Source organism: Mesorhizobium sp. M0698 (genome assembly GCF_040320455.1).
In the GTDB taxonomy this organism is placed as follows: domain Bacteria; phylum Pseudomonadota; class Alphaproteobacteria; order Rhizobiales; family Rhizobiaceae; genus Mesorhizobium.
On record NZ_JAMYPQ010000003.1, the window covers coordinates 1 to 223,422 of the forward strand.

The 223,422-nt window shown below is 62.8% G+C and carries 227 protein-coding genes, 2 tRNA genes and 3 pseudogenes (1 of these 232 only partly in view); 132 read left to right on the top strand and 100 right to left on the bottom strand.

Annotated elements, in window-relative coordinates:
• Window positions 1–75: 75 nt before the first annotated feature.
• Window positions 76–441 (bottom strand): annotated as a pseudogene (locus tag NKI16_RS07635) (arginase family protein); the annotation flags it as partial.
• A gap of 129 nt (window positions 442–570) precedes the next feature.
• Here NKI16_RS07635 and NKI16_RS07640 point away from each other — a divergent pair.
• On the top strand, window positions 571–1,008 hold the full coding sequence (locus NKI16_RS07640; protein ID WP_023677055.1) for an Lrp/AsnC family transcriptional regulator: 438 nt from the start codon (window positions 571–573) through the stop codon (window positions 1,006–1,008).
• Window positions 1,009–1,212: 204 nt separating this feature from the next.
• Entirely contained in the window at window positions 1,213–1,536 is a 324-nt protein-coding gene (locus NKI16_RS07645) for a hypothetical protein (RefSeq protein ID WP_023677054.1), read from the top strand.
• 39 nt (window positions 1,537–1,575) lie between these two features.
• Here the strand turns inward: NKI16_RS07645 and NKI16_RS07650 are convergent, their stop codons facing one another.
• Genes NKI16_RS07650 through NKI16_RS07660 form a run of 3 tightly spaced genes read right to left on the bottom strand, consistent with a single transcriptional unit; the run spans window position 1,576 to window position 3,451 of the window.
• Window positions 1,576–1,791, bottom strand: coding sequence for a hypothetical protein (locus tag NKI16_RS07650; RefSeq protein ID WP_031211849.1), 216 nt, complete (start codon window positions 1,789–1,791; stop codon window positions 1,576–1,578).
• A 17-nt stretch (window positions 1,792–1,808) separates the two neighbouring features.
• On the bottom strand, window positions 1,809–2,219 hold the full coding sequence (locus NKI16_RS07655) for a SpoIIAA family protein (protein WP_352645257.1): 411 nt from the start codon (window positions 2,217–2,219) through the stop codon (window positions 1,809–1,811).
• Window positions 2,220–2,269: 50 nt separating this feature from the next.
• Window positions 2,270–3,451 carry a DUF3182 family protein gene (locus NKI16_RS07660; RefSeq protein WP_023677051.1) on the bottom strand — a complete coding sequence of 394 codons (1,182 nt, stop codon included), beginning with the start codon at window positions 3,449–3,451 and terminating at the stop codon, window positions 2,270–2,272.
• A 136-nt stretch (window positions 3,452–3,587) separates the two neighbouring features.
• Here NKI16_RS07660 and NKI16_RS07665 point away from each other — a divergent pair, with 136 nt between their 5' ends.
• Window positions 3,588–4,076, top strand: coding sequence for a YbhB/YbcL family Raf kinase inhibitor-like protein (locus NKI16_RS07665; RefSeq protein WP_352571840.1), 489 nt, complete (start codon window positions 3,588–3,590; stop codon window positions 4,074–4,076).
• Window positions 4,077–4,229: 153 nt separating this feature from the next.
• On the opposite strand, the gene cyoD is transcribed toward NKI16_RS07665, so the two are convergent.
• The 4 genes from cyoD to cyoA are packed head-to-tail and all read right to left on the bottom strand — an operon-like array spanning window position 4,230 to window position 8,234.
• On the bottom strand, window positions 4,230–4,658 hold the full coding sequence (cyoD, locus tag NKI16_RS07670; protein ID WP_023677049.1) for a cytochrome o ubiquinol oxidase subunit IV: 429 nt from the start codon (window positions 4,656–4,658) through the stop codon (window positions 4,230–4,232).
• A complete protein-coding gene (gene cyoC / locus NKI16_RS07675) occupies window positions 4,655–5,305 on the bottom strand; it encodes a cytochrome o ubiquinol oxidase subunit III (RefSeq protein ID WP_023677048.1) in 651 nt (216 codons plus the stop codon). Before cyoC ends, cyoD begins: the two co-directional genes overlap by 4 nt.
• Window positions 5,302–7,308 carry a cytochrome o ubiquinol oxidase subunit I gene (gene cyoB, locus NKI16_RS07680; RefSeq protein ID WP_023677047.1) on the bottom strand — a complete coding sequence of 669 codons (2,007 nt, stop codon included), beginning with the start codon at window positions 7,306–7,308 and terminating at the stop codon, window positions 5,302–5,304. The genes cyoC and cyoB overlap by 4 nt, the downstream gene beginning before the upstream one ends.
• A 2-nt stretch (window positions 7,309–7,310) precedes the next feature.
• On the bottom strand, window positions 7,311–8,234 hold the full coding sequence (gene cyoA, locus NKI16_RS07685; protein WP_352620540.1) for a ubiquinol oxidase subunit II: 924 nt from the start codon (window positions 8,232–8,234) through the stop codon (window positions 7,311–7,313).
• Window positions 8,235–8,856: 622 nt separating this feature from the next.
• Here cyoA and NKI16_RS07690 point away from each other — a divergent pair.
• The 11 genes from NKI16_RS07690 (at window position 8,857) to NKI16_RS07740 (ending at window position 20,992) form a co-directional block, all read left to right on the top strand.
• Window positions 8,857–9,999, top strand: a complete 1,143-nt coding sequence (locus NKI16_RS07690; protein ID WP_352571839.1) for an ABC transporter substrate-binding protein — start codon at window positions 8,857–8,859, stop codon at window positions 9,997–9,999.
• Window positions 9,999–10,850 carry an IclR family transcriptional regulator gene (locus tag NKI16_RS07695; RefSeq protein WP_023677043.1) on the top strand — a complete coding sequence of 284 codons (852 nt, stop codon included), beginning with the start codon at window positions 9,999–10,001 and terminating at the stop codon, window positions 10,848–10,850. Before NKI16_RS07690 ends, NKI16_RS07695 begins: the two co-directional genes overlap by 1 nt.
• Window positions 10,851–10,873: 23 nt before the next feature.
• On the top strand, window positions 10,874–11,905 hold the full coding sequence (locus tag NKI16_RS07700) for a sugar ABC transporter substrate-binding protein (RefSeq protein ID WP_023677042.1): 1,032 nt from the start codon (window positions 10,874–10,876) through the stop codon (window positions 11,903–11,905).
• Between the two features lie 139 nt (window positions 11,906–12,044).
• Window positions 12,045–13,028 (top strand): ABC transporter permease, encoded by a 984-nt coding sequence (locus tag NKI16_RS07705; protein WP_352571838.1) that lies wholly within the window; start codon window positions 12,045–12,047, stop codon window positions 13,026–13,028.
• A complete protein-coding gene (locus NKI16_RS07710; RefSeq protein WP_352571837.1) occupies window positions 13,018–14,550 on the top strand; it encodes a sugar ABC transporter ATP-binding protein in 1,533 nt (510 codons plus the stop codon). Before NKI16_RS07705 ends, NKI16_RS07710 begins: the two co-directional genes overlap by 11 nt.
• Window positions 14,551–14,580: 30 nt before the next feature.
• Window positions 14,581–15,576 carry an ABC transporter permease gene (locus NKI16_RS07715; RefSeq protein WP_352571836.1) on the top strand — a complete coding sequence of 332 codons (996 nt, stop codon included), beginning with the start codon at window positions 14,581–14,583 and terminating at the stop codon, window positions 15,574–15,576.
• A 1-nt stretch (window position 15,577) separates the two neighbouring features.
• A complete protein-coding gene (locus NKI16_RS07720; RefSeq protein ID WP_352620545.1) occupies window positions 15,578–16,363 on the top strand; it encodes an SDR family NAD(P)-dependent oxidoreductase in 786 nt (261 codons plus the stop codon).
• 18 nt (window positions 16,364–16,381) lie between these two features.
• A complete protein-coding gene (locus tag NKI16_RS07725; protein ID WP_352842732.1) occupies window positions 16,382–17,587 on the top strand; it encodes a CaiB/BaiF CoA transferase family protein in 1,206 nt (401 codons plus the stop codon).
• Between the two features lie 2 nt (window positions 17,588–17,589).
• The gene (locus NKI16_RS07730; RefSeq protein WP_352637335.1) at window positions 17,590–18,375 is read left to right on the top strand and encodes an enoyl-CoA hydratase/isomerase family protein; all 786 of its coding nucleotides are present in this window, start codon (window positions 17,590–17,592) and stop codon (window positions 18,373–18,375) included.
• On the top strand, window positions 18,372–20,147 hold the full coding sequence (locus NKI16_RS07735; RefSeq protein ID WP_352783014.1) for a CoA-transferase: 1,776 nt from the start codon (window positions 18,372–18,374) through the stop codon (window positions 20,145–20,147). Before NKI16_RS07730 ends, NKI16_RS07735 begins: the two co-directional genes overlap by 4 nt.
• Window positions 20,148–20,158: 11 nt before the next feature.
• Window positions 20,159–20,992 carry an SMP-30/gluconolactonase/LRE family protein gene (locus tag NKI16_RS07740; RefSeq protein ID WP_352588733.1) on the top strand — a complete coding sequence of 278 codons (834 nt, stop codon included), beginning with the start codon at window positions 20,159–20,161 and terminating at the stop codon, window positions 20,990–20,992.
• A gap of 26 nt (window positions 20,993–21,018) precedes the next feature.
• On the opposite strand, the gene NKI16_RS07745 is transcribed toward NKI16_RS07740, so the two are convergent.
• Both NKI16_RS07745 and NKI16_RS07750 read right to left on the bottom strand, forming a co-directional pair.
• Window positions 21,019–21,360 carry an antibiotic biosynthesis monooxygenase family protein gene (locus NKI16_RS07745; RefSeq protein WP_352588730.1) on the bottom strand — a complete coding sequence of 114 codons (342 nt, stop codon included), beginning with the start codon at window positions 21,358–21,360 and terminating at the stop codon, window positions 21,019–21,021.
• Window positions 21,361–21,531: 171 nt separating this feature from the next.
• On the bottom strand, window positions 21,532–22,050 hold the full coding sequence (locus NKI16_RS07750; RefSeq protein ID WP_352588727.1) for an EF-hand domain-containing protein: 519 nt from the start codon (window positions 22,048–22,050) through the stop codon (window positions 21,532–21,534).
• 176 nt (window positions 22,051–22,226) lie between these two features.
• Here NKI16_RS07750 and NKI16_RS07755 point away from each other — a divergent pair, with 176 nt between their 5' ends.
• Window positions 22,227–22,493: a DUF3606 domain-containing protein gene (locus tag NKI16_RS07755; RefSeq protein WP_023677031.1), complete on the top strand. Its 267-nt coding sequence runs from the start codon at window positions 22,227–22,229 to the stop codon at window positions 22,491–22,493.
• 37 nt (window positions 22,494–22,530) lie between these two features.
• Here the strand turns inward: NKI16_RS07755 and NKI16_RS07760 are convergent, their stop codons facing one another.
• Entirely contained in the window at window positions 22,531–23,079 is a 549-nt protein-coding gene (locus NKI16_RS07760) for a DNA-3-methyladenine glycosylase (RefSeq protein WP_352783011.1), read from the bottom strand.
• A 103-nt stretch (window positions 23,080–23,182) separates the two neighbouring features.
• Entirely contained in the window at window positions 23,183–23,512 is a 330-nt protein-coding gene (locus NKI16_RS07765) for a hypothetical protein (protein WP_352783008.1), read from the bottom strand.
• Window positions 23,513–23,740: 228 nt separating this feature from the next.
• Between NKI16_RS07765 and NKI16_RS07770 the strand changes: the two genes are divergently transcribed.
• From NKI16_RS07770 to NKI16_RS07780, 3 genes are all read left to right on the top strand, one after another.
• A complete protein-coding gene (locus tag NKI16_RS07770) occupies window positions 23,741–24,268 on the top strand; it encodes a metallophosphoesterase (protein WP_352617723.1) in 528 nt (175 codons plus the stop codon).
• A 50-nt stretch (window positions 24,269–24,318) separates the two neighbouring features.
• A complete protein-coding gene (locus NKI16_RS07775; protein WP_352783006.1) occupies window positions 24,319–25,614 on the top strand; it encodes a cytochrome P450 in 1,296 nt (431 codons plus the stop codon).
• 73 nt (window positions 25,615–25,687) lie between these two features.
• On the top strand, window positions 25,688–26,002 hold the full coding sequence (locus tag NKI16_RS07780; protein ID WP_352783027.1) for a hypothetical protein: 315 nt from the start codon (window positions 25,688–25,690) through the stop codon (window positions 26,000–26,002).
• Window positions 26,003–26,108: 106 nt separating this feature from the next.
• Here NKI16_RS07780 and NKI16_RS07785 read toward each other — a convergent pair whose 3' ends face one another.
• From NKI16_RS07785 to NKI16_RS07810, 6 genes are all read right to left on the bottom strand, one after another.
• Window positions 26,109–26,342 carry a hypothetical protein gene (locus NKI16_RS07785; protein WP_352682983.1) on the bottom strand — a complete coding sequence of 78 codons (234 nt, stop codon included), beginning with the start codon at window positions 26,340–26,342 and terminating at the stop codon, window positions 26,109–26,111.
• Window positions 26,343–26,548: 206 nt separating this feature from the next.
• On the bottom strand, window positions 26,549–28,090 hold the full coding sequence (locus tag NKI16_RS07790; RefSeq protein ID WP_352697290.1) for an AAA family ATPase: 1,542 nt from the start codon (window positions 28,088–28,090) through the stop codon (window positions 26,549–26,551).
• Entirely contained in the window at window positions 28,087–32,187 is a 4,101-nt protein-coding gene (locus NKI16_RS07795; protein WP_352697288.1) for an Eco57I restriction-modification methylase domain-containing protein, read from the bottom strand. The genes NKI16_RS07790 and NKI16_RS07795 overlap by 4 nt, the downstream gene beginning before the upstream one ends.
• On the bottom strand, window positions 32,180–35,503 hold the full coding sequence (locus tag NKI16_RS07800) for a helicase-related protein (RefSeq protein ID WP_352697286.1): 3,324 nt from the start codon (window positions 35,501–35,503) through the stop codon (window positions 32,180–32,182). The genes NKI16_RS07795 and NKI16_RS07800 overlap by 8 nt, the downstream gene beginning before the upstream one ends.
• Before the next feature lie 171 nt (window positions 35,504–35,674).
• A tRNA-Arg gene (locus NKI16_RS07805) sits at window positions 35,675–35,751 on the bottom strand.
• Between the two features lie 163 nt (window positions 35,752–35,914).
• On the bottom strand, window positions 35,915–36,835 hold the full coding sequence (locus NKI16_RS07810) for a zinc-binding dehydrogenase (protein ID WP_352783003.1): 921 nt from the start codon (window positions 36,833–36,835) through the stop codon (window positions 35,915–35,917).
• A 202-nt stretch (window positions 36,836–37,037) separates the two neighbouring features.
• Here NKI16_RS07810 and NKI16_RS07815 point away from each other — a divergent pair, with 202 nt between their 5' ends.
• On the top strand, window positions 37,038–37,844 hold the full coding sequence (locus NKI16_RS07815; protein ID WP_352842736.1) for an AraC family transcriptional regulator: 807 nt from the start codon (window positions 37,038–37,040) through the stop codon (window positions 37,842–37,844).
• 33 nt (window positions 37,845–37,877) lie between these two features.
• Here NKI16_RS07815 and NKI16_RS07820 read toward each other — a convergent pair whose 3' ends face one another.
• Window positions 37,878–38,768 (bottom strand): D-alanyl-D-alanine carboxypeptidase family protein, encoded by an 891-nt coding sequence (locus tag NKI16_RS07820; RefSeq protein ID WP_352782999.1) that lies wholly within the window; start codon window positions 38,766–38,768, stop codon window positions 37,878–37,880.
• Window positions 38,769–39,004: 236 nt separating this feature from the next.
• On the opposite strand from NKI16_RS07820, the gene NKI16_RS07825 reads away from it, so the two are divergent.
• The 4 genes from NKI16_RS07825 to NKI16_RS07840 all read left to right on the top strand — a co-directional run bounded on the left by NKI16_RS07825 (window position 39,005) and on the right by NKI16_RS07840 (window position 41,253).
• Window positions 39,005–40,111 carry a hypothetical protein gene (locus tag NKI16_RS07825; protein WP_352701882.1) on the top strand — a complete coding sequence of 369 codons (1,107 nt, stop codon included), beginning with the start codon at window positions 39,005–39,007 and terminating at the stop codon, window positions 40,109–40,111.
• 75 nt (window positions 40,112–40,186) lie between these two features.
• The gene (locus tag NKI16_RS07830; protein WP_352637356.1) at window positions 40,187–40,807 is read left to right on the top strand and encodes a nucleoside triphosphate hydrolase; all 621 of its coding nucleotides are present in this window, start codon (window positions 40,187–40,189) and stop codon (window positions 40,805–40,807) included.
• Between the two features lie 70 nt (window positions 40,808–40,877).
• The gene (locus tag NKI16_RS07835; RefSeq protein ID WP_352449495.1) at window positions 40,878–41,138 is read left to right on the top strand and encodes a hypothetical protein; all 261 of its coding nucleotides are present in this window, start codon (window positions 40,878–40,880) and stop codon (window positions 41,136–41,138) included.
• Window positions 41,125–41,253: a hypothetical protein gene (locus tag NKI16_RS07840; protein ID WP_352782997.1), complete on the top strand. Its 129-nt coding sequence runs from the start codon at window positions 41,125–41,127 to the stop codon at window positions 41,251–41,253. Before NKI16_RS07835 ends, NKI16_RS07840 begins: the two co-directional genes overlap by 14 nt.
• A gap of 21 nt (window positions 41,254–41,274) precedes the next feature.
• Here NKI16_RS07840 and NKI16_RS07845 read toward each other — a convergent pair whose 3' ends face one another.
• From NKI16_RS07845 to NKI16_RS07855, 3 genes are all read right to left on the bottom strand, one after another.
• Window positions 41,275–41,979 carry a glutathione S-transferase family protein gene (locus NKI16_RS07845; protein WP_023677015.1) on the bottom strand — a complete coding sequence of 235 codons (705 nt, stop codon included), beginning with the start codon at window positions 41,977–41,979 and terminating at the stop codon, window positions 41,275–41,277.
• 136 nt (window positions 41,980–42,115) lie between these two features.
• Window positions 42,116–43,324 (bottom strand): beta-ketoacyl-[acyl-carrier-protein] synthase family protein, encoded by a 1,209-nt coding sequence (locus NKI16_RS07850; RefSeq protein WP_352842737.1) that lies wholly within the window; start codon window positions 43,322–43,324, stop codon window positions 42,116–42,118.
• A gap of 4 nt (window positions 43,325–43,328) precedes the next feature.
• Entirely contained in the window at window positions 43,329–43,583 is a 255-nt protein-coding gene (locus NKI16_RS07855) for an acyl carrier protein (RefSeq protein ID WP_023677013.1), read from the bottom strand.
• Between the two features lie 223 nt (window positions 43,584–43,806).
• On the opposite strand from NKI16_RS07855, the gene NKI16_RS07860 reads away from it, so the two are divergent.
• From NKI16_RS07860 to NKI16_RS07880, 5 genes are read left to right on the top strand one after another with little or no spacing between them, the layout of a single operon-like run.
• Window positions 43,807–44,628, top strand: a complete 822-nt coding sequence (locus NKI16_RS07860; protein ID WP_502896923.1) for an urease accessory protein UreD — start codon at window positions 43,807–43,809, stop codon at window positions 44,626–44,628.
• 28 nt (window positions 44,629–44,656) lie between these two features.
• Entirely contained in the window at window positions 44,657–44,959 is a 303-nt protein-coding gene (locus tag NKI16_RS07865; protein ID WP_023677011.1) for an urease subunit gamma, read from the top strand.
• A 19-nt stretch (window positions 44,960–44,978) separates the two neighbouring features.
• Entirely contained in the window at window positions 44,979–45,236 is a 258-nt protein-coding gene (locus tag NKI16_RS07870; protein ID WP_352697272.1) for a DUF1272 domain-containing protein, read from the top strand.
• 28 nt (window positions 45,237–45,264) lie between these two features.
• On the top strand, window positions 45,265–45,858 hold the full coding sequence (locus NKI16_RS07875) for a HupE/UreJ family protein (protein WP_352697270.1): 594 nt from the start codon (window positions 45,265–45,267) through the stop codon (window positions 45,856–45,858).
• Window positions 45,859–45,865: 7 nt separating this feature from the next.
• Window positions 45,866–46,171: an urease subunit beta gene (locus NKI16_RS07880; RefSeq protein WP_023677008.1), complete on the top strand. Its 306-nt coding sequence runs from the start codon at window positions 45,866–45,868 to the stop codon at window positions 46,169–46,171.
• Window positions 46,172–46,197: 26 nt separating this feature from the next.
• Here NKI16_RS07880 and NKI16_RS07885 read toward each other — a convergent pair whose 3' ends face one another.
• Window positions 46,198–46,692 carry a hypothetical protein gene (locus tag NKI16_RS07885; RefSeq protein ID WP_023677007.1) on the bottom strand — a complete coding sequence of 165 codons (495 nt, stop codon included), beginning with the start codon at window positions 46,690–46,692 and terminating at the stop codon, window positions 46,198–46,200.
• Between the two features lie 126 nt (window positions 46,693–46,818).
• Window positions 46,819–47,202 carry a hypothetical protein gene (locus NKI16_RS07890; RefSeq protein ID WP_023677006.1) on the bottom strand — a complete coding sequence of 128 codons (384 nt, stop codon included), beginning with the start codon at window positions 47,200–47,202 and terminating at the stop codon, window positions 46,819–46,821.
• A gap of 179 nt (window positions 47,203–47,381) precedes the next feature.
• Here NKI16_RS07890 and ureC point away from each other — a divergent pair, with 179 nt between their 5' ends.
• The 7 genes from ureC (at window position 47,382) to NKI16_RS07925 (ending at window position 52,985) form a co-directional block, all read left to right on the top strand.
• The gene (gene ureC, locus NKI16_RS07895; RefSeq protein WP_502896924.1) at window positions 47,382–49,094 is read left to right on the top strand and encodes an urease subunit alpha; all 1,713 of its coding nucleotides are present in this window, start codon (window positions 47,382–47,384) and stop codon (window positions 49,092–49,094) included.
• Window positions 49,095–49,141: 47 nt separating this feature from the next.
• Window positions 49,142–49,735, top strand: coding sequence for a hypothetical protein (locus NKI16_RS07900; RefSeq protein ID WP_023677004.1), 594 nt, complete (start codon window positions 49,142–49,144; stop codon window positions 49,733–49,735).
• 57 nt (window positions 49,736–49,792) lie between these two features.
• Window positions 49,793–50,377, top strand: coding sequence for an urease accessory protein UreE (locus tag NKI16_RS07905; RefSeq protein WP_023677003.1), 585 nt, complete (start codon window positions 49,793–49,795; stop codon window positions 50,375–50,377).
• Window positions 50,358–51,059 (top strand): urease accessory protein UreF, encoded by a 702-nt coding sequence (locus NKI16_RS07910; protein ID WP_031211833.1) that lies wholly within the window; start codon window positions 50,358–50,360, stop codon window positions 51,057–51,059. Before NKI16_RS07905 ends, NKI16_RS07910 begins: the two co-directional genes overlap by 20 nt.
• Window positions 51,056–51,496, top strand: coding sequence for a DUF3995 domain-containing protein (locus NKI16_RS07915; RefSeq protein ID WP_352588669.1), 441 nt, complete (start codon window positions 51,056–51,058; stop codon window positions 51,494–51,496). The genes NKI16_RS07910 and NKI16_RS07915 overlap by 4 nt, the downstream gene beginning before the upstream one ends.
• Complete coding sequence (ureG, locus tag NKI16_RS07920) at window positions 51,493–52,134, top strand: urease accessory protein UreG (protein WP_352588667.1); 642 nt, start codon at window positions 51,493–51,495, stop codon at window positions 52,132–52,134. The genes NKI16_RS07915 and ureG overlap by 4 nt, the downstream gene beginning before the upstream one ends.
• 83 nt (window positions 52,135–52,217) lie before the next feature.
• On the top strand, window positions 52,218–52,985 hold the full coding sequence (locus NKI16_RS07925) for a class II aldolase and adducin N-terminal domain-containing protein (protein ID WP_352588664.1): 768 nt from the start codon (window positions 52,218–52,220) through the stop codon (window positions 52,983–52,985).
• Window positions 52,986–53,007: 22 nt separating this feature from the next.
• Here the strand turns inward: NKI16_RS07925 and NKI16_RS07930 are convergent, their stop codons facing one another.
• A complete protein-coding gene (locus NKI16_RS07930) occupies window positions 53,008–53,640 on the bottom strand; it encodes an HAD family hydrolase (RefSeq protein WP_023676998.1) in 633 nt (210 codons plus the stop codon).
• Between the two features lie 362 nt (window positions 53,641–54,002).
• Between NKI16_RS07930 and NKI16_RS07935 the strand changes: the two genes are divergently transcribed.
• A complete protein-coding gene (locus NKI16_RS07935; protein WP_352922515.1) occupies window positions 54,003–54,962 on the top strand; it encodes a sugar-binding transcriptional regulator in 960 nt (319 codons plus the stop codon).
• A 65-nt stretch (window positions 54,963–55,027) separates the two neighbouring features.
• Here the strand turns inward: NKI16_RS07935 and NKI16_RS07940 are convergent, their stop codons facing one another.
• Window positions 55,028–55,213, bottom strand: coding sequence for a hypothetical protein (locus NKI16_RS07940; protein WP_254815832.1), 186 nt, complete (start codon window positions 55,211–55,213; stop codon window positions 55,028–55,030).
• A gap of 110 nt (window positions 55,214–55,323) precedes the next feature.
• Here NKI16_RS07940 and gcvA (NKI16_RS07945) point away from each other — a divergent pair, with 110 nt between their 5' ends.
• From gcvA (NKI16_RS07945) to NKI16_RS07985, 9 genes are all read left to right on the top strand, one after another.
• Window positions 55,324–56,235, top strand: coding sequence for a transcriptional regulator GcvA (gene gcvA, locus NKI16_RS07945; RefSeq protein WP_292662413.1), 912 nt, complete (start codon window positions 55,324–55,326; stop codon window positions 56,233–56,235).
• Window positions 56,236–56,447: 212 nt separating this feature from the next.
• The gene (locus NKI16_RS07950; RefSeq protein WP_023676994.1) at window positions 56,448–57,758 is read left to right on the top strand and encodes an ABC transporter substrate-binding protein; all 1,311 of its coding nucleotides are present in this window, start codon (window positions 56,448–56,450) and stop codon (window positions 57,756–57,758) included.
• A gap of 114 nt (window positions 57,759–57,872) precedes the next feature.
• On the top strand, window positions 57,873–58,745 hold the full coding sequence (locus NKI16_RS07955) for a carbohydrate ABC transporter permease (RefSeq protein ID WP_023676993.1): 873 nt from the start codon (window positions 57,873–57,875) through the stop codon (window positions 58,743–58,745).
• Between the two features lie 207 nt (window positions 58,746–58,952).
• A complete protein-coding gene (locus NKI16_RS07960; RefSeq protein ID WP_023676992.1) occupies window positions 58,953–59,777 on the top strand; it encodes a carbohydrate ABC transporter permease in 825 nt (274 codons plus the stop codon).
• Between the two features lie 51 nt (window positions 59,778–59,828).
• Window positions 59,829–60,833 (top strand): ABC transporter ATP-binding protein, encoded by a 1,005-nt coding sequence (locus NKI16_RS07965; RefSeq protein WP_023676991.1) that lies wholly within the window; start codon window positions 59,829–59,831, stop codon window positions 60,831–60,833.
• The gene (locus tag NKI16_RS07970; protein WP_352782991.1) at window positions 60,830–61,600 is read left to right on the top strand and encodes an L-iditol 2-dehydrogenase; all 771 of its coding nucleotides are present in this window, start codon (window positions 60,830–60,832) and stop codon (window positions 61,598–61,600) included. Before NKI16_RS07965 ends, NKI16_RS07970 begins: the two co-directional genes overlap by 4 nt.
• 71 nt (window positions 61,601–61,671) lie before the next feature.
• Complete coding sequence (locus NKI16_RS07975) at window positions 61,672–63,150, top strand: mannitol dehydrogenase family protein (protein WP_352588653.1); 1,479 nt, start codon at window positions 61,672–61,674, stop codon at window positions 63,148–63,150.
• A 15-nt stretch (window positions 63,151–63,165) separates the two neighbouring features.
• On the top strand, window positions 63,166–63,849 hold the full coding sequence (locus NKI16_RS07980; protein ID WP_352588650.1) for an HAD family hydrolase: 684 nt from the start codon (window positions 63,166–63,168) through the stop codon (window positions 63,847–63,849).
• A complete protein-coding gene (locus NKI16_RS07985; RefSeq protein WP_352619426.1) occupies window positions 63,846–65,432 on the top strand; it encodes an FGGY-family carbohydrate kinase in 1,587 nt (528 codons plus the stop codon). Before NKI16_RS07980 ends, NKI16_RS07985 begins: the two co-directional genes overlap by 4 nt.
• A gap of 14 nt (window positions 65,433–65,446) precedes the next feature.
• Here NKI16_RS07985 and NKI16_RS07990 read toward each other — a convergent pair whose 3' ends face one another.
• Window positions 65,447–66,028, bottom strand: coding sequence for a histidine phosphatase family protein (locus NKI16_RS07990; RefSeq protein ID WP_352783024.1), 582 nt, complete (start codon window positions 66,026–66,028; stop codon window positions 65,447–65,449).
• Between the two features lie 231 nt (window positions 66,029–66,259).
• On the opposite strand from NKI16_RS07990, the gene NKI16_RS07995 reads away from it, so the two are divergent.
• Window positions 66,260–67,663, top strand: coding sequence for an MATE family efflux transporter (locus NKI16_RS07995; RefSeq protein WP_352782988.1), 1,404 nt, complete (start codon window positions 66,260–66,262; stop codon window positions 67,661–67,663).
• Window positions 67,664–67,679: 16 nt separating this feature from the next.
• Here NKI16_RS07995 and NKI16_RS08000 read toward each other — a convergent pair whose 3' ends face one another.
• The 4 genes from NKI16_RS08000 to speB form a co-directional block, all read right to left on the bottom strand.
• Window positions 67,680–68,327, bottom strand: a complete 648-nt coding sequence (locus tag NKI16_RS08000) for an amino acid ABC transporter permease (RefSeq protein ID WP_352782986.1) — start codon at window positions 68,325–68,327, stop codon at window positions 67,680–67,682.
• Entirely contained in the window at window positions 68,324–68,992 is a 669-nt protein-coding gene (locus tag NKI16_RS08005; protein ID WP_023676983.1) for an amino acid ABC transporter permease, read from the bottom strand. The genes NKI16_RS08000 and NKI16_RS08005 overlap by 4 nt, the downstream gene beginning before the upstream one ends.
• Before the next feature lie 6 nt (window positions 68,993–68,998).
• Complete coding sequence (locus NKI16_RS08010; RefSeq protein ID WP_352782984.1) at window positions 68,999–69,808, bottom strand: transporter substrate-binding domain-containing protein; 810 nt, start codon at window positions 69,806–69,808, stop codon at window positions 68,999–69,001.
• A gap of 137 nt (window positions 69,809–69,945) precedes the next feature.
• Window positions 69,946–71,007: an agmatinase gene (gene speB / locus NKI16_RS08015; protein WP_352588634.1), complete on the bottom strand. Its 1,062-nt coding sequence runs from the start codon at window positions 71,005–71,007 to the stop codon at window positions 69,946–69,948.
• Window positions 71,008–71,190: 183 nt separating this feature from the next.
• Between speB and gcvA (NKI16_RS08020) the strand changes: the two genes are divergently transcribed.
• The 8 genes from gcvA (NKI16_RS08020) (at window position 71,191) to NKI16_RS08055 (ending at window position 80,237) form a co-directional block, all read left to right on the top strand.
• On the top strand, window positions 71,191–72,165 hold the full coding sequence (gene gcvA, locus NKI16_RS08020; protein WP_023676980.1) for a transcriptional regulator GcvA: 975 nt from the start codon (window positions 71,191–71,193) through the stop codon (window positions 72,163–72,165).
• 192 nt (window positions 72,166–72,357) lie between these two features.
• Entirely contained in the window at window positions 72,358–73,662 is a 1,305-nt protein-coding gene (gene pncB, locus NKI16_RS08025) for a nicotinate phosphoribosyltransferase (protein WP_352782982.1), read from the top strand.
• Window positions 73,663–73,831: 169 nt separating this feature from the next.
• Window positions 73,832–75,271 (top strand): hypothetical protein, encoded by a 1,440-nt coding sequence (locus NKI16_RS08030; protein ID WP_352782980.1) that lies wholly within the window; start codon window positions 73,832–73,834, stop codon window positions 75,269–75,271.
• Window positions 75,272–75,433: 162 nt separating this feature from the next.
• On the top strand, window positions 75,434–76,738 hold the full coding sequence (locus NKI16_RS08035) for an ABC transporter substrate-binding protein (RefSeq protein WP_352578167.1): 1,305 nt from the start codon (window positions 75,434–75,436) through the stop codon (window positions 76,736–76,738).
• 221 nt (window positions 76,739–76,959) lie between these two features.
• A complete protein-coding gene (locus NKI16_RS08040; protein WP_352455934.1) occupies window positions 76,960–77,841 on the top strand; it encodes a branched-chain amino acid ABC transporter permease in 882 nt (293 codons plus the stop codon).
• A complete protein-coding gene (locus tag NKI16_RS08045; protein WP_352839783.1) occupies window positions 77,838–78,800 on the top strand; it encodes a branched-chain amino acid ABC transporter permease in 963 nt (320 codons plus the stop codon). The genes NKI16_RS08040 and NKI16_RS08045 overlap by 4 nt, the downstream gene beginning before the upstream one ends.
• The gene (locus tag NKI16_RS08050; protein WP_352839785.1) at window positions 78,797–79,525 is read left to right on the top strand and encodes an ABC transporter ATP-binding protein; all 729 of its coding nucleotides are present in this window, start codon (window positions 78,797–78,799) and stop codon (window positions 79,523–79,525) included. Before NKI16_RS08045 ends, NKI16_RS08050 begins: the two co-directional genes overlap by 4 nt.
• The gene (locus NKI16_RS08055) at window positions 79,518–80,237 is read left to right on the top strand and encodes an ABC transporter ATP-binding protein (RefSeq protein WP_352588616.1); all 720 of its coding nucleotides are present in this window, start codon (window positions 79,518–79,520) and stop codon (window positions 80,235–80,237) included. The genes NKI16_RS08050 and NKI16_RS08055 overlap by 8 nt, the downstream gene beginning before the upstream one ends.
• Here NKI16_RS08055 and NKI16_RS08060 read toward each other — a convergent pair whose 3' ends face one another.
• Window positions 80,238–81,665, bottom strand: coding sequence for a sodium:proton antiporter (locus tag NKI16_RS08060; protein WP_352588613.1), 1,428 nt, complete (start codon window positions 81,663–81,665; stop codon window positions 80,238–80,240).
• Window positions 81,666–81,704: 39 nt separating this feature from the next.
• Window positions 81,705–82,304, bottom strand: a complete 600-nt coding sequence (pncA, locus tag NKI16_RS08065; protein WP_023676971.1) for a bifunctional nicotinamidase/pyrazinamidase — start codon at window positions 82,302–82,304, stop codon at window positions 81,705–81,707.
• A 272-nt stretch (window positions 82,305–82,576) separates the two neighbouring features.
• On the opposite strand from pncA, the gene NKI16_RS08070 reads away from it, so the two are divergent.
• The 6 genes from NKI16_RS08070 to NKI16_RS08095 are packed head-to-tail and all read left to right on the top strand — an operon-like array spanning window position 82,577 to window position 89,641.
• The gene (locus NKI16_RS08070) at window positions 82,577–83,437 is read left to right on the top strand and encodes an FAD binding domain-containing protein (protein ID WP_352839787.1); all 861 of its coding nucleotides are present in this window, start codon (window positions 82,577–82,579) and stop codon (window positions 83,435–83,437) included.
• Entirely contained in the window at window positions 83,437–86,193 is a 2,757-nt protein-coding gene (locus NKI16_RS08075) for a molybdopterin-dependent oxidoreductase (protein ID WP_352683049.1), read from the top strand. Before NKI16_RS08070 ends, NKI16_RS08075 begins: the two co-directional genes overlap by 1 nt.
• Window positions 86,190–87,734, top strand: coding sequence for a 6-hydroxynicotinate reductase (locus NKI16_RS08080; protein ID WP_352455943.1), 1,545 nt, complete (start codon window positions 86,190–86,192; stop codon window positions 87,732–87,734). The genes NKI16_RS08075 and NKI16_RS08080 overlap by 4 nt, the downstream gene beginning before the upstream one ends.
• Window positions 87,731–88,606 (top strand): UPF0280 family protein, encoded by an 876-nt coding sequence (locus NKI16_RS08085; protein WP_352455944.1) that lies wholly within the window; start codon window positions 87,731–87,733, stop codon window positions 88,604–88,606. The genes NKI16_RS08080 and NKI16_RS08085 overlap by 4 nt, the downstream gene beginning before the upstream one ends.
• A complete protein-coding gene (locus NKI16_RS08090) occupies window positions 88,599–89,183 on the top strand; it encodes an amino acid synthesis family protein (RefSeq protein WP_352568537.1) in 585 nt (194 codons plus the stop codon). Before NKI16_RS08085 ends, NKI16_RS08090 begins: the two co-directional genes overlap by 8 nt.
• On the top strand, window positions 89,180–89,641 hold the full coding sequence (locus tag NKI16_RS08095) for a MarR family winged helix-turn-helix transcriptional regulator (RefSeq protein ID WP_352568575.1): 462 nt from the start codon (window positions 89,180–89,182) through the stop codon (window positions 89,639–89,641). The genes NKI16_RS08090 and NKI16_RS08095 overlap by 4 nt, the downstream gene beginning before the upstream one ends.
• A gap of 68 nt (window positions 89,642–89,709) precedes the next feature.
• Here NKI16_RS08095 and NKI16_RS08100 read toward each other — a convergent pair whose 3' ends face one another.
• From NKI16_RS08100 to NKI16_RS08110, 3 genes are read right to left on the bottom strand one after another with little or no spacing between them, the layout of a single operon-like run.
• A complete protein-coding gene (locus tag NKI16_RS08100; RefSeq protein WP_254815861.1) occupies window positions 89,710–90,675 on the bottom strand; it encodes a substrate-binding domain-containing protein in 966 nt (321 codons plus the stop codon).
• Window positions 90,672–91,985 (bottom strand): ABC transporter permease, encoded by a 1,314-nt coding sequence (locus NKI16_RS08105; RefSeq protein ID WP_352568536.1) that lies wholly within the window; start codon window positions 91,983–91,985, stop codon window positions 90,672–90,674. The genes NKI16_RS08100 and NKI16_RS08105 overlap by 4 nt, the downstream gene beginning before the upstream one ends.
• The gene (locus NKI16_RS08110) at window positions 91,982–93,565 is read right to left on the bottom strand and encodes a sugar ABC transporter ATP-binding protein (protein ID WP_352568535.1); all 1,584 of its coding nucleotides are present in this window, start codon (window positions 93,563–93,565) and stop codon (window positions 91,982–91,984) included. Before NKI16_RS08110 ends, NKI16_RS08105 begins: the two co-directional genes overlap by 4 nt.
• A 217-nt stretch (window positions 93,566–93,782) precedes the next feature.
• Here NKI16_RS08110 and NKI16_RS08115 point away from each other — a divergent pair, with 217 nt between their 5' ends.
• Together NKI16_RS08115 and NKI16_RS08120 are read left to right on the top strand one after the other, a co-directional pair.
• Window positions 93,783–94,802, top strand: coding sequence for a LacI family DNA-binding transcriptional regulator (locus NKI16_RS08115; RefSeq protein WP_352449454.1), 1,020 nt, complete (start codon window positions 93,783–93,785; stop codon window positions 94,800–94,802).
• Window positions 94,803–95,056: 254 nt separating this feature from the next.
• Complete coding sequence (locus NKI16_RS08120; protein ID WP_352568534.1) at window positions 95,057–95,680, top strand: L,D-transpeptidase; 624 nt, start codon at window positions 95,057–95,059, stop codon at window positions 95,678–95,680.
• A 156-nt stretch (window positions 95,681–95,836) separates the two neighbouring features.
• Here NKI16_RS08120 and NKI16_RS08125 read toward each other — a convergent pair whose 3' ends face one another.
• The 3 genes from NKI16_RS08125 to NKI16_RS08135 all read right to left on the bottom strand — a co-directional run bounded on the left by NKI16_RS08125 (window position 95,837) and on the right by NKI16_RS08135 (window position 99,350).
• The gene (locus NKI16_RS08125) at window positions 95,837–96,838 is read right to left on the bottom strand and encodes an LLM class flavin-dependent oxidoreductase (RefSeq protein WP_352568533.1); all 1,002 of its coding nucleotides are present in this window, start codon (window positions 96,836–96,838) and stop codon (window positions 95,837–95,839) included.
• Between the two features lie 156 nt (window positions 96,839–96,994).
• Entirely contained in the window at window positions 96,995–98,155 is a 1,161-nt protein-coding gene (locus NKI16_RS08130) for an AI-2E family transporter (protein WP_023676958.1), read from the bottom strand.
• 133 nt (window positions 98,156–98,288) lie between these two features.
• Window positions 98,289–99,350 carry an LLM class flavin-dependent oxidoreductase gene (locus NKI16_RS08135; RefSeq protein ID WP_352620590.1) on the bottom strand — a complete coding sequence of 354 codons (1,062 nt, stop codon included), beginning with the start codon at window positions 99,348–99,350 and terminating at the stop codon, window positions 98,289–98,291.
• Between the two features lie 229 nt (window positions 99,351–99,579).
• On the opposite strand from NKI16_RS08135, the gene NKI16_RS08140 reads away from it, so the two are divergent.
• Window positions 99,580–100,008: a DUF6481 family protein gene (locus tag NKI16_RS08140; RefSeq protein WP_023676956.1), complete on the top strand. Its 429-nt coding sequence runs from the start codon at window positions 99,580–99,582 to the stop codon at window positions 100,006–100,008.
• A gap of 82 nt (window positions 100,009–100,090) precedes the next feature.
• Here the strand turns inward: NKI16_RS08140 and sugE are convergent.
• Both sugE and NKI16_RS08150 read right to left on the bottom strand, forming a co-directional pair.
• A pseudogene (sugE, locus tag NKI16_RS08145) lies at window positions 100,091–100,403 on the bottom strand (quaternary ammonium compound efflux SMR transporter SugE).
• Window positions 100,404–100,557: 154 nt separating this feature from the next.
• Window positions 100,558–100,683: a hypothetical protein gene (locus tag NKI16_RS08150; protein ID WP_013528464.1), complete on the bottom strand. Its 126-nt coding sequence runs from the start codon at window positions 100,681–100,683 to the stop codon at window positions 100,558–100,560.
• Between the two features lie 215 nt (window positions 100,684–100,898).
• On the opposite strand from NKI16_RS08150, the gene NKI16_RS08155 reads away from it, so the two are divergent.
• From NKI16_RS08155 to NKI16_RS08165, 3 genes are all read left to right on the top strand, one after another.
• Window positions 100,899–101,708, top strand: a complete 810-nt coding sequence (locus NKI16_RS08155; protein ID WP_352568530.1) for a transglutaminase-like domain-containing protein — start codon at window positions 100,899–100,901, stop codon at window positions 101,706–101,708.
• Window positions 101,709–101,830: 122 nt separating this feature from the next.
• A complete protein-coding gene (locus NKI16_RS08160; RefSeq protein ID WP_352568529.1) occupies window positions 101,831–102,793 on the top strand; it encodes a cation diffusion facilitator family transporter in 963 nt (320 codons plus the stop codon).
• A gap of 67 nt (window positions 102,794–102,860) precedes the next feature.
• A complete protein-coding gene (locus tag NKI16_RS08165) occupies window positions 102,861–103,265 on the top strand; it encodes a GFA family protein (protein WP_023676952.1) in 405 nt (134 codons plus the stop codon).
• A gap of 39 nt (window positions 103,266–103,304) precedes the next feature.
• Here NKI16_RS08165 and NKI16_RS08170 read toward each other — a convergent pair whose 3' ends face one another.
• Window positions 103,305–104,567, bottom strand: coding sequence for a DNA recombination protein RmuC (locus tag NKI16_RS08170; RefSeq protein WP_352568528.1), 1,263 nt, complete (start codon window positions 104,565–104,567; stop codon window positions 103,305–103,307).
• 103 nt (window positions 104,568–104,670) lie between these two features.
• Between NKI16_RS08170 and def the strand changes: the two genes are divergently transcribed.
• From def to truA, 4 genes are read left to right on the top strand one after another with little or no spacing between them, the layout of a single operon-like run.
• Window positions 104,671–105,201, top strand: coding sequence for a peptide deformylase (def, locus tag NKI16_RS08175; protein ID WP_023676950.1), 531 nt, complete (start codon window positions 104,671–104,673; stop codon window positions 105,199–105,201).
• Window positions 105,202–105,218: 17 nt separating this feature from the next.
• Window positions 105,219–106,148, top strand: a complete 930-nt coding sequence (gene fmt, locus NKI16_RS08180; protein WP_352922682.1) for a methionyl-tRNA formyltransferase — start codon at window positions 105,219–105,221, stop codon at window positions 106,146–106,148.
• Window positions 106,145–106,654, top strand: coding sequence for a GNAT family N-acetyltransferase (locus NKI16_RS08185; protein ID WP_352568527.1), 510 nt, complete (start codon window positions 106,145–106,147; stop codon window positions 106,652–106,654). The genes fmt and NKI16_RS08185 overlap by 4 nt, the downstream gene beginning before the upstream one ends.
• An 18-nt stretch (window positions 106,655–106,672) precedes the next feature.
• The gene (truA, locus tag NKI16_RS08190) at window positions 106,673–107,428 is read left to right on the top strand and encodes a tRNA pseudouridine(38-40) synthase TruA (protein WP_352568526.1); all 756 of its coding nucleotides are present in this window, start codon (window positions 106,673–106,675) and stop codon (window positions 107,426–107,428) included.
• Here the strand turns inward: truA and NKI16_RS08195 are convergent.
• Window positions 107,410–108,018: a hypothetical protein gene (locus tag NKI16_RS08195; RefSeq protein ID WP_023677470.1), complete on the bottom strand. Its 609-nt coding sequence runs from the start codon at window positions 108,016–108,018 to the stop codon at window positions 107,410–107,412. The two genes, truA and NKI16_RS08195, sit on opposite strands and share 19 nt — an antisense overlap.
• Before the next feature lie 2 nt (window positions 108,019–108,020).
• The gene (dapE, locus tag NKI16_RS08200) at window positions 108,021–109,220 is read right to left on the bottom strand and encodes a succinyl-diaminopimelate desuccinylase (RefSeq protein ID WP_352568525.1); all 1,200 of its coding nucleotides are present in this window, start codon (window positions 109,218–109,220) and stop codon (window positions 108,021–108,023) included.
• Window positions 109,221–109,349: 129 nt separating this feature from the next.
• On the opposite strand from dapE, the gene NKI16_RS08205 reads away from it, so the two are divergent.
• Window positions 109,350–110,381: a 2-dehydropantoate 2-reductase gene (locus NKI16_RS08205; protein WP_352568524.1), complete on the top strand. Its 1,032-nt coding sequence runs from the start codon at window positions 109,350–109,352 to the stop codon at window positions 110,379–110,381.
• Here the strand turns inward: NKI16_RS08205 and NKI16_RS08210 are convergent.
• The 4 genes and pseudogenes from NKI16_RS08210 to dapD form a co-directional block, all read right to left on the bottom strand.
• The gene (locus NKI16_RS08210) at window positions 110,371–111,471 is read right to left on the bottom strand and encodes a GGDEF domain-containing protein (RefSeq protein WP_023677471.1); all 1,101 of its coding nucleotides are present in this window, start codon (window positions 111,469–111,471) and stop codon (window positions 110,371–110,373) included. The genes NKI16_RS08205 and NKI16_RS08210 overlap by 11 nt on opposite strands.
• Before the next feature lie 335 nt (window positions 111,472–111,806).
• Window positions 111,807–112,596 (bottom strand): annotated as a pseudogene (locus NKI16_RS08215) (hypothetical protein).
• A gap of 21 nt (window positions 112,597–112,617) precedes the next feature.
• Window positions 112,618–112,995: a DUF805 domain-containing protein gene (locus NKI16_RS08220; protein ID WP_023677473.1), complete on the bottom strand. Its 378-nt coding sequence runs from the start codon at window positions 112,993–112,995 to the stop codon at window positions 112,618–112,620.
• 30 nt (window positions 112,996–113,025) lie between these two features.
• Entirely contained in the window at window positions 113,026–113,880 is an 855-nt protein-coding gene (dapD, locus tag NKI16_RS08225) for a 2,3,4,5-tetrahydropyridine-2,6-dicarboxylate N-succinyltransferase (protein WP_352620596.1), read from the bottom strand.
• A gap of 145 nt (window positions 113,881–114,025) precedes the next feature.
• On the opposite strand from dapD, the gene NKI16_RS08230 reads away from it, so the two are divergent.
• Window positions 114,026–114,865 carry an LOG family protein gene (locus tag NKI16_RS08230; protein WP_352568521.1) on the top strand — a complete coding sequence of 280 codons (840 nt, stop codon included), beginning with the start codon at window positions 114,026–114,028 and terminating at the stop codon, window positions 114,863–114,865.
• A 34-nt stretch (window positions 114,866–114,899) separates the two neighbouring features.
• Here the strand turns inward: NKI16_RS08230 and NKI16_RS08235 are convergent, their stop codons facing one another.
• Window positions 114,900–115,607, bottom strand: a complete 708-nt coding sequence (locus tag NKI16_RS08235) for a pyrimidine 5'-nucleotidase (RefSeq protein ID WP_023677476.1) — start codon at window positions 115,605–115,607, stop codon at window positions 114,900–114,902.
• A 161-nt stretch (window positions 115,608–115,768) separates the two neighbouring features.
• On the opposite strand from NKI16_RS08235, the gene NKI16_RS08240 reads away from it, so the two are divergent.
• On the top strand, window positions 115,769–116,530 hold the full coding sequence (locus NKI16_RS08240; RefSeq protein WP_352568520.1) for a GGDEF domain-containing protein: 762 nt from the start codon (window positions 115,769–115,771) through the stop codon (window positions 116,528–116,530).
• A 49-nt stretch (window positions 116,531–116,579) separates the two neighbouring features.
• On the opposite strand, the gene NKI16_RS08245 is transcribed toward NKI16_RS08240, so the two are convergent.
• A complete protein-coding gene (locus NKI16_RS08245) occupies window positions 116,580–116,747 on the bottom strand; it encodes a hypothetical protein (RefSeq protein ID WP_352620599.1) in 168 nt (55 codons plus the stop codon).
• Between the two features lie 93 nt (window positions 116,748–116,840).
• On the opposite strand from NKI16_RS08245, the gene NKI16_RS08250 reads away from it, so the two are divergent.
• On the top strand, window positions 116,841–117,341 hold the full coding sequence (locus NKI16_RS08250) for a MarR family winged helix-turn-helix transcriptional regulator (protein WP_352620601.1): 501 nt from the start codon (window positions 116,841–116,843) through the stop codon (window positions 117,339–117,341).
• On the opposite strand, the gene phhA is transcribed toward NKI16_RS08250, so the two are convergent.
• Complete coding sequence (phhA, locus tag NKI16_RS08255) at window positions 117,336–118,169, bottom strand: phenylalanine 4-monooxygenase (protein ID WP_352568518.1); 834 nt, start codon at window positions 118,167–118,169, stop codon at window positions 117,336–117,338. The genes NKI16_RS08250 and phhA overlap by 6 nt on opposite strands.
• A 140-nt stretch (window positions 118,170–118,309) precedes the next feature.
• Between phhA and NKI16_RS08260 the strand changes: the two genes are divergently transcribed.
• Window positions 118,310–118,786 carry an Lrp/AsnC family transcriptional regulator gene (locus NKI16_RS08260; RefSeq protein ID WP_023677481.1) on the top strand — a complete coding sequence of 159 codons (477 nt, stop codon included), beginning with the start codon at window positions 118,310–118,312 and terminating at the stop codon, window positions 118,784–118,786.
• A gap of 102 nt (window positions 118,787–118,888) precedes the next feature.
• Window positions 118,889–120,427: a magnesium-protoporphyrin IX monomethyl ester anaerobic oxidative cyclase gene (gene bchE, locus NKI16_RS08265; protein WP_352641124.1), complete on the top strand. Its 1,539-nt coding sequence runs from the start codon at window positions 118,889–118,891 to the stop codon at window positions 120,425–120,427.
• 19 nt (window positions 120,428–120,446) lie between these two features.
• Here the strand turns inward: bchE and argB are convergent, their stop codons facing one another.
• Complete coding sequence (gene argB, locus NKI16_RS08270) at window positions 120,447–121,340, bottom strand: acetylglutamate kinase (protein WP_023677482.1); 894 nt, start codon at window positions 121,338–121,340, stop codon at window positions 120,447–120,449.
• Window positions 121,341–121,436: 96 nt separating this feature from the next.
• Window positions 121,437–122,933, bottom strand: a complete 1,497-nt coding sequence (locus NKI16_RS08275; protein ID WP_352588549.1) for an amidase — start codon at window positions 122,931–122,933, stop codon at window positions 121,437–121,439.
• Window positions 122,934–123,059: 126 nt separating this feature from the next.
• On the opposite strand from NKI16_RS08275, the gene NKI16_RS08280 reads away from it, so the two are divergent.
• From NKI16_RS08280 to msrB, 4 genes are all read left to right on the top strand, one after another.
• Window positions 123,060–123,599: a sigma-70 family RNA polymerase sigma factor gene (locus NKI16_RS08280; RefSeq protein WP_023677484.1), complete on the top strand. Its 540-nt coding sequence runs from the start codon at window positions 123,060–123,062 to the stop codon at window positions 123,597–123,599.
• Window positions 123,596–124,300: an anti-sigma factor gene (locus tag NKI16_RS08285; protein WP_352472348.1), complete on the top strand. Its 705-nt coding sequence runs from the start codon at window positions 123,596–123,598 to the stop codon at window positions 124,298–124,300. Before NKI16_RS08280 ends, NKI16_RS08285 begins: the two co-directional genes overlap by 4 nt.
• Before the next feature lie 203 nt (window positions 124,301–124,503).
• A complete protein-coding gene (locus NKI16_RS08290) occupies window positions 124,504–125,061 on the top strand; it encodes a fasciclin domain-containing protein (protein ID WP_352588546.1) in 558 nt (185 codons plus the stop codon).
• A 174-nt stretch (window positions 125,062–125,235) separates the two neighbouring features.
• Entirely contained in the window at window positions 125,236–125,736 is a 501-nt protein-coding gene (gene msrB, locus NKI16_RS08295; protein ID WP_352588543.1) for a peptide-methionine (R)-S-oxide reductase MsrB, read from the top strand.
• 126 nt (window positions 125,737–125,862) lie between these two features.
• Here the strand turns inward: msrB and NKI16_RS08300 are convergent, their stop codons facing one another.
• A complete protein-coding gene (locus tag NKI16_RS08300) occupies window positions 125,863–127,416 on the bottom strand; it encodes a DHA2 family efflux MFS transporter permease subunit (protein ID WP_245274730.1) in 1,554 nt (517 codons plus the stop codon).
• 67 nt (window positions 127,417–127,483) lie between these two features.
• The gene (locus NKI16_RS08305) at window positions 127,484–128,662 is read right to left on the bottom strand and encodes an HlyD family secretion protein (RefSeq protein ID WP_352620605.1); all 1,179 of its coding nucleotides are present in this window, start codon (window positions 128,660–128,662) and stop codon (window positions 127,484–127,486) included.
• Between the two features lie 144 nt (window positions 128,663–128,806).
• Here NKI16_RS08305 and NKI16_RS08310 point away from each other — a divergent pair, with 144 nt between their 5' ends.
• On the top strand, window positions 128,807–129,556 hold the full coding sequence (locus tag NKI16_RS08310) for a TetR/AcrR family transcriptional regulator (protein ID WP_352620607.1): 750 nt from the start codon (window positions 128,807–128,809) through the stop codon (window positions 129,554–129,556).
• A gap of 21 nt (window positions 129,557–129,577) precedes the next feature.
• Here the strand turns inward: NKI16_RS08310 and yihA are convergent, their stop codons facing one another.
• From yihA to rpmH, 5 genes are all read right to left on the bottom strand, one after another.
• Complete coding sequence (gene yihA / locus NKI16_RS08315) at window positions 129,578–130,237, bottom strand: ribosome biogenesis GTP-binding protein YihA/YsxC (RefSeq protein ID WP_031211985.1); 660 nt, start codon at window positions 130,235–130,237, stop codon at window positions 129,578–129,580.
• The gene (locus tag NKI16_RS08320; RefSeq protein WP_023677492.1) at window positions 130,234–130,872 is read right to left on the bottom strand and encodes a CatB-related O-acetyltransferase; all 639 of its coding nucleotides are present in this window, start codon (window positions 130,870–130,872) and stop codon (window positions 130,234–130,236) included. The genes yihA and NKI16_RS08320 overlap by 4 nt, the downstream gene beginning before the upstream one ends.
• Before the next feature lie 144 nt (window positions 130,873–131,016).
• Complete coding sequence (gene yidC, locus NKI16_RS08325; protein ID WP_352568513.1) at window positions 131,017–132,828, bottom strand: membrane protein insertase YidC; 1,812 nt, start codon at window positions 132,826–132,828, stop codon at window positions 131,017–131,019.
• A gap of 13 nt (window positions 132,829–132,841) precedes the next feature.
• Window positions 132,842–133,195: a ribonuclease P protein component gene (gene rnpA / locus NKI16_RS08330; RefSeq protein WP_352539960.1), complete on the bottom strand. Its 354-nt coding sequence runs from the start codon at window positions 133,193–133,195 to the stop codon at window positions 132,842–132,844.
• Window positions 133,196–133,218: 23 nt separating this feature from the next.
• Window positions 133,219–133,353, bottom strand: coding sequence for a 50S ribosomal protein L34 (gene rpmH, locus NKI16_RS08335; protein ID WP_008833937.1), 135 nt, complete (start codon window positions 133,351–133,353; stop codon window positions 133,219–133,221).
• 334 nt (window positions 133,354–133,687) lie between these two features.
• Between rpmH and NKI16_RS08340 the strand changes: the two genes are divergently transcribed.
• The 4 genes from NKI16_RS08340 to NKI16_RS08355 all read left to right on the top strand — a co-directional run bounded on the left by NKI16_RS08340 (window position 133,688) and on the right by NKI16_RS08355 (window position 136,541).
• Window positions 133,688–135,175 carry an ATP-binding protein gene (locus tag NKI16_RS08340; protein ID WP_352568512.1) on the top strand — a complete coding sequence of 496 codons (1,488 nt, stop codon included), beginning with the start codon at window positions 133,688–133,690 and terminating at the stop codon, window positions 135,173–135,175.
• A 325-nt stretch (window positions 135,176–135,500) separates the two neighbouring features.
• Window positions 135,501–135,577 (top strand) — tRNA-Arg (locus NKI16_RS08345).
• A gap of 108 nt (window positions 135,578–135,685) precedes the next feature.
• On the top strand, window positions 135,686–135,955 hold the full coding sequence (locus NKI16_RS08350; RefSeq protein WP_352905515.1) for a hypothetical protein: 270 nt from the start codon (window positions 135,686–135,688) through the stop codon (window positions 135,953–135,955).
• 271 nt (window positions 135,956–136,226) lie between these two features.
• Window positions 136,227–136,541, top strand: a complete 315-nt coding sequence (locus tag NKI16_RS08355; protein ID WP_352620609.1) for an antibiotic biosynthesis monooxygenase family protein — start codon at window positions 136,227–136,229, stop codon at window positions 136,539–136,541.
• Window positions 136,542–136,587: 46 nt separating this feature from the next.
• Here the strand turns inward: NKI16_RS08355 and NKI16_RS08360 are convergent, their stop codons facing one another.
• Window positions 136,588–137,730, bottom strand: coding sequence for an alpha-hydroxy acid oxidase (locus NKI16_RS08360; RefSeq protein ID WP_352620611.1), 1,143 nt, complete (start codon window positions 137,728–137,730; stop codon window positions 136,588–136,590).
• Window positions 137,731–137,799: 69 nt separating this feature from the next.
• Complete coding sequence (locus NKI16_RS08365) at window positions 137,800–138,906, bottom strand: LacI family DNA-binding transcriptional regulator (protein ID WP_352568509.1); 1,107 nt, start codon at window positions 138,904–138,906, stop codon at window positions 137,800–137,802.
• 456 nt (window positions 138,907–139,362) lie between these two features.
• Here NKI16_RS08365 and NKI16_RS08370 point away from each other — a divergent pair, with 456 nt between their 5' ends.
• The 4 genes from NKI16_RS08370 (at window position 139,363) to NKI16_RS08385 (ending at window position 143,687) form a co-directional block, all read left to right on the top strand.
• Complete coding sequence (locus NKI16_RS08370; protein ID WP_023677500.1) at window positions 139,363–140,325, top strand: sugar-binding protein; 963 nt, start codon at window positions 139,363–139,365, stop codon at window positions 140,323–140,325.
• 114 nt (window positions 140,326–140,439) lie between these two features.
• Window positions 140,440–141,984 (top strand): sugar ABC transporter ATP-binding protein, encoded by a 1,545-nt coding sequence (locus tag NKI16_RS08375; protein ID WP_352568572.1) that lies wholly within the window; start codon window positions 140,440–140,442, stop codon window positions 141,982–141,984.
• Window positions 141,985–142,007: 23 nt separating this feature from the next.
• Window positions 142,008–143,003 carry an ABC transporter permease gene (locus tag NKI16_RS08380; RefSeq protein WP_023677502.1) on the top strand — a complete coding sequence of 332 codons (996 nt, stop codon included), beginning with the start codon at window positions 142,008–142,010 and terminating at the stop codon, window positions 143,001–143,003.
• Between the two features lie 153 nt (window positions 143,004–143,156).
• On the top strand, window positions 143,157–143,687 hold the full coding sequence (locus NKI16_RS08385) for a DUF2231 domain-containing protein (protein ID WP_352620738.1): 531 nt from the start codon (window positions 143,157–143,159) through the stop codon (window positions 143,685–143,687).
• A gap of 91 nt (window positions 143,688–143,778) precedes the next feature.
• Here the strand turns inward: NKI16_RS08385 and phnN are convergent, their stop codons facing one another.
• The 9 genes from phnN to NKI16_RS08430 form a co-directional block, all read right to left on the bottom strand.
• Window positions 143,779–144,408, bottom strand: a complete 630-nt coding sequence (phnN, locus tag NKI16_RS08390) for a phosphonate metabolism protein/1,5-bisphosphokinase (PRPP-forming) PhnN (RefSeq protein ID WP_352455997.1) — start codon at window positions 144,406–144,408, stop codon at window positions 143,779–143,781.
• A complete protein-coding gene (locus NKI16_RS08395) occupies window positions 144,405–145,544 on the bottom strand; it encodes an alpha-D-ribose 1-methylphosphonate 5-triphosphate diphosphatase (protein WP_352576376.1) in 1,140 nt (379 codons plus the stop codon). Before NKI16_RS08395 ends, phnN begins: the two co-directional genes overlap by 4 nt.
• Window positions 145,545–145,623: 79 nt before the next feature.
• Entirely contained in the window at window positions 145,624–146,331 is a 708-nt protein-coding gene (locus NKI16_RS08400; protein ID WP_352619339.1) for a DUF1045 domain-containing protein, read from the bottom strand.
• A 148-nt stretch (window positions 146,332–146,479) separates the two neighbouring features.
• Window positions 146,480–147,292, bottom strand: coding sequence for a 5-deoxy-glucuronate isomerase (gene iolB / locus NKI16_RS08405; RefSeq protein ID WP_352568506.1), 813 nt, complete (start codon window positions 147,290–147,292; stop codon window positions 146,480–146,482).
• Window positions 147,293–147,294: 2 nt separating this feature from the next.
• A complete protein-coding gene (locus NKI16_RS08410; RefSeq protein WP_023677508.1) occupies window positions 147,295–147,513 on the bottom strand; it encodes a hypothetical protein in 219 nt (72 codons plus the stop codon).
• A gap of 27 nt (window positions 147,514–147,540) precedes the next feature.
• The gene (gene iolE / locus NKI16_RS08415) at window positions 147,541–148,458 is read right to left on the bottom strand and encodes a myo-inosose-2 dehydratase (protein ID WP_352697239.1); all 918 of its coding nucleotides are present in this window, start codon (window positions 148,456–148,458) and stop codon (window positions 147,541–147,543) included.
• Window positions 148,459–148,502: 44 nt separating this feature from the next.
• Window positions 148,503–150,347: a 3D-(3,5/4)-trihydroxycyclohexane-1,2-dione acylhydrolase (decyclizing) gene (gene iolD / locus NKI16_RS08420; RefSeq protein ID WP_352568504.1), complete on the bottom strand. Its 1,845-nt coding sequence runs from the start codon at window positions 150,345–150,347 to the stop codon at window positions 148,503–148,505.
• A 34-nt stretch (window positions 150,348–150,381) separates the two neighbouring features.
• Window positions 150,382–152,316, bottom strand: a complete 1,935-nt coding sequence (locus NKI16_RS08425) for a bifunctional 5-dehydro-2-deoxygluconokinase/5-dehydro-2-deoxyphosphogluconate aldolase (protein ID WP_352619344.1) — start codon at window positions 152,314–152,316, stop codon at window positions 150,382–150,384.
• 200 nt (window positions 152,317–152,516) lie between these two features.
• Window positions 152,517–153,245: an SDR family NAD(P)-dependent oxidoreductase gene (locus NKI16_RS08430; RefSeq protein ID WP_352620620.1), complete on the bottom strand. Its 729-nt coding sequence runs from the start codon at window positions 153,243–153,245 to the stop codon at window positions 152,517–152,519.
• A 138-nt stretch (window positions 153,246–153,383) separates the two neighbouring features.
• Here NKI16_RS08430 and NKI16_RS08435 point away from each other — a divergent pair, with 138 nt between their 5' ends.
• Complete coding sequence (locus NKI16_RS08435; protein ID WP_352922524.1) at window positions 153,384–154,274, top strand: AraC family transcriptional regulator; 891 nt, start codon at window positions 153,384–153,386, stop codon at window positions 154,272–154,274.
• Here NKI16_RS08435 and NKI16_RS08440 read toward each other — a convergent pair.
• Complete coding sequence (locus NKI16_RS08440; protein WP_023677514.1) at window positions 154,271–155,116, bottom strand: MurR/RpiR family transcriptional regulator; 846 nt, start codon at window positions 155,114–155,116, stop codon at window positions 154,271–154,273. The two genes, NKI16_RS08435 and NKI16_RS08440, sit on opposite strands and share 4 nt — an antisense overlap.
• Before the next feature lie 152 nt (window positions 155,117–155,268).
• Here NKI16_RS08440 and NKI16_RS08445 point away from each other — a divergent pair, with 152 nt between their 5' ends.
• Window positions 155,269–156,378, top strand: coding sequence for a Gfo/Idh/MocA family protein (locus NKI16_RS08445; protein ID WP_352922527.1), 1,110 nt, complete (start codon window positions 155,269–155,271; stop codon window positions 156,376–156,378).
• A 213-nt stretch (window positions 156,379–156,591) separates the two neighbouring features.
• Here NKI16_RS08445 and NKI16_RS08450 read toward each other — a convergent pair whose 3' ends face one another.
• The 7 genes from NKI16_RS08450 to NKI16_RS08480 form a co-directional block, all read right to left on the bottom strand.
• On the bottom strand, window positions 156,592–157,683 hold the full coding sequence (locus NKI16_RS08450; RefSeq protein ID WP_352922530.1) for a 3-deoxy-7-phosphoheptulonate synthase: 1,092 nt from the start codon (window positions 157,681–157,683) through the stop codon (window positions 156,592–156,594).
• A 474-nt stretch (window positions 157,684–158,157) separates the two neighbouring features.
• Window positions 158,158–158,952, bottom strand: coding sequence for an SDR family oxidoreductase (locus NKI16_RS08455; RefSeq protein ID WP_023677517.1), 795 nt, complete (start codon window positions 158,950–158,952; stop codon window positions 158,158–158,160).
• 23 nt (window positions 158,953–158,975) lie between these two features.
• Window positions 158,976–159,977 carry an inositol 2-dehydrogenase gene (gene iolG / locus NKI16_RS08460; protein ID WP_352568500.1) on the bottom strand — a complete coding sequence of 334 codons (1,002 nt, stop codon included), beginning with the start codon at window positions 159,975–159,977 and terminating at the stop codon, window positions 158,976–158,978.
• 67 nt (window positions 159,978–160,044) lie between these two features.
• Complete coding sequence (locus tag NKI16_RS08465) at window positions 160,045–160,812, bottom strand: ATP-binding cassette domain-containing protein (RefSeq protein WP_254815918.1); 768 nt, start codon at window positions 160,810–160,812, stop codon at window positions 160,045–160,047.
• A gap of 2 nt (window positions 160,813–160,814) precedes the next feature.
• The gene (locus NKI16_RS08470) at window positions 160,815–161,891 is read right to left on the bottom strand and encodes an ABC transporter permease (protein WP_292655972.1); all 1,077 of its coding nucleotides are present in this window, start codon (window positions 161,889–161,891) and stop codon (window positions 160,815–160,817) included.
• A 114-nt stretch (window positions 161,892–162,005) separates the two neighbouring features.
• A complete protein-coding gene (locus tag NKI16_RS08475) occupies window positions 162,006–162,947 on the bottom strand; it encodes a sugar ABC transporter substrate-binding protein (RefSeq protein ID WP_352451673.1) in 942 nt (313 codons plus the stop codon).
• Window positions 162,948–163,256: 309 nt separating this feature from the next.
• Window positions 163,257–164,288: a LacI family DNA-binding transcriptional regulator gene (locus NKI16_RS08480; protein ID WP_023677522.1), complete on the bottom strand. Its 1,032-nt coding sequence runs from the start codon at window positions 164,286–164,288 to the stop codon at window positions 163,257–163,259.
• A 137-nt stretch (window positions 164,289–164,425) separates the two neighbouring features.
• On the opposite strand from NKI16_RS08480, the gene NKI16_RS08485 reads away from it, so the two are divergent.
• Genes NKI16_RS08485 through NKI16_RS08495 form a run of 3 tightly spaced genes read left to right on the top strand, consistent with a single transcriptional unit; the run spans window position 164,426 to window position 167,141 of the window.
• Window positions 164,426–165,553, top strand: coding sequence for a fatty acid desaturase family protein (locus NKI16_RS08485; RefSeq protein ID WP_352620624.1), 1,128 nt, complete (start codon window positions 164,426–164,428; stop codon window positions 165,551–165,553).
• Between the two features lie 41 nt (window positions 165,554–165,594).
• Complete coding sequence (locus tag NKI16_RS08490) at window positions 165,595–165,909, top strand: MocE family 2Fe-2S type ferredoxin (RefSeq protein WP_023677524.1); 315 nt, start codon at window positions 165,595–165,597, stop codon at window positions 165,907–165,909.
• Window positions 165,910–165,911: 2 nt separating this feature from the next.
• The gene (locus NKI16_RS08495) at window positions 165,912–167,141 is read left to right on the top strand and encodes an NAD(P)/FAD-dependent oxidoreductase (RefSeq protein ID WP_352620740.1); all 1,230 of its coding nucleotides are present in this window, start codon (window positions 165,912–165,914) and stop codon (window positions 167,139–167,141) included.
• Window positions 167,142–167,175: 34 nt separating this feature from the next.
• Here the strand turns inward: NKI16_RS08495 and NKI16_RS08500 are convergent, their stop codons facing one another.
• From NKI16_RS08500 to hslV, 5 genes are all read right to left on the bottom strand, one after another.
• Window positions 167,176–168,135, bottom strand: a complete 960-nt coding sequence (locus tag NKI16_RS08500) for a DUF1402 family protein (RefSeq protein WP_352576350.1) — start codon at window positions 168,133–168,135, stop codon at window positions 167,176–167,178.
• A gap of 182 nt (window positions 168,136–168,317) precedes the next feature.
• Window positions 168,318–169,631: an ATP-dependent protease ATPase subunit HslU gene (gene hslU / locus NKI16_RS08505; RefSeq protein WP_352454824.1), complete on the bottom strand. Its 1,314-nt coding sequence runs from the start codon at window positions 169,629–169,631 to the stop codon at window positions 168,318–168,320.
• 4 nt (window positions 169,632–169,635) lie between these two features.
• Window positions 169,636–170,232, bottom strand: coding sequence for a DUF2585 domain-containing protein (locus tag NKI16_RS08510; protein ID WP_352755309.1), 597 nt, complete (start codon window positions 170,230–170,232; stop codon window positions 169,636–169,638).
• 4 nt (window positions 170,233–170,236) lie between these two features.
• Window positions 170,237–170,779 (bottom strand): GNAT family N-acetyltransferase, encoded by a 543-nt coding sequence (locus NKI16_RS08515; RefSeq protein ID WP_352755310.1) that lies wholly within the window; start codon window positions 170,777–170,779, stop codon window positions 170,237–170,239.
• Window positions 170,769–171,320 carry an ATP-dependent protease subunit HslV gene (hslV, locus tag NKI16_RS08520; RefSeq protein ID WP_023677530.1) on the bottom strand — a complete coding sequence of 184 codons (552 nt, stop codon included), beginning with the start codon at window positions 171,318–171,320 and terminating at the stop codon, window positions 170,769–170,771. Before hslV ends, NKI16_RS08515 begins: the two co-directional genes overlap by 11 nt.
• A 226-nt stretch (window positions 171,321–171,546) precedes the next feature.
• Here hslV and hisB point away from each other — a divergent pair, with 226 nt between their 5' ends.
• The 14 genes from hisB to NKI16_RS08590 all read left to right on the top strand — a co-directional run bounded on the left by hisB (window position 171,547) and on the right by NKI16_RS08590 (window position 182,815).
• Window positions 171,547–172,146 (top strand): imidazoleglycerol-phosphate dehydratase HisB, encoded by a 600-nt coding sequence (gene hisB / locus NKI16_RS08525; protein ID WP_352590768.1) that lies wholly within the window; start codon window positions 171,547–171,549, stop codon window positions 172,144–172,146.
• A 4-nt stretch (window positions 172,147–172,150) separates the two neighbouring features.
• A complete protein-coding gene (locus NKI16_RS08530; protein ID WP_352755312.1) occupies window positions 172,151–172,624 on the top strand; it encodes a DUF2628 domain-containing protein in 474 nt (157 codons plus the stop codon).
• A gap of 1 nt (window position 172,625) precedes the next feature.
• Window positions 172,626–173,276, top strand: a complete 651-nt coding sequence (hisH, locus tag NKI16_RS08535; protein WP_352505976.1) for an imidazole glycerol phosphate synthase subunit HisH — start codon at window positions 172,626–172,628, stop codon at window positions 173,274–173,276.
• A 3-nt stretch (window positions 173,277–173,279) separates the two neighbouring features.
• A complete protein-coding gene (locus NKI16_RS08540; RefSeq protein WP_023677534.1) occupies window positions 173,280–173,570 on the top strand; it encodes a DUF1330 domain-containing protein in 291 nt (96 codons plus the stop codon).
• A gap of 2 nt (window positions 173,571–173,572) precedes the next feature.
• On the top strand, window positions 173,573–174,316 hold the full coding sequence (gene hisA / locus NKI16_RS08545) for a 1-(5-phosphoribosyl)-5-[(5-phosphoribosylamino)methylideneamino]imidazole-4-carboxamide isomerase (protein ID WP_352755313.1): 744 nt from the start codon (window positions 173,573–173,575) through the stop codon (window positions 174,314–174,316).
• 3 nt (window positions 174,317–174,319) lie between these two features.
• A complete protein-coding gene (locus NKI16_RS08550) occupies window positions 174,320–175,156 on the top strand; it encodes an arginase family protein (RefSeq protein WP_352697229.1) in 837 nt (278 codons plus the stop codon).
• Window positions 175,153–175,947 (top strand): imidazole glycerol phosphate synthase subunit HisF, encoded by a 795-nt coding sequence (gene hisF, locus NKI16_RS08555; protein WP_352755341.1) that lies wholly within the window; start codon window positions 175,153–175,155, stop codon window positions 175,945–175,947. Before NKI16_RS08550 ends, hisF begins: the two co-directional genes overlap by 4 nt.
• Before the next feature lie 36 nt (window positions 175,948–175,983).
• Window positions 175,984–176,310 (top strand): phosphoribosyl-ATP diphosphatase, encoded by a 327-nt coding sequence (locus NKI16_RS08560; protein ID WP_352697227.1) that lies wholly within the window; start codon window positions 175,984–175,986, stop codon window positions 176,308–176,310.
• Between the two features lie 18 nt (window positions 176,311–176,328).
• Window positions 176,329–177,288, top strand: a complete 960-nt coding sequence (gene coaA / locus NKI16_RS08565) for a type I pantothenate kinase (RefSeq protein WP_352451662.1) — start codon at window positions 176,329–176,331, stop codon at window positions 177,286–177,288.
• A 77-nt stretch (window positions 177,289–177,365) separates the two neighbouring features.
• Complete coding sequence (locus tag NKI16_RS08570; protein ID WP_352454814.1) at window positions 177,366–178,373, top strand: glycosyltransferase family 2 protein; 1,008 nt, start codon at window positions 177,366–177,368, stop codon at window positions 178,371–178,373.
• Window positions 178,373–179,143, top strand: a complete 771-nt coding sequence (locus NKI16_RS08575; RefSeq protein ID WP_352755315.1) for a class I SAM-dependent methyltransferase — start codon at window positions 178,373–178,375, stop codon at window positions 179,141–179,143. The genes NKI16_RS08570 and NKI16_RS08575 overlap by 1 nt, the downstream gene beginning before the upstream one ends.
• Before the next feature lie 7 nt (window positions 179,144–179,150).
• On the top strand, window positions 179,151–179,546 hold the full coding sequence (locus tag NKI16_RS08580) for a GtrA family protein (protein WP_023677541.1): 396 nt from the start codon (window positions 179,151–179,153) through the stop codon (window positions 179,544–179,546).
• On the top strand, window positions 179,536–181,110 hold the full coding sequence (locus NKI16_RS08585) for a hypothetical protein (RefSeq protein WP_352576333.1): 1,575 nt from the start codon (window positions 179,536–179,538) through the stop codon (window positions 181,108–181,110). The genes NKI16_RS08580 and NKI16_RS08585 overlap by 11 nt, the downstream gene beginning before the upstream one ends.
• Before the next feature lie 91 nt (window positions 181,111–181,201).
• Window positions 181,202–182,815, top strand: a complete 1,614-nt coding sequence (locus NKI16_RS08590) for a hypothetical protein (protein ID WP_352576332.1) — start codon at window positions 181,202–181,204, stop codon at window positions 182,813–182,815.
• Here the strand turns inward: NKI16_RS08590 and NKI16_RS08595 are convergent.
• The 3 genes from NKI16_RS08595 to NKI16_RS08605 all read right to left on the bottom strand — a co-directional run bounded on the left by NKI16_RS08595 (window position 182,778) and on the right by NKI16_RS08605 (window position 185,654).
• Window positions 182,778–183,395, bottom strand: coding sequence for an alpha-ketoglutarate-dependent dioxygenase AlkB family protein (locus NKI16_RS08595; protein WP_352691471.1), 618 nt, complete (start codon window positions 183,393–183,395; stop codon window positions 182,778–182,780). The two genes, NKI16_RS08590 and NKI16_RS08595, sit on opposite strands and share 38 nt — an antisense overlap.
• 131 nt (window positions 183,396–183,526) lie before the next feature.
• Window positions 183,527–183,964: an alternative ribosome rescue aminoacyl-tRNA hydrolase ArfB gene (arfB, locus tag NKI16_RS08600; RefSeq protein WP_023677545.1), complete on the bottom strand. Its 438-nt coding sequence runs from the start codon at window positions 183,962–183,964 to the stop codon at window positions 183,527–183,529.
• A gap of 79 nt (window positions 183,965–184,043) precedes the next feature.
• A complete protein-coding gene (locus NKI16_RS08605; RefSeq protein WP_352568486.1) occupies window positions 184,044–185,654 on the bottom strand; it encodes a phosphoenolpyruvate carboxykinase in 1,611 nt (536 codons plus the stop codon).
• Between the two features lie 342 nt (window positions 185,655–185,996).
• On the opposite strand from NKI16_RS08605, the gene NKI16_RS08610 reads away from it, so the two are divergent.
• The 13 genes from NKI16_RS08610 (at window position 185,997) to NKI16_RS08670 (ending at window position 204,179) form a co-directional block, all read left to right on the top strand.
• The gene (locus NKI16_RS08610; RefSeq protein WP_023677547.1) at window positions 185,997–186,698 is read left to right on the top strand and encodes a response regulator transcription factor; all 702 of its coding nucleotides are present in this window, start codon (window positions 185,997–185,999) and stop codon (window positions 186,696–186,698) included.
• Between the two features lie 22 nt (window positions 186,699–186,720).
• Window positions 186,721–188,505 carry a sensor histidine kinase gene (locus tag NKI16_RS08615; RefSeq protein ID WP_023677548.1) on the top strand — a complete coding sequence of 595 codons (1,785 nt, stop codon included), beginning with the start codon at window positions 186,721–186,723 and terminating at the stop codon, window positions 188,503–188,505.
• Window positions 188,506–188,536: 31 nt separating this feature from the next.
• Entirely contained in the window at window positions 188,537–188,983 is a 447-nt protein-coding gene (locus tag NKI16_RS08620; protein ID WP_352568484.1) for an HPr kinase/phosphorylase, read from the top strand.
• A gap of 164 nt (window positions 188,984–189,147) precedes the next feature.
• Window positions 189,148–189,549, top strand: a complete 402-nt coding sequence (locus NKI16_RS08625; RefSeq protein ID WP_254815942.1) for a PTS sugar transporter subunit IIA — start codon at window positions 189,148–189,150, stop codon at window positions 189,547–189,549.
• The gene (locus NKI16_RS08630; RefSeq protein WP_023677551.1) at window positions 189,546–189,842 is read left to right on the top strand and encodes an HPr family phosphocarrier protein; all 297 of its coding nucleotides are present in this window, start codon (window positions 189,546–189,548) and stop codon (window positions 189,840–189,842) included. The genes NKI16_RS08625 and NKI16_RS08630 overlap by 4 nt, the downstream gene beginning before the upstream one ends.
• Window positions 189,843–190,254: 412 nt before the next feature.
• The gene (gene ahcY, locus NKI16_RS08635; protein ID WP_023677552.1) at window positions 190,255–191,655 is read left to right on the top strand and encodes an adenosylhomocysteinase; all 1,401 of its coding nucleotides are present in this window, start codon (window positions 190,255–190,257) and stop codon (window positions 191,653–191,655) included.
• Between the two features lie 188 nt (window positions 191,656–191,843).
• The gene (locus tag NKI16_RS08640; protein ID WP_023677553.1) at window positions 191,844–194,405 is read left to right on the top strand and encodes a sensor histidine kinase; all 2,562 of its coding nucleotides are present in this window, start codon (window positions 191,844–191,846) and stop codon (window positions 194,403–194,405) included.
• Between the two features lie 8 nt (window positions 194,406–194,413).
• Window positions 194,414–195,925, top strand: a complete 1,512-nt coding sequence (tsaE, locus tag NKI16_RS08645) for a tRNA (adenosine(37)-N6)-threonylcarbamoyltransferase complex ATPase subunit type 1 TsaE (RefSeq protein WP_023677554.1) — start codon at window positions 194,414–194,416, stop codon at window positions 195,923–195,925.
• A 41-nt stretch (window positions 195,926–195,966) separates the two neighbouring features.
• On the top strand, window positions 195,967–196,725 hold the full coding sequence (locus NKI16_RS08650) for a nucleotidyltransferase family protein (RefSeq protein WP_352568482.1): 759 nt from the start codon (window positions 195,967–195,969) through the stop codon (window positions 196,723–196,725).
• Window positions 196,722–199,859, top strand: a complete 3,138-nt coding sequence (addB, locus tag NKI16_RS08655) for a double-strand break repair protein AddB (RefSeq protein ID WP_352568481.1) — start codon at window positions 196,722–196,724, stop codon at window positions 199,857–199,859. The genes NKI16_RS08650 and addB overlap by 4 nt, the downstream gene beginning before the upstream one ends.
• Entirely contained in the window at window positions 199,856–203,368 is a 3,513-nt protein-coding gene (gene addA / locus NKI16_RS08660; RefSeq protein WP_352568480.1) for a double-strand break repair helicase AddA, read from the top strand. Before addB ends, addA begins: the two co-directional genes overlap by 4 nt.
• 73 nt (window positions 203,369–203,441) lie before the next feature.
• Window positions 203,442–203,765: a thioredoxin gene (trxA, locus tag NKI16_RS08665; RefSeq protein WP_023677558.1), complete on the top strand. Its 324-nt coding sequence runs from the start codon at window positions 203,442–203,444 to the stop codon at window positions 203,763–203,765.
• A 132-nt stretch (window positions 203,766–203,897) separates the two neighbouring features.
• Window positions 203,898–204,179, top strand: a complete 282-nt coding sequence (locus NKI16_RS08670; RefSeq protein WP_254815949.1) for a cupin domain-containing protein — start codon at window positions 203,898–203,900, stop codon at window positions 204,177–204,179.
• Between the two features lie 47 nt (window positions 204,180–204,226).
• On the opposite strand, the gene NKI16_RS08675 is transcribed toward NKI16_RS08670, so the two are convergent.
• The 6 genes from NKI16_RS08675 to NKI16_RS08700 form a co-directional block, all read right to left on the bottom strand.
• On the bottom strand, window positions 204,227–204,646 hold the full coding sequence (locus NKI16_RS08675; RefSeq protein WP_352568479.1) for a VOC family protein: 420 nt from the start codon (window positions 204,644–204,646) through the stop codon (window positions 204,227–204,229).
• A 61-nt stretch (window positions 204,647–204,707) separates the two neighbouring features.
• Complete coding sequence (locus NKI16_RS08680) at window positions 204,708–206,033, bottom strand: bifunctional folylpolyglutamate synthase/dihydrofolate synthase (protein ID WP_352568478.1); 1,326 nt, start codon at window positions 206,031–206,033, stop codon at window positions 204,708–204,710.
• A gap of 62 nt (window positions 206,034–206,095) precedes the next feature.
• Window positions 206,096–207,022 (bottom strand): acetyl-CoA carboxylase, carboxyltransferase subunit beta, encoded by a 927-nt coding sequence (accD, locus tag NKI16_RS08685; protein WP_023677562.1) that lies wholly within the window; start codon window positions 207,020–207,022, stop codon window positions 206,096–206,098.
• Window positions 207,023–207,059: 37 nt separating this feature from the next.
• The gene (gene trpA / locus NKI16_RS08690; RefSeq protein ID WP_023677563.1) at window positions 207,060–207,899 is read right to left on the bottom strand and encodes a tryptophan synthase subunit alpha; all 840 of its coding nucleotides are present in this window, start codon (window positions 207,897–207,899) and stop codon (window positions 207,060–207,062) included.
• 2 nt (window positions 207,900–207,901) lie between these two features.
• The gene (trpB, locus tag NKI16_RS08695; RefSeq protein WP_352568477.1) at window positions 207,902–209,152 is read right to left on the bottom strand and encodes a tryptophan synthase subunit beta; all 1,251 of its coding nucleotides are present in this window, start codon (window positions 209,150–209,152) and stop codon (window positions 207,902–207,904) included.
• Between the two features lie 33 nt (window positions 209,153–209,185).
• Complete coding sequence (locus NKI16_RS08700; protein ID WP_352568571.1) at window positions 209,186–209,845, bottom strand: phosphoribosylanthranilate isomerase; 660 nt, start codon at window positions 209,843–209,845, stop codon at window positions 209,186–209,188.
• 165 nt (window positions 209,846–210,010) lie between these two features.
• Here NKI16_RS08700 and NKI16_RS08705 point away from each other — a divergent pair, with 165 nt between their 5' ends.
• Complete coding sequence (locus tag NKI16_RS08705) at window positions 210,011–210,229, top strand: hypothetical protein (protein ID WP_023677566.1); 219 nt, start codon at window positions 210,011–210,013, stop codon at window positions 210,227–210,229.
• 31 nt (window positions 210,230–210,260) lie between these two features.
• Here NKI16_RS08705 and NKI16_RS08710 read toward each other — a convergent pair whose 3' ends face one another.
• From NKI16_RS08710 to NKI16_RS08730, 5 genes are all read right to left on the bottom strand, one after another.
• Entirely contained in the window at window positions 210,261–210,728 is a 468-nt protein-coding gene (locus NKI16_RS08710; protein ID WP_352568476.1) for a hypothetical protein, read from the bottom strand.
• A 3-nt stretch (window positions 210,729–210,731) separates the two neighbouring features.
• Window positions 210,732–211,490 (bottom strand): M48 family metallopeptidase, encoded by a 759-nt coding sequence (locus tag NKI16_RS08715; protein WP_352451640.1) that lies wholly within the window; start codon window positions 211,488–211,490, stop codon window positions 210,732–210,734.
• A gap of 97 nt (window positions 211,491–211,587) precedes the next feature.
• Entirely contained in the window at window positions 211,588–212,076 is a 489-nt protein-coding gene (locus tag NKI16_RS08720) for a DUF2852 domain-containing protein (protein WP_023677569.1), read from the bottom strand.
• Window positions 212,077–212,089: 13 nt separating this feature from the next.
• Window positions 212,090–212,353, bottom strand: a complete 264-nt coding sequence (locus tag NKI16_RS08725; protein ID WP_352568475.1) for a hypothetical protein — start codon at window positions 212,351–212,353, stop codon at window positions 212,090–212,092.
• The gene (locus NKI16_RS08730; protein WP_352568474.1) at window positions 212,334–212,798 is read right to left on the bottom strand and encodes an Lrp/AsnC ligand binding domain-containing protein; all 465 of its coding nucleotides are present in this window, start codon (window positions 212,796–212,798) and stop codon (window positions 212,334–212,336) included. The genes NKI16_RS08725 and NKI16_RS08730 overlap by 20 nt, the downstream gene beginning before the upstream one ends.
• Before the next feature lie 170 nt (window positions 212,799–212,968).
• On the opposite strand from NKI16_RS08730, the gene NKI16_RS08735 reads away from it, so the two are divergent.
• Entirely contained in the window at window positions 212,969–213,982 is a 1,014-nt protein-coding gene (locus NKI16_RS08735; RefSeq protein WP_352568473.1) for a 1-aminocyclopropane-1-carboxylate deaminase, read from the top strand.
• Window positions 213,983–213,984: 2 nt separating this feature from the next.
• Here the strand turns inward: NKI16_RS08735 and NKI16_RS08740 are convergent, their stop codons facing one another.
• A complete protein-coding gene (locus NKI16_RS08740) occupies window positions 213,985–214,752 on the bottom strand; it encodes an alpha/beta hydrolase (protein WP_352568472.1) in 768 nt (255 codons plus the stop codon).
• A 215-nt stretch (window positions 214,753–214,967) separates the two neighbouring features.
• Here NKI16_RS08740 and infC point away from each other — a divergent pair, with 215 nt between their 5' ends.
• The 9 genes from infC (at window position 214,968) to NKI16_RS08785 (ending at window position 222,703) form a co-directional block, all read left to right on the top strand.
• The gene (infC, locus tag NKI16_RS08745) at window positions 214,968–215,504 is read left to right on the top strand and encodes a translation initiation factor IF-3 (RefSeq protein WP_023677573.1); all 537 of its coding nucleotides are present in this window, start codon (window positions 214,968–214,970) and stop codon (window positions 215,502–215,504) included.
• A gap of 202 nt (window positions 215,505–215,706) precedes the next feature.
• Window positions 215,707–216,348 (top strand): methyltransferase family protein, encoded by a 642-nt coding sequence (locus NKI16_RS08750; protein WP_352620653.1) that lies wholly within the window; start codon window positions 215,707–215,709, stop codon window positions 216,346–216,348.
• Between the two features lie 191 nt (window positions 216,349–216,539).
• Window positions 216,540–216,743 carry a 50S ribosomal protein L35 gene (gene rpmI, locus NKI16_RS08755; RefSeq protein WP_006201248.1) on the top strand — a complete coding sequence of 68 codons (204 nt, stop codon included), beginning with the start codon at window positions 216,540–216,542 and terminating at the stop codon, window positions 216,741–216,743.
• Between the two features lie 146 nt (window positions 216,744–216,889).
• The gene (gene rplT / locus NKI16_RS08760) at window positions 216,890–217,291 is read left to right on the top strand and encodes a 50S ribosomal protein L20 (RefSeq protein WP_006201247.1); all 402 of its coding nucleotides are present in this window, start codon (window positions 216,890–216,892) and stop codon (window positions 217,289–217,291) included.
• Window positions 217,292–217,387: 96 nt separating this feature from the next.
• Window positions 217,388–218,473, top strand: coding sequence for a phenylalanine--tRNA ligase subunit alpha (gene pheS, locus NKI16_RS08765; RefSeq protein ID WP_352451635.1), 1,086 nt, complete (start codon window positions 217,388–217,390; stop codon window positions 218,471–218,473).
• Window positions 218,474–218,579: 106 nt separating this feature from the next.
• Window positions 218,580–220,988 carry a phenylalanine--tRNA ligase subunit beta gene (pheT, locus tag NKI16_RS08770; protein ID WP_352576304.1) on the top strand — a complete coding sequence of 803 codons (2,409 nt, stop codon included), beginning with the start codon at window positions 218,580–218,582 and terminating at the stop codon, window positions 220,986–220,988.
• 10 nt (window positions 220,989–220,998) lie between these two features.
• Window positions 220,999–221,592 carry a prolyl hydroxylase family protein gene (locus tag NKI16_RS08775; protein WP_352568469.1) on the top strand — a complete coding sequence of 198 codons (594 nt, stop codon included), beginning with the start codon at window positions 220,999–221,001 and terminating at the stop codon, window positions 221,590–221,592.
• A 28-nt stretch (window positions 221,593–221,620) separates the two neighbouring features.
• A complete protein-coding gene (locus NKI16_RS08780) occupies window positions 221,621–221,992 on the top strand; it encodes a hypothetical protein (protein WP_352568468.1) in 372 nt (123 codons plus the stop codon).
• A gap of 108 nt (window positions 221,993–222,100) precedes the next feature.
• A complete protein-coding gene (locus NKI16_RS08785; protein ID WP_352922541.1) occupies window positions 222,101–222,703 on the top strand; it encodes a nucleotidyltransferase family protein in 603 nt (200 codons plus the stop codon).
• Between the two features lie 270 nt (window positions 222,704–222,973).
• On the opposite strand, the gene NKI16_RS08790 is transcribed toward NKI16_RS08785, so the two are convergent.
• A protein-coding gene (locus tag NKI16_RS08790; RefSeq protein ID WP_352568464.1) for an aldo/keto reductase crosses the window boundary here: on the bottom strand, window positions 222,974–223,422 show its 3' end. 547 nt of this gene lie beyond the right edge of the window; the window shows 449 of its 996 coding nt (coding positions 548–996); its start codon lies off the right edge, out of view; its stop codon occupies window positions 222,974–222,976.

The following is a 223,422-nucleotide window of genomic DNA, read 5'->3' on the forward strand; positions in this document are numbered from 1 at the left end:
GAACTACCCAGGGGCACACCCATGCAAATGCCGGAGGGTCGGCGGCCCTCGCTTATTAAACTCGGGGGCCCCTTACACCCACACCCCCACGCGCGGCCGGGGGGAATGCCCCGCCCGGCGGGCAATGCCGGCGAGCGTGCCGGCCGAAATGCTGTGGTCGCCGCCGAGAAAGATCGGCATCGCATCGGCGCTCGCGGCATAGGCCGTTTCGCTGATTGCCGCCGTCCAGGCCGCAATTTCCGGCAGCGCCTTCACCGCCGCGTTGCCGTGTACGACAGGACGCATGTCGGCAGGGACGATCGTTCCGAGGTCGGTCAGCGTATGGCCGAGCTCGGTCAGTGCGCCGGCCAGGCCGGCCGTGCGCAGCGCACTCGGCCCCATCTCGCAGCCCATGCGGCCTGAGCCGGCCTGGATCGGCGCCCCAACGATCGTGCAATGCATTTGTCATACCCCGCCAATTACGATGCCTTTATTGAAGCCGGCATCGCTGGCAGAATGAACATGTCAAATTGGCAAATTTGTCGAAGTGCCTTACCATAGCGGCAGCATCTACTTCCGTTGTGAGCAATCATGGACCACCTCGACGAGCAGATCATCACCTCTTTGCGGCACGACGCCCGGCGCAGCATTTCCGACCTTGCCGTTAGCCTGGGTGTCTCCCGGGCAACGGTAAGGTCCCGGATCGAGCGGCTTGAAAGAGACGGCGTCATCGTCGGCTACACCGTCATTCTGCGCGCCGACGCGGTCGATCAGCGCGTGCGTGGCATCATGATGATCGAGATCGAAGGCCACGCCGCCGATCGCGTCATTCGGGCGCTGGGCGGCTTCTCCGAGGTCTCGACCATCCACACCACCAATGGCCGCTGGGATCTGGTGATAGAACTCGGAACCCAGACCCTGAGCGAGTTCGACGCGGTGCTGAGACGTATCCGCCTGATCCCCGGAATTACCGGCAGCGAAACAAGCCTGCTCCTGGCAACGCCGCGCACCACCAAGGCGCGGCTGTGACCTTCGAGGAACCGCCTTGGGCCTGTAGCGATAACGAAATCCGAAGCCACAGAACCTTCAATTGCCGGTGCGGTTAGAGCAATTCCAGGAAAAGTGTGAAACGGTTTTCCGTTCGGAATTGCGTCAAACAAGAGAGATCGGTTCAGCGTTTCCCCCGATGAACCGTTCTAGGCTCGGACAGCCCTTCTTCGAGGGAGAACAATCATGGCTCACGCCCAGCAGGAACTGGTCGAATTCGTTATCAGCAAAGCGTTCAATCCGGTCGTGCGGGCCAAACCAGACGGAAAATCCGATGCCGAACGCAAGACGCTCGAGCACGTCCAGCAAGCCACGAAGACCGAGATCGAGCGCTATCGCCATTACGGCTCGGCCGAGGAGGTCGCGACCAATTTCAAGCGCGACCTGAGCTCAGATGCCGCCAAAAAGTTGCACTCCCAGCTGCGGCGCCTGCATCTGCCGACGATCGAGGATATTCGCGACGAATTTGAGGACAAAGCCCGCAAGCTCGGGGTCAAGGCCTCGTCGTAGATCCGCGACCGGTCCTCGGTGACGTCCGTCAGGCTGTCATCACAAGCCGTCCTTGGTCGGAGGCCACCCTGACCGAACCGTCTCGGGGATGTTGTCCGACGTCAGATCGCCCCGATTGAGCTTTTCGATCGCTTCATCGGCTTCGCTTTCGTCGAGACCGGAAAGCGGCAACCCGCCGACCACGACGGCTTCGTCGCTCTCGCTGTCATAGACCTCCCAGAGGCCTTCTGAATCCTGTCGTTTGTCGAACGGCATGGCACTCTCCAACACCGCTATTGTACGCCTGCCACCCATTTCAGGGCCTGGGCTTTTTCGTCCTCCGGGAACACCCGCGCCTCGATTTGCGGAAACAGCGCGTCCGTCATTTCCGTAGCTGCCTTGATCCACTGCTTGTCGGAAATCACGGCGGCACGTTTGAAGCGGTGGAGCTCGCCAAGTTTGCTCAGCCCATACTGCAGGTCGCGCCGCAAGGCGCCAGCCGTCATGTCCTCGAAATCGGTAAGATCGGTCAGGACGCCGATGTCCTTATGGTCGCTCAGTTTGGCTTCGATTGCCGGGATGACTCTGTCGTAGTCGTCCGCTGTCACAGTGCCGGTGACACGAAAGGCGGCGACGTTCTGGGGAGCGGAAATCATCTCGATCATTTTTCCCCCGGTTTCTGACTGGCTGGCTGCCTGAAACAAACTCGGGCCATTCGCGGATGTTCCCTGCCAAAGGCGTGTTTCACTTCGACCTAAAATGACGATCGGCCGGCTTCCCCGACCGGCCCTCGGATCACCTGGGTGACGACGGTGTAACGCGTGATTTGGCCCTCCTCGGGGTCCTCTCCGTCGAAGTGGATTTCTGCATTCAGCGGCAGCTGCGCGGTGTTGCCGAACTGCTTGACGGCGGAGACATGCACAATCTGCACGTCGGGGTCACGCGTCATGGCGTCCATTGCCGCAAGCTCGGCCGTGCTGCTGCCGCCGATCCGCCAACTGGCTTCCAGCACTCCCGATCGCCAGATGCCCGAGGAATCGACACCTTGGCCGATGTCGTAGTTGCGCCGTGAGGCGAAAAATCCGGGATAGCCATCCATCGCCGCGTCGTAGGTCCTCGCCTGCGCCACGGCCAAACCCAGCGTCGGCGATAATCGCAGCTCATCCAGCGCCTCCCATCCGCCGCGCACGACGACCAGATCGGATCCGCCGTAAACGGGCTGTCCGTCGTTGTCGGTCGTCGTCCGCTGGGTGCCGTAATAGCTGATCGACAATTCGTCGATCATGGTTCTGCCAACGCTCAGCGTAACGATGTCGCGAAGCTGCGTTTCGAGAACAAGGCCGTATTCGCTTAGGTCAGAGGATGGATATTGGTCCAGCAGCCTTTCGACATCGCCGACCGTCGCGGCGGTGTGCTGGTCGCGGCCCCGCGAAGCGCGCGGTGGCTTGAACCGGACCAGCCCGAGCTCCAGCAGACGTTGCGCTGCGCGCAGCGCGTCGTGGCGTGAAAATGCGGTGTAACCGGGCAGTACGGCCGCGGCGACGGCCCTGCCGAAGCCGGCGTGCCATTCTTTTGGCCGTGCCGCCGATCCGTCCACCAGCTCGTGGGTTATGGCCTTGGTGGTTGCGAGGCGCCAGGGCACCACACCGCCGAAGAGGTCGTCCGGCCCGTTTATGCCCAGTTGGAGCGCATCGACGGCAAGCAGGCTGTCGTCCGGCACGAAATACAGTCGGCCACTGTCACCGCCGCCGTCACGCAGGCCCTGGCGGAAGGCAAAGCCCTTCAACGCCGCAATCGTGCGCGCAACGGCAGCGACGGTTTCCCGCTCGTGGGTATAGATTGTCTCGCCGCCCGGCACGGAGAATGCGACCACAACACCTTTCGCCCCGCTTGGTTGCTTACCGCTTAGCCCGGTCATGTCGCGCCCTTCGTCCATTGCCGAGCCTCTTGCCGCCATTCCGCGGCGATGCGTCCGAACCGAAAAACCCGCTTCCTCGGCGAATGTTCCGGCCAACGGCCGGCTGCGGGTTTGACCAGGTGGCTGCCCGGAACATCGGTGGCTCGCGGTTGTTATGCGGGAACCTCAGCCAGGGAGATCGAGACCATGGCTTTCACGCTCAAAGCTCGATGGCGAAAAAATACCGCCGCGCTATTCCCGCGACGGCGGCAACGTCTCGCCGCCATTGGAGTGGACGGACGCGCCGCAAGGAACCAAAAGCTTCGTCCTGGCCGTCGAGGACCCCGACGCCCCTTCAGGCATGTTCCGTCATTGGGCGGTCTACGACATCGACGCACAGCGGAACTTTCTTCCCGAAGGCACGACCGCCGGCGCCAAGACCGAGAGCCTCGGACACGGCGTCAATGATTTCGGCAATCCTCATTATGACGGCCCCCAGCCGCCGCCTGGGCATGGGCTCCACCATTACCATTTCCGGCTTCTTGCGGTCGACGTCGAGACGCTGCGTCTCGACGAGAAGGCTGCCGTCGAAGACGTGCTGAAACAGGCCGCGCCGCACGTCGTGGGAGAGGCCGAGCTCGTCGGCACATTCGAACGGGCTTGAGACCGGAGCTCGCTGTCGCATGAACTGCGGCGAACGGCCGGAATAATCGCTAAAGCGCGTCGCGTTCGATCGGCCTCATGCGACGCGCTTTAGATTCTTGTTTTTACGCATGTCGTTATCACAAAACCGCTGCACACTTTTGCGCGACATGCATCAGCGGTTCATGTTCATGATCGCGTTCATCGGCATCAAATTGTGGTCGAGGTTGGCCATGATCCAGATCGAGCCGCCAATCACCAGAACTACGATCAGCACGCCGAAGGCAAGCGCTAGAGCGTTGTTGGTGTTGTCCGGCCCCGTCGTGATGTGCAGGAAGAAGACGAGATGCACGCCCATCTGGGCGATCGCAAGCACGACCAGCGCCACCGGAATGCCGGGTGCCCATATCAGGTTGGTTCCGAGCAACCAGAACGAGGCGATGGTCAACAGCGTTGCCAGCCCGAGGCCGATCACATAGCCGCGTAGCCCGGATCCGACTTCGGTGTCGCCGAGGTATTCGTCACCCGGCGCCGTATCGATGTCGTAGCGCTCCAGCCCATCGGTGTCGCGCCGTTGCGCGTGGCGATCGTCCGCATTGCTCATCGACTTGCTCCCAGGAGATAGACCACCGTGAACAGGGCGACCCAGATGATGTCGAGGGCGTGCCAGAACAGGCTGAAGCACATGAAACGCCGAAGAATATCGTCACGGAATCCCTTGGCGAAGATCTGCGCCATCATCGTGAGCAGCCACAGCAGCCCCGCCGTCACGTGAAGGCCATGGCATCCAACCAGCGTGAAGAACGCCGACAGGAAAGCACTGCGCGTCGGTCCGGCATCGCGGGCAACCATATGCGCGAACTCGCGCAACTCGAGCAGGATGAAGCTGGCGCCGAGCACGAAAGTGACAGCCATCGCGACATAGAACCAGGAGCTTCGCCGCGCTGTCACGGCGAGGCTGGCGAGACCGCAGGTAAAACTCGACAAAAGCAGGGCCGCCGTCTCGATCGCGACGTTGCGCAGGTCGAACAGCTCGGCCCCGCTTGGTCCGCCCGCCGTCTTGCCCGCCAGCACGGCGTAGGCCGCGAAGAAGGCCGAGAACATCACGATGTCGCTCAGGAGGAAGATCCAGAAGCCGTAGCCGACGACGATCCGGATCGGTGCCGGGCCGCCGTCGCCGTGGCCAGGTGCATGGCCGTGCCCGCCATGGAGGCGGTAAGGGTCACGCTCTCGAACATCGATCGCGGTCATGGCCTTGGCCCTGTGTAGGTAACCAGCGCCTCGCGGCGGGCACTTCGGTTGGCGCGGTCGATCCGGGCGACTTCGGCGGCAGGAATGACGTATTCGGGGATGTCGCGCCACGCGAATACGACGAAGGTGGCCAAAGCACCGAGAGCGCCGAGCGCCACCATCCACCAGATGTGCCAGATGAGGGCAAAACCCATTACGGTCGCAAAGAAGGCGCAGATGAACCCGGTGGGACTGTTGCGCGGCATCTCGATCGGCTCGTAGTCAGGCTCGTCGCGCAGCCGGTTTTGTTCGCGTGCCCGCTGCTTGATGCTCCAGTAGGGCTCTTCGCCCTCGACATGCGGAAGCGCGGCGAAGTTGAAGACCGGCGGCGGCGAGGGCGTGGCCCATTCCAGCGAGCGGCCGTCCCAGGGATCTCCGGTGGCGTCGCGAAGCGCCGCGCGCTGCCGGATGCTGACGACGAGCTGTACGATCTGCGCGACCACGCCGGCGGTAGTGATTAACATGCCGACGCCGGCAGCCAGCACCCAGGGATACCATGCCGACACGTCGAAATGCTGCATTCGGCGGGTCATGCCGAGCAGGCCAACAGCGTAGAGCGGCACGAAAGTGACGTAGAAGCCGATCAGAGTCAGCCAGAAGGCCAGCTTGCCCCAGCCCTCGTGCAGCCGGAAACCGAATGCCTTTGGAAACCAGTAGGTATATCCCGCGAAGGCGCCGAACAGCACACCGCCGATGATGACGTTGTGGAAATGCGCCACCAGGAACAGGCTGTTGTGGAGCAGGAAATCGGCCGGCGGCACGGCCAGCAACACGCCCGTCATACCGCCGATGACGAACGTCACCATAAAGCCCAGCGACCACAGCATTGGCGTCGCGAAGCGGATGCGGCCGCCATACATGGTGAACATCCAGTTGTAGATCTTCACGCCGGTACCGACAGCAATGATGCTGGTGGCGATGCCGAACGCGGCGTTGACGTCGGCCCCGGCGCCCATGGTGAAGAAGTGGTGCAGCCACACCATGAAGGAGACGATGCAGATGAAGAGCGTCGCGGCCACCATCGAGCGGTAGCCGAACAGCGGCTTGCTGGAGAAGGTAGAGATGACCTCCGAGAAGATGCCGAACGCCGGCAGGACGAGGATATAGACCTCGGGATGGCCCCAGGCCCAGATCAGGTTCACGAACATCAGCATGTTGCCGCCGGCTTCATTGGTGAAGAAATGAAAGCCGAAATAGCGGTCGAGCGTCAGCATCGCGAGCGTGGCGGTGAGGATCGGGAAGGCGGCGACGATGAGCAGGCTGGCGGCGAGTGAGGTCCAGCAGAACATCGACATCCTGAGGTAGCTCATGCCGGGCGCCCGCATCTTCAGGATCGTGGTGACGAAATTGATCCCGGTGAGCAGCGTTCCGACGCCCGATATCTGCACCGCCCACAGATAATAGTCGACGCCGACGCCCGGCGAATAGGCGGTCTCGCTGAGCGGCGGATAGGGCAGCCATCCGGTACGGGCGAATTCGCCGATCACCAGCGAGATGTTGACCAGCAGCGCACCGGTGGCGGTGAGCCAGAAGCTCACCGAGTTGAGCGTCGGAAAGGCAACGTCGCGGACGCCGAGCTGCAGCGGCACGACCAGGTTCATCAGGCCGATGACGAACGGCATCGCCCCGAAAAAGATCATGATGGTGCCGTGGGCGGAAAAGACCTGGTTGAAGTGATCGGGCGGCAGATAGCCGGGCGCCTGGAAGGCGAGGGCTTGCTGGGACCGCATCATGACGGCGTCGCTGAAGCCGCGCAGCAGCATCAGCAGCGCCAGCAGCGTGTACATCACGCCGATCCGCTTGTGATCGACGCTGGTGATCCATTCGCGCCACAGATAGGGGAAATGGCCGGCCAGGAAGACCCAGGCCAGCACGCCGAGAATTGCCAGGGCGACGACCGCCGAGGCGATCATCGGCAGAGGCTGATCGAACGGAATGACGTCCCAGCTCAATTTTCCGAGCATTGTCAGCCTCCTGTCGCGGGCGATACGCTCGGCTCGGGGCGACCGGCCTGGGGACCGGGCGCGGGCGGAACGCCCTGCGTCGCGATTTCATGGAAAAGGTCCGGCTCGACCGAGCGATAGGTCGAAGGCGGCACGTCGATGCTCTGTCTGGCCAGTTCCTGGTAGCTGGCCTTGTCGAGTGCCTGTCCCTGGCTTCGCGCCGAATTGACAAACGCGTCGAAGGCATCCGCTGCGACGGCATGCAGCACGAATTGCATGCCTGGAAAACCGTCACCGCTGAAATGGGCCGACCGCCCATAGAATTCGCCGGGCTGATCCGCCTGCAGGTGAAGCTGCGTCGTCATGCCATTCATCGTATAGATCATGCCGCCAAGCTGAGGCACGAAGAACGCGTTCATGACGCTTGCCGAGGTAAGCGAGAAATGCACCGGCCTGCCCGCCGGCACCACGAGCTGGTTGATGCTCGCCACATTCTGCTCGGGGTAGATGAACAGCCATTTCCAGTCGAGCGAGACGACCTGCACCTCAAGCGGCTTTTGCTGCGAATCCAGCGGCTTCATTGGATCGAGGTCATGCGACCCGATCCAGATGATGCCGCTCAGAAACAGGATGACGAGGATGGGGATCGACCAGACCACCAGTTCGATGCGTCCGGAATAGGCCCATTCCGGCAGGTACCGCGCTCTTGTGTTGGTTTCCCGGAACCACCAGGCAAAGCCGAGCGTCGCCACGATCGTCGGGATGACGATGGCCAGCATGATGGCGACCGAATTGAGCAGGATCGTCCGCTGCGCCGCCCCCACCGGCCCTTGCGGATCGAGCACGCCGCCCTGGCAGCCGGCAAGCAGCCCGACCAGCAAAATCGTCGCGCCGAGGCAGCCAAGACGGATGGCGGCACAGTTTCGAACGATCACCCTCAGCAGCATGAGATCTCGCCGTTTCCTGAAAACCGATTGGAACGTTGCAGGCAGCGTGGCTGCCAACCCCGAATGTGCGCGCCGGTGTGCTCCTGGCGACAGTTTCTTCACGCACGCGGCTCCGGCTGGCAGAACCACATGCGGCGGACGTCATCGTTAAGCGGTCGACCTGTCGAGAACCCCTCCAAATCCTAAAAACCAGCGGCAAATCCCAAGCAACCAGAGCCAAATCTTAAGAAACCAGCGACAGGACCCAGATCGAAGTTATCGCCAGAAACGTGGCGAATGCCAAGGCGGTAAACCGGTTCATGGCCGCGCCCACCGTTGTCCATTTAGTCCGCTCCCCGCGACTCGGCGCTGAATCCAGTGACGCTGCCCAGTGATGCTGCTCCAGATGGCTGCGCCAACCGAACGAATGTTCGTCGCGAAAGTTCCCAAAAAGCCAGATCCATCGCAGCCTTTGGTTGCAGGCCGGCGGCAACGCGATGCGCACCAAGGATGGTTGGGCGGCTTTCTCGCCAAACAGAAGCGAGGACTGGCTTTGCGTATGTAAAAACTACTTGTCTAGGTGAAAATAGTTGCTACTAATCGGCTGGGCCGGCGCATGGCCGCCTCTGGGAGGAATTTCGGCATGACAAGACTGCGCGGCCTCGCGTGGGATCACCGACGCTGCTGGGGTCCGCTCGACGCCAGCATCGGGCCGTATTGTGCCGCCAATCCCGGTCTTGAGATCGAATGGGACCGCCGCAGCCTCTACGAGTTCGGCGAGGGCGCGCTTGGTCCGGTGCTCGGCGCCTATGATCTTGTCGTGTTCGACCATCCGTTCATCGGCGATATTGCCGAAGGCGGGCTGATGGTGCCGTTCGATTTGTCGGCCGAGCAGCGCCGCGGCTTCGAACGGGATTCGGTCGGCGCGTCCTGGCAATCCTACGCAAGGGACGGGCGCCAATGGGCGTTGCCGATCGATGCTGCCTGTCAGGTTGCCTCATATCGCCCCGATCTGCTGGAGCGCTACGGGCCGCTGCCGCGCAGCCATGACGAGGTGCTGGAGCTCGGCCGGCGCGCCTTGAAGGACGGCAAATGGCTTGGGCTGCCGTTGGTGCCGACTGACGCCATGTGCCTGCTTTTGACGCTGGGTGAGCCCCGGGAAGACGGCGACGAGTTCATCGCCGGGGAAAAAATCGAGCAGGCCGTCGGGCAGTTGCGCCAGCTTGCGGCGCTGTCGCACCCGAACTCGCCGAAATGGAACCCGATCCGTTGCTACGATCAGATGATCGCGCATGACGACGTGGTCTACGTGCCGTTCGCCTTCGGCTATGTGAACTACGCCTCTAAGGCAGACAGGCCGTATCTGCGCTTCGCCGACGTGCCGACGCCGCGATCCGCCGGCGCCTTGCTCGGCGGCGCCGGCATCGGCGTCAGCGCCCAATCGAAACACAAGCAGGCAGCCATCGATTACGCGCTATTTCTGTGCTCGCCCGGCTATCAGCGCGGCGACTATGTGAAATCCGGCGGACAGCCGGGGTCGCTGGCGGCGTGGCAGGATACCGAGGTCAACGCGCTCTCGGGCGGCTTCTTCGCCTCGACTCTGGCGACGATCGAAGCCTCCTATCTGCGCCCGACCCATCCGGGCTTCATCAGCTTCTTCCGCCAATGCGCCCCTCATGCCGCGGCGGCGATCGCCGGCGAATTGCAGGCGGCCGAGCTCGCGGATCGGCTGAACCGGCTCTATCGCGAGACCAGGCATGGCCAGCCGCAACGGAGCGTCGCGTAATGGCCGCCGATATTGCCCAGATCGTCGACGAAGGCGAAAGCGGCCGCAACGGCTATCGGGTGCCGGCGGTGGAGAAGGCGCTCGACATACTGGAATTCATGGCTGCCAGCGGCGAGCCGCTGACCCAAACCGAGATCGCCACCGGAATGGGGCGCTCCATTCACGAGATCTACCGCATCCTGCTGTTGCTGGAGAAGCGCGGCTACATTTTCCGGACGCAATCGGACCGCTTCCGCCTGTCGCTGAAGCTGTTCGAGCTGGCGCATATGCATCCGCCGGTAAACCGCCTGGTCGAATGTGCGCTGCCGGTGATGCGCGGCCTGGCCGCCAATGCCGACCAGAGCTGCCATCTCGTCGTGCGCGAAGGCGAGAGCGCACTGGTCGTGCTGCAGATCGATTCGCCTTTGCCGATGCGTTATTCGGTTGCCCTTGGCTCGCATTTCCCGATACTCGAAACGAGCTCCGGCGCGGTGCTGCTGGCGCATTCGAGCCGCGCCGAGCGCGACCGCATCGTCGAACGGATCGTCGCCGCAGGCGAAGGCCAAGGCAGCCGGACGGAAATCGAAGCGCGGCTGAACGAGGTCGCAAGGCTCGGCTATGAAATGCGCGCCTCGCTGGCTGTCGAGGGCTGCACCAACATCTCGATGCCGGTGCGCGACCATACCGGCGCCGTCATTGCCGCGCTCACCGTCCCCTTCCTGCCGCAAAAGGCCGCCCGCTTCGATCGCAGCACCGTCTTCGAGCGGACGAAGGCGGCGGCCGAGACGATATCGGCGGCGCTGGGCGCGGGCGAAGCTGCCGCCTCTTCACGTGCCGACCCGGAACGGCGGGACTATCCGTTCAGCAACTGACAAGAAATACAGGGAGAAGAAACATGAACTGGTCCAAATCGATGCTGTTTGCCTCGGCGGCGGTGCTTGCTCTGAGCGCCGCCGCGGCACACGCCGAAAACATGCCGAAGCGCATCGGCTACGTCACCAACTACGCCACGCATGAGTGGTATCAGAACGTCATCAAGGGCATGCAGTCCCGCGCCAAGGAACTTGGTATCGAGCTCGAGGTGCAGGACGCCAATCTGGACGTTGCCAAGGAGGTCTCCGCCGCCGAAGATTTCATGGCCAAGGGCGTCGACGTCCTGATCATCACGCCCGTCAACGAGGAAGGCGTCGTGCCGCTGCTGCGCCAGGCGAAATCCAACAACGTTCCAGTCGTGCTCGAAGGCAATCCGGTCAAGGGCATGACCACAATGGTCGCGATCTGCGACTACGACACCGGCTACACCGCCGGCGTCGAAGCCGGCAAATACGCCAAGGAAAAGCTCGAAGGCAAAGCCAAGGTGATGAATGTCGGCTTGCCGCTGCTGTCCGCCACGGTGCTGCGGTCGCAGGGTTTCATGGATGGCCTGAAGACCATCATCCCCGACGCGGTCATGGTCCACGACCTCGACGGTGGCGGCAATCCCGATCGCGCGCTCGAGGTCTCTTCGGCGGCACTTGCCAAGAACGCCGACATCAACATCATCTACGGCATCAACGATTCCTCCTCGCTCGGCGGCCTTCAGGCCTGGAAAGCGGCCGGCAAGTCGCAGGACGGCCTGTTGACGGTCGGCACCGGCGGCGAAGGCCTCGCCTTCATCAATGCAATGCAGAACGAGCCGTCCTATCGCATCGAAGCCGCGATGTTCCCGGAAAAGGAAGGCTACACCGCCATCGATGCAGCGGTTAAGCTCTTCAACGGCGAAGAGGTGCCGGAACACATCGTCAGCCCCACCGCGCCGATGAACGGTGACGACTGGAAGAAGTTCTACGACTACGATGGCACCACACGCAAAATCAAATGGGATGCCGTCAATGCGCTTCAGCCACCGGAAAAATGCATGAAAACTTCCGCCGATCTGAAGAAGTAAGGATTCCGGGTAGCCCTTCCCGCACGGCGGGAAGGGTGGCGGATCGGATATGCCGACGGCAAAACAGGGCAACCGTCCTGTTTTGGCCGGCAGTTCCAGACGGCGACGGCACCGATACGGGCCCGGAAATGAAATGGACATGAGCGAGCTTACGCAATCCTCCGCGCCAAGGCGTTTCATCGGCGGCCAGCTGCTGGGCAGCAGCCAGCTGGTGCTCGGCGTGATCCTGGCCGTGCTCTGCATCGCCATTTCGATTGCCGCGCCGCAATTCTATTCCGAGGCCAACATCATCGCCATCCTGCGCCAATGCGCGCTGGTGCTGATCGTCGCCTCCGGCATGACGATGCTGATCATCACCGCGGAAGTCGACCTGTCGGTCGGTGCATCGCTGGCTTTTGTCGGCTGCATCGGCATGGCCGTGCTGAATTCAACGCACAGCCTGACGCTCGGGCTGCTGGCGGCGCTCGCCTTTGCCGGTGCCGTCGGCCTGTTCAACGGGCTGGTCGTCACCAGGCTCAAAGTGAACTCGCTGATCGCCACCATCGGCACCATGATGATGCTGCAGGGCGGCGTTTATCTGTTCACCCGCGAGGCGGTGCAGAACCACCACCGGCTTGCCGGCTTCACCGATCTCGGCGCCGGCTATCTCGGCGCGATCCCGCTGCCCGTAGTCATTGCCGCGCTGATTTTCGCGCTGGCCGCGGCAACGCTGCGCTTCACCACGCTCGGCCGTTATCTCTACGCTGTCGGCGCCAACGAGCGCGCGGTTCGTCTCTCCGGCGTGCGCTCGCAACGGCTGAAACTGTTCGCCTTCGTCGTCACCGGCCTGTGCGTCGGCATCGCCGGCATGATCCTGTCGTCGCTGATGAATGCCGGCCAGCCGACCGCCGGCCGCGGCTTCGAGCTGACGGTGATTGCCGCCGTCATCCTCGGCGGCACCAGCCTGCTTGGCGGCCGCGGTTCGCTGCTCGGCACGTTGCTGGGCGTGCTGGTGCTGAAGGTCATCGACAACGGCATCATCATCCTCGGCTGGAACCAGGACCTGCAGATGGTGGTGCCTGGCATCGTCATCATCCTGGCGACCTATCTCGACATCGTCCGGAACAGAGCCAATGTCGGTTGATTTCCTTCACCCCGGCAAAACCGCGGCCGTCGACAAAAGCGTGCCGGCGCTGGAGATGCGCGGCATCGGCAAGCGTTTTCCCGGCGTGGTGGCGCTGGACAATGTCGATCTGACCTTGGAACCCGGCAAAATCCATGCCCTGATGGGCGAGAACGGCGCCGGCAAGTCGACGCTGATCAAGATCATGGCCGGGGTCTACGGCAAGGATGCCGGCACCATCCGCCTGCGCGGCCGCGAGGCCGACATCAAGTCGCCGCGCGATAGCCTGAAAGAGGGCATCAAGGTGGTGTTCCAGGAGATCGCGCTGATCGCTGAATTCAGCGTCGCCGAAAACATCTTCCTCGAAGGCTATCCGACCGGCAAAGGCGGCTCGATCGACTGGAAGAAGATCCGTGCCGATGCGGCCGCTCTGTTCAAGCGTATCGGCTTCAATGTCGACCCGGCGGCGCGCACGGGATCGCTGCCGGTCAGCCAGCAGCAGATGGTCGAGATCGCCCGCGCACTCGCCCATGAGGCCCGCGTCGTGGTGATGGACGAGCCGACCTCCTCGCTGACGCCGAACGAGGTCTCGCTGCTGTTCACCGTCATCCGCCGGCTGGCCGCGCTCGGCATCGCGGTGCTCTATGTCAGCCACAAGCTCGACGAGGTCTTCGAGATCGCCGACACCGTGACCGTGCTGCGCGATGGCCGCCACGTCTCGACCAGGCCGATCGGCGAGCACACCAACGACACGCTGATCCAGGACATGATCGGCCGGCGCATCGAAAACCTGTTCCCTCGCAAGCGCGGCGCGCCGGGCAGCAAGGTCGCGCTTTCCGTTGAAGGGCTCAGCACCGCCAAGAAGCTGAAGGATGTGTCGTTCGAGGCGCATGCCGGCGAGGTCCTCGGCTTCTTCGGCCTGATGGGGGCCGGCCGGACCGAGCTCGCCAAGGCCATCGTCGGCTTCGACCCGATCACTTCCGGCGCCATTTCGGTCGATGGCAGCCGGCTGCTGCCGCACGAAACGCACACCGGCGTCCGGCTCGGCATCGGCCTGCTCACCGAGGACCGCAAGAGCGAGGGGCTGATGGGCGAGTTGCCGGTCTACCAGAATGCCAGCCTCGCCTCACTCGGCGCCTTCGCCAGAATGGGCTTCGTCGACAAGGTCAGCGAACGCAAGGCGGTGCAGGACTATGTCGACCGTTTCCGCATCCGGACGCCCAGCCTGTTCCAGCAGGTCAAGAATCTGTCCGGCGGCAATCAGCAGAAGGTGCTGATCTCGCGCTGGCTGATGCGAGGCCTGAAGGTGATCGTCGTCGACGAGCCGACCCGCGGCATCGACGTCGGCGCCAAGTCGGAGATTTTTGCGCTCATCGACCGGCTCGCCGGCGAGGGCCTGGCGGTCGTCATGATGACGTCCGAAATGCCCGAGCTGCTGGGGCTTGCCGACCGCATCGCGGTGATGTGCGAAGGCCGCCTCACCGCGATCATGCCTCGCGACGAGGCCACGCAGGAGAACATCCTCAATGCGGCGATCGGCTAAGACGATGACGCTTCGCAAAGGGACCAAGCGATGAGCCTGGCAAGCACCGACACCATGAAAGCTGGGCCGTCCATGCTGGCGCGGCTCGTCGCGCGGCAGGAATTGGCATTGCTCCTCTGCCTCATCCTGGTGATCGCGTTCTTTTCCTTCACCGCCGAGAATTTCTTCTCCGTGCGCAACATCACCAATGTGCTCGGTCAGGCTTCGCTGGCGCTGACAGCCGGCATCGGCTGCGCCATCGTCTTCATATCAGGCGAGGTCGACATCTCGATCGGCTCGCTGCTGGCGACGATCGCGCTGCCGCTGATCATCATCATGAACGACACCAACTCGCTTGTGCTCGGCATCAGTGGCGCGCTGCTGTTCGGGCTGATCATCGGCGTCGTGAATGGCTATCTGACGGCCTATGCCGGCATCAACTCGCTGATCGTGACCCTGGGCACGATGTTCATCATGCGCGGCGGCGTTTATCTCTATACCGGCCAGCGTGCTATTCCAGACGATGCCGCGCTCGACAGCTTCATCGCGCTGTCGGACGGCCGCCTGTTCAACGTCGTTCCCTATTCGGCTGTCATCGCCATCGTCCTGCTCGCCGTCTTCGCCTACGTGATGCAGCACCGGCCGTTCGGGCGGCAGATCTATGCCGTCGGCGGCAATCCGGAAGTGGCACGGCTGGCGGGTTACGACGTGCGCCGCGTCAAGTTCACCTGCTTCATCATCAGCGCGCTGCTGGCGACGGTAGCCGGCATCATCCTGGCAGCCCGCGTCGGTTCGGCGCAGCATACGGCCGGGCTGAATTTCGAGTTCCAGGTCGTTGCCGCAACCGTGCTCGGCGGGGTGAGCCTTGCCGGCGGCATAGGCAGCCTGACCGGCATGGCGCTCGGCGTGCTGATCCTGCAGTTCCTGTCCAACGGGCTGCGCGGTCTCGGCCTGCCGACCGAGTGGCAACTGGTCATCACCGGCATGATCATCATTGCCGCCGTCGCCTTCGACGAAGCAAAGCGCCGGCACGCCATTGGAGGCTGATATGGATCGTCTCAAAGGGAAAACCGCAATCGTCACCGGCGCCGCCGACGGCATCGGCCACGCGATCAGCGAGGCGATGGCAAGGGAAGGCGCGCACGTCTTCCTCGGCGACATCGCCGACGAGAAGGGTGAAAAATTCGCAGCCGAGCTGCGCGCCGCCGGCCACCGCGCCGACTACATCCATTGCGACGTCGCGGACGAGGCCGATATCGCCGCTCTTATCGCCGCAGCCGTCGGCAAGACCGGCCATCTCGACATTCTCGTCAACAATGCCGCCATCGCCATCGGCGGCATGCCGGTCCATGAGATGACCGACGAGCAGTGGCACCGGCTGATCGCGGTCAACCTGACCAGCGTGTTCCGCGGCTGCAAATATGCGCTGCCGCATATGATCGCGCAGAAATCCGGCTCGATCATCAACATGGCCTCGGCGCAAGGTCATATCGGGCTCGAGGGCTGGACCGCCTATGCCGGCGCCAAGGGTGCGGTGATGGCGATGACGCGCCAGATGGCGGTCGAGTTCGGCCCGCTCAACATCCGCGTCAACTCGATCTCGCCCGGCACCATCAACACGCCGATGAACGACAAATTGGTCAAGGAGATCGGCGGCAATCTCGCCAAGGCCTGGGTCAAGATGCATCCGCTCGGCCGCATCGGCAAACCGTCCGAGGTGGCCGAAGCCGCCGTCTATCTGGCCTCCGACGCCGCCGGCTTCACCACCGGTACCGACCTGCGCGTCGACGGCGGCCTCACCGCAGCACCCCGCTACGTACCCGACCTGCTTTGACAACCAACGAGACATGAAATGAACAAAGCCCTCGAAGGCGTCCGCATTCTCGATTTCAGCCATCTGCTGCAAGGGCCGTTCGCCACGCAGCTGCTCGGCGACATGGGCGCCGACGTCATCAAGATCGAGCGCGCCGGCGCCGGCGACATGTTCCGTAGCATGACCTTTTTCGCCAAATGGGTCGGCGGCTCCGAAAGCCCGAATTTCCTCGCCTGGAACCGCAACAAGCGCTCCATCGCGCTCAACCTGAAAAGCCGCAAGGTGCATGCCATCATCATGGACATGGCCAAGAAGGCGGATGTGGTGGTGCAGAATTTCCGCCCCGGCGTGCTCGCCAGGCTCGGCTATGGCTACGAGGACTTCAAGGCAGTCAATCCCGGCATCATCTATTGCTCGGGCTCCGGCTATGGCGAGGAAGGCCCCTATGTCGAGCGTCCCGGCCAGGACATGCTGATCCAGGGTTTGTCCGGGCTGATCTCCAACACCGGCCGCGGCGACCAGGCGCCTGTTCCGGCCGGCGCCGGCCTCGCCGACCAGATCGGCGCCATGAACATGGTCTACGGCATCTTGTCGGCGCTCTACTATCGCGAGAAGACCGGCAAGGGCCAGAAGATCGAGGTCAATCTGCTCGCCGGCATGCTGGCGCATCTCAATCAGGAATATGTCGCCGTGCTCAATCTCGGCGAGGATTTCGTGCGCCCGAATTCCGGCATCGGCCACCCCGGCATGCAGGCGCCGTTCGGTGTCTATGAAGCGAAGGACGGCGGCTATGTGTCGATCGCCATGAGCCCGTTCAAGACGCTGTATGAAGTGCTGGAGGCGCCGCAGCTTGCTGTCTACGATGATCTGAAGACGCTGTTCGACAGGCGCGACGAGGTGTTCGACAAGGTCAACGCCGAAACCAGGAAGTTTGCCACGCAGGACCTGCTGGCGCGGCTGCTGGCAGCCGACATCTGGTGTGCCGAGGTGAAGGACATAAGGCGCGCAGCCGAGGACCCGCAGGTCAAGCACCTGGGCATGATCACCAGCTACGATCATCCGCGCGGCGGCAAGGTCAGGGTGGTCGCGCCGGCGGTCAAGATGAGCGAGACGCCGCCTACCATAGAGCGGCCGGCACCGCTGGTCGGCCAGCATGGCCGCGAGATACTGGCCGAGTTCGGCCTCTCCAGCGGCGAGATTGCAGCGCTTGAGGCGTCCGGCGACATGACCGTGGATGCTGTCTGACGATGAGCGTTTACCAGACACTCAGCTTGGAAATATCCGGGCGCGTCGCAGTCGTCACCTTCCGGCGCGCCGATCAGCTCAACGCCATGAACCAGCTGATGCAAAGCGAGATCACCGATGTTTTCGAGGCGCTGTCGCAGGATGACGGCGTCGGCGCGATCGTGGTGACCGGCGAGGGGCGCGGCTTCATGGCCGGCGCCGACATCAAGGAATACGCTGCCCAGACAGCTATCGAGTTCGACGCCTTCCAGGCCGCCGGCACGCGCATGTATGCGGCGGTCGAGAACAACCGCAAGCCGGTCATCGCCGCGGTCAACGGCTTTGCGCTCGGCGGCGGCATGGAGCTGGTGCTGTGCTGCGACATCGTCATCGCCAACCAGTTCGCGAAGCTCGGCCTGCCCGAGATCAAGCTCGGGCTGGTCCCCGGCGGCGGCGGCACCCAGCGCAGCGTCCAGAAGCTCGGCCGCAACCGCGCCAATTTTCTGCTGATGACCGGCGCCATCGTGCCGGCTTCCGAGTTCGTCGGCGCCGGTCTGGTCAACGAGATCGTCGATGCCGAAAGGCTGATGCCGCGGGTGCTGGAACTCGCCGAGATGATCGCCGCCGAACCGGCCGCAGCGATCGAAGGGCTGAAAGCGCTGACCGCGCATGCCGTGTCGGGCGATCTGGCCGACGGCCTTGCCATGGAGCGCGATGTCCTGGGTGGCCTGTACCGCAGCGAGACCGGCCAGCGTCGCGTCAAGGAATTTGCTGGAAAGAGCGCGACGCGGCCGAAGGCTGCGAAATGACGTCCCTGGTCAAGCAAAACCGGCCGCGCTTCACCGATGTCGAGGGCCTGGCCGCGATGGTCGGCGGCGGCGACGTCTTCGGTGTCGGTGGCCATCATTTTGCCCGGCTGCCGATCGCCTTGTTGCGGGCCATCGCCCGCATGGGCGTCAAGGATCTTCGCTATGTCTGCTGGGCCGGCGGCCTGCCGCTCGAACTGCTTCTCGAAGCGAATGCCGTGGCGGAGGTCGATATCTGCTTTTCCAGCCTCGATATTTTTGGCTTGCCGCCGCGCTTCCGCGCGGCTGCCGAGACCAATGCCGTGCCGGTCCGCGACTGGACGGCGCTGGCCATGATCCAGGCGCTGCGGGCGGGGCAGCAGAACCTGCCGTTGATGCCGTTTCAGCTTCCGGAGGGTTCGGACATGCTGGCGCGCGTGCCGGGTGCGATCGCCGCGCCCGATCCGATCGCGGGAATCACGACCGGGATCATCCCGGCCTTGCGGCTCGATACGTTCGTCGTCCATGCCCAGCGTGCCGACGAGAGCGGCAATGTCCAGATCATCGGGCCACGGGCGCTGGACTTCGCCATGGCCGGGGCGGCGCGCCAGGTGCTGGTCACGGTCGAGGAAATCGTCCCGGTCGGAGCGCTGCGGCATGATGGTCGGCAGAGCATTTTGACCCGCAACCAGGTGTCGGCGATCGCGCTGGCACCAGGCGGCGCCTATCCCGCCTCCTGCCTGCCATTCTATGTGACGGATTATCAAGCGTTGGCGGGGGCGTTCGCGGCCAAGGAAATACCTTTGTCGGACAGCCTGAGCATGCCTTCGGAAGGCGTGCCGGAGCGGGTTCAAGACGCTGCAAAAGTCCGCGCTGAAACAGTCCTCGCAATGCCCAGGCTCGTGCACGGCAACAAGGAGGCGTCCATCGACGAGATCATCGCCGCCCGCATCGCCGCTGAGCTCGACAATGAGAGCTTTGCCAGTGCCGGCGCGGTGTCGCCGCTCGCCAATGTCGCCTACCGGCTGGCCAAAGCGACGCACGCGCCGGACATGATCATCGCCACCATGAGTTGCGGCCATCTCGACATAGCACCGAGCCCGATGATCCTGTCGCTGATCGAAAGCCTCGATTGCGAGACGGCGGTGGCGTATGCCGGCGGCGACGACACCTATTCGACCTACTACCAGGCCGGCGCGGTGACGCATGAGATCGTCGGTGCCGCGCAGGTCGACCGCCGTGGGCGCGTCAACACCATTGCGCTGCGCAAGCGTGACGGCAGCCTTATCCGGCTGCCCGGGCAAGGCGGCATGGCCGACGTCGCCAACATGCATCGCGATTATCTGCTCTACGTCCCCCGCCATTCCGTGCAGTCGCTGGTCGAGACGGTCGAGATTGCCAGCTCGGCGCGCGGCCTGTTGACTGAGGCCGAACGCGAGCCGATGGGCTATCGGACCGGCGCGGCATTGGTGTTCACCGACCTTTGCGTGTTTCGGCTCGACGGGGAGAGCCGGCAATTGGCCGTCATCGAGACCATGCCGGGCGTGACGCGCCAGCAGCTCCAGGATGCCACCGGCTTTGCCCTGACATTCGATGCCGATTGCCGCCAAGTTGCGCTACCCTCGAACGAGACGCTCGACATCCTGCGAAACCGCATCGACCCGCTCGGCCTGCGGCGCCTCGAATTCGTCAGCGCCAGGGAGCGCAGCGCCCTGATCGCCGAGATCCTGGCCACCGACCGGCGGATGGTCGAGCGCTGCATCGCCGCACAGCGGTCGCATACTGCACCGGATTGAAGGGGGTGCGCATGGCAAAGCCGTTGCTCGAAATGTCGGCCGCGAGGGTCTTCTTCGATGGCATCTTCACCAGCCCGCGCGTCGCCCATCCGGAAGGCGTGGCCATCCATCGCGACGGCTCGATCTGGTGCGGCACCGAAACCGGCGACCTGCTGCGCTTGGCCGCCGATGGCGGCTCGGTCGAACGCATGGGCGGCACGGACGGCTTTCTGCTCGGCATCGCCTTCGATAGCGCGGGAAACTGTTTTGCATGCGATTTGAGACATTCGGCGATCTTTCGCTGGGATGCCGCGACGGCTGGTATGCAGCGCTTCGCCTCGGCCGGCATCCGCGTGCCGAACTATCCGATCGTCGACGAGACACGCGGCTGGCTCTACGTGTCGGACAGCGTAGGCGAAGACAACCGCTCCGGCATTTTTCGCTACGATTTGAAGACCGGCGAAGGCGGCCTGTGGTGCAGCGAGACCATGGCCTTCGCCAACGGCATGGCGATGGCACCGGGTGGCGATGGGCTTTACGTCGTGGAAAGCCATGCGGCCTGCCTCAGCTATGTGCCGATCCGTGCCGACGGCACGGCAGGACCTCGCCAGCTCGTCGTGGACGGCGTGAGCAACGTTCCCGATGGCGTCGCCTTCGCACCGGACGGGTCGCTGTTCATCTCTTGCTACGAGCCGAGCCGCATCTACCGCTGGCGAAAGGATAGCGGGCTCGAGGTGCTGATCGAGGATCCGGCGGCAACGACGCTCGCCCACCCAACCAACATTGCCTTCAAGGGCGACAAGCTCTACACCGCAAATCTCGGCCGCTGGCACATCACCGAAATCGACTTGACGGCGATTTCCTAGATCGGGCCGAACCGGGCGGCGCTGCCCTATCCCAGCCGCCCGTGACTCGATCGGATGCGCAACACCTGCACCCGCGACGGCAATTCGATCAGGAACTCTTTGTCCCGCTCGAGATGGTGGATTTTCGTCGGATCGCCGCCGGTGAACGCCGCCATCGCCTCGACATTTTCCCAATAGGAAATCGTCACGAATTCCGAATGGGTCGGCGTGTCCTCGCGAAAGGTCTGCACGCCCAGTGCCTTCTCGATCAGCGGCTTGATGCCGGCCTCGTAATTGTAACTCTCATAGGCATCCGCCTTTTCAGGCACGGTTCTGCCACGCCAGACACGGGCGATGGTCGGGGGTTTCTCTGGAGTTGTCTCTGTCATGGCCATTGAATTCCTGCTGGTCTGATTGGTCCACGGCGTTCGGCAAGGCCAGCCAAGGAATGCATCTCCCCGGCTGGCAGCCTGGTATCCACTTGCCGGCGACTTTTTATCCTCCCCGGCCGACGAGCTCGCGCTGCCCCAGACAGGCCTTCTTGCCGACCGGCAGGAGACCTATTCCTGATCCTCGGCGCCGCCTCCGTGGAAGAAGGACCGGATTTCCTGCATGTCGACGCTGCCGTCACCGTCCTCATCGACGGCGTTGAATATCCGCCCGACGAAATCCTGGACTTCGCTTTGAGAAAGCGCGCCATCGCCGTCCGCGTCCACTATGGCGAACATCATTCGCATCTTCGCGCCATGCATCCCGCGTGCAATGCCGCCGCGCCCACCCATCTCCCACCCTCGCTCAGGCGGGCCCATCCTGTAGCCGCGATGCCAGCGGTCGGGACCTCGCCGTTCCTCCCGGGGCGCGCGATCTTCCTGCATTCTCTCCTCCAGCATCTCGGTCATCATCTGGCGCATCATATCGCGCATGGCATCCTGGCTCTGCCCGCTCATTGCGGGCGACTGTTCGGCGCCACGATCCGGTGCCGGCGCGGCGGGCGCAGGTGGGCTCGTCTGGCCGAATGCCGGCGCGGCCAACATGGCCAGCGCCGCGGCAATTGCAGTGGTTTTGCTTGCGAGCGTCATCGTATTCTCCATCGGTATGAATTGGAGGCTGAACGTGTCTGCATCCAAGCCAAACCGGCTGCTCGCCTCATGGTTCCTGGGCAGTCGGCACGGCGGCGGAAAAGTCCGCCTGATCGCGGCAACGAAAGCGGCTCACCCACGTTGCCGTTGATGCAAAGCTCCACCAGGAGGAAAAAATGGCCGACGATAAGAGCAAGCGAGATTTCCGCGAGCGCGATCGCGTTTCTACGGAAGACGACCGTGAAGTCGAGTATTTTGCCCAACAGAACGGCATCACCGCCGACCAGGTCCGTCAGTTGATCAAAAGCTTCGGCAATGATCGCGGCCGGCTGACCGTAGCCGCGAAGGCGTTGCGAGGGATTTCACCTGCCGGAGCCGACGAGGTGACCAGGGAAGCCCGCCAGCAGGCGACACCTATGCATCTCGGCAAACCCGACGAGTGATGCCGGGGGGGCAACTGCTCTGCCGCTGCCGCGGGCATCAGAACTTGCGGCTCAGATAATCCGAGTCGCGCAGTCCGAACCGCCACTCGGCATCGACAGCCTTGGAAATGCCGATCCGGCGGCCTGTCAGAACGGCGCCGGCTCCGCTCGGCGGCCTGAATTCGAATGGCGGCAGGTCCAGGGGCAGCCCGTCATGGGATTTGTCGATTGCCAGCGCCTGGCAAAGGCGACCCGGTCCCGAACAAAGCAGCCGGGGGTCGTCAACGCCGCGATTGGCCCGCATCACCACCAGCCCGGATTGCGGTTCGATTGCGCGGATAAGCACGGCACTGCCGGGCAGGCACACGGCATTGAGGCACCAATGCAGGCCATAGGAGCGATAGACATACGCGCTGCCGGGGGCGCCGAACATTGCGCCGTTGCGCACCGTCCTGCCACCGAAAGCGTGCGAAGCCGGATCATCCGGGCGATAGGCTTCGGTTTCGACGATGATGCCGCCGACGCCGTGCAAGAGCAGCATCGCGCCGATCATGTCGCGCGCCACGGTGGTGGCGTCTCGGGCAAAGAATTGATGGTTGGTGGTCAATGTGCAGCAGACTCGATCACGCCTGAACTTGGCGCGTCAGAAAGGTCCCGGAACGGAAGCAAAATGTCCAGCCTCTGCGCGCCGCTGAACTTGGATGCGATATTCAGTGCAGCATGGCTGCGCCGATGAAAACCGCCGCGGCCAGCACGACGATGGCGGCAATCACCATGACTGGCCCATATCTGCTCGGTTGGACGTCGGGCTCATCCGTCAGCGGGCGCATCGCATTGGCATAGCTCGCCTGGTTGGTAAACTTCGGCGTTTCATGGCGCGCGGCAGGGCTCTTCGGCGGAGCGTTGCCGGCGGATTCCGCGTCCGTTTCCATGGGAGCCGCAGCCGGATCGATGCCCGGGGTCTTGTCCCCTTCGCGCCCGGCATCGATATCGCCCCGCGCCTGAGCCGGGCTTCGCCCAAGAGGTGCTGCGTCGGTCATCGTCGAGGTCCTTTCAGAGCATCGGCCTCAAGCATTCTAACCTGCGTCTCATTTCAAAGTTCCCCCGTTTCAAAGTTCCCCCCTTTTCAAAGTGCCAACGAGCGGAAACCGCCTAGGCCTGCTTCCAGGAACAACCGGCGATCGAGCGGGTTGAGCAAGCATCGGGAGAGCAACATGGACTTGGTGCGCCACGCGCCCAGATCGGCAGCTCGAAACAGGCTCCAGCGCATGATCTACTTCACCGCCGACACGCATTTCAGCGACCCGCGCATTTTGCGCATCGACCGCCGCCCGTTCGGCTCGCTGGCGGAACATGACCGGTCGCTCATTGCGTTCTGGAACGAGACTGTCGGGCCGGACGACGAGGTCTGGCATCTCGGCGATTTTGCCAGGGGATCGGCCGCGTTCGTGTCGTCGCTTCTCGCGTCTCTTCATGGCAGCAAGCATTTGATCATCGGCAACAACGATGCTGCGGCCACCATCGAGGCAACAGGTTGGGCGAGCACCCAGCACTACAAGGAGCTGGCGCTCGACGGCAGTCTGCTGATCCTTTGTCACTACCCTTTTCGCACCTGGAACCAGATCGGCAGGAAATCGATCGACCTGCATGGCCATTCCCACGGCAGGCTGACCCCGGTCACGCGCCAGTATGACGTCGGCGTCGACAGCTGGGATTTTCGTCCGGTCACGCTGACCACCATCCTTGCCGGCCGCGGCCGAAGGGCGGCGCGGCAAAGCCGTCAAAAAGTCGAGTGATCGAAAGTGCCGGCCGTGCGTTGAGGAATTTCAACGCCAGGGAGCACGCCATGAACAGACGTGAACTGATCGATGCCGACGGCGGCAATCATGCCGCAAAACCTATTCCGCGCGGCGCGTTCGATAGCACCTTGGCCCTGCTGCGCGAAGGCTATGATTTCATTTCAGCCCGCTGCCGGCGCATGAACACCGACATCTTTGCGACGCGCCTGATGCTGCGGCCGGCAATCTGCGTCCGCGGTGCCGAGGCTGCCGAGATGTTTTATGGCGGCGACCACTTCACCCGAATTGGTGCGATGCCGCAGACCACGCTGCGGCTGCTGCAGGACAAGGGCAGCGTCCAGGCGCTCGACGGCGCCGCTCACCGCCACCGCAAGGCGCTTTTCCTGTCGATCCTGTTGGATGGTGACCAGATCGAGCGGCTCCGCGCAACCTTCCGTCGCGCTTGGCTCGACCAGCTGGAAGACTGGCAGCGGCGTGACGAGATCGTCCTGTTTGACGCCGTAAACCTCGTCCTGACCCAGGCGGCAGCGGATTGGGCCGGCATCCCCGCCGACAAGGATCGCCCCGAACTCTGCCGCGAGCTCAGCGGCATGGTCGAGAACGCCGGCGGCATTGGGCCGTCGACCATGCTGGCGCTGTGGCGGCGACGCCGGACCGAACGCACTATCGGCGAGCTTGTACGGCGCGTTCGAAGCGGCGCGGTTGATTTGCCGGCAAACAGCCCGGTCCGCCTGGTCAGCGAATATGTCGATGCCGAGGGAATGCCGCTCGATGTTGCCAGTGCTGCGGTCGAGATCATCAACATCATCCGGCCAGTTGTCGCCATCGGCCGCTTCATCATGTTTGCGGCGCTGGCGCTTCACCAGCACCGCCAATGGTACGATAAGTTCGCCGCCGGCGATGACGACGGGCTGGAAGCCTTCGCCGAGGAGGTTCGCCGGCTCTATCCGTTCTTCCCGTTCATCGGCGGCCGCGCCCGCCACCCCTTCGAATGGAAGGGCTACCGCTTCGGCAAAGGCGACTGGGTTCTGCTCGACCTGCACGGCACCAACCACGATCGCCGCCTGTTTGTGGAGCCGGACCGATTTATCCCGGAGCGCGGCTTGAGCTGGAAAACCCACGGCTTCGACTTCATCCCGCATGGCGGCGGAGATCCGGCGACTACCCATCGCTGCCCCGGAGAAGCCGTCACCGTCGCGCTGATCATGGAAGCGGTTCGCCTGCTGACGCGGTCGATGGCCTACCAGGTGCCTGATCAGGATATGACCGTCTCGCTTGCCCGCATGCCGGCGCGGCCGAAATCCGGGTTCAGGATAGATAATGTGCGGCGAAAACCCGGCTGAAAGGCTGCCGGTCGAACCGGAACCTCTGCGCAGCTGAGGCGTTCGAAAATTGCAAGGCGTAAAGGCAAACGCAATGGCTCAGAAGATCACGACAGGCGCGAACGACCGGCCGCGCAATGAAACCATCGGCCAATCCGGCGAAGGCCTGCCGGACGACAGCAGCAGGCCGCTCGAGGTCGACGAAGGCTGGGTCGCCCGGCTGAGAAACAAGCTGCAGGGCAAGCCCCGGCAAGCCGGTCGGACCAACACGGACGAAGTCCCCGCAGGCACTCCAGGCGCTGGCGAGAATATTTGCCGCCGCTGTGCAGGGTCAGGCATGATCGACGGCCGCACCTGCCCCGAATGCGGCGGAACCGGCAAGGTGATAACGCCGATAGGCGGAGGCTGAGCAATTCCAGGAAAAGTGTGAAGCGGTTTTCCGTCCGGTATTTGCGTCAAACAATAAGATAGACCGGTTCTGCGTTTCCGCGGAACGATGAACCGTCCAGCGCCGGTCAGATCGCCGGCACCCACTTCCAGAACACGCCTTCCTTGCGTTCGGGGTAGTGCTTGAACTCGCATTCGAAGCGCCAACCGTAATTCTTGGCGGCGGCAAGCGCCTCCTTGCTGACCGGGTTCATGCCGGTTCCCGGCGCAAACCAGTCCTCCAGCAAGTCGTCGGGGATATAGGCGCCGATCCTCAAAGGCAGCTTTTCGAGGACGACATCCATTTCGGGCGGTGCGGACACGGGGCGCTCCTTTCGAGAACTACCCAGAAAAGTTTTCCGAAGCGGATTGGGTTCCAGGCCACCGGTTAGATAAAACGTGAGCGCGGTGGGCAGGACTGATTCGACGTTCAGCTTTACGAGGTGGCGATGCAGCAATGGTCGACCGAGCGGCTAAAAATTCTAGTGCCTGCCGGCCGGGCGCGCTAGCCCCACGCCGCACGGTTCAGCTAGGTGATCGTATTGTCGGTTCGTACGGCCTCGAGCGCCTGTATTGCTGTCGTCGCACCTTCTACTTCTTGCCTGGAGGGACTAGGTGCGTTGGCATGCGTTTGCGGGTTTAAAACGCCAGCGCGGTACATCCGAAGATCATTAAGTATTGGCCCCAATCTCTGCGCACGATTTTGGCCGGGTAGAGCAGTCCATGCAGCTATTGCATTCAACAAGACTTCAGAATCGTTGTCTTTGGGATTCATCGTGAAAGCCGTTTGAACTCGGCGTCGTTCGCAGAAACGCTTCAGACCCCACTCGAACGCCCTTCTCGCTGATGTTGCGGCCGAAGGAATTGCATTGGCCGCGAGCTGCGCCGCGCATTCGTCCAGCGTTGCGCGAAGCACATCGCCGTTGGGCGTCTTCACCGATGGGGTGGCTCTACCACCATCCCCATCAGCGTAGATCTCGGCCCAGGTCCATGCATCTGAACCATCGTGGAACTGACGGGCCATATCGAACCAGACCCGATCGTGGGTAAGGATCACAGTCTGCCAATCCGGAAAATATTCTCGGAGTAGGCGAAGCACGGGAATGCGATTGTCATGATCAAGGCCGATCAAAACATCATCGAGAACGAGCAGTTTCAGTCGTTCGCCGCCTTCCGGCACGCAGGCAAGGCGCCCGCCGAGATACATCGCTAGCGCGAAAGCAGAAAGGCGCGCCTCGTTGAGAAACGTCTGGGGCGTACGCAGGTCCTTGCCGTTGAAAGCGATCGCGGGGAATAGCTCCCGTCCGGTGATAATCCGGTCCCGCTTCCACCATTGGTGCTGATAGGTGACCCCGCCAAATGTGAATGATTTGACCTCGACGGAAGCACCTAGCATTGTGTGAACCAGCTTAACTAATCGAGGATGCAGGGCCTCAAGCGCTATGCGGAAGCCTTCGTTGAATGCAATGCAAGCCTTCTGAACCGGCTCTAGCGAACTATTGTAGTTCCAGGGCTTTGAACGCTCAATTTCCGCCCAAAGTTGGCCGATCGTCTTCATGATGCCGCCTTCCGTTGCCACAGCAAAATCGGCGAGCAGCACCGTCACCGAGATGTCGAAGAGATTCGGTCGATCGTTGCCGTGGATGTAGTTGGTATCCAGAAGAGCACGATAATCGAGGCACGATTTCCGTAATGCGGCTTCAGCTACACGCGCATCAGCGCCGGGCAAGCGTATAGGATGCCGAGTGCTCGACCAAGGAATTGAAGGAGTTCCGTCGTTGAACACAACATCTATCCGAAAGTCTGTGTCGGGTCGGCCCGAAAAGACATTCTTGACCGAAGCGATTACCGGCGGCCGCATTGCGAAGAAGTGGCGCAACGCTTGAAAGATCGACGACTTGCCGGCGCCGTTTTCCCCATAGACCAGCAGATTCTTTCCTGCCAGATCAAACGTGATGGGGTTCGGAAAGGCACGGAAATCGCAAAGAGAAAGTGTATTGATCCGCAAGGCCTTTGGCGCCGCAGCTTGCTCGCCAGCGGGAGGTGGTACGACATTGATTTCCTGGGTCATTCCTTGCCCTCAATAATACGCACGACCTCGAGGGCCTGTAGATCGAAGAGCATCGCGTATAGCGGGTGCGAGGACACGAACACACGATTGCTGAACTCCTCGGCCGCCTTCACCAGCACCACACCTTCTAGGCCCGCGAGCTGGCCAAGACCCGCGCGTTCAGCCTCGTCGAACAGGGTAAGGCCTCGGGCATGGAGATCGGTTTGGAAGAAGAGTTCATAGACGAGCCCGTTGAGTAGTTGTTCAAGACGGTTGTCGTCACGATTGCCTATGATTGCCAGAACCAGCGTCTCGATCAGCGCCTGTTGCGATTTCGGAGCTTTCGGAATCGGAATCTGGGAAACGTATTGCTGCGTAAACTCAAAAAAACCACCCTGCTTGCTCGCAAAAGTGTGCTGCGTTATCCACCATGAGAGCGCGCTATTTAGGATTCCTATTATATATTCAATATCCTCATGTACAATGAAGCTCGCCTTGTTCACACAGTAGAATGAGTCATAGTCCAAGGCATATTGAGCGCTGCCTTGAATTTCAGGGACAAATATTTTTGGCTTTTCGAACGACTGCCAATACGCAACATTGTCTTGGATTTCATACCATTTGTACGAACCGGCCTTCCGGCCTCTCCATGCTCCATTTTGAGCATCTTTCCAGCTTGAGGGCTTGGGAGCTAGCGCCTCCTGATGGCGTGCAAGGTGAGCCGCTATCGCCGGATAGGCTTCAAGGTCAATCCCCTGCCGCGTGAAGATCAGCCACAAGTCTTGCGGTTCTACGCGCCAGCGCTTGATATCGCGTCCACGCAGAAATGGCTTGATGATTTCGGCGGAGCTCGCATGATCGGCGATCAGCTGATCCTTGGTTTGTCCGTCGATGACGAAGGCGTCATTGAAGCCGGTTTTGATGCCATAGTAGAAGCACCCCTCAACGTATTGGCCAAGCGGCATGCCCGCCGCTCGGATGCGTTCCAAAAGCCCGCGTTCTGCCTGCGGCTCCAGTTGCCAGCCATCAGTGGTAAGCGCCCTCTGCGGCATGTCGAAGCCGATCTCATCCACCAGCTTCGGAAAGCCCTCGACCTCGGATTTGTCACGATCTGCCGGCCAGTTCATCACACGCAGGCTATCGGTATCTTTCGGCATCTGGACCAGAGCAGTGCGGCGTGTGGCAATGATGATGGTGGGATAGGCGATGGCGTCGAACACTTCGGCGTCGCCGAAATCGACAATGCGGCGGAGCTTCGTCTGCCTGTTCATCCAGCCGCGCAAGTTCGTGCCGTACTTGGCGCGATACCATTTGTTCGACGTGATGTAGGCAAAGGCGCCACCGTGATTGAGAAGTTCGACGCCGCGCTGGATGAAGTAGACAAACAAATCCGCTGTGCCCGCGTAGGCGCCGAGCGGGTTCCCATTTTTGTCCTTACCGCCATAGTATTTTTCGAGCAGCGGCTTCTGATCCTTGATTGCCTCCTGGCGGACATAAGGGGGGTTGCCGATGACGAGATCGAACCGCGCGGACAGGCCGAACATCCATTCGGGATCGAAGAAGGGGGCGGCTGCATTTTGATCGAATGGGTCCCACGACGCCATCAGCTTCGCATCTGTTTCCGGCAGGCCGCGATCGGATTTGAGAAGGTCCGCCAGTTCATCGCGCAGGCGGGCGATGTCCTCGCGACGCAGGCGCTTCGTCCGCGCTGTGCGAGCGCTGAAGTAGCGAGCGTTCATGGACTGGAGTTCAGCTTCCTTCTCCGCGATCTTTGTATTGCGGAACAGATCGGTTTGAGTGGACCTCTCGATCGGGATCAGACTGTTGGCAGCGACGAGCTTGGTTTCCAGATTGGGAAGCGCCGTGATATTGGCGTTATCCTGATCGCGGTCGATCTTCTGGCTCACCACTAGTGAGATGAAGAAGCGCAGCTTCGCGATCTGCACGGCAATGGGTTGGATATCGACACCGAACAAGCATTTATCGATTAGATACAGCTTGCGCGCGTAGTCCGGCTTGTTAGCGTCCGAGAAATCGTGATCGAGTTTAGCAAGGACGGCTTCGGCCTCGTCGATCTCGGTTTCGCGGCGAGAAGGATCGGGTGTTTGCTTTGCCGCCACCAGGCGGATTTCGAGCGGGCGTCGGTTCTGTGCCTTCCACCGTGCGTTGTCCGGATCAAGCCGGTGCAACACATGTATGAGTTTCTGAAGCAGGCCCATAGGGAACGCGCCCGATCCGCAGGCCGGATCAAGCGCCTTCAAACCGTCGATCGCGGCGATCAGCGTGCCTGTTTCGGTATTGCCGAACGGGTTGCCGCTCTCTTTGAAAGATAGGAGGCTTCTTAAGCGCGAGCCAAGATCGGCGCTGTCGGCCACTGTGCCGCCGTTCGACTGCGACGCGCCGGTAAGATCGAACTCGCCGGGCATTGCCATGTCGAGCGCCTGCTGCTTCGGCTTACCGCGCTCGGGCTCCACGGGCTTTGTCGACAGGCGGCGCTCGAAATACGCCACCAGCGCCTCATCGACCATGTAGTCGACCACTTCGCGCGGGGTGTAGAACGAGCCGGATTTCTTGCGCGCCGTAGTGCGCGTGTCGGCGTTGTAGCTTGCCAACAGGTTCTCGAAGACCTTGCCGAGCAGTTCCGGATCGAGCGCTACCTCTTCCTCGACTGGCGTGTTCTCCTCAACAGTGAATTTGTAGCGGGAGAAGAGTTCGATCAGGCCATCTGCCTCATAGGTCCTGCCCTTGGTGTCGTATTCCTCGTTGAGATCGACCTTCTCGGCCTTGGCGAAGAAAATCTTGTTGGGCACCTTAAGCGGGTTTTCCGTGCGCTCGGAGAAGCCGTCGATGCGGATGACATCCCGCGTGCCTTCTTTGACTAGGCGCCACCTAAGATCTGGATTGCGTTCCAGATCGCGCGCCGAGACTTCGCGATCCAGGCATTCGAAGAGCCCGCCATTCAGGAACGGAACCTGCTTGAACAGCCTTAGTGCATCATCAGGATCGCGGAAGGCGTCCCGGAACCGATAGACCGTGTGGATCAGATACTGTCCATCGAGGCCGCCAGCGGTCGCCTTGGTTCTCCATTTCCGATCATCGGACATCTCGGTGTTGAGGGTGGCGAAGAACAGGTTTTGCAACACCGCCTTATAATAGGTGCTGCTCTCGCGTCGGAGGGCCGCGTCTTCGTTCAGCAGCTTTTTCAGCTCGACCGGATCAAACAAGGCATCGGGGACGAGGTCCTTTTCCTTGATGAACCAGACAAAGATAAGCCGTGTGAGAAGGCGGATGACCGCTATCTGGTTCTGTGCCTCGAAGGCTTCCTTCTTAGCTTTCGGATCGGACGCGTTGTCGCGCGCGCGGAAGGCTGCAGGGAACTCGACCTGCTTTACCGACCAGAAGTACCAGTTCGCCAGTTCCTGATAGAATTTCTTGTTGAGCGTCTGCGCCGACAGAGCCTCGATCCAGCCGTCATAGAGATCCCGAAAATTCGTTGGCGTACCACGTCCGCGCACTCTCACATTGGCCAGCGCGATATCGCAGAGAATATCGACATGAGCGCGATGTGGCGCGGCAAGTTTGATGTCTTTGACGATCGAGATGCGTTTTTCGACGACATCGCGCGAGCCGTCCTTCTTGTTCGGGCGGCGGTCGATGACGGCGAGCGAAGCGAAGCCACCGTGCTTGAACAGGATCAAGGCCGGCATCGGGAACAGCCGGTTGATCTCGCGGGTGATACCCGCCAGCGCGCCACGGCTCCACTCCTCACCCTCAAGTTCAATCGCCAGGAAGACGAAGGACTCGATGATCGAAGTTCGATAATCCTGCTGGCTCGCAAACAAATCGCGGTTGCCTTGAGCAAGGATCGGAATTTCGTCGTTTGTCAGTTGGAATAAGAAATCAACGTGTTTCCATTTGGCTGTCTGGGCGTCGCGCTTGGTCGCAAGTGTCTCTGACCTGTCGATGAACTGAAGGAAGGCTGCTGGCGTGCCGTCGAGATCAACTGTCTTGCGGCTGGCGTAACCAAGCGCACCAAAAAGCCCCGTGGTGGCCTGCTTAGCGGGATGCCCCGCCAGCGCCTTCAAAGCAGCTTGAACCTGGGCGCGCATGTCAGACATCGGGGGCTTCCGTTTCCCGCTTGATGACTAACCATGTCACGAGATCGAAGTCGGAAGCCGTTTTCGGCAGTTTTGTATCGTCGACCAGCTTACCGCCGCGCCCGGCGAAAAGATTTCCGATATTCTTCTTGTCGGACTGGGATGCAATGGCGCTGATGGCGGCGTCAAGCAAGGTGCTGTACCGCCCCATTGCCCTGCCGTCCGATGTCTCTTCATCGAACAAGTTGCAGAGCTTTGCATACGGCTCGGTTTTTCCCTGGCAAACCGCACGGAAGATTTCCAGCACCTGCTTCGGCGCCGTGAAATTGTAACGGATTTCGCCTGTTTCGCGCGCATAGACAAGAAAATATGGCTGGAGCGGGTTTACCGTTTCGGTTCCCGTCGACGTGATCAGTTGCTTGAGGCAGTAGATCGTTCCGGGCTGAATGGTGGGATAATCAGGATGCGGCGGCACCACCGCATAGAGTCCTAGCGGTGCATCGTTGAGCCGTTCACGGTTCGCCTCGATATAGCCCAACAACTCTATCCTGAAATCGTCGAGCGTGAATTCATTCAAGGCAACCGATTCGTTGAAGTCCTCAAGGTCGAGAACCTCATCCTTCAGGCGGAGCAATTGCTTGTCTCGATAGCGGAGATCGTCTTGGATTAGCTCTTCGATATCCTTGGTTTGAAGGATGTTGTCCTCAGATGTTGCCGAGATATCGACAAGCGCCATACGCGCTTCGACCCGATTTTTGAGGTTGATATATTTGTTGAGATCGGGCGTGGGCCAGAAATTCACCAGTTGGATATCGCGGTTAAGGCTGCCGATACGATCAATTCGCCCGAAGCGCTGGATTATCCGAACCGGGTTCCAGTGAATGTCGTAGTTAATGAGATAGTCGCAATCTTGAAGGTTCTGGCCTTCCGAAATGCAGTCGGTGGCGATCATAATGTCGATCTCGCCATCCTGCGGCATAGATTTGATCCTTGCGCGTTGTTTCGCGCGGGGTGAAAAATTGGCCAGAATTTGCGAAAACTCGGCCTTTCCGAAGGTCGTGCGGTTTGACTTCGAGCCTCCGGACACAAGCGCGATGTGAACGCCAAGCGTCTTACGCGCCCATTCTTGCAAGGAGTCGTAAAGATAGGCGGCGGTGTCAGCGAAGGCGCAGAACACAACGACTTTGCGATTCTCCTCGCCTTGAGTGTTGCGTTCGGGATACCTGACTTTGTGCTCGATTAGCTTCTTAATTTCGGCCAATTTCGCGTCGCGAGAACTATCGACGGATTTCGCTGCATCGGCGAGCAACGCTAGCTGCTGTTTGTCCGTGGCGAGGTCCTTTAGCCAACGATCTACATCGAGGTGCGCCATCTCGAATTTGAGCTTGGAGCCGACCTGAAAGGCTTGCGTCAGATCCTCGTCGTCTTCATCCTCGGCTGCAAATAAATCAGGCTGCAAAGCTTCGGCCGTTGCCCGTGTGTGAAGCTTGTAATCGCGGAGCCGCTTCTCAAGCCCCTCAATCTTTGTGAGTGTCCGTTCCATCGTGATCGCAAAAGCGTGGACCGAGCTTTCAAGCCTCTTGAGAAAGTTGACCTTGATCATCCCGATCAGGAACCTTTCGCGATTTGCTTGCGAAAAGTTCGCGATCTTCCGCTCTTCGTATTCGGCCGAAAAAGAGGGCAGGACGTATCGCGAAGGATTGAATAGCGAGAGTTCGTATTTCGAAATCTCGTCGTTCAGCCGATCGTAGGACAGAAACCTGCCCCTAAGATCGATCTCGGAAAACACCGAAAGCGGTTTGCGGCGCCTTGGAAAATGGCCGATCTTTTCGAGCGATGCTCGGTAGTACTTTTTGATGTGGTTCCGAGACCTGGCAATCGTAAGCTCGTCGAGCAGCGTAAAGAATGCTGCCGGAAGTCGATCCATAAGGTCGCGCGCATCTCGTTCGCCGCTGCGCCGAGCCCACTCCATGAAGGTCCTTTGAGCGGTAGATAGAGTGTCTTTGATGCTGTTGATCGCCAAGTCTGGAGCAAACGCCGCGTCGCGGCCTTCCGTGACGAAGTAAACTTGGTTTCGAAGATCGCGAAGATCGTTGTTGACAGGAGTCGCCGACAGCAAAAGGACTTTGGTCTTGACGCCCTTCTTGATCACATCGTCCATAAGCCGTTCGTAACGGCTTTTTCGGACGATGTTACCGTCCTCGTCGCGCTTGCCCTTGGTGTTGTTCCTGAAGTTATGTGATTCATCGATCACGATCAGATCGAAGTTGCTCCAGTTGATCGTTGATAGATCGATCCCGTCAACCTTCCCGGTTTCGCGCGACAGGTCTGTATGGGAGAGCACCGTGTAGCTGAAGCGATCCCGCAGGAACGGGTTCAGATCGCTGTTGTTATGCGCGAGGAAAACGGTCCAGTTATCCCGAAGTTTTTTAGGGCAGAGCACCAGAACCCGGTGGTTTCGGAGCTCGAAGTACTTGATTACCGCGAGAGCCGAATACGTCTTACCTAGACCGACACTGTCCGCAAGAATGCAGCCGTTATGCGCGTTGATCTTATGGATTGCACCTTTCACACCGTCTTTCTGAAAATCAAAAAGTGCGTTCCAGATATCCGTGTCGACGATCGCGGTTTGCTCGAAAAGTGCTGCATCCGCGTCTTGTCCCGAAATAAACCGCTCAAACACATGGTAAAGCGTCTTAAAATAGATGAACTCTGGCGGATGATTGACGTAGAGCTGTTCCAAATAGCGAAGAACTTCTTCCTTTACATCCGAAACGAGGTTCTGATTATCCCATATTGCGTCGAACCATGCCTTCAGGTCCGAGCGATCGCGGTCGCTATCTACGATCAGGTTGAGTTCGATGTTTGGCGCGCTTGATATACCCAATCCACGCCGGGTGAAGTTTGAGCTTCCAACGATCGCATGCTCACGACGGCCGTCGTCGACGTGATACATTTTCCCATGGAGGAAATTTGCGTCGAGAACAGAACGAATGTCGACCTTTTCGTTCAGCCAGTGGGCGCAATCGAACGCCACTTGTCGTTGCTGGAGGCGGTTTGCGAGCTCCAAACCGTCGTCTTCGAGAGCGAACCGCTTCCGCTCCGTTTTCTCAGGGTCTAAGGATCCGATGAACCGGGGCTCACCGAATAGGAACCGCAACCGATCAATTCCATCGAGAGTGGGCTTGAGGGCTTGGTAGGCATGGATTGTGAAGTATGCTGAAACAACTGACAGCGCACTTCCATCCAAAATCCTTAACTTCAAGAAGTCTGCGACACTTCCTCGCGAATGGTTATCGCGTATTCCGCTCATCGATCCTGGCAACAAATCAGCCATCTTTCCATCCCGCCGTAGGCGACGGATCAATAGCTTTCTCGGTCGCCGCGTGTTGGCTATAACCGATCGCGGGTTGCATCACCATAAAAACTAAGTGCGCCAAGGTTAGCAATTTTGATGTATGCCCGTGTCAAGCGACGAGCAGAAATTCCAAATGAAATCAGACAGAATTGGCGCACCCGACAGGATTCGAACCTGTGACCTCTGCCTTCGGAGGGCAGCGCTCTATCCAGCTGAGCTACGGGTGCCTTCAGGATCGGTGATCCCAAAAACGAACCAGCCGGTAAACCGGCCAGCCACGGCTTCTTAGCGGAAGCAGGCGCCGGCTTCAACGGGCAATCGCCAGCGGGCTCAAGTTGCCGTAGCAGCCCGGGGGAGACAGACACCGTCCCGTCCGGCGCCACCGCCTGCTCATTCTGTCACGGAAAGCACTGCCTTGCCGCTGATGCTGCGCTGCCGCAGCGCGTCGAGGGCCTGGGCTACGTCCCGCCACGGCACGGTGAGGACCACCCGCGTTTCGAGCCGGCCGGCTGCGATCAGCGCGAGCAGCGAGGCGATGTCGGCGCCAACCTCCGGACCGGAAGCGTAGTAGGCGAAGGTCTGCAGCCGCGCACCTTCGTGCCCCGGAACGAACTGGCGGAAGCCGATGGGCGTGAGTTCGCCGCTGCTCGAGCCGAACGTGACGACGGTCCCGCCGGGCGCGATCCGTTCGATCGCGTGGGCGAGGCTATCGCCGCCCACCGATTCGGTGATCAGCGAGAACAGTCCTTCGGCGAGCTCGATCGTTTCGACGACCCGCTCGGCTCCGAGGCCGCGGAGATCCGCGGCATGACGGGCAGCGGCGACCGCCACCACCGACGCGCCCTGCTGACGGGCGATCTGGATCTGGAAACGGCCGACCGCGCCGCTTGCGCCGGTAATCAGCGCCCGCTGGCCGGCCAGGTCGCCGCCGAGGCGCAGGGTCCGCAGCGCGGTCGTGCCGGCGACCGGAACAGTGGCGGCGGAGACGAAGCTGACGTCGTCCGGCAGGACGGCGAGGTGGTCGGTCGGAACGGCGACCCGTTCGGCCCACCCGGCCTCGTCGACCAGAGCCGCAACCCGGGCGCCGACGGCCGGCCCGGAGCCGTCGGCCGCGGTGCGCTCGACAATTCCGGCGACGTCCTGGCCAGGCACCCAGCCGTTCGGACGGATGTTGAGCAGGCGCAGTTCGCCGCGGTTCAGCGAGACTGCCCGGACCGAGACCAGCGCCTCATGCGGGGCGGGCTCGGGCTCACCAAGCTCGGCGAGCCGCAACCCGGTGGCGCTGTCGGAAGATGTGACCAAGGCGAGCATTGGTATCGTCCCTTCTTGCTGCGTGGCGGACGTCAGCCTGTTTTCGTGCGCCGGGCTTGTTGGTCCGACGTTCAGAACGCAAGCAGGGCATGACTAGATGGAAGCCCGCCTGTCGGCTTCTGAGTTACTCATCCCTAAACTATCGACTTTCCTGTTTGAGTAATTTAGATATCTTGGCAGTCGATCGCTAAAATCAGTCAATATGAGACAGCCTCTCCGCTACCCCTGGCCTTTCGATCCGGATGATGTCCTCGCCCCGGCAATCGCCGTGCGCGTCGACGTTACCGAAACCGGGGCGGAGGTGCCGGACCATCGCCACCGCAAGGGGCAACTCGTCTTCGCGCTGGGCGGCGGCGTCACATGTCGCGTCCCCAGCGGCCTGTGGATGGTGCCGCCGCATTGCGCGGTGTGGATTCCCGGCGACATGGAGCACAGCAATATCGCGACCGCCAACGCCCGGATTTTCTTCGTCTATATCGAACCGGGAGCTACCGACCTGCCGGACCGGTGCTGCACGCTTTCGATCACGCCGTTGCTGCGCGAGCTCATCATAGAGCTGACGGATCGCGTTGAGGACGATGACGCGAGGGGCGAGCTCCTGACCAGCGTACTGCTATCCGAATTGCCGCGCATGCCTGTCCAGCAGCTGCATTTGCCGATCTCGTCCGAGCCGCGCTTGAGGCGCATCGCGGCGGCGTTCGCGCAAGATCCTGCCGATCGCAGCACCCTGGCGGAATGGGCCAGTCGCGTCGCGCTCAGCGAGAGCAGTCTCGCACGTCTCGTGGTGAAAGAGACAGGGCTGACCTTCGGGCGCTGGCGCCAGCAACTGCACCTGATCGTCGCGATGCGCGAGCTGGCCTCCGGCGCCAGCGTGCAGCAGGTTTCGGCCGATCTCGGTTACGAATCGGTCACCGCCTTCATCACCATGTTCAAGAAAGCGCTTGGCAAGCCGCCGGCAAAGTATCTCAGCAGTGTCGCGCAAAACGGCGGTTCTGCGTTTGTCGCCTGAACCCGCACGCGGTCAACACTCGGACTTCAACTGTCACTGCTCCTCGGCATACAGCAGCCGCGTCTTTGCCTCGGAGGTCGGCAACAGGCTGCGCTGGATCAGCGCCTCTACGTGGTCGTTGCGCTGGCGCGCGCTGTCGGCGCCCATCACCACGATGATCAGCCTGTGCCCGTCCGCATTATAGGAGGTGACGATGTTGAAGCCCGAAGCCCTGATGTAGCCGGTCTTGATGCCGTCGACCCCGCGCACCCGGCCGAGCATGTCGTTGTGGCCGCGCACCAGCCTGCCGCGGAACATGAAGTCGCTTTCAGAGAAATAGTGGAAATGCTGCGGGAAGCGGGCGTGCAGCGCCATGCCGAGCACCGCCATGTCGCGCGCGCTGGTGTGCTGGTCGCCGTCCGGCAGGCCCGAGGCGTTGCGGAAAACGGTGCTGCTCATGCCGATCTGGCGCGCCTTGGCAGTCATCATGCCGGCGAACGCCGCTTCGCTGCCGCCGAGATATTCGGCAACGGCGACCGCCACGTCATTGGCCGATTTGACGACGACGGCGCGGATCGCCGAATCGACGTCGATGGTCTCGCCGCGCCTGAACCGCAGCTTGGTCGGCGGCTGCCGGGCGGCGTTGTCCGACACCGGAATTTGCGTCTCCTTGCTGATGCGGCCAGAATCCAGCGCCTCGAACAGAAGGTAGAGCGTCATCATCTTGGTCAGTGACGCCGGATAACGCGGCGCCGTCGAATTGACCTCGAACAGCGTCTTGCCGGTGCCGGCATCGATGACCATGGCGGCATATTTCTGCGGCGGCGCCGGTACCGCCAGCACGCTGTCGGGCGGCGTGACAGTCGTGCAGCCGGCAGCAAACAGCAGCAGCGCCAGCACAGCGACGCATTTGTGGATGGACGAAAAGAACCGGAAGGCGGACAAGTTAGTTCCGAAGGCAGGCAGTTTCTGAGACGAGGCGAAGCTATCTTAACGCAAAGGCACAGTCCATTTGGTTAATATCGGTCTGGCCCTCGAACGGTGCCCTGTCCACAGGCCGACGTGGCGCCGCCTGATGTGAATTGCCCGCCACCGCGCTTGCGCAACCGGCGGCGAGTGGGCTTTGCTGCGCCGGCAGAATCGGGCCGCCGGAATCGGGCTGGCAGAATCGGTAGGTGCACATGGATACGGTCACGATCACGGCGAAGGGCATTTCGGTATCGGTCGATCTTGCCGTCGGCCATCTCGCCGACATGACGGTCGATATCGATGGCCGCCGGCTGAAGCCGCTGCATCGCGCACCCTGGGTCGGCGAGCCGCGCGAAATGCTGCCGAAAGACCTGCCTGAAGGGACGGTCCACCTGTCCGGCGATTTCCTCTGCGCGCCGTTCTCGATCAGCGACGTCGAAGCGGCACCTTTGCATGGCTGGCCGGCAAATAGTCGCTGGGACGTCGTCGACAGCGCGGCAACGGCCGACGGCTGGCGCGCCGTCTTCCGCCTGCAGCGCCCGGTCATGGGCGCAACTGTCGACAAGATCCTGACCTTGCGCGACGATCATCCCTTTCTCTATCAGGAGCACGTCTTTTCCGGCGGCGCCGGCGCCATTCCCGTCGCCCACCACCCGATGACGGTGATGACGGCCGGCGGCAGGCTGGCCTTCTCGCCCAAGCGCCTTGCCGCAACGCCGAGTGAGGCGCCGGAGCCCGATCCGGCCCGCGGCCGCTCGTTGCTCGCCTACCCGGCACGAACCGCCGACCTGACGCGCTTTCCCGCCGCCAACGGCGGCACGATCGACCTGACCACCTATCGCATGGACCAGATGCGTGAGGACTTCGTGACGCTGGTCGAGGCCGATCATGGCGGGCCGGGCTGGACCGCGCTGGCGCGCCAGGCGGAAGCCGATCTCGTGCTGGTGCTGAAGAACCCGGCCGAACTGCCGGTCACCATGCTGTGGGTCAGCAATGGCGGGCGCGATTATGCGCCATGGAGTGGCCGCCACCGCGGCGTGCTCGGCATCGAGGACGGCCGCACGGCCGTCGGCCACGCCGCATCGCTCGGCGACAATTGGCTGAAGCGCGAAGGCGTGGCGACCGCCTTTGCCCTTTCCGAAGGGCGCCGCTTTTCGTTCCGCCATGTCATCGGCGCACTGCCATGGCCATCCGGCGAGCCGCCGCACGACGTCGCGACCTCGCCGGGCCGCATGCGCATCCTGGCGGCTGACGGTGCCGTGCGCGACATCGGCTTCGACAGCGACTTCCTGCGGATCGGCCAAGCCAGGCCCGATTGAAGGCCTGGCACAATCCGGCGTTTGAAATTTCCGAAAACTGCCGCCAAAATGCGTCAGAACCATCGTAAGGGCCCAATGTCAGAGATCGCCCATATCGCGGCTGCCATTTTTAAGCGCGCCGGCAAGGCACCGCGCTTCATCGTTGCCATTGCCGGTCCGCCCGGCGCCGGCAAATCGACATTGTCGGCAGGCTTGCACGACTTGCTGCCGGAAGGCACGGCGGAAGTCGTGCCGATGGATGGCTTCCATTTCGATGATGTCGTTCTCGAGCGGCGCGGCCTTCGCGCGCGAAAAGGCGCCCCGGAAACCTTTGATTTTGCCGGCTTCGAAGCGCTGCTGAAGCGCATCCGCGCCGGCGAGCCGGATATCGCCATCCCGGTCTTCGACCGCAGCATGGAGCTGTCGCGCGCCGCCGCTGCGATTGTCGCCGCCGACACCAAATTCATTCTGGTCGAAGGCAATTATCTCCTGCTCGACGAGGAACCCTGGACGCGGCTGGCGCCGCTGTTCGACTTCTCGATCTTCGTCGATGTGCCGCGCGCCGAGCTCGAGCGCCGACTGCTGGCGCGATGGCACGAGCACGGCCGCTCCGACGAGGACGCGCGCGCCTGGATCGCCTCTAACGATATGCCGAACATCGACCGCGTGCTTGCCCGTCGGCGGCCCGCCGACCTGGTGGTCGGCGACCTGGCCTGACTTGCAAGGAACCACCCGGCCGGAACCTTGACAGTTTCAGGCCGTTATCCCGGACACGGCAATTGTGCCCATGAGGGAACCGTTCGATGGAAACCATGGCAAGAAAGCCTGCGCCCGCCAAGGGCAGGGCAACACGATCAAAAGCAACTCGAGCGAAAACCAGCGCCGGCCCGGCAGCGGCGGCCCGCTCCAAGGATGCGGCAAAGCCCAGCTTTGGCAAGGCAGCGCCGAAGAAGGTGGTGCCTGCCGCGGCCAAAGCCGCTGCACCCAAGCCCAAAAGATCGGCAAGCAGCAGAGGATCGATCGCAGGCAGCGCAATGCGCACTGTTAAAGCAACGGCCAATGTCGCCGCCGGTGCCGTGCTTGCCACCGCCAAAGGTGCGGCGTCGCTTGCTGCTTCCGTAGTCGGCAAGGGCGGCTCAAAGCGCCGGACCAAGGCAAAATAGCCGAGCGGAATCGACGTAAGATCAGCTTCTGGCCGGAATGGTGAGGCCCCTCTGCACCGCCGGCCGGGCGAGGCCACGCTCCAGCCATGCGCCCACGCTGGGGAAATCATCGAAACCGACGAGTTCCCGCGCCTCGTAGAAGCCGATCAGATTGCGCACCCACCCAAGCATCGAAATATCGGCGATGGTGTAATCGTCGCCCATGATCCAGCTGCGGCCCTTGAGCCTCGTTTCGAGGACGCCGATCAGCCGTCGCGACTCGTCGCGATAACGTTCCAGCGGGCGCTTGTCGGCGATTTCGCGCCCAGCGAATTTGTGGAAGAATCCGACTTGGCCGAACATCGGCCCGATCGAAGCCATCTGGAAGAACACCCACTGGATCGTCTCATAACGCAGCGTCGCGTCTGCCGGGACCAGCTTGCCGGTCTTGTCGCTGAGGTAAAGCAGGATGGCGCCGGATTCGAACAAGCCGATCGGCTTGCCGCCCGGGCCGTCCGGATCGATCATCGCCGGTATCTTGCCGTTCGGGTTCAAAGACAGGAATTCCGGGGTCCAGCTCTCGTTCTTGCCGATATCGACGGCATGCGGCTCGTAAGGCAGGCCAAGTTCCTCCAGCGCGATCGATATCTTTACCCCGTTCGGCGTCGGAAACGAATAAAGCTGGATGCGGTCGGGGTGGCTCGCCGGCCAGCGCCTAGCAATCGGAAACGCGGACAGATCGGTCATCGAAACTCCTGGTGGGGGACCGCGCCGAGCGGCACGGTCATGGCGGGTCGCAGAGAGTTAGGAGCGACGCCTGGCGCGATCAATATGCGCATGGAAAGTTTCGCCGGCCCCGGTGAAGGACCCGCAAGGGGTGCGGTCACACGGCCTTGACCGCCAGCACCGCATTGGTGCCGCCGAAGGCGAAGCTGTTGCTGATCGCGGTGCGCACGGTGCGTTCGCGCGCCACGTTCGGCGTGATGTCGAGATCGCAGTCGGCGTCGGCTTCCCGATAATTGGCGGTCGGCGGCACGATGCCTTCGCGGATCGCCATCACGCAGGCGATCATTTCCAGCGCGCCGGAGGCGCCGAGGCAGTGGGCGTGCATCGATTTGGTCGAGGACACCGAAAGCTTGTAGGCATGGTCGCCGAACACGCGTTTGATCGCCGCCGTCTCGATCTGATCGTTGGCCTTGGTGCCGGTGCCATGCGCGTTGAGATAGTCGACGTCCTCGGGATTGAGCCCGGCATCGACGAGGCAGAAGCGCATCGCCGCCTCAGGCCCTTCGATGGTTGGCGCGACGATATCGGAGGCGTCGGCGGAAAGGCCGACGCCGGCGATTTCGGCAAGGATGGCGGCGCCGCGCGCCATGGCATGCTCATATGTTTCCAGCACCACCATGCCGGCGCCTTCGCCGAGCACGAGCCCCTGGCGGTCGGCCGAAAACGGCCGGCAGGTGTCCGGCGACAGTACCCGCAGGGCCTCCCAGCCCTTGAGGATGCCCCAGACCAGCGGCGCATCGGTGCCGCCGGCGACCATGACGTCGGCCCGGCCGAGCCTGATCTGATCGACCGCCGAGGCAATGGCGTGGTTGGATGACGAGCAGGCAGAGGTGATGCCGAACACCGGCCCGCGCAGACCAAGATTCATGCTGACATGGCCGGCTGCAGCGCCCGGCATTACTTTCGGGACGGTGAAGATGCCGGCGCGGTTCTTGCCTTCGAGCAGGATGGCGCGATAGTTCTCTTCGATTGCCTCCCAGCCGCAGACGCCGACGCCGACGATGGTGCCCATCCGGTAGGTGTTGGCCGCGTGCGGGTTCAATCTCGCCTGCTGTGCCGCCTCCCGCGCGGCGATCGTCGCCAGAAGGCTGAAGCGGTCCATCGACACGACCTGCTTGCGGTCGATGCCGTGCTCGGGAAGCGCCTTGATTTCGCAGCCGACCTTGACCTTCAGATCATGCAGCAGCGGATTGTCGATCGCGCCGATTGCCGAACGGCCGGCGCGCATTTCATTCCAGATTGCCGGTGCATTGGTGCCGAGCCCGCATAATCCGCCGATGCCCGTGATGACGACGCGCTTGTGCATTCAGTCAGGCTTTTTTCGCGATCAGCGCGCGAACCGCCTCGACCATGTCGCCGACATTCTTCAGATTGCTCCAGGCATCGACAGTGTTCATCTCGATTTCGATGCCATACTCTTCCTCGAGATCGAAGATGATCTCCGTCAGTTCCAGCGAATGGATGCCAAGGGCGGTCAGTTCGGTACTGGTGGTGATTTCCTCGCCGCCCGGCTCGGCATGAGCCTTGATCTTGGCGATGATATCGTTTGCCAGCTGGTCAGCCATTCGGTTTCTTCCCCAACTCTGTCGTTTCCCGACGCCAACTGATCAGCGCCCCTTTTGTCCTCGATTACGTCGTCATCGTCGCCTTTTACCCCCGCCAGGCGCCGGTGACCGTACCAAGGTGGCTCCCTCTATAGAAACCGAAACGCTGTCAAGCAACAAGCTATATATCGACAAAGCCGCCGCAGTGCTTAACGTTGGTGTCGTGGATACGATCGCATATAGCTTGACTTCAGTGCCGCCGGCCCAGCGTGTTGCCGGCGTCGCGCGGCTTGGCTGCGACTGGAACGGAGGCCGCACGCGTCTTCGGCGTCTGTACCAGGACGGTTCGGCCAAGATCCGCATGCCGGCGGTCTCGGCCGATCCGCTCGAAGCCGTCCTGATCAACACCGCCGGTGGGCTGACCGGTGGCGACCGTCTCGCCTGGGAGGTCGATGTCGGTGCCGGCGCCTCCGCAACCATAACAACGCAGGCCTGCGAGAAAATCTATCGCGCCGCATCCGACCGCGCCGAAGTGCGGGTGCAGCTGACTGTCGGAGAAGACGGCCACATTGCCTGGCTGCCACAGGAAACCATCGTCTTCGACCGCTCGGCCTTTGCCCGCAGCCTTGACGTGGAGCTTGCCACCGGAGCCGAGGCGCTGATCCTGGAGGCTACCGTCTTCGGCCGCCTGGCCATGGGTGAACGGGCTTCGCAAGGCCATTTCCACGACCGCTGGCGCGTCCGCCAGGACGGGGCGCTGGTCCATGCAGAGGAGTTCCGCATCGGGCCGGACGTTGCGGCCACCTTGAGCCGTCCCGCAGCGGCCGGCGGTGCCGTCGCCGTGGCGACGCTGCTGATGGTGTCGCCACGGGCAGAGGCTTTGCTCGAGCCGGCCCGGGGCATAGTCGGCGGCCAGGGCGGCGTCAGTTTCTGGAGCGTGCGGAAATCTGGCAAGCTTCTTGCGAGGCTGTTCGCCGAGGACGGCTACCAGCTCCGCAAGCGGCTGGTGCCGCTTGTCGAATTGCTCAACGGACGGGCGGGCCTGCCCAAATTATGGTCACTCTGATTTCGATTTTGCCACCGCAGGAAAAAGCATGAATCTGACGCCGAGGGAGAAAGACAAGCTGCTGATCGCCATGGCGGCGATCGTGGCCCGCAAGCGGCTCGAACGCGGCGTCAAGCTCAATCATCCGGAAGCGATCGCGCTGATCACCGATTTCGTCGTCGAGGGTGCCCGCGACGGCCGCGCGGTCGCCGAGCTGATGGAGGCCGGCGCCCATGTCGTCACCCGGGCCCAGGTGATGGAAGGCATTGCAGAAATGATCCACGATGTGCAGGTCGAGGCGACGTTTCCAGACGGCACCAAGCTGGTGACTGTGCACGAGCCGATCAGATAACACCGCCAAGGAGAGGAAAATGCTTGAGCTGCGTCCCAACTGCGAGTGCTGCGACAAGGATCTGCCGCCCGATGCGACGGATGCGGTGATCTGCACCTTCGAATGCACCTTTTGCGCCGACTGCGCACAAAACGTGCTCGGCGGCGCCTGTCCGAATTGCGGCGGCAACTTCTCGGCCCGCCCGATCCGTCCGGCAGCGCTGCTGACGAAATATCCGGCCTCCACCAAGCGCGTCCTCAAGGCAGAGGGCTGCGCTCCGGCCCGCAAGGCGGCGTGAGAGGTACTCGAAGATGGAAGCTACGCCGATGATCACCGCTACGATGAAACGCTCAACGCTGTCGGCGGTCCTGCTGCTGGCGGCAGCAATGCCAGCCTATGCCCATGTCGGCGTCGGCACGGTTTGGTCCTTCACCGCCGGCTTCTCCCACCCGCTCTCCGGCCTCGATCACATGACGGCGATGATTGCCGTCGGGCTATGGGCCGCGCTCAAGGGCGACAAAGCGATCTGGGCATGGCCGCTGGCCTTCGTAAGCGTCATGCTGGCCGGCGGCGCGCTCGGCATGCTGCATGTGCCGATGGTCTTCGTCGAGCCTGCTATATTGGCGTCCGTCGTGGTGCTCGGGCTGCTGGTTGCGCTCGCCGTCGATCTTCCCGTCTCGGCCGGCGTTGCCGTCATCGGTCTGTTCGCGCTGTTCCACGGCTATGCCCATGGCACCGAGGTGCCTGAGAATGTCGGCGGACTCGGCTATATGGCGGGCTTTGCCGTTGCCACGGCACTGCTCCACGCCGTCGGCATCGCGGCCGGTCTCGGCCTCGGCTGGCGCTTCCGCGGGCTTGCCCGCGCCGCTGGCGCCGCTTGTGCCGCGATTGGCGCCGGCCTCGCTTTCGGCGTCGTGTGAGGCCGCGATGATCCCCGGCGAAATCATCACGGCAAGCGGCGAGATCGAACTGAACAAGGGTCTGGCGACGGTCACCTTGAAGGTAGCCAACAGCGGCGACCGGCCGATCCAGGTAGGCAGCCATTATCATTTCTTCGAGACCAATGAGGGACTGAGATTCGATCGCGACAAGGCCCGCGGCATGCGCCTCGACATCGCCGCCGGCACCGCCATGCGCTTCGAGCCCGGCCAAGAGCGCGACGTTACCCTGGTGCCGTTCGGCGGCAAGCGCGAGGTCTACGGATTTCAGCAGAAGATCATGGGCGCGCTGTGAGATCGAAGGCGTTGAGCAGTTTCGGCTCAGCCGGGCGGCTTGGCCGCCGCATAGATGACGACCTTTCCCGGATCGTCGAATTCCACCGCCAGAACGTCCTCGGTTTGCACTCGCCGCGAATCGATGGCGTTGAACAGCAATGCGTTCGCCTCGATCTCCTTGCGCAGCTCGGCGATGTCGTCCCGATGCTGCCTGACCTTGTTTTCGATCGCCGGCGGCGGGCCGCCTTCGGTGCGCGCGGCATCGGTAAGAAACACGATATCGACCTTGTCGAGCTTGGATGTCTTGCGCACGGCGGCGATGTTTTCACGCGTGCGGTCGATCGCCGAACTGACCTTGCCGGCTTCCGCATTTGTCTGGGTCTCTTCCTGGCCGACCTCCGAGCCGACGATCCGGTTGACGGTCTCGGCGCTGTCGAGGCTCTGCGCGTTCAGCGCGGCGTGCGGAATGCTGGCTGCCAGAAACGCGGTCGCGGCAATCCCATGCAGCCATCTGGTGTCGGAGAAGGTGGTGATCGCCATCGCTCGTTCTCAGGGTCCTTTTCGAGGCTCGTGTCAGGGCGACAGGACCGAAACGTAACGTCCCCCGTGAAGGTTCCCTTTGCGATGCGGCGGGCTGGCCGGGCGCCGGCCCGCCGCCTCGTCTCGTCAGCTCGCTTTCTTGGTGATCAGCGTCAGCGCGCCATTGGTGCTCATGCTGGCGGCGATCACCTGCGCCGAGGTGAGCCCCTTGGCTTCGAGCGCGGATTTGACCTGCGGTGTCGCGTCGATCGAGCCGCGCAGTTTCTGCAGGTCGGCATCGCTGCGCTTGGCGATCACCTCGTTGACCTTGGCTTGAGTGTCCGCGGGCAGATCCTTGATATCGACGACGTTGATCGCCTGGATGGTGGGCGCCTGCGGCTGCGCCCCGGGCGCGGCAGGAGCAGGCGCAGCCGGCGCCGGACTGGGCTGCTGCGCAGGCTGTTGCTGGGCGCTGGCGGCGGTTGCGAGCACCAGCGTGGCGGCGGCTGCCAGAAGGGTCGTTTTGCGCATGGATGTTCCTTTCCATCGATTGGCAAATGGTCGTTTTGGGGTGGCCCGGCCACCTCAAACGCTAAATGGGATCGGAAAGTGTCGCTCAGCGGGTCATTGCGTGACCATAGGATGGCGGCAATGTGGGGCCCGGCTTCGACAAGCGGTATTTCCGGGCTGTATTTCGGGAGCAATTGCTGATGGCTAAAATCACCCGCGCCGCCTACGCGCAGATGTACGGCCCGACCGTCGGCGACAAGGTCCGGCTCGCCGACACCGAGCTGTTCATCGAGGTCGAAAGGGATCTCACTCTTCACGGCGAGGAGGTGAAGTTCGGCGGCGGCAAGGTCATCCGCGACGGCATGGGCCAGAGCCAGGTGTCGCGCGCGCAAGGCGCGGTCGACACCGTCATCACCAATGCGTTGGTCGTCGATGCCACCGCCGGTATCGTCAAGGCAGATATCGGCCTCAGGGACGGCCGTATCGCCGCGATCGGCAAGGCCGGCAATCCGGATACCCAAGGCGGCGTCACCATCATCATCGGTCCCGGCACCGAGATCATCGCCGGCGAGGGGAAGATCCTGACCGCCGGCGGCTTCGACGCGCATATCCATTTCATCTGCCCGCAGCAGATCGAGGAAGCGCTGATGTCGGGCATCACCACCATGCTCGGCGGCGGCACCGGCCCGGCGCACGGCACGCTGGCCACCACCTGCACGCCTGGGCCGTGGCATCTGGCGCGCATGATCCAGTCTTTCGACGCCTTCCCGATGAATATCGGCCTGTCGGGCAAGGGCAACGCGTCGCTGCCTGCCGCGCTCGAGGAGATGGTGCTCGCCGGCGCCTGCTCGCTGAAGCTGCACGAGGACTGGGGCACGACGCCGGCTGCAATCGACTGCTGCCTGTCGGTCGCCGACGATTACGACGTGCAGGTGATGATCCACACCGACACGCTGAACGAGTCCGGCTTCGTCGAAAACACGGTCGCGGCGATCAAGGGCCGCACCATCCATGCCTTCCACACCGAAGGCGCCGGCGGCGGCCACGCGCCTGATATCATCAAGGTCTGCGGCCTGCCTAACGTCATTCCGTCCTCGACCAACCCGACACGCCCCTACACGATCAACACGCTGGCCGAACACCTCGACATGCTGATGGTCTGTCACCATCTGTCGCCGTCGATCCCCGAAGATATCGCCTTTGCCGAAAGCCGCATCCGCAAGGAAACCATCGCCGCCGAAGACATTCTGCACGACATCGGCGCCTTCTCGATCATCTCGTCGGACAGCCAGGCCATGGGCCGTGTCGGCGAAGTGGCGATCCGCTGCTGGCAGACCGCCGACAAGATGAAGCGCCAGCGCGGTTCGCTGCCGCAGGAGACCGGCGACAACGACAATTTCCGCGTCCGCCGCTACATCGCCAAATACACCATCAATCCGGCCATCGCGCATGGCCTGTCGAAGGACATCGGCTCGGTGGCGGTGGGAAAACGCGCCGACCTCGTGCTGTGGAATCCGGCCTTTTTCGGCGTCAAGCCGGACATGGTGCTGATCGGCGGCATGATCGCCGCCGCCCCGATGGGCGATCCCAACGCCTCGATCCCGACGCCGCAGCCGATGCATTACCGGCCGATGTTCGGGGCCTACGGCAAGGCGATGACCAATTCGTCGGTGACCTTCGTTTCGAAGGCCGCGCTCGACGCAGGCCTGCGCGGCAGGCTCGGCGTCGACAAGCAGATGGTCGCGGTCGAAAACACCCGCGGCGGCATCGGCAAGCATTCGATGGTGCTCAATGACGCCACGCCGCATGTCGAGGTCGACCCCGAAACCTATGAGGTCCGCGCCGACGGCGAACTCCTGACCTGCGAGCCGGCTTCCGTGCTGCCGATGGCGCAACGCTACTTCCTGTTCTGAACCATAGGCGTTAGAACGACCGATGTAGAACATGCCGCGCCAGGCTTATGGACCCGCAACTCCCCTACGCCCACGACATTTTCCCGCATATCCGCATCGTCCTGGGCATGGTGATCGGCCTCGGCGTCACCCGCCTGCTGTCGGGGGTCGCCCGCATCGTCCAGCATCCCGGCCAATACCGGCTCTATCCCGTGCACCTCGCCTGGGTTGCGTCGGTGCTTTTAATGCTGGTGCATTTCTGGTGGTGGGAGTTCGGCCTGTTCCAGATCGAGAATTGGACCTTCGGCAAATACCTGTTCATCATCTTCTACGCCGTCACGCTGTTCCTGCTCTGCGCACTGCTGTTTCCGGATTCGATGCTGGACTACACCAGCTATGAGGATTTCTTTTATTCGCGCCGTGCCTGGTTCTTCGGCCTGCTGGCGGCGACCTATCTGCTCGACGTGATCGATACGCTGCTGAAAGGGCCGGAGCATTTCGCCCATTTTGGCGTCGAATATCTGATCCGCACGCCGGTTTTCGTCGCGCTTTGCGTCATTGCGATCCTGCTGCGCGACCGCCGCTTTCACATCGCCTTTGTCGCCGGCGCGCTCGTCTATCAGATATCGTTCATCCTGCGGCTCTTCGACACGATCGTCTGAGCCCCATTGGGGCGGCGGACGCGATAGGCTAGGCTTTTTGGGAGAGGCAGTTTTTACATGAAGCTCGATATTCGCACCGACTTCACCAAATTCCCGCGCGCCGTCTCCGTCCTGGCCGCGGGCGAAGCCGGAACCACCACGCCATACGACAGTGCGGTGCTTGCCCATGACGAGCGGCATCTGCGCCGTCGCGCCATCGAAACGGCCCGTAGCGACAAGGTGCTGGTCGACCTGCCCGAACCGGTGACCTTGAACCATAGTGACCGGCTGGTGCTGGAGGATGGCCGCCACATCGAGATCATCGCGGCCGAGGAGGCGCTCTACGACGTCCGGGCCAGCGACCCTGTCCATCTGGCAGAGCTTGCCTGGCACATCGGCAACCGCCATCTCGCAGCCGCCATCGAAGCTGGGCGCATCCTCATTCTGCGCGACCATGTCATCAAGGCGATGCTGGAGGGATTGGGCGCCACCGTTAGCGACGTCTCCGAGCCGTTCAAGCCGGTGCGCGGCGCCTATTCCGGGCATGGCGGCCACGGCCACGCTCATGCCGAGGCGCATGCGCACAGCCACGCCGAAGCGCATTCCCATACCCATAGCGAATCGCATTCCCACAGCCATTCGCATGACCATGACCATGACTGACCAGCCTTCCAACGTTGCCCAGCCTTCCAATATTGCTTTGTTGCGGCTGATGGCGTGGCTGTCGCCTTCCTTCCCGGTCGGCGGCTTTTCCTACAGCCATGGTCTCGAGCAAGCCGTGCATGCCGGGCTGGTTGCCGACAGCAAAGAGCTCGCCGCGTGGCTGGAAACGCTGGTCGAGATGGGTTCGGGCTGGAATGATGCGGTGCTGTTTGCCGAAAGCTGGCGCAGGGGGCGCGAAACCGGCGATCTCGATGAAATCGTCGCCCTTGCCGAAGCTCTGGCAGGCTCGCGCGAGCGCCATGCCGAGACCATGCTGCAGGGCGCTGCTTTCCTGAAGGCGGCCTTCGCCTGGCCGTGCCAGGTGCTGGATCGCCTGCCGGCCGAATGTGCCTATTGCGTTGCCGTCGGCGCCGTTGCCGGCGATCACGGCATTGCGCTGCGGGACGCCCTGGCGGCCTTTCTGCAGGCCTTCTTCTCCAATCTCGTCCAGGCTGCGATCCGGCTTGGCATCGTTGGCCAGAGTGCCGCGATGACGCTACTGGCCGCCTTCGAACCGCTTGCCCTGGCGACGGCCGACCGCGCTGCCGGCTCGACCCTCGATGATCTCGGCGGCTGCGCTTTCATCTCCGACGTCACGGCGATGAAGCACGAGGCCCAGTATTCGCGGCTGTTCCGCTCATGATCGTCCTCGCTTTCGCGCTCTCGCTGGTCCTGCTGCTGATCACCACGCTGCATGTTTATTGGGGCATTGGCGGCATCCGGCCGGGCAGGGACGCTGCCTCCTGCGCCCGCGCGGTGGTCGGCTTCCGTGGCGTCGACGAAATGCCGGCGCCCTTCGCCAGCTTCGCCGTCGCCGCCTGCCTCGGCCTGGCGACGCTGTGGCCGATGGCGCTCGAAGGCGTGTTTGCCACGCCCTTTCCCAAGGCCGGGCTCGCCGCCACAGCGCTGCTCATCGCACTGGTCTTCCTGGCGCGCGGCATTGCCGGCTTCACGCCTTGGTGGCGCCGGCTGGCGCCCGAACAGCCTTTCGCGCGGCTTGATGTCAGCTACTATTCGCCGCTCTGTCTGTTGATCGGGCTCGGCTTCGCCATTCTTGCCATCACGGAGTTCCCTAGATGACACAAGCCAACGGTCCTCTTCGCATCGGCATCGGCGGCCCGGTCGGCTCCGGCAAGACGACGCTCACCGAAAAGCTTTGCAAGGCGCTGCGCGACGAGTTTTCCATCGCCGTCGTCACCAACGACATCTACACCAAGGAAGATGCCATGATGCTGGCCCGGCTTCAGGCGCTGCCCGAGGATCGCATCATCGGCGTCGAGACCGGCGGCTGCCCGCACACCGCCATCCGCGAGGACGCCTCGATCAATCTGCAGGCGATCGCCGAAATGACCAGAAAATTCCCGGATCTCGACATCGTCTTCATCGAATCGGGCGGCGACAACCTAGCCGCCACCTTCTCGCCGGACCTTGCCGACCTGACGCTCTATGTCATCTCGGTTTGCCAGGGCGAGGAGATCCCGCGCAAGGGCGGCCCGGCAATCACGCGGTCGGATTTCCTGGTCATCAACAAGAGCGACCTTGCGCCCTATGTGAACGTCAATCTCGACGTGATGGAAAGCGACGCTGCCCGCATGCGCGGCAAACGGCCGTTTGGCTTCACCGACCTGTCGCGCGGCAAAGGGCTTCAGGAGGTGATAGATTTCATCGTCGAGTATGGCGGGCTGAGAGCCGGCACTGCCACCAGCACGGCGGCATAGCAATCGCGTTCGCCTGCACCAAACGAAACCGGTTGCGCGCGTTCCAGTCGCGCGGCATCCTCGCCTCTTTCACGGAGGTTACGATGAGCATCGCCCGCCTGCAGAAGGAAGTGCTGACCAACCTGCCGTTCTATGAGGAGCGCGTCGATCTGGCTTGCGCCTTCCGCTGGACGGCGCGGCTCAACATGCACGAGGCGGTGGCCAATCATTTTTCGCTGGCGGTCAACGACGATGGCTCGCAATTCCTGATGAACCCCAACCAGGTGCATTTCTCGCGCATCAAGGCGAGCGATCTGCTTCTGATCGACGCCAATGATCCCGACACGCTGGTCGGCCCGAATGCGCCCGACCCGACGGCGTGGGGCCTGCATGGTGCCATCCATCGCAACGTGCGTCATGCACGCTGCGTCATGCATGTCCACTCGATCCACGCCACCGTGCTTGCCTCGCTCGCCGACTCGACGTTGCCGCCGATCGACCAGAACTCGGCGATCTTCTTCAACCGCCATGTCGTCGACGCTCATTATGGCGGGCTGGCCTTCGAGGAAGAGGGCGAGCGCTGCTCCCAGCTTCTTGTCGACCCGAAGGTCAAGGTGATGATGATGGGCAACCATGGCGTGCTGGTCATCGGCGACAGCGTCGCCGACACCTTCAACCGCATGTTCTATTTCGAGCGCGCCGCCGAAACCTATATCAAGGCGCTGTGGACCGGCCGGCCGCTGCGGGTACTGTCGGATGAGATCGCGGAGAAAGCGGCAAGGGAACAGGAAGACTATCCCGGCCAGGCCGAGCGCCACCTTTCCGAACTGAAGGCGATCCTCGACGAGCAGGAGCCTGCCTACCGGAGTTGAGCGCGGTCCCGCCGGGCCTGGCTTAAAGCCCGAGTTCGGCCCGCAATTCGCCGGCGCTGTTGATGACAATCGCCCCCGGCGGCCCCTCCATGGGCACCTCTGGCCAGAAAATCGTCTTCATTCCAGCTGCCAGCCCCGCCGTGGCGCCGGTCACGCTGTCGTCGACCGCCACGGCCTCGGCGGGATCGACGTCGGCCAACCAGGCGGCGCGCAGGAAAGGTTCGGCATGCGGCTTGCCTTCACGCACGTCGTTGCGGCTGACCGTCTTCATGCCGGGATATACGAGGCCTACGGCGCGCAGATTGGCATCGACGATCAGCCTGTCCGAGTTGGACACCACCGCTTGCGGCACGCCAAGCGCGAGCAGCTCATTGAAAATCTCGATCGCGCCGGTGCGTGGCGTCAGCGTTTCGGCCATCGGCAGATAGTGATCGTATTTGCGCACGATCCAGTCGTCGAAAGGCAGGTCGAGGCCGAACTCGTCGCGCAGCATTTCGTAGACCGGCCATGCGGCGATGCCGAGCACGCGCTCATGCAGGTCGGCCGGCGGCGCGATGCCGACGCTGTGCAGCGCCGCAATCAGCGCCGCCTCGTGCAGCGGCTCGCTGTCGACCAGCGTGCCGTCCATATCCCAGAAAACCGCTTTCGGCGTCATGCAAGGCTCCATTCTCAAAAAATTCCTTAAAGCGTTTAGCGCGCGAGATAAACCGCCGCGTCCCCCGCTAATGCATGTCGCGCAAAGTGTGCAGCGGTTTTGCAATGACGACATGCATAAAAAGGAACCTAAAACGCGTCGCATGAGGCCGATCGAACGCAACGCGCTTTAGAACCGGGATTGGTGCGACCTCGACAGTCTTGCTGTTGCAACGAGACTGGGTCGACCTGTCACTTCGCTCCAAACACCCAAGTTTCATCACTAAGCAATTGCTCTTACAATAGGCAATTGCGCGCAAGTTCATTCCCTGCGAAACTACTGCGCTCCGCCTCTTATGCTCGGCGGGGTTGGGAGGCAGGAACTTGAATTCGCGGCAGGACAGCGGCGGCAACAGGCTGGACGACGCGGCGCGTGCCGGCTGGCTCTATTATGTCGCAGGCAACACCCAGGACCAGATCGCCGCCACGCTTGGCATCTCGCGGCAGACGGCGCAGCGGCTGGTGTCGCTCGCAGTCTCCGAAGGGCTGATCAAGGTGCGCGTCGACCATCCGATCGCCAATTGCCTCGACCTTGCGGCACGGCTGAAATCGCGCTTTGCGCTCGATCTGGTCGAGGTGGTGCCGAGCGACCCTTCTTCTTCCTCCACCGTCATCGGCGTCGCCGAGGCGGCGGCGGCCGAGATCGAACGGCGGCTGGGGGCGCGGGTGCCTATGGTCTTGGCGATCGGCACCGGCCGCACGCTGAAGGCCGCGATCGAGCAACTGCCGCCGATGGAATGCCCGCAGCACAAAGTGGTGTCGCTGACCGGCAACATCTCGCCGGACGGCTCGGCGGCCTTCTACAACGTCATCTTCACCATGGCCGACAGGGTCAAGGCGCGTTCGTTTCCGATGCCTTTGCCGGTCATCGCTTCCTCGCCCGAGGAGCGCGAGATGCTGCTCAGCCAGCCGATGATCCAGCCGACGCTGGCGCTTGCGGCCGAGGCCGACGTCACCTTTGTCGGCATCGGCGATCTCGGCCCGAAGGCGCCGCTTTACGAGGACGGCTTCATTTCGGAGGGTGAATTAAAGGCGCTGCAGAAGGCCGGCGGCGTCGCCGAGATCGTCGGCTGGGTATTCGATCGTGACGGCCGCATGATCGAGGGCATCACCAATGATCGGGTGTCGTCGGCACCGCTGCCGTCGCGCGAAAAGTCGCTGGTGATCGCGCTTGCCATGGGCGACCGCAAGCTGCCGGGCATCTTCGCGGCCGTCAACCGGCGGCTGGTCAACGGCCTCATCACCGATGAGCGGACCGCCGCCGCCTTGCTGGCGGGCGCATGATCTCCGAGCCGCTGGCGATCATGTGAAATCGAAACGCACCTGAAGCCCCGATAAAACGAGCGTCACTACTGGTGCCGGCCGCAAGGATCGTTGCCGTCGAGAAAGCCCATGTCGCGCTGCAGATGCGGCGGCAGCTCCCGGACGTCGAGATAGGCCCGTTTCCGCGCCGCGTGCCTTGCCAACCCCCGCGCCAACCGTGAAAACCAGCCATGGGCTGGAGCAAGAAGCAGCTTTTCCTGTATTGTGGTCATGATCGTCAGCCTTCGCTATCCCTAGGCGTAATTGATCTTCAATACGGAATATCGGTAGGACCGGCCGGTGCCGCCAATCAAACGTCGATCACTGCCCATAAGGAGGGCTTATGCCGGAGCTCAATTCACGACAGCTGGTTTCGCAGCTTCCTCCGCTTCAGGCGATCCGGGTGTTCGAGGCGGTGGCGCGGCATCTCTCGTTCACCAAGGCCGCCCAGGAGCTTGGCATGACGCAGGCGGCGGCAAGCTATCAGATCAAGCTTCTGGAGGAGCGCATCGGCGCGCCCCTGTTCTTGCGCCAGCCAAAACAGATCGTGCTGACCGAACCCGGCCAGCGCCTGGCGCCCGCGGTCAGCGAGGCGTTCGCGCTGTTGAGCGGCGCCTATGCCGCCGCGCGCACCGGCGCCGACGGCGTGCTTTGCGTTTCGACGCTGCTGACATTTGCCTCCAATTGGCTGGCGCAGCATCTCGGTTCGTTCCAGGTCGCGCATCCGTCGCTGGCGGTGCGCGTCGATACTTCGAACAGGGTTGTCGACTTTGCCAGAGAGGATATCGACATCGCCATCCGCTCCGGCGGCGGCAACTGGCCGGGCGTCGAGACCCATATGCTTTTCAGGGCCGATTTCACGCCGGTCCTTAGTCCAAAGCTCGCGGCAAGCATCGGCGGCGTCAAGGAGCCGGCCGACCTGCTGCGGCTGCCGATCCTCGACCCGGGTGACATCTGGTGGCGGGACTGGTTTGCCGCCGCCGGCCTGCCGGTCGAGGAGCTGGCCAAGCGTCCCGGCACCAGCATGGGCGCGCAGGCCTACGAGGCCAATGCCGCGATTGCCGGCCACGGCGTGGCGATCGTTACCAAGGCGCTGTTCAAGACCGAACTTGCCGACGGCCGCCTGATCCAGCCCTTTGATCTGGTCGGTGACGACGGCCACGCCTATTGGCTGGTCTATCCGACGGCACGACGCAACGTGCCGAAGATCCGCGCCTTCCGCGATTGGATCCTGAGCGAGATCGCTTGCCAGTAGGCTGAATCCCAGCAAGCCCGAGCAAAGCGCCGGGCCCAATCAGCCCGGCCGAATCCTTCGTCAGACATGCCGCAAACGTCCCAGGCTTGCCGCTGCACGAGACCCGGCGTGCTGCGCTGCAGCAACGAATCCGTCTTGACATAATTCATCGCAAGTGAGTAATTGCTCACAGCCAAGGCAAATGCTCATCTTGGTTTATGGGAGGAATTTTGATGAAACTTCGCACGTTCACCCTAGGCCTGTTCTCGGCCAGCGCCCTCGCTTTCGCAGCGCATGCCGAATCCATCACCATCGCCACGGTCAACAATGGCGACATGGTCCGCATGCAGAAGCTGACCGACGACTTCACCGCCAAAAATCCCGACATTCAGCTGCAGTGGGTCACGCTCGAGGAAAACGTCCTGCGCGAGCGCGTCACCACCGACATCGCCACCAAGGGTGGCCAGTACGACGTGATGACCATCGGCACCTATGAAGTGCCGATCTGGGCCAAGCAGAACTGGCTTTTGCCGCTCGACAAGCTCGGCGACGATTACGACGTCAAGGATATCATCCCGGCCATAGCCGGCGGCCTGTCGGTCGACGGCAAGCTCTACGCCGCCCCGTTCTACGGCGAAAGCTCCTTCGTCATGTACCGCAAGGACCTGATGGAAAAGGCCGGGCTCAAGATGCCCGATGCACCGACCTGGGACTTCATCAAGCAGGCCGCCGACAAGATGACCGACCGCGCCAACGGCGTGAACGGCGTCTGCCTGCGCGGCAAGGCCGGCTGGGGCGAGAACATGGCCTTCCTGACCGCCATGTCGAACTCGTTCGGCGCGCGCTGGTTCGACGAGAACTGGAAGCCGCAATTCGACCAGCCCGAATGGAAGAACACGCTGCAGTTCTATGTCGACCTGATGAAAGCCGACGGCCCCGAGGGCGCGTCGTCCAATGGGTTCAACGAAAACCTGGCGCTGTTCCAGCAGGGCAAATGCGGCATGTGGATCGACGCTACCGTCGCTGCCTCCTTCGTTTCCGACCCGAAGAACTCCACCGTCGCCGACAAGGTCGGCTATGCGCTGGCGCCGGACAATGGCCTCGGCAAGCGCGGCAATTGGCTGTGGGCATGGTCGCTAGCCATCCCCGCCGGCACGCAGAAGGCCGACGCCGCTCAAAAGTTCGTATCCTGGGCAACCAGCAAGCACTATGCCGAGCTCGTCGCCTCGAAGGAAGGCTGGGCCAATGTTCCGCCGGGAACGCGCTCGTCGCTCTATGCCAATCCCGAATACCAGAAGGCAGCACCTTTCGCCAAGATGACGCTGGACTCGATCAACTCCGCCGATCCGACGCACCCAACCGTCAAGCCGGTGCCTTATGTCGGCGTCCAGTTCGTCGCCATTCCTGAGTTCCAGGGTCTCGGCACCACCGTCGGCCAGCTCTTCTCGGCGGCACTTGCCGGCCAGTCGAGCGTCGACGATGCCTTGAAGCAGGCGCAGGACGCCGCCACCGCGACGATGACCGAGGGCGGTTACATCAAGTAAGCTCCTCCCGGTGCCGGTTGCCAATGGCGACCGGCAACGGCCGCCCGAATCCCAGTTCGGGCGGCCAGCTTTCACACCGCTGAAAAACTTGGCCGACCTCGAAGGGTGACCGTCATGGCTACTCAGCAGACCCGTTCGCTTGCCCGTTTCATGATGGCGCCATCCGTGGTGCTGCTGCTGGTCTGGATGATTGTGCCGCTGGCATTCACGCTGTGGTTTTCCTTCCAGCAATACAACCCGCTCAATCCGATGCGCGACGGCTTCGTCGGGTTTTCGAACTACGCGCTGTTCTATTCCAACCCGGCATTCCTGCAGTCGATCCTCAACACGCTCACCATCGTCGTCAGCGTGCTTTTGATCACGGTGATCGGCGGTATTCTGCTCGCCCTTCTGCTTGATCAGCCGATGTGGGGACAGGGCATCGTCCGCATCCTTGTCATCTCGCCGTTCTTCGTCATGCCACCGGTGGCAGCACTGGTCTGGAAGAACATGATCATGCATCCGCAGTACGGGGTTTTCGCCGATATTGCGCGCTTCTTCGGCGGGCAGCCGATCGATTGGTTCGGGCAGCACCCGCTCCTGGCGATCATCATCATCGTTGCCTGGCAATGGCTGCCGTTTGCTACGCTGATCCTGTTGACCGCGCTTCAGTCGCTCGACGTCGAGCAGAAGGAAGCCGCCGAAATGGACGGCGCCGGCTTCATCAGCCGCTTCATCTATTTGACGCTGCCTCATATGTCGCGCGCCATAACCGTCGTCATCCTGATCCAGACGATCTTCCTGCTGTCGGTCTATGCCGAGATCCTCGTCACCACCAATGGCGGCCCGGGTTACGCCTCCACCAACCTGCCCTTCCTCGTCTATCAGAAGGCATTGCTGGAGTTCAAAATCGGCCAGGCGTCCGCCGGCGGTATCATTGCCGTCATTCTCGCCAACATCGTTGCCTTCTTCGCCATGCGCGCTGTCGGCAAGAACCTGGATAAATAAGGGAGGATAAGATGGCACGTGCGCTGAACCACCCCCACTCCGTCCCGCTGCGCGGGACACCTCTCCCCCTGCCCGGGAGAGAGGAAAGGCCTGCATCGAAGCCGCGCCCTTCCTCTACCCCGTCGATCGGGGGAGAGGTGGTTTGCGCAGCAAACCGGAGTGGGGGTCGACCCTGCCGCCAACATCGCCGATAGGGAGGACCTGACCATGGCACGTGCAGTCACCACCCAGCACAAGACGATTGCTACCGCGGCCGCCTGGATCGTCGCGCTGCTGATCTTCTTCCCGATCCTCTATACGATCATCACCTCGTTCAAGTCGGAGCAGGAGGCTATCCAGGGCTTCAACCTGTTCCCGTCGGGAACCACGGAGAGCTATTCCGAGGTCCAGGCGCAGAACGGCTATTTCAAATTCTTCCTGAACTCGGTGTTCCTGTCGGTCGGCTCGACCATCCTGGCTCTGCTCGTCGCCATACCGGCGGCATGGTCGATGGCGTTTTCGCCGGGCAAACGCACCAAGGACATCCTGATGTGGATGCTTTCCACCAAGATGATGCCGGCCGTCGCCGTGCTGTTTCCGATCTATCTGATCTTCCGCGATACCGGTCTGCTCGACAGCCGCATCGGCCTGATGGTCATGCTGATGCTGATCAACCTGCCGATCGTGGTCTGGATGCTTTACACCTATTTTCGCGAGATCCCGGGCGAGATCCTGGAAGCGGCGCGCATGGACGGCGCATCGCTCTGGAACGAGATCATCTATGTGCTGACGCCGATGGCGGTCCCCGGCATCGCCTCGACCATGCTGCTCAACATCATTCTCGCCTGGAACGAGGCGTTCTGGACGATCCGGCTGACCACCACCGAGGCCGCGCCGCTCACCGCTTTCATCAGCTCCTTCTCCAGCCCGCAGGGGCTGTTCTGGGCCAAGCTTTCGGCCGCCTCGACGCTGGCGATCGCGCCGATACTGATCATGGGCTGGTTCAGCCAGAAGCAGCTGGTCCGAGGCCTGACATTCGGTGCGGTAAAGTAGCGGGCATCGCCTGACGCAAAACGAAAAGATAGCCCTTCGGGGGAGGAAACCATGGGAAACATCACGCTCAAGAACGTCTCCAAATCCTTCGGGGCGACGTCCATCATCCCCGGCCTCGATCTCGTCATCGAGGACGGAGAGTTCGTCGTCTTCGTCGGCCCGTCGGGCTGCGGCAAATCCACCCTGTTGCGTCTGATCGCCGGTCTCGAGGATACCAGCGGCGGCACCATCATCATCGATGGTCGCGACGTCACCGGCGAGGCGCCGGCCAAGCGCAAGCTGGCTATGGTGTTCCAGTCCTATGCGCTCTACCCGCACATGACGGTGGCCAAGAACATCGCCTTCCCGCTGAAGATGGCGGGCGAGGACCAGGCGACCATCGACAAGAAGGTGAAGGACGCCGCGCGGATCCTGAACCTCACCAACTACCTCGACCGCCGCCCCGGCCAGCTCTCCGGCGGTCAGCGGCAGCGCGTCGCCATCGGCCGCGCCATCGTGCGCCAGCCGTCCGCCTTCCTGTTCGACGAGCCTTTGTCCAATCTCGACGCGGCGCTGCGCGGCACCATGCGGCTGGAGATCAGCGAGCTGCATCACCAGCTCAAGACAACCATGGTCTACGTCACCCACGACCAGATCGAGGCGATGACCATGGCCGACAAGATCGTCGTGCTCAATGCCGGCAATATCGAGCAGGTCGGCTCGCCGATGGAGCTCTATAAGACGCCGAAGAACCTGTTCGTCGCCGGCTTCATAGGTTCGCCGAAGATGAACCTGATCGAAGGCGCGCCGGCCGCCAAATATGGCGCCAAGACAGTCGGCATTCGCCCGGAGCATATGAACATTTCGAAGACGTCAGGCGACTGGAAGGCGACGGTCGGGGTTGCCGAGCATCTCGGCTCCGACACGTTTTTGCACGTCCAGGCGGATGGTGTCGGGCAGCTGACGGTGCGTGCCGACGGCGAGTTGGCCGCCCATCACGGCGACACGATCTACCTGACGCCGGAAAAGGCCAAGCTGCATCGTTTCGGCGCCGACGGGAAGGCGATGCTGCAATGAGGCTCCGGGGTAAATCGGCGCTGATTACCGGATCGGCGCGCGGCATCGGCAGGGCGTTTGCCGAAGCCTACATGCGCGAAGGGGCGACGGTCGCGATTGGCGACATCAATCTCGAAGCCGCCGAGAAGACGGCTTCGGAAATCGGCCGCAACGCCTACGCGGTAAAGCTCGACGTCACCGATCTCGCGTCTATCGATGAGGCCGTCAAGGCGGTCGAAGCCAGGGCCGGCGGCCTGGATATCTTGATCAACAACGCTGCTTTGTTCGACCTGGCGCCGATCATCGAGATCACCAAGACAAGCTACGACAAATTGTTTTCGGTCAACGTCGCCGGCACGCTGTTTACGTTGCAGGCCGCCGCCCGTTCGATGATTGCCCGGGGCAAGGGCGGCAAGATCATCAACATGGCAAGCCAGGCCGGGCGCCGCGGCGAGGCGCTGGTCACCGTCTACTGCGCCACCAAGGCGGCGGTCATCTCGCTCACCCAGTCGGCAGGGCTCGATCTGATCAAACACCGCATCAACGTCAATGCCATCGCCCCGGGTGTCGTCGACGGCGAGCATTGGGACCATGTCGATGCCTTGTTCGCCAAGTTCGAGAACCGGCCGAGGGGCGAGAAGAAGAGGCTGGTCGGCGAAGCCGTGCCTTATGGCCGCATGGGCACGGCGCAAGACCTCACCGGCATGGCGGTGTTCCTGGCCAGCGATGAGGCCGAGTACATCGTCGCCCAGACCTACAATGTCGATGGCGGCCAGTGGATGAGTTGAGGGGGCGAAGGCGCTCTTCCCCCCGTCTCCTCCACGGGGGGAAGAGCCGTCCCGCTAAAGGGTAAAAGCAGATGACCGTGAAACTCTCTTCTTCCATCCTCGCCAAGCTGCCGCCCAAGGTCGCCGGCCCGAAATATGATCGCGCCGCGCTCAAGGCCGGCATCGTGCATTTCGGCGTCGGCAATTTCCATCGCTCGCACCAGGCCGTCTATCTCGACGACCTGTTCAATTCGGGTGTCGGCCACGACTGGGCCATTGTTGGCGCCGGCGTCTTCGAGGGCGAGAAGGTCGGCCGCGGCAAGTTGCAGGAGCAGGACTGGCTGACCACCGTGGTCGAGCAGGACAGCGGCCATATGAGCGCGCGCGTCACCGGCGTCATGATCGACTTTCTGGTGCCGGGCGATGCGGTCGCAATCGTCGAGCGGCTTGCCGATCCGTCGATCAAGATCGTCTCCCTGACCATTACCGAGGGCGGATATTTCATCGATCCGGCATCCGGCGTCTTCAATCCGACACATCCCGACATCGTTGCCGACGCTGAGCCGGGGGCGACGCCGAAGACCGTCTTCGGCCTCGTCCTCGCCGGGCTGCTGCGCCGCCGCGCCGACGGTATCGTGCCCTTCACAATTATGTCCTGCGACAACATCCCCCATAACGGCCACGTCACCTCAGATGGCGTCATCGGCCTTGCGCGGCTGATCGACGAAGGTTTGGCAAACTGGGTGAGCGAGAACGTTGCCTTTCCCAATGGCATGGTCGACCGCATCACGCCGGCCACCACCGACCGCGAGCGCGGCATTCTCTCCAGCGAGTTCGGCCTCGACGACAATTGGCCGGTGTTTTGCGAACCGTTCAAGCAATGGGTGCTGGAGGACCGTTTCACCGACGGCCGCCCGCCGCTGGAAAAGGTCGGCGTGCAGTTCGTCAGCGACGTCGCGCCCTATGAGCTGATGAAGATCCGCATCCTCAATGGCGGCCATGCGACCATCGCCTATCCGGCCGGGCTGATGGACATCCATTTCGTCCATGAGGCGATGCAGGAGCCGCTGGTACGCGGCTTCCTCGACAAGCTCGAGCATGACGAAATCATCCCGACCGTGCCGCCGGTTCCGGACACCGACCTCGAAGATTACTACCAGCTCATCGAGCACCGCTTCTCCAATCCGAAGATCGGCGACACCATACGCCGGCTTTGCCTCGACGGCTCCAACCGCCAGCCGAAATTCATCATCCCGACCATCGCCGACCGGCTGAAGGCTGGCAAAAGTGTCACCGGCCTTGCGCTGGAATCGGCGCTCTGGTGTCGCTACTGCTTCGGCACGACGGATTCCGGTGCCGTCACCGAGCCCAACGACCCGAACTGGGGCCGGTTGCAGGCGACGGCCAAGGCGGCCAGGGACATGCCTGCCGCCTGGCTTGCCATGGAGGACATCTATGGCGATGTCGGCCGCTCGCCGCCGTTCGCTGAAGCCTTCGGCCAAGCGCTGAGACTGCTGTGGGCGGACGGCGCGCGCGCGACACTGACGCGCTATCTCGCCGGCGACCTCTGAAGCCGATCCAGCGCGATGACGCCTGAACTAGTCATTTTCGACTGTGACGGCGTGCTGGTGGACAGTGAGATGCTGTCCGTCTCGGCATTGCTGGAGATGATCGCGCTTGCCGGCGGCAACGTCAGCGAGGACATTGCCTACGAGCACTTCCTCGGCAAGAGCATGAAGAGCGTCCGCGAAATCCTCGCAAGCGACTTCGGGCTCGATCTCACCGACCAGCATCTGACCGAGATGCGCTCCGAACTGATGCGCAGATTCCGCGAGGAGCTGAAACCGATGCCAGGTATCGCACAGGTCCTGCCGAGGCTCGGCGTACCGTGCTGCGTCGCCTCCTCCGGCACCCTGGAACGCATCCGCTATGCGCTCGCCGTCACCGGGTTGCTTGGGCTGCTGGAGCCGCATTTGTTCAGCGCCGCCATGGTGGCGCGGGGCAAACCGGCGCCCGATCTCTTTCTCCACGCAGCAGATAAAATGAGAGCGGCCCCGCGAAACTGCCTCGTCGTCGAGGACAGCCCGGCCGGCATCGAGGCGGCGCGGGCGGCCGGCATGCGCGTCCTTGCCTTCACCGGCGGCTCGCACACCGGCAACCCGGCATTGAAAGCGCGGCTTGCGTCGAGTGAGCCGGACTTTATATTCGCTGACATGCTGCAATTGCCCGATCTGATTGCAGGCCTGGGAGCGAGAGCAAGAACACCTTGACCAACAGTTTCGTTTGCGCGGTCGATGTCGGCACCGGAAGCGCTCGTGCCGGCATTCTCGACACCGGTGGCGCCTTGCTCGGCCGCGCCGAGCACCCGATCGCCATGCAACAGCCGAAGGCCGACCATGCCGAGCACGATTCGCAGGATATATGGTCGGCGGTGTGCATGGCCGTCCGCGCTGCCCGCGAAAAGGCGGGCGTGCGGGCCGAGGATATCGTCGGCATCTCCTTTGATGCCACCTGCTCGCTGGTGGTGCGAGACCGGCATGGCGGCCAGCTCAGCGTGTCCGTCACTGGTGAAAGGCGCTGGGACACCATTGTCTGGCTCGACCATCGCGCAATTGCCGAGGCCGACGAATGCACTGAAAGCGGCCACGCTGTGCTCGACTATATCGGCGGCGTCATGTCGCCGGAAATGGAGACGCCGAAGCTGATGTGGCTGAAGCGCAACCTGCCCGGAACATGGAACGAAGCCGGCTATCTATTCGACCTCACCGACTTCCTCACCTGGAAGGCAAGCGGCTCGCTCTCCCGTTCACAATGCACGCTGACCGCCAAATGGACCTATCTAGCCCATGAAGCGACCGGCTGGCGGCGCGACTTCTTCGAAGCCGTCGGGCTCGGCGATATCTTTGAGCACGGCAACCTGCCGGAAAAGGCAAGCCCGGTCGGTGCCGATATCGGCCCGCTCGGCGCGCAAGCCGCGACGGAGCTTGGCCTCACCGAAAAATGCCGGGTCGGCGCCGGCGTCATCGATGCCTATGCCGGCGCGCTTGGCGTGCTCGGCGGTTTCGCCGGTGACGCGACGAACATCGGCCGACATCTGGCCCTGATTGCAGGTACGTCGAGTTGCGTCATGGCGATGTCGCCCGATCCGCAGCCTTTCGCCGGTGTCTGGGGCCCATATTATGGCGCAGCCCTTCCCGGCCTGTGGCTGTCGGAAGGTGGCCAGTCGGCCACCGGCGCGCTGCTCGACCACATCATCCGCTGGCATGGCGCCGGCGGCGAGCCGGATGCCGCCATGCATGCCAGGATTGCCCACCGCGTCGCCGAGCTGCGCGCCGCCGAGGGCGACAACCTCGCCGCAAGGCTGCACGTACTGCCCGATTTCCACGGCAACCGCTCGCCGCTCGCCGACCCGCATGCCGTCGGCGTCATCAGCGGGCTGACGCTGGATGCCTCCTTCGACAGTCTGTGCAAGCTCTACTGGCGCACCGCCGTCAGCATCGCGCTTGGCGTCCGTCATGTGCTGGAAGCGCTGAACGAGAACGGCTATCTGATCGACACGCTGCACGTCACCGGCGGCCACACCAAGAACCCGCTGTTGATGGAGCTCTATGCCGATGCCACCGGCTGCACGGTGGTCGAGCCGCTGGCGGATGAAGCGGTGCTGCTCGGCACCGGCATGATTGCCGCCACCGCGGCCAGGCTTTTTCCCGATTTGAACGCTGCCTGCGTCGCCATGCAACAGGGCGGCAGGACGCGAGAGCCCAATCCGGCTGCCGCCGGCCGGTTCGATCGCGACTACCGCGTGTTTCTCGAAATGCACAGGCAAAGGCAGGCGCTGGACGCGATCCGATAAATCGGGATCGGTTGCTATCTCTGGTTCCAGCGCCGGATGACCGGCTCGTCAAGGTCGTGCTCATAACCGAGCACGCTTATGCTGGCGGTATCCAGCACGAAAAACGCGCCGGCTTGCGGCGGCAGGCCGAGCCAGCATGCGGCCAGCACCCTAAGGAAATGCGAGCTTGAGAAGACCAGGACATTGCTGCCGACCTCGCGCAACTGGCTGACGATCCGGTCCGCCCTCGAGCCGACATCCGTGGCGGACTCGCCGCTCGGGCAGCCGTCGCGAAAGAGACGCCAGCCGGGGCGCTCGGCGAGGATTTGCTTGGTGGTCAATCCCTCATAGGCACCGTAATCCCACTCCGCCAGATCGTCCTTCTTCACGCCTGACGAGCCGAAGCCGGCCAGCGCACAGGTGTTGAAGGCGCGCTGCGACGGGCTCGACCACACCGCCGAGAAGGACAGGCCCTTGAGCCGCTCAGCGATCCGCCTTGCCGCTTCCTCGCCGGCCGGCGTCAGCGGTATGTCGGTTCGGCCGGTATGTTTTCCGGACGCACTCCATTCCGTCTCGCCATGCCGAACCAGATAGATTTCGGGAAACGCGCTCATCAGGCTGCCTTTCAAATGGATCTGCCGCGACCATAGCGGCTTCCATAGCCTCTCCAATAGCCTGCATTGAACCGACTGGCTTAACCCTTCCGCAAGTCAGCCTCTTGCCACCGGTGCCTATTTCATAGACAAACTCGCCGTAATGCGGAATCCGGCCGATCATGGCCGTTCCGCGCTGAGACGCGGCTTCCGGCTCTTGCCGACGTGCCGCAATCGGATAGGCGGAAAACTAGAATGTCTGCGATCGAAGCCGACGCTCGCGCGCCGGAAAACCTTTGGCGTCGGGAAATCAGGGCGATGCTGGCGCTCGCCTGGCCGATGGTGCTGACCAATCTCGGCCAGACCGCGATGACCGCTACCGACGTCATGATGATGGGGCGGCTGGGGCCGGACACGCTGGCCAGCGGTGCGCTTGGTGCCAACCTCTACTTCATGCCGCTCATCTTCGGGCTCGGCCTGATGCTGGCGACCTCGCCGATGATGGCGACCGAGCTCGGCCGTCGCCGGCACTCGGTGCGCGACCTGCGCCGCACCGTGCGCCAGGGTCTGTGGCTGGCGATCCTCATTTGCATTCCGATATGGGCCCTTCTCTGGCACGGCGAGAGCGTGTTGCTGGCCATGGGGCAGGAGCCGGCACTGGCGCACCAGGCCGGCATCTATCTGCGCTGGCTTGAATGGGCGGTGCTGCCCTTTTTCGGCTACATCGTCCTGCGCTCGTTCATTTCGGCGCTGGAGCGGCCGGGCTGGGCACTGATCATCGTTTTCGTTGCCGTCGCCTGCAACGCCTTCTTCAACTGGCTGTTCATGTTCGGCAATCTCGGCATCCAATCGATGGGCATCGCCGGCTCCGGCCTTGCCACCACTCTGTCCAGCACGTTGATGTTCGCCGGCATGGCGGCGGTGGTGATGCTTGAGAAGAAATTCCGGCGCTATCGTCTGTTCGGACGCTTCTGGCGCGCCGATTGGCCGCGCTTCAAGGGCCTGCTGCGGCTCGGCCTGCCGATCGCCGGCCTGCTGGCGTTCGAGGTGACGATCTTCAACGCGGCGGCCTTTCTCATGGGCCTGATCGATGCGGCTTCGCTTGCCGCCCATGCGATCGCCATCCAGATCGCCTCGATCACCTTCATGGTGCCGCTCGGCCTCAACCAGGCGGTGACGGTGCGCGTCGGACTTGCCCACGGCGCCGGCAATCCGGAAGGTGTCAGCCGGGCTGGCTGGACCGCCTATGTCGTCGGTGTCTCCTTCATGGCGCTGATGGGGCTAGTGATGATCCTGTGGCCGCATCTGTTGATCGGCGCCTTCATCGATCTGGGCAATCCGGCTAATGCCGAGGTGGTGGCGCTTGCCGTGTCGTTCCTCGCCTTTGCCGCGCTGTTCCAGGTTTTTGACGGTGCGCAGGCAGTCGCCAGCGGGATGCTGCGCGGCCTGCACGACACCAAGGTGCCGATGATCTATGCCGCGATCGGCTATTGGGGCATCGGGCTGCCGCTCGGCGTGCTGCTGGCCTTTCGTTTCGGCTTCAACGGCGTCGGCATCTGGATCGGCCTGTCGTCGGGACTGGCGGTGGTTGCGGCACTCCTGCTGGTGCGCTGGCTGCGGCGCGACAGGATCGCGCCGCAGCTGGTATTCGGGCGTTGAATTGCTGGTCGCCCGCTCAGCGGGCCGTCGCCCGCTGCTCGAGCGAACGTGCGTATTGCGTCAGCGGAAAGCACATGACGAAGAAGATCAGCGCCACCAAGCCGTAGACTTTGAACGGTTCGAAGGTCGCATTGTTGATCGCGTTGGATGTCCTGACCAGCTCCTCGAAACCGATGATCGAGGTCAGCGCGGTCGACTTGATCAGCTGCACCAGGAAGCCGACCGTCGGCGCACGGGTGATCGAAAACGCCTGCGGCAGGATGATCAGCCGGAGTTCCTGCAGATAGTGCAGGCCGAGGCTGGCGCCGGCATCCCACTGGCCGCGCGGCAGTGCATCGACGCCGCCGCGCCAGATCTCGGCGAGATAGGCGCTGGCGAAGAAGGTCAGGCCAAGCACCGCCGCGGTCCACGGCTCGATGCGCAAGCCCAGCATCGGCAAGCCGAAGAACATCAGGAAGAGCTGCATCAGCAGCGGCGTGCCCTGGAAAAGCGCGATGTAGCCGGAGGCAAACCGGCGCGCCCATTTATTCTTGGCGATCCGGAAGAACAGCACGATCATGCCGACCACGGCCCCGCCGACAAAGGCGGCCAGCGACAAGAGCACCGTCCAGCGCGCTGCCAGCAGCAGGTTGCGCAGAATGTCCCAGAAGGTGAATTCGATCATGACACGCCGGCTCCGAGAAGCCGGCGCCCGCCGCCGACCAGCAGCCGGCGCAGCCCAATCGACAGGATGAGATAGACCATCGTCACGATGAAATAGGTCTCGAAAGCCCGGAACGTGCGCGCCTGCAGCATGTCGGCTTCATAGGTCAGCTCGCGAACGGCGATCTGCGATACCACGGCGGATTCCAGCATCATGATGACGATCTGGCTGGTCAGCGCCGGATAGATCACCTTGAGCGCCTGCGGCAGCACGATCTTGATGAAGACCTGGCGCGGCCTGAGCCCAAGCGCCAGTGCCGCTTCCGTCTGCCCGGGCGGCACCGCGTCGAGCCCGGCGCCAACGATCTCGATCGTATAGGCGGCCATGTTGAGCGTCATCGCCAGCATGGCTGCCAGCACCGGATCGAGCCTGACGCCGATGCTGGGCAGCCCGAAGAAGATGAAGAATAGCTGCACCAGGAACGGCGTGTTGCGGATCACCTCGACATAGACGCCGATCGCCCGCTTGAGCAGGAGCGGACCGTTCCGCCGCCCTGCGGCGCCGAGGATGCTGAGCAACGTTCCCGCCAGCGTGGTCACGGCGATCAACAGGATCGTCGTGGCCGCGCCGCGCGCGATCGCCCCTGTCGCCCCGGCAAGCCAGCCGAAGTCGAGGCTATAGGTCACTGGCGATCAATCCTTGAGATTGGCGGGATCGAGCGGTGTCTTCAGCCAGGCCTTCGAGCTTTCGTCCAGTTTGCCGTCGGCCAGCATCTTGGCGACCGCATCGTTGACCGCTTGTTTGAGGCGGTCTTCCTTCTTGTTGAGGCCGATATGCGAGGGCGAGGTGAGAAGCTGGAATTTCTGCTCCGGCTTCAGTTCCTCCTGCCGGGCGAGCACCTGGGCGCCGACATCGTTGCCGACCACCATCAGCTGGGTCTGACCCGAGATGAAGGCCTGGATGACGGAATTATAGTTGTCGAAGCGGCGGATGTCGGCCGAGGCCGGTGCCGCCTCGGTCAGCGAGGTGTCCTCCAGCGTGCCGCGATTGACGGCGATCGACTTGTCGGCAAGGTCTTCCTTGCCTTTGACCGCAAGTGCTGCCGGGCCGATGACTGCGATGTAATAGGGCGCGTAGGCGGCGGCGAAATCGATCACCTGCTCACGCTCCTTGGAATAGCCGACACTCATCAGCAGGTCGACCCGCTTGTCGGTCAGGTACGGAATGCGGTTCTGGCCGGTCACGCTGACCAGATTGAGCTTGACCTTGAGCTGGTCGGCGATGGATTGCGCCACGTCGATGTCGTAGCCCTTGATGCTCATGTCGGCGCTGGCCGAGGAGAAGGGCGGGAAGTCGGAAAAGATGCCGACATTGATGGCGCCGGCCTTGGCGATGTCGTCGATCGCGTCGGCATTGGCGGCCTGGTTGGTGAAAGCAAGACCGGTCGCGCCGAGCATCAGCACGGCGGCGATGGATGATTTGAGCTTCATGTGAAGTGTCATTGTCATTCCCCTGCTGGAAGCTTGTTTGTTTGAGTGCAACCGCCGACTCCAGCGCGGCGGTCGCCTTTGGGTTCTCTAGTGGACCATGATCTTCTCCGAAAACCGGTTCCCACTTTTCGGGATCATGGTCGAGCGTGTCAGCCCGCCTTGCTGGTGATTGCCGGGCTGAAGACGATCAGGCTGAGGATCTCGAACAGCACCTGCGCGCCGGCATGCGCCGTGTTGCTGGTCGCGTCGTACTGCGGTGCCACCTCGACGACGTCGCCGCCGACGATGTTGAGGCCTTTCAGGCCGCGCAGCAGCTCGAGCACTTCGCGCGTCGTCAGCCCGCCGACCTCCGGCGTGCCGGTGCCCGGCGCGAAGGCAGGATCGATGCTGTCGATATCGAACGAGACATAGGTCGGGCCGTCGCCGACTATCCTGCGCGCCTTGTCGATAATGGCGGGAATGCCGAGGCCGGTCACCTCTTCGGCATGCACGACGGTCATGCCGGACTCATAGGTGAACTCCCACAGATACTCGGCCGAGCCGCGAATGCCGATCTGGATGGTGCGGCTCGGGTCGAGCACGCCGTCCAGCACCGCGTTACGGAACGGCCCGCCATGGTGGAACTTGGTCATGTCGAACAGGCCGCTGGTGTCGCAATGGGCGTCGATATGGATCATGCCCACAGGCGCCTTTTTGCCGACCGCCTTCAGGATCGGATGGCTGATCGAATGATCGCCGCCGACCGAAAGCGGCAGAACGCCGGCGTCGACGATCTGGTTGGTGCGGCGTTCGATGTCGTCATGGCTGGTCTCTAGCCGGTAGCGGCTCTGGAACGGCACATCGCCGATGTCGGCGACCTTCAGCTCATGCGTCGGTGCGCATTCCAGCACATGATTGTAGGGGCCGATGCGCTCGATGGCGCGCAGCGCCCTTGGCCCGAAACGGGCGCCCGGCCGGTTGGTGACGCCCAGATCCATCGGCACACCGATCATCGCCACCTGCAGATCGCCGAAATCCGGATTGTCGGCGGCGATTTCACGATAGGGCGCCGCGAGGAAGGTCGGGATGCCGGAATAGGGCGCCAGTCGCGTGCCGGTCTTGGAGAAGATCTTGTCGGCGACACGCTGGAATTTCGGGTCGAACATTTCGCCGCCATGGCTCTCGCCGTATTTGCGGCGCAACGCTTCGAGCTTGCCGCGGTCGTAACCCATGTCGGTCCTCCATGGCTGGTGCGGCGCGCGGACAGCGGCCCCGATAGCCGCAGCCGTCGGCTGCCTGCAGATTTCACGTCTTGATGCAATGCCTGGGCAAAGTGTCCCGTAGCTGCATTGAAAAATCAATTGATATTGTTAGTGTGTTATCTGTGAGAAAATCTCACAGAGCCTAGGGTCCAAATGGCCAAGCGTTTGCCACCGCTCAACCCGCTGCGCGCCTTCGAGGCGACGGCGCGCCACGCCTCGCTGAGCAAGGCGGCGGCTGAGCTCAACGTCACCCACGGCGCCATCAGCCATCAGATCAAGGCGCTCGAGCAATCGTTGGGTGTCAAGCTGTTCGAGCGTGCCGGTCAGCGGGTGAAGCTGACGCCGCACGGCGCCGAGTTGCTGCCGGCGGTGTCGACCGCCTTCGACGGCATTGCCGCCGCTACGCAGCGAATGACGAGGCCGGCCAGCACCGGCGTTCTCTCTGTATCCTGCGTGCCGGCGCTACTGTTGCTGTGGATGATCCCGCGGCTGGGCAGCTTCACCTCGCAATATCCGGATATCAGGCTGACGCTGATCCCATCCAATGATGCCAAGGACGTCCGCGCACCGCATATCGATGTCTGCGTGCACTATGGTGACGGCAGCTGGACCGACTGCTGGATGCGCAAATGGTCGGGCCTCGAACTGTTCCCGGTGGTCAGCCCGACGCTGATCAACAACCGCCCGATCCGCACCGTCCGCGACCTCGCCGATCACGTCTTCCTACATGGCGACGACGGCCGCGAATGGCATACCTGGCTGGCCGCCGCTGACGCGCTGGACCTGGAGCGCGGCCGCCGCCACCATCTTGGCGACGCGCGGATGGCGACCGAGGCCGCTGTCCACGGCCATGGCGTGGCGCTCGGCGACACGGTGACGGCAAGCGGACTGCTCGCCAGGGGCCTGCTTGTCGCCCCGTTCAGTCTTTCCGTGCCGGCCGTCGACGATTTCTATGTCGTCTGCCGCAACGAGATGCGGTCGGCGCCGATCGTGCAATTGTTCATCGACTGGCTGTTTGCCGAGAAAGAGCAGGCCGACCGCCGCGCCGACGCGCCGGTGGCAGGCCGCATCGGCATTCGCCGCAAGCGTCCAGCGCTCAAGGTGGTCGGCGCCAAGACCGCTTCCTGAGGCCGAAACTGCCGTAGGCGCCGCTTGCCGCAGGGGCTTCTTTTTGTCGGGCCAGCCCGCAAAGCGGGAGGCGCGTTCAAAAATTCGATGCTAAGAGGCATTTGGAGCAATTCCAGGAAAAGTGCGCAGCGGTTTTCCGTCCGGAATTGCGCTAGACAAAAGCTAGAGCGAGCAGCGAAGGCGCATTGAGCGATGGCAAAGACCGATATAGCGCGGCGCGTCTACAATCACACCTGGAAGCTCGACCCGATCGTCCGCAGCTTGCTCGACACCGATTTCTACAAGCTTCTGATGCTGCAGATGATCTGGGGCATGTATCCCAAGGTCGACGCCACCTTCTCGCTGATCAACCGCACCACCTCGGTCCGCCTTGCCGAGGAGATCGATGAGACGGAGCTGCGCGAGCAGCTCGACCATGCCCGCACCTTGCGCTTCTCTAAGAAAGAGATGATCTGGCTCGGCGGCAACACCTTCTATGGCCGCAAGCAGATATTCGAACCGGAATTCCTCGCCTGGCTGGAAAATTTCCGGCTGCCCGAATACGAGCTTTCCAAGCGCGACGGCCAATACGAACTCGCCTTCAGCGGTCCGTGGATGTACACGACGCTGTGGGAGATCCCGGCGCTGGCAATTATCAATGAACTTCGATCTCGCGCGGCCATGCGGGCGTTCGGGCCGTTCGCGCTCGACGTGCTGTACGCCCGGGCCAAGGCCAAGATGTGGGCCAAGACCGAGCGGCTGAAGGCGCTGCCCGGCATCCGCATCTCGGATTTCGGCACCCGCCGCCGTCATTCTTTCCTGTGGCAGCGCTGGTGCGTCGAAGCGTTGAAGGAGGGCATCGGCGAGGCCTTCACTGGCACCTCCAACGTGCTGCTCGCCATGGACAACGATCTCGAGGCGCTCGGCACCAATGCGCATGAACTGCCGATGGTGTTCGCCGCGCTCACCAATTCGGAAAAGGAATTGAAACAGTCGCCCTACAACGTGCTGCAGGACTGGCAGCGCTACTACGGCGGCAACCTGCTGATCGTACTGCCGGACACCTTCGGCACCGCGGCGTTCCTGCGCGATGCACCGGACTGGGTCGCCGACTGGACCGGCTTCCGCCCCGACAGCGCGCCGCCGATCGAAGGCGGCGAGAAGATCATTTCCTGGTGGCGCGAAAAGGGCAAGGACCCCAAGCAGAAGCTGCTCATCTTCTCGGATGGGCTGGAGGTCGAGACCATCGAGGAAACCTATCGCCACTTCCGCGGCAAGGTGCGCATGTCCTTCGGCTGGGGCACCAACCTGACCAACGATTTCGAGGGCTGCGCGCCGACCGAGACCAACCGGCTAGACGCCATCTCGCTGGTCTGCAAGGTCACCGAAGCCAACGGCAGGCCGGCGGTCAAGCTTTCCGACAATCCGGCCAAGTCGACAGGCGACGAGAAAGAGGTCTCGCGCTATTTGCGCATCTTCGGCCAGAAGGACCGCGTGGAGCAGTTGGTGAAGGTGTGAGGTAGGGGAACTCTTGCGTAGTATGAGTTCCTTCGCGCCCCCCTCTGTCCTGCCGGACATCTCCCCCACGAGGGGGGAGATTGCGCCCTCATTGCTGCTTTCGCCAATCGCTAAAGTTGCAGGAGGAGAGCCGACGGCGGAACCGCCGATCTCTCCCCTTGAGGGGGAGATGTCCGGTAGGACAGAGGGGGGCGCCGTAGAGCGCTGCATTTCTGCAATCAGGCCCTTTCCCGGCCTCGTCGCTTCCTTGGCATTCCCATCCACGCCCGCCTTCGCCCACGCCTCCGACCGCGGCCACGTCCTGCTTCTTCCCACCCGCTACTACCTTGCCGGCGGCGCGCTCGCGGTTGCCGCCAGTTTCCTTGTGCTGGCGCTACTGCCGCCGGACTCCCTCGACCGCTTCTGGCGCAAACGCCTGCCGCTTTTTACCTTCGGCGACGGCGCGCGGACTGCCGTCAGCCTGGTATCCTTTGCCGGCTTTGCAATTCTGATTGCCGCCGGCCTGTTCGGCAGCCGCGATCCGCTTTCCAATCCGATGCCGCTGACCGTATGGACGCTGCTCTGGGTTGGCCTGGCTCTGTTGCAGGGGCTCGCCGGCGATCTCTGGTCGTGGCTCAACCCCTGGTACGGGCCATGCCGCGTCGCCTCGCGCCTGTCTGGCAGAACGCAGCCGTATCTGCTCCCCCAACGGCTCGGCTATTGGCCGGCTTTCCTGCTGTTCTTCGCCTTCGCCTGGTTCGAGCTGATCGACCCTGCGCCCGACGATCCGGCGCGGCTGGCCTGGGCCGCCGGCCTCTACTGGCTGCTGAGCTTCGCCGCCATGCAGGTCTTCGGCTACCGCGACTGGACCCTGCGCGGTGAGTTCCTGACCGTGTTCTTTTCCATGGTGGCGCGCTTCGCCATCGTCGAACGTATTGCAGACGGCCGGCTAAAACTCTGCTGGCCGGGCGCCAAGCTGCTCGCTGCCGCGCCGCTACCGCTCAGCGGCGTCGCTTTCCTGCTGCTTGCGCTGTCGTCGGTGTCCTTCGACGGCCTGTCGAAAACCTTCTTCTGGCTAGGCTGGTTCGGCATCAATCCGGTGGAATTTCCGGGACGCACCGCTTTGATCGGCATCGGCAGCTTCGGCCTTGTGATGACCTTTGCCGTGCTTGCGGCCGTGTTCGAGCTCGCCGTCTTTCTTGGCCAGAACCTTGCCGGCAGCAAGCATTCGCTCGGTCACGCCGCCGGGCTTTTGGTCTGGTCGATCGTACCGATCGCGCTCGCCTACCACTTCGCGCATTATCTGACGGCGTTGCTGGTCGACGGCCAATATGCGATTGCCGCTCTCTCCGACCCGTTTGCGCTGGGCTGGAACCTGTTCGGTACCGCCGACATGTCAATTGAAGCCGGCGTCGTCGCCGGTGCCGGTTCGGCGTGGTGGCTGTGGAACCTCCAGGCCGGCGTCATCATAGCCGGCCACATGCTTGCTGTGCTTGTCGCCCATGGCTTGGCCTGGCGGCTGCACGCCATTCCGGCTCGCGCCGCGCTCAGCCAGTTCCCGCTCACCGTGCTGATGATCGCCTACACCGTCCTCGGCCTATGGCTGCTTGCGACGCCGAGCGCCGGATGAACGAGGTGTGCGATGCCCGTCAATCGAACCTTGCGGAAAGCTCGCTTGCCACGTCAGAGCTTTGGTGATTTAGTTTGTACACATGCAATTTTCGCCCCTCTTAACAAGAGTGGCCTGCCTGCTACAGCCATTGGTCAAAGCTCAAAAACAAGGGGAACTGCCGTGACTGACAAGAATGGGTTTTTCGATCTCTCCAGATCCGCTCTCACCCGCCGCACGGCGCTGAAGGGCCTTGCCGCCGGCGCCGGTCTTGCCGTCGCGCCGGGTTTCGTGCGTTACAGCCAGGCGCAGAGCTCGGCGCCGATCAAGATCGGCTTCCAGTCGCACCGCACCGGCATCGGCGCCGCCTATGGCCGCTGGTACGAGAAGACCACAGCGGCTGCCGTCAAGGCGATCAACGATTCCGGCGGCATCAACGGCCGGCCGGTCGACGTGATCATCGAGGATGACGGCACCGATCCCGGCCGGGGCGCCGAAGTGGTCGGCAAGTTCGCCTCCCAGCACAAGACCGATATAGTCTACGGCACGCTGTTTTCGCATGTCGTCATCGGCTCGGCGCCGGCCGCCGGCGAGGCCAAGATGCCCTATTTCGTCGTCAGCGAAGGCCACCACGTCGCGTCGACCAAGTTGAACCGCTACGTCTTCCAGCCCGGCATCACCGATGTGAAGAGCCAGATCCAGTCGATGGCACCGTGGATTGCCGCCAATGCCGGCAAGAAAGTGACGCAGATCTTCCCCGATTTCGCTTTCGGCTATGACCATCGCGACTACCTGCCGCCGGCGCTGAAGGCGCAAGGCGCCGAGGTCATTGCGCAGATCGCGATTCCGCCGACGGAATCCTCCTTCACCAAATATTTCCCGCAGATCCCCGCGGAGACCGAGGTGATCTACCACGTCATGGTCGGCCCGGCGGTGCTCACCTTCGTCAAGGAGCTCGGCGAGTTCTACGGCTCCAATCGGCCGCAATTGTTCGGCTTCATCGATTCGCTCGAAGCCACCGACATCAACAGCCCCGGCCTCGAATTCCTCGACGGTAGCCATTTCTGGGAAGGCTCGCCGCGCTACGCGCAGCCCGACGATTCCCCTGCACAGAAGGCCTACCGCGCCGCCGTCGGCATCGACGACAATGGTGCCGCCGTCGGCGATCCCAAGGACGTCTCCACCGCCGCGCACATGTTCGGCTGCTGGGAAACGCTCTACGTCGTCAAGAAGGCGATGGAGGATGCCGGCTACAAGGGCCCGGAAGACCGCGCCAAGCTGGTCGAGGCGACCGAGGCGTTGACCGAGTTCGCCGAGGGGCCCGAGCATCCGCAGGGACCGAAAACCTTCAACGGCAAGATCCACCAGTGCTTTGGTATCCAGAACATCTCCAAGGTCGAAGGCGGCCGGCTGAATGTCGTCCACAAGACCAAGATCGAGGACGGCCTCTACGAGCCTGAGGGGGATTACACGACGCAGACGCTGTGAGCTTGGTTTCATTAAGCACAGTGCGCTTCGGCCCACCCCCCTCTGTCCTGCCGGACATCTCCCCCTCAAGGGGGGAGATTGGCTGTCACCAGCGCTTTCGCCAATCGCAGAGGCCGGTAGGTGGCCGCCTTCGCGGGAACTGCCAATCTCCCCCCTTGAGGGGGAGATGTCCGGCAGGACAGAGGGGGGTGCGCCTCGCACCTGCGATGGGTGTGTAACCGATGCACTTCGGACCTCACCTGCTCCTCGCCGCTCTCGAAGGCCTCGTCACCTCCGCCGTGCTGGCGCTGACGGCGCTTGGCCTGTCGCTGGTGTTCGGCGTCATGCGCGTCGTCAATGTCGCGCATGGCGAGTTCTTCATGCTGGGCGCGGTGCTTGCCTGGGCGATCTCAACGGCGATATCCGGCCATCCGGCGCTCGGCTTCCTGGCCGCCCTGGTGCTGGCGCCGCTGATCGTCGGCCTGATCGCGCTGCTCGCCGAACGGCTGGTGCTGCGCCGGCTCAACTACAATCCGGAAGCCACCATCGTCGCCACCATCGGCATGCTCTACATCATCCAGCAACTGGCGCTGACCTTCTACGGCCCGGAGGCGCGGCCGGTGGAGCCGCCGTTCAGCTACCGCATCCTCCTGCCGTGGTTCGGCTATTCCGGCTACAAGCTGTCGATCATCGCCGCGTCGGCGCTGCTGCTGGTCGCGACCTGGCTGGTGCTGACGCGCACGAAAATCGGCCTCGTCATGCGCGCCACGCAATATGACAGCGAGACGGCGCAGGCCTTCGGCATCCCGGTGACCAGAGTCTATGCCGGTGTTTTCGCGCTCGGCGCCATGCTGGCTGCTGTCGCCGCGGTGCTGATCGTGCCGATCAGCCAGGCGCACTATCTGATGGGGCAGGATCCGCTGCTGCTCTCGTTCATCGTCGTCATAATCGGCGGCCTTGGCTCGCTGCGCGGCACGGTCGTCGCCGCGGTGCTGATCGGCCTTTCCGACGGCATCATCTCGGTGTTCTTCTCACCGACGCTGGCCAAGATCATCGCCACCTTGCTCGTCGCCATGGTGCTGGTGTTCCGGCCGCAGGGCCTGTTCGGGACGACATCGCGATGAAGGATGCTTCGCCGGCAAAGCCATATGCGCTGCACCTCGGCGCCATCGCCCTGCTTTTCGGGCTTAGCTTCGTCCTGCCGGAATACCATCACGGCCTGCTCGCCCGCATCATGGTGCTGGCGGTCTTCGCCATGGGCTACAATCTGCTGTTCGGCTATGTCGGGCTGCTTAGCCTCGGCCATGCCATGTTCTTTTCAGCCGGGCTCTATGGCGCCGGCCTTGCCGTCATCCATCTCGGCTGGAGCGTGCCGGCCGCCTTCGCAGCCGGGCTTGCCTGCGGCGCGCTTCTCGCGCTGGGGATCGGGCTGCTGGCGCTGCGCACCTTCGGCGTCGCCTTCATGATCGTCACTATGATGTTCGCGCAGGTATTCTATCTCGTCATCCTCTATTTCGCTGCCTGGACCGGTGGCGACCAGGGCATGGTCGTGCCGCAGCCGATGCGTGTCCTTGTCCTGGGCAGCACGTCACTCGACCTCACCAACCCGACCGTGCGCTATATGAGCGCGCTGGCACTGTTCTCGATCGTGCTGCTCATAAGCCTGGCGATAGTCCGCTCCGGCTACGGTCGCGTGCTGGTCGCCATCCGCGAGAACGAGGAGCGGACCAAGATGCTCGGCTACGATACGTTCTCCAGCAAGCTCGCCGCCATCGTCATCTCAGGCAGCATCTGCGCGGCTTCCGGCGCGGCCTATGCGCTGCTGTTCGGCTATGTCGGCTCGAGCTTCGCTTCGGTGCAATATTCCATCCTGCCGCTGCTCTGGGTGCTGCTGGGCGGCGCCGCCACCACGCTCGGTCCGCTGATCGGCACGCTGTTCATGTATTATGTCATCGACGTCGCCAGCGGCTACACCTCGGCCTATCTGCTGATCGTCGGCATAGCGCTCATCCTGCTGGTGCTGTTCTTCCCGAGAGGCATTCTCGGCACCATCCGCCAGCGCTGGCTCGGGTGGTTGCCATGATGCCGCTGCTCACCACCAAAGGCCTGTCGCGCAGTTTCGGCGGCTTGCGTGCTGTCGACGGCGTCGACTTCGCGCTGATACCGGGCGAGATTCGCGCCATCATCGGCCCCAACGGTGCCGGCAAGACCACCTTCGTCAGCCTGGTCAGCGGCCGCATCCAGCCCTCGTCGGGCATGATCGTCTTCGACGGCGCCGACATCACCAGCCTGCCTGCCTACGCCAGGGTTCGCCTTGGCATCGCCTATACGTTCCAGATCACCAGCGTCTTTGCCAATCTCAGCGCCTACGACAATGTTGCCCTGCCGGTGCAGCGCACGCTGACCGACGGCCGCTCGAAGGGCGCGGTTCACACCGGCGTCATGGCCGCGCTTGAGCGTACCGGCCTTGCCGACCGCGCCGACATGCCGGCCGGGCAGCTGTCCTACGGTCACCAGCGGTTGCTGGAAGTGGCGATGGGACTGGCACTGAAGCCGCGGCTGCTGATCCTCGACGAACCGACGCAAGGGCTGGCCGACAGCGAGATCGATAATTTCATCGAGCTGGTGCGCGAGATCGCCGATAGCGCCACCGTGCTTTTGATCGAGCACAACATGCCGGTGGTCATGCGGCTCGCCGACCGCATCACCGTCTTCAACGCCGGCAGGATTTTGGCTGAAGGCACGCCCGAGCAGATCCGCGCCAATGCCGCGGTGCAGGACGCTTATCTGGGGACCACCCATGACTGAGGTCCAGTCCAAGGCACTGACCGTTTCCGGGCTCGATTGCTTCTATGGCGAGGTCCAGGTGCTCTATGGGCTGGATCTGGTTCTGAACGAGGGCGAGGTGCTTTGCCTGTTCGGCCGCAACGGCGCCGGCAAGACGACGACGCTGAAGGCGATCATGGGCCTGGTGCCGGCAGCCGCCGGCTCGATCAGGCTCGAAGGGCGGGAATTGACCGGCTTGCCGGCGCACGAGGTGCCCAAGGCCGGCGTCGCCTACGTGCCGCAGGGCCGGCGGCTGTTCGCCGAGATGACGGTGGGTGAAAACATCGAGATCGGCCTGATGGCCCGCAACAAGGGCAAGGCGACGCGCGAAAACGTGCTCGATCTTTTCCCGCTGCTGCGCCAGCGCCTCAGGCAGCGTTCCGGCACGCTATCCGGCGGCGAGCAGCAGATGCTGGCCATGGCCCGCGCCCTGTGCCTGGAACCACAGGTGCTTCTGCTCGACGAGCCGACCGAAGGGCTGATGCCATCGATGATCGCCAAGATCCGCGAAACGGTGTCGAAGCTGCGTGCGCTTGGCGTGTCGACAATTCTTGTCGAGCAGCGCGTCGATGCCGTGCTCTCGGTCGCAGACCGCGTTTGCTTCATCGAAAACGGCCGCAACCGCGAGACGGTCGATGTCGAGGAACTGCGTTCCGATCCCTCCGCGGTCCGCCGCTATGTCGGCGTCGGATGATCAGGCAAAGAACAGCAAGCCGGCAAGCAGGAATGTCGGGATCAGCACCGCGCCCGACCATGCCATATAGCCAAAGAAGCTCGGCATCTTGATGCCGCGATGCCTGGCAATGGCATAGACCATGAAATTCGGCGCATTGCCGACATAGGTGTTGGCGCCCATGAACACCGCGCCTGCCGAGATCGCCGCCAGCGTCGAGGCGAGCTCGGTCATCAGATGCTGCGCATCGCCGCCAGCCAGCTCGAAGAACACCAGATAGGTCGGCGCATTGTCGAGGAAGGACGACAGCGCTCCGGTCAGCCAGAAATAGGCAAGGTTGTCCGGCGCGCCGGTCGGCGAACTGACGAGCAGCACCAACGGCGCCAGCGCGCCGTCGAGCCCGGCCCGCAATATGGCGACAACCGGCACGATGCAGATGAAGATGCTGGCGAACAGCTTCGCCACCTCGGCAATCGGCCCCCAGCTGAAGGCGTTTGCGCCGCGAAACTCCTTCGGCGAGACGACAAGCGAAGTGAAGGCCAGTATCAGGATGGCGGCGTCGCGCACCAGATTCTGCAGCTCGAGGCTGACGCCCTGAAAAGAGAAACTCACTCCCGGCTTCCAGGCAGCGGAAATCAGGATCGCGGCGATTACGCCGGCCAGCAGCGGGATGTTGGCCAGGCCGCGAATGCGCACCTTGCTGTCGGGCGTCGGATCCTTGATCTTCGGCGCGCCTTCCTCCCGGCGATGCATGATGATGTCGATCGCCAGGAAAACAGCCAGCACCACGCCGGCGACGAACAGCGTCTCGGGCAGCAGGTGAACTGTCGTCCAGAAGAAATCGACGCCGCGCAGAAAGCCGACGAACAGCGGCGGATCGCCCAGCGGCGTTAGCGACCCGCCGATGTTGGACACCAGGAAGATGAAAAAGATGACGACATGGGCGTTGAAGCGCCGGTTGTCGTTGGCGCGGATGAGCGGCCGGATCAGGATCATCGAGGCGCCGGTTGTGCCAATGATCGAGGCAAGCAGCGCCCCTCCCAGCAACAGCCCGGCATTGACCAGCGGCGTGCCGTGTATGTTGCCGGCAACGAAGATACCGCCCGAAATCGTGAACAGCGCAAACAGCAGGATGATGAACGACATGTATTCGGTGAGCAGCGCATGCAGCACCGCCTGCGTGGCGGACGGGATGCCGAAGGCGATGGCCAGCGGCCCGATCACCAACGCTGCCCAGAAGGCAGCGATCTTGCCGTAATGGTGCTCCCAAGCATGATGGAACAGCAGCGGGCCGGTCGCGATGCAAAGCAATAGCCCGGCAAACGGCAGCACCCACCAAAGCGACATGGCGGCGCCCGGCAATTCGTGCGCTTCGGCCGCGAGAACCGCATTCGGAGAAAAGATTGCTGCAATAAGTGCAGCACTTGCCGTCAACGCCGCAAACCGCATGAAGCCCTCAAAAGTCTGTCAGGTTCGGCTGGATGACGTTCAAATCAGTGTCACGCCGGCATCGCGCATCCGGCCCAGCATCCTCTCCACGGAGCCGTTGAGATCGATGCCGCGGCAGGCGTCGAGCCGCACGGACGTCTCAAAACCGAGCTTGACCGCGTCGAGCGCCGAAAAGGCGACGCAGAAATCCGTCGCCAGGCCGACCAGGGTCAGCGTCTCGATGTTCCGATCCCGGAGATAGCCGGCAAGGCCGGTCGGCGTCGTCCGGTCGTTCTCGAAGAATGCGGAATAGCTGTCGATCGCAGGACGGAACCCCTTGCGGATCACCAACTCGGCCTTGCTCCAGGCGAGGCCCGAATGGAAATCCGATCCCAGGCTGCCCTGGATGCAGTGATCCGGCCACAGCGTCTGGTGGCCATAAGGCACGTCGATCGTTTCGAACGGGTGCTTGCCGGGGTGGCTGGAGGCAAAGCTCGAATGGCCGGCAGGGTGCCAGTCCTGCGTCAGCAGGACGTGCTCGGTCCGCCGGATTAGGTCATTGACCAACGGCACGATTTCGTCGCCACCGGCCACTTCAAGGGCGCCACCCGGGCAGAAATCGTTCTGCAGGTCGATAACGACAAGCGCTTCGTCGGCCATGGAGCCTCCTTATTTTCTTGGTCTTGAGCTTAGGCTCCAATGAAAACGCGACCGGACGCAGAAACTTGACCAGATGGCCGGCTGCGTCAACCTCTCATGGCATAACAAATGCGTTCCGGGTGCACCGGTGCCAACAGCCGTGCAAACTCTGGCTTTGACAATTCCTGCCGGCTTGATATCATTTGCATACGAATGAATTTCCTGCCTTGAATGCTCGGGAAAATCTTTCGGCAGGATCCCCTCTCGGGAAGCCCATTCTGGGAAGGCAAAGCGTGATCCGTTACGCAAAACCCACCACGGTCGACGACGCCCTCGCTTTGCTCCGCGAAGGGCAATGGCGCATCCTCGCCGGCGGCACCGACTTCTATCCGGCACAGGGCAGCAAGCCTTTCCGCGACAATGTCCTCGATATCAATGGCCTGGTGGCATTGCGCGGCATTGCCGAAGCCGAAAACCATTGGCTCGTCGGCGCGCGCACCACCTGGACCGATCTCGTCCGCCGTCCTCTGCCGGCGGCTTTCGACGCGCTGAAGCAGGCGGCGCGGGAAGTCGGCTCGGTGCAGATCCAGAACGTTGCCTCGATTGCCGGCAATCTCTGCAACGCCTCGCCGGCCGCCGACGGCGTGCCGGCGCTGCTGGTGCTCGATGCCGAAGTCGAACTGCGTTCCGCTGTGGCGACCCGGCATCTGCCCCTTGCAGAATTCATCCTCGGCAATCGTCGCACCGCACTGCAGCCCGGCGAAATGGTCACGGCAATCCGCATTCCCAAACCCGCGACCGCCGGCAGCTCCGCCTTCGTGAAACTCGGCGCGCGGCGTTATCTCGTCATCTCCATCGCCATGGCCGCCGCACGCCTGGCCGTCGAAGATGGTATGGTCAGGAACGCGGCCGTCGCCGTCGGTTCCTGCTCGGTTGTCGCCAGGCGCCTGGCGGGTGTCGAGGCGGCGCTACGCGGCCGGCCCGTCGGCCACGCGCTGGCCACTGCGATCCAATCCGCACCGATGGACGAGCTGTCGCCGATCGGCGACGTGCGCGGCAGCGCCGAATATCGGCTGGACGCTGCGCGCGAGATCGTCGCCCGCGCCGTGCTTGGTGCGATGGGCGCTGTTCCCGACGAAAGGGCGGCGGCCTGATGGGCATGGAGCGCGCCGACATCGCCTTCGAAGTCAACGGCGCCGCCGTCAGCGTTTGTGTGCCGCCGGTGCGGCGGCTGTCCGCGGTGCTGCGCGACGAGTTGCGGCTGACCGGCACCAAGATCGGCTGTGATGCCGGCGATTGCGGCGCCTGCACGGTGCTGGTCGACGGCGAGCCGGTCTGCGCCTGCTTGATGCCCGCGGCTTCCGCCTCCGGCACCGTGGTGACGACAGTCGAAGGCCTCGCCAATGGCCGGTTGTCGGCTCTGCAGGCTTCGTTCCTCAGCCATGGCGCAGCGCAATGCGGCGCCTGCACGCCCGGCCTGCTGGTCGCGGCAACGGCACTCCTGGACAGGACGCCTTGCCCGAGCGAGGCCGAAACGCAGGATGCACTTGGCGGCGTGCTCTGCCGCTGTACCGGCTACCGCAAGATCGTCACCGCGGTGATGGATGCTTGGCGCCACGCCGATGGTCTCGATCAGCGCATGCCATCCTCTGGCCATGCCGTCGGCTCCTCCCCGATCCGCCTCGATGGCCTTCCGAAAGTCACTGGCGGCGAAAAATTCGGCGGTGATTCATTCCCGGCCGACGCATTGTCGGTGCTGGTGGCCCGCTCGCCGCATTATCATGCGGCCTTCAGCTTCGGCGATCTCGATCGCTGGGTGAAATCCCGTCCCGGCATTGCCGGCGTCTTCACCGCCGCCGACATTCCGGGAAAGAATTGTTTCGGCGTCATCGCGCCCTTCGCCGACCAGCCGGCGCTGGCCGAAGGGGTTTCGCGCTTTCGTGGTGAGGCGGTGGCGCTGGTTGCCGGCGAACGCGAGGCTATCCTCGATCTCGACCTTGCCGATTTTCCTTGCAGTTGGACCGAGTTGCCGCATTTTCTGGAAACTGGCGAAGCGCAGGCCGGCGGTGCGCAACTGGTCCATGAAAACCGGCCCTCGAACCTGCTCACTTCCGGCTTCGTCGAGCGTGGCGACCCGGAAGCCGCGCTTGCCGGTGCGGCTTTCGTCGTTTCCGGCGCCATCGACACCTCCTATGTCGAGCATGCCTATATCGAACCGGAAGCCGGCTATGCCTTCATGGACGGCGACACGCTGGTCGTCGTCGCCTGCACGCAGGCGCCCTATATGGACCGTGACGACACGGCAAAAGTGCTCGGCCTTGCCCCGGAAAAGGTGCGCATCGTGCCGACCGCGACCGGCGGCGGCTTCGGCTCCAAGCTCGACGTCTCGCTGCAACCGCTCATCGGCCTTGTCGCCATGAAAACCGGCCGGCCGGCGGCGCTCGCCTACAGCCGCACCGAATCGATGATCTCGACCACGAAGCGCCATCCGGCTCTGATGAGAGCGAGCATCGGCGCCGATGCCGACGGCCGCATCACCGGCATGGTCTTCGCCGGCGATTTCAACACCGGCGCCTATGCCAGCTGGGGGCCGACGGTCGCCAACCGCGTGCCGGTGCACGCCTCCGGCCCCTATGCGACGCCGAACTATCGCGCCGAAGGCCGCGCCATCCACACCAATGGCCCGATTGCCGGCGCCTTTCGCGGTTTCGGCGTGCCGCAGGCGACGATCATGCAGGAGACCCTCTATGACGAGCTAGCCGACAAGCTCGGCATGGATCGGCTCGACTTTCGCCTGAAGAACTGCCTTCGGAACGGATCCGAAACAGTTACCGGGCAGCGGCTCGAGTCGGGCGTCGGCATCGCCGACTGCCTGGCGGCCCTGCGCTCACATTGGCGGCGTGCCCTAACTGACGCCGACGCGTTCAACGCCCGTAGCAGCAGCGAAAAAAAACGCGGCGTCGGCGTCGCCTCTTGCTGGTACGGCTGCGGCAACACCTCGCTGCCCAATCCGTCGACCATCAAGGTCGGCATCTCGGCATCGGGCGAAGTCGTGCTGCATCAGGGGGCGGTCGATATCGGGCAAGGTTCGAACACTGTCATCGCGCAGATCTGCGCCGACGCGTTGGGTCTTCCGCTTGAAAAGCTGCGGCTGAAAGGCGCCGACACGGCGATCACCCCCGACGCCGGCAAGACATCGGCCTCGCGCCAGACCTTCGTCACCGGCAAGGCCGCCGAAAAGGCCGGCCGCGCCTTGCGCGATGAGATCTTGCGTTTCGCCAATGTCTCGGAAAAGGCGGCGATTGCGCTGGACGGCACAAGTCTGAGCATCGGGGAAGGCGAAGCGACGCGCCGCATCGATCTTTCCTCGCTGAAGGTAGACGCCGAAGGCTTTGTCTTCCGCGCCGAGGAAAGCTACGACCCGCCGACGCTGCCGCTCGATGCCAAGGGCCAGGGCAAGCCTTATGCCGTCTATGGCTATGGCGCCCAGATCGCCGAACTGGAGGTCGACCTCAGGCTCGGCACCGTGAAGCTTATAAAAATCACCGCCGCTCACGATGTCGGCAAGGCCATCAACCCTTTACTGGCAGAGGGCCAGATCGAGGGCGGCATCGCCCAGGGCATCGGCATGGCGCTGATGGAGGAATTCATCCCCGGCCGCACCGAAAACCTGCACGATTATCTGATCCCGACGATCGGCGACGTGCCACCGATCGAGACCATCCTGATAGAAGTTCCGGATCCGGAAGGACCCTTCGGCGCCAAGGGTTTGGGCGAGCATGTGCTGATCCCGACGGCGCCGGCGATCCTCAACGCCATCCGCCACGCCACCGGTGTGCTGGTCACCAAAATTCCGGCGACGCCGACCCGCATCCGCGCCGCCATCCTCGACAAGGAGGCGCGCCGATGAGCGAGCTTGCCGAACGCTTCGAGACACACGATCCCGGCGAGAAGCTGGTGGCCGAGAAGATCCGCTGCGATGCCTGTCCGGTCATGTGCTACATCGCCGATGGCCGCACCGGCGCCTGCGACCGCTACGGCAATGTTGGCGGCAGGATCGTGCGGATGGATCCACTGACCATCCTCGACCACGCGGCCGAGACCGGCGCCGCAATCGTACCCTTTGCCGAAGAAGGCGAGGCATGGGACGGCGAACTGGTCAACACCGGCCGCCGCTTCGTCACCGCCATCGGCGCCGGCACCACCTATCCCGATTACAAGCCGGCGCCCTTCATCGTCAGCCAGGAGGTCGAGGGCGTCGATCTGGTCACCGTCGTCACCGAGGGCATCTTCTCCTATTGCGGCGTCAAGGTGAAGATCGACACCGACCGTCATATCGGCCCCGAAACGGCGACGGTCCGTGCCCAAGGCGAGGCGATCGGCCATGTCACGACCGGCGAATACGGCTCGCAGATGCTGTCGCTGGGCGGCGTACATCATTTGACCGGCGGCTCGAAGGCTGAAGGGCGCGCCACCTGCGACGCCATGCTCGCCCTGTGCAACCGCAAACCGGTTGAACTCGTGATCGACGGCGGCGCCACCATCATCGTCGAAGCCGGCAAGCCGCCGGTCATCGACGGCAAGCTCGAGCAGCGCATGCGCGTCGGCTGCGGTTCGGCTACCATAGGCATGTTCGCGACCCAATGGCGCGGCCTTGTCGACGAGGTGGTGGTGGTCGATGACCACATCACCGGCGTCGTCTCCGAGCATCAGGCCGGCAAGGTGCTTGGCTGGCAGGATACCGGCATCAAGATCATCGGCCGCCGTTCGACGCCGGGCCGTTATTTCAAGGTGTCGGAGCCCGGCCTCGGCTGGGGCGGCACCAGCATTTCCGACCCGCTGTCGATCCTTGGTGAATGGAACGCCAAAAAGGGTGCGCGCCCCGGCATGTCGCTGCTGATGGTCTCGACCACCGGCGAGCAATTCGCCTATTACGAGCTCGACGACGAACTGAAGCCGGTCCAGGAACCGTTCCCGGAGCGGCTGCGGAAGTCGGTCGAACTGATCGAGGACAATTGCGAGCCGGCGCTCTGCACCGTGCTTTTCGTCGGCGGCGCCGGCGGCTCGCTGCGCGCCGGCGTCACCGAGAACCCGGTCAATCTGACCCGCTCGGTGCAGGGCTTGACGACCTATGTGACGGTCGGCGGCGCGCCGGTCTATGTCTGGCCGGGCGGCGGCATCACGCTGATGGTCGACGTCACCCGCGTGCCGGAAGGCGCCTTCGGCTATGTGCCGACCCCGGCGCTGGTGGCGCCGATCGAGTTCACCATGCGCCGCGACGATTATGTCAGGCTTGGCGGCTACGAAGGCGAAATCCGCAGCGTCGACGATATCCTGGCCAAGGGCGGCGAATATCTCAATCCGCGCCGCGGCACGGCCGCACCCCGTGACAATCCCTGGCCGCCGCTGGCGCAGTTGCGTCGCGCGGCCGCAAACGGGGCCGGGCGATGAACGGCCCGCAGGCGCATTGGCTCGAGGACGGCCGGAGGCTTCACCTCAATCATGGGCCGATCGACCTGATCGTCGAGGCATTCGGCGAGGCGAGTGAATGCAGCGCCGCATATCGTCAGGCAGTGGCGCGCTTCCAGACAATCCTGCCCGAACTGGTCGAAGAGTTGCCCGAACTGCGGCGCCCGGCCGCCTCGCGGCCACGTGCTTTCGCTGGCCCGACGGCGCGCCACATGGAAGCGGCGGTCGTTCCGCTAGCGAAACAATTCATCACACCGATGGCGGCCGTCGCCGGCTCGGTAGCCGACGAAGTGCTTGGCGCGCTGCTTGCCGGCCGCCGGCTAGAGCGCGCCTATGTCAACAATGGCGGCGACAGCGCGATCTATCTCGGCCACGGGCAGTCGATGACGCTTGCCATTGCCGGGACAGGTCATGGGTTGGCAGATCGTCTCACGATCCGCCCCGAAGACGGGATCCGCGGTGTCGCGACAAGCGGCTGGCGCGGCCGCTCCTTTTCGCTGGGCATCGCCGACGCGGTCACGGTGCTGGCGCGAACGGGTGCTGAAGCCGATGCCGCCGCGACCTTGATCGCCAACGCCGTCGACCTGCCCGGTCATCCGGCCGTTAGGCGCGTACGGGCGCGCGATCTCGCACCTGACAGCGATCTCGGCGACCGTTTGGTGACGCAGGGCGTGGGGCTGCTTTCCGCCGCTGAAATCGCTATTGCGCTGGAAGGCGGATTTGCCGTTGCCGAGGAGTTTCGGCGGCGCGGCCTGATTGCCGCCGCGGCGCTTTTCCTCGGCGGTCAGGCGCGCATCGCAGGTCCGATGGCGCTCGCCAATAAAGTTTTAGAGAGGGAAATTGCTCATGCCTGAGTTTCCGATCCGCAAGATCGCCGTGCTGACCGAAGAGATTTTTCACGAAGGCGGGCCGGTGGCGAAGGTGCCGCGACGCCGCGCGGCGGCCATGGCCGTGGTCAAGAACCCGTTCGCCGGCCGTTACGTCGAGGAACTGCAGAGCGCCATGGAGGATTTGAAGCCGCTCGGGCTGCTGCTCTCCGACAGGCTTGTTGCCGCATTGGGCGGCGACGTCAAACAGATCGACGGTTACGGCAAGGGCGCCATCGTCGGCATGGCGGGCGAGCTGGAGCATGGCGCGCTGTGGCATGTGCCGGGCGGCTATGCCATGCGCGAACGGCTCGGCGACGCCAAGGCGATCGTGCCCTCGGCGAAGAAGGTCGGCGGCTTCGGCGCGCGGCTCGATGTGCCGCTCGGCCACATCAACGCCGCCTATGTGCGCAGCCATTTCGATGCCATGGAAATCGGCATCAGCGATGGCCCCCGTCCCGACGAGATCCTGTTTTGCCTCGCCATGACCTGCGGCCCGCGCGTGCACGACCGCATGGGTGGGCTGGCGGCCAAGGACATTAAGGCATGGGATGGGCTGCGGTGAGCGCCGAGGACAATCTGCTCAAGCTGGTCGAGGCCGAGGAGCCTGACGAAAACGACTATCGCTTGCAGGAGCAGGTCGGCTTCATCCTGCGCAAGGCGCATCAGCGCCATGTCTCGATCTTCGCCGCACACATCGCCGATCTGACGCCGCCGCAATTTGCCGCTTTGGCCAAATTGCACGACGTCGGCGAGACCTCGCAGAACCAGCTTGGCAGCCTGATCGCCATGGATGCGGCGACCGTGAAGGGCGTCATCGACCGGCTGAAAGCGCGTGGCTTTGTCGAACTTAGCAAACACGAAGTCGACAAACGGCGCCTGCTGGTCAATCTGACCGCCGAGGGGCGCGACGCGATCGAGCGGCTGATTCCGCTTGCCCGTGAGATTACGCAGGAAACGCTGGCGCCGCTTTCCGCCAAGGAAGCGGCCATTTTCATGAAGCTACTGGCCAAGCTGGCTTGAGCTGCTGCCTGCCGGCATTTGGTTGTTGTTCCTGCCGGGCGCTGAACGCCCGGCAGGAAAGCCTCGTCTCAGAGGCCGTTGTCCTTCAGGATCTGGGCGGCATTTTCCTTGGTGATCTTCTGCGTCGGCAGGGTGATGGTCTTTTCCACCTTCTCCCCGTTCAGGAACTTGATCGCCTGCCGCAGCCCTTCGGCGCCCGGCGTCACATAAGTGAACGTCGCCGTCAGCTCGCCATTGGCGACCAGCTGCACGCCTTCATTGGGCAGGCCGTCGATGCCGATGAACTTGATGTCCTTCTCACGTCCGACGTCCTTGGCGGCAAGATAGGCGCCATAGGCCATCGGATCATTGTGGCCGTAGACGAGATCGATTTTCTCGTTGTTGCGCAACGCCGTCGCCATGATGTTGTAGGCCTGGTCCTGCTTCCAATCGCCCGACTGCTGGTCGAGCAGGTATTTTATGCCCGGCTCCTTGTCGGTGAATTCATGGAAGCCGTCATGGCGGTCGTGTGCCGGCTGGGTGCCCATGCCGCCCCAGATCTCGACGACGTTGCCGGCGGCCTTGCCCTTGCCGCCAAGCAGCTCGACGGCATATTCACCGGCAGCCCGGCCGATCAGCTTGTTGTCGCCGCCGACGAACTGCGTGTAGTCGTTGGTTTCGACGTTGCGGTCGAGCACGAAGACGGGGATCTTGGCATCGATCGCCTGCTGCACGACACCGGTCAGGCCGGCGGATTCTTTCGGTGATACCAAGAGCGCATCGACCTCCTGACGGATAAGGTTTTCGACATCGGCGACCTGCTTCTCGGTCTTGTCCTCGCCGTCGGTGATGATCAGCTCGACTTCCGGATGCTTGGCCGCTTCGGCCAGGATGTCCTTGTTGAACTGAGCCCGCCAGGGTTCGATGGTCGTCACCTGCGAGAAGCCGATCTTCCACTTCTTGTCCTGCGCATGGGCGCCGCCGGCAAGCATGGCGGTCGTGGTCAGGAGTGCCGCTGTCAGCCCGGCGAGCTTCAACAATTCACGTCGTTTCATTTCTTGTTTCCTCCAATATTCAGAGACGCGGTCTCTTGCGACGGCCGCTTTGCCGCGGCCGTTTCCTTGTGCGCTTGCCCACCGGGCAGTCGCAGATAGAAGAGAAGATCACCGGCACTGCGCTCCTGTACGAGCACGGTACCGATGATGATCATCCCCTTCAGCACCAGCTGAAGGTTCGAATTGATGTTGTGCAGCTGCAGGATGTTCGAGAGCAGCCCGAAGATCAGCACGCCGCAGAACGTCCCGGTCAGGCTGCCGCGTCCGCCCATCAGGCTGGTGCCACCGATGACCACGGCGGCAATCGCGTCGAGCTCCAGCCCGGCGCCGGCGTCCGGCTTGCCTTGCCGGTACTGCGCGACATAGAGCACCGCCGCGATGCCGGCCAGCAGCCCTGACACGGCATAGGTGGCGATCTTCACGCGGCCGGCGGCGATGCCCGACAGCCGCGCCGCCTCCTCATTGCCGCCGATCGCATAGACATAGCGGCCGAACGGGGTGAAGCGCAGCACGGCGCCGTAGATCAGGATGGCGCCGAGGAAGAACAGGCCCGGCATCGGGATCACGCCGAATACCAGAGTGCGCAGCATTTCGAAATCGGCGGTGGCATTCGAGCCGGTGTAGACCGGCAGCACCGCATTGTTCTGGCCGGCTGTCAGCCGGGCGATGCCGAGCGCAGTGACCATCATCGCCAGCGTCACGATGAAGGGCTGCAGCCGCCCGGCGACGATGATGAAGCCGTTGAGCGCGCCGAACAGCAGGCCGACGCAAGGCGCCACCAGCAGCACGCCGAGCACGCCGAATTTTGAGCCCACCTGCGGCAGCAGGAACCACAGCACCAGACTGCACAGGATCACCCCGACAATGCCGGGCGTCACCAGCCCGCGAACGCTGTCCAACCTGATGTCGTGCGTGGCCTGCGCGCCGGCGCGGGATTTTTCGATGTTCAGCAGGATGAAACGAGTGACGAGAATGCCGAGGCAAAGGGCTGCCAGGGCAACTGTCGGCACCCCCAGCACCACCGCCGGCGTCACGCCGGGGACCGTCAGCAGCATGGCACAGACGACCGTGCAGATAGCCATCAGCGAGCCGACGGAAAGGTCGATACCGCCGGTGATGATCACCGCAGTCATGCCGGTGGCAATCAGCCCGGTGGTCGACACCTGGCGCAGCACATCGAGCAGGTTGCCGTAGGACAGGAAGATGTTGTTGCCCTTGGAGCTGATCGGCGAGCCGAGCACGCCGATCAGGAAGATGGCGATCAGGCCCCAATAGAGCTTCGTCCGGGACAGGATATGCAAAATGCTCATGCGGCAGGCCTCGTCATCGTCCGTCGCGGCGCCGCAAGCCGCATGATGGCCTCCTCGCTGGCTTGCGCGCGGGACAGGATTCCCGTCTGGCGGCCGTCGGCCATGACCAGGATACGGTCGGAAAGATGCAGCAGCTCCGGCAATTCCGAGCTGATCACGGCGATCGCCAGCCCGTCTCGCGCCAGCTTGAAGATGAGATCGTAGATTTCCCGCTTGGCACCGACATCGATGCCGCGTGTCGGCTCGTCGAGCAGCAGCACCCGCGGCCTCGTCGCTAGCCATTTGCCGATGACGACCTTCTGCTGGTTGCCGCCGGACAGCGTGCCCGCCGGCTGCTCGACGGTCTCGCAGCGAATGCCGAGCGCCTTGACGGCGTCCCGTGCCAGCCCTTGCTCACCGGCCAGCGAGCGCACGCCGAACCGCGCCAGCGCGCCGACCAGCGGCAGCGCGACATTGTCGGTGATCGAGGCCTCGAGATGCAGGCCTTGCGTCTTGCGGTCTTCCGTGACCAGAGCGATGCCGAGCCGGCGCGCATCGCGCGGCGAACGGATTTCTACTGCCTCGCCATCGAGCCTGATCTCACCGCCGGCACGTCCGCCGCTGGACCCGAAGATGGTTTCCAGGATTTCAGTACGGCCCGAGCCCAGCAGCCCGCCGATACCGAGGATTTCTCCTGCGGCAAGATCGAAGCTGACGCCATCGAGCACGGTGCGCCAACCATGGCGATTGGGCTTCGACAGCGACAGCTCGCTTACGGACAGGACCGTGTTGCCACCGGGGATGCGGTGCTCCTGGGAGGAAGCAAGCAGGTTTCGCCCGACCATCGCCGAAATTATGGCGTCTTCGTCGAGCTTGTCCATCGCCCGCGTCAGGACGTGGCGTCCATCGCGAAACACGGTGACGCGGCTGGCCAGATGCATGACCTCGTCGATGCGGTGCGAAATGTAGACGATCGCCACGCCGCTGTCGGCGAGCTGGCGGATGATGCGGAACAGCCGCTGGCATTCGGCCGGCGAAAGCGCCGAGGTCGGCTCGTCCATGATCAGAATGCGCGCCGACATCGACAGCGCCTTGGCGATCTCGACCAGCTGCTGTTCGCCGACGCGCAAGGCACCGACGCGCGCATCCGGGTCGAGCTCGATGCCGAGCCTTTGCAAGAGCGCGCCGGCAGCGCGGCTGCTCGCCTTGCGGTCGACGATCAGCCCGGCGATCAGCTTCTCGCGGCCGAGAAAGATATTGTCGGCGACGCTAAGTTCGGGAACGAGGTTCAGCTCCTGGTGGATGATGGCGATGCCGGCGCGCTCGGCTTCGCGGACGCCGGCAAAGCGCACCGGATAGCCATCGATACTGACCGTTCCGTTATAGTCCGTATAGACGCCGGACAGGATCTTCATCAGCGTTGACTTGCCGGCGCCGTTCTCGCCCATCAGCGCATGGACCTCGCCGCGCCGCAGTTCGAAGCCGACATCGACGAGCGCGGCGATACCGCCGAAGGACTTGGAGATGTGCTCGGCGCTCACTACGATAGCCGAGCCGTCCGCCGTAGCGCCTTGCGCAGGGATGGAATTGCCGTGCTGCATGACAAGGACGGCCTCCCTCCGTCGTCACCGAACACCTCAAACGCTAATCTAAACGTTTCGATCATGTCAAGGCAATATCTGGAGCCTGAGATTGTTCCATTTCAATTCTTGCGCAAAATCATAAGATTCCGTACGTATTGCTACCGTGGAGTGGTGAAACGTTTCGAAAATGACAGCGTCAGGACGAAAAAAGCAGCGCAAATTCACGGCTCCGACCATGCTTCATGTGGCCGAGGCCGCGCGTGTTTCCGTGGCCACCGTATCGGCGCTGATCAACGGCACCGCGACCGTCAGCCCCGAGCTCAGTCAGCGCATCGAACAGGCGATCCGCGACATCGGCTACAAGCGCAACGCCATTGCCCGCAGCCTGAAGATGGGCACCACACGCACCATCGGGCTCACCGTCCCACACATCACCAATCCGTTCTTTACCGACGTGGTTTCGGTCATCCAGCAGGCTTTCGACAGGGCCGGCTACGCCGTCATGCTGTGCTGCACCGACGAGCACCTGAACACGCAGGACGACCAGATCAGGCTGCTGCTCGACCGCATGGTCGACGGACTGATCGTCGCGCGTGTCGGTGACGGCGCGATCCTCAAACGGATTGTCGACGACGCCAATGTGCCGGTCGTGCTGCTCGACCGTGTTTGCCAGGGTGTCGACACCGATGCCGTCGTTCTCGACAATCAGCGCGCGGTGTTCGACGCCATCACTTACCTGATCGATCTCGGCCATCGGCGCATCGGCTACATCTCCGGCTCGTTCGATATCTCGCCGATGCATGACCGCATGGCGGGATACCGCGAGGCCCTCCAGGCCGCCGGCCTGCCGGCCGAGGCCGAACTCGTCCGCTTCGGCAACTTCCATGAAGTCGACGGCTACAATGCCACCATGCAGCTGCTTTCGCTGCACGACCGGCCGAGCGCCATCTTTTCGGCCAACAACCCGATGGTGATCGGCACCATGAAGGCCATTCGCGATATCGGCCTGTCCTGTCCGGAGGATATTTCGGTCGCCTGCTTCGACGACTTTCCGTGGTCGGATGTGTTCCGGCCGCAATTGACCACGGTCGCACAGCCGGTGCAGGCGATTGGCGAACAGGCGGCCAATCTGCTGCTCGACCGGCTCGCCGGAAACAGGGATGCGCCGCCGCGCAAGCTGACGCTCAAGGGACGCCTGATGATCCGCAATTCATGCCGTCCGCTAGGTGCGACTGCGCAGAGCGTCAGCGCGTAGCGCTTGGGCTCTGTTCAGAAACTTTGCAATGCCGGACGGACAGCGCTCCCTCTGTCCTGCCGACCCCGGGCCTTCGCAGCCACTACGGGCGTTCGTCGTTCGAAAACCGAGCAATTGAAGGACGCGGCGCCGATCGAGCCAAGTGGCCAACAATCAGCCAGCCGACAGTCAGGAAAATCTTGGCAATCGAAGCATGTCGGATTAGGAATATGACGAGATGCGGCTGATCGTTCACACGGGCGCCGGCTTGAGTCATGCGCGTGAAATCGATCCTAATTGGGCTGGGACTTGCTGGGATGGTCGCATTCTCCGGCTGCACCACCGGCGGAGCATTACAGACCTTTCCCCAGGCCTATGGCGGCCTCACCGACGCCGGTTTCCGCATTCCGCCGGTTCCGATCTACAAGGTCGACCCAAAGTTCCGTCGGCAGACAGTGCCTTATGCAACTGACGAGGAGCCTGGCACCATCATTGTCGATACAGGAGCGAAGTTTCTCTACTACGTGCTGGGAGACGGTCAGGCACTGCGCTACGGCATCGGCGTCGGCAAGGCGGGCTTCGAGTGGCATGGCACTGCTCACGTTGCGAGGAAGCGCGAATGGCCGGATTGGAGCGCGCCGTCCGCGATGATCGTGCGCGAGCAGAAGCGAGGCCGCATCATACCGGCCCATATGGAGGGCGGACTCGTGAACCCGCTCGGTGCGCGGGCGCTTTATCTTTTCAACGAGAAGGGTGACACTGGATATCGCCTGCACGGTAGCCCCGAATGGTGGTCCATCGGCAAAGCCGTGTCTGCGGGCTGCATTCGCCTCATGAACCAGGACATCATCGATCTCTATGACCGCTCCACAATCGGCACCAAGGTGATCGTTATTTAGTGGACGCCGCGTTTCCCGCTAACGGACGAGCATGACGGATCGAAAACCTCCGCCTAAAACGCGCGAAATGTTCGCTATGTCTTCGCACACCTGTTCGCGATGTTCCCTGCCTAAGGCCGGCCTTGCCCGCAACAGTGGCAAGTGGCGAACCAACTCTCAGGCAGCTTCCGACAGCGATTTGTGAGCGTCGGCCAGGATCTCGAACGAGCGCACCCGCGCCGCATGGTCGAAAATCTGCGCTGTGACCATCAGCTCGTCGGCCCCTGTGCGGCGCACAAACGCCTCGATGCCTTGCCTGACCGTTTCCGGGGAGCCGACGGCGGCGCAGGAAAGCGCCTGGCCGAGCATGGTCTTGGCCATTGGATCGAGGTCGCGCTCATATCCTTCGACCGGCGGCGGCAATCGGCCGGGCCGGCCGGTGCGCAGATTGACGAAGGCCTGCTGCAGCGAGGTGAACAACAGCCGCGCCTCGGCATCGGAAGGAGCGGCGAAGACGTTGAGGCCGAGCATCACATAAGGCTTGTCGAGCTGCTCCGAAGGCTGGAAACGCGAGCGGTAGATCTCCAGAGCATGGTCGAGCTCGGCCGGCGCAAAATGCGAAGCGAAGGCGTAGGGCAGGCCGAGCATGGCGGCAAGCTGCGCGCCGTAGAGGCTGGAACCGAGAATCCAGATCGGCACCTTTTCGCCTTCGCCGGGCACCGCGCGGATGCGTTGGCCGTCTTCGGCCGGCTGCAAGTAACCCATCAGCTCGACGACGTCCTGCGGGAAATTGTCGGCGCCAGCGTCGAGGTTACGGCGCAGCGCCCGTGCCGTGGCCATGTCGGTGCCGGGCGCCCGGCCGAGGCCGAGATCGATGCGGCCAGGATGCAGAGCGTTAAGCGTACCGAACTGCTCGGCGATGACCAGCGGCGAATGATTGGGCAGCATGATGCCGCCGGCGCCGACGCGTATCGTATTGGTGCCGCCGGCCACATGGGCAATGACCACCGAGGTGGCGGCGCTGGCGATGCCCGGCATATTGTGGTGCTCTGCCAGCCAATAGCGCCGGTAACCCAGCCGCTCGGCATGACGGGCGAGATCGAGCGAATTGGCGAGTGACTGTGAAGCGTTGCTGCCTTCGACGATCGGCGACAGGTCGAGAACGGAAAGAACGGTCATCGGCGCGGGTTTCCTGTGGGCCGAAGGGATGTAGGAAGCCGTTGCCGAGGCGGCAAATTCAAAATGTTGATGGAGCGCTGAGGGCACAACGGACGTGCGACCGATGCAAGGTCGTGATCTGCCCCATCGGGGGGACGCTTTTGACCCTTTAAGCCGCTACTTTTTCACCTCGGGAATCTCTTCGTCCTCGATCGCTGCCGTATGCTGCGCCGCCAGGAAATTGCCGACATGACTGAGGCCGTCGAAATGATCGCAGAACACCTTGATGACGACCAGCAGCGGCACCGCCAGCAGCGCGCCGACAAAACCCCACAGCCACGACCAGAAGGCGATGGCGATGAGGATCGCCACTGCGTTGATTTCGAGACGGCGGCCGACCACCGTCGGCGTCACGAACTGGCCTTCGACGACATCGCACATAAGGACGAAGGCCGGCGCCAGCAGCGCATAGGAAATCGTGTCGAAGCTTATCAGCGCGATGATCGTAACCAGCGTGATGGTGGTCAGCGCCCCGATATAGGGCAGGAAATTGAGCAGAGCCGCTGCCGCGCCCCAGACCTGCGCGTTGGGCACGCCGAGCGCCCACAGGCCGAGCCCGATGACCACGCCGAGACATGTATTGATGACCGTGACAGTAAGCAGATAATGCGAGATTTCACGTTCTACGTCGTAGACGACGCGCAGCGCCCGCTTCTTTTCGCTGAGACTGGGGAAGGACTGGACGATCTTTTCATAGAACATCGTGCCCGAGGCGAGCAGGAACAGCGACAGGACGAAGACGATGGTAACGCTGGCGCCGGCCGACAGCACATTGCCGGCGGCCTGCGAGAGAATACCGGATGGCGCCGTCGCCACCCTCTGAACGCCCGGCTCCTGGGATGTCTGTGTCAGGCCCTCGATCTGGCGCGAAATCTCCACGATCCGTTCGAACGGACGGCGCAGTTGTGCCAGACGTTCGGTAAGCTGCTGGCCGATCGTCGAGGTGTTGTTGATGAGGTCGATGACCGGGCCGCTGAGCAGATATCCCGCGACGGCGACGAGGCAGAACGAAAGCAGCACCAACAGTGTCGCTGAAATGACATCGGGCATGCCATGCTTGCGCAGGAAGCGAACGATCGGCGTCAGCGTCAGCGCCAGCAGGAAAGCCAGAATGACCGGCATGAAGAAGGCGCGGGCGAAGTAAAGCGCGTAGATCGCCATGAGAATGAAGATGCCGACGAGCAGCGAACGCATCAGATGCGCATCCGCCCGCGCCTCGACGCGCGGATCCGGGCTTTCGGCAGCGCTTGCGCCCGAAGCGTCGGGTTCGGCTTTCATTCTGACCCTCGGCGGCACACCGCGATTGGTGCAGACCGTTGGCGAAAACGCCTCTGTCGCTTCAAGGTTCCGTTAGCCGGCGTCACCGGCAAGGCCGCCTCGCGGCCTTGGCAATGAATCAGGTGACTGGGAATCAGGCAACCGGCGCCGCCACGGCGGGAACGGCCTTCGCAGTTTCCCGGCGCACGATCGGCGCCACTTTGGTGCCGTAGAGTTCGATGGCCTTCATCACCTTGGCGTGCGGCATGGTGCCGATCGCCATTTGCAGCAGGAAGCGGTCGTTGCCGAATATCCTGTGCTGGGCAATGATCTTCTCGGCCACCTGTTCTGGATTGCCGACGAACAGCGCGCCGTTTGGGCCGCGCGATTGGTCGAAATGCGCCCGCGATGTCGGCCCCCAGCCGCGCTCGCGGCCGATGCGGTTCATCACCTCGGCCTGCGGCCCGTAAAAATCGTCGGCTGCCTGATCCGTGGTGTCGGCAATGAAGCCGTGCACATTGAGACTGGTGGCAAGGCTTGCCGGATCGTTGCCGGCGCGCCTGGCTGCATCCCTGTAGATATCGAACAGCGGTGCGAACCGCGCCAGCTCGCCACCGATGATCGCCAGTGCCAGCGGCAACCCGAGCACGCCCGCGCGGGCGACGGATTGCGGTGTTCCACCGACGGCGATCCAGATCGGCAATTTGTCCTGCAAGGGCCGCGGATAGACGCCGCGGTCGTTGATCGGCGCGCGCAGATTGCCCGACCAGGTCACCTTGACATGATCGCGGATGGCGAGCAGCAGGTCGAGCTTCTCGGCGAAGAGCTCGTCATAATCTTCGAGATTGTAGCCGAACAGCGGAAAGGACTCGATGAACGAGCCGCGCCCGGCCATGATCTCGGCACGGCCGCCGGACAGAAGATCGAGGGTGGCAAACTGCTGGAAGACGCGCACCGGATCGTCGGACGACAGCACGGTGACAGCGCTGGTCAGCCTTATGCGCTTGGTCCGTTCGGCCGCCGCCGCCAGCGCCACCACCGGAGCCGAGGCAGCATAGTCGGGACGGTGGTGCTCGCCGAGACCAAAGACGTCCAGCCCGACCTGGTCGGCGAGCTCGATCTCCTCGATCAAATTGCGCAACCGCTCATGCGCACCGATCGCACCGGGACCCGGTTCCGGGCTGACGTCGGCGAAGGTGTAGAGACCGAGTTCCATAGTGTGTCATCCCAGCGTTTTGTCTTGGCGCTACACGTAGCGATCTGTCCGCCGCCCCGCCAGATGCCTGGATGGTGAACAGTGCGGGTGCTTTCAGCCGAATTCAATCGAAATGGCGTCTCCCGGTTGCAACAGATCAGAATTTCATGGCTGGCATACCGTTTTGGCGCTTGAACTCTCGGTTTTCACGCGTATGTAAGCCTCGCAAATTGACTTCAGGGAAGTGGACTTGGCTATCTATAGGGAAAAAGACGTTTTCGAGCGGCGCAATGCCGCAAACGAGGCAAAGAAGGCGCTTCTGGAGCGCTTCAAGGCAAAGCCGGCGCCAGATGATCCAGCGGTGCTGGCACGACAGGCCGAGCGCAAGGCGATCCTCGAGGCCCGCGCGATACGCGAGGCCGAAAAGGCCAGGCTGAAGCAGGAAAAGCTGGCGCGCGAAGCGGCCGAAAAGGCCGAGCGCGAGGCAGCTGCCGAAGCGGCACGCATCGCCGCGGAAGAAGCCGCACAGGCCGAAGCGAAGATCCGGGAAGCTGAAGAGAACGAGCGGATCGCCCGTTTTCTTGCCGACGAGGCCGAACGCAAGGCCAAGCGTGACGCACGCTATGCGGCGCGCAAGCAGCGCACCGGCAGGACGCCGCCCGGCTTCTCCGCGCGATAGCGCCTTCCGGCACTGATCAGCCGAATTCAAGAATCAGGGCCGCCTTGCAGCGGCCCCGAACGCGCTCGTCCGTCAGAATCGGCTAAGCCGCGGGCTTCAGTCCCATGATGCCGCAGACGATTAGCGCGATGCAGGCCAGCCTGATCGCCGTCGCTGGCTCGCCGAGCAGCCATATCCCAACAGCGCCGTGCCGACGGTGCCGATGCCGGTCCACACCGCGTAAGCGGTGCCGACCGGTAATGCCTTCAGCGCCAGGCCGAGCAAGGTCAGGCTGACGATCATCGAGGCTACCGTCAGGACGGTCGGCAGCGGCTTCGAGAATCCGTCGGTGTATTTGAGGCCGATCGCCCAGCCGATCTCGAACAGGCCGGCGAGGAACAGGAAATCCACGACATCGGAACGCTCCGTTTCGATGGCTTCCGGGCGATTTCTTGAAAAGCGCAAAAATTGCCTTCGCCGCATCCATAGGGGATGCGCGTGAGCTTAGTGAACAATCATACCGGCCGCGTTTGCGGCCGGTCGAAATAAGCCGAAACGGTAGCTGCGGCCCTACTTGTCCTTCAGCTTCATCGCCTTCACCGGCGGTGCCTTCAGGGCCGGCGCCGGAGCGGGTTTCTTCGCGTCCTTCTTCGGCTTGCGGGCTTCCTTGCCTGCCTTCATCGCACCCTTAGCCATGATTCGTTCCTCCAGTTGACGTCTGGCGAAGTGAAACAAGAGAAAACGCTCGACTGCAAGAGGCCGCTGCCGTGCAGTCGCCCTGGCCGATGGCTGTCAACCGGTTTCTAATTCCCTCGTAAACCGCAGCGGTCCGTGCCATGGTCTTCTTCGCACTGCAGCATCAGCCCTTGCGTTTCGCCGGCTGATGATCAGGCAGGCCGGTCAGGACGACAATGCGGATCCACATCGGTTGCCAGATGAGCTTCGACTTCCCGCAGGAAACACCGCTGATCGCGATGCTAAACGTCCATTATTCGCGCGCATCCGATCTTGAGCGGCCGGACTTCCTGACGTCGAACCCGCCGGTGCCGATCGAAAGCTACCGCGACAGTTTCGGCAATTGGTGCAACCGTTTCGTTGCGCCGGCCGGGCGCTTTGCGTTCGGCACGGACGCGGTGATCCGCGACGCCGGCTCCTTCGAGACGCGCGAGCTGACGGCGTGGCAGCACGAGGTGCGCGATCTGCCATCGGAGACGCTGCTGTTCCTGCTGCCCAGCCGTTATTGCGAGAGCGACGTGCTGTCGAATGAAGCGTGGCGGCTGTTCGGCAGCACCCCGCTCGGCATTCCGCGCGTCCAGGCGGTCTGCGACTTCGTCCATAACCACATCGTCTTCAACTATTTCAATGCACGGCCGACGCGCACCGCCGCCGAGGCCTATCGCGAGCAGAGTGGTGTATGCCGCGACTTTGCTCACCTCGCTGTTGCCTTCTGCCGCGCCCTGAACATTCCGACCCGCTACTGCACCGGCTATATCAGTGATATCGGCCTGCCAAAGCCGTGGTCGGACATGGATTTCGCCGCTTGGATGGAGGTCTATCTCGGCGGCCGCTGGCACGCGTTCGACCCGCGCAATAACGCGCCGCGCATCGGCCGCATCCTGATTGCCTCCGGACGCGATGCCGCCGATGTGCCGCTGACCCACATTTTTGGGCCGGGCGCGCTGGCTGGCTTCAAGGTCTGGACGGACGAGGTCGTCGAATAGCCCCGCGCCGCCCTTTTTAACAACTGACCTTGTGAACAACTGGGCACTTCGGGCGTTGTGAGAGCTGTGGAGCGTGGGCGGGCGCTCCGCCAATCTCGGTGCATCAACCAAGGCAGCACACCATGGCGGCGCATGGCGGGTCGAAAAAAGTGATCTATGCGGCGCTCGCCGGAAATCTTGCGATCGCACTGACCAAATTTGCCGCTGCCTTGTTCACGGGCAGCTCGGCAATGCTCTCGGAAGGCGTCCACTCGCTCGTCGATACCGGCAATGGCAGCCTGCTGCTTTACGGCATGCACCGTGCCTCCCGGCCGGCCGACCGCACGCATCCGCTCGGCCATGGCCGCGAGCTGTACTTCTGGAGCTTCATCGTCGCGCTCCTCGTCTTTGCACTGGGTGCCGGCATATCGTTCTACGAAGGCGTGACGCACATCATGGCGCCGGAGCCGATCGCCAACGCCAAGGTGAACTACGCTGTCCTTGGCCTTTCCTTTCTCTTCGAAGGCACCTCTTGGCTGGTGGCGCTGAAGGAATTCCGCCACCAAAAAGGCAGCCACGGCTGGCTTGAGGCGGTGCAGCTCAGCAAGGATCCGAGTGTCTACACCGTACTCTTCGAGGACAGCGCGGCACTTCTCGGCCTCGTTGTCGCCTTCGCCGGGATATCGGCGGCGGAACTGCTGGACATGCCGAAGCTCGACGGCGCCGCGTCGATCGGCATCGCGCTCATCCTGGGCGGGACCGCGATCTTCCTGGCGCGCGAAAGCAAGAGCCTGCTGCTCGGCGAGCCGGCCTCGCCCGAGGTGCAAACAGAGGTGCTGGCCATCGTCCAGCAGGACCCGGCGGTGCAACGGGCAAATGGCGTGCTGACGCTGCATATGGGTCCGCAGGAGATCGTCGCCGCTTTGAGCATCGAGTTCGAGGATCATTTGTCGGCGCCGGAGATAGAGACCTGTGTCGAGCGCCTCGAGACGCGGCTGAAAGCGGAGATGCCGGAGGTGACGCGGCTGTTCGTCAAGCCGCAGACCACCGGCACCTGGGAACGCCGGAGCAAGGCCTTGGCGGCGTCCGGAGGGGAACCGGCCTGAGGAAAATGGCTGCGCCATCGGGCAGTCCCGGTTATGATTGCGGGCAAAAGCTCCAGGAGGAACGAAGATGAAAATCGACGGCGCGTGTCATTGTGGCGCTATCACTTACGAGGCCGAAGTCGATCCGGAAAAGACCACCATTTGTCACTGCATCGATTGTCAGAAGCTAACCGGAACGGCCTTTCGCGTCACCGTGCCGGCGTCCGAGGACAATTACAGGATCACCAAGGGCACGCCGAAGATCTACATCAAGACCGGTTCGAGCGGCGCCAAGCGCGCCCAGGCATTTTGCGGTGAGTGCGGCTCGCATCTCTACGCCACGTCGGCGGGCGAGGGACCGAAGGTTTACGGTATCAGGGTCGGCACGGCACGGCAGCGCGAGCAACTGGTGCCGAGAAAGCAGATCTGGCACCGCTCGGCGCTGCATTGGCTGCCGGAATTCGAAGGCACAACCATCATCGAGGAGCAGTAGCGCCAGACCCGGGCGAAGCCTCCGGTTCCGGCGTAGCTCTCAATCGTCGCCTTCGACGACCCTTAGCCTCAACTGCCCGGTTTTCGAATCGGCGACGCGCGGGCTGCTTTCCGCTTTTGCTCCGCTGCCATTCGAACCAGCGGTGTCCTCCGCCGGCTGCACGCCAAACTCCAGCGCCTCGATCTTTTGTCCGCGCCTGGTCACCTTCGATGTCGAGACCAGAATGTCGTCGATATCCTTGGCCGATTGGCCGAAATGCGTCTGCAATTTGCGCACCCGCTCGTCGAGCCGGGAGACGTCTTCCATCAGCCGGATAACCTCGCCCTGGATCAGGTGTGCCTGCTCGCGCATGCGGGCATCCTTGAGGATTGCCTGGATGACCTGGATCGACAGCATCAAAAGCGATGGCGAGACGATGACGATCCGCGATCGATGCGCCTTTTGGACAACGGCCTCGAAATTCTCATGGATTTCGGCGAACACCGATTCTGAGGGCACGAACATGAAGGCGGTGTCCTGCGTCTCGCCCTGGATCAGGTATTTTTCGGAAATATCCCGGACATGCACCTCGATGTCGCGGCGGAAAGCCTGTGCAGCGGACTTCTGCAGGTCGGCGCCTTCGGCGGCACGGATGGCATTCCACGCCTCGAGCGGAAACTTTGCGTCGATGGCAAGCGACGGTGCGCCGTTCGGCATCTTCACCAGGCAGTCGGGCCGGCTGCCATTCGACAAGGTCGCCTGGAATTCATAGGCGCCGTGCGGCAATCCGTCGGCGACGATGGCTTCCATGCGCGACTGGCCGAAGGCGCCGCGCGTCTGCTTGTTGGAAAGGATCGCCTGCAATTGCACGACCTGGCCGGCCAGCGACTGGATGTTGCCTTGCGCGATATCGATGACCGCCAGCCGTTCCTGCAGCTTGGCGAGGCTCTCATGCGTCGATCTCGTCTGCTCGGTCATGGTCTGGCCCAGGCGGCCGGTCATGGCATCGAGACGCTGGCCGATCGACTGTGTCAGTTCCGCCTGGCGCGCCCCGAACACTTCGGCGATGGCGCCCATGCGGCCCTGCATTTCCGCCTGGCTTGCCAAGATACCAGCCATCCGCACCTCGGCGTCGCGGGCGTGGTCGGCGGCTTCGGCGGCCGCCACTGCACGCGCCTTGGCCGATCGCCAGAGCGCAACGACGAGCGCCACGAACAGGCCGAGGAACAGCATTGCGCCGAAACCCAGGGCTTGGCCGAGCGTGATCGTGGTGGCGCCGAGGCGGGCGACAGGTTCGGACAGGATGGTGGCCAGATCGTTCATGTCGACAGCATAGATGATTCGGTCTGCCGGCACAGATCAAAACGTGAACGACCCGAAGGCGCCCCGGTTGACGCTTTTCCTGCGAGGTCTTAGGTGAGACGCCATGTCGATCAAGCCGCTTATCATCCTCCCCGATCCCGTCCTGCGCCAGGTTTCAAAACCGGTCGAGCGTGTCGACGGCGATCTGCGCAAACTGGCCGGCGACATGCTGGACACCATGTATGACGCGCCCGGTATCGGCCTCGCGGCGATCCAGGTTGGCGAACCCTTGCGCATGCTGGTGATCGACCTGGCCAAGGAGGACGAGACGCCGGCACCGCACGTCTTCATCAATCCCGAAATCCTCGAAAGCTCCGACCAGCGTTCGGTCTACGAGGAAGGCTGCCTGTCGATCCCGGATTACTATGCCGAGGTCGAGCGTCCGGCGGCGGTGCGGGTGAAGTTTCTCGACCGCGACGGCAAGCTGCAGGAGATCGAGGCCGAGGGGCTGATGGCGACCTGCCTGCAGCATGAAATCGACCACCTCAACGGCGTGCTGTTCATCGATCACATCTCCAAGCTGAAGCGCGACATGGTGGTCAAGAAATTCAAGAAGCTCGCCAGGGACAAGGCGCCGGGCAAGATGGTGGGGTAGGCGTCGACGAAATGCCCCTGCGTGTCATCTTCATGGGTACGCCTGAATTCTCCGTGCCGACGCTGCGGGCGATTGCCGGGGCCGGGCACGGGTTGACGGCCGTCTACACGCAGCCGCCGCGCGCCGGCGGCCGGCGCGGGCTCGAACTGACGCCGTCGCCGGTGCAGCGCGAGGCGGAGCGGCTTGGCATCGAGGTGCGGTCGCCGGTGTCGCTGAAGAGCGAGGCGGAGCAGGAGGCGTTCCGCGCCTTGCGCGCCGACGTCGCCGTGGTCGTCGCCTACGGATTGCTTCTACCCAAACCCATTCTCGAGGCGCCGCGGCTCGGTTGCCTCAACGGTCACGCATCGCTGTTGCCGCGCTGGCGCGGCGCTGCCCCTATCCAGCGCGCCATCATGGCCGGCGATACCGAAACGGGCATTATGGTGATGCGGATGGAGGAAGGCCTCGACACCGGGCCGGTGGCAATGGTTGAAAAATGTCCCATTGGACCCGACATGACGGCCGGCGATCTGCACGACCGGCTGATGGTCCTCGGTGCTGCGCTGATCGTGCAAGCGCTCGAACGGCTGGAGCGGAATACGCTGACATTTACCACACAGGCGGAGGTGGGGGTGACCTACGCCAAGAAAATCGATAAATCGGAGACTCGCATAGACTGGCTGCGACCTGCCGGCGACGTGCACAACCAGATTCGCGGCCTGTCGCCCTTTCCCGGTGCATGGTGCGAGGCCGAAATCGGCGGCCACGTGGAACGGCTGAAACTGCTTCGCTCGACGCTCTCGCAAGGCGCCGGCGAACCGGGAGGAATTCTCGATGACCGTCTGACGGTCGCCTGCGGGTCAGGCGCGATCAGGCTGGTCGAAGTTCAACGTGCGGGCGCAAGGCCCATTGCCGCGCAGGAGTTTCTGCGCGGGGCCAAGCTCGAAAAAGGAATGAAATTGTCATGAGCATGATGTCCATACGCGCGGCGACGCCGCGGGACCGCGAGGCGATCCGCCTTGTCGAAGAACACGCGTTCGGCCAGCAGACGGAGGCCGGATTGGTCGACGCGCTGGTCACCGGCGGTGATGCCGTCGTCGAACTGGTGGCGGACGAAGACGGGCAAGTGGTCGGCCATATCCTGTTTTCACGGCTCTTCGTGCAGAATGGCGGCAAGAGTTTCCCGGCGGTGGCGCTGGCGCCTCTAGCGGTCGAGCCGTCGTTCCACGGCACCGGCATCGGCGGTGCCCTGGTACGCGAGGCTCATATCCGCCTGAAAGCTGCCGGCGAGACGCTCGCCGTGGTGCTCGGCGATCCGGCCTATTATGGGCGTTTCGGCTACAGCCGTGCCCGTGCCGCGAAATTCGACAGCGACTATCAGGGCGAAGCCCTGCAGGCGCTTGCCTGGGGCGAGGCGCCGGAGACCGGCAGGCTGGTCTACGCCTCGGCCTTCGGCTCAGCCCTTGCCGCCTGATTTCGCCTCGATCCGGGAATGCCGCGTTTTCGCCTCGACATCGAATATGACGGCAGTCTCTTCGCCGGCTGGCAGCGCCAGGCCAACCAGCCATCGGTGCAGCAGGCGATCGAGCAGGCGATCGAGAAGTTCTGTGGTCAGCAGGTTTCGCTGCGCGCCGCCGGCCGCACCGATGCCGGCGTCCATGCGACCGCTCAGGTGGCGCATGTCGATCTGATCAAGGCATGGCCCGGCGACAAGGTGCGCGACGCAGTCAACGCGCATCTGCAAGCGGCCAAGGTGCGCATCGCCATCCTGAAGGCCGCCGTCGTGCCGGATGGCTTCGATGCGCGTTTCTCGGCGATCGGCCGCCATTACCTCTACCGCATCGTCAATCGCCGCGCGCCGGCGGCGCTCGACAAGGGCAAGATCTGGTGGGTACCGAAGCAGCTCGATGCCGGTGCCATGCACGAGGCGGCAAAGGTGCTGCTTGGCCGGCATGATTTCACCACCTTCCGCTCGACCCAGTGCCAAGCCACCAGCCCCGTCCGCACGCTCGACCGGCTGGATGTCAGCCGGGCGGGCGATTTCATTGAGGTCCGCGCTTCGGCGCGGTCATTCCTGCACAACCAGGTGCGCTCGATGGTCGGCTCGCTCAAACGTGTCGGCGAAGGCGGCTGGACTGTTGCCGACCTCAAGGCGGCGCTTGAGGCGCGCGACCGTGCCGCCTGCGGTCAGGTGGCGCCGCCCGACGGGCTGTTTCTCGTCGGCGTCGATTATCCGACGCCTGGCTGATCCGGAACGCTGATCCCGAGCAGCGCCTGCAGGCCGAACAGGACGATCAGCGACGCCACGAACATGCCGGCAAAAACGGCGCTGCCGGCGGCCGCACCCCTGCCGATCGCAACGTTGGTCATCCGCCAGGTCAAGACCATCGACAGCGCGAACAACAGCAGCGACACGAGTCCGGAGACTTCGTTGGCCGACGTCAGGAAAAGCCGGATCAACGCCGATGGCAGCATCATCCAGGCGATGATCGCCGAGGCCCAATTGCTGGCCACGACATAATGGACGAAACGGCCGCCGACGCCGACCCGCGGCGCCACCAGGGCGAGGCCTATGAGCGGCAGCACCCAGGCGCCGATATCGACGGTGGCCAGGCGGATCAACATGCTGAAACGGCCGACGAATGCGTTGGGATCGCCGATCTCGTTGGCAATACCGACCCAGCCGACGATCAGTGCCGGCGCCGCGACGACGATGGCAAAAAAGGAGTTCCAGAAACCGTCCGCCGAAAGGTCGAGCAGGCGAAATCCGTCGGCCTTGCCGAGCATCAGCCGCCAGGCACCGGCAAGCGAAGCGTAGGTTTCATCCGCTGAAAGCATCACTAGGATATGTCCTGCGCAAACCAGTCTTCAACGAAGCGCAGATAAATCTGCGTCAGCGTCTCGAGGTCGGCAATCGCCACGCGTTCGTCGACCATGTGCATGGTCTTGCCGACAAGGCCGAATTCGACCACCGGACAATAATCCTTGATGAAGCGGGCATCGGAGGTGCCGCCGGAGGTGGAGAGCGCCGGCTCTCTGCCGGTCACCGCCATGATCGAGCCGCCAAGCGTCTCGATCAACCTGTCGTCGCGTGTCAGGAAAACATGGCTCGGCCCGTCGCGCCAGACGATCTCGTAGTCGACCGGCGTCTTCTTGCCGGCGCGGTATTTCTTGCGTTTCGCCGCCCGGTCGAGGCGGTTGTGGATCTCGGCTTGGATCGTCTCGACGGTCCATGTGTCGTTGAAGCGAATATTGAAGGTAGCCGCCGCCTTCGCTGGGATGACGTTGGTGGCAGGGTTGCCAACATCGATGGAGGTGACCTCAAGATTGGTCGGCTGGAAATCCCTTGTTCCGTTGTCGAAGACGGGGTCAAGCAAGGCGTCGACCAGCGTCACCAGGCCGCGCACGGGATTGTCGGCTAGCTGCGGATAGGCGGCGTGTCCCTGGCGGCCGTTGACGACGACCGTGCCGGAGAGCGAGCCGCGCCGGCCGATCTTGATCATATCGCCGAGCGCGTCGGGATTGGTCGGCTCGCCGACGATCGCAGCATGCCATTTCTCACCCTTGACAGCCGCCCATTCGAGCAGTTTCGTCGTGCCGTTGATCGCCGGCCCTTCCTCGTCGCCGGTTATCAGCAGCGAGACCGAACCCTTCGGGCCGCCCTTCTGCGCAATATGTCGCCCTACCGCCGCGACGAAACAAGCAATGCCGCCCTTCATGTCGACGGCGCCGCGGCCGAACATCTCGCCATTGGCGATGTCGGCGGCAAAGGGCGGGTGCGTCCAGGCTGTTTCATCGCCCACCGGCACGACATCGGTATGGCCGGCAAACATCAGATGCGGGCCGTTGCCGGAACGCCGCGCGTAAAGGTTCTCTATGTCAGGTGTGCCGGATTCGGAAAACACCGGGCGCTCGACGGCAAAGCCGAGCGGCTTCAACATTTCTTCCAGCGCGCTCAGCGCACCGCCTTCGGCGGGCGTCACGGAAGCGCAGCGGATGAGAGCAGCCAGATTTCTGGTCGGATCGGTAGGCAGCGTCATGGGCAAAAGCGATAGTCGAAAGCGCAAGGCCTGTCACGGCCAGACATAAGGGCCAGCCATGCCGCCGACATTATGGTTTTCATGCCGTATAGTTGCGGCCAGGCCTCTCGACCAGGACAGGGCCATCGCATGATCACGCATGGCAGGACGATCGTAATCGCCGGTGCCGGCAGTATCGGATGCTACGCCGGCGGCTGCCTGATACTTGCCGGACGAAAGGTGGTTCTGCTGGCGCGGCCTCGCATCGAGAAGGCGCTGCAAAAAGGTGGATTGCGCATCACCGACCGTGATGGCCGCGACCGATCCGTCAAGCCGGAGGCATTGTCGGTCACCGCCGATCCGGCCGCGGCATTCCCCGGTGCCGATGTCATCCTGCTAACGGTCAAGAGCGGCGCGACGCAGGACATGGCCGGGCTTATTGCGGCCCATGCCCGACCGGATGCGGTGGTACTCAGTCTGCAGAACGGCGTCGACAATGCCGATAAGTTGCGAGCCCATCTCGCCGCCCGGCGGGTGCTCGCGGGCATGGTGCCGTTCAACGTGGTCCAATCGGCGGAGGGCGAATTGCCGCTTCGTCTGCACCGCGCCAGCGGCGGCAAGGTGATGATCGAACAGGGTCCGACAGGCCTTGACGAACTGCTTGACGTTGAGGGCTTTGCCGTTGCCACGCATGGTGACATCGAAGCGGTGCTATGGGGCAAGCTGCTGCTCAACCTCAACAACGCGCTGGTGGCGCTTTCCGGCCTGCCGCTGGCGGCAGAGCTTGCCGATCGCCGCTGGCGGCTGATCCTGGCCGGCCAGATCGACGAAGCATTGGCGGCAATGATGGCGACGGGCATCGAACCCGCTCGCATCGCCGGCCTGCGTCCCGCGCTGCTGCCGAAAGTGCTTCGCCTGCCCGACTGGCTGTTCAAGTTCTTGGCGCGGCGGATGCTTGCCATCGACCCTGCCGCGCGTTCGTCGATGTGGGATGACCTTCAGCGCCGCCGGCCGACGGAGATCGGCGAACTGCAAGGCGCGGTCCTGCGTTTGGCCGAAAAGGCCGGCACGCCGGCGCCGTTGCTGAAGCATGTTACGGCACTGGTGCGCGCGGCCGAGCAGAAGAGGCGCGGATCGCCCTGCCAGACGCCGGAAGCCGTTGTCGCGACCGTCAGATCGTAGCCCGCACAGGCGCCCAGTAACGGCCCTTGCCGGTGCGCTTGGCCTCGTAGAGCGCATGGTCGGAACAGGTGAGCAGGATTTCCGGATCGCCTCCGTCGGCGGGTGCGCATGCGCTGCCGACGCTCAAGCCGACATGGATGGCGGAGCCGACCCCGAGGTCGAAGGGGACCGAGACCTTTTCGATGGCCCGCTTTGCCAGGTAGGTGGCCTCGATCTCCGAGGTTGCGGGCAAAAGAATGACGAATTCGTCTCCGCCGATACGGAAGACCACGTCCCCCGGACGGAAGCCGCGCTTCAATCGTTCGGCCACCTTGCGCAGCAGCACGTCGCCGACGGCGTGGCCAAAACGGTCGTTGACCTGTTTGAAACCGTCGAGATCCATGCTGAGCACTGCAAACGGCTTGCCGCCATTGGCGGCCGGCGCCGCAAGGTCGCGGCACATGTCGCGCAATTTCTCCTGCAGGAAGATGCGGTTTGGCAGGCCGGTCAGCGCGTCCTTGATGGCCAGGTCGCGATTGTCCAGTTCGGCGCGGATCATGCGGGCATTGATTGCGTGGTTCTGAAGCAGCACGATGATGACGCCGGCCACATAGAACGGCGTTTGAATTCCGACGATCGGCATTCCGGGCGCCGCAGAAAACAATGCACCGACCACGTAAGGCAGGCTTACGGCCAACATGACGAATATGGCGAAGCGCGGGGTCGCCGCATTGCGTGACGACACCACGCCGACGACGCCTGCGACATTCAAGGCGGCAAGTACGGAAAGCGCCATATTCCCGCTGGCAACACAGCCATAGCAGCCGAGGCCGAAAACGACCGACCAGACGCCGCTGGCTGCCATCAGGCCCGCCAGCGGCCCTTTCGAGCCGCGCCTGCGGGCCTGCTCGCATTCCCGCATCAGCAGAACGCGGACGGTGAAAAGCATCAGGTCGGCGGCAATCCAGGCGTAGGGCCACCAATCCCCGGTGGCAAGAGCGGCGCTGACCGCAACCAACAGAACGCTGATGGTGCCGAACAGGACCGCGAATTTGCGCTCGAAGGTGGTGTCGAGAAGCCGGGCGCGGACAGCTTCCGGTTCCAATTTCATCGGCGAAGAGAACCAGGCAAACAGGCGAGCGGCGGCGCTCCACGTTTTGCGCGGCTCGTTGGTGGTCAGGGATAGGTCGCTTGCCAGTCGAGCGCTCCGTGCCGGTCGACACAGTCTTCGCCGGCATGCTGGGCCAGGGTGATTAACATTCGCTTAGAGCATCCGGCGCAAAACCGGGCTTTCGGAACTCCCCGTTCCGCCGCTCTGGAGCAATTCCAGGAAAAGTGTGAAGCGGTTTTCCGTCCGGAATTGCGTCAAAACAAAAAGATAGAGCGGTTCGGCGTTTCTGCGAAACGATGAACCGTTCTAGCGGATCTGCCGCCGGATGGCCGGTTTTAGCTTGCCGGCCCCGGTTGTCTGCGGACTGCAGGCCGACGCGGCGGACCCGGCTCGGGATAGGTCTTCGCCGCACGTGCCGGCTGCCCATGAGGGGTTTCGATCAGCGTGATCTTCTGCCAGATCTTTCGCGAGAGGCTCGAAGCCAGGTTCTCGATGTCGTTGACGCCGTCGATGACCACGGCGTCATTGACCGACTGCGCAAACAGCGCGGCGATCTTGCCGGTGATCGACAGCATCTCGGAGCAGTAGTCGAGATAGCGGGCAAGGTCGGCGGCGTTGGTGATGCGGGCTGGCGAATGCGCAGTCGGCTTGAAACTGGCTGAAAGCGTTGCCGGATCCTTGGTCAGCTGGTGCATGTCGATGACGTCGGATCAGCGAACGCAGCCCGTGGAGCTGGCGAAACACCCGCTTGCGCTTGATCCGCTCCTCGGAGCGAATCAGGGCCAGAAAGCCCAGCACCGCGAGGATGATCATGTTGAGGGAGGCTTCGATGCCTTGCATCGACTGGAAGGCATCGTGGTTTCCCGAGATGCGGCCGAGCGGCAGGATTGTGCCGACGAACAGGAACATCAGCGCTCCGACGACGAAGGCGGCGATGATGAGGCCGCGCAGCCACCAGATCGGCGCCTCCAGCGCCTTGGCTGCCTTTGCCAGATCGCGCGACAGCGACACGAGCTCGGCGGCGACGCCGCGCAAGCCGGCATCGGGAAAACGCTCGGCGACGCGCTCTTCCAGCCGTTCGGCGGTTTCGAGGATCAGTTTCGAATCAAGCGAGCGGTAGCGCATGACGAAATATCCGATCGGCGCTCAGGGTTCGGCCGGTGCGTTGGTGCGCTTGCCGTAGCGGTTGGGTCCCGGCTGCCCGGGAAATAGGCAAAGCACGAGGAAAGCGATAATCGAGACAACCGGCACGAACAGCACCAGCGCCGCAACGCCCGGCTTGTCGAGGTCGTGCAACCGCTTCACCGCCAGCACCACGTTCGACCAAAGCGAGGCAATGAAGGCGATGAAGAAAATGAACGACCACATGTTGCTCTCGGTAGTGCCTTCCGGAACCAGCGTGAAACGGTAGAGTGGGAGGGCCTGTATGATGGCCACCAGCAGTCCTCCCAGAAAATAGGCCGCGCGGCTGACGCGGCCCGAAGTTCTGAAGAAAAGCCAGATGAGGTCTGATCTGTCAGGCAAGCGAATTCCGTCCGTATTCGTTGAGAAAGATCAATCGCGCAGCAATTCGTTGATCGATGTCTTGGAACGGGTTCTGGCGTCGACCCGCTTGACGATGACGGCGCAGTAGAGGCTGGGGCCGGGCTCGTTGTTTGGAAAAGGCTTGCCCGGCAGCGAGCCGGCGACGACGACGGAATTAGGCGGCACCTCGCCGTAGAAGATCTCGCCGGTGGCGCGGTCGACGATCTTGGTCGACTGGCCGATGAAGACGCCCATGCCGAGCACCGAGCCTTCGCGCACGATGCAGCCTTCGACCACTTCGGAACGGGCGCCGATGAAGCAATTGTCCTCGATGATGGTTGGGCCGGCCTGCATCGGCTCCAGCACACCGCCGATGCCGACGCCGCCCGACAGATGCACATTCTTGCCGATCTGGGCACAGGAGCCGACCGAAGCCCAGGTGTCGACCATGGTGCCGCTGTCGACATAGGCGCCGATATTGACGAAGGACGGCATCAGCACGGCGCCGGGCGCGACATAGGCGGAGCGGCGCACGATCGACGACGGCACGGCGCGGAAGCCCGCCTTCTCAAAATCGACGGCGCTCCAGCCGTCGAACTTCGAAGGCACCTTGTCCCACCATACCGCCTGACCGGGACCGCCCTTTATGATCTCCATCGGGGTGAGCCGGAACGACAGCAGCACCGCTTTCTTCAGCCACTGGTTGACGTGCCATTTGCCGTCGGCCTGCCGCTCGGCGACGCGGGCGACGCCCCGGTCGAGCAGGTCGAGCGCCGATTGGATGGCCTCGCGCGTCTCGCCGCGGGTTGCGGTCGAAATCGTGTCGCGTTCCTCGAAGGCGTTCTCGATAATCTCCTCGAGGCTCGCGAGATCGGGCTTCGACATGAATTCGCTCCATTACCAAGCTGTTAAGGGCCGGCGCCTTAACCTGTTTGAAAGTCGCGCGGACCCTATGTGAAGGCTTGGGGAGGGTCAATCGCGGCAGCGTCACGGGACGGCGCAGGTGAATGATTGGACGGGTAAAGCAAATATGACTCCCATGGAAAAGACGGGATGGACGCCGCTGCCGCATTCGGACGAGGATCTGGAGCGGTCGAGAAGCGTGCCGGACACGCCGCAAACGCGCGCGGAGACATACCGGCTGGCCTGGAACGATCCCGATTTCATGACGCGGCGCGAGTTGCGCGCGGTCAGGCTGCAGCTCGAACTGCTGAAACCGGAGATGATCCTGGCCGAGCGCGGCATCCAATCGACCGTCATCCTGTTCGGCGGCGCCCGCATTCCCGAGCCCGGCGGCGAAGCCTGGGCGGCCAAGAACGAGACGCAGAAGAAGAACCTCGAGCAAAACAGCAAATATTACGAGGAGGCGCGCAAATTCGCCCGCCTCTGCTCGCAGCAATCGGCCACCTCGTACTTTCGCGAATTCGTCGTGGTGACCGGCGGCGGGCCGGGCGTCATGGAGGCCGGCAATCGTGGCGCCGACGATGTTGGCGCGCCGTCGATCGGTCTCAACATCGTGCTGCCGCACGAGCAGGCGCCAAACGCCTACGTGACGCCGGAACTCTGCTTCAACTTCCACTATTTCGCGGTCCGCAAGATGCATTTCGTCATGCGTGCCAAGGCCGTTGCGGTATTTCCAGGCGGCTTCGGCACGATGGACGAGTTCTTCGAAACGCTGACCCTGATCCAGACCGGCCGCATGGAACGCGTGCCGGTCATCCTGTTCGGCAAGGCTTTCTGGGCAAGGGCGATCGACCTCGATTTCCTCGCCGAGCAAGGCACGATCACGCCCGGCGACCAGGATATCATCGATTTCGTCGACACTGCCGACGAGGCCTGGGGGATCGTCAGCCGCTTCTATAAACTTTGACATGCAAGCAAGGACTTGAAGCGCGCCGGCTGCCTCAAGCAGGGACTTCCACGATCGCCGTGAGAAAGCCGGCGAGGTCGTCGGTGACGAAGTCCACATCGTCCTCGTTGGCCGGGTCGCGTTCCCAGATTTCCGAGAAGGTCGGCTCGAAATTGCGCGGCACCACCAACACTGTGGTCATGCCCAGCGATTTCGGCACCGACAGGTTGCGGGCAAGATCTTCGAACATCACCGCATTTTGCCCGGTAACGGCGTGGAGTTCGGCAAATTTCTCATAGGATTGCCGCGCCGGCTTGGGGTTCAGTCCGGCTGCGACGATATCGAAAATATCATCGAAATGCTCGAGAATGCCCAACTGCCGCGCGGTGCGTTCGGCATGCCGGCGATCGCCATTGGTGAAGATGAATTTACGGCCGGGAAGCTGGCGAATGGCGGTGCCTAGGACGGGATCTGGAACCAGCCAGGAATAATCGATGTCGTGGACCTTCTCGAGAAAATCGTCGGGGTCGATGCCGTGGCGCGTCATCAATCCGTTCAGCGTCGTGCCATATTCGCGGTAGAGCTCCTTTTGCAGCTTGCGTGCTTCCTCGCGCGGCAGCGTCAGCAATTCTCCGACGTAGGCGGTCATCTTCACATCGATCTGCGAAAACAGATTCGAATGATGCGGATAAAGCGTGTTGTCGAGATCGAACACCCAGTCGGTGACATGGGCAAAGCGGGCGGGGTCGGGAAGTGTGGTCATACGTCCTTATGGCACGAAACGATCTTTCTAACAGGAGGTTTATCCACAACCTATGCGCGCCCTGGGTGGTAAAAATGGCGCCATGATTAAAATCTTAAGGATCGCCGAAAGGTGACATTCAGCGCTTTGCTGGAACCAAGACGGACCAGTGGGAGCAAGCGATGAATCGCATATTTCTAAAGTCTGCCGCCATCGCTTTCGCCTCCGTCGCGGTCTCGCTTTTGCTGACGCTGATCGTCGTGCCGGCAATGGGGTTTCCGATCAATCGCACCATCTGGCTGACATCCACCGTGTGCCCGCTCGCGCTTGCCTGGAGCGTCGGCGCCTATACCTTCTGGCAGGGCGAAAGGTTGCAGACCGCGCATCGCGAGCTCGCCCGCGCCCATGCCCAACTCGCCGCCGCGCACAGGCGCCTGGCGGAAAAGGCGAGCCGCGACGACATGACGGGCATGCTCAACCGCGAAAGTTTCTTTGCCGCTCTCGACGGCTCCCGGCGCAAATCCGATCGCGGGGCATTGCTGATCGTCGATGCCGACCATTTCAAGACCATCAACGACAGCTACGGCCATCTGATCGGCGACGATGCGCTGCTCCTGATCGCAAACGCGATAGAGCGTGGCGTGCGCAGCGGCGACGTGCTTGGCCGCATCGGCGGTGAGGAATTCTGCGCCCTTCTGATTGGTGCCACCGAACACGAGGCCAGGCGCGTCGCCGAGCGCATCCGGCGTGAAGTCGAGCGTATCCGTTTCCGGCCCGTCGACGAACGAACGGTTCCGCTGACAGTCAGTATTGGCGGCATCACCTGCGGCAGAGACGCCGCAGTTTCGGAGCTGATGCGCGCCGCCGACCAGCGGCTCTACGAGGCCAAGCATCGCGGCCGCAATCTGTCGATCATCGACCGCGATATTTCCGAAGCCGCCTGAGCTCGGCCCTAAGCCTTCTGCTGCATTCAACCGCGCCGCTGCCAGACTGTCAAAATCCGAAGATGGCGAGGCGGAACAGCAGGGCGGCCGCCGCCAGCGCGACCAGAGCGATGCCAAGGCCAATGGGAGAGCCCCAGCCATACCACTCCATCGCCAGCTTGGCATATTTGAACTCCTCAGCCGGTGTGAGTAGGCCGCGCATTGGGGTCTGATTCATGTTTCACTCCTTGCAGGCTGCGACAGGCCTTGCCTTGCGCCTGATGCAGCATATTACTATAATGGCCGTAATGTTAGGCAGATTGATAGTTAGATGATCGAAATAAATTCGTCAAGCATGAATCGGGCCGACATGAAGACCGCCATCAGCCTTGCCATTATGGGCTGGCAGGACGCGACGCAGGCTTATGACGAGGCAGTGGGCGATAAGCTTGGGCTGAGTATGGCGGAACGCCATTGCCTGGCGCTGCTCTATGGCGGCCCGCGATCGGCTGGCGAGGTCGCGGCCGCAACAGGGTTGACGCCGGCCGCGGTCACCGCGCTGATCGACCGGCTGGAGGCACGCGGCCTGCTGACACGAACGCGCAGCCTCGAGGACAGGCGCAAGGTGGTCATAGAGGCGACGGAACTCACGCGAGAACTATCGACGCGCTATTATGGCGCGATCGCGCAGGAGGGGGAAAAGGTGATCGCCACATTCAGCGACACTGAACTCGCCACGATCCTGCGCTTCGTTACGGCGTCGCTCGACCTTCAGCGCGACCAGCTGGCCCGGCTGAAGGCCGAGGCGTTGGAAATAACCGACAGCCTATAGGCTCGCCGGGTCGAGCGCTGGCTCGCCTTTGCGGCGCGCCACGATCGCCGCAAGATCGGCGGTCTCGAAAGCATCACGCAGGGCGTCGAACGACGGCAGCACGAAATAGGCACGCTGGAACTTGTCGATCTCGTAGCCGGTGCGCATTACAGTTTCCAGGTCGAAGGGGACATGGTGCGCCTCGCCGCCTTCGACCGCGAACTGAAGCTCGGTGAAGGATGACATCAGCCCGGCACCGAAAGCCTTCAGCGGCTGGCCCGGCTCGCGTATCAGCCCGTATTCGACGGTGTACCAGTAAAGCCTGGTGATCATCTCGTCGCCGCCGAGCGCAATCACGCTGTCGGCCTTTTTGCCATACATCTGCATGAAGTCGGCAAAGACCGGCTGCGTCAGGATCGGCACGTGACCGAAGAAATCGTGGAACATGTCGGGCTCGACGATGTAGTCGAGCTCCTTTTGGGTTCGCAGCCAGTTGGTGACCGGGAAGCGGCGGTTGGCGAGGTGGTCGAAGAACGGCTGGGCGGGGATGAGCCCCGGCACGGCGACGATCTCCCAGCCGGTGAGCTTGCGCAGCTTCTCACTGACCGCACCGAAATCCGGGATCTTGTCGAGAAGGCCGAGCGCCGCGACGCCATCGAGATAGGAATGGTGGGCGAGCTTCCTGGTCAGCTTCGTCTGGCGGTCGCACAGCGTGCGCCACACCGCCTGTTCTTCGTCGCTATAATTGTAGCCCTGCGCCACGGTGAAATCGGCACGGCAGACCGAATAATCGCCGCGAAGGCCTCGCGCAGCGCATTCGCGGGCATAGTCGGCAACGTTCATTGTCATGGCTTGCTCTCCCTGGAAATCATGATCAGCGGATTGCCGGAAATTCTAGCCGGATGGCGCGAGGCAAATCAGCTTTGATGGTGGCTCAAATGCGGGGTTGGAGGTAAAAGACTCCACGATCGAGCTTTGGGAGAGTGAAAATGCCTCAGTTTGATGAATTCGAGATCAAGATGCTCGACATCCTGCAGCGCGACGGGCGCAAGCCGGTCTCCGAATTGGCGCAGGAGATTGGGCTGTCGACGACACCTTGCGCGCGGCGCTTCGAGGCCCTTCAGCAGGCGGGCATCATAAAGGGCTTTGCTGCGGTGCTCAGCCGCCGCGCCGTCGGGCTGATGGTCGAAGTGTTCATCCAGGTGCGCCTCGTAACCCACAGCGACGGCTCGCCCGAAACCTTTATCGCCGCCGTGCAGCGCATGGACGAGGTGTCGTCGTGCTGGACGATGACTGGAGACTACGATTTCCTGCTGCATGTCATGGTGCCGTCGGTCGACGAGCTCAATGCCTTCGTCATGCACCGGCTGATGCGGCTCGAAGGCGTGCGCGACGTACACACTCAGCTTGTGCTGCAGAACATCAAGGGGCCCGGCCATGTCCCGCTTGCACATCTCAGACGATAGGCATTTCTGCGGAAAAGCTGCACACAAACTGCTGAAGCGAGCCAATCTCCGGAACTAGATCGCCGACTACGACATGCGGACCGCCATTGCATAAGGCCCGCCATGAAAATCGTCCTGATCAACCCGCCGCATACCGCCATCGGCAGCCGTGTGCCGGACGACCATCTGCCGCCGCTCGGCTTGCTGACACTGGGCGGTCCGCTGATCGACGCGGGACACGAGGTGCGGCTCGTCGATGCCGAATTCGGGCCGATGCCGCTTGCCACGCTGGTCCGGGACGCCTTGAGCGATCATCCCGACTGCATTCTGATCGGCCATTCCGGCTCGACCTCTGCGCATCCGACAGCCCTGCTGATCGCCGGCATGGTCAAGGACATCGAGCCAGCGACAATCCTGATTTATGGCGGCGTGTTTCCGACCTATCACTGGCGCGACATACTGGCCGAAACGCATGCCTTCGACTTCATCGTGCGCGGCGAGGGCGAGGCGACAATCGTCGCGCTGGTCGAAGCGCTTGAGAAACGCAAGCCGCTGTCGGACGTGGCGGGGATCGCTTTTCCTGACGATTTGCGCCAGCCCTTTGCCACCAAGCCGGCAAGAACGATCGCCAACCTCGACGTCTACCGCATCGGCTGGGAACTGATCGATTTCAGTCGCTACAGCTATTGGGGAGGCAAGCGTGCGGTGGTCATGCAGTTCTCGCGAGGCTGCCCACATCTGTGCAATTATTGCGGCCAGCGCGGCTTCTGGACGCGATGGCGGCATCGCGACCCCGTGAAGTTCGCGCAAGAGATCGCCTGGCTGCATCGCGAGCATGGCGTCGAGCTGATCAACCTCGCCGACGAGAACCCGACATCCTCCAAAAAAGCCTGGCGCGCCTTTCTCGATGCGATGATCGCCGAGAATGTGCCGGTACTGATCGTCGGCTCGACCCGCGCCGACGACATCGTCCGCGACGCCGACAGCCTGCATCTCTATCGCAAGGCCGGCGTCATCCGCTGGCTGCTTGGTATGGAAAACACCGACGAGCAGACGCTCCAGTTGATCCGCAAGGGCGGCAGCACCTCATCCGACCGCGAGGCGATACGGCTGCTGCGCCTCAACGGCATCTTGTCGATGGCGACCTGGGTGGCCGGTTTCGAGGACGAAAGTTTGCGCGACCTCTGGCGCGGCTTCCGCCAGCTGATCGCTTATGACCCCGACCAGATCCAGGCGCTCTATGTGACGCCGCATCGCTGGACGCCGTTCTTCAGGATTGCCAGGGACCGCAAGGTGATCCAGCTGGACGCCCGCCTGTGGGACTACAAGCATCAGGTCCTGCAGATGACCCGCCTCAAGCCGTGGATGTTGTTCTTCGCCGTCAAGCTGATCGAACTGGCCGTGCAGTCGCGGCCCAAGGCGCTGGCGCGCATCCTGTTCCACAAGGATCCGGAGCAACGGCATTCGATGCGCTGGTACACCAAAATGGGCCGCCGCGTCTGGTTCCGCGAAGTCTGGGGCTTTCTGGTCCGCGACCGCCGCCTGAAAAATGGCCCGACGCTCGCCGAATTCTGGGGCGCGCCGCAAGACGAGGAAGAGGAATCGATGGTTGTCGAACGCCTGTCGCGTCAGTCCGTGACCGCTATTTCGCCAAACGCTTGAGCCCCTCAGACACCCGGCCTCACGGCACGATCAGCGTGCCGGCGCCGTGTTCGGTGAACAGCTCGAGCAGCACCGCATGCGGCGTCTTGCCGTTGAGGATGACGACGCCTGCGACGCCGCGCTCGATTGCCTCGATGCAGGTCTCGACTTTGGGGATCATGCCGCCCGAGACAGTGCCGTCCTTGATCAGGGCCTTGGCCTCGGCCACGGTCAACTCGTCGATCAGCTTCTTGTCCTTGTCGAGCACGCCGGGCACGTCGGTAAGGAACAGCAGGCGCGTCGCCTGGCAGGCGCCGGCGATGGCGCCGGCAAAAGTGTCGGCGTTGATGTTGTAGGTATGGCCGTCGCGGCCGGGCGCCACCGGCGCCAGCACCGGGATCATTTCGGACCGCGCCAGGAGGTCGAGCAATGTGCGGTCGACCTCGACAGGCTCACCAACGAAGCCCAGGTCGAGCACCCGCTCGATGTTGGAATCCGGATCGATCATGGTCTTGCGCGCCTTTTCGGCAAACACCATGTTGCCGTCCTTGCCGCACAGGCCGATCGCCCACTCGCCCTCGGCATTGATCAGCGCGACGATCTCCTTGTTGATCGACCCGGCCAGCACCATCTCGACAATCTCGACGGTCTTCTGGTCGGTGACGCGCAAGCCGCCCTCGAATTTGGATTCGATGCCCATCTTGCTGAGCATGGCGCCGATCTGCGGCCCGCCGCCATGCACGACGATCGGGTTGACGCCGGATTGTTTCAAAAGTGCGATGTCGCGGGCGAAAGCCTTGCCGAGCGCGATGTCGCCCATCGCGTGGCCGCCATATTTCACCACGACCGTCTTGTTCTCGTAGCGCTGCATATAGGGCAGCGCCCTTGAAAGCAGCGCGGCCTGCATTTCGGCGGTGGCGGCGACATCCGTCATCGGCGTGGTTCCCAGCTTGGCATGAACGGCGGCGTCTTAGCGGGAATTGGACGAGGGGGCAAACGGCTTTGCTGTCACGATCGATCAAATCACCGCCTATGCCGGCCGCTGGAGCGGCGCCCGTCGGCCCAGCCAGCCCGAGATCCTTTCCATCTGCGCAGCGAACGACAAAAGCGTTTCCTCGTCGCCGGGGCGGCCGGCGGCCTGGACGCCGAGCGGCAGGCCGGCATCGGTGACGTAAACCGGAAGCGTGATCGACGGTTGCCCGCTGACGTTCTGGATCGCCGGCCAGTGGGTGAACCACAGGCTCTTGTCCATCAGCTGGCCGAATAGCGGCTTGAACTTCAGCAGGCCGGCGAGGCGCAGTCTGTCCAGGACATTCTCGATGAATTCGTCGGCGCCTTTCGGGTCCATGGTGCCGCAGGCGACCGGCGGGTGCGCGATAACTGGCATCAGCACAGCATCATAGTGCGCGGTTTCGGCGATAAGCCGGCGCGAAGTGGCGTGCAGCCGCTGCAGGCCGGCATAGATTTCGCCGGCCGAGAGAATTTCACCGAACCGGCTCATCACGCGCGTGGCGCGTTCGATGTCGCCTGAGATGGAGCGGCCGACGCGCAAGGCCTCGCCACGCATCGTGCCGGCCACCGCCGCAGCGACGGTTCTGGCGAAATCGGCGATGAAATCGCGATCGATATAGGGCAGGTCGATCTCCTCGACGCTGTGTCCGCCTTCGCGCGCCAGCCCGATCGCCGCATCCAGAGCTTTCAACGTCTCTTCCGATATCGGCAGACCGAGCGGCGATTTTCGATAGAAGGCGAGCTTGAGCTTGCCCGGATCGCGCCCAGCCGCCGCAGTGAAACTGCCGTTCGGCGAGGGTGCCGCGTAGGGCGACAGCGGGTCAGGCCCGTGGGTCAGGTCGAGCAGCAGGGCCGTATCGCGCACCGAGCGGGCCAACGCATGGTCGACGACGAAGCCGTACCAGCTTTCGGTGACGAGCGGCGTCAAGGGTACGCGGCCTCGCGAGGTTTTCAGCCCGATCAGCCCGGTACAAGCCGCAGGCACCCTGATCGAGCCGCCGCCATCCGAGGCATGTGCCACCGGCACGACGCCGGCCGCGACCAGCGCAGCCGCACCGCCCGAGGAACCGCCGGTCGTGTGCGCGGTGTTCCATGGATTGCGGGTGACGCCGTAAGCCACCGACTCGGTCACCAGCCTCAGCCCGTGTTCGGGTGCGGTGCTGGTGGCGATCGGAATCAGGCCGGCGGCCAGATAGCGCTCCGTCATCACCGAGCTGAAATCGGGGGTGAAGGCCGGGATGCGGCTGCCGCCATGCGTCGGCACGCCCTTCATAGCGATGCCAAGATCCTTCAGCGCAAAGGGCACTCCGGCAAACGGCAGCTTGCGGTCGACGGTTTTCGCCCGCGCCCGCGCCGCCTCATAGAGCGGTTCGGCGATGGCGTTGATCTCCGGGTGGGTGGCCTCGGCCCGGGCGATCGCCGCATCGACGAGATCTTGCGGTGTAATCTCTCCCTTGTGCACGAGTGCGACCTGGCCGGTTGCGTCATGCTCCCACAGAACCCGCTCGATCGACATGGTCGCCCTCCCGCTCATTGCAAGCTAGCGGGCGGCGATTTCATTGGCAATCGACGCTGGCGCTGCCGGTGCGCAAGACCATTTCAGTCGTTGCAAATACATTGCAATCGCCTAATTTGGCGGCGGATGACGCCGCAGGACATCAGCAACCTGATTGTCCGGACTTCGATGAAGGACCGGGCTGCGTTCGATCTGCTCTACCGGCAGACCAGCGCGAAACTTTTCGGCGTCTGCCTTCGTGTATTGAAGGATCGGGGAGATGCAGAAGAGGCGCTTCAAGAGGTCTTCGTCAAGATATGGACGAAGGCGGACCGTTTCGCCGTTTCGGATCTGAGCCCGATCTCCTGGCTGGTGGCCATTGCGCGCAATCATGCGATCGATCGGATCAGGGCGCGGCGAGAGCCTGCCGCCTATATCGATGCCGCGCTCGACGTGGCCGATCCGGCGCCGGGGCCGGAGGCCATGGCCGTGGCGGGCGGTGAGTCCGAACGCATTTACCATTGTCTCAAGGAATTGGAGAAGGACCGGGCGGCGGCCGTCCGGGGCGCCTATCTGGATGGCAAAAGCTATGCCGAACTGGCGGAGCGCTATGGCGTACCGCTGAACACGATGCGGACCTGGCTGCGGCGCAGCCTGTTGAAACTGAGAGAATGCCTGGAAAGATGACGCTGGCTGACGACAATGGACCGGAACGTGGGGGCGACGACCTGTTCGCCGCCGAATACGTTCTTGGCGTTCTGGCCGCCGATGAACGCGAGATCGCGTCGCGCCGCATCGATGCGGACGCCGCCTTCGCGCGCCTTGTCGATGCCTGGGAGGCGCATCTTTCGCCGATGGCCGCCGCCTATCCGGAGACAGAGCCTCCGATCAGGGTCAAGGAAGCATTGGACCGCCGGCTGTTCGCTGCAGAGCCGCGCGCCGGCCTGTGGTCGAGCCTTGGCTTCTGGCGCGGTCTTGCCGCCGCCGCCATTGCGGCGCTGGCGATCTACATCGCCGTGCCTTACTTCCGCCCGTCCACCGAACCGCCGCAGGCGCGGCTTGTCGCCTCGCTGGCGGCCGAAGGCAGCGACGTCAAATATCTCGTCGTCTACGATGCCGCCCGTCACGAGGTCGGTCTTTCCCACGTTTCCGGCGAGCGGGCCGCCGGCAAGGACTTCGAGCTGTGGATGATCGAAGGCAAGAAGGCGCCGGTGTCGATGGGCGTCATCCCGGCCGGTGCGACCGCGCATTTGGCCATCCCGCCCGCCGTCCAGGAGAAATTGGCGCAAGGCGCCGTGCTTGCGGTCAGCGTTGAGCCTGCCGGCGGTTCACCGACCGGCCAGCCGACTGGACCGGTGGTCGCAGCGGGCGATCTGAAGAGCATCTGACCGCTTCTCATCTCCGGAAGCAGACCTGAAATCTATCTCCCGCGATTTAAACGCATGCAAAGCTTGTTGGCGGCTGTCGATCCGCGCCGGGCAAATTGCAGCGACAAATATTTTTTGCGGAGAGGGCGAAACTCCAGCATTTCTATCGCGTATCTCCTTGCGTTCCCAAATGAGGGGAACGATAACCCGAGGAGATTGAAATCATGCGTAAATTCGCCACCATTTTGCTTGCCGGCACGGTCGCCATTTCCGCGCTCGCCACCATTGCCTATGCTCAAAATCCGATGGTCGGCGGCGCCGCCATGTATGCCCAGAAAAACATCGTCGAAAATGCTGTCAACTCGAAGGACCACACGACGCTGGTCGCTGCCGTCAAGGCAGGCGGCCTGGTCGATACGCTGCAAAGCGCTGGCCCCTTCACTGTGTTCGCGCCGACCAACGAGGCCTTTGCGGCACTTCCAGCCGGCACGGTGGAGACGCTGCTCAGGCCTGAAAACAAGGACAAGCTCGTCAAGATCCTGACTTGCCATGTCATCGGCGCCAAAGCGATGGCCGCCGACGTGGCCAAGATGGTGAAGAACGACGGCGGCACCCACAAGGTCAAGACGGTCGGTGGTTGCGAACTGTCGCTCAAGGCCGACGGCGGCAAGGTCACCGTGACCGACGAGAACGGCAACGTCGCCAATGTGACGATCGCCGATGTCGAGCAGTCCAACGGCGTCATCCACGTCGTCGACAAGGTTCTCCTGCCGAAGATGTAACAAACGCACGCTGCCGGCGAAGATATCGCTAAGGGCCTCCCTGCGCACACTCCGCGCCGTTCACGCAAGATGTGGATAGGCGCGGAGTCCCGCTTTGAGGACAGCGATCGTCACCGGCTTTTGATTTCCGTGTGGCGGTCGAATTTGGCACAAGCAATGACAGGAGGAATGGCCATGAACCGTCGCGAGCTTCTTTTGAGTGGTGCGGCAGCCATTGGCGTTGTCGCAGGCGCCACCGCGCTGCGCATGGGCGGAGCCCAGGATGCAGGCGCGGCTGAGACTTTCGAGGTTACCAAGACCGAAGCCGAGTGGCGCGCCATCCTGTCCGACGCGGCCTTCAATGTGCTGCGCAAGGAGGGCACGGAATACCCGGGCACCAGTCCGCTGCTCAACGAGCACCGCAAAGGCATCTTCGCTTGCGCCGGCTGCGGCCTGCCGGTCTATTCGTCAGAGACCAAGTTCGATTCCGGCACAGGCTGGCCGAGCTTCTGGCAGGAAATCCCGAATTCCGTCGGCAAGACCGTGGACAGGTCTTTGGGCATGACCCGCACGGAGGTCCATTGTCGCCGCTGCGGCGGCCATCTCGGCCACGTATTCGACGACGGTCCGCCGCCGACCGGGTTGCGACACTGCATCAATGGCGTTGCCTTGACCTTCAAGCCGGCGACGGCGTGAGGACGGCTGCGACCCTGACTTTGTCGGAGCGCGAGAGGACTTCGTAATGGTTGATTTTGCGCATGACCCCGAAAATCGCATTTCGGGGTCATGCGCGAGGGCGCCAGGCGGGGGATCCAGCGCGCCTCAATGGCCTCCGCCACCGCCGCCCTGAGCGGCTGGCTTGCGGATCACCAGGGTGAAGAGCCCAAGCGTCGCGAACAAAACCGTCAGCATGAAGAATACGTCCATGAACGACAGCAGCGACGCCTGCTGCTGGACCATGCCTGACAGTTTGGAGATGGCCGCCTTGGAGGCGTCGAGCCCGGCGGTCTGCTCGAAGTTGAGCGTCATGTTCTGCAGCTTCTGCTGCGCAGCGGCACTTCCCCATTGCACGTGCTCGGAGAGCCTGGCGTAGTGGAAGGCATTGCGGTCGATCAGCACGGTGTTGATGACTGCCAGGCCGACGGCGCCGCCGAGATTGCGGGTCAGGTTGAACAGGCCAGACGCATTCTTCAGCCGCTCCGGCGGCAAGGTTCCGAGCGCAATGTTGTTGATCGGCACCATGCAAAGCATCATCGAGCAGCCGCGCAGGATCTGCGGGATCAGCAGTTCATAGAAATCCCAGTCGGCGGTTAGATGCGTCATCCACCAGGTCCCCGTGGCGAAGCCGAAGAAGCCGATCATCATCATGATGCGCGGGTCCATCTTGTTCGACAGGATGCCGGAGATCGGCGCAGTGAAGAACATGGCTAGGCCGCTGACGAACAGCGCCTCGCCGATCATCATCGAATCGTAGCCGCGGATCCGCCCCAGGAACACCGGATAAAGATAGGTCAGACCGTAGAGGCCGATGCCGACGACGAAGGAGAACAGCGAGCCGAAGGCAAAATTGATATTGCTGAAAGCCCTCAGATCGACAATCGGCTCCTCGGCGGTGAACACGCGCCAGAAGAACAGCACCGCGCCGAAGGTCATGATGACGGCGCAGATGAACACCGCCTGATCCTGCAGCCAGTCGTTGTTGGGACCTTCCTCCAGCACATATTCCATGCAGCCGAGGAAGGCGGCCATGCCGGCAAGCCCCCACCAGTCGAACTTGCTGAACAGCTTGAGATTGGGTTTGTCGAAGTCGATCAGCGACCAGGCGGCCGTCGTCACCAGAATGCCGGGCACGACGTTGACCAGGAACAGCCAGTGCCAGGACATGGCATGGCTGATATAGCCGCCGACGGTCGGGCCGATGGTTGGCGCCAGCGTCGCTACCAGGCCGATCATCGGCGAGACGATGGCGCGACGCGACGGCGGGAAGATGGTGAAGGCGGCTGCAAAGACGCTCGGGATCATGCCGCCGCCGATGAAGCCCTGCACGGCGCGGTAGACGATCATCTGGTCGATATTGGTTGCGGTCGCCGCCAGCGCGCTGGCCGCGGTGAAACCTGCCGCCGAGATTGTGAACAGCACCCGCGTCGACAGCATCCGGCTGAGGAAGCCCGACAGCGGGATCATCACCACCTCGGCAATCAGATACGCCGTCTGCACCCAAGGAATCTCGTCCGAACTGGCGCTCAGGCCCGCCTGGATCTCGGCCAGCGAGGCCGAGACGATCTGGATGTCCAGGATGGCCATGAACATGCCGAACACCATTGCCAGGAAGGCGATGACGCGGCGTGTCGAGATGTGGTCAACCGGCACCGGCATGGCTGGCGTCGGCGCCGATCCTGCAGTTAGGGTTGCGGTCGCCATGACCTTTGCTCCCGGTTCCGCTTTACTTCGATGCCGAAGGCGCCGTGCGGCTGTCGACGGCGACGACGACGCTCAGGCCGGCGCGCAGCTTGCCCGTCTTCAGCACATCCGCGGGCACGTCGATGCGAACCGGAACGCGCTGCACCACCTTGGTGAAATTGCCTGTGGCGTTCTCCGGCGGCAGCAGCGAGAACACTGCTCCCGAAGCCGGGGCCAGCGACGACACGGTACCCTCGATGTCCTGACCGTCGATCGCGTCGACCGACACTCTGACCTTTTCACCAGGCACCAGCCGGGCAAGCTGGGTCTCCTTGAAGTTGGCGACGATGTAGAGCTTGTCCATTGGCACGATGACGGCGAGCTTCTGTCCGGGGCTGATCAGGTCGCCCTGCTCGACCGAGCGGTTGCCGACCACGCCGTCATAGGGTGCGCGCAGCACGGTGAAGGACAGATCCCGCACCGCCTTGTCGTGGGCAAGCTGCAGCGAGGCCAGCGTGCTTGCCGATTCCGCCCGCTGCGCCTGAAGCACGCCGATATTGGCCTGAGCCGCCGCGATCTGCGCGTCGGCGCCGGCTAGTGCGGCATTGGCTTGCTCGACCGCCGTCTGGGCATCGTCCAACTGGGCCTGGGTACCGACGCGGGTCTTGAGCAACTGGGCGGCACGAACCTGAGCTCGCTTCGCATTATCGGCCGCGGCCTGGTCGGCGGTCTTCTGCGCCTGCGCCTGCTTGAGCGAGGCGCGCGCCGCCTCGGTCTGGGCATCGATGCGGTCGAGCGTCTTGCTCAACGTGGCGATCTGCGCCTCGGCCTGGGCAACGGCTATCTTGTAGTCGCCGTCATCGACGATCAGCAGCGGGTCGCCGGCCTTCACCTGCTGGTCCTCGGTCACTTTGACCTGATCGACATAACCCGAGATTTTTGGCGAGATGAACGCCGTGTCGGCCTGGACATAGGCGTCGTCGGTCGTGATCATGAAGCGCCCGTCGGTCCAGTAATCATAGCCATACCAGGCGCCGGCGCCCAGCAGGGCCAGGCCGATGATGGGCAGCAACATCGAGCGCATCGAGCGCTTCTTCTTGGCGGGAGCCAGCGGGGTGACGTCGGCGGGCTTGAGAGGGGTTTCCGGCGCTTCGATCGCAGGCTGGACCTTGGCACTGGGGAAGGGGCGGACTTCGGCACTGGTGGGCGCGTTCGAGGACATGATATCTCTCTAAAATTAACTGGCGCTGAATTTTGTCAGACTGAACCGTTCGGTTCGATCTCGACGTTGACTTAGCGCTTAAAGAGGACCATATCAAGAGCAATCGAACCGGATGGTTCGAATTATTTTACGAGGTGTGACATTATGGCCGAAGCCCCCAAGGCCGCTCCTTTGCCTGATTCAGGCCCATTGTCCAGCGCCGGCAAGGAGCAGTGCGATCTGCTGGACAGTCTGCCGCGCGGCCGCCCGGCCGCGGGGCAAGACCCGGTTAAGCGCAGCCAGATCATCGACGGTGCGCGCCGTGTCTTCATCGACAAGGGCTTCGAAGCCGCGTCGATGAACGACATTACGCGCGAGGCCGGCGTGTCCAAGGGCACCATCTATGTCTACTTCGCCAACAAGGAAGAGCTGTTCGAAGCGCTGATCGAGGAAGAGCGCGGCACGATTTTCAAGAACATGTACGAAGTGCTCGACCAGATTGGCGACCTTCGCCAGACGCTGGTGAAGTTCGGCATCGTGCTGTCCATGAAGATCACTTCGGCGAGGGTCATCCTAGCGCAGCGGACGGTGATCGGCGCGTCGGAACGCATCCCGGAGCTTGGTGCCCGGTTCTACGAACGCGGCCCGAAGCGTGGCCATGACAGGGTCGTCGTTTTCCTCAACATGGCTATCGAACGCGGCCTGCTGAAGATCGACGACGTCGAGCTTGCCGCCTATCAGTTCACCGAGCTGTGCCTGGCCGGTCTTTTCCGCCAGTGCATTTTCGCCTATCGCACCAAGGCGCCAAGTGCGGCCGAGATCGAACACATCGTCAGGTCGGGCGTCGATGTGTTCCTGAAGGCCTACGGCACCGAACAGCTTGCAGAGCAGGAACGGGTCTCCAGCCCCGCCTGACAGGCTGCCAGGGTCGGTGGCCTATCCGCCATTGGCGGCGAGCACGATCGCCGCACGCAATCCCTCGAGGCCCTCGCTCTTTTCCGACGACGTGGCGAGCACGAAGGGAAATGCCGCCGGGCGTTTCTTGATCTTCTGGAGCGTTTCCTCGATCAGCCGCGGTACCCCCGCCGCCTTGATCTTGTCGGTCTTGGTCAGCACGATCTGATACGACACCGCCGCCTTGTCGAGCAGCGACAGCACCTCGTCGTCCTTGGCCTTGATGCCATGGCGGGCATCGATCAGCACGTAGACGCGCTTCAGCGTCACCCGGCCCTTGAGATAGTCGAACACGAGCTTCGTCCACTCGTCGACCTTTTCCTTCGGTGCCGTGGCGTAGCCATAGCCTGGCATGTCGACCAGCGCCATCGGCGGCAGATCGGCGCCTTCTCCCGAAAATCCGCCAGGCACGAAATAGTTGAGCTCTTGCGTGCGGCCCGGCGTGTTGGAGGTGCGCGCCAGCCCCTTTTGGTTGACCAGCGCGTTGATCAGCGACGATTTGCCGACATTGGAGCGGCCGGCAAAGGCGATCTCGGGTGGACCCTCCGGCGGCAGGAATTTCATCGCCGGCACGCCGCGGATGAAGATCCAGGCTCGCGTGAACAATTCGATGCCGATCGTGGTCTTGTTCAACGCGTTCAAACCGCTGCCTCCAGAAGAAAAATGTTGCTGCCACGAATGGCATCGAGATTGCGGCTGATCTTTTCCACCGGCCAGTGCCACCACGCCAGCGCCAGCAGCCGCCGGATGGTCCTGTCGTCGAAGCGCATCTTCACCACCTTGGCCGGATTACCAGCGACGATCGCATAGGCCGGCACATCGTGCGTCACCACCGACTTTGCCGCGACGATGGCGCCGTCGCCGATCTTCACGCCGGGCAGCATAACCGCTTCCATGCCGATCCAGACGTCGTTGCCGACGATTGTATCGCCGCGCACCTCCTTCGACCATGTCGCCGGGTCGAAACCTTCTTCCCAGCCATGGCCGAAGATGTTGAACGGATAGGTCGAAAAGCCGGACATGGCGTGATTGGCGCCGTTCATGATGAAGCGCGCACCCTCGGCAATGGCGCAGAACTTGCCGATGATCAGCCTGTCGCCGATGAACGGATAATGATGCAGCACGCATTTTTCGGCGAATTTGTCGGGTCCGTCAGGGTCGTCATAATAGGTAAAGTCGCCAATCTCGATATTCGGCGCCGTCACCAGCGGTTTCAGAAAGCCGACGCGCGTGTGCAACGGGATCGGATGCTTGATCGATGGATTGGGTCCGGTCATATCGAGCTCCGTCGAGCAACTGCCAGCCAGGTCAAAATAGCGCGATCCGTCCGGCAGTACCAATCGCTTAATCCAGGCGGGCAGCTTGTGCAAAAAGCCCCGGACGAACCGGGGCTTTTTGGTCTCGCATAGTCGGAGTGCCGGCTATTCCGCCGGCGACGGTTTCTTGCGGAACAGCGCGACCAGATTGTCCCACAATTCGATCTTGGCGCCTTGCCGCTTCATGATCACACCCTGCTGCAGGATCGACAGTGTGTTGTTCCAGGCCCAGTAGATGACCAGGCCGGCCGGAAAACCCGCCATCATGAAGGTGAAGATCACGGGCATCCAGGTGAAGATCGCAGCCTGCGTCGGGTCCGGCGGCGTCGGGTTCATGCGCATCTGCAGGAACATCGTCACACCCATGATCAGCGGCCAGACGCCGATCATCAGCATGTGCGGCAAGGTAACGGGGATCAGTCCGAACAGGTTGAAGATCGACGTCGGGTCCGGCGCCGCCAGATCCTGGATCCAGCCGAAGAACGGCGCGTGCCGCATCTCGATGGTGATGTAGAGCACCTTGTAGAGCGAGAAGAACACCGGGATCTGCAATGCCACCGGCCAGCAGCCGGCGAGCGGATTGATCTTTTCGGTCTTGTACAGCTCCATCATCGCCTGCTGCTGCTTCATCTTGTCGTCCGCGTATTTCTCGCGGATCTCGAGCATCTTGGGCTGCACCTTCTTCATGTTCGCCATCGACGCATAGGACTTGTTGGCGAGCGGGAAGAACAGCGCCTTGACAATGACGGTGGTGGCGAGGATCGCCAGACCGAAATTGCCGAAGAATTTGTAAAGCGTGTCGATCAGCGAGAACATCGGCTGAGTTATGAACCAGAACCAGCCCCAATCGATCAGCTTTTCGAAAAGCCTTATCTTGCGATCTTTCTCGTAAGCATTGATCTTGTTGACTTCCTTTGCGCCGGCAAAGATCTCCGATTCAATGGTCTTGGATTCGCCGGGCTGCAGCGCAATCGCGTCCGTGCGGAAGTCGGCTTGATAGCGATGACGGCCGTCCTCGTAATAAGCGAAGTTTGGCTGAAACTCCTGCGCCTCTGTCGGCACCAGCGTCGCCGCCCAGTATTTGTCGGTGATGCCCAGCCAACCGTCCTTGGACTTGCTCGGTGTGTACTGCTTGTTTTTCTCGAGATCGGCGTATTTGTGTTCCTGCAGGCCTTCGCTGCCGGTGACGCCGATCAGGCCTTCGTGCAACACATAGATGCTGGCGACCGCCGGCTTGTCGAAGCGGGTGATGCGGCCGTAATTGAACAGCGAGACAGGGCTGCTACCGGAATTCTGCACGGTGTCGGAAACGGTGAACATGTAGTCGTTGTCGACCGAGAATGAGCGTTTGAAAGTCAGGCCCTTGTCGTTGGTGAAGGTGAGCGTCACTGGTGTAGCCGGCGTTAGCGTCGGATTGCCGTCGACGTTCCAAACGGTCTTGGGTCCCGGCAGCGTTCCCACCTTGTCTTCGCCAACAAAGCCGATCTCGGCGAAATATCCGTTCGGCAGCGACTCAGGATTGAGCAGCGCGATCTTGGGTGAGTTTTTGTCGACCGTCTCCGTGTAGTGCTTGAGCTTGAGATCATCGAGACGCGCGCCGGTGAGGTTGATCGAGCCTTCGAGGCTCGGCGTGTCGATCTTGACGCGGCTGGTCGAGGCAATCGCCTGGTCGCGGCTGGCCGGCGTCACGGCGTCGCCGCCAGGCGCGCTCGGAATGGCGCCCGGCTGCACCGGTGTTTCGCTGGCGCCCGGGCTGGTGCCTTGGGCAGCCTTCTTCTGCTCCGCCACGCGCTGCTCTTCGATGCGGGCGGCTTCGCGCTGCATCTCGCTGCGCGGCATCACATAGAAATATTGCCAAAGCGCCAGGATCAGCACCGACAGTGCGATGGTGATGAAGAAGTTGCGGTTGTTTTCCATCGAAGCCCTTGGCCTATCGTGTTCCACGCAATCTGCGGGAGAGTTCGGCCTTCAACTGGCCGAACGGAGTGGTAAGCACGTCTTCGCGCCCGACGATGACATAATCATTGCCGGGCGCCATGTCATCCGCGGCATGCGTGCGCACGGCCTCTCTCAGCCGCCGCCGGATGCGGTTGCGAACGACGGCGTTGCCGACCTTCCTGGTGACGGTGTAGCCGACGCGCGGCGCCTCGCTGTCGCCGCGGCCCAGGACCTCGACGAGGAAAAGCCGCCCGCGGCGCTTTTCGCCGCGGCGGACAGCCAGGAATTCCGCGCGCTTCAGAAGCCGCTTGGGATGGGCACCCGTTGGCTTGCCGGTTGCGGGCAACGATCTTGTCTCTCGCTTGGTGCTCAGGCGCTGAGACGCTTGCGGCCGCGGTTGCGGCGGGCTGCGACGACGCCGCGGCCACCCTTGGTGGCCATGCGGGCACGGAAACCGTGCCTGCGTTTGCGGACGAGTTTGGACGGCTGGTAAGTACGCTTCATTTGTTTAAATACCGCGGGGTGCGGCCCTTCTTGATTCTGTCACTTTGTAACAGGAGCTTTGCCGGGCCGGTTTTGGCGCGATCGAAACCGCGCCGGGACGAATGGCCCGAGCGTGAGCGGGCTTATAGAAAGAAGGGTTTTGGAAGTCAATCCAGCGTGTCGGGCCGGCATTGTCGGACCGGCATCGAAGTCTTGCGGCCCTTTGTCCGGCTTCGGCCAAGGATGAATTTGGCAAAAAAGCCGCAATCGCCTAATCTCACCCGATCAAGCGATCGTGAAGACGAGCAGTCCCTAAGACAAGCAGCCGTGATGACAGGCAGCCGTGACGACGAGCATGAGTGAAGTCCCAGCAACCGACGAACGCATCGCCCAGGCGAAGGCGGCCACCCGCAGGGTGCCGCTGGCGCGCGGCCTGTCGACCAAGTTGCTGCTGCTCACCATCGTCTTCGTGCTCTTGGCCGAAATCCTCATCTTCGTGCCCTGGATCGCCAGCTACAGGCTGAGTTGGCTGAAGGAGAGGCTGAGCACCGCCGCCGCGGTTTCCATCGTCCTGGTGCAGGGCGAACCTGCCTCGCTGTCGCGTGCCGCCCAGAACGACGTACTGATGGCGATCGGCGCCAAGGCGATCGCCGTGCGCGACGGCGGCGTCTCGCGGCTTCTGGTCGTGGCCGAAATGCCGCCGCAGGTCGACGAGCATATCGATATCGCCAATGTCGGCATGATCAAGGGTATGACCGGCGCGCTGGACACGCTGTTTTTCGGCGGCAAGCGGATGCTGCGCGTTTTCGGGCCGGTCGGCGACAGCGACAAAGAATTCGAGCTGATCATGCCCGACCACCGCCTGCGCAATGCCATGCTGATCTATTCGCGCAACGTCGCCTTCGTCTCGCTGCTGATCTCGCTGTTCACCGCCATGCTGGTCTACGCCGCGATAGACCTGATCATGATCGGCCCGATCAGGACGATGACACGCTCGATGCTGTCCTTTTCCGAGGCGCCCGACGATCCCGGTCGCATCATTCACCCCGCCGCCCGGGCCGACGAGATCGGCGTCGCCGAACGCGAGCTGTCGCAGATGCAGGAGCGGCTGCAGAAGATGCTGACCGAGCAGAAGCACCTGGCCGATCTCGGCCTGGCCGTGTCGAAGATCAACCACGACATGCGCAACATCCTCGCCTCGGCGCAACTGATGTCGGACCGCCTGCGCCAGGTCAAGGACCCGACCGTGCAGGCCTTCGCACCAAAACTGCTGCGCGCGCTCGACCGTGCGGTGTCCTACTCGGAGGGCGTGCTGGCCTATGGCCGCACCCAGGAGCCGCCGCCGTCGCGCCGCAGGCTGCGGCTGCGCCAGCTGGTCGAGGACGTCCAGGGCCTGCTCGACATCGAATGCGGCATCGAATTCGTCAACGCCGTCGATCCGGTGCTCGAGGTCGACGCCGATTCCGACCAGCTGTTCCGCGTGCTCACCAATCTTAGCCGCAACGCCGTGCAGGCGATGGCGGCCGACACCGAGAGCGCCGTGGTGCGCCGCCTGACCATATCGGCCGAGCGCATCGGCAGCGTCAGCCGCATCGTCGTCACCGACACCGGCCCCGGCCTGCCGCCAAAGGCGCGAGAAAACCTGTTCGCGGCATTCCGCGGCTCGGCCCGCAGCGGCGGCACCGGCCTTGGCCTGGCGATCGCCCATGAATTGATCCGCGCCCATGGCGGCACGGTGGAGCTGGTCGAAAGCATCGGCGGCCGCACCACATTCGCGGTCACCATTCCCGACCAGCCGGTCCGGCTCGACCAGGCCCGCAACGGACTGCGCCGCCCGGCGTAACGAACCGTTTCGTTACGGACCGTTTCAATTCGCAAATGGTTGGTCCGAGGCTACGAGCCATCAGCTCGGCCGCCGTGCAACGGCGTCTTTCGTTACGGGCCGTTCCGATTGGCAAATGACTGATCCAAGACGACGACCTATCGGCTCGGCCGCCGCGTGACGCGATCTTGCCTTCGCCGGCCGGCGCATGACGGCAAAACATGACGGCAAAACTTTTGGCCAGGATCGGCTTGCTTTTCGCAAATTCAGTCGCTAGGGAACAGCTCACATTCGCGGCCGGTCGCCAGGATCGGATCGCGGGGCTATGCAAAGCATGGCCTGTTGCGCGCCCGTAGCTCAGCTGGATAGAGCACCAGACTACGAATCTGGGGGTCAGGAGTTCGAATCTCTTCGGGCGCGCCAATAAACTCATGCCTACCCCCGGGAACATAAGTAACAGAATCTACCACCGGTGGCCGGAAAGTCGCGAGGGCTGAGCGCCATCCATGCCAAAAAGGGGATCGTCAGCTAATGCTGGGCTCAGTCGGCCTGCTTAATCTCCGGGCCCGGTTCAGTCGGCGGGCCTGGCGTGCAATCCTGGCCAGTGCATTCCTGCACGGGATCTTTCGCCGGCGGGAGACAATTTTGGCCTTCACAATGAACGGGCGGCTGCGTTGTTGCGGCTTTATTGTTCTGCGGCACAGGCCGATCCTCAGCGCGAACGGCCGGCATTCCAACGTCGATCATGGCCGTGCACAAGAGCGCAATCCGAAGCAAATTCATTTTCGCCTCCGCAACTGACAGCGAGACGCAGATTATACCTTCGAACTGCGGCCAACATCCTGTCACCCGCGAACGGCGTTAACAGCGCGTTTCATTGCCGGTCGGAAGGGCGTACCGATTGAGATCGAGCGTCGTCCTCTTCCTGGCAAAATAGCGTCAGAAACGGGGCTTTCGGCCAGAGGTGACTGAAGCCAACCTTCCGATTTTCCTGTACACCTGTTCGAAGGGTTCGAGGTGCGTTAGGGCCTCGCATATTCGAGGTTTTCAGTTCTTTCACGGGGGAACGTACATGACGGCATTCAACAGCGTCCGCTTCCGGGTCAAGCCGGGTAGTGAAGACGAATTCGTCGAACTGTTCAGCAGCGCTCCGCGCAATTTCGAGGGATTGCGAAAAATGGCTCTCATCAAATCGGGAGATGGCGCCTTCTTCTCGATTGGAGAGTGGGACACTTTTCAGCACATGGTCGATGCCAGGCCCAAAATGCTGGGCAATCTTGATCGGTTCCGGCATACGTTGCAGCAGCTTGAGGGCGGATATACGGATGCTGTTTCCGGCGAGACTGTCTTCGAAACGGACGGCAGGAGCAGCGGCAGGTCGGTATAGTTTCGCACTTCGAAAAGCTTATGCCGTGCGCCACTTCCCGGCTCTATCACCTAAACCGCACATTCCCCCTGGAAAGCTCTGCCACCGACCTGCATCCCATCAGCCGCATGTCGCGTTCGATCTCGGTTCGCATCAGGCCGAGCGCCCGTTCGACGCCGGCCTGTCCGGCGGCTGCCAGCGGGAAGAGATAGTAGCGCCCGACGCCGACGGCCTTGGCGCCCAGTGACAGGGCCTTCAGCACATGCGTGCCGCGCTGGACGCCGCTGTCGATGATCACGTCTATCTTGTCGCCCACCGCGTCGGCAATCTCCGACAGTTGGTCGAAGGGGCTGCGCGAGCCGTCCAGCTGTCTGCCGCCATGATTTGACAGAACGATACCGGTGCAGCCGATGTCGACCGCCTTTCTGGCATCGGCGACGCTCATGATCCCCTTCAGGCAAAACTGGCCGTTCCAGAAGCGGACCATGTCTTCGACGTCCTTCCAATCCAGCGATGGATCGAGGATCTCGGTGAAATAGCGGCTGATGGAAAGCGCTCCGCCACCGAGATCGATATGGCCGTCCAACTGGGGCAGGCTGAACTTTTCGTGCGTCAAATAGTCGATAGCCCATCTCGGCTTGATCGCGAACTGCATCATGCCGCCGGGCGTAAGCCGAAAGGGGATGGAAAAGCCGGTCCGCAGGTCACGCTCGCGGTTTCCGCCGGTGACGCTGTCGACCGTCAGCATCATCACCTCGACGCCGGACATCTTGGCGCGCTCCATCATGGCGCGGTTCAGGCCGCGATCCCTGTGGAAATAGAACTGATAGACCTGCGGCGTCCTGTGCTTGCGGACTTCCTCCAGGCTGACCGTGCCGAGCGAAGAGACGCCGAACATCGTGCCGAACTTCTCCGCCGCCGCGGCGACGGCGCGCTCGCCGCTATGGTGAAACAGTCGCTGGAGAGCCGTCGGCGAGCAATAGACCGGCATCGCCAGCTTCTGGCCCATGACGGTGACCGACATGTCGACCTGTCCGACGCCGGCAAGGACGTTGGGGACGAGATCGCAGTCCTCAAACGCCGCCGTGTTGCGCCGCAGCGTCGTCTCGTCGTCCGCGCCGCCATCGATATAATTGAAGATCGGACCTGGCAGGCGCTGTTTTGCCAGCCGGCGGAAGTCCTGAAAATTGTAGCAGCTTTGCAATCTCATGAAATCAATCGGGTATATGCCGGGCCCGATGTCAAGCCTGTGCCATTGTCGATCGCCGGCGCTCTCGCCTCAGCCCGCCAGAGCGCCAACCGACTCCCGCTCCACCAGCGGGCATTCGAGCTTGGTGATGGGATAGCGGCCACGACCGGGAGCAGCGGGGACTTCGAGCTGCTCGATCGCCCATTGTCCCATCGCCATATGCGGCAGGATCGACGTCGTCAGCGGCGGGAACAGATGCCGCGCGATCTCCTCGTCGTCATAACCGATCACCGAAATATCCCGGGGGATGTGCAGGCCGGCCTCCTTCAGCGCCTCGTAGCAGCCGATCGCGGTGCGGTCGTTCTGGCAGAAGATGGCGGTCGGCCGGTCCTTCAACGCCAACAGCTTGACGGTCGCGGCATAGCCGGCGCTCGCCGACCAATCGCCTTCGACGACCAGCGCCGGGTCGAACGGGATGTCGGCCGTCGCCAGCGCCCGGCGGTAGCCCTTCAGCCGGTCCTGCGCCGCCTGCATCCAGGGCTCGCCGGTAATGGTGGCGATACGCCGGTGGCCATGGCTGATCAGGTGCCGGGTGGAGCTCTGGCCGCCGGCGATCTCGCTCGGCACCACGGCGGGGAAGGCATAGTCGGCAGTGTAGCAGTTGAGCAGGATGACCGGAATGTCGAGGCCGTAGAGATGGTCCGGCGCGACGATCTCGCGGGTGAAGATGGTCATGTAGATCAGCGCCGAAATGCCCCGCTTGGTCAGCGCCGCGATGGCGCGAGGCTCCATCACCTCGTCGCCCATGGTCTGCGCCACCAAAAGCACATTGCCGGCGTTCCATGAGGCTTGCCGCGCCCCTTCAATGGCGACGACCGCCTCCGGGCTGGTCGCAAGTTGGTCGACTGCGAAGCCGATCACGCCATCCAGCCCGCCGAATGCGGCAACAGGGGCTCGCAAGGCAGAAAACACGGGCGGCGAATAGCCCAGCGTTCGTGCGGTCTCAATCACTCGCTCTCGGGTTTGCTGCGACAGCCTGATGCCTGGCGTGTTGTTGAGGACGAACGAGACCGTCGCCTGCGAACAGCCTGCGGCCCTGGCGATGTCGGTCATGGTGACGCGGCCCTTGGGGTTTTTCCCGGACGGCTTGCGCCGTCTGGTACCCTGAAGGACCGCATCCCGAAGTGGTTCGTTCATGGCGTTAGTCCCTCGAATTTTCGCATTTATAAGGCAAAGCGCCACTAATAGATATAATCGACCCTCTTAGACGATTTAGTCGCCAATCCAAAACGGTTGTGACTGGGGAGGCCTCTCTCGTTTGTGGCGAGTATCCCGATCAACTAATACTCTTTACTAATATCTGGCATCCCTATAACGTCAATCCATCATGCCCGGACGACATCGGACCGCGCGTGTTCGGAACGCGAGCCAGCCTGGTGTCGGACGGTTCCCGTCAGCCGGAGCTCGCCTGCCGTTTCGAGGAAATGTCAGACAAATCGGACTATTTACGAACGACGAATGAGTCTCTAAAGTCGACGATCGCGGCTGGAATGGCGTCGTTCTTCGCTGCCGAAACCCTGAGGAGGAGGGCGTCCAAGCCGCGCCGGCACGTTCATCATCAGCGAAATTACTGAGTCAAATGGGAGGTTGAATATGAAATCTGCGATACGAAATGCGTCCGTCGCCGCTGCGGCCCTGCTGCTCGGCCTGTCCGTCAGCGCAATTGCGCGGGCCGACGACAAGCCGACACTGGCCTTCGTCGTCAACGGCGCTTCCGATTTCTGGAAGGCTGCCGAAGCCGGCGTCAAGAAGGCTCAAGGCGAACTGCCCAATTACAATCTCGAACTCAAATATCCGGAGCAGTCCTCGGTCGCCATCCAGCAGCGCCTTATGGACGATCTGGTGACGGCCGGTGTTAAGGCGATCATGGTCTCGGCCGTCGATCCCAAGACGTCGACCGACGGGCTGAACAAGATCGCCTCGGAAACGGCGTTGTTCACCACTGACAGCGACGCACCGCAGACCAAGCGTGTCGCCTATATCGGCTCTTCCAATGTCGATGCCGGCAAGCAGGCGGCAGAGATCGCCAAGAAGGCAATGCCCGACGGCGGCAAGTGCCTCGGCTTCGTTGGCCTGCTCGGCGCCGACAATGCCAAGGAACGCATCCAGGGCATGAAGGACGGCCTCGCCGGCACCAAGATCGAATTGGTCGACGTGCGTGGCGACGACATCGACCAGGCCCGCGCCAAGAAGAACGTCGAGGACGCGCTGGTCGCCAGCCCCGACGTCACCTGCATGGTCGGCTTCTACTCCTACAACACGCCGCGCATCTATGAAGCGCTGCGCGATGCCGGCAAGCTCGGCCAGATCACCGTCGTCGGCTTCGACGACGATCCGATCACGCTGGGCGGCGTCAAGGAAGGCACCGTCGCCGCCACCGTCGTACAGCAGCCTTTCGAATGGGCCTATCAGGGCATGAAGCTGATGGCCGCCTATCTCGAGGGCGACAAGTCGGGCGTTCCCGCCGATGGCCTGATCATCGTGCCGACCAAGATCATCGGCAAGGACGATGTCGACGCCTACGCCGCCAACCTCAAGGCGATGTCGGGAAACTGAGCGAATAAGTTGCGCCGGCTCAAGGGTTCGCCCTGAGCCGGCGATTCTATTGACGCGCCTCGCAAGGCCCGTCAGTCTGAGGCCAAAACGGCTCACCGGCTGCTGTCAGGCGTGATGAATTATTCCGATCCATCCATCGTTGCATCCACGGCCGCTCCGTTCCTGAGCCTCGACGGCGTGCGCAAGACCTATCCCGGCGTTGTCGCGCTGGACGGGTTCTCGATCGAGGTCAGGCCCGGCGAGGTCATCGGCCTGGTCGGCGAAAACGGCGCCGGCAAATCGACGCTGATGAAGATCCTCGGCGGCGTGACCCGGCCGGACACCGGCACCATCACCGTCGATGGGGTCGCCCATGACAGTCTGACCGTCGAGGCCAGCATCGGTTCGGGCATCGCCTTCGTCCACCAGGAACTCAACCTGTTCGAGAACCTCGACGTCGCCGCCAATATCTTCTTCGGCCGCGAACCGCTGCGCGCCGGCCCGTTCAGGCTGGTCGACCGCGCCAGGCTGCGAGCGCTGGCGGCGCCGCTGCTCAAACGCGTGGGCGCCAATTTCTCGGCCGATACTCCGGTGTCGGCGCTGTCGCTGGCCCAGCAGCAAATGGTCGAGATCGCCAAGGCGCTGTCGATCAAGGCGCGGCTGGTCATCCTCGACGAACCGACATCGAGCCTGCCGATCGCCGAAACCGACAAGCTGCTCGGTGTCATCAAGGCGCTGAAGGCAGACGGCATCAGCGTCATTTTCATCTCGCACCGCCTGCACGAGGTCGAGCGCGTCGCCGACCGCGTCGTCGTGCTCAGGGACGGCATGCTCGCCGGAACCTTGCCGAAGAGCGCCATCAATCACGACCAGATGGTCAAGCTGATGATCGGCCGCATGCTGAAGGAGCGCGAGAAGGCCGCGGAATCGGCGCGCCCGCCGGGCTCTGTCGCGCTGTCGGTCAAGGCCATTCGCACCGCTGCCTATCCCGACCGGCCCGTCGACCTCGATGTCAGGCATGGCGAGATCCTCGGCCTCGCCGGTCTCGTCGGCTCCGGCCGGACGGAGCTGGCGCGCGTCCTGTTCGGCATCGACAAGAGCTTTGGCGGCTCGTTCCAGCTTGACGGAAAAGATCTGGTTCTAGGTTCGGCTGCGGACGCAGTGGCCAACGGTATTTTCCTCGTCCCCGAGGATCGCAAGCTGACCGGCATCCTGCTCGACCTGTCGATTGCCCAGAACATCTCGCTGCCCAATCTGCCGGCGCATTCGCGGCGCTCGCTGGTCTCGGCCGGCGCGGAATCCGCCACCGCCGAGAAGCAGAAGACCAATCTCGGCATCAGGGCGCCCTCCGTCCAGACGCGCACCGGCACGCTGTCGGGCGGCAACCAGCAAAAGGTCGTGCTGGCCAAATGGCTGGCGATGAAGCCGAAGGTGATGATCCTCGACGAGCCGACCCGCGGCATCGACATCGGCGCCAAGGCCGAGATCTACGGGCTGATGCGGGCGTTGGCCGATGCCGGCGTCGCCGTGCTGATGATCTCCAGCGACATGGAGGAGGTGATCGGCGTTTCCGACCGTATCGCCGTCATGCATGAAGGCCAGATCTCCGGCATTCTCGACAAGGACCGGTTCAGCCAGGAAAACGTGCTGCTGCTGGCGGTCGGCAAGCAGCCGAAGTAGTTCGCAGGCATTGGGAGAAGACGATGAGCAAGAAAGATCTCGGCCTGCTGATCCTGATCCTGGTGGTCGGCGCGGTGGTGGCGATCATCAACCCACGCTTCCTGCTGCCGATCAATCTCGCCAACACCTCGAACCTGATCGGGTTGTTCGGCATCCTGTCGATTGGCCAAGCCTTCGTCATCATCACCGGTGGCATCGAATTGTCGGTCGGCTCGGTGGTTGCGCTGCTCGGCGTGCTGTTCATCGACTTCATCGCCACGCGCGGCATGGCCTGGCCGGTCGCCCTGCCGCTGATCCTGGTGCTCGGCGGCATCATCGGGCTGGCGCATGGCTGGCTGATCACCCGGCTCAAATTGCAGCCTTTCGTGGTGACTTTGTGCGGCCTGTTGATCTATCGCGGCGTGGCGCGCTTCTACACCGCCGACGGCACCGCCGGCTTTGCCTTCGGACAGAACTTCCCGGAACTCGAGTTCCTGACGGCGGGGCGGTCCTGGGGCGTGCCGAACAGCTTCATCGCACTGATCGTCATCGCCGTCGTCATGTGGGTGGTGCTGCACCGGTCGGTGTTCGGGCGCTATCTCTATGCCATCGGCAAGAACGAGGAAGCGGCAAAATATTCCGGCATCCGCACCGGCCGCATCGTCATGGCCGCCTATGTCATCTGCGGCGTGCTGACGGCGCTGTCAGCTATCTATTTCGCCATGTACACACGCTCGATCTCGCCGGCGAGCCACGGCCAGTTCTACGAGCTCTATGCCATCGCGGCCGCGGTGCTCGGCGGCTTCTCGCTGCGTGGCGGCGAAGGCTCGCTGATCGGCGTCCTGCTCGGCACCGTGCTGCTGCAGGAGCTGCAGAACCTCGTCAACCTGCTCGGCATCCCGTCCTCGCTCAACTTCGCCGTCATGGGCGGGGTGATCCTCATCGGCGTGCTGGTCGACCAGCAATGGGGCGTGTTCAGGGCGCGGCGGCGGATGCTGGAAGCCACACGCAAGGGCGTGGCGGGTGCTGCCGCTGAGTGACGCAAAAATAGCTGGATGAAATACGCCGACTGCCATGGCAGGTGGCGTGAAAGAGTCAGCCGGAGCTTCGCGACAGCAGTTCAGGTCGGTCTCTATTTGGAACGAAACCCGTATCTGAGCGTTTATTTAAGCTTTGCTGCGCGGAGGCGTTCCATGCCCACGAATCCAGTTAGTACCGCCAAAGTAGGAACTCACCCCCTCCACCCGATGCTGATACCTTTTCCTGTCGCGTTTCTTGTCGGTGCGTTTGTCACCGACCTGGTTTTCTGGGGGACTGCCGATGCCTTCTGGGCACGAGCATCGATGTGGCTGATCGGGGCAGCCATAGTAATGGCCCTTCTCGCTGCGACAGCCGGTTTTATCGACTTCCTCAACGAGCCGCGCATTCGCGCCTTGTCCGACGCCTGGTACCACATGCTGGGCAACTTGACCGCGGTCATTGTGGCACTGATCAATTTCTACCTTCGCTATGCGCAAGGCGCCGAAGCCGCGGTCCGCCCATGGGGTGCGCTCTTGTCGTTCATAGTGGTCTGCATACTGCTGTTCACCGGCTGGAAGGGCTGGGAGATGGTGTATCGGCACCACGTTGCAGTTCTGGATACACCAGCGGATGCGCCAGCGAAGCCTTCGACAACCACTGCCACGGATACTCGTCACGCTGGTCGGGACCGGCACGCCGCATGAGGCCATAATCCCGAAAAGTGGATACCGGTTTCCAAAAAGATATCGGTTAGACAAGTAGCGCCCATACCGAATGCATCGGATGGGCGCTACTTTAGATAAGGCCCGACATGTCGGAGAAGGCCATGGCCTTGCGCAGCACCTCGGCGAAGCGCTCGCCGGCGGCTTCACGAGGGCCGCTATTGTCGATCGAGGTGACACCCGGTCCGGACAGCGCCACATTGGCACTGCGCGCCAGCCGTGCCAGCACTTCGCCGCGCGACTCGCGACCGCGCAATGCCAGCCGCTCGGCCAGGATCTCCGGTGTAGCCGTGATCTCGACGATAGCCAGATTGGCGTAGCGCTCCCGCAGCGCCGGGATGATCGCGCGCGAGACGTTGGCGATCGCGACACGGCCGTTGGAGACTGACCAGTCGACTTCGGCCGGGATGCCGTAGCGCAGGCCATGCGCCTCCCAGGAAATGGCGAAGGCGCCATCCGCTTCGGCCTCGACGAAGGCAGCATCGGCTAGCGTATCGTGATCCTCGGTGGCCGCATCGCTCGGCCGGGTGATCACCCGGCGCACGAACTCCAGCCGGCTCTCGTCGGCAAACACGGCGCGCGCATAGCCGATCACCGTGTCCTTGCCGGCACCGCTCGGCCCGACGACGGCGACGAAGACACCGTCCCGGATCGGAAATCCCGTAGCGGACAATTCACGCTCGACCGATGCCGACACCATCATGCGACTCGGCGTCCCTGCCGCCAGACCGTGCGGACGACCGGGACATGGTCGTCGACGCGCACGCGAACCAGATCGGCGCGCCGGCCGGGCTCGATGACACCGCGATCGGTGAGGCCGACCGCCTCGGCCGGATTCTTCGAGACCATCGCCACCGCCTGTGGCAAGGAAATGCCCTCGACCACGTCGCCGAGGAAGAAGGCTGACTGGATCAGACTGAACGGAATGTAGTCCGACGACAGGATATCGAGCAGGCCATCGCCGGCCAGCGTGCGGGCCGAGACATTGCCCGAATGCGACGCGCCGCGCATGACGTTCGGCGCGCCCATCAATACGCCGAGCCCTGCCTCTTTTGAAGCCCGCGCCGCCTCCTCAGTGGTCGGGAACTCGGCGACGCGCACACCTTGCTCGATCGCTTCGTCGACATGGCCGACGGTTGCGTCGTCATGGCTGGCGAGCACGATGCCGCGCTCTTGGCAGGCAGCGGCGATGAAGCTGCGGTTCGGGCTCGAATTCCTCGCCGATTCCGCCATCCGCTTTTCGCAGAATTTCTGGAAATCGCGATCGGTCAGCTTCAGCTTGCGCTGGTAGTAATAGGCGTAGGTTTCCAAATTGACGAACTGGCGCTGTCCGGGCGCATGGTCCATCAGCGACGCCAGCCTGACCCGCTCGTCGCCGTCGAAATTGGCGAAGGCCGTGAGGCAGTCCGGCGCCGAAACCTCGCAACGCAGATGGAGGAAATGGTCGGCCCTGAGCCGGTCCTGCTGCACGCTGTCCTCGATCGCGTCGGCCAGCTTGCGTATGTCGGCGGCCGTCAGGTCGGCATCCTCGTCCATGCCGACACGCAAGGCGTCGAGCACGGTGGTGATGCCGGCGGTCGCCACCTGCGCGTCATGGGCGAGCACCGCGGCGATCGGGTTCCAGCGCACTTTCGGCCGTGGCGCGTAATGGCCTTCGAGATGATCGGTGTGGAGCTCGACCAGGCCAGGGATGATGAAGTCGCCGCCCATGTCCTCGCCGCTGCGGCCAGCGCCGGGATCGATGGCGGCGATCACCCCATCGCGCAGCACGATCGACCCTTCGACGATCTGGTCGGCGAGCACGATGCGGGCATTGTCAAGAACGGTCTCGGCGGTCATTTCAGGCAGTCCTTGCAGCATTTTGCAGCCAATTGAAAATGAATTGGCTTCGCACCATGCGGTTAAAGCAAATAGTCATTTAGGCAGTTCTTCTGGCCGGGCGGCGCCCGAGCGCGTGATGGGACAGCACCATGAACGGTGCGCCCGGTTCAGTTTCCACAAACAGCGTCAGCGCGTCCACCGCCACCGGCCGTTGCAGCACGTCCGCAAACAGGCTGTCGATTGCTAGGCGAAGACGAGGGCTTTCCTGTGACGACACCCGGCCGGACAGCGTCATATGGAAGCGAAACGTCTCGAAGACATAGGGATAGCCCCACTGGCAGAGATTGCGGAACTCGTCGGGCTTCAGCGAATCGGGGCTGCGCCGTTCGATCTCGGCTTCCGTCAACGGCGCGCGGAAGCGGTCGAAGTCGCGCACCACGTCGTCGGCGAAGCGGTTGAGCGCCGGCAGCGGTGCTTCCGGCAACAGCGCGAAGAAGCCGTCGATCTGGCTGACGATGAGGCGCGGGATCGTAACCACCGGCGTCGCCTCGGCAAAATCGTCGAGTGCTGCACGAAGCGACGTTTCCGTCTCGTTGGAGGCCAGTCTGAAGGGCGCCTTCAGTGTCGCATGAAAGCCATAGCGGCGTGCCGAGGCGGTATGGAAGGCAACTTCTGCCGCCGACAACTCGCCCGCAGCCTCGACCGGCTTTGTGGCGGCACCGAATGGGTCGCGGCCGAGCCAGTTGGCGGCGATACGTGCCAGCGGTTCGTCTTGTCGGGGGGTGAAATAGATCGCGTAGCGCATCGAAAGTCCTCGTCAGCCCCGCTGCCATAGGTGATTTCCATGACGAATTGACGAAGCTTTGCGGCGTTTTCGGTAACAAAACCACACAGCCGGGTCGTTAGCCGACGATTTTTCGCTTGGACCAGCGGTTGGGGCGAAGGGGAAGTGGTTAGGCCTTCATCAGCCATTCGTGCTCGGGCGCGTTATGGAATTTCCACGTCCGCTTCGGTCCGGCCATGACGTTGAGATAATAGAGATCATAGCCGTGGCAGGCTGCGCAGGGGTGATAACCCTTGGGGACCAGCACGACGTCGCCGTCCTCGATCGCCATCGCCTCGTCGAGCGAACGAGCACCGTTCTCGTCGGCATCGGTGTAGACGCGCTGGAAAGCAAAGCCCTGTGGCGGGTTGAGACGGTGGTAATAGGTCTCCTCGAGATAAGATTCAGCCGGCAGATTGTCCTGGTCGTGCTTGTGCGGCGGATAGCTCGATGTGTGGCCGCCGGGTGTGATGACCTCAACCACCAGCAAGGAATCGGCCGGCTTGCCCTCCGGCAGGATGTTGGTGACATAGCGCGTGTTGGTGCCTTTGCCGCGAACCTCCTGGCCGAGATCGTCGGGCCCGATGACACGGACCGGCAGACCGCCGCCCAGTCCTGGCGCCGAGCAGACGGCAAGTTCGAGATCGGTATCGGCGCTCACCGACCACTCCGACCCCTGCGGCACATAGACCGACCAAGGTTTGCCGTCCAAGGGCGACATGCGTTCGCCGAGCAAGCCGAGATCCTTGCCGCCGGCCTTGGCCTTGCCCTTGCCGGTGACGAACACCAGGCAGACCTCACGATCCGCGGTTTGCCCGGAAGCGCTCTCGCCGGGCCTGAGCCGATGCAGATCGAAGCCGACATAGGTCCAGCCGGCGCTTTGCGGCGTCACATGGGCGATGCGGCCGTGGCCCTTATTGGCTTTGACGAGCAGTTTCGACATGGTCATTCCTTCGGTTTGGCGTCTGCCGATGGCTCGTCCTCGTCAGCCGGCTTGTAGAGGTAGAAAAACTGCCAGACGGCATAGCCGGCGAAGCCGAGCGCGATCACGCCCCAGAACGGCGTGCCGGTGGCGAATTCGATCACCGACCAGACCAGGCAGACCGCGACAACGGCGACGCGCCGCCACAGCGGCCGGAAAAACGGGTGCTCGGAGTCTTTCATCGGATCAACACCTTTCCTCGCGAACTCTCAAGCATTGGGAAAGCCCTGTGTCTCCACCGTATAGCCGGCCGCCGTCATAGCCCGCATCAATTCCTTGTAGCCGACCTGCGCCATCTTGAGCGGCGGGTTCTTCTTCGGATCCTGCTCGGCCTCGACCACGAACCAGCCTTCATAGCCATGGTCGGCGAGCCTCTGGACGATGGCGCCAAAATCCAGCGAGCCATCTCCCGGCACGGTGAAGGCGCCAAGTGCCACCGCGTCGAGGAACGATTGCTTGTTGCGATCCAGCTTTTGGATCACCTCCATGCGTACGTCCTTCACATGCACGTGGTTGATGCGCCGGTGGTGGTTGTTTATCGCGCGCAGCACATCGCCGCCGGCAAAGGCCAGGTGACCGGCGTCGAGCAGCAGCGGAATGCCTTCGCCCGAATAGCGCATGAAAGCGTCGAGCTCCGGCTCGGTCTCAACTACTGCCGCCATATGATGATGGTAGGAGAGCGGCATGCCTTGCTCTGCACACCATTCGCCGAACTGCGTGAGCCGCCGGGCGTAGGCTTTCATCTCATCGTCCGAAAGCCTCGGCTTGGTGGCGAGCGGCTTGGAGCGGTCGCCCTGGATGGAGCGGCCGACTTCACCATAGACGATGCAGGGCGCATTCACCGCCTTGAACAGGTCGATCATCGGCTGGATGCGATCCTTATTCCCCGATATATCCTCATTGACCAGCGTCCCGGAGAACCAACCGCCGCAAAGCGTCACGTCGGCCTCTTTCAGGATCGGCAGCATGATCTCCGGATCGTTGGGAAAGCGGCGGCCCATTTCCATGCCGGTGAAGCCAGCCGAGCGCGACTGGCGCAGGCACTCCTCCAGCGACACATCATCGCTGAGTTCGGCAAGATCGTCGTTCCACCATGCAATGGGGGACATGCCCAGTTTGGCTTTCAAGTCGTCACTCCAGTTTCAGACATTCGAGGCGCGTTCGCGGATGGCTAAAGAACCCGCCCGCTCAGCGCTTCCTCGTATTTCTTGCGCGCCGCATTCACTTGCGGCCGTGCCGAGACTTCCGGCACTGCGACATCCCACCAGCTTCCACCGGCCTCGGTCGAAACCAGCGGGTCGGTGTCGATGACCAGCACGGTCGTTCGCGTGTTCTTCTTCGCTTGCGCCAGCGCCGTTTCCAGCCCGGCGATCGATGGCACTTTTTCGGCAATCGCACCCATGCTCGCAGCATGCGCGGCGAAGTCGATCTCGGGCAAGGTTTCGTGACGGGCGTCCTTCAGCAGATTGTTGAAGTTGGCGCCGCCGGTCGCCATCTGCAACCGGTTGATGCAGCCATAGCCGCGGTTGTCGAGCAGCACGATGGTCAGCTTGAGGCCGAGCATCACCGAGGTCGCGATCTCGGAATTGAGCATCAGGTAAGAGCCGTCGCCGATCATCACCACGACCTCTTCGTCCGGCTTGGCCATCTTGACGCCAAGCCCGCCGGCGATTTCGTAGCCCATTGTCGAGAAGCCGTATTCTGCGTGATAGGAGCCGGGCGCGCCCGCCTGCCATAGCTTGTGCAATTCGCCGGGCAAGCCGCCGGCGGCATGAAGCAGTACCACGCCGGAGCCCATGGCGCGCTGTACTGCGCCGATCACTTGCGCGTCGGACGGATAGGCGGCATTGGTCGACGCCGTCACCTTGTCGGCATCCGCTTGCCAGTTCTTCTTGCCCGTGATCGCATTGTCGGTCCAGCCTGAAGGGGCTTTCCAGCCTTTCAGCGCCGCAGCGAGTTCGGCGAGCCCTTCCGCCGCATCGGCGACCAGCGGCAGCGCCTGGTGCTTTCCGGCGTCAAAAGGCTGCACGTTGAGCCCGATGATGGTCCTGCCGGCATGCTTGAACAATGCCCAGGAGCCGGTGGTGAAATCCTGCAGTCTGGTGCCGACGGCAAGCACGACGTCGGCCTCTTCGGCCAGCCTGTTGGCCGCCGAAGTGCCGGTAACGCCGACCGCGCCCATGTTCAACGGATGATCGTCCGGGAGCGAGGATTTGCCGCCTTGCGTCTCACAAACTGGAACGCCGGCGCCTTGCACCAGTTTTGCCAACTCCTCGGATGCCTGCGAATAGAGTACGCCGCCGCCCGCGATCACCAGCGGCTTTTTCGCCGCTTTGAGTACCGCGACTGCGGCCGCCAGTTCGTTGCGGTCCGGGCGCTGCCGTCGCGGCGTCCAGAGTCGCTCGGCAAAGAAACTCTCGGGGTAGTCATAGGCCTCGGCCTGCACGTCCTGGCACAGCGCCAGCGTCACCGGGCCGCATTCGGCGGGATCGGTCAGCACCTGCATGGCGCGGTTGAGCGCCGGCATGATCTGCTCCGGCCGCGTGATGCGGTCGAAATAGCGCGACACCGGGCGGAGGCAGTCATTGACCGTCGCCGTGCCGTCGGAAAAATCCTCGGCCTGCTGCAGGACGGGATCGGGAATGCGATTGGCGAAGACGTCGCCGGGCAGAAACAGGACAGGCAACCTGTTTACATGCGCAAGTGCCGCAGCGGTCACCATGTTGAGCGCGCCGGGGCCGATCGAACTGGTCGCGGCCATGAAGCGACGGCGGAAATTGGCCTTGGCGTAGGCGATCGCCGCATGCGCCATTGCCTGCTCGTTATGGGCACGGAAGGTCGGCAGTTCGTCGCGAACCTGGTAGAGCGCCTCGCCGACGCCGGCGACATTGCCGTGGCCGAAGATCGCCCAGACGCCGCCGAAGATCGGCACTTTCCTCCCGTCCATCTCGGTCATCTGTCGAGCAAGAAAGCGGGTCAGCGCCTGCGCCATCGTCAGGCGGATTGTCTTGGTCATGTCGGTTCCTCCGCAGTCCTTATGCCGCGCCTTCTTATGCCGCTTTGCGGCCGCGCGCCGCAAGCCATGCCTCGGTCAGTCTCTCGAAGCGAGATGCCATGTCGGCAACCGCTTCATCGTCTGACATCTTGCCGGCAAGCCATTGTTCGGCCGCGTTGATGAAGATGGTGCGGCCGACGGCAAAGCCCTTGACGATAGACGCCTTGGCGGTGGCAGCAAAGGCCGCTTCCAATTCGTCCTGCGGCGCTTCGAGGCCAAGCAGCACAATCCCGCGGCACCACGGATCGTTCTTCAGGATCACCGCCTCGATCTTTGCCCATGCGCCGGCCGATGCCTGCGGTTCGAGCTTCCACCAATCGGGCTTGATGCCGAGTGCGTAGAGTTCCTCGAGCGCGCGCGGGATGGTCATGTCGTCGAGCCTGCCGTGCTTGCCGGCGATGATCTCGACCAGAAGTTCTCTGCCCACTTTCCGCGCGGCCTCGAACAAAGCGCGCAGTTTCTGCTGCTGTTCGCTCTTCAGCGCCGCGGGATCGTCGGGATGATAGAAGCACAGGCACTTGATGCAGTGGTCGACCGGCCATTCGGTCAGTTGCGAACCTATGTCTTGCGAGAACTCGAAGCGAAGCGGCCGCGAACCCGGCAACTCGACCGGCCGGCCGAGCCAGGCGAAGGAATGGTGGGCGAATTCGAACATCGCCTCGCGTCCGTATTTTTCGTCGAGCAGCATGCCGTAGCCGGCGCGGCCAGCCGCAACCTTGGCCGCAGCCTTGACCGTCAGCACCTTGAAAGCTGGGATTCGCGACGGATCGGCGCCGGCTTTTGCCGCGACATCCTCCAGCTGGACGCGGTGGTCGCAGGCGAACGCCATCAGCGAGGGGATGTCGCGCCGGCGCGTGGTCGCCCAATGGATGTGATTGATCGCCTCGTCCTTGCGCAGCGCCAGATGCTTGCTGCCGTTTTTCAGGAAGAACTGCAATTCCTCGAAAGTCGGGTATTCCGGTGCGCAGAGCAGCCGCGACACGGCAAAGGCGCCGCAGGCATTGGCCCAGGTCGCCGCCGTCGCCAGGCCTTCCTCGCCGAGCCAGCCGCGCAGGAAGCCCGACATGAAGGCGTCGCCGGCGCCGAGCACATTGTAGACCTCGATTGGAAATCCCTTGCCGACGATACCGTCCTCGAGGTCGTCGCTGATCGGCCCGTCATAGACGATGCAGCCCATGGCGCCGCGTTTCAGCACGATGGTTGCCGCCGACAGCGAGCGGATGGTTTTCAGCGCGCTCAGGCAATCGTCTGCACCCGAGGCGATCATGATTTCCTCTTCGGTGCCGACGATGAGATCGCAATCGGGCAGCACCGTCTTCAACTGCGCCGAGACGCGGTCGGATTTCACATAGCGCTCGAAGCCTTCGGCGTGGCCGGCGAGACCCCAGAGGTTGGGGCGGTAGTCGATGTCGAACACCACCTTGCCGCCCTTGGCTTTCATGACACGGATCGCCTTACGCTGGGCGGCGTCGCTGTTGGGCCGTGAAAAATGCGTGCCGGTGACGACGACCGCGCGTGCCGAAGCGATAAACGCCTCATCGATATCGTCTTTCGAAAGCGCCATGTCGGCGCAATCGCTGCGATAGAAGATCATCGGCGAGACGCCTTCATCCTCGACCGACAGCAGCACCAGGGCGGTCAGCCGCTCCGGATCGGTCTTGAGGCCTTGGACCGAAACGCCCTCGCGGGTCAGCTGCTCGCGGATGAAGCGGCCCATCTGCTCATTGCCGACGCGGGTGAGCAGCGCCGAGCGCAGGCCGAGCCTGGCAGTACCGACCGCGATATTGGCCGGACAGCCGCCGACCGACTTGGCAAAGGAAGTAATGTCCTCGAGGCGCGAGCCGATCTGCTGACCATAGAGATCGACGGAAGCGCGGCCGATGGTGATGATGTCGAGCGGCGAATATTTCGCTTCCACGGCTTCGCCCATTCGAACCTCCCATCGGCTTTGTTGTCTTGGGTAACACGCGCGAGCGGCAGCGTGGCGCCGGCAATATGAAATAATAATTCCAATCCATAGTCAATATGGAACGAGCATTCCCAAGACTGAAAAGTGCTGTGCAAGGCTCGCGCGTTCAGAAACTTTGAAGTCAGACGAACGTCAAGTGTCTACCACTGAAACCAGCTGATTTACCAAGGAAGCGGGCCATCATCGTTGAAGTACCCGGCGGTCGGGCCATCGGCGTCCAAGGTCGCCAGGTGAATGACGATCTCGGCCGCCTGCTGCACCGTGCGGTGACCTTTATACCCGTTGAGATCGGTGGCAGTGTAGCCGGGCGCCGCGGCGTTGACCTTGATGCCCTGGGGCGCGAGCTCCCTGGCGAACGCCACCGTGATGGCATTCAAGGCTGTCTTGGAGCTGCCGTAGCCCATCATGTTAACGGCGTGGTTCGCAGTGGCGGGATCGAGCGCCCGGCCGATGGACCCGGTGGAGCTGCTCACCATCACGATCCGGGCAGCAGGTGCTGCTAGCAGCAGCTGCAGGAATGCCTGGGTCACGCGGATCGGGCCGAAGACATTGACGTCGTAGGTGGCCTGGATGTCGGCGATCCGCTGCTGGCTCGGCGGCAGGTCGTAATTGATGGCGACGCCGGCGTTGTTCACCAGCACGTCGAGGCAGGGGCTGGCCTGCCTGAATGCCTCGGCTGCCGCCTTCACCCTGTCATCCCGCGTGACGTCCAGCTCAAGCCACTCCACGTCGAGGCCTTCGGCGCGCAATGCCTGCGCCGCCGCCATGCCGCGTTCGGCGCTCCTGGCGCCGAGCCAGACCTTGAAGCCCATGGTCGCCAGTCGCCGGGCGATTTCATGGCCTATACCCTTGTTGGCGCCGGTCACCAGCGCGCTTTTCGATGTTCTCATAATCGGTGTCTCCATTTTTCTTGTGGAAGACCCACAAATGGTGCGAGGCAGCGGGCGTTGCGCGCCGGAAATTCTCCGGCTCTTGCCTAATCCTCTCACGCTGTTGCGGCGCCGGTGCGAATGCGCGATGCTGGCGCAATGAGCAAGGCGCTGCAGGAGTTGATCGAGATCGCCGGCCGCCATGCGCGCGGGCGACGAACAAGAACGGCGGTTCCCCGCGTTTCGATCGGCCGCAGCGAAGTCGCCACGCCGCCATTGTCAGGGGTGTGGGGGTCGGGGATCTTATTCGTACTGCAGGGCGCGAAGACGGTTCTGATCGGCGACCGAGCTCTTCGTTACAATCCGGCCAGCTATTTCATCTATACTGTCGAGACGCCCACCATCAGCCAGATAATCGAAGCGAGCGCGGCGCGTCCTTACCTGGCCATTGGCTTGACCCTTGACCTGCAGGCCGTCGCCGCGCTCCTCGTCGAGCACGCGCCGGCCCTCAGTGGCGACAGTTTCTCCACCTCTCCCGCTGATGACGATCTGCTCGACGCGTTGCGTCGAATGATGCGGCTGCTTGACCGGCCAGCGGAGATTTCCGTGCTCGCGACCATGATCGAGCGAGAGATGCTGTTTCGGCTCCTGCAAGGCCCCCAAGGCGGAAAGCTTCGTGAACTTGCGCGCGCCGATGGCCATCTGTCCCGGATTGGCCGGGCGATCGCCTGGATCCGTTCGCATCCCCATCAGCCGGTCCGGGTCGGCGATCTGGCCGAGATTGCCCGTATGAGCAGTGCTGCGTTTTATCGTCACTTCAAGGCGGCGACGGCCATGAGCCCAATCCAGTATCAAAAGCAAATCCGCTTGCTGGAAGCCCGCCATCTGCTGATTGCCGAGCCGGGCAACGTCGCACGTGTCGCCTTCGCCGTCGGCTATGAGAGTGCTTCCCAGTTCAGCCGGGAGTATGCCCGCCAGTTCGGGTCGCCGCCTGCCCGCGACGCAGCGCGGCTTTCGGCAGAAGGCGAAACCGCAATAGAGGTGATCTAAGGCTTGCGCTTCTTGCCAGTATCGCGCCGCTTCTCGCCGACCGCGACGGTCAGCGCCATAGCCAAAGCCATCGTCGCCGACAGCGAGCGGAAGCCGGCGAAATCGGCCTCGGCGACCTCGAACCAGACCCTGGCGAATTGGGCGAGTGGCGAAAAGGAGCTGTCGGTAATCGCCACGATCGGCACGCCTTGCTCCGAAATGACGCGCGCCTCCTCGATGGTGGCCGGGGCATAGGGCGAAAAGCTGATGGCGATCACGGCGTCCCTTGGAGAGGCAAAGCCGATCATCTCTGCATTGAGGCCGGCGGCCGATTCGATCAGCTGGTTGCGGATCTTGAGCTTGCCCAATGCATAGGCGATATAGGAGGCGACCGGGTAGGAGCGCCGCTTGGCCAGCACGTAAATGGTTTCGGCCTTGGCCAACACGGTGATCGCATCTTCGAAATGGTCTTCATTCAGCGTGCGCGAAATGTCGTTGAGCGAGGTACTGGCTGCGGCAACAAAACCGTCGAAAATCGCGCGGTGGCCGGCGCCTTCCTCGGCCTTGGCGCGCAATGCCGCCAGCCTTTCATCATAGGATGAGTTGCGCTCGCGCAGGCGCTCGCGAAACACCAACTGCAGGCTGGTGAAACCATCAAAACCAAGCTGCTGGGCAAAGCGGATCAGGGTCGAAGGCTGGACACCGGCGGAAGCGGCGATGCTGGCAGCGGTGCCGAAGGCGATATCGTCTGGGTTGTCGAGCGCATAGGCGGCGATCTGGGCGATACGTTTCGGCAGGCTGTGGCGCCGCTCCAGGATCGTCGCCCGCAGCGTCTCGAAATCGCGCGGCACCCGTTCGTCCATCGTCGCTCCGCCCAGGCTCATCGTCTGGTTCCCTCTGTGCCCCATCATAGCGGGCCTGTGCAAGAACACCATAAAAAATGAGACAAGCGTTCCATCTCCAGACAAAATGGACTAATTCATCCACACAATTTGCGCACACGGAGGCAAGGCAGATGGTCGGGGTAGGTCTTATCGGCACGGGTTTCATGGGCAAGTGCCACGCCATCGCCTGGAACGCGGTCGGCACCGTCTTTCCCGATGTGGACAAGCCAAGGCTGGTCCATCTCGGCGAGGTCAACGAGGACCTTGCCAAACGCCGTGCCAGCGAATTCGGCTTCGCCAAGGCCTCCGGCGATTGGCGCGCCGTCGTCGACGACCCGGAAGTCGATGTCGTTTCGCTGACCACGCCGAACCAGTTCCACCCGGAAATGGCCATCGCCATCCTCGAAGCCGGCAAGCATCTGTGGTGTGAAAAACCGATGGCGCCGAGCTTCGCCGAGGCGCAAGCAATGGCTGCGGCGGCCCAAAAGTCCGGCAAGGTGGCCGCGCTCGGCTATAATTACATCCAGAACCCCGCAATCCGCCATATCGGCGCACTGCTCGACGAGAAGATCATCGGCGAGGTCAACCATCTGCGCATCGAGATGGACGAGGACTTCATGGCCGATCCGGAGGCGCTGTTCTTCTGGAAGCACGAGGCGGCGTCCGGCTACGGCGCGCTCGACGATTTCGCCGTGCACCCGCTGTCGATCATTGCGGTCCTGTTCGGTCGTGTCGCCCGCGTCATGTGCGACATGGCCAGGCCCTATGCCGACCGCCACGTCGCCTCGGGCGGGCGCCGCGCGGTCGAGACCTACGACATCGCCAGCATCCTGATGCATCTCGAAAACGGCATCGCCGGCACGCTGCTGGTCAACCGTTCGGCGTGGGGCCGCAAAGGCCGGATCGCCATCCAGATTTTTGGCTCGAAGGGCTCGATCCTGTACGACCAGGAGCGGATGAATGAGTTCCAACTCTATCTGACGGCCGACCGGCCGGCCGAGCAAGGCTACCGCACCATCCTGGTGGCGCCGCATCATAAGCCTTATGACGCCTTCCTGCCGGCGCCCGGCCACGGCCTTGGCTTTAATGACCTCAAGATTATCGAATGCCGGGAACTGTTGACGCGACTTGCCGGCAAGCCGGCGCGGATCATCGATTTCGACGAAGGCCTGGAGATCGAGCGCACGGTGCACGCGATGGCGCGCTCGTTCGCGGAACAGCGCTGGATTGCGGTGCGGTAGTAAGCCCGCGCTGGTCTCCCCTTCTTCCCTTGTGGGAGAAGGTGGCCGAGCGAAGCTCGGTCGGATGAGGGGTGTTGGACGGATCGCTACAGCGAAGAAATAACCGCTTAAAATCCCTCAATATTTTTGCGCCGAGTTTCTTCCAGCACCCCTCATCCGGCTCGGCGCTGCGCGCCGATCCACCTTCTCCCACAAGGGGAGAAGGAGAAGTGCTCACGCGGCTCCCGGGCGATCGGCGATCATGGCACGTCTCGCCGACCGGCGCTGCTCGACGGCGTCGGCAAGGCCGTGCAGCACCGTTTCGGTGGTTTCCCAGTCGATACAGCCGTCGGTGATGCTCTGGCCATAGACGAGCGGCTTGCCGGGCACGACGTCCTGCCGGCCGGCGACGAGGTTGCTCTCGATCATGATGCCGACGATGCGCTCGTCGCCCGCCGCGATCTGGCCCGCCATGTCAGCCGCCACCAGCGGCTGGTTTTCCGGCTTCTTGCTGCTGTTGGCGTGGCTGACATCGATCATCAGCCGCGGCGCCACGCCGATCCGGCCGAGCTCAGTGCAGGCAGCAGCAATGCTTGCCGCGTCATAATTCGGCACAATACCGCCGCGCAGGATGACGTGGCAGTCCTCGTTGCCGGTGGTCGTCGCGATGGCGCTGCGCCCGCCCTTTGTCACCGCCATGAAATGATGCGGCTGGGCGGCGGACTTCACCGCTTCGGCGGCAATCCGCAGATTGCCGTCGGTGCCGTTCTTGAAGCCGACCGGGCAGGACAGGCCTGACGCCAGCTCGCGATGGATCTGGCTCTCTGTCGTGCGTGCGCCGATCGCGCCCCAGGCGACGAGGTCGGCAATATATTGCGGGGTGGCCATGTCGAGGAATTCGGTGGCCGCCGGAAGGCCGAGATTGTTGACGGCGGAGAGCACGTTGCGGGCCATCCGCAACCCCTTGTCGATGTTGAAGCTGCCGTCGAGGTCGGGATCGTTGATCAGGCCCTTCCAGCCGACCGTCGTGCGCGGTTTCTCGAAATAAACCCGCATCACGATCTCCAGCCGGTCCGACAGGCTTTCACGCAGCGATGCCAAACGGCTGGCATAGTCTACGGCGGCGGCCGGGTCGTGGATCGAACAGGGGCCGACGACGACCACCAGCCGATCGTCGGCGCCGGTCAGCACGGCGTGGATGGCATTGCGTGATGCGGCAACGGTGCGCGTCGCCGTCAGCGTGCGCGGTATTTCCCGCATCACCTCGTCGGGTGTGCTCAGTTCTCTGATTTCCTTGACCCGAAGATCGTCTGTGGTCGTCAACACGGCTTCTGCTCCTGATTGGGAGACCTGCCGGCTGAAACAAAAAAGCCGCCAGGTCTGGCGGCTGTTCGGATGTTATTGCTGCAATCTTCAGATCGAGCGCAATCCTCCCGCCGCCAGCGAGCTCATAAAGTACCAATATGTGGCGGTCAGGTTGATCATGAGGGCTGATATAGTCGATGCGGATGCGCTTGTCACGTGCCTGGTGAGGAGGAGGTTTACTCCAGCCCATTCGCGATTGGCTGAAGCCCCCCGAACTTCGTCATCCCAGGGCGAAGCAGGAGCGGAGCTCCGTCGCGGAGACCCTGGGATCCATGCCGTTGCCTTGGCCAAGGAGTGCTGCGGAACTAAATTCTGCATTGTAGCGACGCCTAGATGTCACGGCATGGATCCTCGGGTCTGCGCCGCGTCGCTGCGCTCCTTGCTCTGCCCGTGGATGACGAAGTGATGGGCGGCGTTCCGCTAGACTTGCCGGCGTTATTCCGGTGACGCCCCGGCGATGCTCTGATCGTAGTCGACCAGCGACCCGGTCATGACGCCGGACTGCGGGCTGATCATATAGCTGATCAACCGGGCAAGCTGCGCCGGTTTCACCAATTGGCCCATCGGCTGCGCGGCTTCGGCCTTCTCCAACCAGTCCTCCGGCGCGTCGTGCCATTTCTTCTGCACGATCGCCTCGCCCTCGGTGTCCATCCAGCCGGGCAGCACCGCATTGCAGCGGATGCGATTGCCGCGATAGGCATTGGCGACATTCTTGGTGAGTGTCGCCAGCGCTCCCTTGCTCGACGAATAGGGCGCCAGGAACGACTGGCCGCAATGCGCCGACATCGACAGCACGTTGACGATCGAGCCCGGTACCTGGCGCGCCAGCAAATGCGCCACCACGCCCTGCATCAGGAAAAACGGGCCGCGCACATTGGTCTGGAATATCTGGTCGAACAGATCCTCGGAGGTCTCGACCAGCGAGCCGCGAGCCGAGGTGGCAGCGGCGTTGACCAGCGCGTTGACGGTACCAAAATGGCCAATCGCCGTTTCGACCGCACGCTTGCAGTCGGCCACTTTTGAGACGTCGGCGCTGATGAAGATGGCATCGACGCCTGCCCCCTTGAGGATGGCGACAGCCTTGTCGCCCTTCTCCTGCGAGCGGCCGATCAGCGCCAGCGCCCGGCAGCCCTCATCGGCCAGCGCTTCGGCGACGGCAAAGCCGATGCCTTGTGCGCCGCCGGTGACGATGGCGCGTGTTTCGGAATTGCGACCGGCTGAACCGTTCATCGCCTTGCTCCTGTGCTTGATAGTCAGATTGTTTTGTCGAGGCGGACGGTCTTGCCTTTCTTGGCCGATTTCAGCGCCGCATCCGCCAGCCTGAGCGCCACCAGCCCGTCCTTGCCGCTCGGCGCCGCCTTCTTGCCTGACGTCGCTGCCGCGATGAAGGCAGCGATCTCGTTGGCATAGGCGTCGAGATAACGGGTCATGAAGAAATCGTGCAGCGGCGGCCGCGTATAGCCTTTCTCATTGGCCAGTTCGATCGACACCGGCCGCTGGTTCTCGGCCGCAATCATGCCTTTCGAGCCATGCACCTCGATGCGCTGGTCGTAGCCGTAGGTGGCGCGGCGTGAGTTGGAGATAACGCATTGCTTGCCGGAGGCAGTTTCGAGGATGACGCTGACGCTGTCGAAGTCGCCGGCCTCGCCGATCTTCTTGTCGACCAGCACCGAAGCATGCGCGCTGACCGCCACCGGCTCCTCGCCGAGCAGGAAGCGCGCCATGTCGAAATCATGAATGGTCATGTCGCGGAAGATGCCGCCCGAGCGGCCGATATAGTCGAGCGGCGGCGGGCCGGGATCGCGCGAGGTGATTGTCACCATTTCGACAGTGCCGATGGCGCCGTCGTCGATCGCCTTGCGCACGGCGGCAAAATGCGGATCGAAGCGGCGGTTGAAGCCGACCATCAGGGTGGCGCCGGCCTTGTCGACGACGGCCAGGCAACGTTCCACCCTGGCGGCGTCGAGGTCGATCGGCTTTTCGCAGAAAATCGCTTTACCCGCTTTGGCGAAGCGTTCGATCAGATCGGCATGGGTATCGGTCGGCGTGCAGATGACGACCGCATCGATATCGCCGGCCTTCTCGATGGCATCGATGCTGCGCACTTCGGCGCCATAGGCAGAGGCCAGATCGGTCGCCGCCTTCTCGAAGGCGTCGGCAACTGCGACCAGCCTGGCCTCAGGATTGGAACCGACGGCGCGAGCATGGACCTTGCCGATACGGCCGGCACCGAGAAGAGCAAAGCGAAGAGGCATGAAGAGTTTTCCTTTGAGGATGGTTCGGAAGGGAGGGCGTGTCAGCGCCTGTGCTCGGCGTTGGCCGTTACGCCGCAAGTTCCGCCTGCCCGGTCTTGGCGCCGGTGATGTAGGAGACGATATCGTTGCCGTCGGTGTCCTGCTTGCGCAAATTGGCGACGATGCGGCCGCGCCGGAAAACGACGATGCGGTCGACCAGGTCGAACACCTGGCGCATGTTGTGAGAGATCAGGATCAGCGGTTCGCCATTCTCCTTCAGCGTGCGGATGATGTTTTCGACCTGCATCGTCTCCTGCACGCCGAGTGCCGCCGTCGGCTCATCCATGATGATGAGCTTGGAAGCAAAGGTCGCGGTTCTGGCAATTGCTACGCACTGGCGCTGGCCGCCCGACATGTGGCGGATAGTATTGGAAAGATTGGGGATCTTGACCGCTGTCCGGACCAAGGCTGCCTCGGTCGCCTTGCGCATGAACTTGCGATCGAGGATCGAGAAGGGCCCGAGATTGAAAAGCACCCGCTCGCGGCCGAGGAACAGGTTCGACGGCACGTCGAGGTCGTCGGCGAGCGCCAGGTTCTGGAACACCGTCTCGATGCCCGCCTCGCGGGCTTCGATGGGGCCGGCAAAATTCACTTCCTTGCCGTCGAACCACATCCTGCCGCTGGTGCGCTGCTCGACGCCGGTGATCTGGCGTACGAAGGTCGATTTGCCAGCGCCGTTGTCGCCCATGATGGCGACATGCTCGCCCTTGCGCAGCTCGAAGTTGGCACCCTCCAGCGCATGGACGCCGCCATAATACTTGGTCAGGTTTTCGGTCTTCAGGACGATGTCTGACATGATCAAGCCCTCATCGCCCGCAGGCGTTGGCGCCACTGGTCGAGTACGACTGCGCCGACGATGATCACGCCTTTGACCATCTCCTGATAATAGGCGTCGAGGCGCAGAAAGGTGAAGCCGGAGATGATGACGCCGAAGATCAGCGAGCCGATCACTGTCCCGATAATCGAACCGCGGCCGCCCGACAGCGAGACGCCGCCGATAACCGCCATGGCGATCGCGTCGAGCTCGTACATTACACCCATGCCGGCCTGGGCGGTGAGATTCTTGGAGCTCAGCACCACGGCGGCGAGCGCGGCGAGGACGCCGGCAATGACGTAGACGAGGATCTTGTGGTTGGCGATGTTGATGCCGGACATGCGCGCGGCGTCCTCATTGGAGCCGATTGCATAGCAGTGCTTGCCATATTTGGTGTAACTCAGGATCAGCTGGAACAGCACTGCGAGCGATATGAAAATGATGACCGGCATCAGCCCCTTGCCAATGGCGGCGAAACTCTCGGTCGGAAACGAGATCGGCTGCCCCTTTGACCACCATTTGGCGATGCCGCGCGCGGTGACCATCATGCCGAGCGTGGCGATGAACGGCGGGATGCGCGTGTAGGCGATCAAAGCGCCGTTGACCAGGCCGGCCAGCAGGCCGCAGCCGATCGCGACCAGCACGGGCACGATCACCGGCAGGTCGGTCCAGCCCTGCGCGATGAACATCGCCTTCGGGTTCGGGTTGCCATTGACGGTCGCCACCTGGGCGAAGCTCATGGCTATCATCGCCGTGGCGCCGACGATCGAACCTGAGGACAGGTCGATGCCGCCGGTAATGATCACCTGCGTCACGCCGATGGCAATGATGCCGACTATCGACACCTGCAGGATGATGATCTGCAGGCGCGCTTCGTTGAAGATCGCATCGATATTGTCGCGGGTGTTGAACAGGAAGCTGTCGCCCAGGAAAACCCGGCCGATCAGCTCGAAAGCGCCGACCAGGATGACGAGCGCCAGGAAGACGTTGAATTCGGCCGGCCATGCGCGCCGCTTCGCATCATAGCTGAGCCCGCCGACGCCGTGAGATGTCTGTGCCAATCGTGCTTCCTCCGTCAGCCACGGTCTCCACTCGGCGCTGTTCAGGCCGAGAGGGAAAAAGCGGAGCGGCGCTGTCTTACCTTGGCGCGCCGCTCCGTATCGGACAGGTCCGCCTCAGTTCTTCTTCAGGAACTTGTCGATATTTGCCGGCGTGACCAGCTGGAACGGGATGTAGACCTTGTGCTCGACCTTCTCGCCCTTCGCCAGCTTGAGCGCTGCGTCAAGCGCGCCGGCACCCTGGCCGGCCGCGTCCTGGAACACCGTCGCATCGAGGTCGCCCGCCTGCATCGCGGCAAGCGCATCCTGGGTAGCGTCGACCCCGCCGACGACAACCGACTTCATGTCGATGTTGGCGGCCTTCATCGCCTGGATGGCGCCGATGGCGCTTTCGTCATTATTGGCGATGACGCCGTCGAACGGCTTGCCGGTCGACAGCCAGTTGGTCATCAGGTTCTGCGCTTCTTCGCGCTTCCAGTTCGACGTCTGCTTGTCGATGATCTTGATGAAGCTGCACTCCGGCGTGGCGATCACGTCGTCAATGTCCTTGGTGCGCTGCACCGCTGCCTGGTTCGACAGCTCGCCCATGATCACATAGACGTTGGCTTCAGTCTTGCCGGCCTCCTTGAACAGGCGGCAGACCTCCTTGGTCTCGAGCGTGCCGGAATCGGCTTCGTTCGAGGCGACGAAGGCCTGGTTTTCGGGCAGCGTGTCGACGTTGACCGGCTCGCGATTGACATAGACCAGTGGAATCTTGGCAGCGGCGGCTGCGTCCGACATCGCCTGAGTCGCCGAGGTGTCGACCGGGTTGACGATGATGGCGTCGACGCCTGAGGCGGCGAAGTTCTTGATCTGGTCGAGTTGCTTGGCGACGTCGTTCTGCGCATCCTCCACCTGCAGCTCGACGCCGTCCATGCCCTTGGCCTGTTCAATCATGCCGTTGCGCAGCACTGTGAGAAAATTGTCGTCGAACAACGCCATCGACACGCCGATCTTGGCAGCAAAGGCGGACGAACTCATCAGCGCCGCGAACGCGACGCCCAAAAGCAGTTTTTTCATTTTATTTCTCCTCCACATTGGTGTCCGGCTGCACCGATCTACCCGGAATCCCCGATCTCGCAGGGAATTCTCTCCCGATTGCCATTTTTAGTTCCGGAGGCATTTGCCTGAAACAGATCTTCCGGAACGAAAGAACCAAAATTCTCAGTTGGTGAAATATTTATTCCATTTCGCTTGGGCGTCAAGCGAGATTTCGCCATGAGGAATGGATTTTCGGCATTTCGAGCGCTTTTAGACGGACGCTAACGCAAGCCAGGCCTGAAAGCGTTCTGATAGATTACATCATGTCTGCCGCCGATGACCGCGACGTCAGATGTTTTCCGGCAGATAAATGTCGAAGGGCAGAAAGGTCTGGCCCGGCGCATTCGCAGCGCCGGTCTCGATGGCATGCGCCATCAGCCCGACAAGCTCGCGGCAAAGCGCCGCCAGTGGCGTCGAGATCACCATGGTCAGGAAATTATCTGCCAGCGCCGCGCGGGAGTCGGGCGTGATCTCGTTGCAGACGACCGCCGGCATCTCAGCCGGCTTTGCCTCCCTCAGCGCCGAGATCGCGCCTTCCATGCCGCCACCGGCGACATAGCAACCGGCGAGATCAGGGTGGCGGGCCAGAAGCTCGATCATTGCATCATGCGTGATCTGGTTCGCTTCCAGATTGACCAACGTCTCGAGGAGAGTGAATTCCGGCGCCTGCTCGCGAAAGAAGGAGCGAAAACCGATCTCGCGAAGCTCATGGCCATGGAAGCGATGGCTGCCGACGAAGAGGGCAACCTTGCCAGGTCTCTTCGCGGCCTTCGAGATCATCCAGGCAGCGGTGCGGCCGACCTTGCGATTGTCCAGGCCAACATAGCCCTCGCGAATACCGGACGCAAAGTCGGAAAGCAGGGAGAACACCGGTACGCCATTGGCTTTGAGAGCCTCGACGGCGACCGTCAGCGTCGGGTGATCAGGCCCGACCAGGGCGACGGCCCTGGATTTGGCGGCCAGCTTGCGCATCCGCTCGACGATCTCGTCCGGCGCCAGCGAAGCGGCGAAGTCGATGGTGGCCACGCCGCGAAAGCGCGGCGACTGCGATACCGCCAGTTCAAGCTCGCGGGCAAATTCACTGTAGAAGACGTCCTCCCGTCTCAACAGCAGGAACCCGAGCCGGTATTCGGGCAATTCATGGCGCATCCGCTGCTTGATCAATCCGGCTGCGTGATAGCCGATGCTGGTCGCGGCCTCATAGACGCGGCGCGCGGTTTCCTCGCGCACCGGCAAGCGGTTGTTCAGCACCCGGTCGACGGTGGCAACGCTGACCCCCGAAATGCGCGCCAGGTCGGTGATCGTCGGCCGTTTCGCCATCGCTGCCTCATTCCACTGTTTGGCCCTTTTACACCATTCTGATGGAAAATGATAGAAACTATCTTTGTGATATTGAGCCTATCAGGGCTCGGCGTTATTTTGAACGCTGACCGAATATGATCGAGGCCTCCGCTATGGTGGATATTGGACTCCGAACCGGGAATACGAGCTCCGCAGCGGCGTCCCGACGCGACTATAGCCTGATCGGCCGCGACGCGAAGCTTGCCGTCGAGAGCGGGCTGGCGGCGGCCGAGTGGTATCACACCGACGTGCCGCGCAAGCAGATGAAGGAGCTGATGCAGCGCTCCGACGGCCCGGCGATCCGCGATACCATCGTCTGGCTCGGCGCCATGATCCTCAGCGGCGCCGGCGCCGCCTGGTTCTGGGGCAGCTGGTGGTGCGTGCCGTTCTTCTTCGTCTACGGCGTCCTCTACGGTTCCTCCACCGATTCACGCTGGCACGAATGCGGCCACGGCACCGCTTTCAGGACGCAGTGGATGAACGACGTGGTCTATCAGGTCGCCTGCTTCATGATCATGCGCAACCCGGTGACCTGGCGCTGGAGCCACACGCGCCATCATACCGATACCATCATCGTCGGCCGCGATCCGGAGATCTCGGTGATGCGTCCGCCCGATCTGCTGCGCGTGGTGCTCAACTTCGTCGGCATTCTCGACGCCTGGCATGCGATGAGCGACATGCTGCGCAATGCAGCCGGTATCGTCAGTCCGGCCGAAAGAACGTTCATTCCCGACCAGGAGCAGCCGAAGGCAATTCGCATTGCCCGCATCTGGACGACAATCTATGCCGCGACCATTGCGCTGGCGCTCTATACCGGCTCGTTCCTGCCGCTGATGCTGGTCGGTCTGCCCAGGCTTTACGGTGCCTGGCACCATGTCATGGTCGGCCTGCTGCAGCATGGCGGCCTGGCTGAAAACGTCACCGATCACCGGCTCAACAGCCGCACCGTCTACATGAACCCGATAAGCCGCTTCATCTACTGGAACATGAACTACCATGTCGAGCATCACATGTTTCCCATGGTGCCCTATCACGCGCTGCCCAGGCTGCACGAACTGATCAAGCACGATCTGCCGACGCCGACATCGTCCATCCTGGCCGGCTACCGCGAGATGATACCGGCTTTCCTGCGCCAGCTGCGCAATGAGGATTATTTCATCAAGCGCGAACTGCCGCCGACGGCGAGGCCCTATCGCGAGGACTTCCACAACGACAACGCTACCGCTGCGGTGGCTGCCGAATGACAAGCCCATGCCGAGGGTGCCAAGTATTGGGGGAGCCGTAGATGAGCGACTGGGTCGAGGCCTGTGACGCCGAGGACATCGACGAAGAGGACGTGATGCGCTTCGACCATGGCGGCCGCACCTTTGCCATCTATCGCAGCCCCGACGACGAGTATTTCGCCACCGACGGGCTTTGCACGCATGAGAAGGTGCATCTGGCCGACGGGCTGGTGATGGACGATATCATCGAATGCCCGAAGCACAATGGCCGCTTCAACTACAAGACAGGGGCTGCCAGGGGCGCGCCGGTCTGCGTCGATCTAAGAACTTATCCGGTCAAAGTCGACGCCGGCAAAGTCCTTGTCCGGATTGGTTGATGATGACGAAGGGAATGGTCATCATTGGCGCCGGCGAATGCGGCGGGCGCGCCGCCCTTGCGCTGCGCGAGCTCGGCTTTAATGGACCGGTGACGCTGGTCGGCGACGAGCCGCATCTTCCCTATGAGCGGCCGCCGCTGTCGAAAGACGCGATGGTTGCCGACGCGCCCCTGCTCAAGGCAATCGCCACCGACGCGATCCTGGCCGAAAGATCGATCAGGCATATCCATTCGGTTCAGGCGGTGGCGATCGACCGCGCGGCGCATGTCGTGCGCCTCTCGGACGGTTCCGTCCTGGCCTACGACAAGCTCCTGCTGGCGACCGGTTCGGTGCCGCGCAAGCTGCCGATGCCGGGCCTTGGTGGGCGCTGCGTCTACCTCCGGACCTTCAACGACGCGCTGGCCATTCGCGCCCATCTCAGCGCCGGAAATCGCATCGCCATCATTGGCGGCGGCTTCATCGGGCTTGAGCTTGCCGCGGCGGCACGCAGACTGGGTGCGGCGGTCACAGTTATCGAGGCGCAGCCGCGCATCTTGATGCGCGGCGTGCCGGCCGAGATCGCTGAGATCATCCATCAGGCGCATGAAGCCGAAGGCGTGAAAATCCTGTGCGGCGAGGGCATCGCCGCCATTGCCGATGATGGCGCCGAAGTGCGCATCGCGCTCGCCGGTGGACACGACATTGTCGCCGATCTTGCCGTGATCGGCATCGGCGCCGTGCCGGTGACCGGACTTGCCGCGGAGGCGGGGCTGACCGTCGACAATGGTGTCGCCGTCGACGCCGAGCTTCGCACCAGCGACCGGGATATCTTTGCCGCCGGCGATTGCTGTTCGTTTCCGCTCGCCATCTATGGCGGCCGGCGCGTGCGGCTCGAAGCCTGGCGCAATGCACAGGAGCAGGGCGCGCTCGCCGCAAGGAATATGCTTGGCGCCGGCGAGTCCCATGCGGCGGTGCCGTGGTTCTGGTCGGATCAGTGCGGCCTGACCTTGCAGATCGCCGGCCTGTCGGACGAAGGCCGCAGCATCGTGCGCCGCGACCTCGGCGACGGCGCCTTCATCCTGTTCCACCTCGCCGAGGACGGCAGGCTGGTTGCGGCAAGCGGCATCGGCCCCGGCAACGCGGTCGCCCGCGACATAAGGCTGGCCGAGATGCTGATTGCAAAGCAGGCAAGGCCGGCGCCGGAAGCGCTAGTCTCGCAGGCGGTCAAATTAAAATCGCTGCTGGCGGCTTGATCCGCCGCGTGGATAATTGGCCGAACGCGTTCGGCTAAAACAGCGCTTTCAGCTCCGGCAGCTTGTCGTTGACCAGCCAGCCATAGTAATTTTCCTCGGGCAGCTTTTCCGGCTCGCCCGCAGCGCGGCGCTTGTCGTTCTCGGCTTTCAGCGCATAGGCGCGCTGTTCGGGATTGCCGACATTGTAGAGCGTCGACGTGATGCCGGGATTGCCTGAGATGTCGAAGCCGGCAATGCTTTTATAGGCGTCGATCGACTTCCTTATCGTCGCCGCGACATAAGGCAGTGTCAGGTCAGGGTCCATGATCGTCTTGTAGACCGCATTGGGGTCACCGACGTCGAGTTCCGGCAGGCCGGAAACCTTGTGCACGAGATCGCTCATCTGCAGTGCCGTCAGCGGATTGAGCTGGCCAAGGCCAAAAGTCTGGCCGGCATAATAAGGCTGGAAGAAAGTGGCGCCGAAGCGGTCGTTGGGAAAGCTCTCGCCGTTGACGGTTTTGCCGCGGAACGACCGGTTCCACACCTGTTCGCGGCACTCCCACAGATCGTAGCTGTCGGACTTCCCTGCGCATTTCGCAAATTGCGGCCGTTGCACGAAATCGGTGATGTCCTCGCCATCATAGGCAAAGGAGAGCTTGCTCGACAGATACGAGATCGCCTTGACGTAATAGGTCTGCAGCCGGTCATAGGCATCGACATTATAGGTATGCTCGCCGACGATGGCTCCAACGATATGCATTGGGTCGATGTCATAGGCCGCGGCTGCCTGCTTGATCTTACCGCGCAGCTCGGCATCGTTCTGGAGCAGCGCAAAGACTTTGCGGTATTTCGCCTGGAAGGTGGTGTTGGTCGCCTGGGTGCGCCGGCTCGAAGCGCCCGGTATGTCGGGCTGCTCGGTGTTGCGGTTGCCCGGCGGCACCATCGTTGCCGCTTGCGCGGCGAACATGGCTGCCGCCAGCGTCAGCCCCAAAATGACGAGGATCAGTTTTTTCATGCGCCGCCGCCCAAATAGTCGCCGGCAAACTAGGTAATGCTCCACCGGGAGTCGAGAGACGCCTGCACCCGACGGGACGAAAGCTTGCCGGATGCTTCCATTTGGCCACACATCGGGAATGCTGGGCCAAATTGGGGAGGCCGGGAGCAATTCCCCGACCCTCTTCGAGAATGAAGCGTCTCCTACAGGATGAAACGCGACAAGTCCGTGTTTCTGGAGAGGTCGCCGACATGCTTCTCGACATAGGCGGCATCGATGGTCACCGAGGTGCCGTTGCGGTCCGGCGCGTCATAGGAGATATCGTCCAGCACCCGTTCCATCACCGTCTGCAGCCGCCTGGCGCCAATATTCTCGACGCTGGCGTTGAGGTCCACGGCGATGCCGGCCAACGAATCGATGGCGTCGTCGGTGAAGACCAGATCGACGCCTTCGGTCTTCATCAGCGCGATATACTGCTTGATCAGGCTGGCTTCGGTCTCGGTGAGGATGCGGACGAAATCGCCCTTCTCCAGCGCCCGCAGCTCGACGCGGATCGGCAGGCGGCCCTGCAATTCCGGCAGCAGATCGGAGGGCTTAGCGACGTGGAACGCACCCGAGGCGATGAACAGGATGTGGTCGGTCTTCACCGGTCCGTATTTGGTCGCAACCGTGGTGCCTTCGACCAGCGGCAGCAGGTCGCGCTGCACACCTTCACGCGAAACACCGGCACCGATGCCGCCTTCGCGCGAGGCGATCTTGTCGATCTCGTCAAGGAAGACAATGCCGTCATTCTCGGTCGATTCGAGTGCCCTGCGCACCACTTCGTCCTGATCGAGCAGCTTGTCGGACTCGTCGCTGATCAACAGCCCGTAGGACTCCTTGACGGTCGTCTTGCGCAACTTGGTCTTCTTGCCGCCCATCGCCTTCGACAGCATGTCATTGATGTTGAGCACGCCGATATTGGCGCCCGGCATACCGGGGATCTCGAAACCGGGCATGCCGCCATTGCCGGTATCGGCCACTTCGATCTCGATCTCCTTGTCGTCGAGCTCGCCGTCGCGCAGCTTCTTGCGGAAACTGTCGCGGGTGGCCGGGCTCGCCGTCTTGCCGACGAGCGCTTCGAGCACGCGTTCCTCGGCGTTGATGTGGGCACGTGCCTTGACGTCCTCGCGCATCTTCTCGCGCACCAGCCCGATGGCGATCTCGACCAGGTCGCGGATGATCTGCTCGACATCGCGGCCGACATAACCGACCTCGGTGAACTTGGTGGCTTCGACCTTGACGAAAGGCGCACCGGCAAGGCGTGCCAGGCGGCGCGAAATCTCGGTCTTGCCGACGCCGGTCGGGCCGATCATCAGGATATTCTTCGGCATCACCTCTTCGCGCATCTGGCCCTCGAGCTGCTGGCGGCGCCAGCGGTTGCGCAAGGCAATCGCCACGGCACGCTTGGCGTCTTTCTGGCCGATGATGAAGCGGTCGAGTTCCGAAACGATTTCGCGAGGAGAGAAGGTGCTCATGTCACTAAATTCCACTTTGCCACTGCCGAATGAACTCGAACGGATGCAGCAGCATGATCACGTTGAGTGTCAGATTGTCCCGGATGAGATAGCCGACACCGAATTCGAAGATGAGGGCGAGGGTTACGACCACCCATATAGGAAGCCTTCGCGCCATGACAAACCCCAGCACCATGGCCAGCGTATCCGACACCGAATTGATGATGCTGTCGCCATAATAGTCGAGCGAGATCGTGCCGGCGCGATAGCGATCGATGATGAAAGGGCTGTTCTCGAGCAGCTCCCAGCCGCCCTCTATAACCACCGCAAAGGCCAGCCTGAGCCCGATCGGCGAGCGCGGGAAAACGAACCACGCCAGCGCATAGAACAGGAAGCCGTGAATGATGTGCGAGAAGCTGTACCAGTCCGAAATATGCTGGGAATTCTCCGAGCTTTGCACAATGCCGTGCCACAGCTTGACGTAGCCGCAGGTACAGATCGGCGTCCGCCCCATGCCGTAGAGGACCCCGGCCTGGAAGATGACCAGGCCGAGAACCAGCAGAAGCCCCATTCGCCAACTGTCGTAGTAGGCCGAGACGGTTTTGTCGCTGGATACGCTCATGCTGCTATTGCCCCTCTTCTGCGTCACCCTGTCCGGCATCACCCTCTGGGGCATCAATCGCCATCAGCACGGCATCGCCATATTCCGACTTCCTGCGATCGATAGCCGTGAAACCGGCCTTTTCATAGGCACGGATAGCCCGTGCATTGGCGGGTTCCGGGTCGATGATGACGCGCGGCGTACCTTCCTCGAAAAGCTGCTCGACGAACTGCCGGACGATCGCCGAGCCGTGGCCGACCCCGACAAGCTCCGGCACGCCGATCGACAGATCGATGCCGAGCGTGCCGAACGGCTGGTCGCTATAGGGATGGCCGTCCTCCAGATGCGGATCGTAGCTCTGCAAATAGCCGATGGGCTTTCCGTCGAGCTCGATAATCAGCGGCTCGACCGAAATGCTGTCGATATGCTCGCGGATCTCCGCAATCTCGGTCTCTGGGTCGTTCCACCATTCGGCGACATGCGGCTCGGCAAGCCAGCCGGCGATCATCGGCAGGTCCCTCTGGGTCACCGGCCGAAAACCATAGCGGAGGCTCCGCTCAGGCGGCATCGAGGGTTTCGACGACGAAGTTGTTGTTGGTGTAGACGCAAATGTCTGACGCGATCTGCATCGCCTTGCGGGCGATCTCCTCTGCGCCCTTGTCGCTGTCCACCAGCGCGCGTGCCGCTGCCAGCGCGTAATTGCCGCCCGAGCCGATGGCCATGACGCCAAATTCGGGCTCCAGCACGTCGCCGGTGCCGGTCAGCGCCAGCGACACCGACTTGTCGGCCACCAGCATCATCGCTTCCAGCCGCCGCAAATAGCGGTCGGTGCGCCAGTCCTTGGCAAGCTCGACGCAGGCGCGTGTCAGCTGGTCGGGATATTGTTCGAGCTTGGCTTCAAGCCGCTCGAGCAGAGTGAAGGCATCGGCGGTGGCGCCGGCGAAACCGGCAATGACGTTGCCGCCCTTGCCGATGCGGCGCACCTTCTTGGCGTTGCCCTTCATGATGGTCTGGCCGAGGCTGACCTGGCCGTCGCCGGCGATCACCACTTTGCCGCCCTTGCGCACGGTCAGGATGGTCGTGGCATGCATGGTCAGTTCATTCGACATTTTCTGCTCCGATCAGCACCGATCCCATCAAGGCGATTGGCGCGTTACGAGTGATTTGATCGGCCATATGTATGTATAGGCCGGATGATTGCAAACCGGCCATCCACCGGGTCGGATCGGGCTCCGCAGCGGTAACTGGCAATCGCCGGATCATGCTGCTAGAAGGCTTTCGTTTTCAGGCATGTGAACGCCTGAATCGTGCAAAATCTGAGACAAGGATGAGGTCATGGCGCCCCGTTCCGCCGAGATAAGTCGCAAGACCAGGGAAACCGACATCGCCGTATCGGTTCAGGTCGACGGCTCGGGCAAATCCGACATTTCGACGGGCGTCGGCTTCTTCGACCATATGCTGGACCAGTTGTCGCGCCATTCGCTGATCGACATGACCGTGAAGGCCAAGGGCGACCTGCACATAGACGACCACCACACGGTCGAGGATACGGGCATTGCGCTCGGCCAGGCGCTGGCCAAGGCATTGGGCGAGCGGCGCGGCATCATGCGCTACGCCTCGATCGATCTCGCCATGGACGAGACACTGACGCGGGCGGCAATCGATGTCTCCGGCCGGCCTTTTCTGGTCTGGAATGTTTCATTCTCGTCGCCGAAGATCGGTACGTTCGACACCGAGCTGGTGCGCGAATTCTTCCACGCGCTGGCGCAGAATGCCGGCATCACGCTGCATGTCACCAATCATTACGGCGCCAACAACCACCACGTCGCCGAGACCTGCTTCAAGGCCGTGGCGCGTGCGCTGCGTTCGGCGCTTGAGCGCGACCCGCGCCAGCCGGACGCGGTTCCCTCCACCAAGGGATCCCTGAAAGGATAGCGTCATGGCCATCTATGTCGTGATGGAGCCGCCAGGCCGCAGCGAAAGCGTGGACACTACCTTTATCCGTGACGGCTTTGCCTGGCTCGGCTTCTTGGTGCCGCCGCTGTGGCTGGCCTGGCACCGGCTGTGGGTCGAGGCGGCATTGGCGTTTGTCGCCATGGGCCTGCTCTCGATGCTGGGCGAAAGGCTGGACCTGGAAACAGCCGGCTCGCTTTTATCCCTGCTTGTCATGCTCTTTGTCGGACTGGAAGGGCAGGGCTTGCGGATCGCAGCCCTGCGCCGTCGCGGCTGGCATGAATGGGGCGTGGTCGAGGCCGACAGGCTCGACGACGCAGACGTCCGCTATGCATTGGAAGCCGATGCTCAGTCGGCTGAACAACCGACGGTGCAACGCATCGTCCCAGACGCAGCACATGCCCGGTCGGCGCAGATGGGCCTGGCGCTGGGGCTGAACCATATTCCGGGAAAGCCCTGAGATGAGGGTGGCGATCATCGATTACGGGTCGGGCAATCTGCGCTCGGCCACCAAGGCCTTCGAGCGTGCCGCGCATGAAGCCGGCATTGCCGCCGCGATCGAACTCACCGCCGATGCCGAGCGGGTCAGGACCGCCGACCGCATCGTCCTGCCCGGCGTCGGTGCCTATGCCGATTGCGCCGCTGGACTGCGTGCGGTCGCCGGCATGTGGGAAGCGGTCGAGGAGGTGGCGATCGCCAAGGCTCGGCCGTTCCTCGGCATCTGCGTCGGCATGCAGCTGATGTCGGAGCGAGGCCTGGAAAAGACCGTCACAAAGGGCTTTGGCTGGATCGCCGGCGACGTCAAGGAGATCACGCCGGCCGATCCGACACTGAAGATCCCGCAGATCGGCTGGAACACGATTGACCTGAAGCGCAAGCATCCGCTGTTTTCCGGCATTGCGACGGGTGGCAAGGGACTGCACGCCTATTTCGTCCACTCCTACCATCTCGATGCACGGAAGGAGGATGAGGTGCTGGCGGTTGCCGACTATGGCGGCCCGGTAACGGCCGCTGTCGCCCGCGACAACCTAGCCGGAACGCAGTTCCACCCCGAGAAGAGCCAGGCGCTGGGCCTGGCGCTGATCACCAATTTCCTAGGCTGGAGGCCCTGAACCATGAGCAAGAAGGGCTATTGGATGGCAATGGTCGATGTCCACGATCCCGAGATCTACAAGCAGTACATCGAGGCCAATGCCGCGGCTTTCGCGAAATACGGCGCGAAGTTCCCGGTGCGCGCCGGGCGGTACACCAGCCCGGAAGGACCGGCAGGCAATCGCCACGTGCTGGTGGAATTCGAATCCTATGAAAAGGCGCTGGAATGCTACGGCTCGCCTGAATACCAGGAGGCCTTGAAGTACAGGCTCGCCGGCTCGACCGGCCACTTTGTCATCGTCGAAGGCGCCTGAAGGTGTTTCTGTTTCCGGCGATAGACCTCAAGGACGGCAAATGCGTGCGCCTCAGGCATGGCGACATGGCGACCGCCACCATCTACAATGACGATCCCGCCGCTCAGGCGCGCACTTTCGAAGAGCAGGGCTTCGAATGGTTGCACGTCGTCGACCTCAACGGCGCCTTCAAGGGCCAGAGCGTCAACAGCGCCGCGGTCGGCGCCATCCTGAAGGCGACGAGCAATCCGGTGCAGCTCGGCGGCGGCATCCGCACCCTGGCGCAGATCGAGGACTGGCTCGACCGTGGGCTGGCCCGCGTCATTCTTGGCACCGTGGCGGTGCGCGATCCGGATCTGGTCAGGCAGGCCTGCAAGGCATTCCCGGGCAAGATCGCCGTCGGCATCGACGCCAAGGGCGGCAAGGTCGCGGTCGAAGGCTGGGCTGAAGCCTCGAGCCTCGGCGTCATTGAACTGGCGAGGAAATTCGAGGGTGCCGGCGTCGCCGCCATCATCTACACCGATATCGACCGCGACGGTGTGCTGACCGGCATCAACTGGGACGCCACCATCGATCTCGCCGACGCGGTGTCGATCCCGGTTATCGCCTCGGGCGGGCTCGCCTCGATCGCCGACATCGTGCGCATGACCATGCCCGATGCCCGCAAGCTCGAAGGTGCGATCTCCGGACGCGCCCTCTACGACGGCCGCATCGACCCGGCCGAGGCATTGGCGATCCTGCGTGGCAAACCGATGGCAGGGGTGTGAAACGTGAAGGTCTCGATTATCGTTGCTCCCTACGACAGCGGGCACTATCACGAAGGGTGCGGCCAGGGGCCGGACGCCATCATCGGCGGTGGGCTGGTCGAAGCCCTGACCGTGGCTGGCCATGACGTCGCCGTCGAAGATATCGGCAAGGTCGGAGACGAGCAGGGGCGCGAAATTGCAACCGGCTTCGCCGTCTGCAACGCCATCGCGACCAAGGTTAACCTCGCCCGCGATGGAGGACGCTTCCCCATTATCCTTGCTGGAAATTGCCTGACCGCCGCCGGTGCGGTCGCCGGCGAAGTTGCGGATTCGATCATCTGGATCGACCAGCATGGCGATCTCAACACGCCGGAGACGTCCTCCTACGGCTTTCTCGACGGCATGGCGCTGGCGGCGACGCTCGGGCTCTGCTGGCATCCGATGGCGGCAGCAATTCCGGGGTTCCGGCCGATAGACCCGGCGCGCTGCATGCTGGTCGATGCCCGCGACCTCGATCCCGACGAAAAGCGACTGCTGGAAACTTTGCCGATCGTGCGCACCGAATGTGCCGGTGCACTCGATATGATCGGAAAGCTCACGGCGACAGGGACTGTGCGGGCGCATCTGCATCTCGACCTGGATGTCCTCGATCCGGATGTGTTGCAGGTGAACCGCTACGCGCACCCGGGCGGCCCGAGTCCGGAACAGCTACGGCAGCTTGCCTGCGGACTGGCCAGGTCAATCCCAATCGTCGGCGTGACGCTCTCGGCCTACGACCCGGCCTTTGATTCCCAGTCCGAAGTTCCGCCCGTCGTCGGCCAGCTGCTTGTCGACTTTCTTGCGGCGATCGAGAGGATCTGATGCTGAAAGCCCGCGTCATCCCCTGTCTCGACGTCAAGAACGGCCGTGTCGTCAAGGGCGTCAATTTCGTCGACCTGGTCGATGCCGGCGATCCCGTCGAAGCGGCAAAAGCCTATGACGCGGCCGGCGCCGACGAGCTCTGCTTTCTCGACATCACCGCCTCGTCGGAAAACCGCGAGACCATTTTCGATGTCATCGCCCGCACCGCCGAACAATGTTTCATGCCGCTGACCGTTGGCGGTGGCGTCCGTCAGATCGCCGACATCAGGAAGCTGCTACTGGCCGGCGCCGACAAGGTGTCGATCAACACGGCGGCGGTGAAGACCCCAAATTTTGTCGCCGAGGCTGCCGACAAATTCGGCAACCAGTGCATCGTCGTCGCCATCGATGCCAAGAAAGTGTCCGCTGCGAGCGAGGCTGATCGCTGGGAGATATTCACCCATGGCGGCCGCGAGAAGACCGGCATCGACGCCGTCGAGTTCGCTCGGCGGGTGGTCGATCTCGGCGCCGGCGAGATCCTGCTAACATCGATGGACCGCGACGGCACCAAGGCCGGCTATGACATAGCCCTTACCCGCGCGGTCGCCGATGCCGTACGCGTGCCGGTCATCGCTTCCGGTGGCGTCGGCACGCTCGACCACCTTGTCGAAGGCATTCGCGACGGCCATGCCGGCGCGGTGCTGGCGGCGTCGATCTTCCATTTCGGCACCTACAGCATCGCCGAAGCCAAGCTGCACATGGCTCAGGCCGGACTGCCGATGCGGCTGGACTCGCCGGGTAATCGGTCCTAGAGCCTTTCCGGCTAAGAAGAGGCTGTAAACGCCGTCATGACCGAGTTCTCGCTCTCCGATCTGGAGAAGATCATTGGCGAACGCGCACGTTCCGGCGATCCGGATTCGTGGACGGCCAAGCTCTTTCAGCGCGGCATGAGCAAGGCAGCGCAGAAATTCGGCGAAGAGGCGGTCGAAACGGTGATCGCAGCCGTCAGCGCCGATAGGGCCGCGCTTGTTTCGGAAAGCGCCGATCTCATTTATCATTGGCTTGTCGTTCTCGGCATAGCGGACATTCCGCTGAGCGATGTGCTCAACGAGCTTGAACGCCGCACCGGTCGTTCGGGCATCGCCGAAAAGGCGTCTCGGCTGGACCGGGGCTGATCGCTGCGGAGGAACTCGATGGACCAGCTCGCTCCTACCGAGAAGTATTCACCCTATCGTTTCTTCTCGGCCGAGCAATGGTCGCGGTTCCGCGCCGATACGCCGATGACGCTCACCGAGGACGAGGTCCGTCGTCTGCGGTCGCTGAACGATCCGGTCGATCTCCACGAGGTCGAGCGCATCTATCTTTCGATGTCGCGGCTGTTGTCGGCTCATGTCGAAGCCAGTCAACTCCTGTTCAGGCAGCGCCAGGCCTTCTTCAACGCGCTGGACGCGGCCAAGACACCGTTCATCATCGGCATTGCCGGTTCCGTCGCGGTCGGCAAATCGACCACGGCGCGCGTGCTAAAGGAGCTGCTGGCGCGCTGGCCGTCGAGTCCCAAGGTCGACCTGGTCACCACCGATGGTTTCCTGCTGCCGAACGAAGTCCTGCGCCGCAACAACCTGATGGAGCGCAAGGGCTTTCCCGACAGCTACGACGTCGGCGCCCTTCTGCGCTTCCTGTCCGGCATCAAATCGGCGCAGCGCAACGTCCGCGCGCCGGTCTATTCGCACCTGACCTATGACGTTATCCCGGGCGAGTTCCAGACCATCGACCGGCCCGACATCCTGATCTTCGAAGGCATCAATGTCCTGCAGCCGGGCAAGCTGCCCAAGGACGGCAAGATCGTGCCTTTCCTGTCGGATTTCTTCGACTTCGCCATCTATATCGATGCCGAGGAGGCGCTGATCCATCACTGGTATATCGCCCGCTTCATGCGGCTGCGCGAAACCGCCTTCCGCGACCCGGCCTCCTTCTTCCACCGCTATTCGCAACTTTCCGAGGATGCGGCCCGCGCCATCGCCGAGGGCCTGTGGACCAACATCAACCTGAAGAATCTGCGCGAGAATATATTGCCGACCCGCGCCCGTGCCGATCTCATCCTGCGCAAGGGCGCCAACCATCTGGTCGAGGAAGTGGCGCTCAGGAAACTGTGAAATCCCGGGACATTCCTTAAAGTCATCTTAACCCAGTCTTTCTATTGTCGGGCCTGATCTGCGGGCTCGGCAAACAAATGAATGCGCCATTCCTAAACATCGATCGGCCGGCAGCTGACCGCATCGCACGTCCGGGCAGCGGCGGCGCAACGATTGCCCTGATCGTGCCTGTCCACAATGAGGAAGGCGCAATTGCTCCATTCCTGAAGGCGGTATGCGAAAGCACCGCGCCGCTGAAGGACAAAGGCGTTGCCCTCGAGTTCATCTTCGTCAACGACGGCAGCAGCGATACGACGCTCGAAAAGCTGATCGAAGCCCAACAAACCGATCCACGCATCCACGTAATCGACCTTTCACGCAATTTCGGCAAGGAAGCCGCGATGACCGCGGGGCTCGACAGCTGCGATGCCGATGCAGCGATTCCGATGGATGTCGATATGCAGGATCCGCCGCATGTCATTCCGCTGCTTGTGGAAAAGTGGCGCGAGGGTTTTGAGGTTGTTCTGGCCAAGCGAGCCAATCGGTCGAGCGACAGCTTTCTCAAGCAGCGCTCCGCCTCGATGTTCTACCGCGTTCACAACTGGATCGCGCAGCAGAAGATCCCGCACGATGTCGGCGACTTCCGTTTGATCGACCGCCAGGTCATCCAGGCGCTGCGGTCTTTGCCCGAACGCCGTCGTTTCATGAAGGGCCTGTTCGCCTGGGTCGGGTTCCGCACCGCAAGCGTCGAATATGTCCGCGATCAGCGCATCGCCGGCCAGTCGAAATTCTCCGGCTGGAAGCTGTGGAACTTCGCGCTCGAAGGCATCACCAGCTTCTCCACCGCTCCGCTTGAAATCTGGACCTATGTCGGCGCGACGATTTCCGCGCTGTCGTTCCTCTACGGCCTGCTGATCGTCGCCAAGACAATGATCTTTGGCGTTGATGTGCCCGGCTACGCCTCCCTGCTGGTCAGTGTTCTTTTCCTTGGCGGCATCCAGTTACTCGGCATCGGCATCATCGGACAATACCTCGGCAGGGTCTACGCCGAGATCAAGCAGCGTCCGATCTACATCGTGCGCCGCAAATATGAGGGAATGAGCTGATGGAGATCGACGCCTACCGACAGATGGCCGCCACCGAAGACGAGCATTGGTGGTTCTGCGGGCGTCGCGCCATCGCCGAGGCGGTCATTCGCAGCATCGGCCTGCCTGAAAACGCGCGCATCGTCGAGATCGGCGCCGGCACCGGCGGCAACATCCGGATGCTGGAGCAGTTCGGCGCAGTGACGGCAGTCGAGATGAGCGATCTCGCGCGCAGGATTGCCTGGGAAAAGACCGGCCGCGACTTCCTCGCCGGACATCTGCCGGACAACATTCCTGTCGCGCCGCAAAGCTGCGACCTCGTCTGCCTGTTCGACGTGCTGGAGCATGTCGCCGAAGACGAGGCGTCGCTTGCCGCGATCCGCCAAGTGCTGAAACCGGGCGGCAGCGTGGTCCTCACTGTGCCCGCACACCAATGGTTGTGGAGCACGCATGATGTGGGGCTGCATCATATGCGGCGCTATTCACGCAATCTGCTGCGTGAACGAATCGAAAGGGCTGGTTTCGCGATCGACCGGCTGAGCTACACAAATGCCGCGCTCTTCCCGGTAGCGGCGCTGGCAAGACTGGTGGACTGGTTGCGCAAGTCGGCCTTGCCAGCCGGCCATGCCACGCCGCCAAAACCACTGAATGCGGCGATGAAGGCAGTGTTTTCGGCGGAAGGCCGCATCATACCAAATGCAAGCTTGCCCTTCGGGGTTTCGCTGCTGGCGGTATTCCGCAAGGACAGCGCCGTCGAAACCGCTCGCCTCGACGAGAAATTGGCAGCTTGACCGCGTCATGGGCACCGGCTCGTATCGTCGACTATCGCGCTTTGCGCTGATTGGCATCGCGTCGACGCTGATCTACGCAGTTTGCGCTTTTCTGCTGTCGCGTGGACAGGCAACGGCGGCCCTGCCGGCGGCGCTCACATCGTTTGCGGCCTACGCCGTCGCCGCGCTGTTCTCCTACACCGGGCATAAATATTTCACGTTCACCTCGGGCGGCAGCCACGCTATGGAATTGCCCCGCTTCCTCCTGCTCACCGCTTCCGGCCTCGCCGTCGCGATCGCCCTGCCGGGGCTTTTGACCCAGATGCTCGGCGTCCCTGCCGCAATCCCGATCCTGCTCACCTGCATTGCCGTGCCGGTCATCAACTATGTCGTCCTCGGGCGGTGGGTGTTTCGTGGTCTCTAGCGCGCGATCCCTCAGTGAACTGCTGCCCGGCGCCAACCGCTTCTCGCCCTTTGTGGGCGTAGCGGGTGCTCCGTTGCTGCTGGCCAGTCTGGTCGTCACATACGCCGTCTGGCTATCGACCGTTGCAATTCCGACCAATGTTGACGTGTCGTGGCTTCTGGTCGTCTGCGACCGCCTGCTTGGCGGAGAGCGGCTCAACACCGACATCGTGGAGACCAACCCCCCTTTCTCGATCTGGCTCTACATGCCGTTCATGCTCCTGGAAAAGCTCACTGGCATGCGTGCGGAATTCTGGCTGACGCTTGGCGTCGTTTGCCTGAGCCTGGCCAGTCTTTTCGTTTCCGTCCGCATTCTCGCGCGCGATGAACCGGTCTACCGGCAGCCCCATGCGCTGTGGGCGGCAGCGGCGGCCCTGTTTTTGATCCTGTGTTTCATGCCGGATCAATTCGGCCAACGCGAGCACTTCGCATTGATTGCCATTCTGCCTTGGGTGGCGTTGCAATGCACACGTCAGCGGAACCTGGATTTCAGCGCGGGCTCGCGCCTGGAGCACATGGTCGCGGGCTTCGGCGCGGCGGTCGTGGTCATGGTCAAGCCGCCCTATTTTGTGCTGGCCTTCATGTTGCCGTCGCTCTGTCTTGCGCTTGAAAGGCGGTCGCTGAAACCGCTCTTCGTCGCAGAGAACCTGGTGGGCGCTGCGATCGTGGCCGCCTATATCGCGTCCATCGCGCTCTTCGACCGCGCTTACGTCAGCGACGTCCTGCCCTTGGTCAGGGAGGTCTATCTTCCGTTGAGGGCCTCTGCCGCCGATATGCTGGCAAACTGGCCGAAAGTGGTGCTGCTTCTGGCCGCCGCCACCGTGCTTGCGGCCGGCGGCCTGAGAAAGACGAACTGGGACGTCAGGATTCCGCTCCTGACCGCCCTGGGGTTCATTCCGGCCTTCATCGTCATGGGCAAGGGTTGGCCCAATCACGCGCTGCCGATGGTCGTTGTTGCGACACTTGCATTTGGCATCCAGCTTGTGCGGTTCGGCACATTCGGCAGTGCAGGCTTCGTTCGCAAGGCCGCCCTGATCTTCGGCTGCGTGCTGGTGCTGCAAATAGCGGTCAGGGCACAGTACGCGGCGCTGACGACGGATAACGGCCCGATCGCCCGGTCTGTCGCCGCGATCCGCGCAACGGTCGAAACCCCGACCATCATGTCTATTGCCGACCAGATGCAGGTTGCCCATCCCCTCGCCAGGCTGGTCGGCGGCAGGTTCATATCACGCCATCCGAGCGCCTGGGCGGTCTCCAACGCGGACACGCTCGCCCGCGTCACCGGCGATCTCGAACGGAGACCGGAACTTGAAAGCATCCGCGATCGGGTGATCGGCGAAAACGCCGCCGAGATATCAGCGAAGAAGCCCGATATCGTGCTGTCAGGCTCGCCCGCGTGGACTGCCCTGATGCTGCAGGACAAGCGGATCCAGGTTGCCTTGGCCGACTATCGTCTGCTGCACGCCGAGCCGGAAATCACTGTCTATCTGCGTTACACGGCGCCTGCGCCGCTCCAAACCGATTGAGCAGGAGCCCCCGGAAACCCATGACACGGCTGGATCCAATCGCTCCGCTGGACGACATATGGCTCGATCTCGAGAGCCTCGGTGCAACAGCATGAGCGTCTCGAACGACATTGGCGGCTTGAGCCGCTGGCGCGACCGGGATATTGCGGCGTCGCTGCTTCCTAGCCGCAATGTCCTGGCCATTGCCGCAGTCACCGTCTTCTCGATCTTCTGGCAGCGACGTTGGGGGACTGTTCCCGACACTAGCTGGCTGATCACGGTCTGCGAGCGTATGCTGTCCGGTGAGCGGCTTTACTCGCAAATCTATGAGACCAATCCCCCATTCAGCGTCTGGCTCTATCTGCCGCCAGTGGCTGCGGCCAGATTGCTGGGCACCGCCCCGGAAATCCTGGTTGAGGCCTGGACATACCTTGCCGTGCTTATCGGACTTTCGCTCTCGGGCGTGATCGTCAAGCGTGCGGGTTTCACCGAAACTGCATCATTGTTTGCACTGGGGCCAGCGTTTTGCGCAATGTTGGTGGTCTTCCCCGGAAATGCCTTCAGCGAGCGGGAGCATATCGGCATGGCACTTTTCATGCCGCTGCTTGCGCTTCATGCCTGGCGCGCGCGCAGAGATGCAGCTGCCCAACCAGACCCCGGGCTCGCCGTACTCGCCGGCCTGTCGGGCAGCATTCTGCTGCTGGTCAAGCCCTACTATGCGATCATGGTGTTGGCGCCGGCACTGGTCGTTGCAGTGCGCCGGCGCAGTCTGAAATCGATCTTCGCCCTGGAACACTGGGTCATTGGCGGCATCTGCGTTGTCTATCTCAGCACGGTCACGCTGATCCATCCGGAATTCATGCGCGACATCTATCCCCTCTTGGCGGACGTTTATGCAAAGATCGGCATCTTTTGGCCGATTGTGATCGGCTACGGTTTCTCGTGGTGTTTCCTTGTCTTCCTGATCTGGTGGCTGTGGCCTGCCAGGCGGTTTCCAGAGCTGGCGGCGGTAGCGTTGGCGGCATCGATCGCTGGCATGTTTCCCCTGTTCTACCAAGCCAAAGGCTGGTCTTATCATGCCTATCCCGCGATCTTTTGCGCTGTGGCAGCCATTTTCTGCCTGCTGGCACTGCCCAGGATCGTGCAGCAGCCGTCGAAGCTGTTGACGTTCGTGACGGCTCCTTCGCGAGCTTGGGCATTGGCGGCGGTGGCAATCGCTTTCTTGCCGTACTGGAGCACCCAGAAACCAGGGCCGGCGCTGGTTGCCGCAATTCGCGCCGCCACCGATCGGCCGACCGTAGCGTTGGTCAGTTCGGATATTTCCTCGGGACATCCGTTGAACCGTATGATCGATGGGCAGTTCGTTTCGACCCACGTCAGCGATTGGCTTGGAGCGTTCGCACTTTCCCTGTCCCGGCACGCAGCCCTCTCGGGTGACACCGCCGAAGCCACGCGTTACCAGGCCATCATGGCGCGCTACGTCGAAAGCAAACGCGAAGAGTTCGCGCGTCTGCGCCCGGATATCGTCGTCTTCAAGAAAAACAACACAATGTGGACAAGCCAACTGATGGGGCGTTTTGGCTTTGACGCCATCCTGGCGCACTACCGCATTCTTATCGAGGACGAGACCGAGCGCATCTATTTGCGCGACGATTATGTCCGCCCGGGCCACCGGCCACCCGAACAGCCTATTTCGGCATCGTCACCCGTCGCAGCGTCAGATTGATGCGGCCGCCACTCCTGAGCAATGCCGAGGTCGACGGGTAGATACGGTCGACGCCGTGAAAGCAGAGCCGCCCTTCGCCGCCAAGCACGACGACGTCGCCGCTCCTCAGCCTGAACGATTTGGTGGCGCCGTCGCGCGTCGTCTGGCCGACCCGGAACAGGCAATCGTCGCCGAGCGACACCGAGACGACAGGCGCGGAGAAATCGCTCTCGTCGCGGTCCTGGTGAAGACCCATCTTGGCATCCTGCGAATAGGAATTGACCAGGCAGGCTTCCGGCGGGTGCGCATAGGCAGATACATCCCGCCACAGTTCGAGCAGCATCTCCGGGATCGGCGGCCAAAGCCTTCCGGTCACCGGGTGGGTCGGCTGGTAGCGATAGCCGTGCTCCTTGTCGGTGACCCAGCCCAGCGGACCGCAATTGGTCATGCGCACGCTCATCTCCTTGCCGGTACGCGGCATCGCCGGCACGAACAGCGGCGCCTTCTGCACGACCTGCCTGATATCTTCCACCAGCACTTCCTGCATGGCGCGCGACAGGTAGCCGGGCATATGGCGGACGCCTTTGGGCAGTACGAGCATCGCGTCGCTTAATCCGTTGGTCTGGAGAAATCAGAATGCCACCGTCAAATGAAAACGGCGACCCGAAAGCCGCCTCCGACGGTGGCTGCGCGCTTTAACCGGCGATCTGAGATCCGAAGCCGCTTCGGCTGTCACTCATCCCCGACCCGGCCGCGCAGTTTCTTGATCGAGCCGCGCCCGGCCTTGCTCTTGAGTCGTCTTTCGACCGCGCCTTTGGACGGCCTGGTCTTCTTGCGCGGCGGTGGTGGTGGTTCGGCGGCCTTGGCGACCAGTGCCGTCAGCCGCGCCCGGGCGTCCGCCCGGTTCTGCTCCTGGGTGCGGAAGCGTCCAGCTTCGATGACGATGACGCCGTCCTTGGTGGCGCGCTGGCCGGCAAGCTTGATGGTCCGTTCGCGCACCCGCTCCGACAGGCCAGCCGCATTGGCGGCATCGAAGCGCAATTGCACTGCCGTCGCCACCTTGTTGACGTTCTGGCCGCCCGGGCCGGACGAACGAATGAAGTCCTCGTGCAGGTCGCCCGGATTAATCACCGCATCGTCGGTAATGATGATCTTGTCGTCGGCGTTCATGCCGCACTCATGGCGCGGCAGGCGAAAAAAGAAAAGGCCCGATCGAAGCCGGGCCTTGAAGCATCACCCGGGGCGACGGCTATTCAGCCGCTACCTGCATGCGTGGTGCGGCGCCGAGCACGGTGGCGTCGACATGGGCTTCGAACTTTTCGAAATTGTCGACGAACATGCCGACCAGCCTTGCCGCCTGCCGGTCGTAGGCGGGCTTGTCGATCCAGGTCGATCTAGGGTCGAGAATGGCGCGGTCGACGCCGGCAACCGTCACCGGTACGTCGAAACCGAAATTGGCGTCGGTGCGGAAGTCGGCCGCTTTCAGCGAGCCGTCGAGCGCCGCCGCAAGCAGCGCCCGCGTTGCTTTGATCGGCATTCGCTTGCCGGTGCCGTAGGCGCCGCCGGTCCAGCCGGTGTTGACCAGCCAGCAATCGACGCCTTGGCGGGCGATGAGCTCGCGCAACAGATTGCCGTATTCCGACGGATGCCGCGGCATGAACGGTGCGCCGAAGCATGTCGAAAATGTCGCTTCGGGTTCCGTAACGCCCTTCTCGGTCCCCGCCACCTTGGCGGTATAGCCGGAGAGGAAATGGTACATGGCCTGCGCCGGGGTCAGCCGCGCGATCGGCGGCATCACACCGAATGCGTCGGCGGTCAGCATGATGATGTTCTTCGGGTGGCTGGCGCGCCCCGTCTTGCTGGCGTTGGGGATGAAGTGGAGCGGGTAGGCGCAGCGTGTGTTTTCGGTCAGCCCGCCGTCGTCGAAATCCGGCACGCGGCCTGCGTCGAGCGCCACATTCTCCAGCACCGTGCCGAAGCGCTGGGTGGTGGCGAAGATCTCCGGCTCGGCTTCGGCCGAAAGCTTGATCGTCTTGGCATAGCAGCCGCCCTCGAAATTGAAGATGCCGTGCGGTCCCCAGCCATGCTCGTCGTCGCCGACCAGCGTGCGCGACGGGTCGGCCGACAACGTCGTCTTGCCGGTCCCGGAAAGGCCGAAGAAAACGGCCGCGTCGCCGACGGGCCCTTCATTGGCCGAGCAGTGCATCGGCATCACACCTTTTGCCGGCAGCAGATAGTTGAGCACGGTGAACACCGACTTCTTCATCTCGCCGGCATACGAGGTACCGCCGATCAACACGATCATGTGCGAAAGATCGACGGCAATCACCGTTTCGCCGCGCGTGCCGTGGCGGGCGGGATCGGCGCGGAACGACGGCAGGTCGATGATCGTCAAATCGGGCATGAAATGCTCGAGTTCGGCGGCGGCCGGTCGGATGAGCAGATTGCGGATGAACAAGGAGTGCCAGGCAAGCTCCGTGATCACCCTGGTCGGCAGCTTCAGCTCCTCGTCGGCGCCGCCGACCAGGTCCTGCACATAAAGGTCCTTTCCAGCCGCGTGGGCGCGAAAATCGCCAAGCAGCGTATCGAACTGGATCGGCGAAATCGCTTTGTTGTTGTCCCACCATACATGCGGCGCGGTGCTTTCGTCGCGCACCACGAATTTGTCCCTGGGCGAGCGGCCGGTGTGCTGCCCGGTCTCGGCGGCAAGCGCGCCATGCGCGGTGAGTCGGGCCTCGCCACGGCGGATTGCCTCCTCGTAGAGCGCGGCCGCGCCGAAATTATAGCGCACCACGCCCGTGGTTCTTAGGCCGATCCGATCGATTGCACATGCAGGATTGCGTTTGCCGGCTTCCGACATGGGTGTCCCTTCTTCGATTTACCGCGTCTTTACCGGCGAATTCCGGAACTCCCATTGCAGGAGCTAAAAACGTCAAAACCAGAAAAGGCGAATGATATCAAATCATTAATCGATTTAAATATTTTGAAAGTTGTTTAAATCGTTTATATGTGCAAAAACACTGATGGTTGCCCAAAGGATTGGCGATGTTCATTCGTCCAATCCATATCGAGGTACAATTGTGGCCGTCGACATGCCGCGCGTGACAGCGGATACAGCCTATGCCACATTTTGTACCTAATTTGTCCTGCAAAAGCCCCTTCTCGACGAAAGAAGGGACAGCTCATGAGGGAGCCGCTTGAAATGGCAACAATCGCGCTTGTCGACGACGATCGCAACATTCTGACTTCGGTTTCGATCGCCCTCGAATCCGAGGGTTATCGGGTCGAAACCTACACGGATGGGGCATCGGCGCTGGAGGGACTGGCGGCGCGCCCGCCGAACCTCGCCATCCTCGACATCAAGATGCCGCGCATGGACGGCATGGAGTTGCTGCGCCGGATGCGTCAGAAATCCGACCTGCCGGTGATCTTCCTGACCTCCAAGGACGATGAGATCGATGAACTGTTCGGCCTCAAGATGGGCGCCGACGACTTCATCCGCAAACCCTTCTCGCAGCGTCTTCTTGTCGAACGCGTCCGCGCCGTGCTGCGACGCGCCAGCACCCGCGAGGCGGCTGCCAAGGCGCCCAACCAGCAGGCCCGGTCGCTTGAGCGCGGCCAGCTTGTCATGGACCAGGAGCGCCACACCTGCACCTGGAAGGGCGAGCCGGTGACGCTGACCGTCACCGAGTTCCTCATCCTGCATTCGCTGGCCCAGCGTCCGGGCGTTGTAAAAAGCCGTGATGCGCTGATGGATTCGGCTTATGATGAGCAGGTCTATGTCGATGACCGCACCATCGACAGTCACATCAAGCGGCTACGCAAAAAGTTCAAGGCCGTTGATGATGACTTCGAAATGATCGAAACCCTTTACGGAGTCGGATATCGGTTCCGCGAAGCTTGAGTCGAGCGGGAGCTGCTATTCGATGGCAGTGCAAGTAGAGCGAGTGAGACGGTCGGGCGCCGCCAGGCGCCCGCCGCGGATTCTGCCCGCCTTCGTGTCGAAAATTACGGTGCCGATGCGCCGGTTTCTCGGCCATCACATCTTTTCCAGCCTGACGCGGCGTATCCTCTTTCTCAACCTTGCCGGCCTTGCCGTCCTGGTCACCGGCATTCTCTATCTCAATACCTTTCGCGACGGGCTGATCGACGCCCGTGTCGAGAGCCTGATGACTCAAGGCGAGATCATCGCCGGCGCGATCGCCGCCTCGGCGACGGTCGAGACCGATTCGATCAGCATCGATCCGGAGAAGCTGCTCGAGTTACAGGCCGGCGAAAGCCTCGGCCCGGGCTCCGATCAGCTCGATAACCTCGATTTCCCGATCAATCCGGAGCGCGTGGCGCCGGTGCTCAGGCGGTTGATCTCGCCGACGCGCACCCGCGCCCGCATTTACGACCGCGACGCCAACCTGCTGCTCGATTCCCGCCATCTCTATTCGCGCGGCCAGATCCTTCGCTACGACCTGCCGCCGGTCGAAGAGGAACAGCCAGACCTTCTGGAGCGCATCCAGAAATTCGTCTTCGATTTCTTCCGCAACAAGCAGCTGCCCGTCTATCGCGAGCAGCCGGGTGGCAACGGCGCCGCGTTTCCGGAAGTGGTCAAGGCGCTTACCGGCAGCCCGTCGACGATCGTGCGGATCTCGGAGCAGGGCGAGCAGATCGTTTCTGTGGCGGTGCCGATCCAGCGCTTCCGTGCCGTTCTCGGCGTGCTGATGCTGTCGACCGAAGGCGGCGACATCGACAAGATCGTCGCGGCCGAGCGCAAGGCGATCCTGCGCGTGTTCGGCATTGCCGCCCTGGTTACCGCCATCCTGTCGATGCTGCTGGCCTCCACCATCGCCAACCCGCTGCGCCGGCTTTCCGCGGCGGCGGTCAGGGTTCGCCGCGGCGTCAAGAACCGCGAGGAAATCCCCGACTTCTCCGACCGCCAGGACGAGATCGGCAATCTGTCGATCGCCGTGCGCGACATGACCAATGCGCTCTACGCCCGCATCGAGGCGATCGAAAGTTTTGCCGCGGATGTCTCGCACGAGTTGAAGAACCCGCTTACCTCGCTGCGCAGCGCGGTGGAGACATTGCCGCTGGCCAGGAACGACAATTCGCGCAGCCGGCTGATGGATATCATCCAGCACGATGTGAGGCGGCTTGACCGTCTCATCACCGATATTTCCGATGCCTCCCGTCTCGATGCCGAGCTGGCGCGGGAAGATGCGGGAACCGTCGACCTCAAGAAGTTCATCACCGATCTGGTCGCCGTCTCGCGCGAGGCCACGCGCAACAAGAAGGCGGTCGAGATCGAATTCAAGGTCGCCAAACTGCCACAGGGCGTGAAAGGCTACTTCGTCGTCGGTCATGACCTGAGGATCGGCCAGGTGATCACCAACCTGATCGAGAATGCCCGCTCGTTCGTTCCCGAGGAACGTGGCCACATCACCATATCGCTGGCGCGCGCCGGCAAGTTCAACATCGTCACCATCGACGACAATGGACCCGGTATCCGTGCCGATAACATCGACCGCATTTTCGAGCGGTTCTATACCGATCGGCCGGCCGGCGAGGCGTTCGGTCAGAACTCGGGCCTTGGCCTGTCGATATCCAGGCAGATCGTTGAAGCCCATGGCGGCACGCTGAGCGCCGAGAACATCCCGGGCACCAAGCCTGGCGAGATCAAGGGCGCGCGCTTCGTGGTGACGCTGCCGGCGGAAGGCTGACGGATGAATTCCAATCACGCCTGGTCCTATTGTGCAGCCTGAAAATATTCACGGCACCGCGATCCTGATAGGTGATCGCGGCATTCTCATCACCGGACCGTCCGGCTTGGGCAAGACGACGCTGGCGCTCGCCTTGATCGATCATTGCAGCCAGCGTGGGCTGTTTTCCCGGCTGATCGGCGATGACCAGCTCTATGCTGCAGATTGCGACGGGCGGCTGGTCTGCCGCGCACCAGCCAGCATAGCCGGCCTCGTCGAGGTGCCGGGATTCGGCCCCAAACCGATACGGTTCGAGCCAAGCTGCGTGATCGACCTCATTATCCGGCTGGTGCCAGCCGGCAAAATGGCCCGCTTCCAGGAAGACTGCAGCGAACTCGTTGTCGGCGTACCAGTGCCGCGCATTGATCTTGCCGGGCGCAATGTAGCGGCGGCCTTGCCGGCAGTGATGTCGCGCCTGTCGATTGCGCCTTTCCTGTGATCCGATTTCGATTTTTTGCTGCAATGCGTCAAATTGGCTTGGGCCGGCGCAATTTTGGGCTTGTCAACAGGCCTTGCGTCGACAAGATAGCGCTCCCGCCACCTGGAAAGGTCGGCGAGCATAAAATGCGCCTGTGAAGCGGCGATGACGGGAGCCACCAAAGAATGATCGGACTCGTGCTTGTAACGCACGGTCAACTGGCCGCCGAGTTCCGCAATGCCGTGGAACATGTCGTTGGGCCACAAGACAATTTCGAGACCGTGGCGATCGGTGCCGACGACGATATGGAACAGCGCCGCCGCGACATTATCGACGCGGTCGGCCGCGTCGATACGGGATCAGGCGTCATCGTTTTGACCGATATGTTCGGCGGCACGCCCTCCAACCTCGCCATTTCCGTGATGGAATCCGGGCGCATCGAGGTCATTGCCGGCATGAACCTGCCGATGCTGATCAAGCTGTCCAGCGTTCGCAAAGGCGACAACATGACGGCCGCGCTGGATGAGGCGCAGGCTGCCGGCCGTAAATACATCAATGTCGCCAGTCAGCTCCTGAGCAGCAAATGAGTGCCCTGTTGCCGGAAAAGGACAAGATCGTTCGCGACTTTCCGATCGTCAACCAGCGCGGCCTGCATGCGCGCGCCTCGGCCAAGTTCGTTCAAATCGCCAGCGGCTTCAACGCCACGGTCCAGGTCGAGAAGGACGGCGTCAAGGTCGGCGGCACCTCGATCATGGGCCTGATGATGCTGGCGGCGAGCCCCGGTTATTCGATCCGCGTCACCGCCACCGGCCCGGAGGCCGAAGAGGTCATCGATGCGCTGGAGCAACTGGTTGCTTCCCGTTTCGGCGAGGAGTGCTGACGGCTTCGCCGACGGCACCTGCTGCGGCATGTTCGGGCGCAACCTTGCGGCGGTGAAGGAAATCGCATTTTTGCGCGACCGTCGCGTATTTTGTTCTTGCTTTGTGCCGGCAGCTATGCTACTAATCTCGCTATGGTGCCAATTGGCCCCGAAGACCCGCCCGCCGAGGCGGGTTTTTTGTTTCCGGCTTTGAAAGTGTTGCCGATCTGAGGTCTGAGGGACGGCCACCTTGGACAGCACCCCTTCTGCGCGCTCTCATGGCCGCCGTAGCTGAAGACATGCACGGATAAAGATTTCTTTATATCCCATTGTCGTCCGACTCCCGATCTGCTAGTCAGGCCGGCAACTCGCGCCCTCCGACACGCCTTCGGGGCGGGCGCGTCCCGCAATCAATTCGCATCGGAGCACTGCCATGACGGGTAGCAAGGACTATGTGGTCGCAGACATCGCGCTTGCCGGCTGGGGCCGCAAGGAGATCGAGATCGCCGAAACCGAAATGCCGGGCCTGATGGCCTGCCGCGAGGAATTCGGCGACAAGAAGCCGCTCAAGGGCGCGCGCATCACCGGCTCGCTGCACATGACCATCCAGACGGCGGTGCTGATCGAAACGCTTAAGGCGCTCGGCGCCGATATCCGCTGGGCTTCCTGCAACATCTTCTCGACCCAGGACCACGCCGCCGCGGCCATTGCCGAGGCCGGAATTCCGGTGTTTGCCGTCAAGGGCGAGACGCTGGAGGACTATTGGGTCTACACCGACAAGATCTTCCAGTGGGCCGATGGCGGCACCTCCAACATGATCCTCGACGACGGTGGCGATGCCACCATGTACATCCTGATCGGCGCCCGCGCGGAGGCCGGCGAGGATGTGCTGTCCAATCCGGGCAGCGAAGAGGAAGAGATCCTGTTTGCCCAGATCAAAAAGCGCATGCAGGCATCGCCCGGCTTCTTCACCAAGCAGAAGGAAGCGATCCGCGGCGTCACTGAAGAGACGACGACCGGCGTCAACCGGCTCTATCAGCTGCAGAAAAAAGGCTTGCTGCCGTTCCCGGCGATCAACGTCAATGATTCCGTCACCAAGTCGAAATTCGACAACAAATATGGCTGCAAGGAATCGCTTGTCGACGGCATTCGCCGCGGCACCGACACGATGATGGCCGGCAAGGTCGCGGTTGTCTGCGGCTATGGCGACGTCGGCAAAGGCTCGTCGGCTTCGCTCAAGGGCGCCGGCGCCCGCGTCAAGGTCACCGAGGTCGATCCGATCTGCGCGCTGCAGGCGGCGATGGACGGTTTCGAGGTGGTCACGCTCGAGGACGCGGCGCCGACGGCCGACATCGTCATCACCACCACCGGCAACAAGGACGTCGTTACCCTCGACCACATGCGCCTGATGAAGGACATGGTGATCGTCGGCAACATCGGTCACTTCGACAACGAGATCCAGGTGGCCTCGCTGCGCAATCTGAAGTGGACCAACATCAAGCCTCAGGTGGACATGATCACCTTCCCGGACGGCAAGCGGATGATCCTTTTGTCGGAGGGCCGTCTGCTCAACCTCGGCAACGCCACCGGCCATCCGAGCTTCGTCATGTCGGCGTCCTTCACCAACCAGGTGTTGGCCCAGATCGAGTTGTACACCAAGCCCGGTCAGTACGAGAACCAGGTCTATGTCCTGCCGAAGCATCTCGACGAAAAGGTCGCGCGCCTGCATCTCGACAAGCTCGGTGCCCGCCTGACCGAACTGTCCGGCGAACAGGCCGCCTATATCGGCGTCACTCCGCAGGGACCGTTCAAGCCGGAACACTACCGCTATTAACCACGGCGAAACTTGCCACTAGATATTGAAGCCGGGCAATTGACTTTTCGCCCGGCTTTATTTTTGCGCTGATTGATTCTTCACGCCGATTCGCGCAAGCGCTATGGTGCTGATTCGCGGTCCGGGGACGAGGCCCGGGCGCACGCATCAGGGCGGTCTTGCATTCAGGCGGCGAAGAGGACCAAGACATGCCGGGGGATAACCCGCCTTGCGCGGGACAGGCCGTTTCCGGCGGCCATAACGATTCGATCACGGGCTCCGCTGCCAGAGGCGGCAGCCTTCTATGGCGCGCCGGCAGCCGTGTCGGTGTGCTGCTTGCTTCTTCCGCGCTGGTTGGTCCGCTGCTTGGCTTTACTGCACATGCCCAAACCCGCGTGGCGCAAAAGGCCGGGCTGTCGGTCAGCACGGTCGAGGTCATGCAACTCGCCATGTTCGTCGGCGTCATGGGGGCGGCATTGCTGTCGGCCATCTTTCTGATCCGCGAACGGGCGCGCACCGCGGCGGAAAATGCCGAGCTCAGGACCCGCATCGCCGACGTCAATGCCGCGCTGCAGCGCTCGGAGGCGCTGCTCCATTCTCGCGATCAGCGCGTGGTGGTATGGGCGGCCGAGAACAAGAAGCCCGAACTTGTCGGGACATTGCCGATCGAGAGCGGCGCGCCGGAGGACCGGGCGGCCTTCCTGGCTTTCGGCCGCTGGCTGATGCCGCGTTCGGCGGCCGCACTCGAACATGCCGTAGCGGCACTGCGGGACAAGGCAAAGCCGTTCGATCTGGTCATCGAATCGCAGGCCGGCCAGCCGCTCGAGGTTCACGGCCGCAAGAGTGCGGCGCATGTGCTGGTTCGCTTCGTCTCGCTTTCGGAGACACAGCGAAGCCAGGCCAGGCTGAAGATCGAGAACCAACGCTTAGCCGCCGACCATGAGACGCTGATCGGTCTTCTGGATGCGCTCAAGATGCCGTCATGGCTGCGTACTGTCGACGGGCGGCTGAAATGGGTCAACCGCGCCTATGCCGAAGCGGTCGAGGCCGAGAATGCCGAAGCGGCGGTCCGCGATGGCAAGGAATTCCTCGGCGGCCAGGCGCGCGACACGATCGCTGCGCAGCACAAGTCGCGCGCGGTCTTTGAACAGACGCTCTCCACGGTCATCGAAGGCGACCGCCGTATGTTTGCCGTGACCGATTTTGCCGGGGCGGATGGTTCGGCTGGTCTTGCCTGCGACATCAGCGCTATCGAGGCCATTCGCGCCGAATATGAGCGGACCATGCAGAGCCACGCCGACACGCTCGATCAGCTCAACACCGCCGTGGCGATTTTCGACACCGACGAGAAATTGCGGTTTTTCAATCAGGCGTTCCAGAAGCTATGGGGCCTCGACAGCGGCTTCCTGCACAGCGCGCCGGACAACGCCTTGCTGCTTGACCGCCTGCGCAGCGAAGGCAGGATCGCCGAGCAGCCCGAATGGCGGCGCTGGAAAGAGAGCCTGCTCGGCGCTTACCGCGCGGTTGAATCGCAGGAGCATTGGTGGCATCTGCCGGACGGCAAGACCATTCGCGTCGTCGCCAATCCGCAGCCCAAGGGCGGCGTCACCTGGGTGTTCGAGAACCTGACCGAGAAGATGGACCTTGAAAGCCGCTACCAGACCGCCGTCCGGGTCCAGGGCGAGACGCTCGACAACCTCGCCGAAGGCGTCGCTGTGTTCGGCCCCGACGGCAAGCTGAGATTGTCGAACCCGGCGTTCGCGGCATTGTGGGGGCTGGATGCCGATGCCTCAAAACCCAACGTCCATGTCTCGACGATCCGCAACCTTTGCGACCGCCGTGCCGTCGACAGTCCGTGGGGCGGGTTCGTTGCCGCCATCACCGGCTTCGACGACGAGCGCCGCGACCGCCACGGCCAAACCGAATTGAACAACGGCACCGTTTTGCGCTACGCCGTCATCCCTTTGCCCAACGGCCAGGTGATGATGACCTTCGTCGACGTTACCGACAGCGTCAATGTCGAGCGGGCGCTGAAGGACAAGAATGAGGCGCTGCAAAAGTCCGACCAGATCAAGAACGAATTCGTGCAGCACGTCTCCTATGAGCTGCGCTCGCCACTCACCAACATCATCGGCTTTACCGAGCTTCTTTCACTGCCGTCGACTGGTCCGCTGAACCAGAAGCAACGCGAATATATCGGGCATGTCGGCTCGTCTTCCTCGGTCCTGCTCACCATCGTCAACGACATCCTCGACCTGGCGACGGTGGATGCCGGCATCATGGAACTCGACATTTCCGAAGTTCACATCGATCGAACCATTACGGCTGCCGCCGAACTGGTCGCCGACCGGCTGGAGGAACATGCGATCAAGCTTAGGATCGACGCGGCGGCCGCGCCGAAAACCTTCCACGGCGACGAGATCCGCGTCCGCCAGATCCTCTACAATCTGCTCAGCAATGCCGCCAATTACGCGCCGGAGGCGAGCACCATAACGCTCGCCTGCCGCCAACTTGCCGACGGCGTGGAATTTTCCGTTCACGATGACGGCCCCGGCATGCCGCCGGACCTGCTTGACTCAGTGTTCCGGCGCTTCGAGCCGCGCACCAATGGCGGCCGCCGCCGTGGCGCCGGGCTCGGCCTGTCGATCGTCAAGAGCTTTGTCGAACTGCATGGCGGCAGCGTCCGCATCGAGACCGGCAGGGATAAGGGCACCACGGTTGTTTGCGCCTTTCCCGACACGCCGTCCGGCATCCGCGCGGCGGCCGAGTAGCGCGTTCGATGGCGGTATTGGTGCTGGAGCGTTTTCTCGCCGACGAGGCTGCGACGGCAAGGTTCGGCGAGGATCTCGCCATGTCGCTGCGCATTGGCGACGTGCTCGCCCTCAAGGGCGATCTCGGCGCCGGCAAATCGACCTTGGCACGGGCGCTGATCAAGGCACTGGCCGACGATGCCGGACTCGACGTGCCGAGCCCGACCTTCACGCTGGTCCAGAGCTACGACACGCGTGTGCCGGTTCATCATTTCGATCTCTACCGCTTGGGCACGGCATCCGAGCTGGACGAGCTGGGCTTCGACGAGGCGCTGACGCAAGGCGCCGCGCTGGTCGAATGGCCGGAGCGGGCAGAGGCATATCTGCCGAAAACCTCGGTGCTGGTCGAACTTCTCCAGCAGGGCGACGGCCGACTGGCGAGACTATCGGGAGAGGGCGCCGCCTTCGAGCGCGCGGCGCGATCGCTGGCAATGCGCGATTTTCTCGGGCAGGCCGGTTGGGGCGAAGCGCAGCGACGACATTTCATCGGTGATGCCTCGGCTCGCTCCTACGAGATCGTCACGCTCGCCAGATTTCCGCCGCGGGTGCTGATGAACTCGCCAAGGCTGGTGCTCGGACCGCCAGTCCGCGACGGCAAACCCTATGCCGAGATCGCTCACACCGCGCAATCCGTTTCGGCGTTCGTCGCCATCGACCGGGCCTTGCGGGCCGGCGGCGTCAGCGTCCCGGAAATCTATGCCCAGGATCTCGACCAGGGTTTTCTCCTGCTGGAGCATCTCGGTTCCCAAGGGTTTCTCGACAAGCGCGGCCAGCCGGTGGCCGAGCGCTACGCTGCGGCGGCCGAACTGCTTGCCATGATGCACGGCAAAACATGGCCGGCCCGCATGCAGGCCGGCCCCGGCGTCTTCCATGAGGTGCCGCCTTTCGACCGCGACGCCATGATGATCGAGGCCGAATTGTTGGTCGACTGGTATGTCCCGGCGATATCAGGCGCTCCGCCTAGAGAGGCGCTGCGCGCCGGTTACCGCAGCGAATGGAGTGCGGTGCTCGATCGGCTGGAGGGGCGCGAATACACGCTGATGCTGCGCGATTTCCATTCACCCAACCTGATCTGGCGCGCTGACCGTTCCGGTCACGATCGCCTCGGCGTCGTCGATGTCCAGGACGCGCTGATCGGGCCGTCCGCCTACGACGTCGCCTCGCTCGCCATGGACGCGCGCGTCACTATCTCACCCGAAATCGAAAAGCACACGCTCGCCGCCTACATCGCCGCGCGACGCGCTGCCGGTGCCTTCGATGAGAACGAATTCCGCGAAACCTATGCAATCATGGCCGCACAGCGCAATTCCAAGATCCTCGGCATCTTCGTGCGGCTCGAAAAACGCGACGGCAAGCCTTATTATCTGAAGCATCTGCCGCGCATCCGCGACTATCTTCGCCGGGCACTGGCGCATCCGGCGCTGGCCGGGCTGCAGGATTTCTACATCGCCCACGGCTTGCTGGAGGAACGCTCGATTTGACGGCTAAGGATTTGGGCCCGAAGGCGTCGGATGAGCAGCCGATGCCGACGACCGCCATGGTGCTCGCCGCCGGGCTCGGCAAGCGCATGCGGCCGATCACCGACACCATGCCGAAGCCGCTGGTCAAGGTCGCCGGCAAGACATTGCTCGACTGGGGGCTGGACTGCCTAGCCGAAGCCGGCGTCGCCAAGGCCGTCGTCAACGTCCATTACCTCCCGCAACAGATCGTGGACCATGTAGCCCGCCGCAGTGCGCCGAGAATCGTCATCTCGGATGAGAGTAGGGGCTTGCTTGACTCCGCCGGTGGTATCGTCAAGGCATTGCCCAGTTTAGGGGTGCCCTTCTACGTACTCAACGCCGACACCTTCTGGATCGACAGCGGCGTCTCCAATCTCAGGCGTCTTGCGCTTGCATGGGAGGGCGCGACAATGGACATTCTGCTGATGCTTGCGGATCTCCAGTCGGCAACCGGACATAGCGGCGGCACCGATTTCCTGGTGGCGCCGGACGGCGCCTTGCGGCGTGCGAACAACGATCCCGCCGGCCTGATCTATGCCGGCGCCGCAATCGTCCATCCGCGCATCTTCAAGGATGCGCCGGCCGGTCCACACTCTCTCAACGCCTATTTCGATGCGGCAATCGCCGCCGGCCGCCTGTTCGGCATGAAAATGCAGGGCCACTGGATTACTGTCGGCACACCTGACGCGATCTCGCGGGCGGAAGCAGCGGTCGCCGCCGCGCTTGCCGGCACGCCCAATGCTGTTGCTGAGGCACCCGGCGCTCTTACCGAGTCGAAATGAGCGGCTCCCGCCGCGTTTTCTCGATCCCGCCCGGAGCGCCGTTCCTGCCGACGCTGGCCGAGGCGCTGCTTGCGGGGCGCTTGGTTCCCGGCTTCGCCTATGACGGCGATCCGCTGGCGCTGGCCGATCTCACCATCTATGTGCCGACGCGCCGTGCGGCGCGGGCGCTTCGCGGCGTCTTCGTCGATGCTCTCTCGCGCTCGGGAAGCCGCTCGGCGATCCTGCCGGTCATCCGCCCGCTTGGTGAGTTCGATGAAGATGAAGCCGCCTTCGAGGCAGGAGCTTCGGTCGCCATCGACCTTGCGCCGCCGATCGCCGCGGTCGAGCGTCTTCTGCTGCTTGCGCCGCTGGTGCGGGCGTGGAAACGCCGCCTGCCGGCACATGTCGCGGCATTGTTCGACGAGGAGATTGTCATACCGGCCTCCGCCGCCGACGCCATCTGGCTGGCGCGCGACCTTGCACGCCTGATGGATGAGATCGACACCGAAGGCACGGATTGGGCAAGGCTCGCCGACCTTGTAACCGGCAATCTTGCAGGCTGGTGGCAGGTGACACTCGACTTCCTGACCATCGTGACGGAGAACTGGCCGAACCTGCTCGAGGAACGCCATCGTTCCAATCCGGCCGCGCATCGTAATGCCCTGATAAGGCTGGAGGCGGCGCGGCTGAAGCGTAATCCGCCAGCCGGACCGGTGATCGCCGCCGGTTCCACCGGCTCCATTCCCGCCACGGCCGAGCTGCTTGCCGTGATCGCCGGTCTGCCCAATGGCGCCGTCGTGCTGCCCGGGCTCGACCGGGCGTTGGACGAGCCGTCCTTTGTCGCGATCACCACACCGGGCGCGCGCCCAGCCGTGCTTGGCCACCCGCAATACGGCCTGGCAAAGTTGATCGGCAAGATCGGCGTGCCGCGCGCCGATGTCGAGGAGATTGCTGTTGCGCCGCGACCGCTTGCGCTGCGCGCCGCACTTGTCGGCGAAGCGCTGCGCCCGGCGGAGACCACCGAGCTCTGGGCCGAGACGCGCGCTCGCTTTAGGGCCGGCGATATTGCCGAGGCCTTCGCCGATGTGACGCTTCTCGAAGCCGCCAGCGAACGCGACGAAGCCGTGGCGATCGCCGTCGCGCTCAAACAGGCCGTCGAATGGCCCGGCCAGCGCGCCGCACTCGTCACCGGCGACCGCGCTCTGGCGCGGCGCGTCTCAGTCGAGCTGCTGCGCTTCGGCGTTGCCGCCGACGATTCCGGCGGCACGCCGCTGATCAACACACCAGCCGCCAGCCTGCTCAGGCTGGCGCTTCAGGCAGCCTTCCGCCCGGGCGACCCCGTCGCCCTGCTGTCGCTGCTCAAGCATCCCCTGCTTGGCCTCGGCCTGGAGCGGGCAAGCGTGCGCTATGCGGCCGAAATCGTCGAACTCGTGGGGCTGCGCGGCGGCACAGGGCGTCCGGACGTGGCGTCGCTGCCGCAGCTCTTCGACACCCGGCTCCTCGAATTCGACGGCGGCGGCAATCGCCGCCCACCCTTCTGGTGGCCGCGGCTTTCGGTCAGGCGCATCGAACAGGCGCGCGACCTGCTGATCCGGCTAACGGCCGCGCTGGCGCCGCTGGTTGCTTTTCGCGGCGACGAGAATGCCGATCTTGCCACCCTTGTGCGCGCCAGCGTCGTTGCGCTCGAAAGTCTCGGCCGCGCCGCTGACGGCAGCCTGAGCGAACTCTATGCGGGCGATGCCGGCGAAAAGCTCGCCGAGCTCTTGCGCGGGCTGGTCGCGGCCTCGGTGTCGTTCTCCTTCGCCGCTGACGAATGGCCTGACGTCATGGAGGCGCTGATCGCGCCCGAGACGGTCAAGCCGGCGCAGGGCACCGACAGGAACATCGCCATCTGGGGTGTGCTGGAAGCGCGGCTTCAGGATGTCGACACGCTGGTCGTCGGCGGGCTCAACGAAGGCGTGTGGCCGCGCAAGCCGGAGAGCGACCGCTTCATGTCGCGGCTGATGAAGACCGGCATCGATCTTGAACCGCCCGAGCGGCGCATCGGCCTTGCCGCCCATGATTTCCAGATGGCCATGGGCGCCAAAAAAGTGGTGCTGGCTCGCTCCGGCCGCTCCGGCGACGGACCGTCGGTACCTTCGCGCTGGCTGCAGCGCATCCTTACATTCGTCGGCGAGGACCACGCTGCTGCACTTCGCCGGCGCGGCGACGAACTGCTTGCCTGGGCGCGTGCGCTCGATGCCGGCGAAAAGCAGGACTTTGCGCCGAGGCCGCAGCCGAAACCGCCGCTCGCCGCGCGGCCGCACCACTTCTCGGTCACCGAGATCGAAACGCTACGCCGCGATCCCTATGCGGTCTATGCCAGAAGGATACTCGGCCTGATGCCGCTCGATCCGGTCATTCGCGATCCGGGCGCCGCCGAGCGTGGCACGCTGTTTCACGCCATTCTGCACCTCTTCTCGGCGAGGGTGGCCGACCCGCGCGCGCCGGAGGCGCTGGACGGGCTCATCGCCGCAGGCCGCTCCTGCTTTGCCGAGGCGGCCCTGCCGGCCGATGTCGAGGCGGTGTGGTGGCCGCGTTTTGAAAAGCTTGCCGCCGGCATCATCGAATGGGAGCGCGGCCGGGCCGCCGCCGTGGCACGGCGGCACGCCGAGGAACGCGCCGAAAAGACCGGTGTCGGCCGATCCGGCGTGACCCTGTCCGGCTACGCTGATCGAATCGATCTGCTGGCTGGCGGCATGGCCGACATCCTCGACTACAAGACCGGCTCCTCGCCATCCAAAGCGCAGGCGCACACGCTGCTCGCGCCGCAACTGGCGCTGGAGGGCGCGCTGCTGCGTCGCGGCGCCTTCAAGGAGCTTGGCGCCTGTGAGCCGTCGCAACTGGCTTTCGTGCGGCTGAGGCCGAATGGCGAGGTGTTCGAAGAATCGATCCTCGAATACAACCGCAAGCCGCGAACCGCCGCCGATCTCGCCGAAGAGGCCTGGGCGAGGTTGGAAAAGCTGCTGATCCACTATGCCGACCCGACGACCGGGTATTTGTCGCGGGCGTTGCCGTTCCGCGAGGGTGAGACCGACGGCGATTACGACCATCTCGCCCGCGTGCTCGAATGGTCGGCCGGCGGCGATGCCGACGACGAGGGAGGGGAGGCATGAAAAAGGCCTATCCCATTCCAAGCGACACTGTCGCCAGTCAGGCAAGCGCCTCCGATCCGCGCAATTCCGCATGGGTGTCGGCCAATGCCGGATCCGGCAAGACCCATGTACTCGCCCAGCGCGTTATCCGGCTGTTGCTGCGCGGCACCGATCCGTCCAAGATCCTGTGCCTGACCTATACGCGTGCCGCCGCCGCCAACATGTCGAACCGGGTGTTTTCGACCCTGTCGCAATGGACGGCCCTGGGCGATGCCGAGCTCTCGACACGGATAGAGGCGCTGGACGGCCGCCAGCCCGACCGCGAAACCATGCGCCGGGCGCGGCGGTTGTTTGCCGAGGCTCTGGAAACACCGGGCGGGCTGAAGATCCAGACCATCCACGCCTTCTGCGAATCGGTGCTGCATCAGTTCCCGCTGGAAGCCAATATCCCTGCGCATTTCGAAATGCTCGATCCGCAAATGGAGGCATCGCTGTTTGCCGCCGCCCGCCGCGACATGATTTCGGGCGGCGTTGCAGGCGATGCGGCATTGTCCGACGCCTTCGCCACCGTGCTGGAGCGCGGCGGCGAGCATGGGCTCGACGCATTGCTGGCCGAGATCGTGCGCAAGCGCGATGGTTTGCGTGCGTTCATCACCGCGGCCGGCGGCGATGGTTTTCAGGCGCTGTTCGACGAGTTCCATTTCCGCGCCGGCCAGACGGCCGAAGGTATAGCCGCCTCGGTCTGGCCGCTGCCCGGCTTCCTGCCGGATTATCTCGTCATCTTTTCACGGGCGGCCGAGGCCGCCGATGCGCGCATCGTGCTGAACAATCTGCTGCCATACGCCCGCCTTGCCTTTGCCGAGGAGGATCCGGTACGTCGCCTGAATTTGCTCTCCAAGGCTTTCCTGAGGGCCGACGGCGAGCCTTACGATCCGGCAAAGACATTTAAAAGGGCATTGCTTGACCGGCTACCCGATCTTGCCGAACGTTATCTGGCGGCGGTCGACGCCATTCTCGAAATCTCCGACCGGCTGGCCTTGTTCAGGATGCTGGAAGGCACGCGTGCGGCGCTGACCATCGCCGACTGGCTGATCGCCCGTTACGAGCAATTGAAGCGCGCCCGCGGCTTCCTCGACTTTAACGACCTGATCACCCGTACGGTCAACCTTTTGGCACGGCCCGATGCCGGCCCTTGGGTGCAGTACAAGCTCGACCAGGGCATCGACCACATCCTGCTCGATGAGGCGCAGGACACCAGTCCCGACCAGTGGGAGGTGGTCAAGCGGCTGGCAGAGGAGTTCTTTGCCGGGCTCGGCGCACGCGACGCGGTCCACCGCACCATCTTTGCTGTCGGCGACGAAAAGCAGTCGATCTATTCCTTCCAGGGAGCCGCCCCGGATTCCTTTGCCGACAGCCGGCTTTTGTTTGCCGGCAAAGTTAGATCCGCCGCCGCCGCCTTCGCCGATCTCAAGCTGACCTGGTCGTTCCGCTCGACCGAAGATGTTCTTGCCGCCGTCGACCGGGTCTTTGCCGACCCGAACGTGCGGCGCGGCATCAGCCACGATCCTGATCCGCTCGACCACAAGGCGATCCGCACCGATGCGCCGGGTCATGTCGAGGTCTGGCCGTCGATCGGCGCCAACGTCGTCGAGGAACCAGACGATTGGACGCAAGCGGTCGACCATGCCCACGCGCCGGCAGTCCGCGTCGCTGAAAACGTCGCCGCAACGATTGCCGGCTGGATCGGCAACGGTGAGGTCATCGAAGGCCGCGGCAAGAAACTCCGCCCCGGCGACGTGCTGGTGCTGGTGCGCAAGCGCGATCGCTTCGTCCATGCGCTGACGCGGGCGCTGAAGCGCCGCGACATTCCGGTGGCCGGCGCCGACCGGCTCAGCCTGCCCGGCCACGTCGCGGTGAAAGACCTGATCGCACTTGGCCATTTTCTCATCCAGCCCGAGGACGATCTGTCGCTGGCCGCCGTGCTGCGCAGCCCGATCTTCGATGTTTCGGAAGAGCAGCTTTTCGCGCTTGCTGCCCAGAGGCCGTCGGGCGTCTCGCTGATCGCCTCGCTGCGCCGGCATGTCGGCGAAAGCGAGGCGTTGGCCGCCGTCGTCAGTCGGCTCGACACATGGTCGAACGAGGCCGCATTCAAGCCGGTGTTCGAATTCTATGCCGCAGCTCTCGCCCGCGACGGCCTGCGCAAGAAGATGATCGCGCGGCTCGGTCCGGAGGCCGGCGATATCCTCGACGAATTCCTGAATTTCTGCCTGGCCGAGGAGCGAACCGGCCTGCCAGGGCTGGAATCCTTCCTGTCGACGCTGGAAAACGCCGGCCCCGAGATCAAGCGCGAAATGGACCAGACCCGCGACGAGGTTCGCGTCATGACCGTGCATGCCGCCAAAGGCCTGGAAGCGCCGGTGGTATTCCTTGTCGATGGCGGTTCCGCGCCGTTCAGCGACCAGCATCTGCCGAGATTGATGCCGTTCGAAGGCTCGGGCGACTGCTGGGAGGGCAAGGGCTATCTCTGGCGTTCGGCCAGCGATGTCGCCAATGGGTTTTCACGCGCCGCATCGGCCCGCGCCCGCGAGCTCGCCGACGACGAATACCGCCGGCTGCTCTATGTCGGCATGACCCGCGCCGAGGATCGGCTGATCGTCTGCGGCTACCATGGCAAGCGGGCGCCGAATACCGGCACCTGGCATTCGATCGTCAGCCGCGCACTGGTCGGTGCCGCGGAGAGCAAAGAACGCCGGCATCCCGCCACTGGCGAGACCGTGCATCGTTTCCAGGTGACGAAACTGCCGCCCATGCCACTGGCGGCAGTGAATGAGGCACGACAGGCGGAACGCTTTGCACCACTGCTTGAAACCCTGTTCCGGCCTCTGCCGCCCTTCGAGGAATTGCCGCGGCCGCTCTCGCCGTCCGGCGCCTCGGTGCTGATCGACGAGGCGCGGCAAGCGGTGGCCGACACGCATTCGCCGGTACTGGATGCCGACGCCGAGCCCGGCTTTGCCGTCATGCGCGGGCTGGCGCTGCACAAATTGCTGCAGATGCTGCCCGGCATCGCCGAGGGAAAACGCCGGGATGCCGCCGAACGCTATCTGGCAAGAGCCGGCGCGGAATGGCTCGACGACGAGCACGACAAGGCCTTGGCTGGCGTTTTCAGAATTCTTGCCGACAGCCGCTTCGCGCCGCTGTTTGCGCCAAACTCGCGCGCCGAAGTCGCCATCATGGGCAGCCTGGAGGTAAGGGGCAAACTGCGCTCGATTTCCGGCAAGATCGACCGGCTGGCAGTAACGCCGGACAAGGTTTCGATCGTCGACTACAAGACCAATCGGCCAGCGCCAGCTACGCTCGCCGAAGTGCCGCAAGCCTATGTTCTGCAGCTAGCACTTTATCGCGCGCTGCTTCAGCCGCTCTATCCGGGACGCGAGGTCTCGGCGGCGCTGCTGTTCACCGAGGCGCCGCGGCTGATCGAGCTGCCGGCGGCGGCCTTGGACGATGCGCTTGCTAGACTCACGGGAGCGTGACACAACACTTGCTTGAAGACGGACGCGATCACCACCACATTTGGTGCGACGAACAAATCGAAAGGATCTCAGCATGGCCACCGTCAAGGTCGACAAGAGCAATTTCCAGGCCGACGTGCTCAACGCCAAGGAGCCGGTCGTGGTCGATTTCTGGGCGGAATGGTGCGGCCCGTGCAAGATGATCGCCCCGGCGCTCGAGGACATCGCCATCGAACTCGGCAGTAAGATAAAGATCGCCAAGCTCAACATCGACGAGAATCCTGAGCTGGCCGCGCAGTTCGGCGTACGCTCGATCCCGACGCTGATGATTTTCAAGGGCGGTGAAGTCGCCGACATGAAGGTCGGTGCTGCGCCGAAAACGGCATTGTCGCACTGGATCAACGGCAGCCTCGCCTGATCCGATCAAAATTTTGCAGAAAAGCCCGGCCTCGCGCCGGGCCTTCTTTTGCTGGCGTCATTGGTGGGCCGCTCTGGCACTCGCGGCTTGCCGCCCGGTATTCTTCTCTTCTGAATTCAAAGGAGAAGCGATATGACCGGATCCGCCAAGGCCACCGTCTTCATCGACAATGAGCGCGTCATCGTCACCGAATACCGCTTCGCCCCGGGAGACAACACCGGCTGGCATCGCCATGGCCACGACTATGTGATCGTGCCGTTGACCGACGGCAAGGTGAAGCTCCTGACCAAGGATGGCGAATCCTTTGCCGAGATGAAGAAGGGCTCGCCGTATTTCCGCAACGAGGGCGTCGAACATGACGTCATCAGCGCAAACGATGGCGAATTCGCCTTCATCGAGGTCGAGCTGAAGTAGTCCACCAACCATCGGCTGCGCCGCTACAATTGTCCGGCGAGGCGCGATCACCAATCCGCGATACGATCGCCGCCGACGAATTGTGCGCTTTTCTCAGTATATTCGAACAGTTCTATCTTCACGCCGTTGGGGTCGCGGATCCAAGCCTGGTAGGTGTCATCGCACGCGCGTTTCTTGGAAGTGACATCAACGCCCTTTGACCTCAGATGGATGATCGCGGCGTCGATGTTTTCCACTTCGAGGCAGAAGTGGTTGATCTGGTTCAAGTCGCCATAGCTGGCGCCGTCTTTCTGGAACACCTCGACATGGCTACGGCTGCCGCAATTGAGGTAGAAGCCGAAAATCTTCCCGTCGCGCAGGAAATTGAACTGGGTGTCCATGCCGAGGACGTCCCGATAGAAGCTTCGCGTCATCTCCAGGTCATTCGCGAAAATGCAAACGTGTGCGAGCTGCTTTACCTTGATCATGATTGGCTCCTCGCGGTGGTCTGACAAGTGTGGCGTCACCGTGGCCCGGCTGAAGCACGCCTCAAACCGGCGGCGTACCATTTTCGGCCAACACCGCGCCGGCCAGGTAAAGTGACCCGCCAATCAGGATGCGCGGCGGCGGTCCGTCCCATGTGTCGCGCAGCAGCATCAGCGCATTGGCGACGGAACTGACCGGTTCGGCCGACAGGCCGGCCTCGATGGCGCGGGTCGCCAGCTCGTCGTTCGGCACGCCCGCGTCGCTCAGGCTCACCGGCACGGTGTAGACATGCCGGACCAGCCCTTTGAAGGCGCGGAAATAGCCGCTCTGGTCCTTGGTGTTGATCATGCCCGAGATCAGGAACAGCGGACGCGGGTTCTTTTCCTCCTGCTCGGCCAGCGCCTCGGCGACGACCACGCCAGCGCCGGGATTGTGGCCGCCGTCGAGCCAGATGTCGGCGCCCTTCGGCGCCAGTTCACTCAGCCGGCCTTGTGGCAGCTTTTGCATGCGGCCCGGCCAGGCAACATTCGCCATCGCCTTCTCGGCAGCGCGGTGGCTGATCTCGAAGCCGGCCGCCTTGACCGCCGCGATCGCCGCCGCCGCATTGGCGAATTGATGGCGCCCCGGCAGGCGCGGCGGCGGCAGGTCCATCAATCCGTCTTCGTCCTGATAGACCATGCGGCCGTTTTCCTCATAGGCAAGGAAATCCTGGCCATAGACGAAGGCGGGGCAGTCGAGCCGCTCGGCGGTTTCGATGAGCACCTGCTGGGCCGTCTCGCTTTCCTGCGCGCCGATGACGACCGGGCATCCGCGCTTGATGATGCCGGCCTTTTCGGCGGCGATCAGCTCGACGCGGTCGCCGAGATAGGCTTCGTGGTCGAGCGACACCGGCATGATCACCGACACGGCCGGCTCGGCGATGACATTGGTGGCGTCGAAGCGGCCGCCAAGGCCAACCTCGAGGATGACGGCATCGGCCGGATGTTCGGAAAACAGCAGGAAGGTGACGGCGGTGAGGATTTCGAAGACAGTGATCTTCTGGCCTTGATTGGCTTTGGCGACGCGGGCGATGGCTTCGGCGAAGACCTTGTCGTCCACCAGCCTGCCGCCGCCATCTGCGGCCAGCCGGTAGCGCTCGTGCCAGTTCACCAGATGTGGCGAGGTGTGGACGTGGACGCGGTAGCCGGCGGCTTCGAGCAGCGCCCGTGAAAAAGCAGCACAGGAGCCCTTGCCGTTGGTGCCGGCGATGTGGATGACCGGCGGCAACTGGTCTTGCGGATTGCCGAGGCGCTCGAGCAGCCGCGAAACGCGGTCGAGCGAAAGGTCGAAGCCCTTCGGGTGAAGCGCCATCAGGCTTTCGATTTCGCGGTCGGCGGCAAGCGTGGTCATGAAGGAATCCTACGCGCGCGCACAACGGCACACAACAGCCGCTCGCGCCGCGTGATGTCGCGTCAGGCTTGCGGCCGGGCTTCGGCCGGTATCGCCACCGGCGGCAGAATTTCCGGCTCCCGCGGGTTTTGCTCTTCCGGCAGCTTGAGCAGCATTCTCAGCAGCCGCGCAACCGTCTGGCGCATCTCCAGCCGCGACACCACCATGTCGACCATGCCGTGTTCCATCAGATATTCGGCGCGCTGGAAGCCGTCGGGCAGCTTTTCGCGGATGGTCTGCTCGATGACGCGCGGTCCGGCAAAGCCGATCAGCGCCCCGGGCTCGGCAATGTGCACGTCGCCCAGCATGGCGTAGGAGGCGGTGACGCCGCCGGTCGTCGGGTTGGTCAGGACGACGATGTAGGGAAGGCCGGCCTCCTTCAGCCTGTCAACGCCGATCGTGGTCCGTGGCAGCTGCATCAGCGACAGGATGCCTTCCTGCATGCGGGCGCCGCCGGAGGCCGCAAACAGGATCAGCGGCCGCTTGCGCTGCAAGGCGACCTCGAAACCATGCACGATGGCGTCGCCGGCCGCCATGCCGAGCGAGCCGCCCATGAAGGCAAAATCCTGCACCGTCACCACCACCGGCAGGCCCTCGACCGTGCCCAGCGCATTGATGATGGCATCTTCCATGCCGGTCTTGGCCTTGGCATCCTTCAGCCGGTCAATGTAGCGCTTTTCGTCGCGGAACTTGAGTGGATCCTGAACGACCTTGGGGTTTTCCAGCGTCTCGTATTTGCCGTCGTCGAGGAAGAATTTCAGCCGTTCCTTTGCCGATATCTTCATATGATGGCCGGAGGACGGAATGACGAACTGGTTCTGCTCCAGATCCTTATGGAACACCATTTCACCGGTCTCGGGATCCTTGATCCACAGGTTTTCCGGCATGTCGGTGCGGCGGCCGAGCATCGAATTGATCTTCGGACGGACGTAATTGGTGATCCAGTTCATCGCTTCGGCTCCTGTCCCTTAAGAAGACGTAGGAAGATTATTCGGCGGCAGCAAGGCGAGCCGCGCGAACCCCTTGCGAAAGCCCGCTGACCAGCGTGGCGACGGCCTCGGCCGGATCGGCGGTCTTTTCGCCCTTCGGCCCGAGCACGTTGGCGACGGCATTGACAATCGCGGTGCCGACAACGACGCCGTCGGCCGACGCGCCGATGGTGCGCGCCTGCTCGGCGGTCTTGACGCCGAAGCCGACGCAGACCGGCAGGTCGGTATGGCTCTTGATGCGCTTGACCGCTGCCGCCACCTTGCCGGTGTCGGCCAGCGCCGAACCGGTAATGCCGGTCATCGAGACGTAGTAGACGAAACCCGACGTGTTCTGCAGCACCTTGGGCAGGCGCTTGTCGTCGGTGGTCGGCGTCGCCAGCCGGATGAAATTGATGCCGGCCTTGAGTGCCGGGATGCAAAGCTCCTCGTCCATCTCAGGCGGCAGGTCGACGACGATCAGCCCGTCTATACCGCTGGCCAGCGCATCGCTCAGGAAGCGCTCGACGCCGTAGATGTAGATCGGATTGTAATAGCCCATCAAGACGATCGGGGTTTCACTGTCGCCGGCGCGGAATTCCGAGGCCATCTTCAGCGTTTTGACCAGTGTCTGGCCGCCCTTCAGCGCCCGCAGGCCGGCCGCCTGGATCGCCGGGCCGTCGGCCATTGGATCGGAAAACGGCATGCCGAGCTCGATGATGTCGCTGCCGGCGCCGGGCAGCGCCTTCATGATCGACAGGGAGGTGTCGTAGTCCGGGTCGCCGCCCATGAAATAGGTGACGAGTGCCGGTCGACCTTCGGCCTTCAGCTTTGCCATGCGGCGGTCGATGCGAGTGGCCATGATCAGATCTCCATGCCCAGCATATTGGCCACTGTGTGCACGTCCTTGTCGCCACGGCCGGACAGGTTGACGATGACGATCTGGTCCTTGTCCATATCAGGCACGATCTTCACCGCCTGCGCGATGGCATGGGCCGATTCCAGCGCCGGAATGATGCCCTCGACGCGTGTCGTCAGCTGGAACGCCTCCAGCGCCTCGTCGTCGAGGATCGGCACATAGTCGACGCGGCCGGAATCGCGCAGCCATGAGTGCTCCGGCCCGACGCCGGGATAGTCGAGGCCGGCCGAGATCGAGTGGCCGTCCATGATCTGGCCGTCGGCGTTCTGCAGGAGGTAGGTGCGGTTGCCATGCAGCACGCCGGGCGCGCCGGCACTCATCGAGGCGCAATGCTCGATGCCGTCGAGCCCGCGGCCGCCGGCTTCGACGCCGATGATGCGCACCTGCCTGTCATCCAGGAAGGGATGGAACAGGCCGATGGCGTTCGAGCCGCCGCCGACACAAGCGATGATGGTGTCCGGCAGCCGGCCTTCCTGCTCGAGGATCTGGGCACGCGCCTCGGTGCCGATCACCGACTGGAAGTCGCGCACCAGCTCCGGATAGGGGTGCGGGCCGGCGGCGGTGCCGATCAGGTAATAGGTATCCTCGACATTGGTCACCCAATCGCGCAGCGCCTCGTTCATGGCGTCCTTCAGCGTGCCGTGGCCGGCGGTCACCGGCCGCACCTCGGCGCCCAGAAGCTTCATGCGAAAGACGTTGGGGCTTTGCCGGGCGACATCGGTTGCACCCATATAGACGATACAAGGAAGCCCGAAGCGCGCCGCCACTGTAGCGGACGCGACGCCATGCTGGCCGGCGCCGGTCTCGGCGATGATCCGCGTCTTGCCCATGCGCTTGGCGAGCAGGATCTGGCCGAGGCAGTTGTTGATCTTGTGCGAGCCGGTGTGGTTCAGGTCCTCGCGCTTGAAATAGACTTTTGCGCCGCCCCGGAGGCCCTTCGCCGAGGAAACCTCGCGAAGATGCCTGGTCAGGCCTTCGGCGAAATAGAGCTTCGACGGTCGCCCGGCATAGTGCGTCGAGAGATCGGTCAGCTCGGCCTTGAAATCCGGGTCGTTCTTGACCTCGTTCCAGTGCCGCTCCAGCTCAAGGATCAGCGGCATCAGCGTTTCGGCAACGAAACGACCGCCAAAAATGCCGAACATGCCCTGCTCGTCGGGGCCGGTGCGGAAGGAATTCGGTATCGCCGGCTTGTCCATCGCCGATCTCCTGGTCTGTGGTTTGAAGCGCGGTCAGGCGGCGCGGTTGTCGCGTGCTGCCCCGACGGCCCGGAAAAACTGTTCGATCAGCGCCGGTTCCTTGATGCCCGGCGCGCTCTCCACGCCCGAGGAAACATCTATTCCGGGCGGGTTCGCCAGCCGAAGGGCGTCGCCGATATTGCCGGCATTGAGCCCACCGGAAAGCATGTAATCGACGCCGGCGTCAAGGCCGGCAAGAATGCGCCAGTCGAAGGCAAGGCCGTTGCCGCCCGGCAATTCCGAACCCTTAGGCGGCTTGGCATCGAACAGGAAGCGGTCGGCAATGCCGATGAAGGCTTTGACCCGCCCGAGATCGGCGGCCTCGCTGACCGGCAGCGCCTTCATCACCGGCAAGCCGTAGCGCGACTTCACCTCGGCCACCCGCTCGGGGGTTTCGGCGCCGTGAAGCTGCAGCATGTCGGGCTGCATTTTTTCGACGATCTCATCCAGAAACGCGTCGCCGGCGTCGACCGTCACCGCAACCGCCTTGGCCCTGCCGCGCGCCGCTTCGCGCAGGCGGCCAGCTTCCGCCGGCTCGACATAGCGCGGGCTTTTGGCAAAGAAAATGAAGCCGACATGGCTGGCGCCGCCGGCCAATGCCGCAGCCAGTGCCTTGTCGGTCTTCAACCCGCATATCTTGATGTCGAGCGCCATGGCGCGGGATTGGCACGAAACGGCCAAAGAGTCGAGAAGAAGCATCCTGTTTGCCGCCAGCGCGGAACGCGCTACCTTGCTAATGTAAGAGCGGAACGCGCTACCTTGCTAATATAAGAGCGCAACGCTTACTTGCTCAGGCACAAAGGCGGGAGAACAAAGATCATGCCGGAAAAGACCGTCGCGGAACTCAGGCAAAAGCTGGCGCAGGCCCATGAGGTCATCGCTCATTTGATGGACAAGGCAGCCTTCAATGGCGCCGAGGCGCACCGGGCGCTGGCTTATTTCAGCAACGATGGCTTCGAGAAGGATTTCCTGCCCTGGCCGCGCCACGCCGACGAGGGGCTGCGGCCGGAGGAGTTGAACGCGGCGAATGACGATTGAGCAATTAAGCCCTGATCAAAAGCGCACTCTGTCAATGGAGTGTTCCTCCTCTCAACGCGCGACTTAGGTTGTTCATGGCCTCCAACGGAAAGTCATGTTTGCGCCAGTTTTCCTTGTAACCTTCGAGGCCATGTGTGTTCAAAACCTCACGCGCGGCACTGAGAACTGCTTCTGCGAACTCTCGCAACCCGCATGTGGCTTCAAGTTTCACCTCGCCGAAGTCGTCTGGCTCGTCAGACCAGATTTCTGAAAATTCCAGTATCTGCACTCTGACAAAAGCGCCTTCCGGCACCAGTACGAAGCGATACTCACCGGGTTCATCACAGAAGCGTGCGACCGAATACCTGGTGCCTTTCAGCGCGTTCAGCGTAGCGCCAAGCAGCTCGTTGAGGGCATCGCCCAGATAAGACGCCGCCACGGTCGCCTGAAGGTCCCCAACCGTGACATCGCACATCGCCCAGCCCGCTCCAATCAGCCGGTATTCGATCCGCGCAGGCATCAATCACTCGAACGCGATCGCCTGCAGCGCGCCGCCATTGCGCTTGAGCCAATCCTTGCAGCGCTCGGTATCCGGGCAAAGCTGCTCGCATAGTTTCCAGAATTTCGGGCCGTGGTTCATCTCCTTGAGATGCGCCACCTCATGCGCGACGAGGTAGTTTATCACCGGCCGCGGCGCCATCATGATGCGCCAGGAAAACGACAGATTGCCGTCCGACGTGCACGATCCCCAGCGGCTCGACGTATCCTTGAAGCGGATCGCCTTGGCGCGCTTGCCGACCGCAGCACTGTGCTTGGTCACCAGCGCTTCGATCTCGCGCTTGGCTTCGCGCTTGAGGAAATCGGCGATGCGGCGCGGCAGATGCACGCGTTCGCCATGCACGATCATCAGCGGCCCGCGCTCGTCGCGCGACAGCGTGACGGTGCCGCGTTTCGACGGTTCATGGACGATGCGATGCGGCACGCCGCGCACCGGCACCTTGATGCCGGGCCGCACCTGCGGCCGGTTGGGTACCTTGGCCAGCCTTTGCTCCAGCCAGTCCTGATGGCGGTCGAGGAATTTTTCCACCTCGCCGCGGCGCAGCCCCGGCGGCACGGTGATGCGCAAACCGCGGCCGCCGGAATCGATGCGCAGCGTCAGGCGCCGCGCCCGGTCGTTCTCGACGATCTTGAGCGGCAGCGTGCGGCCGGCAACGCAATGCTCGCGCTCCACGACGGGCGTGGGCTTGGGTTTCGTCGGGGTGCGGAAGAAGCCGAAGGACATTCCGGGACGATACGTGATTCGAGGGAAACGACTAGAACAAAAAAGAAACGGCGCCGCTGACGCGACGCCGTTGGATTATCTATCTGGGCACGGGACCTTACTCGTCGAGCAGGCCTGGCGTGGAGTTGCCGCCGCGTTTGTTGTTCGTCGTCGAGCCGGTTGACCCGCCGGTCGTGGGCGATGTCGACTTGTTGCGGTTGGCCATGAAGCGGTCGAACTCTTCCTGGTCCTTGGCGCGGCGCAATTCGCGGGCATATTCATCGAACTCGCTCAGCATCTCGTCGAGCTTGCGGCGTTCCTCGGCAAGCCGCTCGAGTTCCTTTTCGCGCCAGTCGTCGAAAGCGACGTTGCCGGTGCGGGCGGAGCCATGGCCCCAGCGCGCGGCCTTGTCGGAGCCGCGGCGGCAGCCGGCGAAGATGCCGTCGGTCGCGCGGTTGACGTCGCGCTTGAAGCCCTCGAGCCGGTCGCCCCAGATGATGTAGGCGAGCATGGCGAAGCCGAGCGGCCAGAACACCATGAACCCGATCACCATCAACGCGATGGTCGCCGGCGTCCAGGCCGGACGGATCAATGCAGATGTGTTCATTTCTCCCAATCCTTCAGTTGGAGACAGCCAATTCCGGCTGCGTGGAATCGAAATGGGATGAAGAAAACGGCGATTCAAGACAGCAACCGCCAAAACCGGACAAGCGGCTGAAATGATTATCGCTTTTTGAGCATTTCGAGGAAAAGAGCAGCCAAGCCCCGTAAGGGGGCAATGCCGCCGACGGTTCGTAGTGAAAATCCAGCGCCGATCGCGTCTGCTGGCTTAGTGCAATGGTTTGACGCTTCGAAGCCGTCCGTTCAAAAATCCAGAGGCGCATTGTCGACGACCTCTTTCATCACGAAGAAGGTTCTCGTCTGGCGAACGCCAGGCAGTGCGATCAATTGATCCCCGTGGATTCGGTTGAAATCCGCCATGTCACCAACCCTGATCTTCAGAAAATAATCGAAGTCGCCTGCCACCAGATGGCAGTCGAGGATGAATTTCAGTTTGGCGACGGCCTTTTCGAATTCCGCGAAACTCTCCGGGGTCGAACGGTCGAGTACGACGCCAACCATCACCAACGCGCCTCTGTCGACCTTCTGCGGGGTCACCATCGCCCTGACATGGCTGATGTAGCCTTCATCGATCAGGCGTTGCGTCCGGCGGTGGCACGTCGCCGGGCTAACAGCGACCGACTGCGCCAGCTCCGCGTTGGTCAGTCGCCCATTGCCCTGGAGCAGGCGCAACATTTTCAGGTCGATCCGGTCGAGCGCTGCGCGCATGAAAGATTCTTCCGCTATTCGGATTAAGAATTAAATATATATGACATTTTAATGCCATGAAGCGATATTTTGGATATTCTGGGCTCGATCTTTGAGAGCACATTTCAAGTCAGAGCTGATAGTGTTCATCGCACCACACCGCAATGAATGGAACAAGCGAGGGCACTCTCATGCTCGAGAAATTCGAACGTTATCCGCTCACATTCGGGCCGACCCATATCGAGAAACTGGAGCGGCTTGGTGGTCATCTCGGCGGGAAGGTCGATCTCTATGCCAAGCGGGAGGATTGCAATTCCGGTCTTGCCTTCGGTGGCAATAAACTGCGCAAACTCGAATACATCGTCCCGGACGCGATCGCCTCAAACGCCGATACGCTGGTGTCGATCGGTGGCGTCCAATCCAACCATACGCGCATGGTGGCGGCCGTCGCGGCGAAGATCGGCATGAAGTGCCGCCTCGTGCAGGAAAGCTGGGTGCCCCACGAGGACGCCGTCTACGATCGCGTCGGCAATATCCTTTTGAGCCGGATCATGGGCGCTGATGTCCAGATGGTCGATGAGGGTTTCGACATCGGGATTAGGGAAAGCTGGGAACAGGCAATCGCGGATGTGAAGGCCACGGGTGGCAAACCCTATCCAATTCCGGCCGGGGCTTCGGTACACAAATATGGCGGCCTGGGCTATGTCGGCTTTGCCGAGGAGGTCCGCGCGCAGGAGAAGGAGCTCGGCTTTGCCTTCGACTACATCGTCGTTTGTACCGTCACCGGTTCGACTCACGCCGGCATGCTGGTCGGCTTCGCCAAGGACGGCCGCGAGCGCAAGGTGATCGGCATCGACGCATCCTGCACTCCGGCGCAGACCAAGGCGCAAGTGCTCAAGATCGCGCAGAGCACCGCGACGCTGGTCGAACTCGGCAAGGAGCTCGATGAGAACGATGTCGTCCTGATCGAAGATTATGCCTATCCGGTCTACGGCGTCCCCTCGCAGGAGACGAAGGAAGCAATCCGTCTCTGCGCGCGTCTTGAAGGCATGATCACGGATCCGGTCTATGAGGGAAAATCCATGCAGGGCATGATCGATCTCGTGAGCAAGGGTTATTTTCCCAAGGGATCGAAAGTGCTCTACGCCCACCTTGGCGGCGCTCCGGCCATCAACGGATATGCTTATACGTTCCGCAACGGCTGAATCTATCCCGCCTGCCGCACCATCGCGTCCACTGCCCGCACCAGCATGTCGAGATCCTGAGGCCGCGACAGGCGGTGGTCACCGTCGGGGATGAGCGACAGCGTGACGTCGTCGGCCGGCAGCAGGCTGACCAGCTTCAACGCATGGCTCGACGGCACGTCGGGATCGGCAAGGCCTTGCAGGATGTGGACCGGACAGTGCGTGTCGATCGGCCCGGTCATCACCCGGTTGTTGCGGCCGTCCTCGATCAGTGCGCGCGTGTAGATGTAAGGCTCGGCTGAATAGTCCGACGGCTCCTCGAAAAAGCCCTTTTTCCTGAGGTCGCGCTTCTGTGCCCCGGTCAGCACCGGCTCCACCAGTTCGAACGTGAAATCGGGCGCCGGCGCCAGCAGCACAAGGCCGGCGACGCTGTTCTCGCCCGCCTTGCGCAACTCCTGCACCATGCGCAGTGCGATCCAGGCGCCCATCGAGGAGCCGACCAGGATCTGCCTGCCCTGGGTGAAGCGGCGGAAAACCGCCAGGCTCTCGCCCAGCCATTTCGAGATGGTGCCGTCGGCAAAGGCGCCACCCGATTCGCCGTGGCCGGAATAATCGTGGCGCAGAAAGGCGCGACCTTCTTTGCGCGCCCATTCCGACAGTGTTTCGGCCTTGGTGCCCAGCATGTCCGATTTGTAGCCGCCGAGCCAGACGATGCCGGGCTCGGCACCTGTCGCATGCCTGACGGCGATGCTCGTCCCGTCGACGTCCAGAAAGATCGGGGTGGTGGTCATGGTGTATTCCCTCACGCCGGTCTTTTGACACAGCAAGGCATTCAACGAAAAGTGCTCCGCCACTTTCTTCGCTTGGTGCAGAGGAGCATTCCATCGAGCAGGTGATTTCCTGAGAATGCTGTGCTATTGACTCCGACCGCGCGCTCACCACATTGCGCGTTCGCAATTCTGAACTGAAGAACCCCTTAACGAAACGGCTCAAGGAGACCACGACCATTCGCAGACCTTTCAAAGCAGCGGCGCCCACCAAGGAAGGCCCGCGCTCCAACCGTGACATCCGGGTTCCCCGGGTCCAGCTAATCGACGCCGAAGGCCAGAACCGCGGCGATGTCTCCATCAACGATGCATTGCTGCTCGCCGAAGAGGCGGGGCTCGATCTGGTCGAGATATCGCCCAATGCAGTGCCGCCCGTCGTAAAAATCCTCGATCTCGGCAAGCTGAAATACGCCAACCAGAAGAAGGCGGCCGAGGCGCGCAAGAACCAGAAGGTCATCGAGATCAAGGAGATCAAGATGCGCCCGAACATCGACAGCCACGACTATGAGACCAAGATGAAGGCCGTCCGGCGCTTTTTCGAGGAAGGCGACAAGGTTAAGCTGACGCTGCGCTTCCGCGGTCGCGAGATGGCGCATATGGAACTCGGCATGCAGCTTCTGAACAAGGTTCGCGAGGAAGTGGCGCCCATCGCCAAGGTCGAAGCCGAACCGAAGCTCGAAGGCCGTCAGATGATGATGGTGCTGGCGCCCCGCTAAAGCGCGTTGCGCTTTAGTTCTGTTTTGTGCATGTCGTTGTCGCAAAACCGCTGCGCACTGTTGGGCGACGTGCATAAAATCCGCCTGAATCATGTTGCAAGGCGTCCCGGCGATCGGCGGGGCGCCTGTTTTCTTGGCCAGACGCTGCGATCGCCGGCGAGAGCAAAGACGCTCTAGTTCCCTCGACGATCGGATTCCCGACATGGTCAATGAAGTCAAGCATTCGGAAGCCAGATATGGACTGGGCAGCTATCAGCACACGCGCAGGATGGTACTTGCCGTTCTGATCGTGGTGATGTTTGCGGCGCTGCTGTTCGGCCAGTCGGTTTTCCCTCCCGATACGCCAGTGCATGAAACGATCGAAATGGTCGGCGTCGTGCTGATCTTTCTCGGCGTCGTCGGACGCTTGTGGTCGACGCTCTACATCGGTGGACGCAAATCCTCAGAAGTGGTGACCGGCGGACCCTATTCGATCACCCGCAACCCGCTCTATGTCTTCTCTACTTTAGCTGCCGCCGGTGTCGGCGCACAGATCGGCTCCATCACCGCCACGATCGGCTTTGGAGCGCTCTGCGCGGGTGCCTTTTACATCGTTATCCTGCGCGAGGAGAAATTCCTCAAGCAGGCTCTCGGCGCGCAATACCAGGCCTACCTGGCGAAAGTGCCGCGCTTCTTCCCGAAACTGTCGCTGTATCAGGAAGGCGACACCGGCAGCTTCAAGCCGCGCCTGCTGCGAACCACGCTGCTGGACGGGCTGGTCTTCCTCGTTGCCTTGCCGGCTTTCGAACTGATCGACGGCGCCCAGCAGTCCGGCATATTGCCGGTGCTGTTCCGTTTCCCCTGAGTACAGTGTTGCTGAATACAGTGTTGCTGAGCACGGGGTGTTGCGCGCCAGCCCGCTTTGACGTATAGGACCGCCGTTCCCAAAAAACCGCCCGGCAGGGCATGCCGTGGCGGTTTCATTTGCTTTTCGGGCTTTGGTCGGCCTGAAGCGAACAAAAAGCGCATTGGTGCGCATATAAACGGAGTAGCAAAATGCCCAAGATGAAGACCAAATCGGCCGCCAAGAAGCGGTTCAAGATCACAGGTACGGGTAAAGTTCTGTCGGCTGCGGCCGGCAAGCGTCACGGCATGATCAAGCGTTCCAACAAGTTCATTCGAAATGCCCGCGGCACGATGGTTCTGGCTGAACCGGATGGCAAGAAGGTCATCAAGAATTTTCTGCCGAACGGCCTCTAGGGCATGATGCCAAAAAGTTGCAGACTTTTTGGAAACATCATGCGCCAAAATAAGAGCATTCGGTCTGGGCACGCATTTGTTTTACGCAATTCCGAACGGAAAACCGCCAGGCACTTTCCTGGAATTGCTTTTAAGGAGATCATGACATGGCACGCGTAAAGAGAGGCGTCACCTCGCACGCCAAGCACAAGAAGGTCCTGAAAGCCGCCAAGGGTTTTTACGGCCGTCGCAAGAACACCATCCGCATCGCCAAGCAGGCGGTGGAAAAGTCGCTGCAGTACGCCTATCGCGACCGCAAGAACCGCAAGCGCTCGTTCCGCGCGCTGTGGATCCAGCGCATCAATGCGGCGACGCATGAGCATGGCCTGACCTATGGCCGTTTCATCGACGGTCTCAACAAGGCCGGGATCGAGATCGATCGCAAGATCCTGTCGGACATGGCCATCCACGAGCCGCAGGCCTTCGCCGCACTCGTGGCCAAGGCCAAGGTCGCGCTCGAATACCTGAAGAACACCACGCCGAATGCTTTTGAAAGCGCTGTCGCTTAAGACCAGCGCTTCCCAAGCTATTCGACACTTGATTTGGGAAACCCGCGCTGGCAGGGCTGGCGCGGGTTTTTCTTTGCTTCCAATCGGATCTGGAACATGAGTGACATGGAAACTCTCGAAAATTCCCTGATGGCCGAGATCGCCTCGGCCGCCGACGAGCAGGCGATCGAGGCGGTGCGTGTCTCTGCCCTTGGCAAGAAGGGCTCGGTTTCCGAGATGCTGAAGACGCTCGGCTCGATGAGCGCCGAGGAGCGACAGGTCAAAGGCCCGGCAATCAACGGCCTCAAGAACCGCGTCACCGAGGCACTTTCGGCGCGCCGCGCCGAGCTGAAAGATGTGGCGATCACGGCACGGCTTGCCGCCGAGAAGGTCGACGTCAGCTTGCCGGTCAGGCAATCGCCGGCCGAGCGCGGCCGCATCCATCCGATCAGCCAGGTTATCGACGAGATCGCGGCGATTTTCGGCGATCTCGGCTTTGCCATCGCCGAAGGTCCGGACATCGAGACCGACTATTACAATTTCACCTCGCTGAACTTCCCGGAAGGCCACCCGGCGCGCGAGATGCACGACACGTTCTTCTTCCAGCCGGACGAGCAGGGGGAGCGCAAGCTTTTGCGCACCCACACCTCGCCGGTGCAGATCCGCACCATGGAGATGCAGAAGCCGCCGATCCGCATCGTCATTCCCGGCAAGACCTACCGGCAGGATTCCGATGCCACCCACTCGCCGATGTTCCATCAGGTCGAGGGGCTGGTGATCGACAAATCGGCCAACGTCGCCAACATGAAATGGGTGCTGGAGGAGTTCTGCAAGGCCTTCTTCGAAGTGCCGAGCGTCAAGATGCGCTTCCGGCCGTCCTTCTTCCCGTTCACCGAGCCCAGCCTCGAGGTCGACATCCAGTGCGACCGTTCGCGGCCCGGCGAGGTGCGCTTCGGCGAGGGCTCGGACTGGATGGAGATCCTCGGCTGCGGCATGGTCCACCCCAATGTGCTCCGTTACGGCGGGCTCGATCCCGACGAATACCAGGGCTTCGCCTGGGGCATGGGCATCGACCGCATCGCCATGCTGAAATACGGCATGCCGGATCTGCGCGCCTTCTTCGACGCCGATGTGCGCTGGCTGTCGCATTACGGTTTTAGGCCGCTTGACATGCCGACGCTGTTCGGGGGCTTGAGCGCGTGACGACCGGGCCGCAGCAAATCCGCGGGCAGCTCGCCTTCCTGCACATGTGCGACGCGCGGCCGCATAGCTTCAAGTGCAGCGTGCCCAGACCAGACGGAACACAGTCATGAAACTCACCCTCTCCTGGCTCAAGGATCATCTCGACACCGACGCCTCGCTGGCGGAAATCGTCGAGCGTCTCACCTCGATCGGCCTCGAGGTCGAGCATGTCGACGACCGGGCGAGCCTGGCCCCCTTCGTCATCGCCAAGGTGCTGACGGCGGTCCAGCATCCCGACGCCGACCGGCTTCGCGTGCTGACCGTCGACACCGGCGACGGCAAGCCGCCGGTGCAGGTCGTGTGTGGAGCGCCGAACGCCCGCGCGGGCCTGATCGGCGCCTTTGCAGCACCGGGCACCTATATTCCCGGCATCGACGTGACGCTGACCGTCGGCAAGATCCGCGGCGTTGAAAGCCACGGCATGATGTGCTCCGAGCGCGAGCTCGAATTGTCCGAGGAGCATGACGGCATCATCGACCTTCCGGCCGATGCGCCGGTCGGTACCAGCTTCGCCGCCTATGCCCATCTCGACGACCCGCTGATCGAGATCAATCTGACGCCGAACCGGCCGGATGCGACCAGTGTCCATGGCATCGCCCGCGATCTGGCGGCGAGCGGGCTCGGCACGCTGAAGATCGCGCCGATAGAGCCGATCCCCGGCAAGGGCGAGACGCCGGTCAAGGTGACGATCGAAGCGCCGGAGCTCTGTCCCGGCTTTGCGCTGCGCCTGGTACGCGGCGTCAAGAACGGACCGTCGCCGAAATGGCTGCAGCAAAGGCTTCTCGCCATCGGCTTGAGGCCGATCAGCGCGCTCGTCGATATCACCAATTACGTCACCTTCGACCGCGGTCGGCCGCTGCATGTTTTTGACGCTGCGAAGGTCACCGGCAATCTCACCGTGCGCCGGGCGCATGACGGCGAAAAGGTGCTGGCGCTCGACGGCCGCGAATACACGCTGACGCCGGAGATGTGCGTCATCGCCGACCAGGACGGCATCGAATCGATTGCCGGCATCATGGGCGGCGAGCATTCCGGCTGCGACGAGAACACGTCAGACGTGCTGATCGAGTCGGCGCTTTGGGACCCGATCACCACCGCCCGCACCGGCCGCACACTCGGCATCATCACCGACGCGCGCTATCGGTTTGAGCGTGGCGTCGACCCGGAAATGATGGTTCCCGGCTTGGAGCTGGCAACGAAGCTGGTGCTCGATTTCTGCGGTGGTACGCCGGCCCAAACCCGAGTCGTCGGCTATGCCGGCCATCAGCCGAAGATCGTCTCGTTCCCATTGTCGGAAGTGAAGCGGCTGACCGGCATCGAAGTGCCGCGCTCGACAAGCCTCGACATTCTTGCCCGCCTCGGCTTCAGGCCGGAGGGCACGGGCGATGTCGTCAATGTGGCGGTCCCGTCCTGGCGGCCGGATGTCGACGGCAAGGCCGACCTGGTCGAGGAGGTCATGCGCATCCACGGCGTCGACAACATCGCGCCGCAGCCGCTCGGTTCGCACGATGCGGTCAACGCCAGGATCCTGACTGTGCTGCAGATCCGCACCCGCGCCGCCAAGCGGGCACTTGCCGTGCGCGGCATGATGGAGGCCGTCACCTGGTCGTTCATTCCGGCAAAACACGCCGAATTGTTCGGCGGCGGCCAGCAGGCGCTGAAGCTTGCCAACCCGATCGCCGCCGATATGTCGGACATGCGGCCGTCGCTGCTGCCGGGGCTGATTGCGGCAGCACAGCGCAATGCCGACAGGGGCATCGGCGATATCGCGCTTTTCGAAGTGTCGGGCACTTACGAGGGCGACGGCGCCGACCAGCAGCGGCGCGTTGCCGCCGGCGTGCGGCGCGGCACCGCCAAGCTCGAGGGCTCCGGCCGCCATTGGGCCGGCAACGCCGGCGCCGTCGGCGTCTTCGATGCCAAGGCCGATGCGATCGCAGCACTCGAAGCCTGCGGCGCGCCGGTCGAGCGGCTGCAGATCGAGGCTGGCGGCCCGGCCTGGTATCATCCCGGCCGCTCCGGCACGATCAAGCTTGGGCCGAAGGTAATCCTTGGCACGTTTGGCGAGTTCCACCCGAAGACACTGGAGGGGCTGGACGTCTCCGGCCCGCTCTGCGGCTTCGAAGTGTTCATCGATGCGGTGCCCGAGCCGAAGGCCAAGCCGACGCGGACGAAGCCGAGGCTTGATCTGTCCGCCTTCCAGGCGGTCAAGCGCGATTTCGCCTTCGTTGTCGACAAGGCGGTCGAAGCCGGCACACTCGTTCGCGCCGCCCTTGCCGCCGACCGAAAGCTGATTTCCGGCGTCTCGGTGTTCGATGTTTTCGAGGGTGCAGCGCTCGGCGCGGCGAAAAAATCGATCGCCATTGAAGTGTCGATCCAGCCGGTCGAAAAGACGCTGACCGACGACGATTTCGAGGCGCTGGCCAAGCGCATCGTCGAGAATGTCGGCAAGCAGACCGGCGGCGTGCTCAGAACCTAGAACGGATGCGATGATGGTTCACACCAGCAAACTCTCCATCACCTGGCTGGCAACTCACATCGGGACGATCGACGGCTTCTTGGATGACCAGGAATGCGCCGATCTGATCGCTGACAGTGAACGGCGCGGTTTCGAGGCGGCCAAGGTGAACAGCTCCGGCGGCGCCACCGTCCTGAAGGAGCTTCGCAATAACGACCGGGTTGTCTTCGATGACGAGGACCTTGCGGATTTGCTCTTCGCACGGGCGCGGCCTCTGCTCTATCGTGGTCTCGGCGACTGGCGCTTGACCGGGCTGAATGAGCGTTTCCGTTTCTATCGCTATGGGCCGGGCCAGAAGTTCGATTGGCACCATGACGGCTATTTCGAGCGCCACGCCTTGGAGCGCAGTCAGTTCACGTTCATGATTTATCTATCAGATGGATTTGAAGGGGGAGGAACCTCGTTTCGCGGCGAGATGCCGGGCTATGCCGGTAGCAGTCTTCTGGTGAAGCCGAAGAAAGGAATGGCACTGGCGTTCTACCATCCGATCGAGCATCGCGGCGACGAGGTGCTGTCGGGGCGCAAGTACGTCATCCGGACGGACGTGATGTACAAGCGCCAATGAAACGCTGTCCGTTCTGCCGCTGAGCTAAATGCACCTGACCCCGCTGGAAGTGTTTTTCGTCAAGGAGTTCTGCCGTTCCGCCGGCGTTTCTCCTGACATGATGCGTGCGCTGAAAGTCAAAGTACGCAGCCGCGATCCTGTAGGATTCATGACCAGAGTCACTCCCTCATCGGTTCCCCCGGAATTGCGCTTTGAGAGTCGAGTGTTCAGTTCGCTTCGGGTAGCGTGCGTTGGACCTGACCAGCTTCTTTGCGGCATGGTGCTGTTCTTCGATGAGATTGAAGGAAAGCTAGATGCGATCGAAGGCTTTGTGTATGGCGAAGAATGGCCGTCAATCGAGGAGCCAGTCTTCTGGTCCGAGACCGACCGAACAATGAGCCTTGGGCGGGAGGGAAACTAGCCTGCAGAAATGGGCGTCACGACGCCCTTTCCGATAATTGCACAACGCATGGCGCGCTGAGGACCTAGAGGGGTTGCCGGCAGGTGACGAATCGCCGTCCAAAGGGCGATGGACCATTTGCGCTATTCAGGGCTGCCCTTTGAGGAACAGCGTGCAGCCTTTCTCGATATCGTCTCGGCCGATCCGCTGATTGGCGAGACGCTGTCGCGAGTGCGGGCGCTTGACCTGCGGGACTGGCTGGTCGTGTCCGGCGCGCTTTACAACAGCGTCTGGAATCACCTGACCGGAAAGCCCTCGGGGTACGGCATCCGGGATGTCGACCTGTTCTATTTCGATGAGAGCGATCTGTCCTATGAAGCCGAGGACACGGTCATCCGCCGGGCGGCGAAGCAGTTCGAAGGACTGACGCTGCCGGTCGAAGTGCGCAACCAGGCGCGGGTGCATCTGTGGTTTGAGGCGCGCTTTGGCGGTTCCTATCCCAGACTGTCGTCGTCCGCCGAGGCGCTGTCCTATTTCGCTTCGAAAACCCATGCGGTCGGCGTTAGATTCGGCACCGATGGGCAACTCGCGCTCGTGGCGCCGTTCGGGCTCGACGACATCTTCTCGTTTCGCGTTACCCCGAACCGTGCACTGGATAATCGGAAGACGCACGAGATGAAGGGCGCGCGTGCCAGGGAGAACTGGCCGGAGATCAGTGTCGTGCCTTGGTAGGAAATGTCGGCGCGAGGCACCCCCCTCTGCCCTGCCGGGCATCTCCCCCTCAAGGGGGGAGATCGGATGTCGCCTCGGCTTTCGCCAATCACCGGCGCCGGAAGGGCGGGCAGGGCGCGGGAACTGCCAATCTCCCCCCTTGAGGGGGAGATGTCCGGCAGGACAGAGGGGGGTGCCTCGCGCCGAGGTCTCACAACGCTTTGCATCGCACCGTATTAGTCAAAAAGGGGTGCCGAAACGCCCCGTTTCGATTACGCCGTCGATTGCCGTTCACCCGTTAACCAGCGCCAGCAGCTCCTCGGTATAGCGCTTGCCGACCACCTTTTCCGGCGACAGGGCGTCGCCGATTGATGCCACCTCGGCCTGGCTCAGCACGATATCGGCTGCCGCCGTATTCTGCTCCAGATGGCGCATTTTTCGCGCACCGGGGATCGGGACAATGAAGTCGCCCTGATGCAGCACCCAGGCGAGCGCCAGCTGCGCCGGCGTCACGCCCTTCCCGGCGGCCATCTTTTCCAGCACGGCGACGACCGCCGCATTGGCCGCCATGGCGTCGGCCTGGAAGCGCGGCAACCCGCGGCGCCAGTCGTCGGCGCCGAGAACATCGGGCTTGGCGATCGTGCCGGTGAGCAGGCCGCGGCCGAGCGGGCTATACGGGACAAAGCCGATGCCGAGCTCGCGGCAGACGGCAAACACTTCCCCCTCCGGATCGCGGCTCC

Bases quoted from the DNA above. Each gene is read 5' to 3' on its own strand.
- cyoD (WP_023677049.1), bottom strand. From the start codon at position 4,658: ATGAGCAATGCGGACGATCGCCACGCGCAACGGCGCGACACCGATGGG.
- trxA (WP_023677558.1), top strand. From the start codon at position 203,442: ATGGCCACCGTCAAGGTCGACAAGAGCAATTTCCAGGCCGACGTGCTC.
- NKI16_RS08210 (WP_023677471.1), bottom strand. From the start codon at position 111,471: ATGAAATTGGAACCGGAAGCTGTCCGCGCCCGGCTTCTCGACACCACC.
- NKI16_RS07825 (WP_352701882.1), top strand. From the start codon at position 39,005: ATGGATACGGTCACGATCACGGCGAAGGGCATTTCGGTATCGGTCGAT.
- NKI16_RS08465 (WP_254815918.1), bottom strand. From the start codon at position 160,812: ATGTCAGACATCGTCCTGAAGACCGAAAACCTGACCAAGTATTATGGC.
- NKI16_RS08275 (WP_352588549.1), bottom strand. From the start codon at position 122,933: ATGTCGATCGAGCGGGTTCTGTGGGAGCATGACGCAACCGGCCAGGTC.
- rpmI (WP_006201248.1), top strand. From the start codon at position 216,540: ATGCCCAAGATGAAGACCAAATCGGCCGCCAAGAAGCGGTTCAAGATC.
- NKI16_RS08710 (WP_352568476.1), bottom strand. From the start codon at position 210,728: ATGCCTGCGCGGATCGAATACCGGCTGATTGGAGCGGGCTGGGCGATG.
- NKI16_RS08445 (WP_352922527.1), top strand. From the start codon at position 155,269: ATGGTCGGGGTAGGTCTTATCGGCACGGGTTTCATGGGCAAGTGCCAC.
- NKI16_RS07900 (WP_023677004.1), top strand. From the start codon at position 49,142: ATGGACCCGCAACTCCCCTACGCCCACGACATTTTCCCGCATATCCGC.
- NKI16_RS08120 (WP_352568534.1), top strand. From the start codon at position 95,057: ATGCGCGTGAAATCGATCCTAATTGGGCTGGGACTTGCTGGGATGGTC.
- NKI16_RS07995 (WP_352782988.1), top strand. From the start codon at position 66,260: ATGTCTGCGATCGAAGCCGACGCTCGCGCGCCGGAAAACCTTTGGCGT.
- NKI16_RS07715 (WP_352571836.1), top strand. From the start codon at position 14,581: ATGAGCCTGGCAAGCACCGACACCATGAAAGCTGGGCCGTCCATGCTG.
- dapD (WP_352620596.1), bottom strand. From the start codon at position 113,880: ATGTCGAAGCCCGATCTCGCGAGCCTCGAGGAGATTATCGAGAACGCC.
- NKI16_RS08735 (WP_352568473.1), top strand. From the start codon at position 212,969: ATGCTCGAGAAATTCGAACGTTATCCGCTCACATTCGGGCCGACCCAT.
- NKI16_RS07845 (WP_023677015.1), bottom strand. From the start codon at position 41,979: ATGACCGATCTGTCCGCGTTTCCGATTGCTAGGCGCTGGCCGGCGAGC.
- NKI16_RS08170 (WP_352568528.1), bottom strand. From the start codon at position 104,567: ATGAACGATCTGGCCACCATCCTGTCCGAACCTGTCGCCCGCCTCGGC.
- NKI16_RS07800 (WP_352697286.1), bottom strand. From the start codon at position 35,503: ATGGCTGATTTGTTGCCAGGATCGATGAGCGGAATACGCGATAACCAT.
- NKI16_RS08575 (WP_352755315.1), top strand. From the start codon at position 178,373: ATGGAGATCGACGCCTACCGACAGATGGCCGCCACCGAAGACGAGCAT.
- NKI16_RS07700 (WP_023677042.1), top strand. From the start codon at position 10,874: ATGAACTGGTCCAAATCGATGCTGTTTGCCTCGGCGGCGGTGCTTGCT.
- argB (WP_023677482.1), bottom strand. From the start codon at position 121,340: ATGACGGATGTCGCCGCCACCGCCGAAATGCAGGCCGCGCTGCTTTCA.
- iolB (WP_352568506.1), bottom strand. From the start codon at position 147,292: ATGTCGAAACTGCTCGTCAAAGCCAATAAGGGCCACGGCCGCATCGCC.
- NKI16_RS07645 (WP_023677054.1), top strand. From the start codon at position 1,213: ATGGCTCACGCCCAGCAGGAACTGGTCGAATTCGTTATCAGCAAAGCG.
- NKI16_RS08700 (WP_352568571.1), bottom strand. From the start codon at position 209,845: ATGGCGCTCGACATCAAGATATGCGGGTTGAAGACCGACAAGGCACTG.
- NKI16_RS08425 (WP_352619344.1), bottom strand. From the start codon at position 152,316: ATGGGCGAAGCCGTGGAAGCGAAATATTCGCCGCTCGACATCATCACC.
- NKI16_RS07915 (WP_352588669.1), top strand. From the start codon at position 51,056: ATGATCGTCCTCGCTTTCGCGCTCTCGCTGGTCCTGCTGCTGATCACC.
- NKI16_RS08305 (WP_352620605.1), bottom strand. From the start codon at position 128,662: ATGTCCTCGAACGCGCCCACCAGTGCCGAAGTCCGCCCCTTCCCCAGT.
- NKI16_RS07640 (WP_023677055.1), top strand. From the start codon at position 571: ATGGACCACCTCGACGAGCAGATCATCACCTCTTTGCGGCACGACGCC.
- NKI16_RS08085 (WP_352455944.1), top strand. From the start codon at position 87,731: ATGAACGGCCCGCAGGCGCATTGGCTCGAGGACGGCCGGAGGCTTCAC.
- pncA (WP_023676971.1), bottom strand. From the start codon at position 82,304: ATGGCCGACGAAGCGCTTGTCGTTATCGACCTGCAGAACGATTTCTGC.
- NKI16_RS08130 (WP_023676958.1), bottom strand. From the start codon at position 98,155: ATGAAAGCCGAACCCGACGCTTCGGGCGCAAGCGCTGCCGAAAGCCCG.
- NKI16_RS07955 (WP_023676993.1), top strand. From the start codon at position 57,873: ATGGCTACTCAGCAGACCCGTTCGCTTGCCCGTTTCATGATGGCGCCA.
- NKI16_RS07810 (WP_352783003.1), bottom strand. From the start codon at position 36,835: ATGCTCGCCTTGGTCACATCTTCCGACAGCGCCACCGGGTTGCGGCTC.
- NKI16_RS08495 (WP_352620740.1), top strand. From the start codon at position 165,912: ATGACGAAGGGAATGGTCATCATTGGCGCCGGCGAATGCGGCGGGCGC.
- NKI16_RS07815 (WP_352842736.1), top strand. From the start codon at position 37,038: ATGAGACAGCCTCTCCGCTACCCCTGGCCTTTCGATCCGGATGATGTC.
- NKI16_RS08440 (WP_023677514.1), bottom strand. From the start codon at position 155,116: ATGGACGAACGGGTGCCGCGCGATTTCGAGACGCTGCGGGCGACGATC.
- NKI16_RS07730 (WP_352637335.1), top strand. From the start codon at position 17,590: ATGAGCGTTTACCAGACACTCAGCTTGGAAATATCCGGGCGCGTCGCA.
- ureC (WP_502896924.1), top strand. From the start codon at position 47,382: ATGGCTAAAATCACCCGCGCCGCCTACGCGCAGATGTACGGCCCGACC.
- NKI16_RS07780 (WP_352783027.1), top strand. From the start codon at position 25,688: ATGGCTCAGAAGATCACGACAGGCGCGAACGACCGGCCGCGCAATGAA.
- NKI16_RS08125 (WP_352568533.1), bottom strand. From the start codon at position 96,838: ATGACCGTTCTTTCCGTTCTCGACCTGTCGCCGATCGTCGAAGGCAGC.
- NKI16_RS08150 (WP_013528464.1), bottom strand. From the start codon at position 100,683: ATGGCTAAGGGTGCGATGAAGGCAGGCAAGGAAGCCCGCAAGCCGAAG.
- NKI16_RS07695 (WP_023677043.1), top strand. From the start codon at position 9,999: ATGGCCGCCGATATTGCCCAGATCGTCGACGAAGGCGAAAGCGGCCGC.
- NKI16_RS08160 (WP_352568529.1), top strand. From the start codon at position 101,831: ATGGCGGCGCATGGCGGGTCGAAAAAAGTGATCTATGCGGCGCTCGCC.
- cyoC (WP_023677048.1), bottom strand. From the start codon at position 5,305: ATGACCGCGATCGATGTTCGAGAGCGTGACCCTTACCGCCTCCATGGC.
- NKI16_RS07930 (WP_023676998.1), bottom strand. From the start codon at position 53,640: ATGACGCCGAAAGCGGTTTTCTGGGATATGGACGGCACGCTGGTCGAC.
- NKI16_RS07905 (WP_023677003.1), top strand. From the start codon at position 49,793: ATGAAGCTCGATATTCGCACCGACTTCACCAAATTCCCGCGCGCCGTC.
- NKI16_RS08480 (WP_023677522.1), bottom strand. From the start codon at position 164,288: ATGGCGAAACGGCCGACGATCACCGACCTGGCGCGCATTTCGGGGGTC.
- NKI16_RS08560 (WP_352697227.1), top strand. From the start codon at position 175,984: ATGACCGAGTTCTCGCTCTCCGATCTGGAGAAGATCATTGGCGAACGC.
- NKI16_RS08050 (WP_352839785.1), top strand. From the start codon at position 78,797: ATGATGCCGCTGCTCACCACCAAAGGCCTGTCGCGCAGTTTCGGCGGC.
- NKI16_RS07690 (WP_352571839.1), top strand. From the start codon at position 8,857: ATGACAAGACTGCGCGGCCTCGCGTGGGATCACCGACGCTGCTGGGGT.
- NKI16_RS08410 (WP_023677508.1), bottom strand. From the start codon at position 147,513: ATGAAAGACTCCGAGCACCCGTTTTTCCGGCCGCTGTGGCGGCGCGTC.
- NKI16_RS07840 (WP_352782997.1), top strand. From the start codon at position 41,125: ATGCGCACTGTTAAAGCAACGGCCAATGTCGCCGCCGGTGCCGTGCTT.
- dapE (WP_352568525.1), bottom strand. From the start codon at position 109,220: ATGACGCTGCCTACCGATCCGACCAGAAATCTGGCTGCTCTCATCCGC.
- hisB (WP_352590768.1), top strand. From the start codon at position 171,547: ATGGCGCCCCGTTCCGCCGAGATAAGTCGCAAGACCAGGGAAACCGAC.
- NKI16_RS08610 (WP_023677547.1), top strand. From the start codon at position 185,997: ATGGCAACAATCGCGCTTGTCGACGACGATCGCAACATTCTGACTTCG.
- NKI16_RS08240 (WP_352568520.1), top strand. From the start codon at position 115,769: ATGAATCGCATATTTCTAAAGTCTGCCGCCATCGCTTTCGCCTCCGTC.
- tsaE (WP_023677554.1), top strand. From the start codon at position 194,414: ATGGCGGTATTGGTGCTGGAGCGTTTTCTCGCCGACGAGGCTGCGACG.
- NKI16_RS08360 (WP_352620611.1), bottom strand. From the start codon at position 137,730: ATGAGATTGCAAAGCTGCTACAATTTTCAGGACTTCCGCCGGCTGGCA.
- phnN (WP_352455997.1), bottom strand. From the start codon at position 144,408: ATGATGGTGTCGGCATCGGTCGAGCGTGAATTGTCCGCTACGGGATTT.
- NKI16_RS07770 (WP_352617723.1), top strand. From the start codon at position 23,741: ATGATCTACTTCACCGCCGACACGCATTTCAGCGACCCGCGCATTTTG.
- NKI16_RS08775 (WP_352568469.1), top strand. From the start codon at position 220,999: ATGATGGTTCACACCAGCAAACTCTCCATCACCTGGCTGGCAACTCAC.
- NKI16_RS08010 (WP_352782984.1), bottom strand. From the start codon at position 69,808: ATGACACTTCACATGAAGCTCAAATCATCCATCGCCGCCGTGCTGATG.
- NKI16_RS08135 (WP_352620590.1), bottom strand. From the start codon at position 99,350: ATGGAACTCGGTCTCTACACCTTCGCCGACGTCAGCCCGGAACCGGGT.
- NKI16_RS07790 (WP_352697290.1), bottom strand. From the start codon at position 28,090: ATGACCCAGGAAATCAATGTCGTACCACCTCCCGCTGGCGAGCAAGCT.
- NKI16_RS08705 (WP_023677566.1), top strand. From the start codon at position 210,011: ATGCCGGAAAAGACCGTCGCGGAACTCAGGCAAAAGCTGGCGCAGGCC.
- NKI16_RS08615 (WP_023677548.1), top strand. From the start codon at position 186,721: ATGGCAGTGCAAGTAGAGCGAGTGAGACGGTCGGGCGCCGCCAGGCGC.
- NKI16_RS08310 (WP_352620607.1), top strand. From the start codon at position 128,807: ATGGCCGAAGCCCCCAAGGCCGCTCCTTTGCCTGATTCAGGCCCATTG.
- NKI16_RS08205 (WP_352568524.1), top strand. From the start codon at position 109,350: ATGATCACGCATGGCAGGACGATCGTAATCGCCGGTGCCGGCAGTATC.
- NKI16_RS08300 (WP_245274730.1), bottom strand. From the start codon at position 127,416: ATGCCGGTGCCGGTTGACCACATCTCGACACGCCGCGTCATCGCCTTC.
- def (WP_023676950.1), top strand. From the start codon at position 104,671: ATGTCGATCAAGCCGCTTATCATCCTCCCCGATCCCGTCCTGCGCCAG.
- NKI16_RS08455 (WP_023677517.1), bottom strand. From the start codon at position 158,952: ATGAACGGTTCAGCCGGTCGCAATTCCGAAACACGCGCCATCGTCACC.
- NKI16_RS08570 (WP_352454814.1), top strand. From the start codon at position 177,366: ATGAATGCGCCATTCCTAAACATCGATCGGCCGGCAGCTGACCGCATC.
- NKI16_RS08510 (WP_352755309.1), bottom strand. From the start codon at position 170,232: ATGAGCGTATCCAGCGACAAAACCGTCTCGGCCTACTACGACAGTTGG.
- NKI16_RS08285 (WP_352472348.1), top strand. From the start codon at position 123,596: ATGACGCTGGCTGACGACAATGGACCGGAACGTGGGGGCGACGACCTG.
- pheS (WP_352451635.1), top strand. From the start codon at position 217,388: ATGAGTGACATGGAAACTCTCGAAAATTCCCTGATGGCCGAGATCGCC.
- NKI16_RS08625 (WP_254815942.1), top strand. From the start codon at position 189,148: ATGATCGGACTCGTGCTTGTAACGCACGGTCAACTGGCCGCCGAGTTC.
- NKI16_RS07910 (WP_031211833.1), top strand. From the start codon at position 50,358: ATGACCATGACCATGACTGACCAGCCTTCCAACGTTGCCCAGCCTTCC.
- NKI16_RS07870 (WP_352697272.1), top strand. From the start codon at position 44,979: ATGCTTGAGCTGCGTCCCAACTGCGAGTGCTGCGACAAGGATCTGCCG.
- NKI16_RS08165 (WP_023676952.1), top strand. From the start codon at position 102,861: ATGAAAATCGACGGCGCGTGTCATTGTGGCGCTATCACTTACGAGGCC.
- NKI16_RS08080 (WP_352455943.1), top strand. From the start codon at position 86,190: ATGAGCGAGCTTGCCGAACGCTTCGAGACACACGATCCCGGCGAGAAG.
- gcvA (WP_023676980.1), top strand. From the start codon at position 71,191: ATGGCCAAGCGTTTGCCACCGCTCAACCCGCTGCGCGCCTTCGAGGCG.
- NKI16_RS08045 (WP_352839783.1), top strand. From the start codon at position 77,838: ATGAAGGATGCTTCGCCGGCAAAGCCATATGCGCTGCACCTCGGCGCC.
- NKI16_RS08230 (WP_352568521.1), top strand. From the start codon at position 114,026: ATGACTCCCATGGAAAAGACGGGATGGACGCCGCTGCCGCATTCGGAC.
- NKI16_RS08715 (WP_352451640.1), bottom strand. From the start codon at position 211,490: ATGTCCTTCGGCTTCTTCCGCACCCCGACGAAACCCAAGCCCACGCCC.
- NKI16_RS08105 (WP_352568536.1), bottom strand. From the start codon at position 91,985: ATGAGCATTTTGCATATCCTGTCCCGGACGAAGCTCTATTGGGGCCTG.
- NKI16_RS08395 (WP_352576376.1), bottom strand. From the start codon at position 145,544: ATGACCGCCGAGACCGTTCTTGACAATGCCCGCATCGTGCTCGCCGAC.
- NKI16_RS08115 (WP_352449454.1), top strand. From the start codon at position 93,783: ATGCTTCATGTGGCCGAGGCCGCGCGTGTTTCCGTGGCCACCGTATCG.
- NKI16_RS07750 (WP_352588727.1), bottom strand. From the start codon at position 22,050: ATGACGCTCGCAAGCAAAACCACTGCAATTGCCGCGGCGCTGGCCATG.
- iolD (WP_352568504.1), bottom strand. From the start codon at position 150,347: ATGACCAAGACAATCCGCCTGACGATGGCGCAGGCGCTGACCCGCTTT.
- NKI16_RS07795 (WP_352697288.1), bottom strand. From the start codon at position 32,187: ATGTCTGACATGCGCGCCCAGGTTCAAGCTGCTTTGAAGGCGCTGGCG.
- NKI16_RS07950 (WP_023676994.1), top strand. From the start codon at position 56,448: ATGAAACTTCGCACGTTCACCCTAGGCCTGTTCTCGGCCAGCGCCCTC.
- NKI16_RS07960 (WP_023676992.1), top strand. From the start codon at position 58,953: ATGGCACGTGCAGTCACCACCCAGCACAAGACGATTGCTACCGCGGCC.
- msrB (WP_352588543.1), top strand. From the start codon at position 125,236: ATGAACCGTCGCGAGCTTCTTTTGAGTGGTGCGGCAGCCATTGGCGTT.
- NKI16_RS08100 (WP_254815861.1), bottom strand. From the start codon at position 90,675: ATGAAACGACGTGAATTGTTGAAGCTCGCCGGGCTGACAGCGGCACTC.
- NKI16_RS07735 (WP_352783014.1), top strand. From the start codon at position 18,372: ATGACGTCCCTGGTCAAGCAAAACCGGCCGCGCTTCACCGATGTCGAG.
- NKI16_RS07925 (WP_352588664.1), top strand. From the start codon at position 52,218: ATGAGCATCGCCCGCCTGCAGAAGGAAGTGCTGACCAACCTGCCGTTC.
- NKI16_RS08530 (WP_352755312.1), top strand. From the start codon at position 172,151: ATGGCCATCTATGTCGTGATGGAGCCGCCAGGCCGCAGCGAAAGCGTG.
- rpmH (WP_008833937.1), bottom strand. From the start codon at position 133,353: ATGAAGCGTACTTACCAGCCGTCCAAACTCGTCCGCAAACGCAGGCAC.
- NKI16_RS08235 (WP_023677476.1), bottom strand. From the start codon at position 115,607: ATGACCACACTTCCCGACCCCGCCCGCTTTGCCCATGTCACCGACTGG.
- NKI16_RS07975 (WP_352588653.1), top strand. From the start codon at position 61,672: ATGACCGTGAAACTCTCTTCTTCCATCCTCGCCAAGCTGCCGCCCAAG.
- rplT (WP_006201247.1), top strand. From the start codon at position 216,890: ATGGCACGCGTAAAGAGAGGCGTCACCTCGCACGCCAAGCACAAGAAG.
- coaA (WP_352451662.1), top strand. From the start codon at position 176,329: ATGGACCAGCTCGCTCCTACCGAGAAGTATTCACCCTATCGTTTCTTC.
- NKI16_RS08350 (WP_352905515.1), top strand. From the start codon at position 135,686: ATGCTGGGCTCAGTCGGCCTGCTTAATCTCCGGGCCCGGTTCAGTCGG.
- NKI16_RS07665 (WP_352571840.1), top strand. From the start codon at position 3,588: ATGCGGGAACCTCAGCCAGGGAGATCGAGACCATGGCTTTCACGCTCA.
- NKI16_RS08365 (WP_352568509.1), bottom strand. From the start codon at position 138,906: ATGAACGAACCACTTCGGGATGCGGTCCTTCAGGGTACCAGACGGCGC.
- NKI16_RS07890 (WP_023677006.1), bottom strand. From the start codon at position 47,202: ATGCGCAAAACGACCCTTCTGGCAGCCGCCGCCACGCTGGTGCTCGCA.
- NKI16_RS08370 (WP_023677500.1), top strand. From the start codon at position 139,363: ATGAAATCTGCGATACGAAATGCGTCCGTCGCCGCTGCGGCCCTGCTG.
- NKI16_RS08245 (WP_352620599.1), bottom strand. From the start codon at position 116,747: ATGAATCAGACCCCAATGCGCGGCCTACTCACACCGGCTGAGGAGTTC.
- NKI16_RS08785 (WP_352922541.1), top strand. From the start codon at position 222,101: ATGGACCATTTGCGCTATTCAGGGCTGCCCTTTGAGGAACAGCGTGCA.
- NKI16_RS08155 (WP_352568530.1), top strand. From the start codon at position 100,899: ATGCGGATCCACATCGGTTGCCAGATGAGCTTCGACTTCCCGCAGGAA.
- NKI16_RS07755 (WP_023677031.1), top strand. From the start codon at position 22,227: ATGGCCGACGATAAGAGCAAGCGAGATTTCCGCGAGCGCGATCGCGTT.
- NKI16_RS08195 (WP_023677470.1), bottom strand. From the start codon at position 108,018: ATGCTTTCAGCGGATGAAACCTACGCTTCGCTTGCCGGTGCCTGGCGG.
- NKI16_RS08400 (WP_352619339.1), bottom strand. From the start codon at position 146,331: ATGCGCTACGCGATCTATTTCACCCCCCGACAAGACGAACCGCTGGCA.
- NKI16_RS08475 (WP_352451673.1), bottom strand. From the start codon at position 162,947: ATGAAAAAACTGCTTTTGGGCGTCGCGTTCGCGGCGCTGATGAGTTCG.
- NKI16_RS08030 (WP_352782980.1), top strand. From the start codon at position 73,832: ATGTCCGGTAGGACAGAGGGGGGCGCCGTAGAGCGCTGCATTTCTGCA.
- NKI16_RS07875 (WP_352697270.1), top strand. From the start codon at position 45,265: ATGATCACCGCTACGATGAAACGCTCAACGCTGTCGGCGGTCCTGCTG.
- NKI16_RS07940 (WP_254815832.1), bottom strand. From the start codon at position 55,213: ATGACCACAATACAGGAAAAGCTGCTTCTTGCTCCAGCCCATGGCTGG.
- NKI16_RS08780 (WP_352568468.1), top strand. From the start codon at position 221,621: ATGCACCTGACCCCGCTGGAAGTGTTTTTCGTCAAGGAGTTCTGCCGT.
- NKI16_RS07650 (WP_031211849.1), bottom strand. From the start codon at position 1,791: ATGCCGTTCGACAAACGACAGGATTCAGAAGGCCTCTGGGAGGTCTAT.
- NKI16_RS08090 (WP_352568537.1), top strand. From the start codon at position 88,599: ATGCCTGAGTTTCCGATCCGCAAGATCGCCGTGCTGACCGAAGAGATT.
- NKI16_RS08680 (WP_352568478.1), bottom strand. From the start codon at position 206,033: ATGACCACGCTTGCCGCCGACCGCGAAATCGAAAGCCTGATGGCGCTT.
- NKI16_RS07775 (WP_352783006.1), top strand. From the start codon at position 24,319: ATGAACAGACGTGAACTGATCGATGCCGACGGCGGCAATCATGCCGCA.
- NKI16_RS08490 (WP_023677524.1), top strand. From the start codon at position 165,595: ATGAGCGACTGGGTCGAGGCCTGTGACGCCGAGGACATCGACGAAGAG.
- NKI16_RS07745 (WP_352588730.1), bottom strand. From the start codon at position 21,360: ATGACAGAGACAACTCCAGAGAAACCCCCGACCATCGCCCGTGTCTGG.
- NKI16_RS07720 (WP_352620545.1), top strand. From the start codon at position 15,578: ATGGATCGTCTCAAAGGGAAAACCGCAATCGTCACCGGCGCCGCCGAC.
- pheT (WP_352576304.1), top strand. From the start codon at position 218,580: ATGAAACTCACCCTCTCCTGGCTCAAGGATCATCTCGACACCGACGCC.
- NKI16_RS08320 (WP_023677492.1), bottom strand. From the start codon at position 130,872: ATGACCGGACCCAATCCATCGATCAAGCATCCGATCCCGTTGCACACG.
- NKI16_RS08605 (WP_352568486.1), bottom strand. From the start codon at position 185,654: ATGTCGGAAGCCGGCAAACGCAATCCTGCATGTGCAATCGATCGGATC.
- NKI16_RS08640 (WP_023677553.1), top strand. From the start codon at position 191,844: ATGCCGGGGGATAACCCGCCTTGCGCGGGACAGGCCGTTTCCGGCGGC.
- iolG (WP_352568500.1), bottom strand. From the start codon at position 159,977: ATGCCTCTTCGCTTTGCTCTTCTCGGTGCCGGCCGTATCGGCAAGGTC.
- NKI16_RS08075 (WP_352683049.1), top strand. From the start codon at position 83,437: ATGGGCATGGAGCGCGCCGACATCGCCTTCGAAGTCAACGGCGCCGCC.
- NKI16_RS08055 (WP_352588616.1), top strand. From the start codon at position 79,518: ATGACTGAGGTCCAGTCCAAGGCACTGACCGTTTCCGGGCTCGATTGC.
- NKI16_RS08110 (WP_352568535.1), bottom strand. From the start codon at position 93,565: ATGCAGCACGGCAATTCCATCCCTGCGCAAGGCGCTACGGCGGACGGC.
- NKI16_RS07710 (WP_352571837.1), top strand. From the start codon at position 13,018: ATGTCGGTTGATTTCCTTCACCCCGGCAAAACCGCGGCCGTCGACAAA.
- NKI16_RS08290 (WP_352588546.1), top strand. From the start codon at position 124,504: ATGCGTAAATTCGCCACCATTTTGCTTGCCGGCACGGTCGCCATTTCC.
- NKI16_RS08430 (WP_352620620.1), bottom strand. From the start codon at position 153,245: ATGAGAACATCGAAAAGCGCGCTGGTGACCGGCGCCAACAAGGGTATA.
- ureG (WP_352588667.1), top strand. From the start codon at position 51,493: ATGACACAAGCCAACGGTCCTCTTCGCATCGGCATCGGCGGCCCGGTC.
- NKI16_RS08060 (WP_352588613.1), bottom strand. From the start codon at position 81,665: ATGCGGTTTGCGGCGTTGACGGCAAGTGCTGCACTTATTGCAGCAATC.
- yidC (WP_352568513.1), bottom strand. From the start codon at position 132,828: ATGGAAAACAACCGCAACTTCTTCATCACCATCGCACTGTCGGTGCTG.
- hslU (WP_352454824.1), bottom strand. From the start codon at position 169,631: ATGAGCACCTTCTCTCCTCGCGAAATCGTTTCGGAACTCGACCGCTTC.
- NKI16_RS08670 (WP_254815949.1), top strand. From the start codon at position 203,898: ATGACCGGATCCGCCAAGGCCACCGTCTTCATCGACAATGAGCGCGTC.
- NKI16_RS07965 (WP_023676991.1), top strand. From the start codon at position 59,829: ATGGGAAACATCACGCTCAAGAACGTCTCCAAATCCTTCGGGGCGACG.
- NKI16_RS08380 (WP_023677502.1), top strand. From the start codon at position 142,008: ATGAGCAAGAAAGATCTCGGCCTGCTGATCCTGATCCTGGTGGTCGGC.
- NKI16_RS07855 (WP_023677013.1), bottom strand. From the start codon at position 43,583: ATGGCTGACCAGCTGGCAAACGATATCATCGCCAAGATCAAGGCTCAT.
- gcvA (WP_292662413.1), top strand. From the start codon at position 55,324: ATGCCGGAGCTCAATTCACGACAGCTGGTTTCGCAGCTTCCTCCGCTT.
- NKI16_RS08515 (WP_352755310.1), bottom strand. From the start codon at position 170,779: ATGCCGCCTGAGCGGAGCCTCCGCTATGGTTTTCGGCCGGTGACCCAG.
- NKI16_RS08385 (WP_352620738.1), top strand. From the start codon at position 143,157: ATGCCCACGAATCCAGTTAGTACCGCCAAAGTAGGAACTCACCCCCTC.
- NKI16_RS08185 (WP_352568527.1), top strand. From the start codon at position 106,145: ATGAGCATGATGTCCATACGCGCGGCGACGCCGCGGGACCGCGAGGCG.
- NKI16_RS08435 (WP_352922524.1), top strand. From the start codon at position 153,384: ATGAGCAAGGCGCTGCAGGAGTTGATCGAGATCGCCGGCCGCCATGCG.
- NKI16_RS08750 (WP_352620653.1), top strand. From the start codon at position 215,707: ATGGTCAATGAAGTCAAGCATTCGGAAGCCAGATATGGACTGGGCAGC.
- NKI16_RS08340 (WP_352568512.1), top strand. From the start codon at position 133,688: ATGAGTGAAGTCCCAGCAACCGACGAACGCATCGCCCAGGCGAAGGCG.
- NKI16_RS08720 (WP_023677569.1), bottom strand. From the start codon at position 212,076: ATGAACACATCTGCATTGATCCGTCCGGCCTGGACGCCGGCGACCATC.
- NKI16_RS07725 (WP_352842732.1), top strand. From the start codon at position 16,382: ATGAACAAAGCCCTCGAAGGCGTCCGCATTCTCGATTTCAGCCATCTG.
- NKI16_RS08355 (WP_352620609.1), top strand. From the start codon at position 136,227: ATGACGGCATTCAACAGCGTCCGCTTCCGGGTCAAGCCGGGTAGTGAA.
- NKI16_RS07865 (WP_023677011.1), top strand. From the start codon at position 44,657: ATGAATCTGACGCCGAGGGAGAAAGACAAGCTGCTGATCGCCATGGCG.
- speB (WP_352588634.1), bottom strand. From the start codon at position 71,007: ATGGGTTACGACCGCGGCAAGCTCGAAGCGTTGCGCCGCAAATACGGC.
- NKI16_RS08500 (WP_352576350.1), bottom strand. From the start codon at position 168,135: ATGAAAAAACTGATCCTCGTCATTTTGGGGCTGACGCTGGCGGCAGCC.
- NKI16_RS07880 (WP_023677008.1), top strand. From the start codon at position 45,866: ATGATCCCCGGCGAAATCATCACGGCAAGCGGCGAGATCGAACTGAAC.
- phhA (WP_352568518.1), bottom strand. From the start codon at position 118,169: ATGACAATGAACGTTGCCGACTATGCCCGCGAATGCGCTGCGCGAGGC.
- NKI16_RS08740 (WP_352568472.1), bottom strand. From the start codon at position 214,752: ATGACCACCACCCCGATCTTTCTGGACGTCGACGGGACGAGCATCGCC.
- NKI16_RS08580 (WP_023677541.1), top strand. From the start codon at position 179,151: ATGGGCACCGGCTCGTATCGTCGACTATCGCGCTTTGCGCTGATTGGC.
- NKI16_RS08730 (WP_352568474.1), bottom strand. From the start codon at position 212,798: ATGCGCGCAGCGCTCGACCGGATCGACCTGAAAATGTTGCGCCTGCTC.
- NKI16_RS07850 (WP_352842737.1), bottom strand. From the start codon at position 43,324: ATGCACAAGCGCGTCGTCATCACGGGCATCGGCGGATTATGCGGGCTC.
- NKI16_RS08725 (WP_352568475.1), bottom strand. From the start codon at position 212,353: ATGCGCCTCTGGATTTTTGAACGGACGGCTTCGAAGCGTCAAACCATT.
- NKI16_RS07970 (WP_352782991.1), top strand. From the start codon at position 60,830: ATGAGGCTCCGGGGTAAATCGGCGCTGATTACCGGATCGGCGCGCGGC.
- NKI16_RS08375 (WP_352568572.1), top strand. From the start codon at position 140,440: ATGAATTATTCCGATCCATCCATCGTTGCATCCACGGCCGCTCCGTTC.
- NKI16_RS07830 (WP_352637356.1), top strand. From the start codon at position 40,187: ATGTCAGAGATCGCCCATATCGCGGCTGCCATTTTTAAGCGCGCCGGC.
- NKI16_RS08590 (WP_352576332.1), top strand. From the start codon at position 181,202: ATGAGCGTCTCGAACGACATTGGCGGCTTGAGCCGCTGGCGCGACCGG.
- NKI16_RS07980 (WP_352588650.1), top strand. From the start codon at position 63,166: ATGACGCCTGAACTAGTCATTTTCGACTGTGACGGCGTGCTGGTGGAC.
- truA (WP_352568526.1), top strand. From the start codon at position 106,673: ATGCCGCGTTTTCGCCTCGACATCGAATATGACGGCAGTCTCTTCGCC.
- cyoB (WP_023677047.1), bottom strand. From the start codon at position 7,308: ATGCTCGGAAAATTGAGCTGGGACGTCATTCCGTTCGATCAGCCTCTG.
- NKI16_RS07705 (WP_352571838.1), top strand. From the start codon at position 12,045: ATGAGCGAGCTTACGCAATCCTCCGCGCCAAGGCGTTTCATCGGCGGC.
- pncB (WP_352782982.1), top strand. From the start codon at position 72,358: ATGGCAAAGACCGATATAGCGCGGCGCGTCTACAATCACACCTGGAAG.
- NKI16_RS07835 (WP_352449495.1), top strand. From the start codon at position 40,878: ATGAGGGAACCGTTCGATGGAAACCATGGCAAGAAAGCCTGCGCCCGC.
- NKI16_RS08000 (WP_352782986.1), bottom strand. From the start codon at position 68,327: ATGATCGAATTCACCTTCTGGGACATTCTGCGCAACCTGCTGCTGGCA.
- addA (WP_352568480.1), top strand. From the start codon at position 199,856: ATGAAAAAGGCCTATCCCATTCCAAGCGACACTGTCGCCAGTCAGGCA.
- NKI16_RS07740 (WP_352588733.1), top strand. From the start codon at position 20,159: ATGGCAAAGCCGTTGCTCGAAATGTCGGCCGCGAGGGTCTTCTTCGAT.
- NKI16_RS08630 (WP_023677551.1), top strand. From the start codon at position 189,546: ATGAGTGCCCTGTTGCCGGAAAAGGACAAGATCGTTCGCGACTTTCCG.
- NKI16_RS07765 (WP_352783008.1), bottom strand. From the start codon at position 23,512: ATGACCGACGCAGCACCTCTTGGGCGAAGCCCGGCTCAGGCGCGGGGC.
- hisH (WP_352505976.1), top strand. From the start codon at position 172,626: ATGAGGGTGGCGATCATCGATTACGGGTCGGGCAATCTGCGCTCGGCC.
- cyoA (WP_352620540.1), bottom strand. From the start codon at position 8,234: ATGCTGCTGAGGGTGATCGTTCGAAACTGTGCCGCCATCCGTCTTGGC.
- NKI16_RS07660 (WP_023677051.1), bottom strand. From the start codon at position 3,451: ATGGACGAAGGGCGCGACATGACCGGGCTAAGCGGTAAGCAACCAAGC.
- NKI16_RS08260 (WP_023677481.1), top strand. From the start codon at position 118,310: ATGCCTCAGTTTGATGAATTCGAGATCAAGATGCTCGACATCCTGCAG.
- arfB (WP_023677545.1), bottom strand. From the start codon at position 183,964: ATGAACGCCGACGACAAGATCATCATTACCGACGATGCGGTGATTAAT.
- trpB (WP_352568477.1), bottom strand. From the start codon at position 209,152: ATGGACAAGCCGGCGATACCGAATTCCTTCCGCACCGGCCCCGACGAG.
- NKI16_RS08595 (WP_352691471.1), bottom strand. From the start codon at position 183,395: ATGCTCGTACTGCCCAAAGGCGTCCGCCATATGCCCGGCTACCTGTCG.
- ahcY (WP_023677552.1), top strand. From the start codon at position 190,255: ATGACGGGTAGCAAGGACTATGTGGTCGCAGACATCGCGCTTGCCGGC.
- addB (WP_352568481.1), top strand. From the start codon at position 196,722: ATGAGCGGCTCCCGCCGCGTTTTCTCGATCCCGCCCGGAGCGCCGTTC.
- accD (WP_023677562.1), bottom strand. From the start codon at position 207,022: ATGAACTGGATCACCAATTACGTCCGTCCGAAGATCAATTCGATGCTC.
- NKI16_RS08280 (WP_023677484.1), top strand. From the start codon at position 123,060: ATGACGCCGCAGGACATCAGCAACCTGATTGTCCGGACTTCGATGAAG.
- NKI16_RS08250 (WP_352620601.1), top strand. From the start codon at position 116,841: ATGATCGAAATAAATTCGTCAAGCATGAATCGGGCCGACATGAAGACC.
- trpA (WP_023677563.1), bottom strand. From the start codon at position 207,899: ATGGCCACTCGCATCGACCGCCGCATGGCAAAGCTGAAGGCCGAAGGT.
- hslV (WP_023677530.1), bottom strand. From the start codon at position 171,320: ATGTCGAATGAACTGACCATGCATGCCACGACCATCCTGACCGTGCGC.
- NKI16_RS07885 (WP_023677007.1), bottom strand. From the start codon at position 46,692: ATGGCGATCACCACCTTCTCCGACACCAGATGGCTGCATGGGATTGCC.
- NKI16_RS08650 (WP_352568482.1), top strand. From the start codon at position 195,967: ATGCCGACGACCGCCATGGTGCTCGCCGCCGGGCTCGGCAAGCGCATG.
- NKI16_RS08675 (WP_352568479.1), bottom strand. From the start codon at position 204,646: ATGATCAAGGTAAAGCAGCTCGCACACGTTTGCATTTTCGCGAATGAC.
- NKI16_RS08040 (WP_352455934.1), top strand. From the start codon at position 76,960: ATGCACTTCGGACCTCACCTGCTCCTCGCCGCTCTCGAAGGCCTCGTC.
- bchE (WP_352641124.1), top strand. From the start codon at position 118,889: ATGAAAATCGTCCTGATCAACCCGCCGCATACCGCCATCGGCAGCCGT.
- NKI16_RS08540 (WP_023677534.1), top strand. From the start codon at position 173,280: ATGAGCAAGAAGGGCTATTGGATGGCAATGGTCGATGTCCACGATCCC.